Here is a 230,686-nt window from a genome sequence, read left to right as displayed (position 1 = left end):
CCGCGTGCTGTTCCGCAATACGCGCCAAGGTGTAAAAGGCTTCCCGCAGCGTGCGCTACACCAGATCAAGTTACCGCTGCCCGCGCAATACCAGACGGCTATTAAAGTCTCCGGCATCATGAGCGGCAGTAAAACGCCGGAAGCACGCGCGCGCGACATGCTGTACCCGGAGCAGATTTACCAAATGCTGGAAGGGGACGATGCTATCTGGTGGAACTTTGATCCGCGCGTTGAGTGGCTGCTCGGTTACCTGACCGCCAATCGCGACAAAAAGATATTGGTGATTTGCGCCAAAGACGCTACTGCTTTGCAGCTTGAGCAGGTATTACGCACGCGTGAAGCAATTCGCGCTGCCGTATTCCATGAAGGGTTGTCTATCCTTGAGCGCGATCGCGCGGCAGCCTATTTTGCTTCGAAAGAAGATGGTGCGCAGGTACTGATCTGCTCGGAGATCGGTTCTGAAGGGCGTAACTTCCAATTCGCCAGCCACCTGATCATGTTCGATCTGCCGTTTAATCCGGATCTGCTGGAGCAGCGTATCGGACGTCTGGATCGTATCGGCCAAACGCAAGAAATTCAGGTGCTGGTACCCTACCTGGAAAACACCGCACAGGCGCTTCTGGTACGGTGGTATCACGAAGGGCTCGATGCCTTCGAACATACCTGCCCAACGGGCCGTACCATTTATGATGCCCATTACAGCACGCTGATTGAGCGCCTGAGCGTTCCAACAGAGAGTGACGGGCTGGATGAATTTATTCGTACCTGCCGCCAACAGCACGATGCATTGAAAGCGCAGCTCGAACTCGGCCGCGATCGCCTGCTGGAAATGCACTCCAACGGCGGTGAAGCCGCGCAGATGCTAGCTCAATCCATCGAGGAACAGGACAACGACGTCAACCTGGTCACTTTCGCTCTGAATCTGTTAGATATTGTCGGCGTGAATCAGGAAGATCGCAGCAATAATCTGATTATTCTCACACCTTCCGATCATATGCTGGTGCCGGATTTTCCCGGCTTGCCGCAGGATGGCTGCACCATCACCTTCGAACGTGAGCAGGCGCTGTCGCGGGAAGATGCACAGTTTGTCAGTTGAGAACATCCGCTGATCCGCAACGGCATGGATCTGATTTTGTCCGGAGATACCGGTAGCTGTGCCGTGTCACTGCTGAAAAACAAAGCGCTGCCTGTGGGGACGCTACTGGCTGAGTTGGTCTACGTGGTGGAAGCACAGACACCTAAGCAGTTGCAGTTGACCCGCTTCCTACCGCCGACACCGTTACGTTTACTGATGGATCGCACCGGTAAAAATCTGGCTCCGCAGGTAGAGTTTGAAAGCTTTAACCGCCAGCTCAACGCGGTAAACCGCCATACCTCCAGCAAATTGGTGAATGCGGTACAAGCCGACGCTCACAGTATGTTGCAGCAGGCCGAACCCTTGGTGGCTGCTCAGGCGCAGCAGTTGATTATAGATGCGCAACAGCAGGCCGATCTGCAACTGCGCCGCGAACGGGAACGGTTGGAAGCCCTGAAGGCGGTTAACCCGAACATCCGTGACGATGAACTGCTGGCGCTGGAAACACAGCGGGAACAGGTGCTGCTCAATCTGCATCAGGCTAACTGGCGGCTGGATGCCATTCGTTTGGTGGTGGTCTCTCACCAGTAGTCAATAATGCCGGCGGCAACGGCCTCTCCGTTGCCGCCGCAGGAGCCACCATGGAACCCTATAACCCGCCCATCGATCCCTGGCTGCACGTGTTGTATCAGGATCAACATATTATTGTGGTCAACAAGCCCAGCGGCTTACTCTCCGTTCCCGGCAGAGCACCTGAGCATCATGACAGCACGATGAGCCGCATTCAGCGGGATTTCCCTCACGCAGAATCCGTACATCGCCTCGATATGGCCACCAGCGGTGTGATTGCCGTCGCGTTGACCAAAGCGGCCGAGAGAGAATTGAAACGCCAATTTCGCGAACGAGAGCCCAAAAAATCCTATATCGCACGGGTATGGGGGTGGCTGGAGCACGATGAAGGATTGATCGATCTGCCACTGATTTGCGACTGGCCCAATCGCCCAAAACAGAAGGTCTGTTTTGAACAGGGAAAACCGGCGCAAACCCAGTATCAGGTACTGACGCGCGAGACCGATGGTACCACACGCGTGAAGCTGATGCCAATTACCGGGCGCTCACACCAATTGCGCGTACACCTGCTCGCACTCGGGCACCCGATTCTCGGTGATGGTTTTTACGCCCACCCTGAAGCCAAAGCCTTAGCACCGCGTCTGCTGCTGCACGCACAGGAACTGGCTATCACGCACCCCGCGTTTGGTACGCCGATGCACTTTCGTTGTGAGCCTGATTTCTGATTTTTAAGGTAATCGTCAAGAAAAACGCGGGAAAACTGGAGAGGGGTTACTTGGCGGCGTGACTGCTTTTTAAAAACTCATAGGCGACCTGAATGTCTTGCGCCTTGCGTTTTGCCATGTCCATCATGCGCGGAGAGAGCCCCTTACCCGCCAGTTTATCAGGATGGTGCTCGTTCATTAGTTTACGATAAGCGCGTTTTACCGTCGCCGCATCATCGCTGGTGCGCACGCCCAGCGTGCGGCAGGCACTCTCAAGCGTTGGCCCCCGCGTATAAGGCGGCTGCTGACGCTGCCCGCCCTGCGATTGGCCGCCATACGACTGCCCACCATAAGATTGATTGCGACGCTGGTATGATTCGCCATTCTGCCTTGATTGGTGTTGCTTCGATTGACCCTGTTGCCGAGACTGGCGCTGCTGCCCTTCCATATTGCGCATGAAAAATTCGAACTGTTCACGCGTCACGCCCAACTCATCCGCAAACACGTACAACAACCGCCGTTCCTTCGGATGCAACGCGCCGTCGTTAAACGCGACCTGAAGCTGGATATCGAGAAACATTCTGATCATATCGAAGCGGCCCAGGCAGGCATCGCGCAGCTTACGCAATTTGGTGCGTACCGGGAACGCATTTGATTTCCCTTCACGAAAGGCCTGCTGCGCTGCCAGACGCGCCCTTTGGATTTGGTCAGGTGCCCCATGGCCTGAAACGTGGTGAGAAAAAATAGCGACTGTCGGGTAGACTGTGCGGAAAAATAATCACGGCGACGCGCAGCCCTGGCTCTATCAACCATATGGCCCATCAGCACGCCCGTAATCACACCCCACACGCCGCCGCCGGACATAATACCCAGTATCAAGCCCAGCAACTTGCCCCAATAGCGCATATACTTCCTCAAATCCTCATGCCGTCGGCCAAAAATTGCTTTATCATACCTGTCATTTAGCGTTGCACCTAACGGCAGAGCAGAGAAACAGTGGGGAATTTACACTGGCGCAACGTAAGCCAGTGATATAGTCTCTGACCGTTTGCCGGCATGATGCCCTTGATGACGGAACACCGATACCGCGTATGAAAAAATGTTTTCCAACTCTGCTGGCCACCTTGATTGGGTCGGCGCTCTACAGCCAACACGCGTTGGCCGATCTTGCCGCTCAGTGCCGGCTTGGCGTTCCTACGTTTACACGGCCGCTGGTCACTGGCGAGACCAATACGCTCCCGGTACATATTCAGGCGGACAAAAGTGAAGCCAACTATCCGGATAACGCCCGTTTCCTGGGTAACGTCAACGTTGAGCAAGGCAACAGTCGCTTGCAGGCCGATCAGGTGGAACTGCGCCAGAGCGGTACTGACGCCGCTGGCGCCCCGGTGCGCACCATCACCGCCACTGGCAATGTCAATTATGATGACAACCTGGTCATCCTGAAAGGCCCCAAAGCCTGGTCTAACCTGAATACGCGAGATACCGACGTGTTTCAGGGCGATTACCAAATGGTTGACCGTCAGGACCGTGGCGATGCCGATAAAATGCAAATGCGCGGTGACAATCGCTACACCATTCTGGAAAACGGTTCCTTCACTACTTGCCTGCCGGGAGATGATAGCTGGAGTGTCGTCGGTTCGGAAGTGATCCATGACAGGGATGAGCAAGTTGCTGAAATTTGGAATGCGCGCGTCAAAATTTGCGACGTCCCGGTCTTCTATAGCCCTTACCTGCAACTGCCCGTGGGTGACAAACGCCGCTCCGGCTTTTTGATTCCCAACGCCCGCTACAGAGGCAGCAGCGGCTTTGAACTGATCACGCCCTACTACTGGAATATCGCACCCAACATGGATGCGACCATTACGCCGCACGTCCTGACCAAGCGCGGCGTACAGTTGCAAAACGAGTTCCGTTATCTTGCCGCGCCAGGCACCGGTACGGTGCAGTTGGACTGGCTGCCGAATGACAGAGCCTATCGTTGTGACAATGAAGACGACAAAGATACGAGCTGGCTTCTTCACTGGCAGCACGACGGTATCATGGATCAGGTGTGGCGCTTTAACAGCGATTACACCAAGGTCAGCGATATCAACTATTTCAAAGACCTCGATTCTTCTTACGGCTCCACGACCAGCGGCTACGTGAACCAAAAATTCAGCGTCGGCTATGCTAACCAGGATTGGGACGCTACGTTATCCAATAAACAGTTCCAATTGCTGGCGGCTAACACCAATAATGATGTTTACCGCGCCGAGCCCCAACTCGACCTCAACTACTACCGAGAGGATATCGGCCCGTTCGATATGCATCTTTATGGGCAAGCGGTAAAATTTATCAACATGAACAACAACCGCCCCGAAGCGACGCGTTTTCATGCTGAACCAACGGTCAGTCTGCCATTGACCAACCGGTGGGGTAGCTTGAACACCGAAGCGAAGCTGATGGCAACCCATTATCAACAAACCAATCTGGAACGCTTCCGTGCCGATCCCAATGCGCAAATCAGCAACATCAAGCGCGATGCGCTGAAGGATTCGGTCAATCGCGTTTTGCCGCAGTACAAAGTTGACGGCAAACTGGTGTTTGAACGCGAAATGGATTGGTCCAACGCCTTTACCCAAACGCTGGAACCGCGCGTACAGTACCTGTATGTGCCTTACCGCGATCAAAGCAGCGTTTACACCTATGACTCTACGCTGCTGCAAAACGACTATACCGGCCTGTTTCGCGACCGCAGTTACAGCGGGCTGGATCGCATCGCGTCGGCCAATCAGGTTGCGACCGGTTTGACTACCCGCGTTTATGATCAAAATCTGGTGGAACGTTTTAATGCTTCCGTCGGTCAAATCTATTACTTCGATCGCCCCAGAACCGGGGATAGCACCACGGTAATGGATAAAAACGACGATAACGGCAGTCTGGTATGGGCCGGCGACAGCTATTGGAAGATTAACGATCTGTGGGGCATGCGCGGCGGTTTGCAATATGATACGCGCCTTGAGAGCATTTCGCAGGGCAACGCGGTGCTGGAATATCGCCAGGATAGCGAGAAACTGGTGCAGTTGAACTACCGCTACGCCAGCAGGGAATATATTCAAAACTCCGTACAGAATCTGTTGGCAAGCCGGGCTTATCAGCAGGGTATTTCGCAAGTGGGGCTCACCGCAGCCTGGTCGATTGCCGACCGTTGGTCCGTGGTTGGTGCGTATTACTACGACACCAAAGCGAATCAAACCGCCAACCAGCATATCGGCTTTCAATACAACACCTGCTGCTGGGCCGTCAATATGGGCTACGAGCGGAAAATTACCGACTGGAATACCAATCGGCAGTCCAGTGAGTATGACAACAAGTTCTCGATCAACATCGAGCTGCGGGGTTTAAGCAGCAATGAAACGCTGGGTGCGCAAAAAATGCTGCGCTCAGGTATTCTGCCTTATCAGCGCGCATTCTGATGCGGTCATGCGCGCGTGGAATGAACGGTAACACATCAACTTTTAATCCGCCTTGCGGGTGAAACTAACGGGAAAGGTATGAAGAACTGGAAAACGCTTATCCTCGAGCTGGCCCTCAGCGCCAATGCAGCTTTTGCTGCGCCACAGGTTGTTGATAAAGTCGCCGCCGTCGTGGACAACAGCGTCGTACTTGAAAGTGATGTCAGCACGCTTTTACAGTCCGTGAAGATGAATGCGCAGCAAGCGGGACAACAGTTACCGGATGAGAGTACGTTGCGCCACCAGATCCTCGATCGTCTGATTATGGATAACATCATTTTGCAAATGGCAAAAAAAATGAATATCCAAATTAGTGATGCGCAGTTGGATCAGGCCATCAACAACATTGCGGCACAAAACCGCATGACGCTCGACCAGCTAAAAAGTCAGTTGACTTATGAGAATCTGACCTACAGCGCCTATCGCAACCAGATTCGCAAAGAGATGACCATTGCCGAAGTCCGTAATAACGAAGTGCGTCGCCGCATCACCGTACTACCGCAGGAAGTTGACGCGCTGGCGAAACAGATCGCTAACCAGACCGGTGAAGACGCTGAACTGAACCTGAGCCACATTCTGATCCCTCTGGGAGAAAACCAGTCTCAGCAGCAGGTGGACGATGCAGAAAACCTGGTTAACTCATTGGTACAACAGCTGAAAGGTGGAGCCGACTTCGCCAAGCTGGCGATCGCACACTCGGCGGATTCACAGGCGCTGAAAGGCGGCGAAATGGGCTGGGGCAAACTTCAGGAGATCCCATCCCTGTTCGCTGAACGCCTGACGCAAGCCCAAAAAGGCCAGGTAGTCGGCCCGATTCGTTCCGGCGTGGGTTTCCATATTTTGCGCGTTAACGATATTCGTGGCGGCGATAAATCCGTTTTCGTTACCGAAGTGCATGCACTCCACATCCTATTGAAACCGTCTGTCGTGATGAACGACAGTCATGCACAGGCAAAACTGGAGGAAGTAGCACAGCAGATCAAACAGGGAACGACTGATTTTGCGGCTCAGGCAAAACAGCTTTCGCAAGATCCCGGCTCAGCCAATCAGGGCGGCGATCTGGGATGGGCTGCGCCGGATATGTACGATCCGTCATTCCGCGATGCGCTGATGAAACTGCGCAAAGGGGAAATCAGCGCCCCGGTCCACTCCTCCTTCGGCTGGCATTTGATTCAACTGTTAGACACGCGTCAGGTCGACAAAACCGACGCAGCGCAGAAAGATCGTGCTTACCGCATGCTGTTTAACCGTAAATTCTCTGAAGAGGCGCAAACCTGGATGCAGGAACAACGTGCAGCCGCTTATGTGAAGATCGTCAACGGCAGCGACAGCAGCTCAGCACAATGACCATAACTACGTATCGTATCGTCATCAATCCCGGCGAACCCGCCGGGATTGGTCCCGACCTCATCATTCAACTGGCCCAGCGTGACTGGCCGGTAGAACTGGTGGTGTGTGCCGACCCGGCGTTGCTTCGCAGCCGAGCAACGCTGCTGGGTCTGTCGATAACGCTGCGAGACTACCAACCCGGCGCTCCTGCAAGCGCGCAACGTGCAGGTTCGCTGACGATATTACCGGTTGCATTATCCGCAGAGGTTTCCCTCGGCGAACTTAACGTCGATAACGGCCTGTACGTAGTAAACACACTGGCTCGCGCCTGTGATGGTTGCCTGAGTGGAGAATTTGCCGCGCTCGTGACCGGCCCCGTGCATAAAGGCATCATCAACGATGCCGGTGTGCCTTTTAGCGGACACACCGAATTTTTCGCCGCTCGCAGCGGCTGCGAAAAAGTGGTGATGATGCTGGCGACCGAGGAACTGCGCGTCGCGCTGGCAACCACGCACCTGCCGCTGGCCGACGTTTCCCGTGCCATTACCCGCGACTGTCTGCATGAGGTGATTGCGATTTTGCAGCGCGATCTCCAGCAGAAGTTTGGGATGGCCCGGCCGTGCATTTACGTGTGTGGACTTAATCCCCATGCGGGCGAAGGCGGCCATATGGGGCGTGAGGAGTTGGATATCATCATTCCTGCGCTGGATGAACTGCACGCGCAGGGGATAAATCTGGTGGGTCCGTTGCCCGCAGATACGTTATTCCAACCCAAATACCTGAAAGAAGCAGACGCCGTACTGGCGATGTATCACGATCAAGGGCTGCCCAGGGATTTGGCCGAGCGGTGAACATTACGCTAGGCTTACCCTTTATCCGAACCTCTGTCGATCACGGCACCGCGCTCTCCCTCGCGGGAACGGGTGATGCAGAACCGGGCAGCTTTATAACGGCATTGCAGCTTGCCATCAACATGACTCAACACCATAACGAAACACCGTAATGAATAATCGCGTCCATCAAGGCCACTTTGCCCGTAAGCGTTTCGGGCAGAATTTTTTAAACGATCAGTTCGTGATCGAGAGTATTGTCTCCGCCATTCATCCCCAGGCCGATCACGCTATGGTGGAGATTGGTCCCGGCCTCGGCGCATTAACGCTGCCCGTTGCCGAGCACCTTACCCGGTTTACGGTTGTCGAACTGGACCGCGATCTCGCGGCTCGATTAACGGTACATCCGCAACTCAAAGATAAGCTTACCGTTATTCAGCAAGATGCCATGACAGTGAATTTCGCCGAGCTGTCGCAACAGATTGGCCAGCCCTTACGCGTTTTTGGCAACTTACCCTACAACATATCAACGCCGTTGATGTTCCATCTGTTTAGCTATACTCACGCTATTCGCGATATGCACTTTATGTTGCAAAAAGAAGTGGTGAACCGCCTTGTCGCTGGCCCGAACAGCAAAGCCTATGGCCGGTTAAGCGTGATGGCACAATACTACTGCCAGGTGATCCCGGTGCTTGAAGTGCCACCTACCGCTTTTACGCCACCGCCCAAAGTGGATTCTGCTGTCGTACGTCTTGTTCCTCATGCCGTACAGCCTTATCCTGTTGCTGATGTCCGCGTGCTGAGCCGTATTACTACAGCCGCATTTAACCAGCGCCGCAAAACATTGCGCAACAGCTTGGGTAATGTGTTCAGCGTAGAGCAGCTTATCGCGTTAGAGATTGATCCCGCTGCCCGTGCGGAAAATGTCTCTGTAGAGCAATACTGCCGGCTGGCCAACTGGCTGTCTGAGCATCCGCCAACGAAGGAATAACTGGAAGTGTCGCGATGATTAATACGCCCCGTGTTTGTGTTCAGGTTCAGAGTTTTTATGTTGAAGCGCAGTCCGAGCCCGATGAGAGCCGCTTTGTCTTTGCTTACACCATCACAATCCGCAATCTGGGGCGTAATCCTGTCCAACTTATTGGGCGCTACTGGATGATCACCAATGCCAACGGGCGTCAAACGGAAGTTCAGGGCGAAGGCGTGATCGGGGAACAACCGGTGATCGAACCTGGCAGTGAATTTCAGTACACCAGCGGTACGGTACTGGAAACGCCGCTGGGCACGATGGAAGGCCATTACCACATGATCGATCATCAGGGCGATGCCTTTCAGGTTCCTATTTCTGTTTTTCGTTTAGCGATCCCCTCACTGATACATTGATGATGTCTACCTACTTAATTGGCGATGTGCACGGCTGCTTTGACGAGTTAATGGCGCTGTTGGTGCAGGTTTCTTTCAATCCGGCGCACGACAGGCTGTGGTTTACTGGCGATCTGGTGGCACGCGGCCCGGCCTCATTGGAGGTGTTGCGGTATGTGCGTTCGTTAGGCCCTGCCGCACAGATGGTGCTGGGCAACCACGATCTTCATTTGTTGGCGGTTTATGCGGGTATCAGCAGAAACAAGCCGAAAGATCGTCTCAACGATCTGCTGAACGCACGGGATGTCAATACCCTGATCAACTGGCTGCGCCGCCAACCGGTGATGCTGGTCGACAACGACCTTAAACTGGTGATGGCCCATGCCGGTGTAACACCGCAGTGGGATCTGGAGACCGCGCAACTGTGCGCACGTGAAGTGGAAGCCATACTCAGCAGTGACAGCTATCCGCTGTTTTTGGACGCGATGTACGGTGATATGCCCAATCACTGGAGCCCTGAGCTGAGTGGTTTACCGCGTCTGCGCTTTAGCACCAACGTATTTACCCGCATGCGTTACTGCTTCTCCGGCGGACAGCTAGACATGATATGCAAAGAGGCTCCTTCACTGCTCAAGCCGTGGTTTTACTTGCCCAGTCCTGTCGTAGAAGGGAATGCAGAAACACCAGGCTATGCCATCGCATTCGGCCACTGGGCCTCTCTGGAAGGAAAAGGAACGCCAGATAACATTTATGCATTAGATACGGGGTGCTGCTGGGGCGGCGAACTGACGATGTTACGCTGGGAGGATAAGCAGGTCTTTACTCAGCCATCATTGGCACAAGGCGTGGCAGCTGTCGGCGCAGAATAAGTAAAACACGCGCGGCCTGATCGCGCCGCGCGTACGTCTATCCTGTTAACGCCGTTCGAGAATCTCAAAGCAATAGCTGTGCGAATTCTTTTCATCCGCATCATGAAACTCGCTGAACACCGATGACCACGCATCCGGTTCGTACTCTGGGAAATGAGTATCACCCTCCACTTCGGCGTCAATGTGCGTCAGATAAAGACGTGAAGCCTGGGGCAGCATCTGCTGATAAATACTGCCGCCACCGATGACCATCACCTTTTCAGCGCCTGAAGCGGCCTCCAGCGCCGCCTCTAAGGTCGACACCCAGGTCACACGCTCATCGTCACCAGCGCGACTGCTGACAACAATATTTGTTCTCCCCGGCAATGGCTGGCCGATAGAGCGAAACGTGTTACGCCCCATAATAATGGGCTTATTTAACGTCTGGCGCTTAAACCACGCTAGATCTGCCGGCAAATGCCACGGCATGGCGTTTTCCATGCCGATAACACGATCCACCGCCAGTGCTGCAATCAAACTAATCACCATGGTAAAGCCCTATAGCTCAAAAATTGCAGACACTATACGGAAAGGTGATGGGTACGTCGATACGGCGATTTTCTGATGGGCAAAATAAGCAAAATCTTAATGCCGCTACACGCCGGGACGTTTGCTATACAACCAAATCCCCGGCAGAGACAACCCTATCGATAGCGCACCGACAATAAAAGAGGCCTTGAGGAAATGCGTGATCAGCACGCGCATCAACGCTTCGCTGTATCCCTGATGGGAAAGCTCTACCAGCGAGATCATCGCCGTATACGCTGAAATACCCGGGGAACATCGGAATCACCGCCGCAACGGTAAACACTTTCGGGTGCGCCAACAGCCAGCGCGACCAGTGAATTCCGATCACACCGATCAATATGGCCGCTAAAAACGATCCCCATTCGATGGGCATGCCCATCTGTACGCACAGAAAACGCACGCCGTGCCCCCCAACAGTGCACAATAAGGCAACGCCTTGACCGGTACATTGAACACCATAGCAAAGCCAAGCGCAGGCACTGCCGCCGCAAGATATCCTGCAAGAGCCCCCACAGCAGCGTTAAGCCCATGTGCGTAACCCCCATATTGCCATTGCAGCCACGACGCCAATACAGGTTGCCAGCGTCAGCAGGCTGGCAACCGCCCAACGCGCCAGCCCGGTATTCACATGCCCTTTAAACATATCCGCTACCGCGTTAATCAACGGAAAACCGGGCACCAGCAGCAGCACGCTGGCCGCCATTGCTACCGTCGAGGTTTGATGAAATGTAGGAACACGCAGCAACAGCCCGGATACCGACGTGGCGACAAAGGTGGTAATACAGGAGTTGATCAGGGGATTGAGATGGAGCGAGGTCAATACCTGACGCACATACATTGCTACACCGCTGGCAAGCATGGTGACCACAAAGGCATCCCAACCGCCGCAATTAAGCTTACTGAAGCAGCCGCACGAAAGCGCTACAATGGTCACCACCAGCCAGCGCGGATAGCACAGCGGCTTGATGCCCGTCAGGCGTTTTTCAACGCCAGCCACATCCAGCAGTTTGTGCTCGGCCATGATCACGACATGCTGCACTTCGGTCACCACATGCATATTGATGCCGCGATCGACGTTCTTGCGCGTCGAGGTCAGGCAGTGTCCATTCATGATGGTGGTAAGGACGATGGCGTTGGCAGAAATGGAGCTTTCTACGCTATCCACCCCGAGGCGCGAAGAGAGTTGCTCAACTACCGTGCTCTCCGCACCGTGCTGCAACAGCATCAGTGCGCATTGGATACACAGCCGGGTGATTTCCCGCTGCTGTGGTGTTTCGCTGACCATACGAAGACCCTGACTGATAAAATTAAGACACGCAAATAATTCGAAATAATGACGGATATAACCATAAATAAAGTAAGGAGACTTGTTAACACAACGCGCTCTGATTGCCAATATTGCTGACAAGAATAAAATCTTATGAGTGCATCACACTCGTTACCGCGTTAAGATCGACCGTACACCCTTTTTCCGCTTCGTCCCCCACTTGGACGCTGTTGATGCTTGAAACCTCACTGTTTGTCGCCACCATCGCGACGCTGGGTATGCTCTCGCCCGGCCCCGACTTCTTTCTGGTGATCAAAAACGCTGCCCGCTATGCGCGTCTGCCTGCCATGATGACCGCCTTGGGCGTCATCACCGATGTCGCAACGCATATGGCCTATTGCGTCGCCGGGTTAGCTGTGGTGATCACCACCACACCATGGCTGTTTAACATTTTAAAATATGCTGGTGCGCTTTACTTGATCGTGATCGGTATTCAGGCATTACTTTCTCGAGGCGGCAGCAAGCTGAATGTCGCTTCGCTACCGCGCCAGGAGGTCAGCTTGAAAAAGGCCTTCCTGCAAGGTTACCTGTGCAATCTGCTTAACCCGAAAGCCACGCTGTTCTTTCTTGCCATGTTCACTCAGGTACTGAGCACCCACTCCAGCGTGGAAGAAAAATTGTGGTATGCCTTTATTATCTGGGGACTGGCTGCGGTATGGTGGCCCCTGCTAGTACTGCTGTTCCAAAGCGGCCCGGTACGTCGTGCATTGGAAAAAGCACAAAAGCTGGTGGATAAGCTACTGGGTACAGTGTTGATTGCACTCGGCATCAAGGTGGCATTGGGGTAACACATTTCCTCATCGTTCAGACAGTAAAAAACCAGCGCGTAAGCGCTGATCAGACTGCTGACAAAGCCATTTTTCGCCCTTGTCATCCTCGGCGAAAGCCAGGGATCTCTGTCCGAAGAAACGCGTTTCATCTGCAAGAGATTCTCGCCTGCGCGTGAATAACTGGATGGAAATGACTTTGCCCGCAAGTCAATTACCTGCTTTTACTCCGCTCTATTCAAGACGTTATCGCGCTTTTCTTCTGTGCTATACATTGCAATACTGAAGCCCAATTCCTTTGGTCATAGTTATTTATAGCTATTTTTTCATTGATATCTGAATTGAAGAATTTTTCTTTAATATTATTGATGTCTATTGGGAAAAAGGATTGTGAGCGCGAATCCCACAGCACATTTTCAGAATGAAGGTCATTATGCATAATACCCAGCTTGTTAAGCCTCTCGAACATATCAACAAACTTTTCCTCGGCATTATTCGGTAACGAACCGGGTGGCAAGGAACTCAGCGTTTCACCAGGAATCTTATACATTCTGACATAAGAAACGCCTTCCTCATCCACCAGGTGCATGGCAGCGTCTTCTCCGTAATAGCGTCTAAAGACCTCGGCCTCATGTTTGGCGACCTCTGCGACAGACTCCCCCTCATTTTCCAGGTAAATCTTTATAAGGTATGCATTATCATCTGCATCAATAAAAACCTCCCCATTGGTCCCCTCACCGATTAGCTTACCTACATTAAAATCGACTTTATGCTCAGGGAAATCGGGCTTCATTAAGGTAATGGTATCCATAATTTTTGATGTCCATGGCTCTGGGGGATAATCTTTTTTTTAACCTTTTAGCCCATGGGGGAATTTTACCCGTTTGTTCAATTTCCAACGCAAAGACATAGTCATTAAAGAGTCCCTTTTCTTGGAAACGATACTCAGAGAGTAATTTTTCCGCTGAAGCCTTGGTAAAGCCGTCAACCTCTTTAAGTACGCTGAGCGCCGTTTTTCTTTTTCTACCACCCAAACCTACCGCCATAATATTCCTCAACCTTTAGGCGATATTTTCTTTGTAGAACGTATTATTCTTCAGTCGAAGAATAATCTTAGGATCCTGCACCGCTTTAATCAGCAAAAAACGGTTGTTGCCAACCTTTTTCACACGAATAAACTGGTTGTTGATATTCAAATAACTCTTGTTATTTTCGTCCAATCGCAACCCATTCTTATCCGGAGAAGAGAGATGCGTTACATCAATATTATGAGTAAACATATCTGAGGTAATTTGCTTTTCAAGCGAACTTGACACATGAACAGACGTTGGACGCTCAAACACCCAGCGCCTACCGTCCCAAGATACCAAATAATGTTCTTTATCAGGATAATTACTATTATACACCTCATAATGAACGCCCCGCCCGGGAGAGACGACTTCTTTCACCGGTACAATTTCCCCGTTCATTTCAATATACCGTCCCCAGGTATAATGTGAGGTGTCGTCAATTTTCTATGCGCGATAAATTTTCCCCGAACCATAGTACCGTGGGTTATTATTGGTGTAGGCTATGTAGTTGAAACTGCTGTCTGGTTCAATGCGGAGAGTGGTAATGATATTTTCCTGTTCACGAGTAAACACAGGATGCTGGTTATGTGTACGCATGTGCCAGGTTTTGGATAATGGCTCAAAGTATACCGGAACAAACTCGTGGGAACCTGAGGCTTTTCGCAGCACGATTTCAAACTTACCCTCTCAATTTTTATTCAGATCGTAGTATTCGCCGTACAACGGTATCTGCTTTTTCCCTTCCCTCACTTCAACATTAAGATTGGCGGCATCGAAGGTGTCAGCATAGCGCCACGCGAGCGTCTCCTCATCGACAATCACCTTTCTCTGTAATAACTCAGGCCTGGTAGCATAAGGGTGATATGTCATAAATTCATTGGGATTGTCCGTTGGTTTCAGGAAGATCTCCCGGCCTTCGGTATGGATAGCAGTATTACCAGGTTGAAGTTCAAGTAAAATTTCTTTATTTATCCCGTTTTGTGGATTTCGAACATAATAAGCTGCCCGTTTCTGACCCGGAGCAGTATGCAGCAATTCAGTCGGTTTCACTTTACGGGCAACACCGCGGAATTTGAACGCGATACTATCAACATCAAGAGATGTTGCTATCTCTGCAATATTTAGTCGACGAAACCGTTAAGCACAAATTTCATCACCTTGATTTTTATAGTACTCACGGCGTTTTGCATTCGCAATGAGCTTACCAATTAACGGTTTTATCCCGATCGTCAGCAGGTCCGCCACAAAATTTAATCCCTCGGCGGCACCCCGGGCTTCAGGCGACGGCCCCCTGAGTATCATCATAAAGTGGTTCTCTGCTCTCTGGGCTTGAAATAAAAGCAGTTTTCCTTCATTCTCACTTTCAGCATTGAGTATTTCTTCTTCAAAGGCGCAGTGTTCTTTTTATATGTTCTGCGGTTCGGGGATCGTACTCGGGCATCAATGCTCGCTTTATTCGATCTGCACTTTCCACCAGTGGAGTAATAAAGAGAGGACCGATTTTTGCCCACTGTTTCAATGACAGCTCAAAATCCTGACCTTCTTCGATGCTTAATTTCCCATCAGACACCAGATAGTGTTTAATGGCCGAAATCAGCGCATTCTTTTTTTATCACTACAGAGGATGTGGCTATTTTCATTAATGAAAATTATGCTATTGCTATTATCATATGATATCCCTCCCAGCTCTCTTTCTGGCAACCATAAGGACTGAGAGAGGAAACATGCCCGTCGTCAGCAAGAGACATAGAAACTGGATTTTTTTCAATAAAATAATTGCGTTTAGCCAACGCAGCGTCATTATCCATAATTGACGATGGATTCTCTTTATAAGCAAAAGAGGCGGAATCAGAACGGTGTAAAAAATTAAACAACAGCATGAGTTGAATGGTCTTTGCCATTGCACTTCTTCGGGCGAAAAATGGGGTTAATGATGGACTCAATATTCTCGGTGAGTTTTCTACATGGCTAATTTGTGAACTGAAATCATGAATATTTACAGATGGATTTGAATTAATTGATTCTAAAGCTTTCTCATGCTTATTCTTGGGCGACTTCTCGCAATAACCTGCTGTAGATAGACGATGCTGTATAGCTGAAATAGGCATTTTTGACTCCATTCAAAAAAGAATGGACTATAGGCATCACATTTATGTCATCGTTATTAAAAAATAATCTCAATTAAGAATTAACGCAATTTTCATCCCTCCTTTGAGGGAGTGTTTATTATTCAAACACGTTATAGATTTGAACAATTCTATTATCTTTACCCAAGAAAAAGTCAGCGCGAGCGCGCTGACTTTTTCTTGGGTAGCGTGGATTAACCTTTAATTTGCGCATGCATTTCCTGCACCGAGGTCACCTTCTCGGTCGGATCCGCATTGAGCGCCATCGCCGTGGCGAAGCCGCCGTTCATGGTCGTATCGTAGTGCACCTTGTATTGCAACGCGCTGCGGCGAATCAGTTTGGAATCTTCAATCGCCTGACGCCCTGCGGTCGTGTTGACGATATACGTGTACTCGCCGTTCTTGATACGGTCCTGAATGTGCGGACGTCCTTCATGCACCTTGTTCACCAGACGCGGATTAATACCCGCTTCACCTAGCTCAATGGCGGTGCCGTGAGTCGCGTCCAACTCAAAGCCGTGTTTCAACAGCTTGGCCGCCAAATCCACAACGCGTGCTTTATCGCCTTCACGAACCGAGAGCAAGGCACGTCCTGATTTCTTCATCGGTGAGTTGCTGCCCAGCATCGCCTTGGCGAACGCTTCGGCAAAGGTGCGACCCACACCCATTACTTCGCCGGTAGAGCGCATTTCTGGCCCTAAAATCGGGTCAACGCCAGGGAACTTGTTGAACGGCAGCACCACTTCCTTCACGGAATAATACGGTGGGATAACTTCTTTGGTGATACCTTGCTCCGTCAGCGTCTTGCCTGCCATCACGCGCGCGGCCACTTTCGCCAACGGTACACCGGTCGCCTTGGAGACAAATGGAACGGTGCGCGCTGCACGTGGGTTCACTTCAATCAGGTAGACTTCGTTGTTCTTCACAGCGAACTGCACGTTCATCAACCCACGCACGCTCAGTTCTAACGCCAGTTTTTCTACCTGCTGGCGCATCACATCCTGAATTTCTTTGCTCAGCGTATAAGTCGGCAATGAACAGGCAGAGTCACCGGAGTGCGCGCCCGCTTGTTCGATGTGTTCCATGATGCCGCCAATCAGCACGCGCCCGCCGTCACAGATAGCGTCCACGTCCACTTCAATGGCATCATCGAGGAAACGGTCCAGCAGCACCGACGCATCGTTGGACACGCTGACCGCGTTCTGGAAGTAACGGCGCAAATCGACTTCGTCGTAAACGATTTCCATCGCACGGCCGCCCAGCACGTAGGAGGGACGAACCACCAGCGGATAACCGATACCGCGCGCTTTTTCCACCGCTTGCTCGATGGAGGTGACGGTGGCATTTTCCGGCTGTTTCAGGCCCAGACGATTCACCGCCTGTTGGAAACGCTCACGATATTCTGCACGGTCAATAGCATCCGGGCTGGTGCCAATAACCGGCACACCCGCAGCTTCCAGCGCACGAGACAGTTTCAGCGGCGTTTGGCCACCATACTGCACGATAACACCTTTCGGTTTCTCGATACGGACAATTTCCAGCACGTCTTCCAACGTGACGGGCTCGAAGTAGAGACGATCAGAGGTGTCGTAATCGGTTGAAACCGTTTCCGGGTTACAGTTGACCATGATGGTTTCATAACCGTCTTCACGCAGCGCCAACGCCGCATGCACACAGCAGTAGTCAAACTCGATGCCCTGTCCGATACGGTTCGGCCCGCCACCCAAAACCATGATCTTGTCGCGATCCTGATTCGGATTAGCTTCGCACTCTTCATCGTAAGTGGAGTACATATATGCGGTATCGGTAGCGAACTCTGCCGCACAGGTATCGACACGTTTGTAGACCGGGTGCAGATCATATTTGTCGCGCAGTTTGCGAATTTCGTTTTCAGACACACCGGCCAGCTTCGCCAGACGCGCATCGGCAAAGCCTTTACGTTTCATGGTGCGCAGGAAATCGGCCGTCAGTGCCGTTGCGCCCTTCTCAGCAACCTGCTCCTCGAGACGCACCAGCTCTTCAATCTGCACCAGGAACCAGCGATCGATGTTGGTCAGGTTAAACACGCCATCCACAGACATGCCAGCGCGGAAAGCATCTGCCAGATACCAGATACGCTCAGCGCCCGCGTCTTTCAGTTCGCGGCGAATTTTGGTCAGCGCTTCCGGATCGTCCAGATCCACTTTCGGATCGAAGCCAGTTGCGCCGACTTCCAGACCACGCAGCGCTTTTTGCAGCGACTCTTGCTGGGTACGGCCAATCGCCATCACTTCACCGACCGATTTCATTTGGGTGGTCAGGCGATCGTTGGCACCAGCAAATTTTTCGAAGTTAAAGAGCGGGATCTTGGTAACAACATAGTCAATGGAGGGCTCGAACGATGCCGGGGTACGACCACCGGTGATATCATTCATCAGCTCATCCAGCGTATAGCCCACGGCCAGCTTGGCTGCAATCTTGGCAATCGGGAAACCCGTCGCTTTGGAAGCCAGCGCGGAGGAGCGCGATACACGCGGGTTCATTTCGATAATGATCAGGCGACCGGTTTTCGGGTTAACCGCAAACTGCACGTTGGAACCGCCGGTTTCAACCCCGATTTCACGCAGTACCGCCATGGAGGCGTTACGCATGATTTGGTATTCCTTGTCCGTCAGGGTTTGCGCTGGCGCAACGGTAATGGAGTCACCGGTGTGGATACCCATGGCATCCAGGTTTTCAATGGAACAGACAATGATGCAGTTGTTTTTCTTATCGCGCACCACTTCCATTTCATACTCTTTCCAACCGATGAGGGATTCATCAATCAGCAGCTCTTTGGTCGGTGACAGATCCAGACCGCGCGCGCAAATTTCTTCAAACTCTTCACGGTTATAAGCGATACCGCCACCGCTGCCGCCCATGGTAAAGGAGGGACGGATAATGCAGGGATAGCCCACATCGGCGGCCACGGCCAATGCTTCTTCCATGGTATGCGCGATGCCGGAACGCGCGGTTTCCAGGCCAATTTTCTTCATGGCGATATCGAAGCGGCGGCGATCTTCCGCTTTATCGATAGCATCGGCGGTCGCACCGATCATGGTGACGCCAAACTCCGCCAGCACGCCCTGCCGCTCAAGCTCGAGCGCACAGTTCAGCGCTGTCTGGCCGCCCATAGTCGGCAGCAACGCATCAGGACGCTCTTTTTCGATGATTTTACGCACCACTTCCCAGTGGATCGGCTCGATATACGTCGCATCGGCCATTTCCGGGTCAGTCATGATGGTCGCCGGGTTGGAGTTCACCAGAATGACGCGATAACCCTCTTCACGTAACGCTTTACACGCCTGCGCACCAGAGTAATCAAATTCACAGGCCTGACCGATAACGATCGGGCCGGCACCAAGTATCAGGATGCTTTTAATATCAGTACGTTTTGCCATTTTTCTGCTCCAGATTATTTACCATTGGCACGATAAGATTGAATCAGTTCGATAAAGTGATCGAACAAAGGGGCCGCGTCGTGCGGACCAGGGCTTGCTTCCGGGTGTCCCTGGAAACTGAATGCCGCTTTATCCGTGCGATGAATCCCTTGCAGGGAGTCGTCAAACAGCGATTTATGCGTCGGGCGCAGCGTCGCTGGCAGTGAGTTTTCATCCACCGCGAAACCGTGGTTCTGCGCGGTGATCATCACACAGTCGGCATCCAGATCTTTCACTGGGTGGTTACCACCGTGGTGACCAAATTTCATTTTGACCGTTTTAGCACCGCTTGCCAGCGCCAGCAGTTGGTGACCCAGGCAGATGCCAAATATCGGAATATCGGTCTCCAGGAAGGCTTTGATCGCCTTGATGGCGTAGTCACACGGCTCCGGGTCGCCGGGGCCGTTGGAGAGGAAAATACCGTCCGGATTCAGTTTGAGCACTTCTTCAGCAGAGGTCTGGGCAGGCACAACCGTCAAATGGCAGCCACGATCGACCAGCATACGCAGAATGTTGCGCTTCACACCGTAGTCGTAAGCCACTACGTGGTACGGCAATTCACTTTCCGCTTTGGCAGCAGGCAGGTCGCCGGTCAACGTCCAGCTACCTTGCGTCCAGCCATAACGTTCCTGCGTTGTCACTTCTTTTGCCAGATCCATGCCTTTCAGGCCAGGGAACGCTTTGGCTTTTTCCAATGCCAGTGCCGCATCCGGCGCATCCCCGGCAATAATGCAGCCATTCTGCGCCCCTTTCTCACGCAGCAAGCGAGTCAGCTTACGCGTATCGATATCGGCGATGGCAACGATGTTATTGCGTTTCAGATAATCTGAGAGGCTCTCTTCATTACGGTAGTTGCTGGCAATCAGAGGTAGATCGCGAATAACCAGGCCTTGAGCATGAACAGAGGGGGATTCTTCATCGCTGGCGTTAGTGCCGACATTACCAATATGGGGATAAGTGAGAGTGACAATCTGGCGGGAATAGGAAGGATCAGTGAGGATTTCTTGATAACCGGTCATCGACGTATTGAAGACCACTTCCCCCACTGCCGTTCCCTCTGCCCCGATGGCACGACCGTGGAATTGGGTTCCGTCTTCCAGAACCAATAGCGCTGACTTAATCAAAACACCCTCCAAGGAATAAAAAATCATATTATCTGCATATTAATTCAGATTAGCCACTCCAAAGCAATGCAAAAATTACCTTTTCGGTAAACTTTTGGCAAATTGCGCGCATTTTAATGATGGTCGTTCAACTTGTCCACTCTAACCGCTATTTTTATTCATTTTTTATGGCTTACGGCGTCACTGACTTACCACAGCCACAAAAGAAGCCATCAAAAAGGCAAAGTAAACGGTTGCCTGGTGACATTATTGGCCAGAAGGAAATATTTGACCAGTAGATGCCTGACAGGACAATGGGCGGTTAAAAAAACGCCAACAAAATCTTTATAAAGAATAGAAAATAAAAACTTACATCAACTACGACATAATAAAATTATAAAATGCATATAATCAAAAATGATGGAAAATAAACCATCCAATTCAATAAGTTAAATTACAGATAAAATCAAAGATCATTGAGAGAAAGCACATCTCTCATATCGAAAAGACCTGATTTATTATCCTTCAACCAGATTGCCGCACGAATAGCACCATTAGCGAAGGTCATACGGCTGGAAGCCTTATGGCTAATCTCAATGCGCTCACCAACATCCGCAAACATTGCAGTGTGCTCACCGACGATATCTCCGGCACGCAAGCTGGCAAAACCGATACTGTTTGGCACACGTTCACCGGTGTGGCCCTCACGCGCATAGACCGCGCAGGTTTTCAGATCGCGCCCTAACGCTCCTGCAATGGCTTCCCCCATGGCTAACGCCGTCCCCGACGGGGCGTCCACTTTATGGCGGTGGTGCGCTTCCAGGATCTCGATATCCGTGTAGTCGCCCATCACCTTGGCCGCTTTCCCCAGCAATTTCAGCATTACGTTGACACCCACACTAAAGTTGGCGGCAAACACAATGCCAATCTCTTGTGCAGCCGCGCTGATAGTCGCTTTGCCTGCATCATCAAAACCCGTGGTACCGATAATCATGCTCTTGCCATGCTGGCGGCAGAATGCCAGATGTGCCAATGTGCCTTCCGGGCGCGTGAAATCGATGAAGACATCAAAATCATCACGTACCGCATCCAGCGAATCCTGCACAATAACGCCCAGCGTGCCCAGTCCGGCCAACTCTCCGGCATCAACGCCAACCAACGATGAGCCCTCACGCTCTAGCGCCGCCCCGAGTACGGCGCCCTCCATCTGCGAAACAGCCTGGATCAGTTGACGCCCCATTCGACCACCGGCACCGGCAATCGCTACACGTATTGCATCCTTCATCGTTATCTCTCTTTTTTCACTTGCGCCGTAAAAACGTTCTCAGGTTAGCGTGCCAACACGATGGCTGCCAGCGGATTTCACGCATGATTAGAAATTTCTGACAAAAAGGGGGAATAATCAGTAAAAGCTATCCGTCAGAAGGCATTCACTACACGCTGACAGATAAATCTCCCCAAATAGGCAACGCATAATCATGCAGTTTTTATGCATTCGAAAAAGGGGATAATTCAGATAAAAAATAGCAGGGATAACACCCTGCTATTTTTTACTCTGCCTCATGCCAGTATCAATCGATCTGCTTTACTTCCACGCGCAGCTCTTTTGGTACTTCAAAGACAATGTTCTCTTCACGGCCTTCCAGCTCGAACGCGACTTTCCCCCCGAAGGATTTAAGGCGTTCAATCACCTGCTGCACCAGAATGTCCGGTGCAGACGCTCCCGCCGTTACACCGACACACGCCACATCCGTGAGCCAGCGCTCCTGAATATCGTTCGCAGAATCGATAAGGTAAGCGGGAATGCCGGCACGCTGAGCCAGTTCTGCCAAGCGATTGGAGTTGGAAGAGTTTTTCGACCCCACCACCAGCACCACGTTTGCGCGTTCCGCCAGATAACGCACCGCTTCCTGACGGTTCGTGGTGGCGTAGCAGATATCGTCTTTACGTGGGCCGATAATTTGTGGGAAACGCTCACGCAGTGCATCGATTACCGCGGAGGTGTCATCCACCGACAGCGTGGTTTGCGTCATAAAACAGAGGTTACCCTCATCTTTAACCTGCAAATTCCACACATCTTCCGGTGACTCCACCAGATACATGCCGCCATCTTCGTTGCTGTACTGCCCCATGGTGCCTTCTACTTCAGGGTGTCCAGCATGACCGATCAGGATAGCTTCTACCCCTTTACGGCTGGCGCGCGCCACCTCCATATGGATCTTGGTTACCAACGGGCAAGTGGCATCAAAGACGGTCAGATCGCGATTCTTTGCTTCCGCCCGTACAGCCTGAGACACGCCGTGCGCAGAAAAAATCAGGATTGCGCCATCAGGCACTTCGCCAATCTCTTCAATAAAGATCGCACCGCGATCGCGCAAGCCATCCACCACGTAGCGGTTATGCACGACTTCATGGCGCACATAAATCGGCGTGCCATAAATTTCCAGCGCACGCTCGACAATGCTGATTGCGCGATCGACGCCAGCGCAGAAACCACGCGGATTAGCCAGTAAGATTTGCACGCCCAACCTCCTGCGCGACAGGATCGATATCCATCACCTCAACATCAAAGCTTACGTGATGACCCGCCAGCGGATGATTGAAATCGACCGTAATCGATTCTTCCGCCACTTCACGAATCACGCCTGGCATATCATTTCCCGCCACGCCGCTGAACATCATGATGGTGCCAACGTCCGGTACGCCGGTCTCGGCAAAATCGCGGCGCAGAAAGAACTGAATCAAATCCGGATTGGACGGCCCGAAGGCCGATTCCGGCGGCAACGTGAAACGGTGTTTATCTCCCCGACGCAAGCCGAGGAGTTGCTGTTCCAGTGCCGGAGACAGGCTCTCATCCCCCAAGCGAAACAGCGCGGGTTTACCCCGTTCGCGGGTAGATTCCGCAACGCTGCCATCTTCCAGCGTCAGCACAAAATGCAGCAGTACGGCGCTGGTATTCTGTACGCTTTGCGTCATGCCTGCCCCTTCGGCTTCGCCGAGGCGTCGTGAGGTGCCAGAAAGCCTTCCAGCACTACCAGACCTGCCCCGATACAGATAGCCGTGTCCGCCAGATTGAACATTGCGAAGTGCCAGTCACCGACGTAGAAGTCAATGTAATCGACCACAAAGCCGTGCCAGGTTCTGTCGAACAGGTTCCCCAGCGCACCGCCGATAATCAGCGCATAGGCGATATTGCTCAGCTTCTGGTCGGCGCGGTTACGGTACATCATCACCAACAGCGCCACCACGATCATGATGGCGACACCGGCAAAGAACCAGCGCTGCCAGCCGCCTTTATCTGCCAGGAAGCTAAACGCCGCACCGTAGTTACGGGCATAGTGCAGGTTTAACGAGGGGAACAGCGCCCAAGTTTCACCCAGTTCGAAATTCGCCAGCACCCAGTATTTGACGCCAAGATCCACCGCCAACACCAGCCACAGCAACCAGCTTGAACAGATCGATTTATTCATCAGACAAATTTACGCACTTCGCCATTACCGCCCACATTCGTGGCACAGCGTCCGCATACCTCTGGGTGTGCAGCATCCACACCGATATCGGACTCATAGTGCCAGCAGCGCGGGCACTTGTGCCCATCCGCTTTGCTTAAGGCAATTTTCAGGCCAGAGAGTTCACTCGCCTGCGCATCCGCCGGAGCATCTTCATAGCGTTCAACCCGCGCCCTGGAGGTCAGCAGTGCAAAATGCAACTCCTGTTGCAGACGCCACAGCTTCTCGGACAGCTCAGCATCAGCATACAGCGTTACCGCCGCTTCCAACGAACCACCAATACGCTTGTCGTTACGCGCTTGCTCAATCACCTTGTTCACTTCGGCTCGCACTTTCAGCATGTCGGCCCAGAACGCATCATTCAGGGTTTCCTCTTCCACCAGCCCGAACAGGCCGTCATACCACTCTTCGGTAAACACGTACTGTGCGCGTTTACCCGGCAGGTAGCCCCAGACTTCATCGGCGGTGAAGGACATGATCGGTGCCATCCAGCGAACCAGCGCTTCCGCAATATGGAACAGCGCGGTCTGGCAACTGCGGCGCGCCACGCTGTCATGCTTGGCGGTGTATTGGCGATCCTTGATGATGTACAGATAGAACGAGCCCATTTCGATGGAGCAGAACTGCATAAGGCGTTGCACCACACGGTGGAAATCGTAGCTTTCGTACGCTTCAACGATCTCTTGCTGTGCGGCTTGCGCGCAGCCTACCGCCCAACGATCCAGCACCACCATCTCTTCCGGCTTCACACTGTGCAAGGCCGGATCGAACCCGTTCAGGTTTGCCAGCAGGAAACGTGCGGTGTTACGGATGCGGCGATAAGCATCGGTAGAACGTTTGAGGATTTCATCGGACACCGCGATCTCGCCGGAATAGTCGGTGGAGCCGATCCATAGGCGCAGAATATCCGCGCCCAGCTTGTCCATCACGTCCTGCGGCGCAATGGTATTGCCGATGGCTTTGGACATTTTGCGGCCCTGACCATCGACGGTGAAGCCGTGAGTCAGCACCTGACGATACGGGGCTTTACCCTTGATCGCCGTAGAGATCATCAGCGAGGACATGAACCAGCCGCGATGCTGGTCAGAGCCTTCCAGATACATATCAGCTGCATGCCCCGCAAATTCCGGGCGCACATCCACCACTGAGGCGTGGGTCGATCCGGAATCGAACCACACATCCAGCGTGTCCGGCACTTTGACATAATTGGCAGCATCAGCACCCAACAAGTCGACCGGATCGAGATCCCACCATGCCTGAATGCCGTCCTGCTCAACGCGTTTAGCCACCGCTTCGATCAGCTCCGGCGTGCGAGGATGCAACTCTTCGGTCTCTTTATGAACAAACAGAGACATCGGCACGCCCCAGGTACGCTGGCGCGAGATACACCAGTCTGGGCGGTTGGCAACCATGGACTCGATGCGCGCCTGACCACAATCCGGGATCCACTGCACGCCTTTGATTTCAGACAGCGACTGCTGACGCAGCCCTTTTTGATCCATGATGACGAACCACTGCGGCGTGGCACGGAAGATGATTGGCGACTTGTGACGCCAGCAGCACGGATAGCTGTGTTGCAGTTTTTCCACATGCAGCAACGCGCCGCTTTCACGCAGCATGTCAACGATGAGGTCATTGGCTTTGAAGACGAACTTGCCGTCCAGATTCGGGTGCGTACCCGGCAGGTAACAGCCGTTCGGCCCCACCGGATTGGCGATTTCGAGCTGGTATTTCTGGCTGATGACATAGTCATCCGGACCGTGGCCGCCCGCGGTATGCACCGCACCGGTACCGGCATCCAGCGTGACGTGGTCGCCCAGAATCGCAGTCACATCGAAATTCAGGAACGGGTGATTGAAACGCAACAGTTCAAGATCGGAACCCTTGCAGTCGCCCAGCACGGTCCAGCTTGTTACGCCCAGACGCGCCATCACGCTTTCCACCAGATCGGCGGCCAGAATCAGCGCTTTGCCTTCGATTTGCACCAGTTGATAAGCAAACTCGGCATTCACGGCGATCGCGCGGTTCGCGGGCAGCGTCCACGGGGTAGTGGTCCAGATAACCAGTGCAATCGGGCCTGCAACAGCAGTGACACCTAATTTCGCCGCAACAGCTGCCGCATCAACAGCAGTAAAAGCCACATCAATAGACGGAGAGGTTTTATCGTAATACTCCACCTCAGCTTCTGCCAATGCAGAACCGCAATCGGCACACCAGTGCACCGGTTTAGCCCCTTTGTGCAGGTGCCCGTTGTCGATGATCTTGCCGAGAGCGCGGATGATATTCGCCTCGGTATTGAAATCCATGGTCAGATACGGGCGATCCCAATCGCCCAGCACGCCGAGGCGGATAAAGTCTTTCTTCTGCCCTTCAACCTGCTCCGCCGCATACTTGCGGCATGCCTGACGAAATTCTGCCGCGCTCACCTTCTCGCCCGGCTTGCCAATCAGTTGCTCGACTTTCAGTTCAATAGGCAGACCGTGGCAGTCCCATCCCGGTACGTACGGCGAGTCATAACCGGCCAGTCCTTTGGATTTGACAATAATATCTTTCAGAATCTTGTTAACTGAGTGACCTATGTGAATGTTGCCATTCGCATACGGAGGGCCGTCATGCAGAATGAAGGTTTTCTTGCCCTTTTTCGCCTGACGAATAATTCCGTACAAATCCTGTTCATACCAACGTTTCAGCATGTCAGGTTCACGCTTGGCCAGATCGCCACGCATCGGGAACCCTGTTTCCGGCAAATTCAGGGTAGTTTTGTAGTCACTCATTAGATTCTCGATTTAGTTTCGGCCATACCTTGGGGTATGAATATTACACCGGTGCTGCTAACCCGAAAAACGTCCGGGCCGTCACCACATCCTCGGCGATTTGCTGCGTCAATGCCTCTAGCGACGCAAACCGCTGCTCATTTCGTATTTTCTTACACAGCGCCACGTCTATATGACGCCCGTACAGATCCATGGCGACATACAGCAGGTGCACTTCCAACTGCTGGCGTTTATCGCCGTCTACCGTTGGCCGGGTGCCGATATTGGCGACGCCGGGAAACGGCGTCGGGCCAAGGCCGTAGACTTCAACGGCATACACCCCACTAACCGGGGATACCTGGCGTTTCATCGGCAGATTCGCGGTCGGAAATCCCAACGTTCTGCCCAGCGCTTTACCATGCGCCACGCGCCCGGAAATCGTGTAAGGGTGACCCAACAATTCTTGCGCCAGCGGCAGATCGTCATGCAGCAAGGCATCACGTACTGCGGTACTGCTTACGCGCCTACCACCATTGCAGAACGTCGCCGTGCTGATAACGTCGAAACCATGGGCCTGCCCCGCCTCCTGTAATAACAGGAAATCACCGCTACGACCAGCCCCGAAGCGGAAGTCATCCCCCACAACGAGAAATTTCACACCCAGTTTTTCCACCAGAAGGTGGCGCACAAAGTCTTGCGCATCGTGTGCGGCGAACGCTGCATCAAACTTAACGCACAATAGTGCGTCAACGCCTGCGCGCGCCAGATAGTTCACCTTGTCCCGCAGCCGGGTAAGCCGCGTAGGCGCCTGATCGGCAGCAAACAATTCGAGCGGCTGTGGCTCGAAAGTCATCACCATCACTGGCAAACCACGCGCCAGACCCTCCTGCTTTAGTCGCTCAAGCAGCATTTGATGCCCACGGTGTACACCGTCAAAATTGCCGATGGTGAGCACAAAACCATAATGGCGTGCCCGGAGATTGTGTATACCGCGAATTAGCTGCATGGCGACTCAGGAACAGTTTGGTTAACGATATGGAAATCGGCGGATTATACCTTGTACAGCGGTTAATGTTAAGGCGCGATTCACGCCTTTTGTCACGCAATTGCTCGGTAGTGCCTACCGTTCTTGCCATGCATTGCCCCTACGGCGTTGCTTCGCATGAGCAAAAATTCCTCTTTCTTATCAAAAGTTCGTCAGGTAAACGCGAATTTCTGTCGGGAAACGCTGTATTCCCGAGCGCGAATCTGTTAAAATCCTGCGCCATCACAACGTAACAAGCGTCGGCGTACAAACGGCGCTTATTTGCACAAATCCATTGACAAACGAAGGCTAAACAGACATATATCTCGGCCTTTAAGTTGTCCTCTATAGAATATATTTGGGAGTTGGATCTTGGCTAATATCAAATCAGCTAAGAAACGCGCCGTACAGTCTGAGAAGCGTCGCAAGCACAACGCTAGCCGTCGTTCCATGATGCGTACTTTCATCAAGAAAGTATACGCCGCGATCGCTACTGGCGATAAAGAAGCTGCACAAAAAGCGTTTAACGACATGCAACCGATTGTGGATCGTCAGGCTAGCAAAGGTCTGATCCACAAGAACAAAGCATCTCGTCATAAATCCAACCTGGCTGCTCAGATCAACGCACTGTAATCATTGCTTGCGTAGACATCTGTCTTCCTCGTTGTAAGAAAAAACCGGCTCTGGCCGGTTTTTTGTTTCTGCGCGTTCAAAGCACATCCCGCATGTTTCCCCTGGCGTTACCTCGCCCTTACCATCTCCTTATGACGATTCAATCTGTAAGGCGCTTTTTTTATAGTCGAAATTAACCGCTACTTTATGCTGGCGCGCATACAGCATCCAGAATTCATGAGGTTCTCTATGGTAGCGCCAGTAACAAAAAAATCTTCCCCCATCATATTGATAAACCAGGAGCAAAAAACTCAACAAGCGGCACTGATAACATCACAAAAGCCCTCTGGGTTAAACGCCTTGAACTGGCTTGGCAACAGAGCACAACTCGCCAGCGTGCCGAGCGGCAAACCTGCCACAAACGGGGTGATACCGCAGCCAAAAAATAACGCGTTAGTACAGTTTATCAACCCCTTCACGCAGTGTATCAATGTGCGCGCGGTGACTATGTTTAATCAGTCAAAACATGCCGCAGCCGCGTCTCAAACCCCGGGTACAGGGCAACAGGCTCGCGCGGCAAAACCAGCCCATGCCCATTCGGCTCGACAAAAAATCATGGCTACCCTCGCACGTGAGGCTGAGCAGCAGATCAATAAAAGTCATTTACGGAAACCGGACACGGGAAAACGATTGACCCGACATGCCATCTCGGGACCGATTCTAGGTCGGCCGCTCACTCAGCATACGGCAACCGCATTGGCAACCAACACCACCAGCCGTGAAGCGCTTACAAAAGCCAAAACTCTTGTCGATAACGCCGTAACGGAGTTTGGGATTGTTGAAAATGGTATGGCAGATACCCACTATGACAGCCAGGCTATCGACTCGGCCCTCTGCGCTATCTATAGCAACCATAAAGACACTTTCTTAAAGCGTCTGGAGCACAGCGCCAAACCTGTTCAGAACAAACTGCTCAGCACCCTTCCCGCTGACACGCAGCAATCCATTAGGCAGGCGCTCTCTGGTGCCCACACTTCGCCGCAGCAACACACCAATACGAAAGTCACAGGCGCATTGGACAGGTTGGAACAAGTAAAAAAAACAAACCGTTAGTAAAAGCGTTTGGCATGCACCACATCGTCAATTTGCTGTAAAAAGGGATAGTGTTTAAGCACAGTCTGCAAGACGCTGTTGCCACGGCCTATCAGAAAGGACGCAATGTCAGTTTGGCCACGGGATCGCTAAAAGCGCTTAACGAGGTGACGCAAGAAATTACACAGCATCAGCAGGGTCCCGCTGACACACGCGCAAGCCATCTGCCGTATCCACATACGGCGCTGGAAATCGTTAGCCACGAAGCCGTTCTGAATCATCTCTTAAAAACCAAAGGCCACGCACGCCATGATGGAAACGTTCTCTCAGCCGCTGCGCAAATTGCCTACCATAAAGGACTGTGTGACGGCATTCGCAATGCCTACCTGCATACCATAGGCAGCGCCGCACAGGACGCAGGCCTTTCCGGCAACCCACACACCGTGATAAAGCCTTCACACCGACGGGAGCTGGCGCGAATCCCTATATCAGACCAACGTTAGACGCGGTAACCCAGCACTACCCCGACGCGTTGATGAACACGGAAATTAAAGACCAACTGTCAAAACATGCTCATCACCAGCTAATGGCAGAAATAGATACGTTATCAAAGCATTTAAAACCCAAGCTTGAGAGCTTGCCATCCTCTGATAGTGATAACGATCCGACATTAAAAGCTAAACTACAAAATTTGATGAAATATTCTCCCGATCGTTTCGACGACAGCCTGACGAAGATTTCTACACGTTTTGAAGGGTTCGTTTCTTATTGATGCTATTGGCTCAGCGGATTATTAAAACGGTATAACTCTCACTTAATTAATATTCCGTTTTGCCTTCAACATTCATCTAGCGCTCAGGAGCCACTATACGAGCAGCGATATCAAAGAACATCAGCACATTAATGAAAAATTTTGTGCCACCCTTACCGCCATCATCGGCAAAAAATACGTTTGTTAGCATTATAAAACATGATTTTCAAAAAGCGTCAAACAATGCAATAAAGTTTATGCCTTCAGCCAAAGAGTTATCTACCGCACCCGCCAAACAGCTGCCGCTCAGCGAACGCAACGTTATTTATGCGCGGAAACTCTCAGACAATTTCGCGAGCGAACACGGTAAATTCCTACAGGATCTGAACAGTCGTTTAGCCGCGGGTCGCCCTTTGCCGATTAAAAAGCCTGTCTTTGCCACACCTGCGCCAGCGCCTGTCTCGCTGAGCACGTTCACTCCGCCAGCGCCTGTAAAACCGGGTAAAATGGGGATGCCGCCGCCGCCGATGCCACCCGCATCGTATGTACCACCAAGAATCATCCAGACGGATACAGTAAGTGCAGCCCCAGTGGTACGTGAAAAGAAAGGCATCAAACCCGAAACGACACCACAATATAACTCAGTCATGGATGAACTCAAAAAGAGACTTGAAGCTTCATCCCTTAAAGCACAGACCGTAAACCACTAAACCGTATCAAGAAATAAATATGGCGCGAAATCTCGCGCCATTGCTGTGAAATACCATTGCCTAGAAAAAATAGCGTTATTCTTCCTTAGCAATATAGTATCCATCAAGATAACCATCACTGCCCCTATTCCCATATTTACCTTCATATGATAGGTGTCTGGCAACAATGTAATTTTTACCCTTGTATTTTATATAATAAGGGTGCACCAAGCCTTCAACGGGCAATATTCTTGTCGTCGTTTTCTTTTCGATATCGGTTTTCCAAACACAGGCAACACCGCCATCATTATCAAAATAGAACTCATTTTTATCCCCCCACATATAACGACGATCGTAAGCCCATTGTGATGATTTATTATCATTTGGATCTAATTGAGGGGGGGGGGGAACATCAACACCGAGATCGGGCCGATCTGATGGGAAATAGTAAATGCCGTCCGTTGCCGCAATACGCCATTTTCCATCGGGAGAACCAGCTCGGCTGGAGCAGGTGTCAATACCACAGTATCCCGTCCACTTTTCACTACCTTCTTCATCGTATTCTCTGACAGTGGTTGCAGGTACCTCTTTGGGGGGCCGATAGCCATTTATCCGATACTTCTATCTCAAACTGCTTTTCATAATGGTACTCACCGCGACCGTAACTGATGGAATAGCTAAGGATATTGTCGTCCGTCACATGATAGCTCACCACCGGGGTATATACGGTGCTCATCTTGTAATCAAAAAGCGCAACCAGTGTTAAGTCATTGCGGTGAGGCATCGCATCGGTGTACATGTAGATTTTGGTATTGGTCGAATTCGCCACCGCAAAAAATATGACTAAATCACCATTGATAATCCGATGCGTTAGCAGACGCCAATAACCATCATTACTTTTATCATACTGCCGTACCTCACCGTGAAAACGAAACAGCCTTTTTATCTTCCACGGCGCTTCCTAAATGGCGAATCCCGACGCGGTTTTCATCCCTTTTTCTAACGGCTTATCCAGCCATTTGCCAAATAAATTTTTGACAGAAGAAAATTGATGAACCATTTCAAGATATCGAATCTGCTGCTGGTATTCAGATTTTATGCAGTCAACGTTAGTGCCGCACGCATTTCTTTGTGCCAGCCATTCGCGTTGTTCCCTCATCAGAGAACCTTTAGCAATGCTATTCTCCATCGCGATGGTGTAGCGCCTATTCGCGATGGAGTCGATACCACTCAGCGCAGGCGTACTGCATATTGTTTTTTCGGTTTCATTGAGGTTTTCGAGCGAACAGTTAAATCCGGCGGCCTGAACATTTGCATAGCAGGCTACTAGTGCCGAAAATAACACTATTTTTCCCAGTCTCATTTTTATCCCTAATTATTTCCCTATAAAATCCAATGATATCGGCTCAAAGAAGTCATTAGCAAGCATGGGGATATATATTTAATCGATGAGGGCCATGTTGATGGGAACGATGGACATAAAAAAACCGGTGATTCATCACCGGTTTTTTTGTCTGAACTTGTAACGTTAGCGGGTCAGGTCATCGAAAAACTTCTTCACACCATCAAAGAAGCTTTTAGAGCGAGGACTGTTTCTCTCTCCGGAAGGCCCACCAAAGCTCTCTTCCAGCTCTTTCAGCAGTTGCTTCTGGCGCTCATTAAGATTCACTGGCGTTTCAACCACCACGCGGCACAACAGATCTCCCTGCGCACCGCCGCGTACCGATTTAACACCTTTGCCACGCATGCAGAACAATTTTCCGGTTTGCGTTTCCGCAGGCACCTTCAATTTCACACGGCCATCCAGTGTCGGCACTTCAATCTCACCGCCCATGGCTGCCATCGCAAAGTTGATAGGAACTTCGCAATAGAGATTGTTCTCTTCACGCTGGAAGATAGGATGCGGTTTTACCTGCACCTGAACGTACAGATCGCCCGCAGGTGCACCGTGCTCCCCGGCCTCACCTTCACCGGACAAGCGGATACGATCGCCCGTATCCACGCCCGCAGGGATTTTCACCGACAGCGTTTTGCTGGTTTCAACGCGGCCATGACCATGACACTTGTTGCAAGGATCTTTGATGATCTTGCCACGACCATGACAGTGCGGACAGGTTTGCTGAACGGTAAAGAACCCTTGACGCATCTGCACCTGGCCATTGCCGTGACACGTTGGGCAGGTTACCGGCAAGCTGCCCGGTTTTGCACCGCCGCCATGACAGGAGTCGCACTCTTCAAGCGTCGGAATGCGGATCTCTTTGGCGACGCCACGAACCGCTTCTTCCAGCGTCAACTCCATGTTATAGCGTAAATCGGCACCGCGACTGGCACGTTGACGACGTCCACCGCCGAAAATATCGCCGAATACGTCGCCAAAGATATCGCCAAAATCTGCGCCGCCGAAACCGCCTTGCTCAAACGCCGCGTGGCCGTATTGATCGTAAGCCGCCCGTTTCTGCGCATCCGTCAGAATTTCATAAGCTTCTTTGATCTCTTTGAATTTTGCTTCAGCGTCTTTATCACCGGGGTTACGGTCCGGGTGAAACTTCATCGCCAGGCGCTTGTAGGCCTTTTTGATCTCCCGCTCATCAGCGTCTTTGGCAACGCCTAGCGCTTCGTAATAATCTTGCTTCGCCATGTTTTTTCCTGCCCTCAACATGCGTGCACGGGCGCAGAGTTTCCTCGACGCCCGTGCCTGATTTGCCAGCAACGGCTTATCACCGTTGTTACGCCCGCCTAAGGGCGATTATTTTTTGTCTTTCACTTCTTCGAATTCAGCGTCTACAACGTCGTCTTCTTTACGCGCTGCATCATCTGCATTGCTGCCTGCGCCCGCTTGTGCCTGCTGTTGCGATGCTTCCAGCAGTTTGGCAGACGATTCGATCAACGTTTGGATCTTCGCTTCGATCTCCGCTTTATCTTCGCCTTTCAATACGCCTTCCAACGCTTTCAGGGCATCTTCAATCGCCGTTTTATCGTTAGCGGCCAGCTTGTCGCCAGACTCTTCCAGCTGTTTACGGGTGCTATGCAACAGGTGATCGCCCTGATTACGCGCCTGTACCAACTCTTCAAACTTACGGTCAGCTTCCGCATTCGCTTCTGCATCGCGCACCATCTTCTGGATTTCATCTTCATTCAAGCCAGAAGATGCTTTGATGGTGATGTTCTGCTCGCGGCCGCTGTTTTTGTCTTTGGCAGAAACGTGCAGGATACCGTCAGCGTCGATGTCAAAAGTCACTTCGATCTGCGGCATACCGCGCGGTGCGTTCTGAATACCGTCCAAGTTAAACTGACCCAGCGATTTGTTGTCGTGCGCACGTTTACGTTCACCCTGCAACACATGGATGGTTACTGCGGACTGGTTATCTTCCGCCGTAGAGAACACCTGGCTGTGTTTGGTCGGGATGGTGGTGTTCTTGGTAATCAGCGGCGTCATTACGCCACCCATGGTTTCGATACCCAGTGACAGCGGGGTAACGTCCAGCAGCAGCACGTCTTTAACGTCACCGGCCAACACACCGCCCTGCACGGCAGCACCGATCGCCACAGCTTCATCCGGGTTAACGTCTTTGCGCGGTTCTTTGCCGAAGAAGTCAGCCACTTTCTTCTGTACCAGCGGCATACGGGTTTGACCACCCACCAGAATCACGTCCTGCACGTCAGAAACGGACAGCCCGGCATCCTGCAATGCGACTTTCAGCGGCTCAAGTGAACGGGTCACCAGCTCTTCTACCAGCGACTCCAACTTGGCGCGAGTCACTTTGATGTTCATGTGTTTCGGACCGGTAGCATCCGCCGTGATGTACGGCAGGTTAACGTCGGTCTGTTGCGCAGAAGAAAGCTCAATTTTCGCTTTTTCTGCTGCTTCTTTCAGGCGCTGCATCGCCAAAGGATCGTTGCGCAGGTCGAAGCCTTGCTCTTTCTTAAACTCGTCAACCAGATAGTTGATCATACGGCTGTCGAAGTCTTCGCCACCCAGGTGGGTATTACCATTGGTTGCCAGTACTTCAAAGGTTTTTTCGCCGTTAACTTCATCGATTTCGATGATGGAAATATCAAACGTACCGCCGCCCAGGTCGTAAACCGCAATGGTGCGGTTACCCACTTCTTTGTCAAGACCGTACGCCAGCGCAGCCGCTGTCGGTTCATTGATGATACGTTTTACTTCCAGACCAGCGATGCGGCCTGCATCTTTGGTTGCCTGACGTTGCGCATCGCTAAAATACGCCGGCACGGTTATAACCGCTTCAGTGATAGTTTCACCGAGGTAGTCTTCTGCCGTTTTCTTCATTTTTTTCAGCACTTCAGCAGAGATCTGCGGCGGTGCCATTTTCTGATCTTTCACTTCCAACCAAGCGTCACCGTTATCTGCTGCAACGATGTTGTACGGCATGATGTTGGTATCACGCTGCACTTCTTCATCTTTGAAGCGACGGCCAATCAGACGTTTGATAGCAAACAGGGTGTTTTTCGGGTTAGTCACAGCCTGACGTTTAGCGGGCTGGCCAACCAGAATTTCACCATCTTGCGTATAAGCAATAATAGAAGGCGTGGTGCGATCGCCCTCGCTGTTTTCCAGTACTTTAACCTGCGTACCGTCCATAATCGCTACACAAGAGTTGGTTGTACCAAGGTCGATACCAATAATCTTACCCATCTAAACATCTCCACTAAAAAGTCGTATTCGGTGTGGTCGTTCAACCTACTATGCGGGCGAAAAGGGGATTTTCAACTCAACAAGGTGCAATTATTCAATTTTTGCCCTCACGAGGTCTCCTCATCCACACGGTGTTCTTTGATGCTCCAGGCAAACTCATGCTTCCCAGCACATCCCGTTACAAGAGGTCAAACCGTTTCGGTTGGAAATAAGATGGGGACAACAATTTACTCCTCAAGGGGGGAGCGAAAAAAAAATGCAGGCGATCCCCTTTATGATCAAACTATTCCTCTTGCGCCTTGTTGTATCCGCGCAATCGTCCCGCTATTATGCCGCGCCGCAATTAAAATTTTTTTAGAAAATTTCACCGTTGCGTTGTTTTTACTGTTACAGCGCTTTCACAGTTAAATAGCAAGGGTCTATCGGGACGACGAGCAAGGACAGCTCGCCAGAGATCAGGAAACACCGACAGAACGCGGCATCGAGCAAGCTACACAGCTCCACTATTGTATTCTGAGGATTTATGCAAACGAACTCGCTGGCGAATCCCAGTCCGTTAGGACTGATGGGCTTCGGGATGACCACCATTCTTCTTAACCTGCATAACGCAGGCTTTTTCCCACTTTCTTCTATTCTCATATTCTCAGCATGGGGATTTTCTACGGCGGCATCGCCCAGATCATCGCAGGGCTGTTGGAATACAAGAAAGGCAACACCTTTGGCGCGACCGCATTCACCTCTTACGGCGCATTCTGGCTGACGCTGGTCGGCATTCTGATGCTGCCGAAAATGGGCCTGGCAGAAGCCAGTGACGCACAGTTCCTCGGGGTATTTCTTGGCCTGTGGGGCGTTTTCACCCTGTTTATGTTCTTTGGCACGCTGTGCGTAAACCGTGCGTTGCAGTTCGTATTTGCCAGCCTGACGCTGCTGTTTGTCCTGTTGGCTATCGGTAACTTCACCGGTAACCACGGCCTGCTGACCATTGCGGGCTATGAAGGCATTATTTGTGGCGCCAGCGCCATTTATATGGCAATGGCAGAAGTGCTGAACGCGCAGTTTGGCCGTACGGTACTGCCGATTGGTGCACGCGGCGCGGCACACTAATCGCCTCGCGTTACCCGCAATAAAAAGCCCGGCGCATGCGCCGGGCTTTTTATTGCGACAGAGCATGCACGGAACTACAGGCTCTGCGCCGACTCGGTAAGCGCCACGCGGCGGCGCGACTGTGTCTGATAAAGATAAAGCCCCAGCAGCAAGCCAAGCCCAGACAGTGCCAGCACATAAACAGCTGGTGCGATAGGTGTTATCTGCATCATCAATGTGACGCTTATCGGCGTCAGACCACCGAAAATCGCGTAAGAGACGTTGTAAGAGAAAGAGATGCCCGAGAAGCGCACTTCTGGCGGGAACGCTTGCACCATCACATAAGGCACAGCACCGACTACGCCAACGCATAATCCCGCAACCGCATACCCTAAGAACAGCAACGAAGGATCGCGCGCTGCCACCAGATAGAAGAAAGCGCAGCCCGCTGCCAGCAGGATGCTGCCGAAAATAAACGTCTTACCGGCTCCGATGCGATCGACGATCATCCCGACGGTCACACAGCCTATCATCAGGGTGATGGTTGCCAGACAGTTGGCCTGCAACGCCATCGAAGCGGGGATGCCATGCGCTTTTTGCAAATAGGTCGGAGCCATAAGGATCACCACCACGATGCAGGCCGAGAGCAGCCAGGTCAGCAGCATCGACACCACAACCGCCGTTTTATGTTTCATCACCACCGCTTTAAGCGGCAATTCGTCCGCCAGACGTTTGTGAGCCTGCATCTCCATAAACACCGGTGTCTCTTGCAACCAGCGACGCAAATACATGGCAAAGAAACCAAAGATACCGCCGAGGAAGAACGGAATACGCCAGCCGCCGCCGACAATCTGCTGCGGCGTTAATGTGCTATTGAGTAGTGTCGCAATCGCAGAACCAAGCAGAATACCGAGCGTCAGCCCCACCGTCAGAATGCCACACGCCAGCCCAATGCGAGAACGTGGCACATGCTCAGAGACAAACACCCAGGCTCCAGGCACTTCACAACCAATCGCAGCACCTTGTAAAATACGCATCAACAGCAGCAATACTGGCGCAGCAATCCCCATACTTTCATAGGTCGGCAACATTCCCATGGCTAGCGTAGGCACCGCCATCAGGAAGATGCTCAGGCTGAACATTTTTTTACGTCCAACCAGATCGCCAAAGTGGGCCATGATGATGCCCCCCAACGGGCGGGCCAGATAGCCTGCGGCAAAGATGCCAAAGGTTTGCAACTGGCGCAGCCACTCAGGAATATCAGGCGGGAAGAACAGCTCGCCAATCACCGCAGCGAAAAATACGAAAATGATGAAATCGTAAAACTCCAACGCGCCACCCAACGCTGCCAGGGAGAGCGTTTTGTAATCCTGTCCGTTCAGTTGGCGCTGTTTGTGTGGCAAGGGCTGTGCTGACGATTGTTGTGATGAAAATGATTGTGATGGAGCGTTATCACCGTTCATAAGTTACCGAATAAGGCCAGAGTGAGAGAAAAATAATTTACCGTCTTTTCGTAAATCTAAGATTACTATAACGGCTAAATTTTTACACTCCAGAGAAGCTGTAGCTTATGTTTAAAACGTCCCAATTTTAGCTTTTTGTGGCGCGGATCGCACTCTTGGGGCGAAATGCTGCTACCACTTGCGGATCGTTTTCGATATAAGGTCCTTCCAACAACTGTATACAATACGGTACACTGGCAAAAATCCCTGGCACCACCACATTTCCAGCATCGTCTTTTAGCCCTTCCAGCGTCTCTTTGATGGATTTGGGTTGACCAGGCAGGTTCAGGATTAATGCCTGTTTACGAATAACCCCCACCTGACGCGATAAAATCGCCGTAGGCACAAAGCGCAAGCTGATCTGGCGCATCTGTTCGCCGAAACCCGGCATTTCTCGATCGGCCACCGCCAGCGTGGCATCCGGCGTGACATCCCGCCGTGCCGGTCCCGTACCTCCGGTTGTCAGCACCAGATGACACTGACGCTCATCTACTAACTCACACAAAGCCTGTTCAATTAACGGCTGCTCATCGGGAATCAGACGGGATTCCACGTCAAAGGGCGTCGTCAGCGCAGCAGCAAGCCACTCCTGTAATGCAGGGATGCCTTTATCCTGATATATGCCGCTTGAAGCGCGGTCGGAGATGGATAACAGGCCAATTAGCAATTCATTCATAACAACATCTCTGTCAGTTAAAATATGATTTTAACAATCTTTTTCATGCATGAGAGCAGCACATCGTTTAAGGCACTAGGTTATCAGCAATAATGTGAAATAAGCGGGTTTTTATGCCGCCCTGTTTGTCATCTATCACGATTGTCAGGCTGAATGGGATACTCAGCGACATAACCTTGATAGTATTATTAATATTTATCAATCCTATAACACTGGCGGTGAAGTCAAAGACAGCGACATTCGTTTTTTGACCGGCGATTTTACCCAGGTGCGCGTCAGAACGTTGGGCTTCAACACACGCGACACACAGTCGGAATGCATCACCCACCTGTCACAATTGGATTTGACCTTCAATGACATGACCATCCTGCGCTTGTGCAAAGACAAGCTGCCCGCGATGGGACAATATGCGGGCAAATGAACCTACACCACCATTTTTCCGCTGATGTCACCGCTGGACGAACTGCACGGCGTTATCATACGCACAACCGGTGTATTGAGTGAACCGACGCTCTATAAGACCGTAAGATCGTTCTCGTCTCTACTCATTGCCGCATTTATGGCGTTACTCGCTGCCATGCTGGGCAGCGTGCTCTCGCTGTTTGCAAAAAAATACCTGATGTGGTTGCCCGCCACCGCCCGCTACGACGATTTGACGGGCTACCTGCGTCGCGATGCCTTTTACCATGCGGCCAACAAGGTGCTGCAAATCACCAATGTGACCCGGCGCCCCACCTGTGTCATCCTGATCGATATCGATCACTTTAAAAACGTGAACGATACCTTGGGCCACGACGGCGGCGATGACGCATTAAAAACCGTAGCAGCTATCTTGAAAAACTCGTTTCGCAAAGAGGAAATCTTCGGCCGTTTGGGCGGCGATGAATTCGCTATCGTTCTGCCCAATATCGCGCTGGATGACGCTTACTGGGTCGCTGAACGGGCTAGAGTAGCTGTGAGCAACGCCACCAGCGCCTCGTCTTCGGGCCAGAAGATGAAGCTCTCCGTCAGTATCGGTTTGGTGGAATATCACGATGAAGCGTGCCGATGAGAAACTCTATCTGGCGAAACGTGAGCGTAACCGCGTTGCGCTATAGCCGGACCAAACGGTAACAACAAAAAGGCCGGGGAAACCCGGCTCTTGAGGTTACTGCCAAACTGACCTAAGCTCACCGTCATTCCCACGCAGGCAGGAATCTCCTACAGATTACACGCGTTTCTTCTGGCAGAGATCCCTGGCTTTCGCCGAGGATGACGAAGGGGAAAGGCGCCCCCGGAGAAAACCCGGCCTTCTGCGTTAATTACAGCAGACCTTCAATCATTTTTTCCAGTTTGCCCTGATCGATAGCAAACTTGCGGATACCGTCTGCCAGTTTATCAACGGCCATCTGGTCCTGATTGTGCTGCCAGTAGAACTCGGCTTCAGTCATTTTCGCCGGACACGCTTTGATCTCACCGCTATAAGCCAGTTTGCGCGGCACATCGCCGGTGGATTCCGACAATTCTTTCAGCAATGCTGGCGCAATGGTCAGGCGATCGCAGCCCGCCAGCTCTAGAATTTCGCCGCTGTTACGGAAGCTGGCACCCATCACCACGGTCTCGTAACCGTGCGCTTTGTAGTACTCATAGATTTCAGTAACGGAGATAACGCCAGGATCTTCCTGCGGCGCATACTCTTTCTTATCCGTGTTGGCTTTGTACCAATCCAGAATACGGCCCACAAACGGAGAGATCAGGAAGACACCGGCTTCCGCACAGGCACGCGCTTGTGCAAAAGAGAACAGCAGTGTCAGGTTACAGTTGATGCCTTCTTTTTCCAACTGCTCGGCGGCACGAATGCCCTGCCAGGTTGAAGCCAGCTTAATCAGGATGCGATCGTTACTGATGCCCGCATCGTTATAGAGCTTAATCAGATGTTTAGCTTTGGCAACGCTCGCTTCAGTGTCATAAGAGAGGCGTGCATCCACTTCCGTGGAAATACGTCCAGGGATCAGTTTCAGGATTTCCAGACCAATATTGACGGCCAGTTTGTCCGTGGCATCGACAAGCTGCTGTTCCCGTTTGCTGCTCTGCTCACGCGCCCATTTCACCGCGTCTTCAATCAAAGAGCGGTATTCAGGAATTTGCGCCGCGTTCAGAATCAGGGAAGGGTTGGTGGTAGCATCCTGCGGTTTGTAGAGCTTCATCGCGGCGATATCACCGGTATCAGCCACGACCGTGGTCAATTGGCGTAAGGAAGTCAGTTTATCCGTCATGTTGGCATATCTCGTTGTGGGTATATGGACGTCGTCTTGTGTTTCGCACTTATATTACTTATGTTTCGATAATAACACGCACCGCCCACCGCGCAAGACAGCCTTTTCCTGTTGCAGCCATCGCCCATTTTTTCCGTGTTTTTTTGCTACAGTACTTGCAACAAAAACAGGGGAGACATGCCATGTTGATCACCATTTCGCCAGCGAAAACGCTGGATTACACCAGCCAGTTAGCCACCGAGCGTTACACGCAACCCGCGTTGCTGGACCACGCCAGCGAACTGATCGCCCAGTGTAAACGGCTCACACCGGCACAGATCGCCTCGTTGATGGGCATCAGTGACAAACTGGCGGATCTCAACGCGGGACGTTTTAGCGAATGGCAGCCCCATTTTACCCCCGACAATGCACGCCAGGCCCTGTTGGCCTTCAAAGGCGACGTGTATACCGGACTTGCCGCAGAAGATTTCAGCGAGGCGGATTTCGATTTTGCCCAGCAGCATCTGCGCATGTTATCCGGGCTGTATGGCGTACTACGTCCGCTGGATCTGATGCAACCCTATCGTCTGGAAATGGGCACGCGACTGGAGAACAAAGCTGGCAAAGATCTTTATCACTTCTGGGGTGATACCATCACGCAGCACCTCAATCAGGCGCTACAGGCGCAGGGGGATGATATTCTCGTCAACCTGGCGTCAGATGAATACTTCAAATCCGTCAATGTCAAAAAGCTCAACGCTACGCTGATAAAACCGGTGTTTCTGGATGAGAAAAACGGCAAGTTCAAGGTGATCAGCTTCTACGCCAAAAAGGCGCGCGGTTTGATGAGCCGTTTTATTATCAAAAACCGGCTGACGCAGGTTGAGCAGCTGCGAGATTTCAATATGGAAGGTTACTTCTTTGCGGAATATGGTGCGACCCAGAACGAGCTTGTCTTTAAGCGCCACGCGCGGTGAACGATGAACATCGACGGTTATAACAACAACGCTTATAACAACAGGGGTTATTCCGGCAACGCCATCAGGAACTGACGCAGTTGCGCGAAATCGGGTGCAAAGTTGTGCGAGAGCAATTCCAGATCCGCACGCTGCGCCAGCGCTTCCGGCAGATCCAGGGTTTTACCCAGAATGGCTTCTACGCCCTCTTTGAATTTCGCCGGATGCGCCGTCCCCAGGAACAAGCCGAACTCGCCCGGCTGAAGTTGGTCGCGCAGCAGACGATAAGCAATCGCCGCATGGGGTTCAGAGGTATAGCCCAGCGCTTCCAGTTCATGCATGGTCGCTTTGGTCACGTCATCACTCACCGCACCAAATCCCAGCGTTGGCAGCGCCCAGTTTTTACGACGGAACAGTTCCTCGACGCGCGGCCAGTTGTTCGGCTGGCTGACATCCATGGCGTTAGACAGCGTTGCTACTGTCGGGTTAGGCGCCCATTCGCCGTTGCTGAGATAACGTGGCACGGTGTCATTGGCATTGGTGGCAGCGATAAAGCGCTTGATCGGTAAGCCGAGGGATTTTGCTAACAGACCGGCGGTCAAATCACCGAAGTTGCCACTCGGCACCGACACCACCAGTTGCTGACGCGCGGCGGCAGGCAACTGCGACACGGCTTCAAAGTAATAGCAGATTTGTGCCAGCAAGCGGCTGATATTGATGGGGTTGGCTGAGTTCAAGCCAATAGCCTGTTTCAATTCTTCATCGTCAAACGCCTGCTTCACCAGCGCCTGGCACGCATCGAAATCGCTGTCGATCGCGATGGTATGTATGTTGCCCCCCAGCGTACAGAACAGCTTCTCCTGCAACGGGCTGATTTTGCCGCGTGGGTACAGAATCACCACACGCACGTTCTCCAGACCTTAAAACGCGTGCGCGACCGCCGCCCCGGTATCACTGGAGGTTGCCGTCAAAATGGTGACTTTTTCTCCGTTGGAGATCTGTGCCAGCATTTGCGCCATAAAGCGCCCGCCAAAATCCTTAAACGCCAGCGTCGGGCCGTGGAACAGCTCCAGAGAAGCAATGTCTTCAGAGACCGTGGCAACCGGAGCCGGGAAGGTAAATGCCGCTTTCACACGTTGATAAACGGTTTCCGGCGCAATCTCATCCCCCAGATAGGCAGAAAGAATGCGACTGCTGCGCGTAACCAGATCCAGTTCCAGCAGGTCATCGATTTCCGTCGAACTGAACTCAGGCAATTCCAGCGGGAAGAACAGCCCTTGCTGGCGTCCAAGTCCCTATTTGATCGCCTGCGCGAAGCTGACCTGCTCGTTGTGATCTTTTAAGTTGTAAAGTTTCATGCCTTATCTTAATTGACGTACGCCTGTCGTGTCCAGACGGCAAATATGAACAAACCCTTCATCGTTCTGCAAATAATTATCTTGCAGCCAGCTGGCCAGACGCTGCGCCTTTTCCATATCGTCGCATACGGAAAACAGCGTCGGCCCAGAACCGGAGATACCGCACGCCAGCGCACCTATATCTTTTGCCGCCTGACGCGCCTCGGCAAACCCAGGCAGCAGGCGCGTACGGTACGGCTCGGCGATCACATCCTGCATCAACGCAGCCGCCAGCGTAGGCTGGCGGGTGTGGCAAGCGTGAATAAAGCCCGCCAGATAACGGCCATGGCTGATGCAATCCTGGCGGCGATACTGCGCGGGCAGAATGGCACGCGCCCCCGCAGTTGACACTTTGATCCCCGGATAGGCCATGACCCACAGCCAATCGTCAAACGCAGGCACTGGCTGACTGATGATGCCATTTTGCTCGATCATCAGTTGAATACCGCCCAGGAAGCACGGCGCAACATTATCGTAGTGCACGCTGCCAGAAATACGCCCTTCCAGTTCACCCATCAGCGCCAGCAAACGCGTATCATCCAGCGGTTTGCCACAAAATTCGTTCATCGCCATTAGACCGGCAACCACGGAACAAGCACTGGGCCCCAGACCCGAGCCGAACGGCATGTTCTTTTCCAGCGTCATAGCGACAGGAATGGTTTTCCCTACTTCCTGACAAAACCGCTCCCAACACTGGTAGACAATATTCTCTTTCGGTTCACTCGGCAGTTTGCCGACAAAACGGCCTTCATTACGTAAGCTGAAGCTCTCAGCAGCCGTTACGGTCACGCAATCGCCCAACAGTGAGCCATCAACAGGCGTAACCGCCGCGCCAAGTACATCAAACCCAACGCTGACGTTGCCGATCGACGCTGGCGCATAAATTTTAACCATCATTATACTCCTGACTTCCATGACAGCGTGCGCAACAGATCGGCAAACACACCGGCCGCCGTCACATCATTACCTGATTACCTGCGCCATAACCGCGCAGCACCAGCGGCAATGGCTGATAATACTGGCTATAGAACGCCAGCGCATTCTCACCGTCTTTTACTTTGAACAGCGGATCGTTACCGCCCACTGCGCTAATTTGCACTTTGCAGCGCCCTTCTTCAATCACGCCGACATAACGCAACACTTTACTGCTTCCCGCGCTTGCGCCACTTTTTCACTGAATTGCGCATCCAGTTCTGGTAAACGTGCCATAAAGGTTTCGACATCGCCTGAAGCATCAAAGGACGGCGGCAGCACCGACTCTACGTCGATATCGGCCAGCTCCAGCTTATAGCCCGCTTCACGCGCCAGAATCAACAGCTTGCGCGCCACATCCATGCCGGACAGATCGTCACGCGGATCGGGTTCGGTGTAACCATTGGCTTTCGCCTGCAACGTCGCCTGCGACAAGCTCATCCCTTCATCCAGCTTACCGAAGATAAAGGAGAGCGACCCCGAGAGAATACCGGTGAAACGCAGCAACTAATCCCCGGCATTCAACAGGTTTTGCAGGTTTTCAATCACCGGAAGCCCGGAGCCAACGTTGGTGTCATACAGGAACTTACGGCGTGATTTACCGGCAGCGCTGCGCAGTTGCTGGTAATAGCTCATGGAACCGGTGTTAGCCTTTTTGTTTGGCGTGACGACATGGAAGCCATCGGCCAGGAAGTCAGCATACTGATCGGCCACCGCCTGATTAGAGGTACAGTCCACGATAACCGGGTTAAGCAGATGATACTCTATCACCAGACGAATCAGACGACCCAGATTAAAGGGTTCGCGTGCCTCATTCAGCGCTTCACGCCATGAATCCAGCGCAATGCCGTTAATATTGGTCAGCAAGGCTTTGGGGTTGGCAATACCACAGACGCGCAGATCGATATGTTTCTGCTTCAGCCACGGTTGCTGGCGGTGAATCTGTTCCAGCAAGGCACCGCCTACGCCACCTACGCCGATAACGAACACATCGATCACCTGATCGGTATTAAACAGCATCTGGTGCGCCACACGCACGCCAGTCACCGCCACGTCGTTATCCACCACCACAGAGATGGAGCGCTCAGAGGAACCCTGCGCAATCGCGATGATGTTGATATTGGCACTTGCCAATGCGGAGAACAGGCGTGCAGAAAGGCCGCGCAGCGTGCGCATACCGTCGCCCACCACGGAAATGATCGCCAGACGTTCGGTGATATCCAACGGCTCTAGCACACTGTCTTTCAGTTCCAGATAGAATTCATCTTCCAGCGTTTTCTTGGAACGCGCCAGTTCGCTTTGCGACACGCAGAAGCTGATGCTGTACTCGGAAGAGGACTGCGTGATCAGCACCACCGAGATGCCAGCACGGGACATCGCCGCAAACACGCGCGCGGCCATCCCCACCATGCCTTTCATGCCGGGGCCGGAGACGTTAAACATCGCCATATTGTTCAGGTTGGTGATGCCTTTTACCGGATATTGGGTATCGGTGCTGTCTAAACCAATCAGAGTGCCGGGCGCTTGGGGATTTTCGGTATTTTTAATCAGGCAGGGAATTTGGAACTGGGCGATGGGAGCGATGGTACGGGGGTGAAGTACTTTGGCACCGAAGTAGGAGAGCTCCATCGCTTCCTGATACGACATCGACTTCAGCAGTCTCGCATCAGGCACCTGACGCGGGTCGCAGGTGTAGACACCGTCCACGTCAGTCCAGATTTCACAACAGTCAGCGCGTAAACAGGCGGCCAACACGGCGGCAGAATAATCAGAGCCGTTGCGGCCAAGTACCACCAGTTCACCTTTATCATTACCCGCCGTGAATCCCGCCATCAGAATCACGTGATCGTAAGGAACGCCTTGCTCGGCGATACGGCGCGTGGATTCCGCGATATCCACGGTAGATTCCAGATAATGCCCCTGTGCCAGCAGGCGTTTTACCGGGTCGATAACCGAGACCTTATAACCACGGTCCTGAAATACCGCTTCCATGATAGCAATAGAGAGTTTCTCGCCACGGCAGATAATGCTGGCGTTGACGCTGTCCGGACATTGCCCCAACAGTGAAATGCCGTGCAGAACCTGTTTCAACTGGCCCAGTTCTTGTTGTACCAGCGTGGACAAGCGCTCATACTGGAAACCCGGCTGGGATTCTGCCAGCCCTTTTAGCAGAGAAGAAAAGATAGTTTCGGCATCATTGATATGCGGCAGAATATCTTGGCCCGCAACGGTTTTATCAATCATAGCCACCAGGTGGTTGGTGATTTTCGCCGGGGCAGACAGCACGGTGGCAACCTGTCCCTGACGCGCATTGCTCTCGATGATATCGGCAACGCGCGCAAAACGCGCCGCATTCGCCACGGAAGTCCCGCCAAATTTTAACACTCGCATTTTTATCTCTTCTCCTGAGTTTCAGTTACCAAAACACGCCGTGCGCTTTTGGCTGCCGCCGCTGGCGGCCAGGGTCGGCGGAACCTGCTCTTCGCCGTAAAAAAAGAGCCCGCACTGTTTAGGTGCGGGCTCTTTCAGATTCTTTTCTACGCGTCAGCCCGCACCGTTACTGGTAGTAATGGTGGTGGTCAGGCTGATTTGACGCATGCGTAAAGGACTCTCGATCAACAAATCGGTTTCTATCCTCTATTAGTTAAGGCAATCGCGACATGAAGTCAATGGATTTCTTTTTCTCATCTCACTTCAGTGCCTTCTCAATATCGTGCAGCAGCGTATGCAGCATGGCGGTATCCCGCTGCTGTAACAACCCGATGCGTTGCAGTAGCCAATCTCGCAGTTTCTCGTCATCGTCTACCTGCAACGTCACCAACAGCTTTTCCAGCCGATGACGCAGCGCCACCAACTGCCCGGCTTGAGCGGCTTCGGCAGTCTCTGCCTGCACCTGCATCAGTTGCGCCAACTGGTAACAATAGACCATGACGGCCTGCCCTAAATTCAGTGACGGGTAGTCTGCCTGCATCGGCACACCCGTCAATATATCCGCCAGCGCCAACTCGTCGTTGGTGAGGCCAGAATCTTCACGACCAAACACCAGCGCTGCCGAACCGACCCACTGCTGTTTCTCCTGCATCAACCCAAGCAACTCTGTCGGCGTGCAGTAATAGTGAAACCTGGCTCGCGAGCGCGCTGTCGTCGCGACGGTAAAATCCACATCGGCCAACACGTCAGAAAGCGTAGGGTAGCAGGTCACATTATCCAGAATATCACCGGCCCCGTGCGCCACGCACCTGGCTCAAGGTGCGCCTGACTGTCAACAATACGCAGTGAATGAAATCCCATGGTTTTCATGGCCATGGCCGCCGCCCCCACGTTCTCTGGACGAACTGGCTCGACCAGCACAATAAAAAACTGCACAAAACCTCCAAAGAAGAGAAAATGGCTGACGAACGTGCGATACCCGGTATGCGCCGTCCCCCACGCCGTCGTTTAATTTAACATAAATGAAACATTCGAGCGTCACCTTACGGTAAAAAATGCGGGTCAGGCTTAAAAAGGGATAAAAACCAAAAAATTCATTACATATGCTTTAATATCAATGCATTATATAATGACCATCGCGAGATGGCGTTCCGTGTTCGTTGCGGTCGCTTGCGCTGCTGAATCGTATCCAAATCAGGCAGATTGTGACTTAAGCTGGCAATCTTATAAGTATTTTTCACAAAATAGTTAACGTGCTACAATGAAATTTGATATATGTCAACGGAACCTTAGATTTGTGAGCGATCAAAATCGGCGCTTACTGTTATGTTGCTGTTAATAAGGTTAAACTATGAACCACTTTAGGCGTAGTTGAGTTAGCCTGATTATCATCTGATATCGCCGGTTATCACGTAGAAAGCACTGGCGCTGCCCGCGCAACTGATTCACGCGGAATTTTGTCAGCGTCAGGCAACCGATACGCGGAGATGTCGTTGCTGTAGCAACGTGCCGCATCGGGTGAAGTCAGGCATGCACCAGGAACGTATTTGCGTACTTTAGTCTACATTGCGAGAGTGAGCGTGTTTTTTGCGCCTCAAGCTCCGGTAAGAACCCTATAATCTCGCACCAGGCGTGCGGGCACGAAAAAACCGATGGCGACTTCTGTACTTCCGAATTCTATAATTAGTTGGCAATTTTAGGTAGCAAACATGCAGACCCCACACATTCTTATTGTCGAAGACGAGTTGGTAACTCGCAACACCCTCAAGAGCATCTTTGAGGCTGAAGGATATGTCGTTCACGAAGCCACTGAAGGCGCTGAGATGCACCATATCCTGTTCGAACATGATATCAATCTGGTGATCATGGACATCAATCTGCCCGGCAAAAATGGCCTGCTGTTGGCACGCGAACTGCGTGAACAGGCTAGCGTCGCGCTGATGTTCCTGACTGGGCGCGATAACGAGGTGGATAAGATCCTCGGCCTGGAAATCGGTGCTGATGATTACATCACCAAACCGTTTAACCCACGTGAGTTGACTATCCGTGCACGTAATTTGCTGTCTCGTACCATGAATTTGGGCGGTGTGAGCGAAGAGCGTCGTCTGGTAGAAAGCTACCGTTTTAATGGTTGGGAACTGGACATCAACAGCCGTTCGCTGATTAGCCCAGCGGGTGAGCAGTACAAACTGCCGCGCAGCGAGTTCCGCGCGATGCTGCACTTCTGCGAAAACCCTGGCAAGATTCAGACCCGTGCTGAACTGTTGAAGAAAATGACCGGCCGCGAGCTGAAACCGCACGACCGCACCGTGGACGTGACGATTCGCCGCATTCGTAAGCATTTCGAATCTACAGCCGATACGCCGGAAATCATCGCCACCATTCATGGTGAAGGCTACCGTTTCTGCGGCGATCTGGAAGACTAACGTCGCGCCGCCAGTTACTAAAAAAGGCCGAAACCCTCTGGTTTCGACCTTTTGTTTTTAGCTTATGTCATACGCTTCACACCCACTTTCGTTCACTCCCAGAGCGGTGCATTGAGTTCAGCGGCAAAGTACCACACCAGTTCCGCCAGTAAGCTTGTCAACGATCGTTCCGCTTCGGGCGGCAATGCCCGCGCCATCAGAAGTTGTGCCAGTGCAACGCAGTAATCGCAAAGTTGTTCTGAATCGGGTTCAAAACAAGACGATGTGGCGGGAAGGTATCCACAGTCAGACGTTCTTTTATTTGCGGCGGTACGGGGTCGTTTAGCGTAGTGCGCAACAGCATAAGGCTGGCGACAAGCCGACCGCACAATGCCATTTTTAACGTGGGATCGTCGCTTTCGATAAGCGTATCCGCGAAGCGGTCACAGTGTGACGAAAGCGTAGTGAAATCCGTGGCAACGCGAAAGGGAATGGAAAATAACGGGTGAGTCTGGGTTGGAGCCCTAAGGCAGCCTCCTGTAACGGGTGATATTTCCACCATCGAAGAGACCAAATCCCGACGCCTTATTTTGCAGGCGCGGGTAAAAGGTAGCGTTATCCGTAAAGAGTCGCAAGGGGTTTTACCCACGTGTATCCACCTCATTGTTGCATTCGCCTGACATCTGATTTCGGAGGTAAGGTGAAGCCGTGATCTGGTCTATTTTTTAACAAACCGCTGTCTAGATAGAATAATTTTTACAAACCCGAAAGAATATCGTATCAAATTATTCCCATTTTCCCGATCTATATTTTCAATAACGGTATCAATAGTTCTGCCAAAGGAGTTAACGCCTGTCGTATTTCTCCATTAAAAGTTTATCTAAAGAGATATCACTACGTATAAACTTTCGCTGCCCGGAGTTAATTAGGAAAAAATCAAGATTTTCAGTAGTTATGATATGATCAAACGGTGATTTTAATTGTTCTATATAATGTTTTTTCTCTTCATCGTTTTCTTGCTTATTTATGTCCTCTCTGAATGGCGTATACTCAGAAAGAAAAGGAAGTAACGATTTCATAAAATCTACCCCATTGCGCCTTCTGAAGGCGAATGAAATATGTAAAGAGTGTGAGTTGCAAGGTTCTGGGGCATGCCAGTATCCACGTGGCAAATAAATAAAATCATTTTCATTGAGAATGAAATTTTCCATAGGTTCGCATTGAGGGGGGTTTCATGTTTTTCTTGTTTTCATCGACAGGGAAAGGAAGTGTTGTGGTAAATACATTCCATTTTTTTCTTCCGCTTAACTGAAAAACAAGCGTATTACTGTTATCCCAATGCGTTGTAAATCCTTTATCATGGCCAATACTGAAGAATACTGTCGCCCCTGTTTTCTCTTGAAACTCAGTGGACAGTGCTTCGGCGATACTACGGATCTTAAGAGATAAGTCTTCTGTAAAATCCACAACAAGGGTTGCACCATTACTCAACTCCTGCATTACTCTTTCAGAAACTAACTTTATAATACCTTCACCTAATGCAGAATGACAACGCTCGTTATAATCAACAGGGGATAAGGGATTTCCAGACCGGACCAGGCGACAGCGAGGAAAAGGGAGTCGCCGGGTATTGATAATATTTTGAAATTCCGGCAGAGTAAGTAGTTCCGATACAACATTTTGCAACTGGCATTTATAAAACGTATTACTGCTAATACTATCAAGTAAATTTTGATAATTTTCGACTCCAAAAAATAATTCTAGAGTTGTCTTTGCGGGGCTTTTATCCATTTTCACTTCCCTTATAAAATGCTTCCGGATAAGTTTTTTCATAGTATCCGCTCATCTCGAACTCATTCAATGAGAGGGCTTTTCTGAGGTGTAAAGAACATAAAATGATGGGCGAAATCAAAATCACTATCAAGCCAGAACCAAGTGTGAAAGGAATAACCCCCAACCAATTGATGTACCAGCCAGCAATAGCTGCACCAAATGGATTAGCAATACTAGATAGAAACACCGCCATTGCGCTCATTCTTGTACGATAATCCCGTGGTGTTGCTGCAGAGCGCAGCGTACTGAGATTAACATTTATAAAAATGAATGCCATGCCACAAAAGAAAGCTAACAAAATGGAAAAATAAATATTGCTAGTAGCGACAATTGCCATAATACAGCTACCAAGCAAAAAAAGCCAAAAGAAACATTATATAAACGACCTATCAATCTATTTAATAAATCATTTATATAAAGACTACCCATAATGAGTCCTAATGCAAAAGAAAACTCAAATGCACCGAGATAAGGAGCTGAAAGTTTCAACTTGGAATTTATCCAATAGGGAACAAAAGGAAAACATAACGAAGTTGATTATTGCACAGATTAGCGCAATATAGAGTTCCGTTCTAACATTAAAAATTAAGGTGAATGCTTCTTTCGTATTAGAAAACCATGATTTGTTTGATGTGGGGCGATGAGATGATACACAATAATTTCGCAATAATAGAATAAATGTAAAACAGGATAAAACAAGTAATACAGTAGAAATATAAAATGCGTACTTTGTCGAAAATATAGAAATCATCAGAGTAGCGAGCACAGGCCCCAACAACATCATTATAGAATTAACTACAGTCTTATTTGATATGGCTTGAGTTACCTTTCCTTCGGGGACAACGTCTGGGATCAGCCCCATAATAGTTGGCTCGCGGACAGAAATAACTGCACTGATGATAATGATCCCAATAGTAATAGCTATCAAATTAAAATATTCAACCTCACTCGTATCACTTAAAGAGATAACTATCGTCAGTATTGTTGCATGACAAAAAATGATAAATTTAATACTGTTAAAAAATCACCAAAAAAAGATAAAAATGGCTTAAAATATATTTCAGCAGCGACTGAAAGCGCTATAACATACGAAAATACTGCTGCGGATTGTGTTTCTTTAAGACACCACCAAGCTATTGCTAGTCTGAAAATGTGACCAGACAGCAGGCCTAGTGATGTCCCCGTCTGGAGAAGAAAAAAACATAAACCAAATGTTTTAAATTTCATTATTCCAATCCATGTTTTGCAGAAATTCTTTTTCACTATTTGTAAATCCCATAACACCTCCAGTAAGGTTGCATATATTGCTAAAATTCTGATCTTTTAGAAACATTACAGCACGTTTACTGCGTCCGCCTGATTTGCAGTAGCAGACCATTTGTTTTTCTCGTGGAAGTTCTCCAAGGCGATCGGGTAATTCCCGCAGGGAAATATGAATACCACCTATAGAAATTATTTCGCGCTCGGATTTTTCTCTTATATCGAGCAAAAGCAAACCAGGATCACGTTCTTTCATCAAAAGAAGTTTAGCCGGATTAACGTGGTCCATCGCATCAGTTTCTCGTTCGGCTACTTCAAGGCTGATAGGAATTCGCTTTGCAAGCTTCAACAAAGATGACCGATTACTAAGTGAGTCGTAAGTCATTATCTTGTCACATAGCACTTGGCCAATGCCAGTGACGATCTTTATCACTTCGCCTGCCTGCATCGTGCCAAGAATACCGGGCAACACACCAAGTACCCCTGCGTCGCTACAGTTTTCTCTGAATTCAGGTTGCGGGGGAGCAGGAAACAGGTCTCAATAACTTATTGTATAGCCGAATTTGTTGCCATAATGAAAAACGGCCAGTTGCCCTTCATACTGAAAAATCGAGGCATAGACTAAAGGTTTATGCAGTCCTTCGCAGATATCGTTAAGCAGATATTTTGTGTCAAAATTGTCTGTACAGTCGACTACGATGTCATAGCAACGTAAAATCTCTCTGGCGTTATGCTCCCTAATAAACAATTGGTGCCCATCAATTTTTATGAAAGGATTTAGTGCTGTGATCCGTTGACATGCATTTTTAACTTTGCTCTCGCCGATATCTTTGTAATCAAAGAGCACCTGGCGGGGTAGATTGCCTGCACTTATCACATCACGGTCAACAATGCCAATTCGCCCTATTCCCGAGCCAGCAAGGTAGAGTAAACAGAGTACCCCGAGACCACCACAGCCGATTACGAGAACACTGGAGTTTTTAAGTTTCAGCTGTGTATTCTCATCAAACCCAGGCAATGAAAAATGCCTTAAATAATAGGATTTTTCATCAATATTTAGATGCGTCATGTCAACCTCCTGCAACAGCAACAATGATTTTAATCCGTGAACAGGATGGGATAGATGCACTAAGATTGACTTCCATTTGTTCATTAACAAATAAATTAACAAAATTCCTTAATGCTCTATCATTATTATATAGCTGAACTTTTAGAAAAGGATATGTATCTACTAACTCACCCAGTACCGATTGAATAGTAGTACCTTGGCTTTCAAAATCACCAATAAGGTCAGTGTAACTCATGAATTGCCGTGGTAACGATACTTTAACCATAATGTGTTTCCTCCATAATATTTACGATATGGTGTCCGATTTTTTTTAGCTCATTCATTTTTGATAGTTGGGCCATGCAACCTGAAAAATACTGTTGTAACCATTTCAAACGCTCCTCATCTTCGGGAAGAAGATCCTCGCGAAGACGCTTTCGATTAAGAACCTTAATAACACAAGCAGAAAAGTGTGAAGCAAATATAACACCTCAAGCATCTTTATCTTTGGTACCAGAGGGTAAAGTGTATTTATTGCTTGATGAACAGTCGTGAAAGCTGTCGATCTCGCAGAGTAAACCTAACCAGATGTGTGCCATCTCATGAATAATTACTTCCTCAAGCCATGCTTCTGATTTAAAGGCTTTCGCACCTAAAAATATAGTTTAAGGGATGTGATGATTTGTCAAGCTCACCATATTTTTATTATGGTTTATTTTCTTGAAAATCACTGGTAACGCAAAGTATATTTGCCATTCAGGCATGATATCTTGAATGTGCTGGATGGCTTTTTTAACAGATTGATGTTCATTATCTTCCATTTGAGATTCTTCAGGATACTCTATGCCAAGAGAGAGGTTTTTATGGCGATAAAGTTGCTCTATTTTTTCTGGGTAAAGATAATGTGATATATTATCATAATGACAAAACTTCACATGTCGATAATGCGCAACGAGGTTCACAAGTACCTGTGCATCAAACCCCTCTGAAAGTAATGACGCACCATTTACCATATTGATTACATTAATATTTTCTGTTTCCATATTGACCTCTGTTATTGTAAAAATGGTTTTTCATGGAAAAAATTAATAACATCGAAACTCTTTATTCGATACTTTTCAATTTCATTCAGCATATTACTTAGCTGATGATTATGTCCATCAAAAAAACAGTGATTTTTCCTTTATGTATTTTATGGTTCGGTGACCAAACCACATATTCGTTAAGCCATCTATTAAAACTTGGTATAGCTCGGGAGGTATGATTGACTCACGCAAAGCATGTTGTAATAAAAAATCAATGTGAATTAGAGGTTCACTTATTGGCAACCAAGGTGAATCTGAACCATGTACCAGCGCTACATAATCATCAGGTAAATCTTCGTCATCAATATAGCGCTTAAATACCGTTCCATAGCCTTGCATGCCTAACTAGTGCATCTATGCTGCACGAATCGCTCCCATCGAACTCAATCCCCATACTTTCCAGTTATTCTGTAGTGCATTTTTAATTTCAACGTGTGAAACTGCTGGATATGTGTGGTAGGTACCATCAACAATAACCACTGTAGATGCCTTTTCTTTTTCAATCAGAGATTGAATATCACCTCTTCGCACAGAAGGAAGTACCATGGTTTCAGAAGGGAGTACCTCGGAAAGTGACATTCCAAATGAAGTCGGCCCGATAAACAGAAACATTCTTTCATTACACATAATTTATACCTAATTCTGATTTTTTGTTATTTTGGAATCGATTAATAAATCGATGACCAACTCTTTTCATTTCGATATCAATAAACTCGGCAAAGGGGATTACTACACGTAACACGAAAAATGGAAAATCGTCTGGACTTAGAACATAAACAAAGCAATGATGAAGTCCTGACGAAGCCATTTTCCCTTTAATCAATCCCCACAGTGCTTCGATTGACTCAGGCAATAAAGCTTGTTCATTCGGAACATAAAAATCTGTCATGCGGGAATTGCTCGTTATTTTTTGCCTGACCGATTTCATCACTTTAGATTCATCAAAGCCGGGATTGTCTTGATAAAAATTAATACGTTTAACAATATCATTCCTTCCTCCATGAATATGTGTCAACCTGCTTTGTGCTGCTTCGGTAACAGCTCTGGTTGCAGCGATTTCAGCTATTGGGTGTAGGCCATAGCCATCTACTATCGAAATAGCACTTCGCTCATCATTTTCTAAAACAAAGGCTGAATAATAAGGTATAGTAAACTCGTTATTCGTTTTTCTTAGTGACAAAATAAGACCAGCATCTTCTATTTTTTTTTCGTAGCACCTGTATGGATTCTGGTTCGGTATTTTCATCAACTAGCGCAGAAGTATCGTTAATAATGTTAAAAGATTTTACATCTCATTCAAGGACCTCACACACACCATGTATTATAGCCTCTAACTTTGAATTTCCAGAATATAATCCGTTTGTCGTGGTCCCACCAAAAAATGATCGTTGCCCAACCAAATTCACCGGATGAAAAATAAGCTCGGCGGGTATTAAAGATTCAGAACCACTGATAATATCTGTAGCCACAACACAATAAATCTCATCGTCCGGCGAAAACTTTACCACCAATTTAGCACCAAAAGATGAGAACGGGAGTCCAGGAGGCAATGCAGCTTGAACATCTTTAATCGAATATTTTTTAATGTTGTGTTGGTGTTTTTTGCTTTCTGCCAGAGAAAATTCAATAGACTCCATATAAGCACCAATTTTTGCTTCGGATGGTCTGAGTCCTTTACCATTGTGCACATTTAATGAACCTTGAGCCGCATATGGCCGGATACCCGAAAATACGGGAATACCTATTTTATCCAACCAAGTGATATCAGTTACACGAGTGATCCCCATCTCTCTCGAGACTTTTCGTGCTAATATGAGCGACTCGTCAGTAGGTCGGACTCGGATACTTGAACTTAACCTGTACATTTCTCCCCTCCTAATTAATAAACTGCTCTATGAAATTTTCATAGAGCAGTATGGCTAGTAGTACATAGGAGAATTAGTCATCATAAGTAATCAGATCATTATTAGAATTGTGACTCGTTGAAGAAGCGCCATAACACTCCGGTGCTTGTTTCTCAAAAAATGCTGCTAAATCCTCAGAGAGTTCTTCATTGATACTGAGATTTAATGTGGTTGCATAATCTTAAGTCCTATGAAGTGGTTGATTAGTGATTCACATTCCATTCGTGCTCATTACGTCCATGTCACATAAACGCGGAATATTTCAATGTGTCAAATTATATTTAAGAGATTGTTGTTTTTGATATATATAAACATTAAATTAATGAAAATATTAATAATTTAATTTTCAATGAATATAATACTTCATACATTAAAATATAATTTATGAGGTATTTTATTAATCTCATAAATTTGATTTCAAAATTATTTTTCGGAATTATTTATGCCATTGACGGCGGTGGAACACCTTTAGCCTACAGAGGTACTTCTGCGAAAACCGCGGCAAGATTCAGACCCGTGCTGAACTGTTGAAGAAAATGACCGGCCGCGAGCTGAAACCGCACGACCGCACCGTGGACGTGACGATTCGCCGCATTCGTAAGCATTTCGAATCTACAGCCGATACGCCGGAAATCATCGCCACCATTCATGGTTAAGGCTACTGTTTCTGCGGCGATCTGGAAGATTAACGTCGCGCCGCCAGTTACTAAAAAAGGCCGAAACCCTTTGGTTTCGGCCTTTTTTCTATATCAGCACCGATTATTTCCTAAGACACTACTCGCTCTTGCCCCAGGGAATGATTGGCACCGCGCTCAAGGCGTTTTTGGCGAGCCGTCGACCAAACGATCGGAATACGTCAGGTAGACCAGGGCGTTGCGTTTCTCATCATAGAAACGAACCACCTGAAGTTTTTTGAACACCAGTGACGTGCGCTTTTGGAACACCACCGTGTCACTATCATCACTTTTCTTTATCTTATCCAACAGCGTAATCGACCCAACCTGCTGGCAGGAAATGGCAGCATCTGAGGTATCTTTCTGCCAAACCTAACCCCCCCCTTTGATGCCGCCGGTTTTAGCACGGCTTAAATAGCAGGTCACGTTCGCAACGTCAGGATCGTCAAAGGCTTCCACCACAATTTTATGGTCTGGCCCCAGCAGTTTGAAAACCGTATCTACAGAACCAATCTGTTCCGCCCTGGCGACGCTGCCCACGCTCAGCAGCGCCATACAGGCTCCCATGATTAATGCGTTTTTCATCGATATTTCTCTCTGTCTGGAAACAAGTTACAGGGGATTTTCCCCCGCTGACGATGCCGCTACTAGATATAGGGCTAAAGTATGCAAATTTCACCTGATTGTTTGTATAAATTATTCAAAAATCTTAAGCGATGACAACAGCAAAAAGTTGCTATGATGCCTAATCTCTATGCGCTTCGTGCTTTGTGTGTTCTATCGAGGATGTTCTATGGATCAAGCCAGTATCATACGTGACCTGCTCAATTGGCTGGAAAACCATCTTGACCAGCCACTGTCGCTGGATAACGTGGCAGCAAAAGCCGGCTACTCCAAATGGCACCTGCAACGTATGTTCAAAGATGTCACTGGGCACGCCGGTTGACCAAAGCCGCGATGGCACTGTGTATGACCGGCAGACCGATCCTTGATATCGCGCTGCAATACCGCTTCGATTCAGAGCAAACGTTCACCCGTGCTTTTAAAAAGCAGTTTGCACAGACCCCAGCCTCTTACCGCCGTGCCGAAGAGTGGAATACCTATTGTATTCGCCTTCCGTTGCGCCTGTATGAATTTACGCTGCCGCAGCCCGAATTTGTCACACTGCCAGATACGCAACTTGTGGGTGTCACGCAAAACTGCAACTGTTCTCTGGAGCAGATCTGTAATTTTCGCACGGAAATGCGCGTGCACTTCTGGCGGCAGTATCTGGGCGAGGCCAAGTGCATTCCCCCCTTGCTGTACGGCTTGCACCACGCCCGTCCGAGCAAGGATAAAGAAGACGAGCATGATGTGCTCTATACCACTGCGGTGGAGCCGGAGCACGTTCCTGAATGGGTTCACCCCGGCGAGCCGATTACGCTCCCCGGCGGCGAGTATGCTTTGTTCGTTATATGAAGGCCCCACGGATGCGCTACAGGATTTTATTATCAGCCTGTACGATACCTGTCTGCCCACCTTCGAGCTGACGCGTCGCGATGGCTGTGACGCAGAGCGTTTTACCCCGAATGGGACGAAAGAAGACTGACCACCGAAAGTGATCCGCTGCGAATACCTGATCCCTATCCGTCGCTAAGCGCGCACACCGTTAACGCTGGAGTTCATCCAATGCCGGGGTATCAAGATGAGAAACATCCCCGGCGGTTTCCACGACCCAACCGGACGCCAACCACGGGCTCTGCTGATAATCGATGCGGGAGAGCGAGCAGTTACGCAACCGCAAACGGCGTTCCGCGCTGGCGGGCAGCCCAAGTATGGTGCTTAACAAGCAGCCTAGGGCCATACCATGACTGACCAGCAGCGGACGACTGCCAGGCGGCAGCGCCAGACAGCGATCGAGCACCTGATGCATACGCATTGCCATCTCCGCCATGGATTCCCCTTTGGGAATGCGGCCATCTGGCCTACCGTCCACCAGTTGCTTGCGCCAGGTTTCCTCCTGCGGACTGAGCGTGTCTATGTCACGCATTTCCAGCACGCCCATATTCAGCTCACGCAAATTAGGGTCTTCAACCACTTCACTGTGGTGGCAAGACTGCGCAATAATCTCGGTAGTGCGGCGCGTCCTCCCTAAATCGCTGGTAAAGATATGCGTGATGCCTAGCGTTTTAACACGGTTCGCAACCTGATAGGCCTGCTGTTCGCCTTGTGCGGTCAACGGGCTGTCGGATTGTCCCTGAATACGCCGAGCCACGTCCCATCCCGTTTCACCGTGGCGAACAAGATATACCTGCAACATCGCTTTTTTCCATTATACTGCGTCAAATTAACTAAAAGAGTATGAACCGTTATGTACCATGTTGTCGCTGCCACTACCAACCCGGCAAAAATTAAGGCTATTACACTCGCATTCACGGATGTCTTTGGCGAAGAAAACTGTCGCATCGAAGGTGTTGATGTCGACAGCGGCGTTTCTCATCAGCCCTTGGGTTCCACCGAAACGCGTACCGGAGCCCGCAACCGCGTTATGCGCGCCCGCCAGGTTCGGCCCGAGGCCAATTTCTGGGTCGGCGTCGAAGCTGGCATTGAAGAGAGCATGACGTTCGCCCTGGATGGTGATTGAAAACCCACATCTGCGTGGTGAATCACGCTCCGCCAGCCTGGTGCTGCCGGAAAGTATATTACAAGGAATCAAGGAAGGAAGAGAGCTGGGAGACGAAATGGCACGTTTGACCGGCATTCAGGACATTAAACATCAGGGCGGTGCGATTGGCGTGTTCACCGGCGGTAAACTGACGCGCACAAGCGTCTACTATCAGGCACTGTTGTTAGCGTTGGTGCCCTTCCACAACCCCATTTACAGCCAGCCGAGCTAGCCCGTTTAAGGGGCGCGATGCCACTTAACCTCTACGACATCCCACAGACCTATTTGCCCTCAGGTAGCAGTTGTGCGTCCAACCACTGTTTCAGCGCGGGCGGTGCCGCTTTTAAACTGTTAGATCCTCGTGTGATGGTAGCAATACCGGCACCCAATTCGTTTTTCAATTCACGCTGGCTCATCTCTCCTCGCATCAGTTCCTGAATAATGCGCACACGCGTAGCAAGCGCCGTGCGTTCGTCCGGCGTCAACAACAGTTGCAATAAAGGGTGATGCAGATCCTCCACCACGGAGAGCTTCAATAGCTCAACAAACTTGAGCCAATCTTCATTGCCGTGTTCGGAAAACGCGGGATCGGTATGTGATAAAGGGGTCATAGCGGGCTGCCATACTCGTTAACGAGTATGGCAGCGTAGCATAATCATTGGGAAATCACCGATATCGTGCGTGAAAAATCGCATCGGTAACGCAACACCTAGTAACGCTGTCCCCACTCTGCTGACGTCAATACGCTGTCATTCTGATGCAGGAAGTAGCGGTGGAAGGCATCGTAGGCCAGCACGTTTTTCACATAGCCACGTGTTTCGGTAAATGGAATGCTTTCAATAAAGGCAACCGGATCGAGACGCCCTGCGCTGTTTTTCAGCCAGGTATTCATGCGCGAAGAACCGGCGTTATAGGCTGCACTGGCAAGGATACGGTTGTTATTGAAGGTCTGATAGACATCATCCAGATAAGTGGTGCCCAACAGAATATTGGTTTCTGGATCGAACAGTTGGCTGCTGTTGACATAGCCGCTCAGGTTGCCCTTTTTCGCGGTATGCTGCGCGGTGGCCGGCATCAGTTGCATCAGGCCAGAGACACCGACCGGAGAGCGCGCTTGCGGGTTCCAGGCGCTTTCCTGGCGGGCAATCGCCATCGCATAGCTCTGTTGAATGGCACGCCCTTGGGTCATTCGCTTGAAGGTGTCGCGCCATGCCAGCGGGAAACGTTCTTCCAGATTGTCCCACAGCTTAGCCACAATGGTCGCCTGCACGCTGAGGTCAGCCCAGCCTTGATCAAACGCGTAACGCGCTAACGCTCCCTGACGCGGCTTATCGCTGTTCGCCACCAGTCCCCCCCATTCGCTACGCGCCAGATTGTCCATGTTCCAGTACATCAATTCGCGCACGCGCGCAATTTCCGGCCGTTGTGCCAATGTCTTATCCGGGATGGACGAGGTAATGGTCGACGAATAAGGGATACCGAGCTTCTGCGCGGCAACCATCTGGTAGAAACCCCGTCCCTGCATCAGCGATCGCAGTATGACTTCCCCATCCTGACGCTGCCCGTTATCTAACAGCAACATCGCTTGCCAGTAGCGCCACTCATCTTTTTGTAACGCCTCAGTCGGAAGTTTCGCGAGCCAGAAGCGCAGCCCCGCTTTATCCCCCTCTCCGAGCGTCATACGTACCCTGAGTTCAATCAGGCTGGTGGATTGGCTGCGATGCGTAACAGTATCACGCCCGGCGGCCTGTTCTGGCGTCACACCGGTTCCCATCCAACGCCAAGCCACCGCTTCTTCCATCTCGCGGCGATCGGCTTCGCTCATTTTTTTGCAGCCGCACCAATACGCTGATAAGCGCACGGGCTCCCTCTTCATCCTGCCGAACCAGTTGGCGGAAGGCAATCAGAGTGGCATTGCGCGTAAAATCGGTTGGCCCCACGCTGCGTGCAAAGCGCTCTACGGTTTTGGGGTCATTCTGTAACTTCATCAACGCATCGCTGATGGTACGGTAATCAGGCGGAAGCTGTCTCACCAGATAGTTAACCAGCCCGGTGCTGCCTTCGTTCATTGCCAGCCGAATGCGCTCCAGTACTGCGATCGGCGTTTTTTCACCGGCGGCTTCCCAAACGGCAAACAGCTTATCGCAAGTGGTAGGCAGCGAACGGCCGGTCAGCCAGATTACCTTTGCTTCATCCCACACGCCCTGACGCTGCCCCGTAGCGAAACTGGCATAGAGGTGATTACAGTGCGCCGCAACCGGTTTGGGTGAGGTGGGCGCAAAGGCCAGCAAGCCCGACCAATCCTCGCGGCGCGCTAGTTCATTCACAAACAGGGATTTCAGGTTACGCGCAGGCGGTAATGTTGGATAACGCGCCGAGAATGCGCTGACGTCACTACTGCTCACCTGCCCCAGCGATTGTGTTAACGCGCGGTATTCCAGATAAGGATAAAGCGGGTAATCGCGCAAGGTTGGCATCAACGCCTGCTTAACCTGCTGATAACGCTGGCGTTGAGCATCCAGCGTATCCGCCATGGCTGAGCTTGTAACCCCCACCAGACACAGGATGGCAATGCGCGCCCAGCGCCCCATGTTACCCTTCATCCAAACCACCTCATCCCAAACGGTTATCGACATGCAATGTGCACATCACTGATACATTTCGCCTCAGAATGCCGCCGTCAGTGCAAACAGGGTGTTCGCATCAGCAAGATTTGCATCATCCAGACGACATTTGCTGCCCTCTAGTGTGGCACATGATGCGCGGTGGCGATATGTCGCAAAAGGGAATAAAATGTCAAGCAACGTAAGGATAACCGTTTATAAATTCCGGGTAGGACGCTGTGCGCCAAAACGCAGCCCTTAGAGCCATTTCACAGAGTGACAGACAGTAAGGGATGATGGCTGGGATCGCACAGCGAAACCAGCTACACTCCGCATCAGCATAACGATAAATCGAAGAGGGCGACGCCCCAACTTCATCGTTAACCTCGATGCAGCGCGGGCTACGCACTGCATCCTTTAACCCATAGAGAGGCGAAGTCGCAACGTGGCTCAATACGTCTATACCATGCACCGCGTCGGCAAAGTGGTTCCGCCGAAGCGCCATATTTTAAAGAATATCTCCCTCAGTTTCTTCCCGGGCGCAAAAATTGGCGTGCTGGGTCTGAACGGCGCAGGGAAATCCACCCTGCTGCGTATCATGGCTGGGATCGATAAAGACATCGAAGGGGAAGCGCGCCCGCAACCCGGCATCAAAATAGGCTATTTGCCACAGGAGCCGCAGCTCAACCCGGAACACACAGTACGTGAATCCGTCGAAGAAGCGGTATCGGAAGTGGTCGGTGCGCTCAAACGTCTGGATGAAGTGTATGCACTGTACGCCAATCCGGATGCCGACTTCGACAAGCTGGCGGCGGAACAGGGTAAGCTAGAAGAGTTCATTCAGGCGCACGACGGCCATAATCTGGATAACCAGTTAGAACGTGCTGCCGATGCGCTGCGCCTGCCGAAATGGGATGCCAAAATCGCCAAACTGTCCGGGGGCGAGCGCCGTCGCGTGGCGCTGTGTCGTCTGCTGTTGGAAAAACCAGACATGCTGCTGCTCGACGAACCGACCAACCACCTGGATATTGAAACCTTGCGCGCGCTGGAAAACACCCTGCTGGAGTTCCCCGGCTGCGCCATGGTCATTTCCCACGACCTGACCGTATTGCCACCCACATTCTGGATTACCAGGATGAAGGCAAGGTGGAGTTCTTCGAAGGTAACTTCACCGAGTACGAAGAGTACAAGAAACGCACGTTGGGCGCAGACGCACTGGAACCTCACCGCATCAAGTACAAGCGTATCGCGAAGTAATGAGCTGTTAGCGCCAGGTAGTAAAATATCTCGTCATATCAAACGCCTCGGTTATTGCCAGGGCGTTTTTTTATGGTGATTGCCGCTCAATAGCGATCAAAAGGTTTCCCAATTCTGATTGTCATCCGGCTTGACCCGTTTTGTACCTGCCGCAGGCAACGCAGGTTTGCTCTGCACTGACGTTGGCACAGCAGCGCCCGTCGAGGCTGCCAGCGCGCGGGGGGCGCTGGCGAAGCTATCTGGAATACCGCAACCGCCTGCGTCAAACGCCCAGCCTGATCCTCCAGCGATACCGCCGCTGCAGAGGCCCCCTGTGCCAGCGCCGCATTCTGCTGCACTGCATTATCCATTTCCGACACCGCCTGACTCACTTGGCTGATACCCCGGCTCTGTTCATCAGACGCGGAGGCGATTTCCCCCATGATGTCGGTCACGCTGGTGACCACCTGAACGATCTCACCCATGGTTTCTCCCGCCTGTGACACCAGATGCGCACCGGTATCAACGAGGCGACCTGATTCACCGATCAGGGATTCAATCTCTTTTGCCGCCTGTGCACTGCGCTTCGCCAGGCTGCGCACTTCACCAGCCACCACGGCAAACCAGCGCCCTTGCTCACCGGCACGGGCGGCTTCAACGGCGGCATTCAGCGCCAGAATGTTGGTCTGGAAAGCAATGCTGTTAATCACGGAGGTAATGTCCGCAATCTTGTGTGAACTGGTAGAAATATCGCTCATGGTGGTCACCACGTTATTCACGATATCACCGCCCTTCTCCGCTTTGGTAGAGGCATTTTTCGCCAGTTGGCTGGCATGGTGAGCGTTATCGGAGTTTTGTTTCACCGTAGCCGTCAGTTGTTCCATACTGGCGGCAGTCTCTTCTAGCGCGGCGGCCTGCTGCCCCGTGCGTGAGGAGAGATCGATGTTACCCGCAGAAATTTCCGTGGCCCCCAGATGAATCGCCGTTGCCCCTTCGCGCACCACACTAACCGTTTCTGCCAATGCGGCCTGCATGTTCTGGGCATTCTGTCCCAGAATACCGATTTCATTACGCCCCATCTCACTAGCACTTTGAGTTAAATCCCCGGCGGCAATACGTTGAATGCGCATCACCAACCGATCCAGCGGAGCCAGTAATGCATTGCGGATAATCACGTAGATGATCGCAGCCATCACAATGTAAGCCACAAAGGAGAGCGCCATCAGCATAAAGCCCCGGCGCGAATTGGCCTCGGCGTGCTGGTTGATTTGCGTAGCGTTATCTGTCAGATAACGCACCGCTTTACGCACCGATTGCGCGTAGTTTTCGTCCAGTTTGCGCGCTTCATCGCTTTCCAGTGAAATGACTTCTTCAAATTCGCCTCGCTTCACCGCCTCGATGATCAGTTTGACCGCGTTATCGCGGTACGCCGCGTAGTTAACGGCGAGTTCATCATCCAATCCAGCGGGCGCGTTGAATTTATCCGGTCGGGCCAGATATTCATCGAAGCGTTTTTGTGAGCTTTTTACCCGGTTTTCCGCCAGTGTAAGTGCGCTTTTATAGCCCTCTGCATCACCAACGCGCAACTGATCCATGCTGCTGATGCCAGCACGCACATCAGAAACCAGGTTGGCCCGATCTAATGCATCATTACTCTGTTTAAGAAAATAACTCGCCGTACCGATTGAGATAGCGAACAGTAATAAAATAATCGTTAACAGACTAATAAATAGCGTAACAAGTCTGATGTTGTTGATATAACCTGAATTTCCTTTTAATTCGGACATGACTGTTTTTCTCACTTCGACAACGGCTGGTATGGATATCCCTTCCGCAACGCACCATGAACAGCATTGGCGTTGCTAAAAAACATCGTCAGATTCATGTTTTATCGGCAATAGCGTGAAAACATCCATCTTGAAGTCGTGATCATAATCACGCTTCAAATAAAGTGGTGTTATATTTCTAAAAATAAGAAATGTGTTTTTACATTATATAACGCGTCACACTATCAGGATAAAGGTGTGGTCAGCGTGACATATTCCGCCAGCGCATCATGTTGCAGCACAAATTCGATAAAGCAGGCCATTGCGGTAGAATTAAGTTTCCTGCTGGGATAAACCAAATAGAGTTCATTAGGTTCTGCACGCCATTCAGGCAACACGCGCACCAATGGTCGGGGCAGATCGACGCCATCGACAAGAAACGCGGGCAACAGAGTAATGCCCGCGCCCGCCATCGCACATTTACGGGCATACAGCAGATTGTCCGTGGTGTGCGTCAGCGGAAGCAGCCAGCGATAATCCTCGCTGCCGAGCTGCAATGACCACTCCGCCCAGGCACGATGGGCAATGCATTGGTGAGACTGAAGCTGCTGCGGATGCACCAATGCCGGGTGGCCCGCCAGATAGTGCGGCGATGCCACCAGATAACGCGGCGTCACACCCAACGGTCTGCCAATCAGAGACGAATCTAGCTGTTTGCCGGTGCGAAATGCCACGTCAAACCCTTCATCGACTAAATCCACCAGCGTGTCAGAGATGGCAATTTCCAGAGATACGGCGGGAAAGCGGCGCTGAAACTCGGTAGTCAAGCGCGCCAGCAGCGTGGCGCCGAAACCAGCCGGGCTGGTGATGCGAAGCCGCCCGCTCGGATTATCACGTAAATGTTGAATAGCGAGATCGGCACGCTCACTGGCCTGCATCATCTCCTGGCAATGGATCAGATAGCGCTCGCCAGCAAACGTCAGGCTGATCTTGCGCGTAGTGCGGTTTAGCAGCCGTAACCCAAGCTGCTGTTCGAGCTGACTGATACGCAAGCTGAGGCTGGATTTGGCCATGCCAGCCTTGAGCGCGGCCTGTGTCACGCTACCACATTCGGCTACCAGCGCAAACAGAGCCATATCTTGCCACTGCCTGAACATGGAAGGTTTAAACATAACTGTTCGCCTATAACAAACACTTCGTTAATGATTGTCCATCTTATCAGCACGATGAGTTCGTTCTACACTTTTCTCATCGAAACAATGAGGAACAGATCATGACCGTACATGCTATTGCCGTTGACCCCCAACATACCGAACGTTTTATCGCCATTACCCAAGAGCAGCCGCAACCCGGCCCACACGATCTGCTGGTTGAGGTAAAAGCGGTATCCATCAATCCTGTCGATACCAAAGTCCATGCCGGTTTGCGGAAAAACGGGTTGGCTGAGCCGCGCGTGTTAGGCTGGGATGCTAGTGGTACCGTACTTGCCATTGGCGATCGCGTCAGCGGTTTTCAGGTGGGCGATGAAGTGTGGTATGCCGGCGATATCACACGCGCTGGCAGCAACAGCTCGCATCAACTCATTGATGCACGGATTGTGGCGCACAAACCGGTATCCCTTGACTGGGCCGCTGCTGCTGCGCTGCCGCTGACCGCGCTCACCGCCTGTGAAGGACTGTTTGAACACCTCGAGATTCAGGACGCTGACGCAGGGAGAAGCCTGCTGATTATCGGCGGCGCGGGCGGCGTTGGCTCTCTGGCTATTTCACTGGCGGCACTGCGCAGCAAGGTCAATGTCATCGCCACGGCATCCCGTCCTGATTCGACAGAATGGTGCCGTCAGCGCGGTGTCGATCTCGTGGTTGATTATCGCGATTTAGTCGGGGAACTGAAAAAAGCAGGCATCATCCAGGTGGATTATATTTTCTGCCTGAACGACACCGACGGCCACTGGAGCGCGATAGGCACTTTGATCGCCCCGCAGGGCAAGATTTGCACTATTGTGGAAAAAGAACGTCCTCTGGATCAGAACGAACTGAAGCGCAAAAGTGCCTCGCTGCATTGGGAATTCATGTTTACCCGCAGCATGTACCAAACGCCGGATATGGAACAGCAAGGGAAAATTCTGCAAGAAGTAGCACACCTGGTGGACGCGGGCAAACTGCAAGGCACCGCCAGTGAAGTATTGAACGGTTTAAACGTTGAAACGCTGCAACAGGCTCACGCCAAGGTGCAGGAATGGCATATGCGCGGCAAGGTGACTATCGCGTTATAAACCCTCGCGTTGTCAGCCTCTTTAAGCAAACAGCCCCAAAGGGGCTGTTTGACTGATGACAAGGCCACTTTACCTCTCGTCATCCTCGGCGAAAGCCGGGAATGACGATTTTAAGTAGGTGCGTCACGACATTAAACGCTCGACGAGCACTCAGAACAACAGGCGGGCACGAATGGTGCCGGGAATCGCCTTCATCAGTTGCAGCGCGGTATTCGCTGCATCCGTTTCCACATCGATTACCACATAGCCGATATCCGCGCTGGTTTGCAGATATTGGGCAGCAATGTTGATACCTTGCTCGGCGAAAATGGTGTTGATTGCCGTCAGTACGCCGGGGCGATTTTCGTGAATATGCAGCAAACGTGCGCGATCGCTCTACACTGGCAGGGAAACTTCCGGGAAGTTAACCGCAGACAGCGTCGAACCGTTGTCAGAGTACTTCGCCAGTTTACCGGCCACTTCCGTACCGATGTTCTCCTGCGCTTCCTGCGTGGAACCACCAATGTGCGGCGTCAGCAATACGTTGTCGAACTCCAGCAGCGGAGACACAAACTGGTCAGTATTGGTGGCTGGTTCTTGCGGGAATACGTCAATCGCAGCACCGGCAATGTGTTGGCTAAGCAGCACTTCACACAGAGCTGGGATATCGACGACCGTACCGCGTGAGGCGTTGATCAGGATAGAACTCGGCTTCATCAGCGCCAGCTCATCCGCATCAGCGCCAGCTCATCCGCGCCCATCATGTTCTGGGTGCTCGCCGTTTCCGGTACATGCAGGCTGACCACGTCGCTCATGTTCAGCAATCCGGACAGATGACGCACCTGCTGAGCATTGCCTAACGGCAGTTTGCTCCCGATGTCGTAAAAGTAAACATGCATCCCCAGGCTTTCGGCCAGGATACCCAACTGGGTGCCAATGTGGCCGTAGCCAATGATACCCAGTTTTTTGCCGCGCGCTTCAAATGAGCCCACAGCCTGTTTGTGCCACACGCCACGGTGCGCTTTGGTATTGGCAGTAGGGATGCCGCGCTTGGTGGCAGAAGGCAATTCAACCTGATTGATACCGATTCAAAAACAGCCCACGGCAACCAGCTTTTCTGCGGCAGCAAACACTTCTTCCGTCAGATGAGTACGGGAACGCAAACCGACGAAATGCGCGTCACGGATGGAGGCTTTCAACGCTTCCGTATCCAACGCACCTTATATGGTATTAAATGTTGGTGTAACCCGCTGCGCGCAGGTTTTCCAACGCGCTCTGGTGAACCCCTTCCACCAGGAGGAATTTAATCTTGTCTTTTTCCAGTGATACCTTTGCCATTTCCCGACCTTATTTTCAGACTTCAGATGCCAATGAACCCATTTGCCAAACAGCCTCTGCCAACATAACAAAAATTACGCCAGCAGCAAGACAATCGATTGCTTCCCCGATGCTGCCAACGGCGTCACAAACTCCCTTTTACAGTAAAAAATAGGGATAATGCGTCGCCTTGCCAGATGCCAAGGGAACAAAATAAGAAAAAGTGATATTAAGTACCAAAAGTGAGACTTTAACAATGGTGGTGTTTTTAAGCAAAAAAAAATCGGATGTTAGCACCTTCAATGCCAACGTCCGATGCGCAGGGGAGAAATTACTTCAGGGTTTTTACACCGTCCGCGGTACCAACCAACGCAACGTCAGCGCCACGGTTGGCAAACAGACCGACGGTCACCACGCCCGCAATCCCATTGATACGGTTTTCTACGGCAATGGCATCTGAGATATCGAGGTTGTGCACATCCAGAATGACATTGCCGTTGTCGGTGACTACGCCCTGACGATAGACCGGCTGGCCGCCCAGTTTCACCAGCTCACGCGCCACGTACGCACGGGCCATGGGAATCACTTCCACCGGCAGCGGGAATGTGCCCAGAATATCCACCTGCTTGGAGGCATCGACAATACAGATAAACTGACGTGCGATGGCAGCAATGATCTTCTCACGCGTCAGCGCAGCACCCCCGCCTTTAATCATTTGCATGTGCGGGTTGATCTCATCAGCACCGTCCGCATAGATATCCAGTTCATCAACCTCGTTGCTGTCGAACACCGTAATGCCTAAGCTTTTGAGCTTTTCGGTAGACGCCACGGAGCTGGATACTGCGCCTTTAATCTGGTGTTTGATAGAACCCAGCGCGTCAATGAAGTGCGCTGCCGTTGAGCCCGTCCCCACCCCAACAATAGTATCCGGGCGGACATAATCCAACGCGGCCCAGCCGACTGCCTTTTTCAGTTCATCTTGTGTCATGGTCTGTATCGTGCCTGCAAATTACAGTGAGAAGAGAGAGGCGTATTATAGGGCAAGCGCCACCGGAAACGACGCCAATCGCCGAGCGTCCTTCGATTATTTTCGGCCATCAGTGTGAAATGGGACAGATTTTTAGCGTGTTCCGTCGGAAAAATGTGGCATAGTGCAAAGACCAAGTTTTATCCATAGGAAATGGCACCTTCATGAAACGACCGGACTATCGCACACTTCAGGCTCTCGATGCCGTCATCCGTGAGCGCGGATTTGAACGCGCCGCGCAAAAATTGTGCATCACGCAATCCGCCGTTTCACAACGCATCAAGCAGTTGGAGAACCTGTTCGGACAGCCGCTGTTGGTCAGAACCATACCACCGCGTCCCACCGAACAAGGGCAAAAATTGCTGGCGCTGTTGCACCAAGTGGAGTTGCTGGAAGAAGAGTGGCTGGGCAACGATGCCAGCAGCGATATCCCGCTGTTGCTGTCGCTGGCGGTCAACGCCGACAGTCTCGCAACCTGGCTGCTACCCGCGTTGCAACCGGTACTGGTCGATTCCCCCACTCGTCTCAATCTGCAAGTGGAAGATGAAACCCGTACGCAAGAACGCTTGCGCCGTGGTGAAGTGGTTGGTGCCGTCAGTATCCAGCCGCAGCCGTTGCCGAGTTGTCTGGTGGATAAGCTCGGTGCGTTAGACTATCTGTTTGTTGCCTCACCGGATTTTGCCGCACGCTACTTCCCGAACGGCGTGACCCGTTCCGCGTTGCTGCGCGCTCCTGCGGTTGCCTTTGATCATCTGGATGATATGCATCAGGCGTTTTTGCAGCAGAATTTCGATTTCTCGCCCGGCAGCGTTCCCTGCCATATCGTTAACTCGCCAGAAGCGTTCGTACAACTGGCACGACAGGGCACCACCTGCTGTATGATCCCGCACCTGCAAATCGAGAGAGAATTGGCAAACAGCGAGTTGGTCGATCTGACGCCGGGTCTGTTTCAGCGCCGTATGCTTTATTGGCACCGCTTCGCGCCAGAAAGTCGGATGATGAGAAAGGTGACGGATGCCCTGCTCTCGCACGGGCATCGCGTATTGCGCCAGTCCTGACGCGCGTTAGTCAGGCGTTACTGATTAGGTTGCAGTTCGAACACCACGTCAACCTGATCGTCAAACTGGATGCTTTGCTGCTCGTAAGTCTGCGCCACATCGGCCTCTGCCGCGACGCCCGCCGCTTTAAACATCCGAGCCATGGGAACGAGCTGATAGTTGGCAACCTGATAGCGGATGCTGTAAATCGGTCCCAGTTTGGCGTTGAATCCGGTTGCCAATGCTTTCGCCTGGCTGGTCGCCGTTTCGATTGCCCGCTGACGTGCCTGATCGCGATAGGCTTCCGGGTTGGCTGCCCCCAACTCCACGCCGCGGATTTCCGTCAACCCCGCGCGCAGTGCACCATCCAGCAAGGCATTTAGCTGATCCAGTTGGCGTACCGTTACCGCCACCTGACGCACCGCACGATACCATTTCAGTTCAGAACGACCATCTTTCAGAAAATCCTATTCAGGATGGGTACGCAGGTTGGCGGTGCTGATATCTTTTCTCTCAATACCGTGTTTTTCCAGATAGGCAAAATATTGCGCCACGCGGTCGCCCACCTGCTTTTTAGCATCAGCCACGTCTTTCGATGAAACGCTGACCTCAATCGCCAGATTTGCAATATCCGGCGCGGCATCCACGCTCGCTTTGCCCGATGTCACGAAGTGCGGTCCGTTCGGCAATTCAGCGGCCTGACCGGACAGTGGAAGCGTGCTTAATCCTAACAGGGCGGCTATCGCCAGTGCTTTTAGCTTCACAGTGTCGTTTCTCCTGATTACATTTAATAGCGCGACGTTGCACGCCACGATGACGGCGGTGCGCCTGTGCAATGAATATGTCTACGGCTATAGATAAACATGGTGTTATTGATAAATATAGTGCACAGGCTGGCTTGGCTTAACTATAGGTGAATTCCGGAATACCGTAAAAAAACGTCAACTTACAACACTATTGCATACCGGAATATGCGAGTTGCAGCGCAATACTCCACATGATGACGCCAACAAAGGCATTAATCACGCGCTGTGCTTTTGGCGTGTTCAGCCACGGTGCCAGCAACGCCAATGCAAAGAACCACAGGAACGAAGCCGTAATGGAGCCCAATGCAAACTAACTGCGCTCATCGGGTGCCATTTGCACGCCAATGCTGCCTTGCACGACAAAAGTATCCAGATACACGTGCGGATTCAGCCAGGTGACAGCCAACACCGTAGCGATAACGCGCCAGCGGCTTTGCCGTACGATATCCACGCTCACCACGTCGAGTTGACGCTTGAAGACCACGTTAAACGCGCCCCAGCCACACCAAAGCAGAAACGCCACACCTCCCCAGGTGATCAATGACAGCAACAGCGATGACTGACTCAGCAACGCGCTGCCGCCAAAAATGCCAGCACAAATCAAAATGACATCGCTCAATGCGCACAGCAAGGCAATAATCAGGTGATACTGACGCCGAATCCCCTGATTCATCACGTAAGCGTTTTGCGGCCCCAGAGGCAAAATCATCGCCGCACCCAGAAAAAAATCCCTGCCAATACATACCAAACATGGTTCCCTACACTCTCCCGAATGAACAATTCGAGGGAGTGTAGGGTGGTTTTTTCATTAATTGAAATTGAAGATTCTAATTATTCATTAGGAAATCTAATTTCGAATATCATGCAATGCAGAATGTGAAATTGACACTGTTTTGGTTCCGGTCTGCTTTTCATTACGTTGCAGTAAGAACGCAATGGCAAACAGCGAAAACATAAAGGGCAGTTCAAACAGCTCTTCCAGCAAATCCGTACGCGCAGTGTCGTAGACAAAGAGAAAGGCGAATAAGCGGTGGTGTTCGATGGTATCGACGATAACGAAATAGAGCACCAATAATAGGATATCCCACACCGGCAGGCTTTCTTGCCGGAAACGGCGAATAACCTCTCTATGAATCACGGGCAACAGCAGCGCACAGGCCGTCACGCCAATCAGCACGATGGAGATAATGCGAAAGTAGAGCTTAGGCTCATCCGGGAAATAATCCAGTCCCCAACTGATCCCCCGACCAAACAATAAGATCCACCAACTGATGCTCCAGAGTCAAAAGGACTTCGCAGCAGTCTCACGTCGCAACGGCCTGATATAGTACCAGGTGAACAGCGCACCAAACAGCAGCCATAAGGATTGAAACGTCTCAATGACCATCACTGCCTGGCTTTGCGCGGAAAAAAGCCGATTCCCGTTGTACAACAATGAGATGGCAAAAATCGCGATCGCCACGGTGTGGGGATACAGAGTTTTATCAAGTTTCATAACGCGACACATATCAACCAATAACGACGGTTAGGGTAGGTCGATACGCTGGCTGTTTTTTTGCTTTTCGAGCGAAAGCGTTTAGGCATCCGTGCGCTTAGCACCAGATGCCTAAAAAGGACTAGCGAAAATTACGCCTTCGTTGATGTTGACGGGGGTTGATGCAAATGCACATCCATTTGCGGATAAGGAATGCCGATCTGGTGCTCATCCAACGCCCGTTTAAAACTTTCTAACAGATCCCATTTCACCTCCATGGCATCACCGTTGCTCGTCCAGACCCATACGACAAAATTCAGTGATGACGCGGCCATTTCATTCAAACGGATGGTGACACCACGCTCATGCTGGATGCGCTTATCGGCCGCGACTATATCCCCCAGCACCGTTTTGACCTGGTCAATATCAGCATCATAGGCCACGCCAACGATAATTTCGGTGCGTCTGTCCGGCTCACGACCGCTGTTAATGATGTTTCCGGCAATGATTTTCCCATTGGGAACAACGATGATTTTACCATCCGGCGTACGCATCGTAGTGGAGAAGATCTGCACCTGCATCACCGTACCAGAAACCCCGCCCAAATCGACAAACTCACCGGTACGGAACGGGCGGAACATCAACAACAGTACACCAGCCGCGAAGTTTGGCAGAGAGCCTTGCAGCGCCAAACCCACCGATAAGCCTGCCGCACCCAGCACCGCAATCACCGATGCGGTTTGCACGCCAATACGGCTCAATACTGCAATCAGCGTAAAGGCAATAATCCCGTAACGCACCAATGCAGCGAGAAAATCCGCCACGGTGGTATCAATGCCACGCGCCACCATCACTCTGCTGATACCGTTAGATACCACACGCGCCACCAGCAAGCCGATGAGCAAAATGATAATGGCGGCCACCACGTTCACCGCATACTGAATCAGCAGAGCCTCATTATTGACCACCCATTGCCCCATACGGCTCAGGCTTTCGGTTACATCCAGTTCTTCCATTTGCACTCTCCCATTTTTTGCATTTCACCCTTTGAAAGGGATGGTTCACACCCAAAATGGTCGCAAAGCGGGCCAGAAAAAATTAAGGCTCCTGACAAAAGGAGCCTCTTATTTTCATGCATTGTTTATCAATGCACTTATTAATATAGATTACAGTGCGTCGATTGCGTTCAGTTCTTTAAACGCTTTTTCTAAACGAGCAACCATGGTTGCCTGGCCAGCACGCAGCCAAACGCGCGGATCGTAGTACTTCTTGTTCGGCTTGTCTGCGCCTTCCGGGTTACCCAACTGCCCTTGCAGGTAGCCTTCGTTCTTTTTGTAATACGCCAGCACGCCTTCCCAGGTTGCCCATTGGGTGTCGGTGTCGATGTTCATTTTGATCACACCGTAGCTCACCGCTTCGGCGATCTCTTCTGCCGTAGAGCCGGAACCGCCGTGGAACACGAAGTCCAGGCTGTTATGCGGCAGGTTGAATTTCTTGGAGACATATTCCTGCGAATTGTGCAGGATTTTCGGCGTCAGTTGCACGTTACCCGGTTTGTATACGCCATGCACGTTACCGAACGATGCCGCGATGGTGAAACGCGGACTGATGGCGTGCAATTTTTCGTAGGCGTAAGCCACGTCTTCCGGCTGAGTGTAGAGTGCGGAGTTATCAAGGTGGCTATTGTCCACGCCATCTTCTTCACCGCCAGTGCAACCCAGTTCGATTTCCAGCGTCATGTTGATTTTTGCCATGCGCTTGAGGTATTCGCTGCAAATCTCGATGTTCTCTTCCAGAGACTCTTCCGACAGGTCGATCATGTGGGAGGAGAACAGCGGTTTGCCGGTTGCGGCAAAGTGTTTTTCACCGGCTTCCAGCAGGCCATCCAACCAAGGCAGCAGTTTTTTCGCACAGTGGTCAGTGTGCAGGATAACAGGAATGCCGCAGTGTTCAGCCATCAGGTGAACGTGTTGTGCGCCAGAGATGGCACCGAGGATAGCAGCTTTATGACCTTCCGCTTTCAGGCCTTTACCCGCTGTAAACACGGCCCCCCCGTTAGAGAACTGAACGATAACCGGTGCGCGAACTTTCGCTGCCGCTTCCAGCACCGCATTGACGGAGTCAGTACCGACGCAGTTGACTGCGGGCAGAGCAAAGCCATTTTCCTTTGCTACTGCGAAAACTTTCTGAACGTCATCGCCAGTGATGACACCAGGTTTTACGAAATCAAAAATTTTAGACATGTTACGTGTCCCGTCTCGTTGGCCGTGGAGGGTTGAGATAATTGACTACGGGCCGGACGCACAGCGTCCGAACCCACCGTTGCCCACTCGGCGAGGGAGCAACTGGTTGCCGGGTGACACACCAGGCAAAGCGGCATTACTGCTTAGCACGCTCTTCCAGCATGACTACCGCAGGCAGTTTTTTACCTTCCACGAACTCCAGGAAGGCACCGCCGCCGGTAGAAATATAAGAAATCTTGTCTGCAATACCGAACAGGTCAATCGCAGCCAGCGTATCGCCACCGCCGGCGATGGAGAACGCTTCGCTATCTGCAATCGCCTGAGCGATGATTTCAGTCCCTTTGCGGAAGTTCGGGAATTCGAACACGCCAACCGGGCCGTTCCACAGGATAGTCTTGGCGTTTTTCAGAATATCGGCCAGACGCTCAGCGGAGACATCACCCAGGTCCAGAATCTGTTCATCATCTTTGATGGCAGTAACAGGCTTCAAGGTTGCGGTTGCGGTTTCGGAGAATTCCGTCGCCACGCGCATGTCGCTCGGTACCGGAATATCACAGGTTTCCAGCAGTTTTTTTGCTTCAGGGATCAGATCCGCTTCGTACAGGGATTTGCCCACGTTGTGACCCTGTGCCGCCACGAAGGTGTTGGCGATGCCGCCGCCGCCGATCAGTTGGTCAGCGATTTTGGACAATGAGCCCAACACGGTCAGTTTGGTAGACACTTTAGAACCGCCGATGATAGCCACCATCGGACGCTCTGGGTTGCTCAGCGCTTTACCCAACGCTTCCAGTTCGTCTGCCAGCAGCGGGCCTGCACAGGCGATATCAGCAAACTTGCCTACCCCGTGGGTAGAAGCCTGAGCGCGGTGCGCCGTACCAAAGGCATCCATGACGAACACGTTACACAGCGCTGCGTATTTCTTCGACAGCTCTTCGTCGTCTTTCTTCTCGCCTTTGTTGAAGCGAACGTTTTCCAGAACCACCAACTCGCCTTCGGCAACATCAACGCCATCCAGATAATCCTTCGCCAGACGAACTGGAGAAGAAATTTTATCTTTCAGATAGTTAACAACCGGCAGCAGGGAGAATTCTTCGTTGTATTCCCCTTCGGTCGGGCGTCCCAGGTGGGAAGTCACCATGACACGCGCGCCTTGTTTCAGGGCGATTTCAATGGTCGGCAACGACGCACGGATACGCGCATCAGACGTCACTTTACCTTCTTTAACCGGCACGTTCAGATCCGCACGAATCAGTACGCATTTACCCGCCAGATCCAGATCGGTCATCTTAATTACAGACATGGTGAATCCTCTTGTTGATTCTCTTATAAAGTTGTGTGATCGAGATTAAAATCCATGACAATTCAATTGCATATAACTAAAAACCGCAGGCTGCCATCACGCGTGTTGTATCCAGCATACGATTGGCGAAGCCCCATTCGTTGTCGCACCAGACCAGCGTTTTTATCAGGTGCGATCCACTGACCCGCGTCTGCGTACCGTCGACAATGGCACTGTGCGGATCGTGATTAAAATCAGCTGAAACTAAAGGTAATTCCGTATAGTCAACTATACCACGAAATGCTCCACGCGCTGATTTTTGAAAAATAGCATTGATTTCATTAACATTTACCGCTTGCCTTACCGTTACGCTTAAATCAATGGCTGTGACATTGATGGTTGGCACGCGTACCGAAATCGCCTCAAAACGGTCAGTAAACTGCGGGAAGATACGCGTAATGCCTGCCGCCAGTTTGGTATCCACGGGAATGATGGACTGGCTAGCCGCGCGGGTGCGGCGCAAATCGCTGTGGTACGCGTCAATCACCGGCTGATCGTTCATCGAAGAGTGGATCGTGGTGACTGTGCCGCTTTCAATGCCGAACGATTCATCCAGTAATTTAATAATGGGGATAATGCAGTTGGTGGTACAGGAGGCGTTAGACACAATGTGGTGTTCTGGCTTCAACGTATCGTGATTGACGCCAAACACCACGGTGGCATCAATATCATTGGCACCGGGGTGAGAAAACAGCACCTTCTTCGCACCGGCGGCCAGATGTGCTTCGCCGTGCGCACGACTGCCATAGACGCCGCTGCAATCAAGCACCACGTCGACACTCAACCCTCGCCAAGGCAGCCCCTCAATTTCAAGCTGATGCAATAGCAGAATGGCGTCATCGCCCACGTAGAGCTGGTCGCACTCCTGGCGCACATCCCAGGCAAAGCGTCCATGGCTGGTGTCATATTTAAGCAGGTGCGCCATACCTTCCGCGCTCGCCAGCTCGTTGATCGCCACCACGCTAATATCGGCCCGACGTCCGGATTCGTACAGTGCCCGTAACATGCTGCGGCCAATACGACCAAAACCGTTTATCGCAATACGAATTGTCATCGCATTCTCTGTATCAAGCTGAATACTCGAATTATGTAGGGTATAGAATAATCAGTACCAACAGCGGAATAAACTGTTAAGTAAGACTATTCTTGGGCAACACCCCTGCCCTTGACGATCCATCTGTGGGATAAATTCGCCGCTATTCGGGATCAATCGCCCTAATTACGCCAACTGAAACGCTTCAGCTAGCATAATGCAAATTTTCATCAAAAGAAATATCTCGGCCAGAGCGCTTGCAGAACAGTGACATAGTTCAAAGAAAATGGCAAATCAGCATGACAAGAAACGGTGTCTTGCCATGCAAACCGGTGTATCAGGCGAGCTTAGTGCCCAAGAGATTAGGGTGTCGCAACATTTCAGCCAACGCCAGCATCGGCAAAGCGGCTATCGAGAATGCCGAGTCGATACCCTTTCAGAAAGGCGTAGGAAATCGCCGCCGTCGCCGACAACTCCTGATAACTGTGCGGATCGTTGAGCAGCGTGTGCCACATGCCGTTTTCCGCCTGAGCGCTTAACAACGCTTCGCTTTGGCGCAGGAAGTTCTGTTCAATAAAACGCGACGACGCAGAGTGACTTGCTCGCGTTAATTCCAGCAGTTCAACCGCCGTTATCGCCGCCCAGCCATTGCCCCGGCCCCACAACGCTCCAGCAAAGTGGTGTTTTTCTGTGAAATGCCAGCCGTGTCGCCACAGGCCGCTGACAGGATCGCTTAAAAATTGCGTATGCAACAAAAACTGGTAGATGACGTCTTCGCAATAGGTAGACTTGTTGAGCAGTTGTCCGGCCTTAACGTGGAACAGACCGCTCATAAACAGGGTATCGACCCACAATTGCCCTTCGTTATTGCGCGTAGCCGTGGTGTGGGCGAATCCCCCATTTCTGTACGCAGCAGGCCCTGCTAAATCCACTCGCCGTATTCATTTACCAGCGCGCGCCACTGCGCATTTTCCTGCTGCTCCAGCAACGACACCAGCGTCAGCATCGGCACGACGTGGTTGACATTCTTTACTGCCGCCTCAGCCTGATGGCGTTCAAACCAGGCGCTCAGGTAGTCGACATAGGTCTTATCCCCGGTCTCTTGGTACAAGCGCCAAATGCCATACAATCCGACGCATTGCGACCAGTCCCACAGCTCGATAGACATATCTGAACCGTAGGCACCAATGGATTTGAGATAGGCATCATCCTCACGGATGGCAATGATCTCCTGATACAACGCGGCGAGTTTTGTGGTGATGACTGATTTATCCAGCATGGGTTTCTTCCTGAAGGTTAGGCTACAGAGACGCGCTTAACAGCAGCGTCTCTGTAACGTGGGGAGGTTATTCCCCAATGGCGATATTAGCCTCACGCAGCTGCGCGATTAGGTGCTGTTTCATTTCCTGGCTGGGCGGCGCAGCAGCGCTTGCACCGCAACCATATCTTTATCCAAAAATGCCTGATAGATACCGCAGGTGATTTCCGGTGCAAAATTGGAGGTGGCGGGAATTACGCCATCACCGCCGAGCAGCAGCGTATCGAGGGCGTATTCATCAAAGCCGCAGAACACCAGAAAATTAGGATGACGACCTTTCACTTCCGTGATCACCTGGCGAATATGGCTCATGCAATCAACGGTATCTTTGATGCCCACAATATTGGCGCAGCTGTCTGCCAAACGACCAATTAACTCTACGGACAGGTTTTGTCCGGTTAATGCCGGGAAGTTATATAATAATTGCGGAATAGCCACCGCATCAGCAATAGACTTATGGTGATTATAAAGGCGTTCATCGGACATCAACGCATAATAGGGATTCACAATCATCACCGCATCCGCACCAATATCTGATGCGTGTTGCGTTAATGCAATGGCCTCCGCCGTGGAACAAGATGCGGTACCAATAATAACCGGTTTGCGCCCATTAACTTTTGCTACGCAAAATTCAGCAATCGCTTTGCGTTGTTCCTGGGAGAAATTGGCAAACTCTCCCGCACTCCCCAAAAATAAAAAACCGTTTACGGCTGAGTCAATTAATCTTTCAATTAATATCCCCATGCCTTCCGGATCAAATTGACCTTTCGCATCAAGAATCGTTGGAACCGGAGGAATAACACCCGCAAGTGTTTTAAACATAAGTCACCACCTTTTTCCGTATGTGGAAAATGAATATTATCGCTATAATGAGGGTGGGCGCACAGTTGGCCGCCCGAATTAAAACTAAAAATTAATCACTGTTATTCTCTTTTAACGCTTTCAGACCAGCATTGATAACCTCAAGGATCTTGTCAGTATCATAAATACAGCCCGCCCAGGTTCCGCCACTGACCGCCTGCAAGGCCGCCCATAAGCGCGTATCGTCGGGTAATTCAGGATGTACGGGCCGGTTCGCCAGCACGGCGACCCCCTCTTCGGGAGACAGCGGATGCCATTCTGTACCAATAAAGTTGATGGAGCCGACCAGCTGATTCCGATCAATGATCATTTCGATGATGTCACCATCGCGCAGCTTGCCGATCGGCACGCCCGCCAAGGCTTCCGGCCCAATATGACCAATACAGGCACCGGTGGATACGCCAGAGAAACGCGCATCGGTGAGCAACGAAACAAACTTGCCATAGGAGAGGTGTTTTAGCGCTGATGTGAGCTGGTAGGTCTCTTCCATTCCGGTGCCCGACGGCCCGCCGCCGATCACCACCATCATGTCCTCCGCCTGAATATCCCCTTGCTTGATGGCACGGATCCACGCTTTCTCCGAGGTGAATACCTTGGCCTTGCCGGTATGGCGGTAAATGCCTTGTTCATCCACCACCGAGGCATCGATCGCCGTCGACTTAATCACGGCCCCTTCCGGAGCAATGTTGCCTGAGGGGAAGGTAATGGTGGAGGTCAAACCGCGTGCCTTGGCCTGCTTTGGGCTCATGATCACTTCATCTGGCTGAACACCGCCGCACGCTACAAGTAGCTCGCGGAAACGGCGTCGACGCTTCGAGCGCTCCCACACATCAAGATTCTCGCCCAGGGTTTCCCCCGTCACCGTGAGCACATCTTCATGCAACAACCCGAGTTTGCGCAGATGCAGCATCACTTCCGGTACACCACCGGCCATAAAGGCCCGCACGGTGGGATGGTAGTCAGGTCCATTCGACAACACGCTAACCAAGCGCGGCACTTTACGGTTGATTGCCATCCACCGCTCAACGGTCGGCGCTTTACAGCCAGCTGCATGCGCAATCGCAGGAATGTGCAGTAACAGGTTGGTTGAACCACCAAAAGCAGCGTGTACCGTCATCGCATTTTCAATGGCTTTGTCGGTAATAATATCCTTGGTGGTCAACCCATTGAGCTGCATCAACAGCGCCGCACGGGCAGACTGTCTGGCGATGTCCAGCCACACTTCCTGCCCCGATGGTGCCAGTGCCGAATAAGGCAACGCCATCCCTAACCCTTCAGCCACTACCTGTGAGGTACCGGCAGTGCCAAGGAACTGACAGCCGCCCCACGGAGAGGCGCAAGCCCGGCAACCCAGTTCAGCCGCCTCTTTCAGGCTCAGTTCCTGATTGGCAAAGCTAGCACCAATCGTCTGGATTTTACCGGCATCCTCACCGTGCGTCGGCGGCAACGTTGCGCCGCCGGGCACAATAATGGTCGGTAAATGGTGCGTCCACGCCAGCGCAATCATCATCGCAGGCAAGCCTTTGTCGCAGGTTGCCACGCCAATCACCGCTTTGCGGGTAGACAAGGAGCGAATCAACCGCCGAAAAACCATGGCGGCGTCATTGCGGTAGTGCAAGGAGTCAAACATGCCGGTTGTCCCCTGCGAACTCCCATCACAAGGATCGCTGACATAAGCGGCAAATGGCACGCCATTCTCTTTCGCGATGGTTTCAGCAGCGGCGCGCATCTGCAAGCCGATTTCCCAATGCCCGGTGTGGTATCCCAACGCAATCGGGCGACCATCTTCTGCGCGAATTCCCCCTGCGTACCGAGGATCAGCACTTCGGTGCCGAGCAGGCTGTTTGGATCCCATCCCATTCCCGCATTCAGCGTTAAACCAAAAATATTGCCGCTGGGTGAATCCACCAGCATTTCTGGTGCTAACGGCAGCGCCCCAGCCGGGCCTTCCGCGTGCGTCTTGATATTGTAGATGCCGGGATCTGCGCTATTAAAGATAACGTTAAGCGACATGATGGGAACTCCTTAATGGCCCGTATGCCTTACCCAAAAATACAACCGAAAAACCATTATCCTGCCGATGGCATTATTTGGCTGTTAAGCCATCGGCACTTGGTGCAAGTGATCTACGCCAGCGAAATGTTTCGTTCCGTTTTTGCATCAAAGATATGGCACTTATCCATATCAAACTGGAAATAGACCGTCTTATGCATCGCGCTGGCTATAATCACTATGGCCTGATCGGAAGGCATACGGCAGGTCAATTCGAAATTATCCACTTTCAGATACATAAAGAATTCGTGGCCCATGTTTTCCACGCGAATCAATTCACCCTGAAAGTGATTGTCAGCAAACGGTGTTAATGAAACGCTGACATATTCCGGGCGCACGCCAAAAAACACATCCTGACCGAGATATGCGCGAACGTTATCCTGCTGTGAGGCATTGAGCGCCAGCGTGGAATTTCCGACCACCAATTCCACCTGCCCGTCCCGCTCCACCAGTTTGCTCGGTTTGATATTCATTTCCGGCGCACCGATAAACCAAGCCACGAACATGTTCTTCGGGTAGTGGTACAGGTTGTCCGGCGTATCCACCTGCATGATATGGCCCAGCTTCATCACACAGATGCGGTCGCCCATGGTCATGGCTTCGGTCTGGTCGTGGGTTACGTAGACGCTGGTCGCGGGTTTGCCGCTTTTATTTAACTGCTTGTGCAGGTCAGAAATACGGATACGCATCGAGGCACGCAGTTTGGCATCCAGGTTGGATAACGGCCCGTCAAACAGGAACACATCCGGCTTTTTCACGATTGCGCGACCGACAGCGACGCGTTGCGCCTGACCACCGGACAGCTGACGCGGCAGACGATCCATCAGGTCTCCCAACTCCAGAATTTTGGCCGCTTCGTTAACCTGCTCTTAAATCTTCTCTTTCGGCAATTTTGCCAGTTTCAAACCGAATGCCAGGTTTTCGCGCACTGTCATGTGCGGATAGAGCGCATAGTTCTGGAACACCATCGCGATACCGCGATCTTTTGGTACCAGGTTGTTAACGATGCGCTCGCCGATGCGAACTTCACCACCACTGATGGTTTCCAGGCCTGCCAGCATACGCAGGGTAGTGGACTTGGCACAGCCAGACGGCCCAACGATAACCATGAACTCACCGTCTTTGATGGTCAGGTCGATACCGTGAACTGCTTTGAAACCGTTGTAATATACTTTTTCCAGTTTGTTGAAAACTACTTCAGCCATGATAAATCCTCTATTAACCTTTAATTCCGCTGCTGGTCACGCCCTGAACAAAGTAGCGCTGTGCCAAGAAGAAAATGATGATGGATGGCAGGATCGAAATACTTGCCATTGCTAAGATTTCGTTCCAATGTGCGCCTTCTGTTACATCGATGGACATTTTCAGAGCCAACGCAATCGGGTATTTATCCACGCTGTAGACATAGATCAGCGGGCCGATAAAGTCGTTCATAGACCACATGAACTGGAACAATGCGGCAGAAATGATGGCCGGTTTCAGAATCGGCGTAACCACATACCACAGCACCTGCCAGGAGTTACAGCCGTCAATCTGTGCTGCTTCTTCCATATCACGCGGTACACCGCGCAGGAACTGGATCAACATGAAGACGAAGAACCCTTGGGTTGCAAATGCGCAAGGCAAGTACAACGGCATGTAACTGTTCAGCATGCCCATTTCACGGAACATGATGTATTGCGGAATCAACAACACGGTGCTGGGCAGCAACATGGTAGTGATCAGCGTAGCAAACCAAAAATTCTTCCACGGAATTTCAAAACGAGCAAAACCATAGGCCACGATGGTGGAGGAAATAATGGTCAGTATCACTTTCGGGATCACATACTTGAAGGTATTCAGCATGTAATGACCAAAATTATATTCAGTGCCCGTTTTCCATCCCCGCACAAAACCGTCACTGGTGGGATTCTCCGGCCACAGCCCCAGTGTAGTGAAGATCTCATGGTTCGGCTTAAAGGAGGCCGAGAACATCCATACCAGCGGATAGATCATCAGCAGACCGACAATCAGCAGGATGGTGTAACGGATGCTGGCATTGAATTTTTCACGGCGTAACGTCCGACGCACTTCTGCCGCGGCAATCGCTTCAGCGGACGACACGCCCGCGTGGCCCTGCGGTAAATCAGCCATTTTTGCCCCCTTTATCGGCAGAGTAGAACACCCAGTATTTCGATGATTTAAACGCCACCAACGCAAAGATAGCGACTACCAGGAACAGTACCCACGCCAATGCCGCGCCATAGCCCATATCAAAATATTTAAACGCCGTATCATAGATATAAAGCGAGAACAGGTAGGTATAGTGGGTTGGTCCACCGCCGGTTATCACATAGGGCGCGGTAAACTCCTGAAACGCCTGGGTGGTCTGCATAATAAAGTTAAAGAAGATCACCGGTGTAATGAGCGGCACGGTCACTTTGATGAACATCTGCCATTTGGTGGCACCGTCAATCATCGCCGCCTCGTACTGCGATTGCGGCACGTTTTGCAATGCGGCCAGGAAAATCACCATCGCGGAGCCAAACTGCCAGACACGTAATAAAGTCACCGACATCAGCGCCAGCGACGGTTCGCCCAACCAGTTCACCGCTTCAATGCCGAGAGTGCCAAGTAAGCTGTTCAACAGTCCATCAATAGCAAACAGGGCGCGCCACAGCACGGCAATCGCCACGCTGCTGCCGAGAATCGACGGAATATAATAGGCGGTACGGAAAAAACCGATGCCGCGCAGCTTGAAGTTAAGAACGAACGCAATGCCTAATGCAAACGCCAGTTTCAACAGAATGGTCAGAAAAACATAGGCAAAGGTTACGCCCATGGATTTCCAGAATAACGCGTCTTCCGTTAGCATATAACGGTAATTTTCCACCCCGTTAAATACCGGCGGATTCATTAAATCATATTCAGTAAAACTCAGTACAAACGATGAGACAAAGGGGAATGCCGTAAATATCAACAGTCATATAATATAGGGTGAGACATAGGCCAGACCCAATAGCTTGTTTTCATTCATGGGTACTTACCTGTTGAGATGTAACAGGGTAATGTTATTCACCCTGTCACAAATAAAAGCCCTGGTGTTGAATATCCCCGCTGATTGACTCATATCAGCGGGAACGTGCGTAACAAATCAAAAAAATACTCTTGTCGCCGGGTGCGGATAATGCATGCACTCGGCGTTATTTTTTTGCAGAAAATCGGTGTTTTCTGTCAGATTTTATCAAATACCATCAGATGATTCTTTTCAGTACACGTTCACCTGCTTTCGGAAAACCGGTAGCTACGTCTTCAATAGACAGTTTTCCATAATCATATTGCTGGAGATAATCCAGGAATACGGACAGCAGTTTTTGGTTCTCAAAATAAGAGGAAACTTTCACATCGCCAGTCAGTTATTCACCTGCTCCAATGACTGAGCCTGAATATCACCGCTTTTCAAGATGCCCTCTTTTTCCAACGTCGCTACAGCGATTTTGCTCAGTGGAATACCGCGTTGCAGCCCCATGGTTTTGATACCGGCAGGGTCGTTAAGCATGTAGTTAATGAACTTGGCCGCTTCTTCTGGGTTTTTGGTGTTATTCCCGATAGAAAAAATCTGTGAAGGCTTAAAGAACAAACCGGAATCTTTAGCCCCCGGCAGCATCGGGTACGGTCCCAGCACCAGCTGTGACGGCGCTTTGAGGCTGTCAGCGTAAGTGCCTTCTGTTGTCCAGATGTAGGTTCCACCCAGTTTACCTTCCAGCCACGGGCGGATCTCCCAGGCGTTGGCTTTACCGAAAGCGGTAAAATACTTCATGGAAGGAATAACGTGGTTACCCACCAGTTTTTTATACAAGCCGAAGAATTCCAGCCACTGTTCCGGGGTGTAATTAAACTGCTTTTTCTCTTCATCGATCATGGCGATATTGTATTTCTGCACCATGTACGAATTGAGGAAGGTCAGAATCGACGTATCCACCGCGCCGAGGAAGAACGGATAGTATTCATCCCCCAGCTTGCTTTTAAATACCGGACCGGCTTTCAGGATATCATCTCAGGTTTGCGGATATTCTAACCCTGCCTGCTGCCAAACGTTAGCGTTGTAATACATTAAACGGGCAGTTAACGCGATAGGAATACCGTTCAGTTTTCCGCCGCGCGTTACCAGATTTTTGCCCTGATCGGTAAACTGGCTCAGGTCTATGCACTGAGACAATTTATTCAGATCGTAAAACCCTTCACCATTTTTGGAGAAAAGCTCTAACCAGTTCCAGTTAATCTGCATCACATCAGACTCTGTTGAGCCCGCGAGCTGAGTACTGACGCGGGAAAGATAACCATCCCATCCGCTTGGCTCTGCTTTTATCGTGACGGTAGGATGTTGCACTTTATACTGATCGATGGTGGCGCGCGTCGCTTCATGGCGTTGGTTTCCTCCCCACCATGAAAAACGCATTTCAGTGTCAGCATGGCTCAGCGCTGGCGACAACATCATCAATAAAGCGGAATAACGCAGAAGCTTTTTCATTTATATCATTCTCCATCATTGATACATATTGGCAATGTCAGGCATTTATCCGCAGAGTCATATGATGAAGACTTATTAGGACTCACTGAGTGTAGGGTGCGGATAAAGATCTGTTCTTGATTATCGATATCTATTGGCTATCCATGTCCTCCGATATTTTCCCCAGTGTAATATTGGCCATCCGGACAGACGGCCAATCATGTTAAATAACCACCTATTTACGCGGTGGCAGTTTTACCGCCAGATCTTTAATCCGCACCGGTAATTCAGTACGCAAAGAGCGGTTGGCCGAAATACCGGTCAGAATGGAAAGCGCGCCATCCTGATAATCCGCAGCACGGTTCAACGGATCGGGTTCCGATATACCAAACAGATCGCGCAGCATCACATCATCGCCGCCGCCGTGTACGCCAACGCCTTGTACCACGGGCACCACGTACGGCTCGTCAAACATTGGGAACACTTTGATTTCACAACCGCGCAGTGCACCTTCGTCTGATTTTTTGCCGCCGCCGTTAACGTAGGATTTTTCGACCAGCTTCATCTCGATACGACCACGGCTGCCGTTAAACACCACGTTCAGCCCTTCCCACGGCAGATAAGCATTCAGTGAGTAGGCCATGATGGCTTTGCTTTTGTAGCGCACAATCACGCCAAGCGTATCTTCAATATTAATGCCATCGTCAAACACGCTCTTATCGCGGTAATAACCATCTTCATGCTCAGCGTTGAGGTACAGCGACGTCAGTTGCTTGCTGTCTTTCATGTGCAATGCAAAGGGATCGTTGCCCGCCACTTCGCTGCCATGGGGAACGGTTATAAAACTCGGTCACGCCGCGTTCTTCCGCATTGGCTTTGCCGTAGAAACGCAAATCACCCTGTGCATAGACGGTTTCCGGTTCAGAATTGAGCCAGAAATTGACCAGATCGAAATGGTGCGTGGATTTATGGACTAACAGGCCGCCGCTGTTACGTTTGTCGCGGTGCCAACGGCGGAAATAATCTGCGCCGTGTTCGGTATTCAGCAGCCATTCAAAATGCACGGAATAAACTTCACCGATAATATTGGCGGCAATCAGCTCACGAATCTTGCTGTGGTGTGATGCATAACGGTAGTTAAAGGTAACGCGCAGGCTACGCCCGGTGCGCGCGACGGCATCGATAATTTCCTAACACTTCTCTTCATCAATGGCCATGGGTTTTTCACTGATAACATCACAGCACAGTTCCATGGCGCGCACAATATAGTGATGGTGCGTGCGGTCAATGGAAGTGACGATGACAAAATCAGGACGCGTTTCCGCGATCATTTTATCGAATTCATCCGCCTTGTACGTTGGCACGGACTGATGCTCAAACTCGCCGAACATGGCGTTGGCATAATCCATTCGCGTTTGGTTGCTGTCGCAAAAGGCGACCATACGACCTTTCTGGCGTTAATCACGCGCTATTGCGGTCAGGAACAGACCGGAGCGGCCCCCCGTCCCCACTAAGGCATACTTTTTCATAACGACTCCGTAGTTATTAACTGCTTTCACTGGTGTGAACCCTGGCTGAGCATCACCTTGGTTCTAAAAAAACGGTATCCAGATATCACTTTCTATAGCGAATGGCTGACAGCGTGTAACAAGCGCTATCTAATGTATTGACAGCATCCTATCCGCTCTTTCCACATATGGAAATCATTTTTATATATGGAATTTAAAGTCAGTATAGTGGTCAACAATAAGGTGCACAAGATGAAAAAAAGCCAGAAACCTGCGTGACGTCTCAAATCATTGAGAAAAATGCAACTGACAACCCAGAAGCAAATGCACCTGTTGACGCTAGCGATGCCCTTTCTCTCGCGACAAAATCCACCGCACCGGCGTTAACCAAAGGGTTTGCAATACTCAATCTGATTGCCAAGGAACCGGGGCTTAACCTGACAGCGATAAAAGACCGGCTGGGACTTCCCAGCAGCAGTTGCCACCATCTGGTAACCACGCTGTGCCAACTGGGTGCATTACAGCAGCAACCAGCGCATGGGGGATATATTCTGGGGCTGAAGCTGTTTGAACTGGGTACCATCGCAGCAAATCAACGACGCATTGAAGAATTTGCCCTGCCCGCGTTGAAAGCGTTAGCACAGGAGCTTCAATTGACGTGCCATCTGGGCGTGATGGAAGGGAGCGAAGCGGTTTATCTTTTGAAGGTTGAAGGCAACAGCAGCATCCAGGTCAACACCTGGGTTGGAAAACGCCTTTCACTACACAGCTCCTCACTGGGCAAGGTGTTGCTTGCCTGGTTACCGGAACAGGCTTTAGAAAAAAAGCTTAGCCATATCAGTTGGCAAACGAAAACTGCCAGCACTATCACCTCGCCAGAAGCCTATCGCAAGCATCTCATCAGTGTACGTCAACAGGGATGGGCGTTTGATAATGAAGAAGATATCGTCAATATTCGCTGCCTTGCCGCGCCGATAACCGACAGCAGCGGACAGGTCATTGCCGCCATCAGTGCGATTGGCACGGTGCTAGATATCGATCCGGCAAAGCTACAGTGGATTATCGATCCGCTGTGCCGCACTGCTGCCCATATCTCCCGACAACTGGGGAAGTAAAACAGGCATAAAAAAACGGCGTCGATAAGACGCCGTTAGGGTGATAACAAGCCCGCTGAAAATGGTTATTCCCACCATCTCCGTCATTCCCGTGCACCACCGTCATTCTCGCGCAAGCGAGAATCTCTGACAGGCGAAACGCGTTCATTCTCACGAGATCCCCGGCTTTCGCCGAGGATGACGGGGCTTCAGCAGTCTAAGACTTACTTCAGCAACGCGCTGGCTTTTGCCACCACGTTATCCACCGTAAAGCCAAACACCTCGAACAGTTTTTCTGCCGGAGCCGATTCACCGAAGCTCGTCATGCCAACAATCGCACCGTTAAGGCCAACATACTTGTACCAGTAGTCTGCAATCCCCGCTTCGATCGCCACGCGGGCGCTCACTGCTTTCGGCAGCACCGCTTCACGGTAGGCCGCATCCTGCTTGTCGAATGCGTCGGTGGACGGCATGGAAACCACACGCACCTTGTGGCCCTGCGCGCTAAGCACGTCGCTGGCGGCAACCGCCAGCTCTACTTCTGAACCGGTAGCAATCAGGATCAGGTCTGGCTGACCGTCGCTGTCTTTCAGCACGTAAGCGCCTTTCGCCACGTCCGCCAGTTGCTGCGCGGTGCGTGCCTGTTGCGCCAGGTTTTGACGCGACAGGATCAGCGCCGTCGGGCCATCCTTGCGCTCAATGGCGTATTTCCACGCCACTGCGGTTTCTACCTGATCCGCCGGACGCCAGGTGCTCATGTTTGGCGTCACGCGCAGGCTGGCCAGCTGTTCTACCGGCTGGTGCGTCGGGCCGTCTTCACCCAGACCGATGGGGTCATGGGTATAGACGTAGATACTGCGGATTTTCATCAGTGCGGCCATGCGCACCGCGTTACGGGCATATTCCACAAACATCAGGAAGGTCGCGGTATACGGCAGGAAGCCGCCGTACAGCGCCAGACCGTTGGCGATGGCGGTCATGCCGAACTCGCGCACCCCGTAGTGGATGTAGTTGCCCGCCGGGTCTTTATCCCGTGAAACCGAGCCGGACCAGATGGTCAGGTTGCTCGGTGCCAGGTCGGCAGAGCCGCCGAGGAATTCCGGCAGCAGTTTGCCGTAGGCTTCCAGCGCGTTCTGCGAGGCTTTGCGGCTGGCAATTTTTGCCGGGCTGGCTTGCAGGTCTTCAATGAATTTCTGGGCATCAGCCTGCCAGTTGGCCGGCAGGTCACCGACGGTACGGCGTTTGAATTCGGCAGCCAGTTCCGGATAGGCTCTGGCATAGGCGGCAAACGTCTCGTTCCAGACGCTCTCTTTCTGCGCGCCAGCGGCTTTGGCATCCCAGGCGGCATAGATTTCAGCGGGGATTTCAAACGGCGGGTATTTCCAGCCCAGCTGTTCGCGTGAAGCGGCCACTTCGGCGTCACCCAGCGGCGCACCGTGGGAATCGTGAGTACCGGCCTTGTTCGGTGAGCCGAAACCAATCACGGTTTTGCACATCAGCAGGGGCGGTTTGTCCGTCACCGCGCGCGCCTGTTCGATAGCGCGGGTGATGGCATCGGCGTCATGGCCGTCGACCCCACGCACCACGTGCCAGCCGTAGGCTTCAAAACGTGCTGCGGTGTCATCGGTAAACCAGCCTTCCACGTGACCGTCAATGGAGATGCCGTTGTCATCATAGAATGCCACCAGCTTGCCCAGCTTCAGGGTACCGGCCAGCGAACACACCTCGTGGGAGATGCCTTCCATCATGCAGCCATCACCCATGAAGACGTAGGTGAAGTGGTCAACGATATCGTGACCCGGACGGTTGAACTGCGCCGCCAGCGTGCGTTCTGCCAGCGCCATGCCGACCGCGTTGGCAATGCCCTGCCCGAGCGGGCCGGTGGTGGTTTCCACGCCGTCGGTGTAGCCGTACTCCGGGTGACCGGATTTGGCTTTTTGCACGCCATCCATGCTTAGTGCGCGGATGGCGTTGGCACGTTGGTGACGTGCGTGCGGCGAATCAGACAACGACATAATGGGCTCTCCAAATCACAGTTGTGCTGCGAGCATCGCTTCCAGTTTTTCCTGATCGATAGCGAACAGGCGAATGCCTTCCGCCAGCTTATCTACCGCCATGGCATCCTGACAATGTTCCCAGCGAAACTCGGCTTCGCTCAGTGGAGAAGGTCGGTGCAGCGCTTCCACCGACGGTGTGAGCTGGCGTGTTACAGGGGCGTTGCTGTTTTTCAACTGATCGAGCAGTGATGGTGAGATGGTCAGGCGATCGCAGCCTGCCAGCGCCAGAATCTGTTCCACTTTACGGAAGCTGGCACCCATGATCACCGTGTTATAGCGGTGGCGTTTGTAATAGTCATAGATCTTTTGCACCGACAGCACGCCGGGATCCTGCTCGGCCTGATAGTGTTCAGCAGGCTGTTTGGCTTGATACCAGTCGTAGATACGACCAACAAACGGCGAGATGAGAAACACGCCTGCTTCGGCACAGGCGCGCGCTTGGGCAAAGGAAAACAACAGTGTGAGGTTGCAGTTGATCCCTTCGCGTTCCAACTCTTCCGCCGCGCGGATGCCTTCCCAGGTGGAAGCCAGTTTGATCAATATGCGCGAGCGCGGAATGTCTTTTTCTTCATACAAACCAATCAGCTTACGTGCCTTGGCGACACACATGCCGCGATCGAATGACAGACGAGCATCCACCTCGGTGGAGATACGTCCCGGCACAGATTTGAGGATCTCAGCACCGATGTTTACTGCCAGACGATCGCCCGCGTTGATCAACTGGGTGACCCTGTTCCCCCCCTGTTGGCGGGAGTAGGTAATGGCTTCTTCGAACAGCGGGCTATATTGGGGCAGCGTGGCCGCTTTCAAAATCAGCGAAGGGTTAGTGGTCGCATCTTCGGGCGCAAACTGGCGAATCGCATCAATATCGCCGCTGTACGCGACGACAACGGTAAACTGCTTTAGGGCATCGAGTTGATTCATCATGTCACCGCCCGTTTTCCTGCTGCTCGTAGTAGCCGATGCGATCCACTTTGGGTGCGGATCCCCCGCCTTCAAATTCAGAAGCCAGCCAGGCTGCAACGATCTCTTTTGCCAGCTCTGGCCCGATAACCCGTGCGCCCAGCGAGATAATTTGTGCGTTATTACTTTTTCTGGCGCGCTGTGCGGAATAGGTGTCATGGCATTGGGTTGCCCGAATCCCTGTAACTTTGTTCGCGACAATACTCATGCCGATACCGGTGCCGCAGATCAAGATCCCGCGCTCGTGTTTCCCTTCTTTGATGGAGACGGCAAGGGTGTGTGCAACATCGGGGTAGATCGGATTTTCTCCACTGGGATCGTAGCTGTAGTCGGTAACCTGCAACCCCTGCTGTTGTAAAAATTCACTAATGATGTTTTTCAAATCGATCGCGGCGCTGTCAGCGCCAATAGCAATTGCGTGCATACCCATCTCCTGCCTGACTAAAGGTCAATATAGCGCTAGATCCGGCGTTTCATGGCTAACATATACTGATCGTTTCAAATGTTCAACTGATGGTTATTTGTTTTTGGTTTGTGAGTGTGCATGATCTTCTGTAAAAGGTGATAAAGGTCACTAATTGCGCTTTTTAGCGATGTTTTACATATTTGGATCATGCTCACAATTTTAAAACAGAGTGGTAGGCAAAGAATCGGCGCGATCATATGGTTCATATGTTCACTGTGTGTGTTATTGATTTGACTCTTTAGAGGGCATAACAATGTCTCAGACCGATACGCAAACGATAACAACGACGATAGAACATAAAGGTCACACCAGGCACTCCATCGCGAACGGCGGGGGGGGGGGGGGGGCAGTATGAGCAAGATATCGGCTACACAAGCGGCGCAACAGCAAGCCGTAGCGCCATCCTCCGCAGAGCAGTCTGCCATCCGCAAAATCTCTTTGCGTCTGGTGCCGTTCGTCGGACTGATGTTCTTTATTAACTTCCTCGATCGCACTGCAATTTCTTTTGCCGGCCCGAACGGTATGAATACCGATCTGGCGCTGTTTTATCTGGCACAGCCGATGACCACCGTGCTCGGCGCACCGCTGGCAGCGTGGCTTATCGAGCAGCACGGCCTGTTTGGTTTGTCCGGTTGGCGCGTGATGTTCTTGGGGGTATCGATTCCGGCGATTGTGGTTTGGATTATCACCTGGTTCTATCTGGTCGATCGCCCACAGGATGCGAAATGGCTCAATGATGAAGAGAAACGCTGGTTGGTCGGCGAACTGGAAAGCGAACATGCCGCCACAGCACAGCAAACATCCCAGCGTGCGCACCGTCCTGTTCAACAAACGGGTGTGGGTGCTGTGCCTGATTTATTTCGGCTTTATTTATGGCCTGTATACGCTGGCGTTCTTACTGCCCACCATTATCAGCGGGTTCCAACAGCAGTTTGGCACCACCTTTAACGTGCTGGAAAAAGGGTTGATTACGGCAGTGCCCTATCTGCCAGCAGCCATCGTCATGCACTTCTGGTCACGTGATGCTACCCGTCGCGGCTGCCGTACCTGGCACATTGCCATTCCGGCGTTGACCGGTGCCATCAGTATTCCATTGGCACTATTCATGGAGTCACCGGCCTCCACCATCGCCGTGATTACCGTAACCGCCTGTTCCATTTTCTCGGCGTTACCTAACTTCTGGACATTGCCTACGCAGTTCCTGACCGGGGCTTCTGCGGCAGCCGCGATTGCCCTGATCAATACCATCGGTAACGTTGCCGGGTTCTCTGCGGGGTATATCACCGGGGCGGTGCGAGGGGTTACTGGCACCTACGTTTTCCCGATGTTGATTGTCGGCGGCCCGATGCTACTCTCTGCAATCTTGATGGTGTTATTGAGTCGTTCCGGGCAGGAATCCCAAGCTGCATCAGCCACACAGGAGCATTGACATGACCTATTTGTTTAACCAGTCGTCTGATTTTGCACGTGAATTAACGGAAGGTTTTGTTGCGGCACACAGCGATAAGGTGCGCCAGGTGCCGGGGGGGCGTGGTCAGAAGCACTCGCAGTACTGAAGGCAGTGTCGCCATCGTGGTCGGCGGCGGTTCTGGACACTACCAGGCGTTTGCCGGGTTGGTTGGGCAAGGTTTGGCACACGGTGCCGCGATGGGCAACCTGTTTGCTTCGCCGTCTGCGCAGCAAATCTGTTCCGTGGCGCGTGCGGCCCACAACGGCGGCGGTGTTCTGCTGACATTCGGCAACTACGCGGGGGATGTGCTCCACTTTGGTCAGGCGAAAGCACGGCTGAACGCTGAAGGGATCCCGTGTGAATTGCTGGCGGTGACCGATGATATCTCCAGCGCGCCGCCTGAGGAGTGGCAAAAACGTCGTGGCGTAGCGGGCGATCTGGCGGCGGTGCTGGCGGTGGCTGAGCATACCAACCAGCGCACGCGCTCTTTCGGCGTCGCTTTTTCTGGTTGCACCTTACCCGGAGCCGAGCACTCACTGTTTACTGTGCCGGAGGGCATGATGGGGGTCGGGATGGGCATCAACGGTGAGCCCGGTATTAAAGATGCGACGATTTCCAGTGCGGATGAACTGGCCGAGCTGTTGGTCAACGCGTTGTTAAAATAGGTGCCGCAGGCGGTGACTGTACTATCAGGGCAGCGCCTCAGCGTGGTGCTCAATGGACTGGGCGGCGTGAAGTATGAAGAGCTGTTTGTGTTGTATCGCCGCGTTGCACAAGGGCTGACTATCGTTGAACCGTAGGTGGGAGAGCTTGTGACCAGCTTTGATATGGCTGGGCTTTCACTCCCCCTGTTCTGGCTGGATGAAGAGCTGGAGCGCTTCTGGCGTGCGCCTGCCAATACGCCAGCGTTCCGCAAGGGCAGCATGACTGCCGCTGAACCTCGCGAGGAGTGCGAATTCAACGTCGAGCAGGACAGCATTCCTGAAGCAACCCCGGCATCGCGCGATGCGGCGCAGTGTGTTGCCGCTGCCTTGGCGGCGGCGCGGGATGTCATTATGGCGAACGTCGAGGAACTGGGCCGCATTGATGCGGTAGCTGGCGATGGCGATCACGGTATAGGCATGGAGCGCGGTGTGGAGGCGGCGGAAACTGCCGTCAATATGCTGGGAAGGCAGGCTGGCGCTGGCACCTTATTACAGCGTGCGGCGGATGCCTGGGCCGATCGGGCAGGGGGCACGTCCGGCGCTATTTGGGGCGTGGCTACGGTGCTGGGTGACAGCGCAAAACCGGATGGCGCGCGCGTTGCGCTCGGTATTCGCCAGGCAGCAGAAGGCATTATGCATTTCGGTAAGGCGAAAGCAGGTGACAAAACGCTGGTCGATGCCCTTTTACCTTTTAGTGATGCGTTGACGCAACGTGTCAACGCCGGGGAGGCGTTGCCGCAGGCCTGGTTGAAAGCCGCGCATACGGCACAACAGGCGGCAGATGCCACTGCGCAACTGCGTCCCAAGATTGGTCGTGCGCGTCCTTTGGCAGAAAAAAGTCTGGGTACACCGGATGCGGGCGCCATCTCGCTGGCAATGATCCTGAATGCGGTAGCGACCGTGTTGAATCAGGTTCAGAACGAGCAAGCTGCGGTACAGGAGACACAGACACAATGAGCCAGCCTGGGAGTCACGAACGCGTTATCACGCTGGGTGTCAGCCTGAAAATGTATTTCGGCTACCAGCAAACCGTGGACTGGTGCCAGCGCATCCACAGCATTGTGCAGCGCCATCCGCTGGCGTCGGTGGCGCAGGTCAGGTTGTGTGTGTTGCCAACCTTTCCTGCGTTGGCCCCTGCTGTCTCTCTTTTCGCTGATTCTGCCGTCGATGTCGGGGCGCAAGACCTGCACTGGGCGGATAACGACGCCTTCACTGGGGAAGTCAGCGGCACACTGTTGCACGAAATGGGGTGCCACTATGTAGAAGTCTGGCATGCGGAACGGCGTCGCTATTTTGGTGAAACCGATGAGTATATTGCCCTTAAAACAGCGGCCGCCTGGCGCAACGGGCTCACCTCTGTGCTCTGTGTTGGCGAAGAGCAGCGCGGCAGTGTGCAGCAGGCAATAGCAATCTGTCAGGCCCAGCTCACCAGCGCGCTCAACCGCGCGCAGCAACAGCAGTTAACGGGGCAGGTTGTTGTCGCTTATGAGCCTCAATGGGCGATTGGCAGCGCAGAACCCGCACCAACCGAAGCTATCAGCCTTGTCTGTGAGGCGCTGAAGCAGCAGTTATTCACCGCAGCAGGCGTACGCGACGGCAGAGTGATTTATGGCGGCAGCGCTGGACCGGGGCTACTGGGTCAGCTCTGGCCCGCGGTTGATGGCCTGTTTTTAGGGCGCTTCGCCCACGATCCGGCGGTGTTTAACGCCATTATGGATGAAGCGTTGGCGCTGTGCCCGCAGCAGTAAAAATACGCAGAAAGGAGAGATTACCGTGGCTATTGGTTTAAGCACTTACGCTTTTTTCTGGCGCATGTCCTCCCGCGTCCCTGACTCAATGGGGCTGGAAGCAATGCTGGATCACACGGCAGAATCGGGCGCGACGGTGTTTCAGATTTGTGATTACCCAGCAGTGAAAACGCTGTCGTACGCTGAGCTGGAAAAGCTGCGTCAGCGCGCCGAGGACTTATCCATTCAACTGGAACTCGGAACGCGTGGACTGGAAACTTACGAGCAGGTAAAAACCAGCACCCTGCTGGAGGTGGTTGATGCCATCGACAGTCAGGCGTTGGGCATTTGTCTCGATCCGGGAAACTGCGTGGCGGTGTTGGAGCATCCGTGTGACGTTATTCGACATGACGGCACGACGCGTGGTGAACCTGCACATCAAGGATTTTGCCTTTGCACGCCAGAATGGCTGGGTTGGGTTTACCTATTCCGGCAGCCCGCTCGGCACCGGGTTGCTCGACTACGACCACCTGCAAAAAGCGGTTCGTCCTAATGAGCGACACATCAATCAGGTGGTTGAGCACTGGCTTCCATGGCAATCCACGCCAGAGGAGACCTGCCGTCAGAAAGCTGCCTGGACCACACAAAGCCTAAACTTTCTTTTTGCCCGTAATCCGCAGGCAGGGCAGCGATAACCTTTTTTATTAAACGAAAATGCATTCCAAATCCGAGGAGTAACGATCATGACAACAGAATTAAAAACGATTACGGTACTGGACGCTGGTGGCAAAATGGGCATGCGTATCTCTGCCAATTTCCAGAAAAGTGCCTATCAGGTGTTTTACTGTGAGAATTCCACGCGCGCAGGAGCAGGTGATTGCCGCAGGGCGCGAGCTGGCGGTGGCTGAGCAGGTTATTCCGGACAGCGATGTGGTGATCGCCAGAATGCTGAAGATTGATGCCATTGAGCGCTAATGTCTTTCGCGCATAAATGACGCGGGATCGCCGCAAACTTGTTTATGTGGGTTTGTTGCATCACTGTTTTTAGGCAATGACGGGGCTATTATCAGGAGATTGGTTGCCGGAGTTGAGCCCTGACTTGCGGCGTGCAACAATTGTTAATGATGATCGGCTGTTGCCGACAGGGCCGCGTCTGCCCAGGCACGCTTACCCTTTGCGTAAGGACAATATTACCGAATGGAAAAACAATCAGGATCTCAGGATAACGAACTACTGACGGAAATCGCCGTGGCGTATTACCAGGACGAGATTACCCAGGAGGAGATCGCGAAGAAATTCGGCATTTCGCGCATCAAAGTAGGGCGTTTGCTCAAGCGTGCTAAAGAAGAGGGCATTGTCGAGATCAACGTTCGCTATCACCCAGTGTTCAGCACCAGGTTGGAGCAGCAACTGCTGGAGCTTTTTCCCATCAAACGCGCGCTGATCGCGCTCGATCACCCTGATGAAGAAGAGCAGCGGCGTCAGGTAGCTGCATTGGTTTCCAACCACCTGGCAGTGACGCTGAAAGATGGTACGGTGGTTGCGGTCGGGCAGGGGCGTAATGTGTCCGGCGTAGCGGATCATGTAGAAAACGTGACTGAACGTCATTGCAAGTTTATCTGCGGGATTGGGGGGACGCACCGTCCCGGCGATGCGATCAACGCCGATCATATCAGCCGTCGTCTGGCGAAGAAATTTGGCGGCAGCAGCGAAACGCTTTACGCCCCGGCTTACGTAGAAAACCGCGCGCTCAAGCAGGCGTTTATGCGGAACGGTACCATCAAGGAGACGCTGGATCGCGCCCGTAAGGCGGATATCGCGCTGGTGGGTATTGGCGACATGAACGAAAACAGCTACATGGTAAAACTGGGCTGGTTCACGCCGCAGGAAATTGTTGATGCCAGCCTTAACCAAGGCGTGATAGGCGACATTGCTGGCTATGACTTTTTTAACGCGCAGGGGCAGCACATTGATACCGTGATGCATGACAGGGTGATTGGCGTCAGCATCGAAGAGCTGCGCAACATTCCCTGCGTTATTGCTATTGCTTCGGAAAACACCAAAGCGCTGGCGATATTGGGCGCGTTGCGCACCGGTGCTATCGATATTATCGCCACCAGCGCCTCTAACATCCGCACCATCCTCAATATGACCCAATAGGGTACTTTCTTCTGCCGGACAGTAGCGCTTTGCTGTCAGGCATCTGAATGATTTATCAACACTTTTAGTTGATTTTTACGTCTGCTTTTTGCCCGCAGGTTAGCAATACGTTATCCAGTTCGCGATAACGTGACATTATGCGCAAAAAACAAGCAGATAAATTAACTATATTAACCTGCATTTACTATCGGTTTTTGCCATGCTCCAAGGTTATATAAGCAGTAATGATTGAACTTCTTACGGCGTTAACCTCTCCTTGTCTGCTTGGGATAGACTCGCCGCCCTACGTCACGACAACAAAAGCCTATAAGGGATGCAACAATGGATGAACAACTCAAACAGAGCGCATTGGATTTCCACCAGTATCCGGTACCGGGGAAGATTCAGGTGTCTCCCACCAAACCGCTAGCGACCCAACGCGATTTGGTGTTGGCCTACTCTCCAGGCGTTGCTGCACCTTGTCTTGAAATCGCCGAAGATCCGCTGGCAGCTTACAAATACACCGCACGCGGTAATCTGGTCGCGGTGATCTCCAACGGAACGGCGGTGCTTGGCCTCGGTAACATTGGTGCGTTGGCTGGCAAGCCGGTAATGGAAGGCAAGGGCGTCCTCTTTAAAAAATTCTCCGGCGTCGATGTGTTTGATATCGAAGTGGACGAACTAGATCCGGATAAATTGATCGACGTAATTGCCGCGCTGGAGCCGACTTTTGGTGGCATCAACCTGGAAGATATCAAAGCGCCGGAGTGCTTCTACATCGAGAAGAAACTGCGTGAACGCATGAAGATTCCGGTGTTCCATGACGATCATTTGTACTGCGGCGGTATTGAACGGCCTGCGCGTGGTGGAGAAAAACATCTCTGATGTGCGTCTGGTAGTTTCCGGCGCAGGCGCTGCCTCCATTGCCTGCCTGAATTTGCTGGTGGCGTTGGGGCTGAAGAAACACAACATCGTGGTGTGTGACTCACGCGGCGTGATCTACAAAGGTCGTGACGCCAACATGGAAGAGAACAAGGCGATTTACGCGGTGGAAGACACCGGTGCGCGCAAACTGGGTGACGTGATCCCTGATGCCGATATTTTCCTGGGCTGTTCCGGCCCAGGCGTATTGACGCAGGATATGGTGAAAACCATGGCCCCACGCCCGCTGATCATGGCGCTGGCAAACCCAGAACCGGAGATTCTGCCGCCGTTAGCCAAAGCGGTGCGCCCGGACGCTATTATCTGTACCGGACGTTCTGACTACCAGAATCAGGTTAATAACGTGCTGTGCTTCCCGTTTATTTTCCGTGGCGCACTCTATGTGGGCTCAACCACCATCAACGAAGAGATGAAGCTGGCGTGCGTGAAAGCCATTGCTGATTTGGCGCTGGCGGAACAGAGTGAAGTGGTGGCCTACGCGTATGGCGATCAGGAATTGTCATTTGGCCCTGAATACCTGATCCCGAAACCATTTGACCCGCGCTTAATCATCAAGATTGTGCCAGCGGTGGCAAAAGCGGCGATGGATTCAGGCGTGGCGACGCGTCCTATTACCGACTTTGATGCTTATATCGAGAAACTGACTCAGTTTGTCTATAAAACCAACCTGTTTATGAAGCCGATATTCTCCCAGGCGCGCCAGCAGCCGAAACGCGTGGTATTTGCCGAAGGGGAAGATCCGCGCGTGCTGCACGCCACGCAAGAACTGGTGACGCTGGGGTTGGCTTTCCCCATTCTGATCGGGCGTCCCGGTGTTATCGAGAAGCGTCTGCAAAAACTTGGCCTGCAAATCACCATCGGTAAAGATTTTGAGGTGGTGAACAACGAGTCCGATCCGCGCTTCAAGGAGTACTGGTCGGAATATTATGCGTTGATGAAACGCCGTGGCGTCTCGCAGGAAACCGCGCAGCTTGAAGTGATCCGCAACCCGACGGTGATTGCCGCCATCATGGCGCAACGCGGTGAAGCGGATGCGATGATCTGTGGCACCATCGGCACCTATGAAGAGCATTTCGAAGTGGTAGAAAAGGTGCTGGGTTACCGTGATGGCGTACACGTGGCGGGGGCCATGAATGCCCTGTTGCTGCCGAGCGGTAATACCTTTATCGCTGACACCTATGTCAACCCAGACCCAACGCCAGAGCAACTGGCAGAAATCACCTTGATGGCCGCGCACACCGTGCGTCGTTTCGGTATCGAACCGAAAGTCGCGCTGTTGTCGCACTCCAACTTTGGTACCTCGAACTCGTCCACCGCACGCAAAATGCGTGAGGCGCTGGCGTTGATCAATACGCTGGCACCGGAGCTGGAAGTGGACGGTGAGATGCACGGCGATGCTGCGCTGGTGGAAGCGATTCGCCGCGAGCAAATGCCGAACTGTTTTTCATCAGGGAATTAACGCCGTTGGCGCAGCCACTTATCCAACTCGTTGGCAAAGCGCTGGCGATCTTTCTGATTGAGAGCATCTGGCCCACCGGTTTGCACACCGCTGGCGCGCAGCGTATCCATAAAATCGCGCATCGTCAGTCGTTCTCGGATGGTGGCGGGCGTGTAGGTTTCACCGCGTGGGTTGAGCGCCACGGCTTTTTTTTCCAGCACTTCTGCTGCCAGCGGAATATCGGCGGTAATCCCCAAATCTCCGACGTTGACGCGTTTCACGATTTCGTTATCCGCCACGTCAAACCCGGCGGCAACGCGCACTGACGAGATGTAACGTGACGGTGGCGTACGCGACTGATTGGCGACCAGAACGACACGGGTTTGTGTGCGATCGGCTGCGCGATACAGCACCTCTTTAATCACATTGGGGCAGGCGTCAGCATTCACCCAAATTTGCGGTTCTGCGTCGGTATTGTCGTTCATGCAAGCTCCTTCGCTAACCAATCTTTTACCGGTAAAAAATCCCGATAAAGTGCGGCTTCCGGGCTGTCCGGTTCCGGTTGGTATTGGTATTCCCAACGCACCAGCGGCGTGTTGCCAGCACTCCTCATTAAAGCCGTTCTTGCCATCTGCGGCGGCAAGGTGCTGACACAGTGTGTCTTGCAGCGTCAGTAAAAAGGACTTTACGGTGGAAATATCAGGCTGACTCATGGCGGTGTTAACAAATCCATTATAACAAAAGGGCTACTAGTATAGCCTGTCACAACGGCGAGGTGTTGGCTTTCCTACTGCTGAACGGTGGCGATGAGGGCGGTGGCAGCAAATTGATATTGCGTCTGCGTGAGATCACGCGATAATCAGATTTTCCTTAGCAATCAACGGGGGGATCCCATGGAAATCCGCGTATTCAGACAAGATGACTTTGAAGAAGTGATTACCATATGGGAACGTTGCGATCTGATGCGCCCCTGGAACGATCCAGAAATGGATATTGAGCGTAAAGTGAATCACGACGTCTCCCTGTTTTTGGTGGCCGAAGTGGGCGGTGAAATCGTAGGCTCGGTGATGGGGGGCACGATGGCCATCGCGGATCGGCCTACTATCTGGGCGTCCATCCGGATTTCCGCGGGCGTGGCATCGCTAACGCGTTGATTAGCCGACTGGAGAAAAAACTGATCGCACGCGGTTGTCCCAAAATCCACCTGATGGTGCGGCAGGACAATGATGCGGTGATCGGCATGTATGAAAAACTGAACTACGATATCGTGGATTCCGTTACGCTGGGGAAACGCCTGATCGAAGATCAAGAATATTGATCGCTATTGTTGGTTTTTTGGCTCGTTGTTTAAAAACTGTTGCATCGTTCGATTCGCTTAGATGATAATGGGTATCAATTAATCTTTGCGGTATTTACTGACCCTGGCGGAGCCGGAAGCAATCCGTAATCCACGCGCTTACCTGATGATCACAGCCAACCATGTGATGATCGACCAGTTCCGCAAGCGCAAACTGGAAGAGGATGCATTGGCGGCGCTGGCGCAATTAGCGGAAGGGGCAGAGGCGCAATCTGCCGAACAGCGTGTGGCAATCAGTCAATTGGTAGCCACGGCGCTGCATATACTTAATGAAGAGCTGGATGAAAAAGTGCAGCGCGCGTTCATCATGGCGCGCGTTGAAGGCCATTCCTATCGCGATATCGCTGTTACGTTGAGTGTAAGCGAAAGCAGCGTTAAACAGTATTTGGCAAAAGCCATGATCCATTTCCACACCAGTATCTTCAGCCTGGAAAGCGATGAACCAGAAAGCTGAGCTAGCGCGTATCCAGCAGCAGGTCGCTGAGTGGCTCATCCGCTTTTCTGAACCCGAGGAAGACGAGGTTGCGAATGCCGCACGTGCTGCCGAATGGCAGCGTTGGTGCGAACAGGATGCGCGCCATGAGCGGATTTATCACCAGATGCAGCAACTCTGGTCCAGCGCGGCGATGACACCGGCCACGACGCAGCGTAAGGCGCGACCGCAACGTTTCCTCTCTTTGGCCTTGGTGCTTGGGTTGGTGGGCATGCTTGCCAGCCAACTGCCTTATCGCTACTGGTTGTCGGATCAGCGTACGGCAATCAGTGAAATCCGTCGCCTGACGCTGGATTATGACAGCGTACTGACGTTAAACACCGACTCTGCGGTTAACCTGCATTTTGATACCCGGCAACGCACGGTGGAACTGGTGCAAGGGGAAGCCTACGCACAGGTGGCAAAAGATCCTGCCGGACGCCAGTTTGTGATTCGCAGCTTACAGGCATCTGCCCAAGCGCTGGGTACGCGCTACAGCGTGCGCGAAGTGGGAGAGGAAACCATGGTACATGTGGAAGAGTCTCGCGTTCGCGTTACCGCACAGGGCGATCCTGCGGTCAGTGTTGATCTGAATGCGGGTCAACAGGTCAGCCTCACGCAATATGCGTTGCTGGATGACGTGCAGGACGGCGTGGCAGAAGCGGGCTGGCTGCACAACCAATTGGTGTTTGAAAATGCCCCTTTGAACGAGGTGCTCGATGAGCTACGTCGTTATCACCGTGGCGTTATCTATCTGGACCCGCGCGATCGGCGCATGCTGTATAAACTGCGTTTTACCGGCGTCTTGCCGCTGGATGATACCGGCCGCGCCCTTTCGTTACTCAGTTATTCTCTTCCACTCTCCTATCGGCAGCCTATCGATGCCGTGGTGTTGATCGGCAGCAAAAAATAAAGCTATAAAAATCAAATTTTTTATTAAATATTGAGAATAATTATCAAAATTATTTTCGTTTTGCTCTGCCCGATTTTTGCTGCCTGACGTCATCGTCAGTAGAAATCAAAAATAGCAGCAGGCAGGGAACTCGTATTCATGTCCATTTTTATTATGCAGCAGGGGAAGTTTTGGCCGCAGGCAGTTTTGACTGTGGCATTAAGCGCCGGGATGGCGCAGGCCGCCACGGTCAGCACGGTTCAGTTGCCCGCGAAACCCTTGGAAAAATCGCTGATGCAGTTGGCACGGCAAACCGGCGTTAACTTTGGCGTAGACAGCCAACTGGTGGCTGGCAAGCAGGCGCAGGCGCTGAACGGCCGCTATAGCGTGGAACAGGCGCTGGAAGCGTTGTTGCACGGCAATAATCTGTATGCGGAACCGACTGACGACGGCAAAGGATTTATTATTCGCCCGTTGGCGCAAATCAGTGCCAAACCAACGACGTCAGAGGATCAGAACGCCGAACCTTCTGCTGCTGAGGGACGCAACCGGGGTGATGTCATTACCGTTCAGGCGCGTGTATTGCCGGGGCCCATGGAGATTGGTAGCCAACAGTTGACGGCAGAGGACATCGCGAAAAAGCCGCAGGCGAACGGTAATGTTACTGAGCTGTTACGCACTAACCCCAACGTGCAGTTTGCTGAAACCTCGCGTAGCAGCGCTTCGCCGGGGGAGATTGCTCCTGATGTGGTGTCGTTCCACGGTGAGAAATTCTACAACAACAACTTTATTATCGATGGTATGTCGAATAACGATCGCCTGAACCCTGGCGACAATGTCGGTGCGATCAGTGCGGCGCCTAACGGTAATTCAGCTAACGATTTTCCCTCCGGACATCCAGAATCCTTTTGGATAGACACTAACCTCATTGAAAGCATGTCCGTATTTGACAGCAATATTTCTGCCAAGTACGGCCAGTTCACGGGGGGGTTATCGACATAAAATTAAAACGTCCCTCGTTTACCGACGCCTCAGGTGCTGTGGGTTACCGCACATCACGCGATGCCTGGACCAAATACCATTTAATAACGGCTACCGAGGAAAAAACCTTTTCCACGGCTACGAATCTGAGCAAACAGCCGCGTTTTACCAAGAATTTTTATTCCAGCCAACCGCTAAGCGATAACGCCGCTGTGATGTTTGTTTATGATCGTAAGAATTCCGTGATCCCGTATTGGCATAAATACATGGAAAAGTGGCAAAACCAGGATCGCTTGTCCGAAAGCTACATGCTGCGTGGGGCTTGGGATCCTGATACTAACAATCAGGTTGACCTGCAACTGCTGTATGCGCCCCATACTTCTACTTATATCCGAGCCAACACCAAAAATGGTGAGTACACCAACGAAGGCGGAGGATTTAGTGCCAATTTACAGTGGGAAAATAAAAACCGCCTTGGCAGGATGATGACCAATCTGGTCTACAAACAAAACGAAAATACGATCAATAACCAGAAACGTGATTATTTTAACTGGTTAAAAACACCGAGCATTGATTGGGCCTCTTCAGCATCCACTGCACAAGAAGGTGGTTTTGGCCGGGTAGAAACCGCACAACGCAGCATCAACCTGAAACAGAGTTTTCAGTTTACGCCGTTTTCCACTTATGTAGTTGAACATCAGTGGGATACCGGCTATGACGCCATGCTTTCTGAAGCCATGTATCGCCGCAAAGAAAATACCTATTCTTATACTAGCCCCAGACGTTCGAGCACCATTGTGTGCGGCGGAGATAAAAAGCCCGCGGCCGCACATCACTACCGGCACGTTGCCTAACGGGCTGCACCACACGCTGGTGTCGCTGGAAGGCCAGAAACAGCGCGTTGATATCCGATTGGCGGTAGACGCCGGCTCGGTGGATGAAAACGAGGCACAATCCGGCGTAGCGCATATGGTTGAGCACATGGTGTTCCGCGCCAGCGAAGCGTCGCCGAGCGTATGAATCAGCAGCGCGTTCAGGCGATACGCCAGGGGTCGCGCTATCCCGATCGCCCAGTGATTGGTACGCAAGAGACCATCAACACTATGCCCGCTACCCAGTTGCAGGACTTTTATCAGCGCTGGTATCACCCTTCCAACATGCGCCTGATGGTGATTGGCGATATTGTTCCGCAAGAGGTGGCCGCGGAGATCGCCCGCCAGTTTGTCGCGCTGCCTGCCGTGTCGCTTACTGCCCGTCACTACTACGAGCTTCGCCTGAAACAGCAACTGAACGTGGTGCGCTTGCAGGACAGTGAAAGTGGTGCCGGAACTGTCTGTGGTTACCTCGACGGGTAAGCGTGTTGCGGTGCAGAACTTCCCGCAGCAGCAGGTGGAGCAATGGCAAGCTTGCTAACGGCGATCGCGTGGTTTACCTGCGTACTCCGCTGGCGCGCGACAAGTTTTACCTGTCGGCCTATAGCAATGCCGGGTTTATGGCGAAAACGCTCAACCCATGGCAGGCGCAAATTGCCAGCCAGATTGTGGCACAGAGTGGCACACAGGGCTGGCGTGCGGAGAATTTGCGTGACTGGAAACAAGCGCAAGCGGTGTCGTTCAACGTCAGCCAAAGCGCGGATGAGTTGCAAATTACCGGGCTATCCACGCTGACACAGGTGCAGTCGTTGTTCCAGCTTTATCATGCAATGAACACGCAAGCAGGCATTGATGCCAGCGTCATGAAAGACAGTCTGGCGTCCCTGATGCGCCAACGCGCCAATCGCAGCCAGTCGGCAGGCGATCTGCGTCAGCGTGAAGTGACGCGTTTGCGCTTTGGGCAACCCGCATACCAGGAGCCTGATCAAGCGCAATTGTGTGGGGTCACCGCGCAGATGTTGCTCACCCAATGGCAACAGACAGTAAGCGCACCGGTAACCTACTACCTGATGGCGAACGAACCGGCGGACACGTTCTTGCCACTGGTGGAACGTTATCTGGCGTCATTGCCGCGTGCTACCCGGCCGGCTATCACGCCACATCGGGCACTGGCTGGCACACGTGAATCAACCGTGGCATTGAATATCGAACCGCACTCAGAGGTGCGGGCCTGGAGTTATACCGAACAACCCTGGACGCCACAGGCGGCGGTACAAGTCAGCGTTGCGCGCAACCTGGCAAATAAATATCTGAAAAACAGCCTGCGCGATGAGGCGCTGGGTATTTACCGTATGCGCCTAGACAGTGAGTTGGCCGACAAGGCCCAGCGCATCGAGACCGAGATAAGCTTTACCGCTTCTCCTGAGCGGGGTCATGAACTGTGGCAGCGCGCTGAACAGGTGCTGAAACAGAGGACAGCACCGCTGATGTTGCATTGCAAGGAGACGCCGCCCTATGAGTGCATTATGGGAACTGTGCCGCCCCTTCTGGGGTGGATGGCGCAGTTGGCGCGCCTGGTCGCTGCTGGCCGTTGCTGTATCCATGGGCTTCGGCATCGTCTATCTCAACGTGCAGATCAACGAATGGAGTCGGGTGTTTTACGACACGCTATGCACCTACGACAGCAGTAAGCTGTTCGGTTTGATGAAAGAGTACGCGATTTACATCGCGCTCTATATCGGTATTTTTGTGTATCAGGACTGGTTTACCAGCTTGTTGGTGATCCGTTGGCGTAGCGCCCTGACCGCGCAATTTGTTGATAGCTGGCTGGCAAAGCGCACTTTTTATCGCATGTCGTTAACCGGGAAAATTGACACCCCGGATCAGCGTATCGCCGAAGATATCAATCTGTTCACCGATAAATTGGTCAGCATGGTGGTTGCCTTTATCATCAATGCGGGTCGGTTATCGTCGTTTATGATCATTCTCTGGCAACTCTCTGGCGTGCAACGCTTTACCCTGTTTGGTCGTGAGTGGGCGATCTCCGGCTATCTGGTGTGGGTAGTGATTATCTACACCGTGGTGGGTACTTTGATTACGCATTTGGTGGGGAAAAAACTGCACGGCATCAGCTATGCCCGACAGCGCTCAGAAGCGGATTTCCGTGCCGCGCTGTTGCGTAAATACGACAATGCGGAACAAATCGCGCTCTATGGCGGTGAGGCGCAGGAAAAAACCTATCTGACGCGCCATCTTAGCGATGTCGCCCGCAGTTGGCGTCAACTGATGGACGCGAAGCGTAATATGGGGTTCTTCACCTCCGGCTATAATGCGTGTCAGTCTGATTGTGCCTATTTTTGCTGCGCTGCCTGCCTTTTTATCGAAAACGGTGACGCTCGGCGGCTTAATGCAGATCCGCAGCGCGTTTGCTCAGGTGCACGGTGCGCCGGGAAGCTGGAGCAAACTGTCCGGGCCAAGTGGATTGGGTAAATCGACGCTGCTGCGTACCTTGAACGGACTGTGGCCCTACTATCGCGGGCAGTGGCAAGCGCAAGCGGGCCGCTCGCTATTGTTGCCACAGAAAAGCTATTTGGGGCAGGGGACGCTGGCGGAGATGTTGTGTTACCCGTACCCACCGCTCAAGGATGCCAGCACCATGCAGCACACCCTGAAACGGGTTGGCCTCGGTGAGTGGTGCGATCGTTTGGCTGAGCGACATAACTGGGATCGCATTTTTTCCGGTGGTGAACAGCAGCGGCTGGCCTTCGCGCACGCATTGATCGCTAAACCGGATACGCTCTATTTGGATGAGGCTACCAGCAGCCTCGATCACGGTGCGGCGCGTGCGTTACTGAATGAGCTTAAACAGGCGCTACCGGGCTGTACGGTGATCGCCATTACTCACCAGCGCGAGCTGGACGATTTGTTCCCGCATCACTACGACCTCACTGCATTTCGCTCTGTGACGGCGGGATAACGCCATCAATCAGAAGGAAGGCCTGTGTGGCCTTCCTTCGATCACCCCGCTCTGGTTGCTGATGTGAAGGCAATTATTCCTTTCTGTGGTACGTTGCTTCGGTTAGGTTATCTGAATAACGTTTGCTGGAGCAGAATAATGATCGTAAGAACATGGCACGGATGCGTTCCCGTTTCGCATGCAGCGGGATTTGCGGCACACCTTGATGTCACAGGCATTCAACATTCCCAAAGCATACCGGGCAATTTGGGGGCAGCGGTCAAAAGGGTTACGCAAGGCGATTGGGAGCATTTCTTTCTTGCCACCTATTGGCAAGATATTGAGGCAGTAAAAGCGTTTGCAGATTACCATGTTGCCGTCACCTATCCTGACGATGAACAGTTTGGCCTGTTGTCCGATCCTTATGTTTTTCAACATGAGGTTGAGTCCGCCTCGCCGCTATAATTTGGCAGCAGGCTCACTGATGGGGAGTTTGTTCGTACCGCCAACGTCTTAGGTCGCTCACTTCCCCTTACTGTGAGAATCGACGATAATCTTGCCCGCTTGACCGTTTTTTACGGCACTTTTCTCAGGCCTGAGACTCAAACCCTCACGCATGCGATCGTGGGGTGGCACAGGTGCCGCTCACTGTTAAAGGAATTTATGTTATGAGGTTTCGCTCCGTTCAGTTGGTTGTTCCCTGTGTGCTGGCCGCCTTTTTGTTGACGGGATGTAGCGCGCTCTCCAACTTCTCCTGGTCCAGCCTGTCGCCGTTCAACTGGTTTGGCAGCAAAATCGAGGTGTCGGATGCCGGTGTCGGCGGGCTCAACGGCGGCACGCCGCTGGCACAAGAGCCGATAAATCAGGCGCTGAACGGTAATTATCGTTTGCGCAGCGGCATGGGCACCACTAACGGCCAAATCACGGCGTTCTATCAGGCGCTGGATGGTGATGAGATCAAGTTGTTGATCAGCGGTAAGTCCAAAGCGCAGGTCAATCGCGTCGAGGTTATGGATGCGAAAATTGCCAGCGTATGGGGCGTGAAAATCGGGGATGCATTCAGCGCCCATTACAGTAAAGCCTTTAAGGTCTGCCAGCTTGCTCAAGGGGATGATGCCCGCAGCGTAGAGTGCGTTGAATCGCAAAGCAAGCACGTCAGTTATCTCTATTCCGGTGACTGGAACGGCCCGGAAGGCTTAATGCCCTCTGATGATATTCTGCAAACCTGGCACGTCAGCAAAATCATCTGGCACGCGCAAGCGCGTGACTGATTTTATCGTCTCGACATTTCTTAAGCCACACCTATCAAGCTTTGCGCGGTAACGCGCCAACGTCGTAGCGTTTCAATTCTCTCATTGTTTATTTTTATCCTTTGTTTTTGAACAAAGCACATTGTCGCGAATGCGGTACGATGAGTGCCTTAGGCCACGTAATGCCAAAAAACGATAAAAGCAGATAATTAAAACATGAGGAAGCTTGAAATGACGCAGATACAGAGCGGAATTTTGCTTGAACACCGTCGTTTTGCCATTTTTATTGAAGCCATGATTCAGGGCGAATTCGACGCTATCCGCCTAGGGTGCAAAAAGTTTTGCCAGTCGTTGCAGGAGCGCTTTCCCGATGAGGTGCTGGGGGCGACGCTGGCGTTTGGTCATGATGTGTGGCGCGATCTCGATTGCGAACAAGGAGCGGCTGAACTGAAACCCTTTGCTCCGCTGGGTAAGGGGTTGGCACCGGCAACGCAGCGCGATCTGCTGCTACATATTCAATCTTTGCGTCACGATGTCAATTTCAGTCTGGCTCAGGCGGCATTGGCGGCGTTTGGTTCCGCGATCCATGTTGTTGAAGAAGAGATACACGGCTTTCGCTGGGTCGAGGATCGCGATCTGAGCGGGTTTGTCGACGGCACAGAGAATCCACAGGGCGATGCGCGACGCGATGTGGCGATTATCGCCGACGAACGGCCGGATGCGGGTGGCAGCTATTTCTTCGCTCCTTCGCTGGAAAAACTGCTCGCGTCGTAACATTTTCACGTTGAGTAGGTAGGGGAGACGCGTTGAGTACGCTGGATAACACAATTGGCAATACGCCACTCATCAAGCTGCAAAGGCTGGTGCAGGATACCGGCAGTGAGATCTGGCTTAAGTTGGAAGGCAATAATCCGACTGGCTCGGTAAAAGATCGTCCGGTCCGCTTTATGGTGGAGCAGGCTGAGCGGCGCGGAGAAATAACCCCTGGCGATCGGCTGATTGAAGCCACCAGTGGCAATACTGGTATTGCGCTGGCGATGATTGCCGCTGTGAAAGGGTATCGCCTGCGGCTGTTGATGCCGGAGAACATGAGCCGTGAGCGGCAACTGGCGATGTGCGCCTACGGCGCAGAGCTGGTGCTGGTAAGCCCTGCGTGTGGCATGGAAGGCGCGCGATTTGGCGCGCCAGATGGCTGAATCCGGTGAGGGCAAGGTGCTCGATCAGTTCAATAATCCGGATAACGCGCTGGCGCATTTTATGACCACGGGGCCGGAAATCTGGCAGCAAACGCAAGGCGCACTCACCCATTTTGTCTCTTCAATGGGCACCACCGGCACGCTTTCCGGCGTCAGTCGCTTCCTGAAACAGCAGCGTGCATCCGTCTGTACCATCGGTTTACAACCCGCGTCGGGGAGTCATATTCCAGGAATCCGCCGCTGGGCGCCGGGATACGAGCCGGAGATTTTTCAGCCACAATACGTTGATCGTGTAATGGATATTACCCAGCAAGAGGCGGAAACCACGCTGCGATGCTTGGCTCATCAAGAGGGTATTTTCTGCGGCGTCAGTTCCGGCGGTGCGGTGGCGGGAGCACTGCGCGTGGCGAGGGAAAACCCCGGTAGCGCGATTGTCTGCGATCGCGACGATCGCTATCTGTCTACCGGCGTATTTGGTTAATACTATTCCCGTTCCAGCGAGTGTATTGGTTCCATATTATGCGGCGCGCCGGGCGGGGAAGAAGCCAAAAATCACCCCAATCAAGCTGGCGCACAGGAACGCGGCAACAATAATAGATGCTGGCGAGTAGATTAACGAGAAGCTGCTGAAGAAGTGGCTAAATATCGCTCCCGCCAACAGCGACAGCGAAACCCCCAACACGCCGCCCAGCAGCGAAATAAACGCAATAGCGGAAACCAGCAGCGCCAGCGTGGTGGTGGCTTTCTCGATGGTTTGACGAATGCTGTCGGTGTTGAAAACAAAGAAGTCTTTGCTGCCGTGGAGCTGGGTTAAAATCTGGGTAATTCCCTGTTCTGCCACGCTCAAATCCACGTTGTCTTTGACTCTGACGGTGATGCTTCTCAGGTAGGACTGCCCGATCATGCGTTTCATCGCCGTGGTGTAGGGTACCCAGACGTTCAGGTTTTCATCGCTGCCAAAGCCACTGCTGTTTTTTTTTCCACCACGCCAATAATCCGCACGGGAAGCGATCCTAGCAGGATCACCTCGCCTATAGGGTTCTCCCCGTTGGGAAACAGCTTCTGCAATGTGTTCTGATCGATAACCGCTTCCTACGACAGATTATCCACGTTGGCGCGTGGGAAAATCATCCCCCTGTGCCACACTGTAGCCGCGCACGGTGAAAAACTGTTCTCCTACACCGTTGGCATTGGCCGTGACGGCAATATTGCCATAGCGCAGTGTGACTCTGGTGGCGACAGAGGGTGTCACGCTGTGAACGTAAGGTTGCTGCGCCAAAGGTTCGATATCGGTCGCACGCAGCGTTTGAATGGCGCTCGAACGTTGGTCACCGAAATCCTCGCCAGGATAGATCTCCAGCGTACTGGTACCCATTGCACTGATGTCGGCCAGCACTTGCTGTTGCGAGCCTTTGCCTAGCGCAACCACAGAGACCACCGAGGCGATACCTATAATGATACCGAGCATGGTTAGAAAGGTGCGCATGCGCTGAGCGTTCATCGCCAGCAGCGCCATTTTGAAGGCATCGATAAAACGATCGCGCGCTTGGCACTGGTGTTCCCTTGCGGCGCAGTCTCGGCAGGAGTCGTTGTACTGGCTGAATCCGCGATCACTTCGCCATCGCGCAACTCGATGATACGCCCGGCATGGCGCGCGATCTGCATATCGTGGGTCACGATAATGATCGTGTGCCCCTGCGCGTTCAGATCTTTCAAAATGGCCAGTACTTCGTTACCGCTGTGCGTGTCCAGTGCGCCAGTTGGCTCATCCGCGAGGATCACCTGACCGCCGTTCATCAGAGCGCGGGCGATACTGACGCGCTGTTGTTGCCCGCCGGAAAGTTGGCTGGGGCGATAGTTCAGGCGTTCACCCAATCCAAGGCGGTGCAGCAGCGCCGCTGCGCGCGGTCGCGCCCGGCGTAAATGGCGGGGATTCGACATTGCCCTGTGCGGAAAGATCGCCCAGCAGATGATAGCGTTGAAAGATAAACCCGAAATACTCCCGACGCAGCGCGGCCAGGCTATCGCTGTCAAGCGTCGCTACCGCTTGCCCGTTAACCCGATATTCTCCTTCCGAGACTTTATCCAGACAACCAAGAATATTCATCAATGTCGACTTGCCGGAGCCGGAAGCCCCAACAATAGCGACCATCTCACCCGCATGAATCGTCAGGTTTATCGTTTTCAACACGTTGACCGTTTGGTCACCGTTGGTAAAACGGCGTGAAATTCCCGTTAGTGTTAATAAAGGTTGAGTCATTCGTTAGCTCCCCTTACATCGGAGGCGGGCCGGGGTGGCGCGCCGTTGATGATGAAGAACCAGGTTGCTGGCTGATGATCACTTGTTCACCCGCGCTGACGCCGGTGAGTAATTGGGTATGCACGTTGTCGTTAATACCAATAGTCACGTCACGGGATTCACGTTGACCTTGCGCATTAACCACTTGCACCACGGTTTTCCCATTAAGCTGCTGTACGGCCGTGGCGGGCACCACCAGCGCGTTTTTTACCGCAGCACGCAGAATATACACTTGCGCCGTCATCGAGATACGCAGCGTGCCATCCTGGTTATCAACATCAAACAGGCCGTTGTAATAAATCGCCTTAGATGTTGAAGAGCTGGAACTGCTGGATGAACTGGTAGTCTCGTCGTTGATGGAATCCGGCGTCGGTTTGATAGCGCGCAGTGTGGCTTGATAGCGCTTGTTGGGCTGGCCAAGAATGGTAAACCAGACCGGCATGCCGACTTTCACATTGACCACATCGGCTTCGGAAATCTGCGCCTTCACTGTCATGGTGTTCAGGTTCGCCACTTTGGCGATGGTGGGGGTATTTTGCGCCGCGTTGACGGCCTGCCCTGCTTCCACCGGAATGGCGACAATGGTGCCATCCATCGGTGCGGTAATTTGCGTATAGCCCAGATTGACCTTGGCGGTGCTGGTGGCAATCTCCGCCTGCGCGATTTGTGCGTCGAGGGCGGCAATGTCTGCTGTGGTGGCATCCAGAGTGGCCTTGGCGCTGTCATAATCGGCCTGTGCACCCACACCGCGTTGCATTAGCATTTGCTGACGCTGCCAACTAAGCTGATTGTTGCGCAGCGTGGCCTGCTTGGCCGCACGCTGCGCCTGAATGTTTTTCAGCGCGGCATCGCTGTCTTTCAGCGTATTTTGCTGTGTTAAATCGTCAATTTCTGCCAGCAGTTGTCCCTTGCTCACCTTATCGCCAAGTGCAATATGCAACGCTTTGATTTGCCCTGACACCTGGGCACCGACGCTGACCTGTTTGAGCGCTTCAATGGTGCCATCTGCCAGGACGGTCTGCTCAATATCTCGGGTTTCTACGGGCGCGGTAATGTAGTTCACCGGTGGTGGGGCGGCGAAAAAGTACTTATAGTCAAAATAAATGGCAACGATGGCAACCAGCGCCAGTAGCGACGTACGTAATGACAAAAAACGAGCAGGCATGAGCAGTTGAATATCCTTATCGAGTGTTGACGTCTCAGCAGGGTACTGACGTCTGACGGGGCGATGCTAACCGCATAGAACAAAGCCGTTACTTTACCCTGACTCTATGACCCGATCTCGACTATTTAGTGCTATAGAAGGTAAGAATTCAGTAAAGATGGCTGCGAAAATACGTATTAAACGAGAAAATAACCGCCAGAACCGCCAAGGGGAGCAAGGTGTGAAGCTGTTGTTGGTTGATGATGATGTGGAGTTGGGAAACCTGCTTTGTGAGTATCTCAGCGCTGAGGGATTTGCCGCATCGCGAGTGTTGACAGGGAAAGAGGGCGTGGAAAGCGCGCTGTCAGGAAATTACACCGTCATGATTCTGGACGTTATGTTGCCGGATATGAGCGATATTGATGTGTTACGCCAGGTGCGTAAATCGAGCCGGTTGCCGATTATCATGTTGACGGCTAAGGGTGACAATATCGACCTGGTGATTGGTCTGGAAATGGGGGCCGATGATTATATGCCGAAGCCATGTTTCCCCCGTGAACTGGTAGCACGCTTGCGCGCGGTGCTGCGTCGTTATGATGAGCGCCCGGAAAAGCAGGAAAGCGAAGAGACTGCCACATTAGGCGAACTGGTGTTGAACCCCGCTACGCGCACCAGCGAATGGAAAGGACACCCCTTTGATTTAACCGCCTCCGAGTTTAATTTGCTGGAACTGCTGGTGCGCGCGTGCGAGCGCGTGGTCTCCAAAGATGAGCTATCGGAAAAATGTCTGGGGCGGCAGCGTGAAGCCTACGATCGCAGCGTCGATGTGCATATCAGCAACATTCGGCAAAAGCTGGCCGAACTGCCGGGCAGCAACATGACCATTGAAACCGTGCGCAGCGTATGATACCGGATTCGTTGATGATGCAGGGACGCTTGTTCTGGAAAATACTGTTTGGCTTCTGGTTGACGTTTTTATTGATATCGCAACTGCTGTGGTTGGGGTTCACGTTGTATGACGGTGGGCACTGCGCGCCGCCGGAAGATGTGATGATCCAACGCTTGATGTCGTTACAACTGTCGATGGCGCAATCTGCGTTACAACAGGGTGGGCAGTCCGCGCTGGACGCACTGGAAGCTCAGTGGCTGCCACAGGAACGCGGTTTTCTGCGCGTATCTACCACGGTAACCGATGCCGAGAAATGGACTCCACCGCCTGAGCCGTGGCGTGAACCGCCAGCCAGTGATATCCCGCCTCCCGGTGGCCCGAGGCCGCCAGCGGATGAGGAACATCACCGGGGCGATCGCCCAATGCCGCTGGTCAACGCGGTCAATGGGCCTAATGGCGAGCGCTATTGGGTCTCTTTTGATGTTCTGCGTTTGCGCGATGAAACCTACGCACCGCGTCCGATGTTGATACTCAATATTCCTGAACCGTTGGTATGGATTGCGGGATTAGGCGGGCTGCTCTTCAGTGGGGTATTGGCCTGGAACCTGACCCGGCCGCTCAATCGCTCGCGCGCCAGCACAGGGAGATTTATCCATTCGGCTGTTGCCGGACATGAAACGACGGCACGATGAGTTGAGCGACGTAGCGCGGGATTTTGATGCCATGGTCGAGCGGTTGGAGGTGTTGGTGAGTTCCCGCGAACAACTGCTGCATGATGTGTCTCATGAGCTACGTTCACCTCTGGCGCGTTTACAGTTGGCCATCGGGTTGGCGCACCAAAATCGCGATAATATCGATACCTCAATGCAGCGCATCGAAGGTGAAGCGGCGCGCATGGACAAAATGATTGGTGAACTGCTGACGCTATCACGCGCCGAGCATCAGGTGGTTGATGAGTCCTACTTCGATTTGTACGGGTTGGTCGACGCAGTGGTAAACGATGCGCGCTATGAGGCGCAAGTACCGGGGGTTACCATTCTGTTGGAGGCGGATACTGAGCAGGATCACACGGTAAAAGGTAATGCTGAGCTGATGCGGCGCGCGTTGGATAATATCGTGCGCAACGCACTGCGCTTTTCAACCCGCGAGCAGACGGTGCTGGTAGACCTGCGTGGCACGGAGCGCGAGTGGCTGCTTTGTGTCACCGACCAGGGGCCGGGGGTGGAGAAAAATAAGCTATCCAGCATCTTTGATCCCTTTATTCGCATCGAATCGCCGCAGTCCGGCAAGGGCTATGGATTAGGGCTGGCGATTGCCCGCAAAGTGGTGATGGCGCACGGGGGGCATATTGAGGCCGATAACGGCCCGCAGGGGGGATTGACCGTGCGTATCTTTATTCCTCGTTGGCAAGAAACCGTAGCGCAGAGCCATTGATTAGCACGTTTTTTTAAACGGTAGCCGTGTGTTTTTGTCCGAAACTTACTTTTCTATGGATACACAAACTCCCGATTCAGGATGACCTACATGCTTTCGGATTATCTCTGCCATATCAATAATGCGCCTTTTCGCATACCCGGCAACGGACTTTTTGACTATAAGCTAGGAGCAGTTCCGACGGTACGACTCTTTCAAGAGGTTATCGTCGTCAGCAATGATGGTGTAGGGCCAATGGCGTTGTCTGCGCGTTGTTCTGTTCCTGTGTTGTCATCCCTGGCGGCCAATGCTTGCGTAAGTCGCATTACAGGGGTTAGCGGGTTTTCCCAATTTGACGATATTGTGCGGGTGGCGCGCTTTATCGGAGACAACAGTGGATATCCCCCTACTGTGCAACGTACCCTGCGTGAGGCGTTTTATCAACGCTGGAAATCTGTTTCTCTCGGCGAGCATGCGCTATTGGCACGTTGCGTTGCGGTAGAGCGCGTATTGGCGGGGCAATCGTGCAAGACGGTTGCCGAGGCGCATGGCATTCCTGAACGTAGCATACTAATGCATTAGCTGAATATGCTGGCGGTTGATGGTGAGTCGGGCTCGCGGGTTTGTGCGGGCGAATGCTGTTATGTCGTGGCGGATATCTACGGTATTGAATCCGATAGCTTCGCCTTCAACGAGTTGCAAAAGCGTACGGTGATGGGATTGGCAGGGGAACGTGTACGTAACGGTGAATCCTGCCGACTGGTCGCCAGAGAACATGGCATCAGTCCGTTATTTATGGCGATGTGCGCTCTGGAAAACATCGCCGTGAAAACGGTTGCCGGGGCTCGAGTGTGGCAGGGGGAACTCTGTTACGTGGTGGCGAGGGATCACGGAATCAGCCATTGCCATGATGCGATGCATGATCTGGAGATGGTTGCTGTGTAGGCCTTCGGGGCTGATCGGGTGAAAAACGGGGAGTGCTGCGCACTCGTAGCCCTGTCACTGGGGATTGCATTGGATGGAGGAGCGGTAAAGGTGCTGGCAGCCCTCGAAATGGCCTCTGCCGGTGCGGAAAAACGCCCGCGCTTACAGTGAGTAGGGTGGGGCAATAAATAAAAACCCCACCGTCAGCGCACTGGCCATGGGGGAGGTACGAGGTGCTGTACTCAGAAAAACGCTACTTTTTGATACGGATAACCGGTGTTTCACCGACAACAACAGTGCCGCTCAACTTGGTCAGCTCTTTGATTTCATCCATGTTGGAGATAACCACCGGCGTCAATGTTGATTTGGCCTTTTCTTCCAACAGCGCCAGATCGAATTCAATGACCAGATCGCCTTTCTTCACGTGTTGGCCTTCTTCCGCTATGCGTTTGAAGCCTTCACCTTTCAGCTCAACGGTATCGATGCCGAAGTGAACGAACAGTTCAATACCGCTGTCGGATTCGATAGAGAAAGCATGGTTAGTTTCAAAAATCTTGCCGATGGTGCCATCAACCGGCGCCACCACCTTGTTGCCAGTCGGTTTAATGGCAATACCGTCCCCGACAATTTTTTCAGCAAAAACAACGTCAGGAACGTCTTCGATATTGACGATTTCACCAGACAGCGGTGCAATGATTTCAATGCTGCCAGTATCTTTTTTGTCATCAGATACCAGAGATTTCAGTTTATCGAACAAACCCATGATCTTCTCCTAATCATTAATATTGGGTCAGCATAGCAGAATCAGCAGAGCGTTTTTTCTTTGATGAATCGGCTCACTACATCGCTCAGTTCTTGCGCTGTGGGTTGGGAGAGCGCTTGTTCTGCCAACGCTTTGGCATCGTCGTAATTTGCATTACGAATGATCTTCTTGATGCCAGGAATTGAGATTGCACTCATGCTGAATTCATCCAAACCCATACCCAATAATAGCAGTGTAGCACTTTCGTCACCAGCGAGCTCGCCGCACATCCCCGTCCATTTGCCTTCAGCATGAGATGCGTCAATGACCTGCTTGATCAAACGCAATATTGCTGGAGACATCGGGTTATAGAGATGAAAGATAAGCTCATTACCGCGATCAACTGCCAGAGTATACTGGGTTAAGTCATTTGTCCCAATACTAAAAAAGTCCACTTCTTTCGCCAGATGGTTGGCAATGGCGGCCGCAGCAGGTGTTTCAACCATTATGCCCACCTCGATGCTCTCATCGAAGGCTTTCCCTTCTGCTCTCAACTGCGATTTCAGCAGTTCCAGCTCGGCTTTCAGCGCACGCACTTCCTCTACGGAAATGATCATCGGGAACATGATGCGTAGCTTGCCAGACACCGACGCGCGCAAAATGGCACGCAGCTGTGTATGAAGAATTTCTTTACGATCGAGACAGATACGAATTGCTCGCCAACCCAGGAACGGGTTCTCTTCCTTCGGCAGGTTCATGTAAGGCAGATCTTTATCGCCGCCGATATCCATGGTGCGCACGATAACCGCCTGCGCCCCCACGGCTTCTGCCACGGCTTTGTAGGCCTGGAACTGCTCTTCTTCTGTCGGGAACGCATCGCGATCCATAAACAGGAATTCGGTGCGATAGAGCCCAACACCTTCTGCGCCGTTGCGCTCAGCACCGGCAACATCACGCACGGTACCAATGTTGGCGCACACTTCTACCTGATGCCCGTCGAGCGTGATGGCGGGCAAATCCTTCAGTTTTGCCAACGCGTCTTTTTCAGCGTAGTACTGTGCTTCCAGCGCTTTCAGCTGTTCGATAACGTCCGGCGTCGGGTTCTGATAAATTTTGTTGTTCACGCCATCCAGAATCAGATAGTCGCCGTTTTTTATCTGCTGGGTGGCATCCGTGGTGCCGACAATCGCGGGCAGCTCCAGAGAACGCGCCATAACGGAGGTATGGGAGGTCCGGCCGCCGAGATCGGTAATAAAGCCCAGCACCTTGTCCAGGTTCAACTGCGCGGTTTCTGATGGCGTCAAATCGGTTGCGATCAGGATCGATTCTTCTTGAATATCGCCAAGATCGATAATCGGCATACCGAGAATGTTTCTCAGTAGGCGTTTACCGATATCGCGCATGTCCGCTGCGCGCTCTTTCAGGTACTCATCGTCCAGTTCTTCCAACGCTTTCGCCTGATTCTCGATAACTGAGTAGGTTGCTGCATCGGCAGAGTGACGGTCCTTTTTGATCAGGGCTATGATTTCCTGCTCGAACTCTTCATCTTCAAGCAGCATGATATGCCCTTCGAAGATGGCCTCTTTCTCAGCGCCCAGGGTTGCACCTGCTTTGGTCTTGATGGCTTCCAACTGTGCAGAAGCCTTGGCCCGGCCACTCAGAAAAAGTTCGATTTCTTGTTCAACGTCTTCAGCAGTAATTTTCTTCCGGCTGATGACGATTTCGTCCTCCTTCAATAACAGCGCGTTACCGAAAGCAAAACCGGGTGATACTAATATGCCTGAAATCATAACCCTACCTTCACTCGAAACTGATGTTCACACGAAAAGCCTGCCGATTACTCAGGTTCGGCCATCAGCTTAACCAGATGTTAAACGGCTTTTTGCTCGTCTTCACCTTCTGCGGAAAGGGTAACGACAGTGCCTTGCGTCAGGCCAAGGGTCTGAAGCTTGAACAAACTTTTCGCGCTGGCACTTTTTCCGTTGGAGGTGACGGTAATTTCGCTGGTAAATCCTTTGGCTTCTTTAACAAACTGAGCCGCAGGACGGGTGTGCAGGCCATTCGGAGCGGTGATAGTAACTTCTTGCTGGAACATTCTGTTTTCCCCAACTATGGTTTGGATTCGTGTTGTGGAACTAAAGTTTAGTGTATTTACCGAACTTTAGTCTGTTAGGTCAGCCCCATTTATGTTACGGGGTCGCCTTTGATGCGGAAAGGTAAGGACGAAACGCCTTCCCTGAATATATACGTCAAATAGCACCGTATTCCAGCCCAGTGTCAGATGGCCTTGCTGCCTCTGTGGTAAAAAACGGGGACATTGCCATCAGTAGGAACAGGGTACGATGTTACGGTTATTAATTTCGCGCATCAAAATAATTGTTTGATTAAATACTAAACCTGGACAAAAAAAGCAATCATTGATGGGTATAAACTTTGAACTTGACCACAAAAAAAGCACCTGTGAAGGTGCTTTTATGCTGTCAATGTAACGAAGGATTACTGCTGCAATTCTTGTTCTGTGAACAGATCGGCAAACAGCGCAGTACTGAGATAACGCTCACCGGAAGAGGGCAGAATCACCACGATAGTTTTGCCTTCAAACTCGGGCTCTTTCAGCAAATTCAGCGCGGCAGCCACAGCAGCACCGGAAGAGATACCAGCCAGAATACCTTCTTCTTCCATCAGGCGACGTGCGGTTGAAATCGCATCCTCGTTAGAAATGCGCTCAACGCGATCCACCAGAGCAAGATCGAGGTTACCCGGAATGAATCCTGCGCCGATCCCTTGGATCTTGTGCGGGCCAGGCTTGATCTCTTCGCCAGCCAGCGCTTGGGTGATCACCGGTGAATCAACGGGTTCAACCGCGACAGTTGTGATAGCTTTGCCTTTGGTTTTCTTGATAAAACGGCTGACGCCAGTCAACGTACCGCCGGTGCCGACACCGGAGATAAACACGTCGACTTCACCATCGGTGTCTTCCCAGATTTCCGGGCCGGTGGTTTTTTCGTGAATTTCCGGGTTAGCCGGGTTGCTGAACTGTTGCAGTAACAGGAAGCGGCTCGGGTCGCTGGCAACAATCTTTTCTGCCTTGGCGATGGCCCCTTTCATGCCTTTCGCACCTTCGGTCAGTACCAGTTTGGCGCCCAGCGCTTTCAACAGTTTGCGCCGCTCAATGCTCATGGTTTCTGGCATGGTCAGGGTTAATTTGTACCCGCTGGCAGCAGCGACATAGGCCAGAGCAATCCCGGTGTTACCGCTCGTCGGTTCCACCAGTTCAACGCCGGGTTTTAATACGCCGCGTTTTTCTGCATCCCAAATCAGGTTCGCACCGATACGGCATTTGACGCTGAAGCTAGGATTGCGCGATTCTACTTTTGCCAGAATACGTCCATTACCGACGCGGTTCAGGCGAACCAGCGGCGAGTGGCCGATGGTGTAGGAGTTATCTTCATAGATTTTGCTCATGGCCAGTCCTTATAACTGTATGAAATTTTTACCAACAAGATAGAGCATACTCACTCCGTCCTTTCAGGGAAGGAAAGAATTGCTATATCGTTATGTTCTTAAGAAATATCTTTTCATTACAGTCGGAAAAACTATCGCGTTCCCGCTGATACCGAGAGATGACGATACCGATCCACCCACAATGCGGTTGCGCCACAGACGGCGACCGGCATCACCACCAAATTCAGGAACGGCACCAGCGTAAACACACTGACCAGCGTGCCGAACTGCAAGTTATTGAGTTTATGACGCCGCAATGCTTCGCGCATGGTGGGAAAGCTGATTTTGTGATTGTCGAAGGGATAATCGCAATATTGAATGGCTAGCATCCAGGCGCTAAACCCGAACCACAGCAGCGGTGCCACGGTTTGTCCGATACCGGGAATAAGATACAACAGCAGCAGCACGATGGCGCGCGGCAGGTAATAGGCGAGTTTCTGCACTTCGCGCTTCATGATCCGCGGTATATCTTTGACCATGCCCATAAAGCCGCTGTCCGGCAGGGCCTTTCCGGTCAGCCGCGCTTCAAGCTGTTCGGCCAGCAGGCCGTTAAACGGTGCCGCGATAAAATTGGCAATGGTGCTGAAAAAATAGCCGAATACCAACAGGATAGATATGACAGCGAGCGGCCATAGCAGGTAGCTTAACCATTGCAGCCACTCTGGCACATGCCCCATCAGTTGGGCAATCCAGTCACCCATGCGGGAAAACAGCCACCAAAAGGCACCGCCCATCAACAGCACATTGAGCAGCAGGGGAACGATGACAAAACACCATATGCCCGGCAGCGACATCAGTTGCCAACCTTGTGCGAAATAGTAAATGCCTGAACGCGGTGGCGTAGCGGGGGACGGGGTTACCATGACATCCTGTTCCTCATTGTGGGGTGATCCGGATCGTTTGTGTGATCTGCATCATATCGGGATGATTTTCTGCTGACCAGTGACCCTTTGGACGAAAAAAAAGCAAAAAAGTGCGCCCGGTATATCTTTATTCCTATAAAATACTGCGCAGGCTTGCACTTGTGTACGCAGGCAAATAGAGTTAGGGGTATGAAAAAGTTGCCGCGGTGGCAATAAATTGAATTAACTGGGATAGCAATGATGCAGGACTTGCGTCTGATATTAATCGTTGTGGGCGCGATCGCTATAATTGCGCTACTGCTTCACGGCTTGTGGACGAGCCGTAAAGAGCGCTCGTCCCTTTTTCGTGACCGTCCGGTGAAGCGCCTTAAGCAAAAGCAGAAGCGAGAAGAGGCTGCGCCGCTTGAGGAGCTTGATGAAGGGGTCGGCGAAGTCAGAGTCACACGGACTCGTACGCAGGAAGAACCTGCATTTGGTTCGTTCAGTGAGCCTGCGCCGCCGCCTGCATCCTCATCGCCTTTCGCTTCTGCTGCCGAACACGTTCGTACCGATTACGATCCGCTGTTAGGCGCGACCACCGCGCCGCAATCTGCACCTGAGGTGCATGTCGATCGCGTTGCGCAGGAGACTCGCCCCGCACATGCTGCAAACGTTGCGCCTGTACAACCAACGCCTGTTGAACGTGCACCGCACCTTGAAGAGCAGGCCGCGGAGCAAGACTTGCCTGAGCGAGATGCTGACCAGCCACAAGTGCAAAGCGCAAGCAGCGCTGCGCAAGAAACCGTGCTGGTACTGCACGTTGCCGCTCATCAGGGCAGTATCATTGGCGGTGAAGTGCTGTTGCAGAGCGTATTGCAGGCCGGCTTCCAGTTCGGTGAAATGAATATTTTCCATCGTCATATCAATCCTGCGGGTGCAGGCCCGGTGCTGTTTAGCCTGGCCAACATGGTGAAACCCGGATCTTTCAGTATCGACGACATGGCCGATTTCTCTACGCCGGGCGTCTCCATTTTCATGATGGTGCCCTCCTACGGTGACGCAAGCCAGAATTTCAAACTGATGCTGCAATCTGCGCAGCGCATTGCTGACGACGTCGGCGGAGTAGTACTGGATGATGAGCGTCGTTTAATGACGCCGCAGAAAGTCGAGGCTTACAAAGGCGGTATTCGCGATGTACTGCGGGCTAATGGGTAGACGTGATTTTGTAACCACAAAGCCTCCTACATGGAGGCTTTGTTTTTTTAGGGGATAGGGTGGACTGACGTGGCGAGTAGCAATGGGTTAAAGCAGGATCTGGGCGTGGTTCAGGGAGTGGGGCTGCTTTCCACTTCGCTACTGGGAACTGGCGTGTTTGCGGTGCCAGCTATTGTGGCGCAACTGTCGGGTAATGACAGCCTGTGGGCTTGGCCGCTGCTGATTGTGTTGGTGTTTCCGATTGCCATTCGCTTTGCCGCGTTAGGACAGCATTTTCCCAATGCCGGTGGGGCAGCCCACTTTGTCAATCTGGCGTTTGGCCCGCGCCTGGCACGCGTGACCCGCTGGCTGTTTCTTTCCGTGATCCCCTTGGGGTTGCCTGCTGCGTTGCAAATTGCCGCTGAGTTTTGGGCGCCGTTTATCGGCCATAGCAGGGTAGTCATATTGGTCGTGCAAATGTTGACGCTGATCGCCATTTGGCTGCTCGGGTCACGCAGTGCGGGCTCAAGTGCTTCCATTCAAACGGGCATTGCCGTACTGGTGCTGCTGGTCGCTGCCATTTTGGGGGGGAGAGATTGATCCCACGCATATCGCTTGGACTGCGCTGAGTACCCTCTCTTGGCCGAACACCTTTGATTCACTTGCCGTGATGTTTTGGTGTTTTGTTGGACTGGAAGCGTTTGCTCACCTCTCTACCGAGTTTTGTAACCCAGAGCGTGATTTTCCTCGGGCTTTGATGATCGGCATGCCGATTGCTGGCATCTTTTATTGGGGCTGTACCGTCGCGATTTTGCAGTTGAACGTCTATGGTAATGATATCGCTCCGACCTCACTGCTGTTGAGTATAGTCGCAGATTTGTTTGGTAGCGAATGGATCTATTGGGGAGCCTGCCTGATTGGCTATCTGGCGTGCTTTGCCAGTGTGAACATTTATACGCAGGGTTTTGCGCGACTGGTGTGGTCACAGGCAGCACCGGGGAGTCGCTTGGGACGACTTTCACGTGCCCAAGTTCCCCTTAGCGCACTGTCGGCGGTGGTGCCTTGTAGCATGTTTGTTGCCTGCTGATTTACTGGCTGTCACTGCCATTATCGACGTTGATTGTTTACGCCAACGGTATTTTTGTTCTGGTTTATCTGCTGTGCATGCTGGCAGGGTGTCGGCTGTTGAAAGGTCGGGCCCGCCTGATGGCGGTTATCGGCAGTGTGTTGTGCTGCGCACTGTTGGTGATGGTAGGGGCTAAATAGCTCTATGCACTGATTATGCTGGCAGTGCTGTGGTGGTTACCGCATAAATCACAGCAACTGGCAGCAGAATAATCGCTGCTGCACCGGCCCTCGGGTGGCCGGTGCCCGCGATGAGGTCGTACCGCCTACGAGGGCTGCTGTTCAGAAGTAGCGGTTTTTTCTGCGCCCAGCTTGTCTTCCAACTCGCTCAAACGCTGTTCCAGCCGCGCCAGTTTTTCACGAGTGCGCAGCAGAACCTGCGTTTGCACATCGAACTCTTCGCGGTTTACCAGATCCAGCTTGGTAAACTGTGCTTGCAGTACCTGGCGAATTTTTTTCTCGGCGTCTTCGCCCAGCTCACGTATACCTTTCGGCATGGATTCATGCACCTGACGTGCAATTTGCTCAATCTTTTTCGGGTCAATCATGCCGTTTTCCTGCTCGGTTTCTGGTATCTGTACTGTCAGTGTAATGCGTGAATGAAAAGGGATAAACCAAAACTCGCCTTGTAATGCTTTGTGTCGGATTTCTAAAGAAAATTTTTACCAATAGGCCAGCAGATGTCACATTTTATCCATTGCGCTAATTACCCCGCTCAGGCAATAGGTTATAGTTATCACGCTTACTTCTCAGGGCGGGGTGTAATTCCCCACCGGCGGTAAACCAGACAGCGCAGGGTGCTAAAACATCGTGCTTTCGTCTGGAAGCCCGCGAGCGCTCGCCGTAACGTTATCAATAATTTATTATCGATTTACGTGGTGAGGTCAGCAGATCCGGTGAAATTCCGGGGCCGACGGTTATAGTCCGGATGGGAGAGAGTAACGGTATCCTGTTGGGCATATGCCCACTCGCGTTATTTTGTTAGTCATTGCCAGGTGCGCATTGAACAGCATCTGTTGTAATGGTTACTCCTCAAGCTCGCCCTGGTTCTGGTAATCCATAATAAACATGAGGTTTTTTACCATGAATCAGGCATTACTTTCTGAATTTGGCACGCCATCTGAACGCGTTGAACGTGCGCTTGAAGCGCTGCGTCAAGGCGTTGGTGTTATGGTGTTGGACGACGAAGACCGTGAAAACGAAGGCGACATGGTTTTTGCCGCCGAGAACATGACCGTTGAGCAAATGGCGATGACCATTCGCTACGGTAGCGGCATCGTCTGCCTGTGCCTGACTGAAGAGCGCCGCCGTCAATTGGAACTGCCCATGATGGTGGAGCACAATACCAGCCATTATCAAACCGGCTTTACCGTCACCATCGAAGCTGCTGAAGGTGTGACAACCGGTGTGTCTGCGGCTGACCGTATGACAACCGTTCGCGCCGCCATTGCTGATGACGCTCGTGCAAGCGATTTGAATCGCCCTGGGCACGTCTTCCCGTTGCGCGGTCAACCGGGCGGCGTACTGACTCGCTGTGGTCATACCGAAGCGTCTATCGATCTGGCAACGCTGGCAGGGTTCAAACCGGCCGCTGTGCTGTGTGAGCTGACCAATGATGACGGTTCCATGGCGCGTGCGCCGGAAGTGATCGTCTTTGCTAAACAGCACGGCATGCCGGTACTGACCACCGAAGATTTGGTCGCCTACCGTCAGACAGCAGAACGTAAAGCGAGCTGATCGTTCTCTTCTCAGGCCGGTGATACCGGCCCTTAAAAACGCAGCCAGTGCATGTTACGCGTTCGGCTGCGTTTTTCTTGCCAGTAAGGTGGCGAAGCGCAGTTTGATGCGGTTGCCGTTCTCGTCGGTTTTATGCAATTCACCCACCTCTTTCGTTGTATTTCAGGATATCCCACCCGGAATAATACTCACGCAATTCATTGTGCTGGAAGGTGAAGGAGAAAGGCAGTGGGCAGGAGAAATCCTCGGTGGACATGGCCGCCACGATCAGGTTATAGCCACCCTCTACGGTGCACTCCTGCATGTTATGCACGATGAAAGGAATGCGCTCGCGTTCCAGAAACATCAACACCACGGTGGATATGATAAGGTCAAACTGTTCGTCTAACGCGGCTTTGTTGATGTCGTACAGGCTGGCGCGAATGCCGGAGAGGTTTTCGCTGCTGATGATTTCTTTCAGTGACGAGATGCTGTTGAGGTTTTTGTCATACGCAGTAACGTCAAATCCGCACAGGTTCATGTAAAGGGCATTTCTGCCTCCACCGCAGCCAAGATCGAGCGCTTTGCCAGCCGGTATTTGCGCCAGTGCGGCCACTACTTCGGAATGGGTTGCCGTCAGGCCATATTTTTTAGCGTAATAATCTTCGGCGGTGCAGTAAAACGCTAACTGGCACTCCAAATCCGCTGAGGCACTGACGATCCGGTGCCGGGCTTGCGGTTCAACAAACGGTGGCTGATTCTGTTCTGTAAACTGATAAGTCTCAATCACCGAGCCATCTTCATGCGGCATGGCGAACGTCAGCTATCCTTTCAGGACGGTCAACTTTGCCCAGGTACCCACTTGCGTATTGTGTTTTTCTTGAAACGCGGCGGGCAGCGTCTGTGCATTCCACTGCGGCAGGGTTTTATAACAGATCAGGTTTTGCATCATACACCTCGGAGAGCTTATACATTCTTATCGCGTTTTACCGCGTTGCGGGTAGTTTATAAAGCTCATCAAAGAATAGCTATAAAAATGTATTTAAAATACATCTTTTGTGGCGGGGCATACTATGTGGGGTTGACGTTCCACATCGAATAACGCTGAAGAATAAGATGGCGCAAGGATGAGCCGCATGGATGCGGCGAAAGCTCCCGTCGCGTCGGGAGCGGTCCGTCCGTCGACAGCTTTTTCTGAAGGCACCGCGAAGCGGCGTTATTCCGCAAAAAGCGCTGGGTCACGGGGTGTGGGCGACTGCACACCCCGTGTCGGGCGCGTGCCACGCGGTTAGCAGATAGAGGCGAACTGGTTCGCGCACGAAATATGACGCCTATGTCTGCATAAAGATCCGCTCATCCCGGCGTTACCCGTTTCCTCCGCGCCATTCAACGCGGGTTAACCTCAAAAGACATTACGCGCAGCGGTTACACTTATTGGACTGGATCACCTGAAAGAAATCATTCCCCTTGTCATCCACCAGAATGAACGCCGGGAAGTCTTCCACTTCGATTTTCCAAATCGCTTCCATACCCAGTTCGGGATATTCAACGCAGGTCAGGCTCTTGATGCTGTTCTGCGCCAGAATCGCTGCTGGGCCGCCAATGCTGCCGAGATAGAAACCGCCGTGTTTATGGCAGGCGTCGGTCACCTGTTGGCTGCGGTTACCCTTCGCCAGCATGATTTTGCTGCCGCCGTTAGCCTGCAACAGATCAACGTAGGAGTCCATGCGTCCTGCGGTGGTTGGCCCTAACGAACCAGAAGCATAGCCTTCCGGCGTTTTGGCTGGGCCTGAATAGTAAATCGGGTGATCTTTGACGTACTGCGGCAATCCTTCACCGTTGTCAATGCGCTCTTTGAGTTTGGCGTGAGCAATATCGCGCGCCACAATGATTGTGCCTGACAGGGAGAGACGCGTGGAAACCGGATACTGAGACAGCGTTTTCAGGATTTGTTCCATCGGTTGGTTAAGATCAATCTTGACCGCTTCACCTTCTCCTGCCTCACGCAGATGCTCAGGAATGTATTTACCAGGATTCTGCTCTAGCTGTTCCAGCCAGATGCCGTCACGGTTGATTTTCGCCTTGATGTTGCGGTCAGCGGAACAGGAAACGCCCATGCCAACTGGGCAGGAAGCGCCGTGACGCGGCAGACGAATAACGCGGATATCGTGAGCGAAATATTTACCGCCGAACTGCGCACCTAATCCCAGATCCTGTGCGGCTTTCAGCAGCTCATTTTCCAGTTCGACGTCGCGGAAGGCTTGCCCATGTTCATTGCCGCTGGTCGGCAGAGCGTCATAGTATTTGGTGGAAGCCAGCTTCACGTTTTTCAGCGTGCTTTCCGCTGAAGTACCGCCGATAACAAAGGCAACGTGGTACGGTGGGCAGGCTGCGGTGCCCAGTGAGCGCATTTTTTCTATCAGGAAATTTTTCAGTTTTTCCGGCGTCAGCAGCGCTTTGGTTTCCTGATAAAGGTAGGTCTTGTTGGCGGAGCCGCCGCCTTTGGTGACAAACAGGAATTTGTATTCCGCCCCTTCCGTACTGTACAGGTCGATTTGGGCCGGTAGGTTGGTGCCAGTATTGACTTCCTTGTACATATCTAGCGCAGCGTTCTGTGAATAGCGCAGGTTATCTTCAATAAAGGTGTTATACACGCCGCGGGACAGCGCTTCAGCATCATTGCCGCCCGTCCAGACCTGCTGGCCTTTTTTACCGACGATAATCGCCGTACCGGTATCCTGGCAGGTCGGCAAAATGCCCTTGGCGGCAATTTCCGAATTGCGCAGGAATTGCAGCGCCACGTATTTGTCGTTTTCACTCGCCTCAGGGTCGTGGAGGATATCTGCCACTTGCTGTTGGTGAGCTGGGCGCAGCATAAACGATGCATCATGGAAGGCCTGTTGTGCCAGCAGGGTTAATGCCTGCGGGTCGATCTTCAGGATCTCTTGACCTTCAAACTGGGCGGTGGAAACAAAATCGCTGCTGATCAGGCGATATTGGGTGTTGTCTTTGCTTAGCGGAAAAGGTTCTTGATAATAAAATGGTTTATTCGACATGTTTTCTCACTTGCAACAAATTAAAAGAAAGATTCAGTATTCCTTGGAAGACTTTTTGTCTTGCATATGGTTATCATTTTTATTGGAAAATATTCGTTTATGCTGTAGCACAATTATCCTGACCATGGTAGGGGTTTCTGGCATTACGTACCACTTTGGTATATCACAGTTTTTGCATCCAATCGGCGGGTTTTTACATCCTGGGCGATAAAAAAACGCAGTGAAAATGGTAAAAAAAAGCAATAATGCGCCGTGTAGGCATTGATGCTTATTATATTGTGTAACTTGTTTAATAAAAATAAGTAAATTTATCGGCTTGTTTTCCATTTAAATAATGTGGTTTTTTATCGCGCCAATATGAAAATAGTGGGTCTGTAGCAATCTATCAAGGTCTTATCTATTTCAAGACGATGTCGGATCTTTTTGCATCAGCAAATTATCAATCATCCAAAACCCTGCCGGTCCTGGCGGATACTGTTTTGACCACACTACATCCATTTCAATCAGTTGCGACCAACCAGCGTGGCAGGATGCTCCAGCCAAACCCCTGTTCTGCCATTTCTAGCAGCATAAGGTAAGAGGGGGGCAGACCAGATAATGCCTTCTTTTGGCTGGCGTTCTGTGCGCGTATAGGTATTCAGATAAAGCTGGCGTACCGTCGCCAACTGCTGCGGTGAGACAGACTGTTGCTGCGCCAATGCATGCTGTGCGGCAACAAAGATGGCCATTTCAGTTTTTACGTGTAGCCGTGAGGCGCTGATTTCTGTCGGATAGTGTGGTTGGGTACGAATCACCCCCATGTGTGCTCGCTGCGCCTTAAGCAGGTCGATGGCATCTTCATCCTCGGCGGTCAGACACTCGAACTCGATATAAGGAAAGCGGGCAGAAAAGGTGTGCAGCAAGGGATCGTAATGCGCCGCTTTCCACATATCCGACAATACAAAGGTCAGACGTGGCTCAATACGGTTAGCCAGACGGACCGCCAGCGCATCCAGTGTGTCGCTGGCAGCAAGAATGGCCTCTACGTGCACGCGCACCTTATGACTATCATCCGTCAGTCGCGGCTGGTGCCCGGAACGATCGAACAGCACCAGTCCGAGATCGGCTTCTAGGTTGGCAATGGCCGCGCTCACGGTGGACTGGCTTTTACGTAGCTGACGCGTTGCGGCTGAAAAAGAGTCGGTTTGCGCGGCGGTAACAAAGGCAATCATGGATTCGGGAGAATAGCGCATCACCGCTCTCTTCTTAAGTCCATCGCTTTTATCGATGGATATTAATTCCATTCTTCCAGTAATAACGATATATCCTGCTATCGTCAAGCGGTGTGAGGTCTTCTCCACCGCCTGTTTTGTTAATTGACCCAATACCAAATTGATGAATAAAAGTGTGGTGATGTATGCAATCTAACGCAGCAAAGAGACAAACAACCGCGGTACAGCGCCGAAGCGTGGGTGAGCGTGTGTTTCATGCTGTCGGCTATGAAGTGGTTGCCCTATTGATCACGGCACCCATTGGTGCCTGGCTGTTTAGTAAACCGCTATTTTCCATGGGCGCATTGGCGATTATGCTCTCCAGCATCGCCATGGTGTGGAATATCATCTACAACGCCCTGTTAGACCGCCTGTGGCCAGTATCTCGCGTGGCGCGCGGTGCTAAAGTAGTGCGTATCTTGCACGGATTAGGTTTTGAGGGCGGCTTTATCCTGAGTGGTTTGCCCGTCGCGGCCTGGATGCTGGGACTTACGCTGTGGCAGGCGTTGATGGTCGAGATCGGCTTTTTCCTGTTTTTCCTGCCGTATACCGTGGTGTATAACTGGGTATATAACAAACTGCGCGCCCGGTTTTGGGCGCGCAGAGACGGTGAGCGCGGGGGGTCGCCCGCCGCATCACGCCCCCATTAATGCCATCATCCTTTGCGGTTGCTGGTTTTCAGGCGGCTTTTGAAATCGGCGTAGTCTGGCATCATCGGGCTGCGCCACAAATACCAGGCGGCGACGGTGCGAAATGGCTGACACGGTAGGCTGAGTTCCGCCAATTCACGGCGCGTGGGTATCGCATCGCGCTGATGCAAATAGCATAACCCTAAGCGGATGCCGAGATCGTGCAGTGGCATAATGTCCACTCGTTCCAATCCATAAATCAGGTACATTTCGACTGTCCAGCGGCCAATGCCTTTCAACGTCGATAACCGTTCGATAAGTGTGTCGTCGTCCATGGTTAGCGCCTGTTCTCGCGTAGGCGCCAAGCCGTCTCGTGCACCGTGTGCAATCGCGTGCAACGTTTCTGCCTTGCTCGTAGAGAAGCCGTATTGGCGCAGTGCGTCTTTCTCACTGGCAGCAATCTGCTCAGCGGAAGGGAATACCTGTCCGTCAGGACTAAACGCGTCCAACAGGCGGCGGATCATGGCATCACCTGCGCGGGTGGTGAGCTGTTGGTAAGCCACGGCACGCATTAGCACTTCATAGGGTTCACGATGCGGGTGCGTTTGGTGCTGACATTCGCCGATGTGGTCCAACTGTGCTTGCCAGCGTGGCCCAAGCGTGCGCAGATGTTCACATGCCAGATGCACGCTATGCGCCGAGTTCCATAATACTGGCTGCGGGTGTGACATACTTGATCCTGAACGTGAGAGAAAAAGGGGGGCTTTCAGCATAAAAGAGTGAATCAGGGTTGTCACCCTGCGATGCGCTTCTGGAATGAGAAAGCAAGAATCAGTCAGGTATTCACCAGACGTAATCTGTAGGGTGTGATCTCTGTTGTGACCAGAGACTGCGAGGTGAGTGATGTCGACAAACGCACGCGCTTTTCCTGAGGAAGAACGTGTTCTACGTGAAAATACATGGTGGGATGCCCTGTGCAGACGCGATAAACAGGCTGATGGTCGTTTTGTCTATTGTGTTAAAACCACGGGGATATTTTGCATGCCTTCTTGTGCGTCCCGATTGCCGCTGCGGGAAAACGTGCAGTTCTTTGTGGATGCGGATGCGGCGCAGCAGGCCGGGTTCCGGCCCTGCAAACGCTGCCGCCCAGGAAATCCGTCTCGTGAACAGCGGCAATGTGCGGCTATTGAGCACGCCTACCAACTGATGGCGCAGGCCGAGACATCACTGATATTGGCGCAAGTGGCAAAGGCTGTGGGTATCAGCCCCTACCATTTTCACCGGCTGTTTAAAGCCCAGGTTGGCGTAACACCAAAACGTTATGCTACCGCGTTGCGTGGTCAGCGTGTGCGCGCCTTGCTGAACGGTAAGGTGCCGGTAACGCAAGCCGCATTGGCGGCGGGTTTTCATTCCAGCGAGCAGTTTTATCAGGAATCTCATCAACTGCTGGGCATGCTGCAGCGCAGTTTTAAACACAAGGGGCAGGGCATGACGATTTATTTTGCTATTGGCTCGTGTTCGCTGGGGGCTGTGCTGGTGGCGGAGAGTGAGCGCGGGGTCTGCGCTGTTTTACTGGGGGATGATGCCACTGCATTGAAAAACGAGCTGTACTCTCTGTTTGTCAATGCGACGTTGGTTGAAGGTGATGCGGCGTTTGAGCAACGCATGGCGCTGGTCATCCGCGCTATTGATTCACCGGGCGCGCCGTTGACGTTACCGCTCGATATTCGTGGCACTGCGTTTCAACTGCGTGTCTGGCAGGCTCTGCGAGACATTCCTCGGGGAACCACGCTCAGCTACCGCGATGTTGCCGAAAAAATTGGTCAGCCGGACGCGGTGCGCGCGGTGGCTGGCGCTTGCGCTGCCAACCGCCTGGCGGTTATTGTTCCTTGCCATCGGGTTATTCGCACCGATGGGGCATTGTCGAGCTATCGGTGGGGCATCGCGCGTAAACGCCAACTGCTGGAGAGCGAGGCAAAGAAATCTCATGACGGATGATCTGTTCGCGCACGAGGGCACTCCGCTCTGGAGCCAGATGCTGGCACCCGGCGCAGTGGTGCTGCGCGGGTTCGCCACTGAGTGTGCGCCAGCGTTAATGCGGATGATTGACCAACTGACGCGCGTGGCACCGTTTCGACAGATGACCACGCCGGGCGGTTTTGTCATGTCGGCCGCCATGAGAAATTGTGGCTCACTGAGCTGGGTGACTGATGTGCTGGGTTATCGTTATTCGCGCCATGATCCCCTCACGGGAGCGCCCTGGCCCGCGATGCCGGTGCTGTTTGCTCAACTGGCGCAACAGGCCGCGCACGAGGCGGGGTTTCCTGACTTTGTTGCCGATGCTTGCCTGATGAACCACTATGCGGTGGGCAGCCGGATGTCATTGCATCAGGATAAAAATGAACGGGATTTTTCCCAGCCGATTGTTTCCGTGTCGCTCGGGTTACCGGCCATCTTCCAGTTTGGCGGTATGCAGCGCAGCGATGCTGTGCAGCGTATCCCGCTGACGCATGGCGATGTGCTGGTGTGGGGCGGACCGTCACGCCTGCGTTTTCACGGTGTGCAGGCCATCAAAGCAGGAACGGAAGATTACCGGTTTAATCTGACGTTTCGTAAGGCGGGGTAGGGAAAAGAGCAATCAGACTGCGACAAAGTCACTTTACTCTTTGTCATCCTCGGCGAAAGCCTGGGATCTCTGTAAGGATAAGCGCGTTTCTTCTGCAAGAGATTCCCGTTTTCGTGGGAATGACAGAGGTGGTGGACGTTACTGTTTTAGATAGGTTTTTCAGCAACCTGCCCCAAAGGCGCAGGTTGCTGGCGAGCAGTATTATTGTTTTTTGAAGTGCATGTAATCCAACGCACTTTCTGCGGCAATACGGCCTGAGTTCATGGCAAAACCGAAGGCGCCACCGCCTAACAGCAGATCGTAATTGTCGCCGTACATGCCGCCTGCGTCATTACCGGTGACATACAGGCCTGGGATGGCATTGCCGTCCTTGTTGATGGCCTGCATCTTCTCGTTAATTTTCACGCCGCCCAGCGTGCCGAGTGCGGCAGGCTGCATTTTAACAGCATAGAACGGCCCGGTTTTCACCGGACGCAGGTAATCCATGTTCTTGTTGAACACTTCATCACGTTTTTGCGCGACAAAGACGTTGTTCTGATCGATAGTCTCTTTCAGCACGCTGGCGTCAACGCCCATGGCTTTAGCCAGTGCGTCCAGCGTTTGTGCCTTGTAGACAAAGCCGCGGTTTTTCTGGAGCTCTTCATCAAACTTGGTGAGTTTGGTGTTAGCGATAACCCATTCACCGATCGGTACGTCGATCCCGTCGTTCACGTAATGTTTACGTGAGGTTTCATCAAAGATGGAGTACATGATGCCGCCAGCTTTGGAGAACGCATTAACGGAGTGAGGCCAAATAATCACGTTGGATTCATCGGTAAAACGACGGCCATGGGTATCTACCCAAAGATAAGGTTGGCGTGCAGCGGCCAGCATGTGGGAGTTTGGTGCGTAGTCTGGCAGGCCAGGGCGGTAAGCTTGCAGTACGCCCATTCCTTCATCTTTGGCGCCGGCTTTCCGGGCCATTTTGATCCCGTCTCTATCTTTACCGACGTTGCCAATCATGATGGTATCTGGGAAGGCGACGTATTTTTGCAGCATCTCTTTGTTGTTGGCATAACCACCGGTGGCGACGGTAACCGCTTTGGCATCGATCTGGATGGTGTTGCCTTGCTCGTCTTGCGCCGTCACGCCGGTGACTTTGCCGTCTTTCACGATCAGGTCTTTACCGGCGGTTTTCACCATTGTGGTGACATCCATGTTTTTAAACTGCTCATGGAAGGTTTTGATCAGGAAACGACCATGGCCCGGTCCGTCAATAACGTGCCAGGTCAACATCCAGCCTGCCCCCCCCCCCAGGACCGATGTATTCGAACTTGATACCCTTGGATTTCACCCATTCGATGGTATCGGCAGAACGGTTAACAAACGCGCGAACCACGAACGGGTTAGCCAGCCAGTGGCTGTATTCCATGATGGTTTTGAACGCCATGTCTGGGGTAACGATAATCCCCTGACGTTTTTGCATGGAACTGTTTGCGGCGAAGATCCCTTCCGCAAAATTCCTGGTGCCGCCGACCACACCTTGTTTTTCCAACAGAATCACTTTCGCGCCTTTTTCGGCTGCGGCCATGGTGGCGGATGTGCCTGAAGCCCCGGCACCGATAATCACCACGTCAGCCGTTTTTACGATAGTTTCTGCATTGACAGCGCCGGTACTCAACAGGGATAAACAGGCGGCTGCAATCAGCGTTCTCCTGACTATTTTCATATACTCTCCACTCTCAATGGTTGTAATAAAAATATTGATGCGATGGTTTTACTCTTATTATTCCCCAACTTGTTTTTGGCAAAAGGGGGCCATGCTCGCGTTATCCTTTTTAAGGTAAAAAAGAAATAACGCGTAGTCGCTATCCTGCCGATATTATTCAGCATGGATGTTTAATTTAAATGTTCATTTTGCAGCGAGGCTGCGAGAAATAAATAACAGTTATTTAGTGACTTTTGCTTGATTATAAGCGTTACCCGCCGCTTCTAATGCAGCTTCGCTGGTTAAGGTAGCGCCAGACACGCCATCAATGTTGACACTCTGTTTTTCAACGAAGCTTTTAGCCAACACTTTTGCCGCTTCCCCGCCCACTTCTGGGGTTTCAGAAAGCGCGTCAACCGTGGCTTTATTGATTTTTCCTTGTGCATCCACATCGAGTGTAACAGTCACGTCACCACCGATACCGGTGCTGGCGGAAGAATAGGTGCCTGCTTTAAAATCGCCGTCTGCAAAAGCGAAGCTTGATGCAATCAGCAGACAAAAAGCTGCCGTACCCTGAAATGTTTTCATATCAACGGTTCCAATAAAAAGTGTATAAATATTCAATGTAATATTGAACGGGGAAAATTATTGCGTGTGCTCTCCTTTATCTCCCATGAATAAAATGATGGCCGTCATCTTCATTAAGATGCATGAATATAAAGCAACAAATGGGTAATCCGATACCGAGTAAAATAAATAACAAGCTGGAGCTGTTTAAATTAATAGTGCTCTCCATGCGGGTAAGAAAACGCAGCATGGGAAAGGTTAACGCCATGCTTACCATAATGGAGAGCAACTGAGTCACCGTCATAATATTATTGTCGTTGTTATAGGTATGGTGACTCAGGTTGCTGAAGGCCAGTGTGCTCTCTGCGGAATGTAGCGTCGAAATCAAAATGCCGAGCAACACTGCAATAATACCGATGAAGATGGTGGCGTTCTCCTACACTGCGGCACCCATGGCAAAAATACACAGTGAGGTAAAGACCGTGGTGTGCAGCAGCAGCTTGCGGTAGCCAATCCGTTTGATCAGTGGTTCAAAGCCCAGTTTAGAGAGCAGAGCACCGCTGGAAAACAGCAGCAAAATCAAGCTGACGGTAGCGGGGTCATACGCTAATTGGGTTTGCAGCATCAGCGACATCACCACCGGAATTGAAGAGAGTAAAATGCGCGTGACGATACCGCTGGTCACGCCGATGGAAAACGTTTTAATGGTAAACAGGTTTTCACGCGGTTGAGGCCGCGCGGTAAGCATATCCCGTTTGAAATAGAGGAATGCCAGGCCGAATCCGCTGAGGGCCAATGCGGCGCTCAGTGGGAGGCCGATGATGTTTTTTTGGCATCGCTATCAGCAGAAAGGTGCCCAGGAACAGCATACCGACCAGCAGCATCAGTTTGTAAGTGTCTCCGCGAAAATGTGGAACCTGCATACTGGCGGGAATATGCGTTCTGGCAAGCCACAGACACATCAGGCACAGAGGAATATTAAGTACGAAGATCAGACGCCACGACAGTACATTGACCATCAAACTCCCCACAACTGGGCCAATCATGGTGCCCAGTAACCCCAGTAGGGTAATGCGGTTGAGGAATAGGAGTTTCATGGTATCTGGCGTGGTCCTCAAAATGATGGTTCTGATTATCGGCAGCATCAACGCGCCGCCGATCCCTTGCATAAACCGAAACGTGCTCAGGCTGACGATAGACGTCACAGTGACGCACAGCAGCGAGCCGGTCATAAAAATGGCGATGGCGACAAGGTAGGTGTTGCGTTCACCCAGTCGCTCTGCCATCCAGCCATTAACGGGGGTGAAAGCCACCACGGTGACAACATAGGAGATAACGATCAGCTCCATATGCAGCACCGGTTGGTGGAGCGCCTCCGTAATGGCTGGCAGTGCGATATACAGCATCGTCGTGTCGACGGATTGCATAAAAAAAGTGATGGATGCAATCCAGAACAGAGCCCACGACGTCTTCATGGTTTAGGCTACTGTCATCTGGCCGGCGTACATTACAAACATACGCAGCAGGAACACACCGAGCAGACTGAGACCTGCCATAAACGCCATTTGCTTGCGGCTTGGTGCACTGTCGTAGCTCTTAAGGAACCAGGCAATAAGCGGAACCGCAATGCCCACGCTGATGACCCCAATCCAGAATACGCCGCCCCAGAATCCGGTCAGTGCGTTATGTGCCGACAGGGTTTTCTGACCGCCGCCCAACAGCAATCCGACAAAGAAGCCGAACAATAAGAAGATCTATGCGAACACCACCGGATTTTCAATCTTGTGGATGAAATGCAGAGTGCCCTTGTGTTCAGCAATAAACCGGCGATTAAAAGCACCGGCCAACAGCGCGACCGCAATGCCTGACGTGGTGCCCGAGGCAAGAAACAGCACCGGCAGTACCGGGTTGTCCAACATCGGGAAAGATTTGAGCGCTGACAGCAGGAAACCGGTATAGCAGCCCAACAGGATTGCCAACACCAACAGCGTGTTTTCAAACCAACTGATACGTTTCTGGATAATGGCACTCAGGTTACGCACCAGAGAGAGCAGGCCACCGTTGTTGAACTTGCTCACCAGCGTCAGGAGTTCATCGCGGTACAGGCTGACCAGCCACAGGATGATAAACACGAAGTAGACCTGAAACAGCATCACACCGAGCGACATGATGGAACCAGGGTTTATAGAAGACCATCAGATACCAGAAGGTCATCGGGCGAGTCAGGTGGAAGATCAGAATAATCAGACCGACCATCACCGACAACGGTGCCACGATCGCCGTCGCGATAACGATAGGGTTTTTACCGCTGTACTCTGCGGGCACATAATATTTCAGCAGCATCGTCAGGGTGATCATGCCAGCGGAAATGCCCACCAAAAGCAGATAGATGGCAATGGGCCAGTCCCATACCAGCGTGTCGAAGTGGAAAGCATTAAGCATTGTCGATTACCCCGCGTTTGCCAGGAATGCGATAGAGCTGCGGTTCGGTACCCAGATACACTTTGGAGCGATAGGTCGGGTTCGCGAGGATCATTTGAGAAATATCGCTGGCCGGATCGTTCAAATCACCGAACACCAGTGCGTGGGTCGGACAGATCTCGACGCAGGCTGGTTTTTTGCCTGCGGCCAGATTGGTCTCACGGCAGAAGTTACACTTATCGGCGGTATTGGTCACTGGGTTGATAAAGCGTACGTGGTAAGGGCAGGCCGCGATGCAATAGCGGCAGCCTACGCAGCGCTTGTCATTGACGTCGACGATGCCGGTAAGCGCATCCTTAAAGGAAGCGCCGGTCGGGCACACGGAAACGCACGGCGGGTTTTCGCAATGCTGACAGGATTTACGGAAATATTGGCGTACAGCACGACTGGTCGAAGTGCGTGGAATATTAACCTAGGTCAGGATCTCGAGGCGGGTAACGCTATCGGGGACATTGTTGGTCTCTTTACAGGCACCGATACAGGCTTTACAGCCGATACACAGTGACTCGTTGTGCGGCATGCCATAACGTACCCCTTTCGGAGCGCCGGTAGCGGGTGTTGCGTTTTGCGGTGCAGCCTCATTTGCTAATGCCAATGAGGAACTGCCAGTCACAAAAATGGCACTCCCCATGTAGGCAAGAAATCGGCGGCGGGGATGATCTTCCATAACATCACCTTCAGTATTGAATGCTAGTTGATGTAGTCATGCTGATGTCGGTACCGAAAAATCGTCGGGTGATTGGCTTTTGTAATGTCTGATTCGTTGCGACGCAGTGTGGAAGAACTCCCCTGAGACAGTGAACAAAAACTTTTTTATATCGGTACCCAGCAGGCATCAGAAATTTTTTATCGATAAAAAATATAAGACGCACGTAAACCATGAGCTTCCTATGGGTTTTATTTGACCATACCTCATAGTGATTAGAGTGTGCAGTAAATCACATTTGCGGGTTTGAAGATTAATATAAAAGTTATCTGGATTTATTATAAATTTCAGGAAGATAAATATAGCGTGTAATTAAATATCATGAGCGACTGTGAATGAAAAGTAAATAATGTAATAGAGTCAATTGAGAATCATTTTTATCAACGGGGAATAGTGTGATCGGCTTATAAATAATGATGAAAACTGTGATGTGAGAGTATCAGCGTTTACGGGGGAAAGCGCGCCTGAATATTCAGGCGCGCAGGTGAGGAATATGTTAAAGTATTGTGAATATTAGCCCTTTAAATGCTTATCCAAGAACTGGATCACAATTTTCATGATCTCTGGCTGCATCCAGTAATCACCGCCGTGCTGTGCGTTGTTCACCGAGTAATACGTAGAATCAATGCCTTTTTGTAATAATGCCTGATGCAGTATTTCCGTTTGGCGCGGCGAGACAATGGTGTCCTTGGTACCGTGCATAATCAGGAACGTAGGAGTATTGCTGTTAATGTAATTGATGGGGTTAGCGGCGGCAGCGTGTTCAGGATAGCGTGTTATCGGGCCGCCATAGTTGAACACGGAAGTGCCGTTCACCCAAATAGCCTCGGTTGCTGACGCGGAGGTGTGTTTTTGTACCACATCATCGGGGAAGCCTTCGCCAACGCGTAGTAAATCGGAGAGTCTGTAGAAATCGATCACGGCCTGAACCTGACTGTTTTGATCCAGATTTTCCCCTTTATCAAACTGTTTGTCGCCGTTCGATGTGCCGGTAAAGGCAGCCAGATAGCCGCCAGCGGACGCGCCGAATACCGCAAGATGCGCGCCGTCAATGCCAAATTTCCCTGACTGTGCCCGCAGGTAACGCACCGCTGATTTCACATCTTCAAGCGGTGCGGGAAACAGCACGGTCGGTGCTACACGATATTCCATGCTGGCAACCACATAGCCTGCCTCGGCCATCGCCAGGCGCTGCTGAACGTAGTTATCCTTGTTGGCGTTGATAAAACCACCGCCAGTGACAAACAGCACGGCGGGCAGGGCTTTGGGCTATTCAGGCTGCAAAATATCCATTTTCAGCGCCACGTTAGAATAGCCGCGCATTTGCACCTGAGAGAAAACCACGTTGGAGATCAATTTTACCGATGGAACACTCTTCTTTATGGACAACGTATGTAACGGCGCATCCGCGATAGCGGCAGTAGCGGGTAAGCAACCTAAGGTACAAGGCAGGCACAGCGCCATCGATTTATTGTTGGTAGACATCATCATTCCTTAGTGATTAACAAGCATTATTTCCCAACCCCTGTAACCACAGAAATAGGGCGCGCGTGAATAGCGCATCCAAAAAAGAGGTTGACGCTATTCGCGTAAAGAGGCGAATACCTTTTTCGCAGATGAATGCAGCAATGTGTCTTTGCGCACACGCGTGTGCATAACGTGAATAATGAAAAATAGCTTTATGCTGCTAACATCGTTTTATTGAGATGCACGTTCCCCGTGCCATTTATGCAACCTGGCATTCACATATAAATAATATATATTGTTTTGTTAAGCGGAATTCATTTAAGCACGTTCGGCAACATGCTATTTGTGTCTCTTGTCACATTTGTTTTTTGTGTGTTAATATAATAGTTATATCTATTAATTATAAATTAAGGCATCAATGATAAATATTAAGCGCCTTGTCTACTATCATGAGCTGATTCGCATCGGTAGCTTCACTAAAGCAGCGAAAACGCTGAAATTTCCCAGGCGTTTCTTTCGCAGGAGATAGCGCTCCTGGAGCAGGAAACAGAAAGAAAACTGATAAATCGCACGACGCGCCAATTTTCCCTGACTCCTTTTGGTAAGGCATTTGCCAAAAAAAATACGGGGTATAATTAGAGAATATTACGATATTGAGCAATTTATTCGTGGTTATGAAGACAGCCATGATGGTGCATTGTTAGTCGGTGTTCTTCCGATATTCAATCGTCTGCGGCATTACGAAATCTTTAGCCAGTTTCAACGGCGCTATCCTAACATTGAGATGTCATTTATCGACGGTGTCAGCATGGATCTGTTAGAAAAGGTGCGTAACGGCGATCTCCATTTCTCCTATTCTACACCGTTTGCCGACTATCAGGACGATCCGCTGTTTGCGCATCAGGTGCTGTATGAAGATCAACTGGTGGCCGTGATGGCGAGCAATCATCCGTTGGCGCAGCACAAAACGCTGAGCTTTGAAACTCTGGCGCAGGCGCGGTTGATCGTGCCGCAGAAAGGCACCGGTGAGCATGCCATTGTTTCTGATGCCTATACCAAGCAGGGGTTGAAACCCAGCTATTTCCGCGAATGCAGTAATATCGATATCATCATGGATTTGGTAATGAACCAGAACGGTGTGTGTTCTAGTGTACCCAGGTTGCCGGTAGCCTCGAAGGGTTCGATATTACCATCACACCGTTAGAAACCCAGTTGCCACGCATTTTCGCTGTCAGCTACCTCAAACGCAGTGCGCAAATCCCTATGGTTAAGCTCTTTATTGATTTTATTGAAGAAAATCGAATTTCTCTTCGTCCTGCCTGCTAATAATGCCCGGTATCGACCGGGCAGCACTGACTGAATTTCCTCCAACAATTTCCTTGCATCATGTGTAAATGTGAATTCGATCATGTTTTCATACTAAATCTACTTGTATGGTAGTTGGTATTGAAGCCATGATGCATACCCTAAATAATTCGCGTTGCAGGAAGGTGGCAAGTGAACGAATCCCGATGAGCTTACTTGAGTAAGTGATTTGGGTGAGCGAGCGCAGTCAACGCACCTGCAACCTGAAGTATGACGGGTATAGAAGGATATCGATGTGAAAATTGTCAGTGCTGAAGTATTTGTTACTTGTCCAGGGCGTAATTTCGTCACCCTGAAAATTACTACCGAAGACGGTCTGACCGGTATCGGCGATGCTACGCTGAACGGGCGTGAGCTACCGGTCGCTTCCTACCTGAAAGACCATGTTTGCCCGCAGCTCATCGGGCGTGATGCGCAGCAGATTGAGGATATTTGGTAGTTTTTCTACAAAGGGGCCTACTGGCGTCGTGGTCCGGTAACCATGTCAGCCATTTCGGCGGTAGACATGGCGCTGTGGGATATCAAAGGCAAGATTGCCAACATGCCGCTGTATCAACTGCTGGGCGGTGCGGCGCGCACAGGGGTAATGGTTTATTGTCACACCACCGGGCACAGCATTGATGAAGCGCTGGATGATTATGCTAAACACCGCGAAATGGGCTTTAAGGCGATTCGCGTGCGGTGCGGCGTGCCGGGAATGAAAACCACCTACGGCATGGCCAAAGGCAAAGGCTTGGCGTATGAACCGGCCACCAAATGGAACTGGCCCGAAGAACAACTCTGGTCAACGGAGAAGTACCTGGATTTCGCCCCGAAACTGTTTGAAGCGGTTCGTGATAAATACGTCTTTAACGAACACCTGCTGCATGACATGCACCACCGCCTGACACCGATTGCGGTCGGGGAAGTGTTTAACAGTATCTGGGATTGTAAGCAGCTTATCGAAGAACAGCTTATCGACTACATCCGCACCACCATTACGCATGCTGGCGGTATCTCGGGCATGCGCCGTATTGCCGATTTTGCGTCGCTGTATCAGGTTCGTACCGGTTCACACGGCCCGTCCGACTTGCCACCAATCTGCATGGCTGCCGCGCTGCACTTCGATCTCTGGGTGCCAAATTTTGGCGTACAGGAATACATGGGCTACTCCGAACAGATGCTGGAAGTGTTCCCGCACAGTTGGACGTTTGAGGATGGCTACATGCATCCGGGAGAAAAACCGGGGCTGGGCATCGAGTTTGACGAAAAGCTGGCGGCGAAATACCCCTACGAACCGGCCCACCTGCCGGTGGCACGTTTGGAAGACGGCACGCTGTGGAACTGGTAAGTCATCATCAACGGTGATGATGCAGGAGAAAAGCAATGAACTTGATTAACGACAACTTCATGATAGGCAGCCCGACTGGGGTCAAACTCTATCAGCAGGTGGCGCGGGATTTACCGATTATTGACTACCACTGCCATCTGGAAGCCAAAGACATTTATGAAAACCACCGTTTCAGCAGTATCACGGAACTGTGGCTGGCGCGCGATGCGCTCCAACGGTATCCCAGAAGAAAAGATCACGGGTAATGCCTCCCCTGAAGAAAAATTTCAGGCGTGGGCAGAAACCGTTGAAGCGGCATTTGGCAACCCGCTCTATCACTGGACGCATCTGGAACTGAAACAATACTTCGGCATTGATGAGATGCTGAGCAGCCGTAACTGGCGTGACATTATGGATGCCTGCAACCGTCAGTTGCAGGATGATGCCTTCACACCGCGTGCGTTAATGATGCACTCTCGGGTTGAGGTTATTTGCACCACGGATTCGCCGCTGGATTCTCTGCATTATCATCAGTTGTTGAAGCAGGATGCCAGTTTCACTCCCAAAGTGTTACCGACCTTTCGACCGGACGAGTTTTTCTCGCATGACAGACACCAGTTCTCTTCTGCCTTGGTGCGTTTGGCGGAATTGACCGGTGAAACCATTATCCGGTTCACGGATTTTGAGCGTGCGCTGGAAGCGCGGGTGCAGCTTTTCCACGAGGTCGGTTGCCGTATTTCCGATCACGGGCTGGGCGATTTAACCTTTACACCGTTCACCACGGTACAGGGTGATACGGTATTCCTGAAAAAAATGCAGGGTGAAATAATCACCGTAGCGGAAGAGAGTATTTGGCAAAGCGTATTATTTATTACGCTGGCTCGGTTATATAAAAAATATGATTGGGCCATGCAAATTCATTTCGGCGCGATCCGCAATAATAACTAACGCATGTTGGAAAAAGTGGGGATAAATAGCGGGTTTGACGCTATTGCCGATCAACCCCGGTTGGCCGCCAATCTTAATGCATTTCTCAATGCAATGGCCGAGGAGAATCATTTACCCAGGACAATCATTTATAACTTATACGCAGCCTACAATGACATTGTGGCTTCGACGATTGCCAACTTCCAGTACGGCGAAGAGGGGGGGGGTTAAATCACCGCTTCAGTTCGGGTCAGGCTGGTGGTTCAACGATACGCGCCGTGGCATGTTGAATGGCAGCCACTCCTTCCTGGCGTATCTCGGTTATCTGGCTGGTTATGCGCACATCAGCGACTGTATGCAGGATGAGGCGTTAGTCAAAGCGGCACATCACCTGATGCTGCAAGAGCAGGCTCCCACGCTGCGCACGCAGGGGGTCGATCTGGCGGCTTACGCCGACGCACTATTGCAGCGTTACCGCAACCGTGCGTTGAAGCACCGTACCTGGCAAATTGCCATGGACGGCTCGCAGAAACTGCCACAGCGTATGCTGGATTCGATTCGCTGGCATCTGGCGCACGGCAGCCGTTTTGACATGCTGGAGCTCGGTGTGGCCGGGTGGATGCGCTATGTCGGCGGCGTGGATGAGCAAGGGAACACGATTGATATCAGCGATCCGTTGCGTGATGTGCTGGCTGATGTGGTGCGTAACAGTGCTCAAGGAGAAGCCCGCGTACAGGCATTGCTGGGGCTGGAGGCTATCTTTGGACAAGACTTGCCGCAGCAGCGTGAATTTGTCACGACAGTGACCCGCTACTACCAGTCACTGCTTCAGCATGGGGTGAAGCAGACGCTGCGCACGCTGGTTTGGTAATTCCTGTTTTCAGACTGATGATAAAGTCACTTCCTCCCTCGTCATCCTCGGCGAAAGCCGGGGATCTCTGTGAGAATAAATGCGTTTCTTCAGCAAGAGATTCCCGCCTTCGCGGGAATGATGCACGGAGTAAGGCTGTTTTTCAGCAACTTCTAACGTTATCCGCACTGCGGATAACGTTTTTTACGTTTAGCGCCGAGAAAAATATGATGGAAAAGGAGGGTAGGCAAAGCATTAGCATGTATCATGACGAGTAATACTTTCGAATAGTAAAAAGCGATGTATGGAAACTTCCTTTCAGATCAACAGCAATGAGCCGGTAAACCAGCAAATCTATCGTATCCCGCGTAAGGATATCGTGGAATGCGCGATTCCGCCGGGCAAGTTACTGTCAGAAAAAGAGATATCAACCCGTTTTTCCGTTTCGCGCCAGCCGGTACGTGAAGCGTTTCTCAAACTGGCTGAAGCGGGGCTGGTGCAGGTACTGCCGCAGCGCGGTACTTTTGTCATGAAAATTTCCGAACAACGGGTGGCTGACGCGCGTTTTATTCGCTAGGCGCTGGAGTGTGCTATTGCGCGCCGGGCCGCAGAGTTCGGACCGATGAGCAATTACTGGTGTTGGAGCACAATCTGCACCGGCAGGAATTGGCGGCACAGAATGAGCAGATTCGCGAATTTCTAAGCCTGGATGACGATTTTCACCAACTGCTGACGCAGGTGGCAAGGTGTCCACTGGCGTGGGAAACCATCGAATCAATTAAAGCGACCATGGACCGGGTACGCTTTCTCAGTCTGAGTCAGGTTTCCCCACCGCTGAATCTGATCAAGCAGCACTACCTGATTTTTAACAGCCTGAAAGCACACGATCCTGATGCGGCAGAAGCGGCAATCCGCGAGCATCTGCAAGAGATGATCTACTCGATCACGCCGATAGCAGAGCAAAACCGCGATTGGTTCGATCACCCTTAGTGGGGGAGGACGGGAGAGGTCGTGCATCGGGCGCGGTAACACGCCCGAAGGGAAATGGCAGCCGTGTTATGCGCGGCCCAAACGCATCAGTTCATCATGGGAGAAGTATTCGCTGACCCCGTTGAGCTGCACGCATTTGGTTTTACGAACGTCTTCTCGTTTCAGCTTGTCTGCATGAATGGCGGCAATGGTACCCGCCAGACGAGAACCGTTTTGCATTACACGACAGCCCGTTTCAAGCGGGTTTCTGTATCTGTCATACGCTGTGTACATAATAACCTCCTTCGTTGACCACAAAAAACCGCTATCGATCCTACTGCCGAACGGTGGCCGTCGCCAAGGTCAAAGGGGCGTTTTATGAATAATCCGTATATAAATCCTGACGTTATTTACGCCAGGCGATAACGACGGCGCTATCAGGGTTTGGTAGGAATTTGTCGGAAGCGCCAGGCGATATGCAGCGTATTCATTAACACCAGCAGTGCCGTGATGATGAACACCCAGCGAAATCCCATCATGGCGGACACGCTGGAGCCGAGTAACGGACCTGCCACGTTGCCCAGATACATAAAGGACTGGTTATAGCCAAAAATCCGCCAGGTCACCTGCTGGCTGCTGTATTTCAGGAGTAACGCCTGTGTGGCTGGCATCAGTGCGCCATCGGCAAAGCCCAGCAAGAAACGCAGTATCCCCAACTGTAGCGAATCACTGATGGTGGACATCAAACAGAAGAGCAGCACGCAGGTTCCCAGTGCGGCGATCAGGACACGATGTGCGCCGATTTTGTCGCCCAGACGGCCCAATCGGGGCGCTGACAGCAGAGCTGAAACGCCGGGGACGGCAGCGATCACGCCACTGAGAAAGGCGAGATTATTGGTGTCTGGCGTGAGTTCGCGAATAAACAGCGTCAGTATTGGGCTGATGGAGCCGTTAGCGAGCTGAATCATCATGGTGGTGACAAACAGGCTGACGATCAGCGCCGGGTAGGGCAGGGAAGAGAACACCGCTTTGCCACTGAGGCGATTCGCTTTAGCCACCTTGATCACCCCCTTCTTTGATAGTGAACAAGGTGATTAAAAAGCACGTGAACAGTAAGGTGGCAGTGATAAAGAACACGACGCGCAGCCCGACATGGTCAGCGAGAAAGCCGCCGATCAGCGGGCCGATAATCACGCCAGCCACCTGACCGGTTGAAAGTGTGCCCAATGCCCAGCCGCTTTTTTCACGCGGCACTTGTGAGGCGATCAACGCCATGGCATTGGGAATATAGCCGGAGGTTAACCCCATCAAGGTGCGCAGAATAAACAGATGCCAGACGTTGCTGGCCATGCCCTGTAGCGCCATGACGATAGCCATGCCCAGCGCGGCGCGCAGCAGCATCAGCTTGCGCCCTTTGCGAACGGCCAGACTCCCCCATAGCGGCGCGACGATGGCCGAGACCAGAAATGAAGAGCTGAAAATCAGCCCTGACCACAAACTTAGAGATGCGTGGTCGGTGACGCCGAGTTGTTTAATATAGAGCGGCAGGAACGGCAGAATCTGGCTCATGCCAAGGCCAGTAAAAAAGCATCCCACCCAGGCGGCGTATAAGTTGAGTTTCCAGGTTTCCATGGCGTCCTGCATGCCGTCGCAGCGCGGCAGCGTTACGGGTAAAACAGCGATATCGGCGCGATATTGGCCGCTGAACGAACTTGCCTTCACGGCGACAGCTGGGAAACTATCACTCTAGGTGATTAAAAGTTCTTCATATTTTAATACGATAACATAACGGGCGCCGAGATGAGCTATTTGCACGTGTGAATATCACCAGTTTCTGAACGTGACAGTAAGTATACAATTTTTTTGTGATGTACATCACAAAAACTTGCGTCTGGACGATGACGCGCGTACACTCTGTTAATAGAAGACAACATCACCTGCAACTTCATTATCGGTAACGTTAAAAAGGCCAAAAATCGTGCGTAACTTACTGAAAAGAATCCTGGCTGCTTATGTTCTTGCCCACAAAGATGTTTCGCCGGGCGCTATGTACTGATAGTCATCGCAAAATAAAAAAGCCGTGAAAACGGCTTTTTTTATGTCTAACATTCTAACCTCAAAGCGCATCAGCAATTGCGCGTCCTAAGGTTTCTGTATTACCGCAGCCACCCAAATCCCGGGTTAACGGTGCCTGCGTTGGACCTTGTGTCAGCACAGTTTCGATAGCCTGTAAAATCGCGGCCCCCGCCTCTGCGTGACCCAGATGCTCCAGCATCATGGCACCGCACCAGATTTGACCAATCGGGTTGGCCAGGCCTTTGCCGGCGATATCCGGGGCAGAACCGTGCACCGGTTCAAACAGGCTGGGGAACGTGCGCTCAGGGTTGATGTTGGCGGAAGGTGCGATACCGATAGTACCGGTGCAGGCGGGGTCAAGATCGGACAGGATATCGCCAAACAGGTTACTGGCTACCACCACGTCAAACCAGTCTGGATGCAGCACAAAATTGGCAGTGAGAATATCGATGTGGAATTTGTCGACTTTCATCTCCGGGTAATGCTGCCCCATAGCGGCAACACGGGTGTCCCAGTATGGCATGGTGATCGCAATACCGTTATTTGGTGGCAGACGTCAGATGTTTGCGCGGTCGCTTCTGCGCCAGTTCATAGGCAAATTTCAGGATGCGATCGACGCCGACGCGTGTCATCACGATTTCCTGCATCACTATCTCACGCTCAGTGCCTTCAAACATCATGCCGCCGACGCTGGAGTATTCCCCTTCGGTATTTTCGCGCACCACGTAGAAATCAATATCGCCAGGGTTGTGGTTGGCAAGCGGGGCTTTGACACCGGGCATCAAGCGGCACGGGCGCAAGTTGACGTACTGATCGAAATCGCGGCGGAATTTGAGCAGCGATCCCCGGAGCGAGACATGATCGGGTACCACTTCAGGCCAACCTACGGCACCAAAATAGATAGAATCGAAACCTTTCAACAGCTCAAACCAATTATCCGGCAACATTTTACCGTGCTTGAGATAGTAGTCGGCGCTGGCAAAATCAAACCATTCCCATTGTAATTCAATGCCAAATTGCGAAGCAGAGCGCGTAACAACGCGTACGCCTTCCGGCATGACTTCTTTTCCGATGCCATCTCCTGGGATGACAGCAATCTTGTAGCGCGGTACAGACATAAGGGTATTCCTGTTTTTCTATTAGCGGACCCATACGAGTGTATTTCTTGTCAAAATGATGAACAATAAGCCTAATGGGAAAGCTATTATTGAATTAAAGGTAATAATCTATGCGGGAAGTGAACGATCTGCTGTTTTTCAGTCGCATTGTCGCTTTGGGCAGCCTGACGGCGGGCGCCAGAGAAATGGGACTATCTCTTCCCGCCATCAGTAAACGGTTAAGTGCGCTGGAGCACCGACTAGGCGTGCAACTGATTCAGCGCACCACCAGACGTTTAGAATTGACGCTGGAAGGGCAACTCTACGGTGAAGGCGCGCTTCCCATCCTCAATGATATCGCCGAACTGGAGAATGCCGTCAGCCGTAGCCAAATGACGTTACGCGGCAAGCTGACGGTAAACGCCTCATTTGGCTTTGGTCGCCGTCATATAGCCCCGCTGGTGTCTGCGTTCTCCTTGCTGCATCCGGAGTTAGAGATACAACTGCAACTGTCGAGTCAGCCCATCAATATGCTCGATGCGGGTATCGATATCGATATTCGTGTGGGTACGCCGCCTGATTCACGTCTGATTGCCCACAAGTTGCGCACCAACCATCGTATTCTGTGTGCTTCACCCGACTATCTGGCCAAGAGAGGCAGCCCGCATACGGTGGCGGATTTGGCTGGGCATAACTGTCTGGTGTTGCGCCAGTATGAAAGTGATTATGCGATGTGGCGCTTTTACCGCGACGGTCAGGAGTTTAGCCATAAAGCTGAAGGCAACCTGTCGAGTAACGACGGCGAAGTGGTGATGCGTTATGTGCTGGATGGGCGAGGCCTGCTGTTGCGTTCAGCCTGGGATGTTGAACCTTATCTGGATCAGGGCGCTTTAGTGGCTTTGCTGCCAGACTTCACGACGCAGGATGCAGGATGCAGGTATTCACGCTGTCTATAAGCAACGGCGTCACGTTCCCGCCAGAATCACCACCTTTGTCCGCTATATTCAGGCAGAAATGGCCGTTTAGATTGAAACGCAGTCGCGTTTTATTAAAGACGCTCAAATCTCCTATCGCTATGGTATCAATTTTAATCCCTTACGCTCGGCAGAGGGTCGCCGTAAATACGGCGATAATCTGTCTTGTGCCATTTGGGACATTTATCGATGCCTGTGCACAGATACAATATTGCTAAAAAGAAAGGGTAAAAAACCACACAGCCTTGTGCACAGAGTCTGGCAGTACGGCAGCGCGATGGACGCGTGCTGTAAGTGCGACCAGGAGGGTGAAACAGCACGGTTTTGATTCAATGCCTAATAGGGGTGGTATGACGATGGTTAAAGCAGAAGAAGCGGCAATGGAAATTCTTGTCAATGCGGATGAATCACGCAGCCTGTGTCTTGAGGCGTTGCAAGCGGCACGTCACGGTCAGGTTGAACAAGCCAATGCGTTAATGACCAGCGCAGATCGGTTTGCAAGAGTGGCGCATCAGGTTCAAACGCAGTTGGTTGCACGAGAAACCGTTGTGCCGATGACATCTATCATGGCGCATGCGCAAGATCACTTGATGACGTCATTATTGGTGCGGGAGTTGGCGAACGAAATGCTGCATTTATACCAGCGTTAACAAAAAGCACGATGTTAAGGGTGGGAATAGGCCTGTACCGTCTTTCATCAGAACGGTACAGGTGGTGATGCGTTGATTAGCGGGTGGCTTTGATTGCCGCGACCAAGGTGTTCATCTGTTCGCCGATCAGTGCCGCAATTTTTTCGTCATGCAAATTGCCCTGATCGTCAAAACCGCCAGCAAAAGCGTTGGCGAACACTTCCGGCTTGTTAAGCGGTTGCAGATTCAGGAATACGGCGCTTTGGCGCAGGTGATACTGCGCACGCGACGTTCCCATACCGCCGCCTGCACCCATCAGCGCCACCGGTTTGCCGCTCAGCGGCTGGCTGTCTGGCAGACGTGAAAGCCAGTCGAGGATGTTCTTCAAAGCCGGTGCCACGGAGTAGTTGTACTCGGTACAGGCAAAGACAAATCCGTCAGCCTGTTGCGCCTGACGCGCGATACGCTGCACGGCAGCGGGGATCTCGGTCAGATCGGCATTGTAGAACGGTACATCCAGCAGATCGGCGATCTCAAGGGTGGTATCCGCTGGCAGAGCGGCTTGCGCTGCGCGCAGAGGCGCGGCGCAGGCTGCCTGCGATGCCCAATAGTCGTAGGGTGCTCATGGTATTTCCTTAAAATTCAGCATCAATATCAACAACAGAAATCAGTTTGTGGTTCACAAACTCTTTAATGCCCAGCCCGGTCAGTTCGCGCCCATAACCAGAACGGCGGATGCCACCAAACGGCAGATCGGCCTTCACACGGGTTGGGTGGTTGACGTATACCATCCCGGTGGACAGGCGAGCGGCAACTTCAGCCCAGTGTTTGCCGTTACGGGTGAACACAGAACCACCGAGACCGAACGGTGAATCGTTGGCAATACGTACCGCATCATCTTCATCTTTAGCGCGGAACAGCATAGAGACCGGGCCAAAAAACTCCATATGATAGGCGGGATTATCCAGCGTAACGTCGGTAAGTATAGTCGGTTGTACGAAGGCTCCCTGGGTTGGCACTTTCGGGCCCACTTCCAGCGCCGTTGCACCGTGTGACACCGCCAGTTGGATCTTCTGTCTTACTTCATCAGCCGCCTGTTGGGAAGAGAGCGGGGCCAGCGTGGTGTTTTCATCCAACGGATCGCCTGTGCGCAACGCAGCAACGCCCTGGGTATAGCGGTCGAGAAACGCGTCATACACGGCATCTTCAATGATCATGCGTTTGGAAGAGACGCACACCTGTCCGCCGTTCCAGTGGCGACCAAACACGGCCCACTTGACGGTTTTTTCCAAATCAGCGTCTTTCAACACCACGAAAGCGTCGGCACCACCCAATTCCAGCGTTGATTTCTTCAGGGCAAGTGCGGCCTGCTGTGCAACGGTGGCACCTGCGCCTTCCGAACCGGTCAAGGCTACGCCCTGCACGCGCGGATCGTTGAGGATCATTTCGATGTGCTTGCGTGTGGCATACAGATTGGTAAATTCTCCTTTAGGCAAGCCAGCGTCGTGCATCAGTTTCTCAAACCGGGCTGCACTTTGTGGCACGTTGGAAGCATGTTTCAACAGAATAGTGTTACCGGCAGAAAGCTGCGGTGCGATGATGCGCGCGATCTGATAGTAAGGGAAATTCCACGGCTCGATAGCGAGCAGCACGCCCAGCGGTTCGTGCACGATCTGCGCGGTAGCTTCTTTCGGGTTGGCGACCGGCAGCGTTTCTGGGGCCAGCAATCCTTCCGCATGTTTAACGTAGTACTCGAAAATTTGGGCGGATAGCTCTACTTCTGCCCGTGCTTCTGCAACCAGCTTGCCCATTTCCAGCGTCAGCAGACGTGCCATTTCTTCTTTATGTTGACGCAGCAGTGTGGCGGCCTTTTGTAGAATGGCCCCTCGGGTGGAGAATGGGGTTTCTTTCCATGCCAGGAAAGCGTTGTGTGCTTGACTGATGGCGTCAGTGACTTCTGCGTCAGTGGCGTCGGGGAACGTTTTAATGACTTCACCCGTATACGGGTTGATAGTGGCATATCCCACGGTAAACCTCCTGAAAACAAACTGTTCAAGATACCCGCAATCTCTTACATTGCCTGATAGGGTATCAACTGATAATTCACACCGTTTCAGGTTGCTCCACAGTGAACATTCGGCTCCTGCTTGCATAGCGATGGCGAGGAGGTTGTGGAGTCACCTCTGACGCCGTGATGGTGAAGCGATGCTATCCCGGCGTCATCAAGCTATAATACGCTTAGCTAAAAACAATACAATATTAACCGCATTGCGATACAGTTTTGGGGCAAGTGATGAATAAAACGGCTGGGATACAGGTTATCTCCAGAGCAATCAAAATATTACGGCTGCTGCACGAGCGTGGTACCAGCTTGGGTGAACTGGCGCGTTTGACGGATCTCCCTCGCTCTACCGTGCAACGTATTGTCGATACGCTGGCGGCAGAACATCTGGTGGAGTGCGGCTGGGGTGGGGCATCAATGAGCTGGCGAGAAATGCCTATTCTGACGTGGCGGCACAGTTGCGCCATCCTCTCGAACTGTTGTTTAAAAAGACGCGTGAAACGGTTGATATTTCGACCTTCCATGGTCAGGAAGTGATCTTTCTCGATCGGATCATCAGCGATCAGATGCCTTCGTTAACGTCCCAGACGCTTATTTCACTGCCGGTACTACTGCAACAGATAGCAGCAGTGCGCGCCGATGGCTTTTCTTACGACCGGGAAGAGCATGCGGAAGGCGTCTGTGCCGTTGGGATTGCCTTGCCAGTACCGGGAAGACCGGCGCACGCCTTGTCGGTGGTGCTTCCCTCCTATCGCTTTGCTGCTCGCCTTCCGGCTATTCAGCAGGCGCTGGAAGAGGTGCGATAAATGTGCCTGTGCATCCTTTCCCCGCGCAGCAAGTAACCGACACACAGATTACGGCTGTTAATGGCATATAATGCATGTATAATTAATTTATGTGGAATTATATGCTTTTCTTATGGCTAATGTGAGTCGATCATGAGGTCAGTGGCAGTGCCAATAAAAACCAACCCGCTGGCAACTGCACATACCTTAAAGGATGATATTTACGGACTGGCGCTGGGCGTGATGTTTATCGCCGTCGGCCTGAACCTGCTTAAATTTTCCGGCATGGTGACCGGCGGTATTGCCGGAATCGCACTGCTTATCTCTTACTATCTACCGCTCTCTATCGGGTTACTGTTCACCCTGGTCAATATCCCGTTTCTGGTGTTTTGCTATTTCAGCATGGGGCGTGCTTTCACGATAAAAACGCTGATTGTCATTATCACTCTGGGGTTGGCGACGCAGGCGGTACCGATGTTAATCACCATCAGCTATCTGCATCCGCTGTTCGCCGCTTTGGTGGGCGGCACCTTTATCGGCTTTCCCTCACGCGCCATAATGCATCTGTTGGCGGCACGGGTGTGGTGACGCTATGGATGTATCGCCGCTTCGGCATCAACGCAGGTAAAAGTCAGATGGCGTTGGATGCGGTGGTGTTTCTTCTCTCTCTGATAAAAATGCCGTTGCTGCTATTGCTGTGGTCTGCGCTCAGTGCGCTGGCAATGAATGCCATGCTGATGAACTGGCACAAACCGGGGCGCTATCAGGGCGGTGATGCCTGATGTCCGGCGAGTACGCTATCCCACAGCGTTTCAGCCCCTGTCGCTAGCCGTGCTGCCGGACGATAGAGCCTGATATCCAGCGGGATCGTCCATTTCTCTTCGTGGCGGGCAGCCCGATAAATAGCGCCACTTTTCTCACTTTCTGCTGCCAGCGCGTGCGGCAGCCAGGCCACGCCTTCACCGGCTTTCACCAGCGCCAGCAGTGTGGCGGCTAAATCGGACGTGAATACCGTCTCCATGGTGCGCGTTAGGCGATGCAGCGGCGCGGTATTGCTGATAATGCGCCCCAATCCAGAATCCTCACTGTATGCGAGAAAGGGAAACCTTTCCTGAGCGTCAACTAGCCACTTGGCGCTATGGGTGCCCGTGGCGGGAATGCTATATGGAATCAGCCGATCCTGACCGAGCGAAATGCTTATAAACTTCTGCGTTGGCAGGTGTAACTGCATATGCGGATGATGATGGCACAGCAAAAATTGTGCGCCTCCTTGTGTCAGCATGCGTTCGCAGGCGTGCAGGGTGGCGGAAACCAACTGAAATGCACCATCACGCGAGATATCGCTGTTGTTTCTCAGCCAATCGGGAATAAAGGTGAACGAGAGAGCATGGGTGGCGCACATAATGACCTCGGGGGCGCGCTGTTCGACGCTGTCGCGCGTTTCGCTGCGCAGGGCATAGAGTGCTCGAATCAGATCCGGTGCCTGATGAAAAAAGACCTCTCCCGCCCGTGTTAGCCGTACACCGCGCCGGTTACGTTCAAACAGCGCCACGCCGACCCAGACTTCCAACGCCTGAATTCGTCGACTGAATGCTGGCTGTGTCACATAACGTGCAGCCGCCGCTTTTGAAAAGTTGAGCGACTCGGCCAGCGCTATCCCGTTTTCCAACCATGCCAGCTCTAAGTGATGCCGATTTGGCATTACAGCGCTCCTTTTTCGCATTGGTCATCAGTCAAACATTGCCTCTACTAGACGTTATGGCGTGCTTTAGGGCATCGCTCTCGCAGAATATGACATTTTTCATGTTAATAAAACGGCATCACAGCGTGTGTAACAAAGATACGTTTTTTGCCGTTGGCTTAGCAACCATCAGGAGATTCGGTTATGCATATTATCGATGTGTGTGAAGTCACCAAACCCATTGCTTCCCCAATCAGAAATGCCTACATCGATTTTTCGCACATGACGACCAGTTTGGTCGCCGTCGTGACCGATGTGGTGCGCGATGGTCGGCGGGTTGTCGGGTACGGGTTTAACTCCAACGGGCGCTATGGCCAGGGCGGTTTAAATTCGTGAGCGCTTTCGTCCGCGGATTCTGGAAGCTGACCCGGAAACGCTGCTTAATGCGCACGGCGATAATCTCGATCCCGATCGGGTGTGGAACACCATGATGAAAAACGAAAAGCCGGGCGGGCACGGTGAGCGCTCGGTCGCGGTAGGAACACTGGATATGGCGATTTGGGATGCGACCGCCAAAATTGCCGGTATGCCGCTGCTTCATCTGCTGGCGGATAGTAAAGGTGTGCGCGCCAATCCGCGCGTGTTCGTTTACGCTGCGGGCGGTTACTACTATCCGGGCAAAGCGTTGGATGCATTGAAGCAGGAGATGCGTGGCTATCTGCGTCGTGGTTACACGGTGGTGAAAATGAAGATTGGCGGTGCGTCGATAATAGAGGAAGACCGTCGGCGTATTGAGGCCGTGCTCGAAGAGATTGGCAGCGAGGCCCAGCTTGCTGTGGATGCCAATGGACGTTTCGACCTGGAAACTGGCATCGCTTACGCCAAGATGCTGCGTGATTACCCGCTGTTTTGGTATGAAGAGGTGGGCGATCCGCTGGATTATGCCCTCCAAGCGGCGTTGAGTGAATTCTATCCGGGGCCGATGGCTACCGGAGAAAATCTGTTCTCGCATCAGGATGTGCGTAATCTGTTACGCTATGGTGGTATGCGTCCAGACAGAGATTACCTGCAATTTGATTGCGCTCTGTCCTATGGCTTGTGTGAATACCTACGCACGCTTGAGGTGCTGGAGCAGTTTGGCTGGTCGCCTGCGCGCTGCATTCCACACGGTGGGCATCAAATGTCACTGAACATAGCCGCTGGGTTGGGGCTGGGTGGCAATGAAAGCTACCCGGATCTGTTCCAGCCTTACGGCGGATTCCCTGATGCCGTTCGGGTGGAACAAGGGCACATTGTGATGCCGGAACTGCCGGGCATTGGCTTTGAAGGCAAAAGCGATTTGATTGCCGAAATGCGCGCACTGGCGGAATAAACGGTGTGTTAAGGCTGGCGTGTTGCGCCAGCCTTAAACGGTCAGAAACAGGCCAGATAGTTTTCCAGCAGCTTTTTCAACTGAACCTGCAAGGCGGTGGCTTTCTCTGCGTGCCAGGCAAAGGGCGCTCGCTCTTCCATGTAGTTACACTGTGCCAATTCCAGTCGCACCGCATGTTGCTGTTGCGCAGGTTGCCCGTAGGCGCGGGTGATGTAGCCGCCCTTGAAACGCCCGTTAATCACCCAACTGTATTGATCCTGTGCTTCACAGTATGCACGTATTGTCGCTTCTACCTCGCGGGAACAGCTTTCGCCACCGTTGGTGCCAATGTTCAAATCGGGCAGCTTGCCGTCAAACAGGCGCGGAATGTGTGACGCAATGGAGTGGGCATCGAACAGCAGCGCATAGCCGTAACGCGCTTTGAGGCGATCGAGTTCTTGCTGGATTTGCTGGTGATAGGGCTGCCAGATATGTTGCAGGTAGCCGTTACGATGCTCAGGCGTTGGGGCTTTACCCGCGACAAAGGTAGGCGTGCCATCAAACAAGGTGCTGGGAAACAGCCCGGTGGTGGCGCTTGCGTAGAGCGGCGTATCGTCAGCGGGACGGTTGAGATCGACCACCATGCGCGAATAGTGGCCCACCAATATGCTGGCTCCCATCCCGCGTACAAAATCATACAGCTGTGGAATATGCCAATCGGTATCCGGCTGAGGGCGCGCTGCGTCACTCAGTCCGTCTTCGACTTCGGGCGTAAGCCGGGTTCCCGCGTGGGGAATACTGACCAATAACGGCAGCGTGCCGCTTTGAAAATCAAACGGTTCCATGACGAACACTCCCTCGATAAACGGTGGTACAGGGCAACTGCCCACCCAGCCAATAGGTTAATTCTGCCGGACTCGCTACCGGCCAGTGTACTAAATCGGCCACTTTGCCAACCTCCAGCGATCCGTGGCTCGCTTGTAGCCCCAGCGCTTTCGCGGCGTGGCAGGTGACACCGGCCAATGCTTCTTCCGGCGTGAGTCGAAACAGAGTGCACGCCATATTGAGCATCAGACGCAGAGAGAGGGCCGGTGAGGTGCCTGGATTGGCATCGCTGGCGATGGCCATGGGCACGCCGTACTGGCGCAGCAATTCTACCGGCGGTCTCTGCGTTTCGCGCAGCAGGTAAAAAGCACCCGGTAACAGCACGGCGACCGTGCCGCTGGCCGCCATGGCCCGAACGTCCTCTTCCGTCAGGTATTCAAGATGATCGGCAGAGAGCGCATGGTAGCGTGCCGCCAAGGAACTGCCGCCTAGTGCGTAGAGCTGCTCTGCGTGCAATTTTACTGGCAGCCCGAGCTGCCTGGCGGTGTTAAACAGTGTTTCAACCTGCGCAGGGGAAAACGCCAGGTGTTCGCAGAATGCATCAACGGCATCGGCCAACTGCTCTCGTGCGACCTGCGGCAGCAACTGGTCGCAGAGTGTGGTAATCCATGCGTCAGCGCGCCCTGCGTATTCCGGTGGAACGGCATGAGCTGCCAGACAGGTAGCAACCACCTGCGCTGGCACCTGTGCGGCCAGTTGGCGTATGGCGCGGAGCATTTTCACTTCGCTGTCGATATCCAGACCATAGCCGGATTTGATCTCGACGGTAGTGACGCCTTCGGCTAACAGCAAGGCTAATCGTTGTCGTGCGCTTTCGACCAACTGCTGTTCCGTTGCGGCACGCGTGGCACGCACGGTGGGGAGAATCCATCCACCGTTGGCGGCGATGTCGGCATAACTTACGCCATTGAGACGCTGTTCGAATTCGTCACTGCGATCGCCACCGAACATCAGGTGAGTGTGGCAATCAATAAAACCGGGCGTAATGATACCGCCGTCGAAGTGGGTGGTGGTATCGGCGTCATAGTCTGGTAGCTGCGCCTGCGGCCCAGTCCAGGCGATCCTGCCCTCTGCTGGCAAGCGCGCCATCATGAATGATCTGGTAGCGTCCATCGCGCAGGGTGACGAGATCTGCGCCAAGCCACAGGCTGTCGCAGGATAATCGTTGAGTCATGACGTCACTCTTCTTGTATATATAACCAAAGACAAGCTAACCTACCCGCACTGGAACGACAAGGGCCGCAGGATAGCTTTTTCTTATTGTGACCATAATAATTCACTATAGCCGTTGGCCGGTAAGCTGGTGTATGTATAGGTATAGACAACTGATAAAACAACTCAAACCATAACCGTAAAGGATCAACCATGCCGAGCTTCTTCGCTCCGCGCGCCCTGTTGCCGCAGGGATGGGCGCGCAATGTCCGCATTGCCGTTTCCGCCGAAGGCGTGATTACTGGCGTCGAGCAAAACGCCACGTCAGAAGAAACGCAGTCATTGCCGGGTATTGTGCTGCCCGCGATGGAGAACCTGCATTCACATGCTTTTCAGCGCGCGATGGCTGGGCTGGCAGAAGTGGCGGGCGATCCGCAAGACAGTTTCTGGACATGGCGCGATCTGATGTATAGGCTGGTGGGCCACCTGACGCCGGAACAGGTCGGAGCTATCGCCAGCCGACTCTATATCGAGATGTTGAAAGGGGGCTATACCCAGGTTGCTGAGTTTCACTACCTGCATCACGATCCGGCCGGGAAGCCTTACGTGCAGGATGACATGCTGCTGCAACTGATGACAGCGGCAGAGCTCGTGGGCATCGGACAAACCCTGCTTCCGGTGTTCTACAGCTACGCCGGTTTTGGCGCCCAGCCTGCGCTGCCAGGGCAACGGCGTTTCATCCAGCATACCGAGCACTATCTAGCCCAGCAGCGGCGGCTGGCAACGTTGTTACGGGATAAGCCGCTGTTTTCAGCTGGGATTTGTTTTCACTCGCTGCGAGCTGTCAGCTAAGGCCAAATCAACGACGTGCTCGCAGCCATGCCGACAATATTGCCGATACACCTTCACATTGCCGAGCAGGTAAAAGAGGTGGAAGACTGTGTGGCGTGGAGCGGCGAACGTCCGGTGCACTGGCTATACGATCGCTTCGCGGTGGATGGCCGCTGGACGTTGATTCATGCCACACATCTGGATGAACGCGAGCTTCAGCGTGTAGCAGCCAGCGGAGCCATTGCGGGCTTGTGTACGACCACGGAAGCCAACCTTGGCGATGGCATCTTTGCGCTGGACCAGTATGTCGCACTGGGCGGCCGCTGGGGCATCGGTTCAGACAGCCATGTCTCATTGAACCTACTGGAAGAGCTGCGCTGGTTGGAATATGCGCAACGCTGGCGTGACAGACGGCGCAACCGCGTAGTGACGCCTGAGCAACCTGCTGTCGGTGATGTGCTTTATCGGCAGGCGCTGGCGGGCGGAGCGGCAGCCTGTGGGGTGACCATCGGCGCGCTGGCTCCGGGTTATCGCGCCGATTGGCTGGTGCTGGAGGACAATGCCTGGTTACACGGTCTGCCGGACCGCGCGCTACTCAATCGCTGGCTGTTTGCCGGTGAGCGCCAGCAAATTCACGATGTGTGGGTTGCCGGGAAACAGGTGATTCATCAGGGGAGTCATGCGTTGGATGATGAATCTGACCGCCAGTTCGCCATGGTCATGGATGTGTTAGGTAGTCTCTGATGCCATTTTTTGATGTGAATACCTTACCGGTCAGCCGTTGGCGCAACGGTGGCGGAGAAACACGGGAAATCATCAGCGTTCCTGCGGTGGAGGGGGAATGGTTTGCCTGGCGTGCCAGCATTGCCACCATTGCGCAGGCCGGTGACTTTTCTGCCTTTCCGGGCGTTGATCGCATTATTACCTTGTTGGAAGGCTCAGGTGTTTCTTTGGTTTTTTCGGCGTTTTCGCACCGTTTGCGGCGCGGCGTGCCGCTGTTTTTTGCCGGTGAAACGCCACTTTCCGCCACGCCGATCGTGACCCATGACGGGGATGCTGCCAACCGGGATTTTAATATCATGACCCGGCGCGACAGCCATTATGCCACCGTGATAGCTGTGCGTGACGCGATGCAACTGGGCGCGCAGGAAGCTGGCGTGCTCTATGTTATGGACGGCTGCTGGCGCATTGGTGAGGAAATCTGTCAGGCGGGACAAGGCGTGTGGTGGGCAAGCCAACAACCCCAACGCGACCTCACGCCACTGACCAATGATGCCTGGCTGCTCTACACCGCAGTATTTCGCCGCGAGAGCAAGCGCTGACAGCCATCAGCCGTGGGTCTTGAAACGGCCCAACAGGCGATAGCGGGAACCGGGATAGATCAGGCGATCGACGGTAACAATACGCGCGTTGTGCCAGGTGCGACGGCGGATTATCAGACACGGCTCCAGTGGATCAAGTGCCAACACCTGACGCTGGTGATCGTCTGGAATCAGGGCTTCCACGATATGTTCGCCGGCGGTAAGTGGGGCCACCTGACTGAGATAGGTGTAAGGCGTGCAATGGGTGAAATCCTGTTGCAGATAGTCCGATGGTTCCACGGAATTGACGTAACGATCTTCCAGTTGGACCGGGAGATCGTTTTCATAATGGACGATCTGCGAGTGGAACAGCGTTTGCCCCGGTGAGATATCAAACTGTTCTGCCAGTTCTCCTTCCGCCTTCAGACTTTGCAGCGCTAACACGCGGCTGCTGTGGCGATGTCCACGTTCGGCAATCTATTCGGCGATATTGCGCACTTCCAGCATGGCCGCGTAGGCCTTGATCTCCGCGACAAACGTACCAACCACTTGTATACGCAGCAAAAAACCTTCACTGGTCAGCTCGCGCAGCGCGCGGTTAATCGTCATACGGCTAACGCCGAGCTCGTTGACCAACTCGCTCCCTGACGGGATACGCTGGTGAGGCTGCCAGGCACCCGTGCGAATCTGGCTGATAATCGCCTGCTTGACCCGTTGATAGATGGGGGCGGGTATATCGCTCATGGCGCCTGCAAGTTGCGATGCGCGCTGTTGTGTCACCACGGTGTTCTCCTTGACCCTACGCTTTTGTGCAGTGTAGCGAATTTTATGCGCGTATGTATATGTATAGACAATGGGGAAAAAACGTTGCCATGCTGCTGACAGCCGATTGTTCAGGGCAGGCAGCGTGTTTTTACGCGCTACCTCGTTAATCGCGAGTCATCATGGTGCGCCAAACAGGAGTAATGCACTATTCTGGAACCTGTTTTCCTGCATGGTACTTTCACACGATTCCCGCCAATAAATGGTTAAACGCCGATTCTGTGATATTGGCACACTGCTTGCTTTGGTTGTCTATACAAACTTAGACAATAACGTTGGCGCAGTTTGCCGCATGGGTAATGACTTCTCTCACAGGAGCGGAACGAATGAACAAAGCACGAGGTAACATGGGCTGGAAAGCGACCCTGATGGCGCTTTGCATGGTATCGGCAGGCGTGGCACAGGCGGCAGATACGCCGGTAGCGATCGGTATTTCTGGCTGGACCGGCTTTGCGCCGCTGACACTGGCCGATAAAGCGGGAATCTTCAAGAAGCACGGGCTGGACGTGTCGATCAAAATGATCCCGCAAAAAGATCGCCATCTGGCCGTGGCCTCCGGTGCGATTCAATGTGCCGCCACCACGGTGGAAACCTATGTCGCTTGGAACGCCAACAGTGTGCCGATTAAACAGATTGTGCAGTTGGATAAATCCTACGGTGCTGACGGTTTGGCGGTACGTGGTCCGATCAATGATATCAAGTCATTGAAAGGAAAAACCATTGGTGTCAATGCGCCGGGCACTTCACCCTATTTTGCGCTGGCGGATAAAAACGGCATGACGCTTAAAGATGTGAAGACGGCAACGCTCTCGCCACAGGCCGCTGCGCAGGCGCTGCTTGCCGGTCAAAACGATGCCGCCATGACCTATGAGCCCTATATCTCCACGGTGCGTGACAAGCCTGAAAGCGGCAAGATCATTGCCACCACGCTCGATTACCCGATGGTAATGGACACGCTTGGCTGTACGCCGGATTTCCTCGCGAAAAATCCGCAGGCCGCCAAGGCATTGGTGGAAAGCTATTTCGATGCGCTGGAGATGATCAAGGCTGAGCCGGACAAATCCTATGAGATCATGGGGGCTGCGGTAAAATCAAGCGGCGCGGATTTTGCTAAATCAGCCAGCTATCTGCGTTGGCAGGACAGAGAACAGAACCGCAAATTCTTCAGCGGTGAGATCGAAACCTTTAGCAACGAAGCGGCCAAACTGCTGCTGGAAATGGGCGTGATTCGCAAGATCCCGGATATCAGCACCCTGTATGACGCCAGCTACGTGAAATAAGGATATTGGCATGATGAGTGATTCTCGCGCGACTGGCAAACTGCCTTTGCCGCCTGCGGCGTTACCTGACGCTGCACCGCGCTGGCACAATCCGTTGATGGTGCCGCTACGGCCTGTTGCCGTGCGGTTGCGCGTGGCACTTGGGGTGGCCTTTTTTGTCCTGTTTTTTGCCCTGTGGGGAATGGTGACGTTCAGCGGTTCGGTATCACCGACTTTTTTGGCCGATCCGCTGAACATGCTGCGTGAAGGGGCGATCCTCTTTACCCAGTATAACTTCTCTGAGGATATCGCCATTACGGTGATGCGCGTGCTGGCATGGTTCCTGCTGGCCGCGATCATCGGTGTTCCCCTAGGCATTCTGATGGGCGCGTACAAACTGTGCGAGGCGTTTTTCGAACCCTTTGTGTCGTTTTGTCGCTATTTACCGGCATCCGCGTTTATTCAGCTACTGATCCTGTGGGCGGGCATCTGTGAGATGCAGAAGATTCTGGTGATCTTTATTGGCTCCTTCTTTCAAATTGTGTTTATGGTGGCGGTAGCAGTAGGGGCTGCGCGTCGCGATCTGGTGGAGGCGGCCTACACGTTGGGATGCAGCAACGGTAGCGTCGTACGTCGCGTGCTGATCCCCGGTGCGGCACCAGAAATCGCCGAACTGCTGCGACTGGTGCTCGGGTGGGCGTGGACTTACGTGATTGTTGCTGAGCTTATTGGCTCGTCGAGCGGTATCGGTCACATGATTGTGGACAGTCAGGCACTGCTGAACACCGGGCAGATCATCTTCGGCATTATCGTCATCGGGGTGATTGGCCTGCTGTCAGATTTTCTGTTTAAGGCGATGAACCGACGCTTGTTTTCCTTGAGCTTATTGTAATGTCCCACAGCAAATTAGCGGTACGCCAGGTCGAGCGCATCTTTACCGGCCCGCGCGGCGAACAGACTCAGGCGCTGTTGCCCGTCGATTATCAGGTACAGGAAAACGACTTCATCACCATTCTCGGGCCGTCCGGGTGTGGCAAATCCACCTTGTTGCGCATCATCGCCGGGTTGGATTCGCCCACCAGCGGCGAAGTGTGGCTCGATGGCGCGCTAGTGGAAGGACCGGGCGCGGATCGCGGTATGGTGTTTCAAAGCTATACGCTGTTTCCCTGGCTGACGGTGGCGCAGAACATCTGCTTTGGTTTGCAGGAGAGCAGCATCAGCAAGGCGCAGCAGCAGGAGCGTTGTGACTACTACATTCATCAGGTCGGCCTGAAAGGTTTTGAGCATCACTATCCGCGTCAGCTTTCTGGTGGAATGCAGCAACGCACCGCGATTGCGCGCGCATTGGCGAACGATCCCAAAGTGCTGTTAATGGATGAACCTTTTGGCGCGCTGGATAACCAGACGCGCGTCATGATGCAGGAACTTTTACTTTCGGTGTGGGAAGCGTCACGAAAGACGGTGATGTTTGTCACGCACGATATTGATGAAGCTATCTTTATGGGTAACCGAGTAGCGATTTTTAGTGCTCACCCGGGACGCATCAAAACCGAAGTGGCGGTTGCCTTTGAAGGGCATCGTGATTACACCCTGAAAACCTCGCCAGAATTTATGGCGCTCAAGGCCAGGGTGACCGAAGAGATTCGCGCCGAAACGCTCCAGGCGTTGGCGCATTAATTTGCTGTGAAGAAACTTCCGTCATTCCCACGCAGGCAGGAATCTCTTGCTGGTTACACGCGTTTCTTCTGGCAGAGATCCCCGGCTTTCGCCGAGGATGATGAAGAGTAAAGTGAGTTTATAAGCAACTTCAAAACGCCTATGGCGTTTTTACTTCAGCTCAACTTGTATTATATATAGGAATAGATTATGACGACAACACCCCCGTCGATTTGCCTCACTCACGGTGCAGTCGATCTGGAGACGCTTCGGGCGATTTATCACGGTGGCGTCACGTTGACGCTCGCCGAAGAGGCCTGGGCTGACGTGGATGCCGCGTGCCAGCAGGTGGCTGATATCGTGCGGTAGAATCGGGTGGTCTACGGCATCAATACCTGGTTTGGCAAGCTGGTAAGTACCTCCATTCCTGCCGATCGTCTGGCGGAGTTACAACGTGATTTGGTGCTGTCGCACAGTGTTGGCGTAGGTGAACTGCTGCCCGATGACGTGCTGCGCTTGGTGATGGTGACCAAAGTAGTGAGCCTGGCGCGAGGCCATTCCGACGTACGCCGTCAGGTAATTGAAACCTTGCTGGCGATGTTCAACGCGGGCGTTATGCCGTGCGTGCCGGAAAAAGGATCGGTAGGGGCGTCGGGTGATTTGGCTCCATTAGCTCATATGTCGCTGATGCTGCTGGGGGAAGGGCAGGTCAAAATCAATGGCGCACTGCTGCCAGCACGATAAGGGCTGGCGTTGAGCCGCTGGTGTTGGGACCGAAAGAGGGGTTGGCGCTGCTTAACGGGACGCAGGTTTCCAACTCGCTTGCCCTGCGCGGTCTGTTTGGCGCAGAGCAGGTGCTTGGGGCGGGACTGGTCGCTGGTGCGCTTTCGCTGGAGGCCATTCGTGGTTCGGCCAAACCGTTCGATGTGCGCATCCACAAAGCGCGCGGCCAGCAAGGTCAGATTGCGGTGGCGGCGGCGATGGATGCGCTGCTCAAAGGCAGCGGCATCATGGATTCGCATATTCATTGTGGTCTGGTACAGGATCCCTATTCCATCCGCTGTATTCCGCAAGTGATGGGAGCCTGTCTGGATAACCTGACGCATGCGGCTCGCATTCTGCAAATTGAAGCCAACGCGGCGTCTGACAACCCGCTGGTATTTACCGACAACGGTGATGTGATTTCTGGCGGTAACTTCCATGCTGAACCGGTGGCATTCGCCGCTGACATTATTGCCATTGCTGTCGCGGAAATTGGCGCGATATCTGAACGCCGGTTGGCGCTGCTGCTCGATACTGGCCTGTCGGCACTGCCGCCTTTCCTGGTGGCCGATGGCGGCGTGAACTCCGGCTTTATGATAGCCCAAGTGACCGCCGCCTTGGCATCGGAAAACAAATCGCTGGCGCATCCCGGCAGCGTTGACAGCCTGCCTACCTATGCTAATCAGGAAGACCACGTCTCCATGGCCACTTACGCGGCCCGTCGTTTAGGCGCAATGTGTGACAACACCGCTGCCGTGGTGGTTATCGAGGCGATGGCGGCTGCACAGGGTATCGAATTCCACCGCCCGTTACGCAGTTCCACTTTGCTGGAACAGGAGTTAATGCGCATTCGTCAGGCGGTGCCTTTCCTCGACAAAGATCGCTATCTGGCACCGGATATTGCCGCCATGTGTCGCTGGGCAAGCCAGGCCGAATGGCCGGAACAGGTGGCTACATTGCTGCCCACTTATGCTCAATAACCCGACAGGCTACGGACATTAACCGAATATCAAAGGAACAGCATTATGACCTCATCTGTGGAACAGGCGGGTGCGCGTGAAGTGAGAGCGCCCCACGGCAGTGAACTGCATTGTGAAAACTGGCTGATCGAAGCGGCGTACCGCATGATTCAGAATAACCTGGATCCGGACGTCGCTGAACGGCCAGAAGATCTGGTGGTGTACGGTGGGATTGGTAAGGCGGCACGCAACTGGGCCTGTTTTGACGCGATACTTGCCTCTCTGCGCGCCCTCAAAGGGGATGAAACGCTGTTGGTGCAGTCCGGTAAACCGGTGGGGGTTTTTCGTACCCATGAAAATGCGCCGCGCGTGCTGATCGCCAACTCGAATCTGGTGTCGCACTGGGCCAACTGGGATCACTTCAATAAGCTGGATCGCGATGGGCTGATGATGTACGGCCAGATGACGGCGGGTTCATGGATCTACATTGGTGCACAGGGCATTTTGCAGGGAACCTATGAAACCTTTGCTGAAGCTGGACAGCAGCACTACAAGGGAGATTTGCGCGGGCGTTGGATCCTGACGGCGGGCTTGGGCGGTATGGGCGGCGCGCAGCCGTTGGCGGGCGTTCTTGCCGGCGCCAGCGTGTTGGCGATCGAGTGCCAGGAATCACGTATTGATTTTCGCTTGCGTACACGTTATCTCGATTACAAGGCCACCGATCTGGATGAGGCGTCGGCAATGATCGATGAAGCGTGCAAAGCGGGACGCGCCATTTCTGTGGGTCTGTTGGGTAACGCAGCGGATGTGGTGCCAGAGCTGGTGAAACGCGCCAAGGCCGGAGGCATGTGCCCAGATATCGTGACCGATCAAACCTCGGCGCACGATCCGATCAACGGTTATCTGCCGCAAGGGTGGGACGTGACACACTGAGCAGAGATGCGCACTCGCGATCCGAAAGCGGTAGAAAAGGCGGCCAAAGCCTCGATGGCGGTGCATGTGCAGGCGATGCTCGAATTCCATCATATGGGTATCCCGACGGTGGATTACGGTAACAATATTCGCCAGATGGCACTGGAAGAGGGCGTAGCTAACGCGTTCGATTTCCCCGGCTTTGTACCTGCCTATATTCGTCCATTGTTCTGTCAGGGCAAGGGCCCGTTCCGCTGGGTGGCGTTGTCCGGCGACCCGGAGGATATCGCGCGTACCGATGCCAAGCTCAAAGCGCTGTTCCCTGAGAACACGTCGTTACTCCGCTGGCTGGATATGGCACAAGAGCGCATCGCGTTCCAGGGATTACCGGCGCGCATTTGCTGGTTGGGATTGGGCGAGCGCCATCTGGCAGGGCTGGCTTTCAATGAGATGGTACGCAGTGGTGAACTGAAAGCGCCGATTGTGATTGGTCGCGATCATCTGGACTGCGGATCGGTTGCCTCACCGAATCGGGAAACCGAAGCGATGCGCGATGGCTCGGATGCGGTATCCGACTGGCCGCTGCTCAATGCGTTGTTAAACACAGCGGGTGGCGCAACCTGGGTCAGCCTGCATCACGGCGGCGGTGTGGGTATGGGCTCCTCACAGCATGCGGGCACGGTGATCGTGTGTGATGGCAGCGAACAGGCCGATGAACGTCTGGCGCGCGTACTGTGGAACGATCCGGCTACGGGCGTAATGCGCCATGCGTATGCCGGGTATGAGAGCGCTATCGCGTGCGCCGCACAGCATGGGTTGAATTTGCCGATGGTGAAGGGTTAACCGAACGCGCCGCTGAGGTCATCATGAAAGAAACGATTGAACGACTGGCGCGGCGCGAAGCCCGCCAACTGGGACGCTATAACTCTGGGTTATCTGATGATGCGGTACGCCAGCGTTTTGCTGTGACGGATATTGCCCGCCTCGCCAGCAATGAAAATCCACTGGGCATGAGTCCGTTGGCCGACGCGGCGCTGCGAACTGAGGTGACGCGTACGGCCTGTTATCCCGACCCGGCGAGTCTCCAATTGCGCGCGGTGATTGCCGCGCGCACTGGGATGACGCCGGAGCAGGTGGTGATGGGAAACGACTCGGAAAATCTGCTGGAAATGCTGTGTCTGGCTTTTCTCAATCCGGGCGATCGGGTTGTCACGCTGGTGCCCTCTTTTGGGTTGCATCACCTGTATCCCAAAATGTTAGGGGCAGAGGTGACGCTGGTGCCGGTGAATGCGCAGATGGAGTATGACCTGGATGCCTGGGCGCAGGCGCTGGCACAACCGGCCAAAATGGTGGTGTTCAGTAACCCTTCCAACCCCGTGGGTTGCATGTTGGGGCGTGAGGGATTCGAACGCCTGATTGCCATGACGCCGCCGGACTGCGTGTTGGTGATCGACGAAGCTTATTATGAGTACTGCTCCGCTCACCCCGATTATCCCGATAGCCTCTCCGTATTACGTCAGCGGGCGCGACCGTGGATTGTGTTGCGCACCTTTTCCAAGGCATACGGTCTGGCTGGGTTTCGTGTGGGGTATGGTTTAGCGTGTCATGCCGAGATGGTGGAATTGCTCGATCGCGTACGTACACCGTTCAATATCAACCGTATGGCGCAGGCTGCGGCACAGGCGGCGCTGTTGGATGTGGCGCACGTGGCACGCAGTGTCACCCATGTTTCGCAGCAACGGGCCTGGCTCAGAGATCAACTGCACGCCTTGGGATGGTTTGTGGCTCCGTCGCAGGCCAATTTCCTGTTTGTGAATGTCGCGCAGGATAGCGCTGCGTTGGCTGAGCGTTTATTGCATTTTGGGGTGATTGTGAAGCCCTGGCTGGAAGCCGGATACACCCAATGGCGGCGGATCTCTGTGGGGTCTGAGGCCGCCAACCAACAGTGTATTGCGGCGTTGCGCCAGTGTGCGCAGTAGCCCCACTTCGGCCAATTGACTGAATACTTACGGAGAATACATGCAACGGGTCTATTTTCCAGCGCGCGTGGTGCGCGGCGCAGGCGCGATTAACCAGTTGGGCACCATCGCTTCAGCGTTGGGTAAGCGTGTTTTGGTTTTGGGGGGTAAGCATGCGCTGGAGGCGGCATCAGCCCTGATTTATGCACAACTGACAGGAGCCGGTGTGATCAAATGTGCCGACATCTGGTACAGCGGTGAGTGCAGCGAAACACAGATTTTACGTCTGGCACAAGACGTACGCACCCACGCTGCCGATGTGATTATCGCTGTGGGCGGTGGGAAGGCATTGGATACAGGCAAAGCCGTAGGATTGGAAACCTCCCGTCCGGTTATCACCATGCCGACCATCGCGGCAACCTGTGCCGCGGTGACGCCGCTGACGATTCGCTATCATGACGATGGCCATTTTCGCGATCTGTATCATCTGCCAGTCGCTCCGGCTGCGGTGATTATTGATTCCGATATTCTGGCTAAAGCACCGCTGCGTTGGCTGGCGGCGGAGCTGGGCGATACGCTGGCAAAATGGTATGAACTGCGAGCTATTAGCGGTAATAAGGATGTCACCGGTTTTGGTGCGTCCTCCATGGCAAACAGCCAGCTCTGCTATCAACAAATTGCCCGGTTTGGTGCCGCAGCCTGTGAAGCAGTCCGGCAACGGCAGGCAACACCGGCGTTGGATCAGGTGCTTGATGCTATCTTCTTGTTTGCCGGGTTGGCCTCGTTGATGAGCAATGGTGCCCATGCGGCGGCAGCCCATGCGCTCTACGAGGGCTTTACCGTATGCGATAAGACGCGCGCTTACGGGCACGGCCTGCTGGTGGGGTTTGGTAATCTCTGTTTACTGGCGCAGGAAGGGCGTAGCGATGAGGAATTGCTTGAAGCCATTGCGTTGGCGAAGGACTGTGCCATCCCGACATCACTGGTAGCGATTGCACCAACCCTGACTTCTGAGGAACAGGCGGCCATATTGAATGCGGCCGTGACGGCACCGGATATGGGCAATATGCCCAATGTCGTTACCCGCGAGACGCTACGCGAGGCTATTCATCGCGTAGAACGTCTGGCTATCAGCGCCTGTTAACAGGCGCTATAAAGTGTGGCCTGGTATAAAAAACTCAATCAGTTAGCCCTAAGCGCCTCGAGCAATTAAGCAACTCTGCCACTTTATGTACATTGAGCTTTTTCATAATGTTCAGTCGATGGGTTTCGACCGTTTTAACGCTGATGCACAGTTGTTCGCCGATAAGGCGGTTGATGTAGCTGTTGGCAATAAGTCTCAGTATTTGCCGTTCACGCGGTGTCAGCAACTCCGGACCGTCCCCTTCCGTGTTCAGGGCGGAGTTGATGGCATCTTGGTTGAGAGCCTGGTCGATATACCTTTTTCGGACGGCCATGGTCTGTATTGCAGACAATAATGTCTTTTGGCTACTGTTTTTTAATACGTACCCCATGGCGCCTGCTGACAGGGTGCGTATTGCCATAAACTCCTCGTTATGTGCGGTGTAAGCGAGGATCGCCATTTCAGGCCAGCGCGAACAGAGCTGTGGGATAAGATCCAGCCCATTGATACCCTGCAATCCCAGATCGAGGATCACAATATCTGGTTCGTGTAGGCGGCAGGCGTTATAGACCTCAAGGCCATTTTCAGTGTGCGCAATGATACGAAAGCGCGGATAGGGCACCAGCAAATTGATAATGCCGTTTATGATCAACTCATGATCGTCCACCAGCAAAATTTTATGATCGTTCATATTCCATTCCTCTCAACAAAACGTTGTCCTTTACGGTGAGCATTTCAAACGTAAAGAGACATCCAGCGTAAGACGCAGTTCTGCAATTTCCGCGTTGGATAATGGCAGTCCACGTTTAACACGGTTCTCCATATCGATCACATCGCACAGCAATGGACCGAGACCAGCCTGCCCGATGCATCCTTTTAGGGTATGCAACAGCGTGATAGTTTTTTTCTGATCGCTTGAATTTTGTTCAATGTTTGACAGAAATTCGCGAAGCGCACGACGGATTTTTCGTCGCATCGTGGGGTGAGTGGTGTCGATGATGGCCTTGTCTGTCAGGTTATCTTGCTCTTGCAGATCGATTTCTCGCTGAAGTTGATATTCGGCAGCGATGCTGATGCCATCGGCCAAATGCGTCAGCGTGACGGGCTTGGTCAGGTAATGGTGCATACCGGCTTGCTTGCAACGGACAATTTCTTCCGATGCAGTGTTGGCCGACAAGGCCATAATGGCGCATTCAGGATCCTGATTATTGCTGTCCTGACGCCACTGTCGGGTGCAGGTCAGTCCATCCATCTCCGGCATACAGACATCCATCAACACCAGATCAAAACGTTGTTGTCGCCCACACGCCAGCGCTTCCCGGCCGTTACAGGCGGTAGTGACGTTTTGCCCGAGCAGCGTCAGCATGGCACCAATGATGTCGCGGTTTATCGTCGCATCATCAACGAGCAGGATATGTAATCGCCAGGGTTGAACCGGGATCACCGCCTTATCGGTGTCGGTGATGCCTGACGTTATCTGAGCGGCCAGCGTATAGAGTTTGACCGGCAGAAAGCCAAGTTCATCGGCACACAGGGCATTGCCATGCGTTGCGGCATCGCATGTCAGTCCCCATTCGCTCAGTTGCCGGTGCAGTGCCAATGGCGCGGTGATATTGCCGCTTAATGGCGTGGGCGTGACGTGTTTACCGAGTGGCATCATAAAAGAGATGCAGGTGCCGAGCCCTACCGAACTGTTGAGATCCAGCCAGCCCCCCATCATTCGAGCCAGATTCGAGGCAATCGTCAGCCCAAGCCCAGTCCCCTGAATGTTTCCCTGGCTCTGAAAGAAAGGGGTGAATACCGCATCGCGGCCGGCAGAGGCAATGCCTTTGCCGCTGTCACAGACGGCAAATATCAGCGTGTTGTCGTTGCGAGTGACGCTGAGTGTTATCCCTCCGTTATCTGTAAATTTGACCGCATTCCCCAACAGATTCACCAGAATTTGCCGCACGCGAGTCGCATCCATATCGATAAGCAAGGGCACATCACCGCTGACGATGGTGCGCAGCATCAATCCTTTGCTCTTTCCAGGCCCCTGAATGGTGTACATCGCGCGATCGATCAGCGGTAGCAGCGCTGTCTGCTCGACGTGCAGCGAGATTTGCCCTGACTATATACGCGAGAAATCCAGCAGGTTGTTGACGATATCCAGCAATGAGAGAGTACAAAGCCGGGCCGTTTCCGCCAGATGACTTTGCTTGGCGCATAGCGGGGTGAGTTGGAGCAATTCCAGCGCACCCAGTGAGCCGCTGAGCGGCGTGCGCAGTTCATGGCTGATGGTGGTCAGATGGCTGCTTTTACGTTTGTTGGCCTGTTCCGCCTGCTGCTTGGCGATAATCAACTCGCGCGTGCGTTCAACCACGGTATTTTCCAGGTTGTCATGTTGCACGCGCAGATCGTTCAACAGCCGGTTGTAAGCCTGGGCAATGCTGCCGAGTTCATCGTGACGGTTTTCCGGCAAACGCAGCGACAGTGGTGCCCGTTTCGTTTTATTGATGATATCGACAAAGTCCTGCAACGGGCGGGCCAGATGACGGTGGAGCAGCCCCAACAACATCAGTGTAATGAGGACTAACGTCGCTAATGCGAAAGGCAGTTGGCTGATGACGACAGACAGCGCTCGGTGGATGATATCCCGCGTTGGATACAGGATAACTTGTTGCCAGCCGGGCCCTTTCAACTGGGTGCGCAGTACCAGATAGCCGGGGATTTCCTGCCAGCCATCATGCAGCGTGACATCGTTGAACCGCGCCTGTAGTGCTTTACTTTGCTTCTCGTCGAGCAGGGAAAAAGGCAGTATGTGATTTTGCTTATCCAGCCAGAGGCTGATATCACTGCCGGAGAACAACTGGCCGTAAGAGAGCACATCGCTTAATTTGACCGAAAGCCCGGAGAGCATACCTTGTGAACTGGTGGCCGCAACGGAGATGCTCCAGCCTACGCCCTCTGTGTACTTGGGTTCGCCCCAGTGCATATTGTGGTTGACGGGGCCGCCAAGCAATTCCGTTAACTCGGTGCGTCGACGTGAAAAATAGTCGGCTGGGTGCTGGATTTGCCCCTATATTTCCAGACGCAAGATCACTCTTAAGTTAGCGATTCTCGCTGGCGACGATACTCTCGTGGTGAGCGATACCCCAGCGCGTTGTGTGGATGCTTCTCGTTATAGTGCTCGAACGCGATAGCCAGGTTTTTCAATGCCACTTGCTGATTCGGTTTGGGCATTATACTGATATAGTCGCGCTTCATCGTCTTCACGAAGCTCTCAGCCATTCCATTGCTTTGTGGACTCCTCACTGCCGTTGTCCTCGTTTCAAGATTCAATAGATGACCGAACGCCCTCGTTTCCTTCGCTGTGTAACAGGAGCCGTTATCGCTCAGGAACTCGATGGGGACCTCTGGAAGCCCATTTCCGAACCGCTTACTGACGCTGTTTACCATCACATCCATCACGATTTCACTGGTGTACCCGCCATTTGTCGCTATACAGTCCAGCGCCTCACGGTCACAACAGTCAAGCGCGAACGTGACACGCAGCTTATCGCCATTATCGCAGTTGAACTCGAAGCCATCCGAGCACCACCTGAGGTTACTTTCAGCAACCGCAACCCTGCCGTTGTGACTTCGCTGCTCTTTAGTAACGCCCTTTCTATCCAGCAACAGATGATTGTCGCGCATTACTCTGTAGACCCTTTTGGCATTAACTATCGCAAGCCTATCCTGCTGGCTTTCATCACGCAGTAATGCCCAGACTCGTCTGTAGCCATAGGTCGGCAATTCAGCAGTATGATGCCGTATTCTGCTGATAAGCTCAGCATCGTTGTGGTTAGGCTTCTGTCGGCGATCCTGCCACTCGGCAGAGCTTAGAAGATAAACCGATAACTGCGCACGCGACACATTAAGAGCGCGGCTGACCTGTGTCAGTCCGAATCCCCGGGCAGCAAGGGCGCGTGCGCTATCCATTTTTTTGCCCGGCCGTACTCCACGGCTTCTTTGAGGAGCTCAACCTCCATCGTTTTTTCCCCAGCAGCCGTTGCAGCTCTTTAATCTGCTTCATGGCAGCAGTGAGTGCAGAGGCCGGAACCACTTCTTCTGAGGCACTGACAGCAGTGAAGCTGCCATTCTGATACTGCCGGCGCCAAGTAACTACCTGATTAGGATTGATGCCGTGCAGGCGAGCCACGTGAGATACTGTCATCTTGGGCTCCATAGTCTGCTGAACAATAGCGATTTTTTCCTGAGCGGTACGCCGATGGCGGCGTTCAGGCCCTGACAGAACTGAGATCATTTTTTCGTTGTGACCGGTATTAAACATAGTTTTTAGACTACCTCTTATTTTAAGAGTGTCTATCTGTCTGGAGATCTAAGGGGCCAATCTAATCATCAAGCTCCAAAATAAAGTGGCATTAGGAAAACGGGAGATGGCTATTTCTTCGGAAATATCCTCACGCCGTAAAAACAGACTAACAAATTAATGATGAATTTAAATTGCGTTATCAATTCAATTTTCGACAATAAAAAACACAAATAATCATTATCAAGAATGAAAAAAAACCACAAAAAATAAAAATAAAGAAATAAAATTAATTCGATTTTTTAGTGTTCAGTCATCCCATAGCGCTGCCGCAATTGGCTGTCCATTTCTGTCAGCGTTTGCTTGAGAAACTGAAAAAACTTGCCAGCAGCGCGGTTCGGGGACGCCCGATTTCGGTCTGAATTTGTAGCATACGTTGCCCCAATGGTTCGACGTTAACGCAGCGGATCTGAAGCTAGTCGTTGAACATGTGCCCCATCACCGAAAAATGGCTACAGATACCGATAGCGTCGCGATCGTTACGCACGTAGCCGAATACTGCAGAAAATTGGTTGCTGGTAAACACCGGTTCGATAAATACGCTGTTCATTCGGCAGCACAGATCGAACAGTTGCCGGATGTTGGCGGTTTGATCCGGCAACACCAACGGATAGGCATTCAGATCGGACAAAGCGAAATCGCGCGTCGCCAGCGGGTGCTCTCGATGCATAAATGCGGTAACCGGTGCGGGAAACGAGGCGATGACATCAACCCCCGGCTCCGCCGCCAGGCTAAACTTAATCGCCACATCCCCTTCACCGTGCCGCACCCACTCCGGCACCTGCTGGCCGCTACCGACAATCAGGTGGAAATTAACTTCAGGGTGCAACTGGCGAAAACGCGCCAGCAACAGTGGCACCAGATTCAACGCCAGGCCATCGGTACACACCACGCGAATCGGGGTTTGCTGCCGAGATTTGAGGCCTTCTAATTCAGCGATCGCCAGCTTCATATCCGCCATGCTGCGTCTGACATGGTTTGCCAGAATTTGCCCGGCATCATTGAGCACCATACCGCGCGCACTGCGCTCAAACAGCGGCATACCCAGACGTTTTTCCAACCGTTGGATATGGCGACTAATTGCGGAAACCGCTACGAAAAGCTGCTGGCTGGCGGCGCTCAGCGAACCGGTGCTCACCACGGCCATAAAGTAACGGATTTCGGTATTGTGCATAGCTTCCCCTTGCGCTGAAAAACGACAACGCGCGCACCAAAAAATCAGCGCGCGCGAGTGCTGAGGCAATAGACAGTTCTGAAACGAATACACCTGCCAGCGATAGGATCAAGCCACGATGGCAGTAGCCGCGTGCTGCTCTCGCTGGCAACACACCTCCGCCCCCTGCTCTGCCAGATCCCACAGCATACCGGCCATCAGTTGCAGCGCCTCCTGTACGACCGATTGCAACAAATGCTCATTAGAGGCGTGATGGCTACAAGCCGGGTAAGAGTGCGGCACCCACAACGTCGGCAGCCCTAAGGTTTCGGAAAAACAGGTATTTGGCAGTCAACCGCCAAAGTTGGACAGGATGGCGGCTTTTTTCCCCGTCGTCCGGGCAATTGAGGCTTCGCCCCAGGCCACCCAGAGATCGCTGGGATCGAGCCGCGTTGCAGTAAAGCAGTGATCCTGGGTGACGATCGTGACATCTTCAAACCAGTGCGCATCCAAATGTTCACGCAAATAACGCGGAAAATTATCCACATCGCTGCCGGGCACGTAGCGCATATGGCAGTGCGCCCGCGCCACTGGTGGGATGGCATGGGCGGGTTTATCGGGATTGCCGGTGGTAAAGGCCAGCACGTCAAAGGTATTCCAACTGTAGAGCTTCCCTGCTGCCGTCAGGCCCGGCTCGTTCCAGTCAGGATCAATGGCCGGATCGTTGGGCCCCGCGCCCAAAGCGATATCGCTCAGCAGATAACGCACCTGCTCAGGCAATACTGCCGGGCGTAATCCCGGCACCAGAATGAGTCCACGCGCATCCACAATGCTGCTTAATGCATGGGCCAGACGAATGCCGGGGTTTGCCAACAGCCCGCCCCAGTTACCAGAGTGGTGCGCGCTTTCGCGCAGCTTTACCTGAAGCTCAACGTTAAACACCCCGCGCGAGCCCAGAAACAGCGTCGGGCGCTCGGCCACCACGCGCGGGCCGTCAGATGCGATAAACAAATCCTCTGCCAACCAGTCGCTATAGCGTGCGTACAGCGCATCCAGCCCGGGGGATCCGGTTTCCTCCCCATTTCCAGAATCAGCTTCAGGTTGTAGCCAAGTCGGCCTTGCTTCGCTTTCAGCACCAGCATCATGGCAGCCAGATTGATGGTATGCTGGCCCTTGTTATCCGCCGTACCGCGTCCATACCAGCGATCGCCATCCGGCGTGACTTTCCAAGGATCAACCCATTCCAGCCAGTTAGCTTCATCACCCAGCACCACATCACCATGGCCATACGTCAGTAACGTAAAGGGCGCTTCGGGTTCAATACGGCGCGCCAGCAGAAAAGGCCATTTTCCCGCTACCGGGTTATCCACAATGCGGCACTCAAAGCCTAATGCCTGAAGCGAGGGAACCATCTCTTCCGTCAGGTAGGCCATTATCTGGGGTGCTCGCTCTGCGACCAGACTTTCCGTTGGGTAGCTTACCCGCCGCGCCAGCGTTTCCAAAAACGCACCAGACGCCATATAGTCGCTCGCCGCTTGCATCAATTCTTCACGCGTAATCTGCCTGCATCCTTCTTCACTTTGCCGTGTTCTGGTCATAATCCACTGTAATGGGAGGAAATCTCGGGAATACCGAGCCCCGGCTCCGGCGTCAACACCGACGCGAGCAGTGCCTGGGTGTAAGGGTGTCTCGGCGTTTCGAAAATCTGCTCGCGCGTCCCCTGCTCGACGATGGCCCCTTTGCGCATCACGGCGACGTGATCCACCAGATGCTCCACCACCGCCAGGTTATGGCTGATAAACAGATAAGTCAGACCGAGTTCCTGCTTGAGCGTCATCAGCAGATTGAGGATTTGCGCCTGAACCGACACATCCAGCGCCGAGGTTGGCTCATCGCAGATGAGAATTGCCGGGCGCATGATCAGCGCGCGAGCGATAGCGACGCGCTGGCGCTGACCACCGGAAAGCTGGCCTGGATACTGCCCGTGGGTTCGGGTTGGCATCCCGACCAGGTCCAACATCTCCTGCACCCGCTGTTTGCGGGTTTCCGGGGTGCCGATGTTATGCAGACGTAGCGCAACTTCAGCGATATCGGCCACCGTGCGGCGTGGGTTCAGCGAGGAGTAAGGGTCCTGAAAAATCGGTTGAATGCGGGTCGCCAGCGCTTTGCGATCGCCCGCATCGATTTCACGCCCTTCGATCAGGACGTTGCCCGAGGTTGGTGGCAATAGTCCCAGCAGCATCTTTGCCAGCGTACTTTTACCGCAGCCGGATTCGCCCACCAGCCCAAGGGTTTCGCCGCGCCGCACGCGTAAAGAGACATTATTGACGGCGGTAAAGATACCGGGCCGCACAAACATCCCGCGATTAAGACAAAATTCGCGGCTCAGCGCGCAAAGCTCAAGCGCCAGATCGTCATTGCCGGGAATATAGGGGGCAGGTTGTACCGCGCCAAACGCCGTTACCGTTTCGTTCATGCCACATCCTCCCAGGCTTGTGCCTGAACACAGCGCACGTGCTGCTGCGGTGTCACCGCAACATAAGGCGGGTTTTCGCTACAACAAGCCTGCGCGCTGGGGCAACGATTGCGGAACGCACACCCTTGCTGCACACCGATAAGGCTCGGCACGACGCCGGGGATCGCCTGTAACAACTGGCCCGGAACGGTTTTTCCACGTACCGGGATGCATGACATCAGTCGTTTGGTATAAGGATGTTGCGGATGCCCAAACAACTCTTTCACCGGAGCGGTCTCAACAATCTGGCCGGCATACATCACCGCAACACGATCGGCGATACGTGCGACCACGCCAAGATCGTGAGTGATGAAAATCACCGCGGTACCCAGTTCCTGTTGCAATTCGCGCAACATGCGCAGGATCTGCGCCTGAATAGTCACATCCAGCGCCGTGGTCGGCTCATCCGCGATGATCAGCTCCGGCTCACACATCAGCGCCATAGCAATCATGATACGTTGACGCAATCCTCCCGACAGCTGATGCGGATACTGCCGCAGACGATCCCCAGCCTGCGGGATACCGACCCGTTCCATTAAATAGAGCGCGCGCTCTCTTGCCTGGGTTGGCGTCACCTTACGGTGCGCGTGCAGCGTCTCGCATAGCTGTTCGCCCAACGTGCAGGAGGGATTCAGCGATGTCATGGATTTACCGCACCCAGACTCGCCCACCAGACACCACATCTCGCCTTTACGCACTGAGAAATCAATACCGCGCACCGTGGGAAGATCAACGCGCAGGTCTTTGACATCCAACAAGCTATCCTGACTCATGGCAACCTCCTCAGTTACGCCCGTCTACAGCGGTGATATCGCGCAAGCCATCACCCACCAGGTTGATGCCGAGCACCACCACCGCCAGCACAATGCCGGGGATCAAAATCACCCAGGGCTGAAAGAACATGTAGGCTTTACCTTCTGCCACCATCAATCCCCAGGAGGGCATCGGCGGTTGTACCCCGAGCCCCAAAAAGGAGAGCGTGGCTTCCAGCAAAATGGCGTGGGCAATCTCAAGCGTTGCCACCACCTTCAGCGGCCCCAGCAAATTGGGCAGAATTTCCCGCACCATGATGAAAGCTGACGATGCCCCTAGCGTTTTCGCCGCAGCGACAAACCCCTCTTCTCGCAGTTGGCGGGTTACGGAGCGCGAGACGATCAGAAAGCGATCCCACAGTAGTAACCCGAGCAACAGAATCACCACTTTTACCGAGCCCCCCACCAGCGATGCCATCGCCAGCGCCACCAAAATCACCGGCATTGAGAGGCGCACCGCCAGCAGATAACCCACCACCGCGTCCACACGCCCGCCGAAGTAGCCTGCGACCACACCCAGCGTGATGCCAATAACGCCCGCCAGTGCGGCGGCGGCCAGCCCAATCAGTAATGAGACCCGCGCACCAAACAGAAGGCGACTTAAGTAGTCGCGCCCCAGCTTATCGGTGCCCAGGATGTGCTCCCAACTGCCCTTCTCATACCAGACCGGCGGGATCAGACGTCGGCTGACATCCTGCGCATAACATAAAGTCCAGTTCCACCATCGCCAGCGCGACTACGGGAATAATGGCATTGCGCAAACCGTGTTTGACGATGACGTGAAAACCACTCAGTCCCTTGGCACGCGCGGTGCGGATATAGTCAGCGTTCAGCACGTTCAGCATGCCGGAACGGGTAAGCCGCATCAGGGATGGCATGGAGTAGTAGCCCAACGCAGTGGCATACAGCGCAGCACGATCCTGGGTATTGATGGTTTCATCGGCCTTCAGCAAGGTATTGGTCACCTCGGGATCCTTCCAGATGTCATTACCCTTGCCACCAAAGTACGGCGTGGTGAACGCGGTAGCGTCGTTAATCGAGAACGAGCCCCAGGTATTGAACGCCATTGGCGCTTTGCCGGAAATCAACGCGTCCGCCATCACCGGAAACTGCACGTAATGCAGTCGAGCACGAATGCCAACCTGACGCAGATAGCCGATAATCGCTTCTGCGTAATCGCTTCTGTGTAATCGCGCTCACGGTAGGCCCAGATATCCGTATCAAACCCGTTGGGATAACCCGCTTCCGCCAACAGCTGTTTGGCTTTTTGCCGATCAAACGGGTAATTGATCACCTTGCTGGCATCGCATGCCACTTGCTCACGGAAACAGGCGGTGTAAACCGGTTTACTGCCGCCTTTCACCAGATTTGTCACCATGCTTTGGCGATCGATGGCGTAATTCACCGCCTGGCGCACTCGCACATCCTGAAAGGGCTTTCCTTCCGCCGAATCGCTGTGAATGCTCATCGCCACAAAGCCGACGCGCATGGTTTCACCGCTTTTCACGGCGAGATTTGGCATGGAAGACAACGCCTCGGTCTGATCGGAAGGCACGCGCCAAATCCAATCCACCTGCCCGGTCATCAACTGTGCCAGAAGGGTTTCCGGGTCACGGATCACCACGAAATTTAGCTTGCCGATCTTGGGCTGACCAAGGGGACTCTCTTTGAAGTAATCGGGGTTTTTCTCCATGGTGACCCCCTGGCCGGGGATCACCTGCACCACCTTATACGGGCCGGTGCCGATCGGCGCACGGCTAAAGCCCGCCAGCTTCACGTTCTGGAAATACTTCGCCGGAAAGATAGGTGTCGGGCCGGACAGATACTCCAACGCCGCCGGGAAAGGCTTGGCTAAATGCAGGAGGACCGTGTAGTCATCCACCTTTTCGGTGCGCGCAATCCAGTTGACGCTTTGCGGTACTACCGAGTCGGTATTCGGTCCAGCAATATGTCCGAAGGTATAGACGACGTCATCCGCCGTGAAATTATAGCCATTGTGAAATTTGACCCCTTGGCGTAAATGCATCAGTAATGCAGTCGGAGATTCCCACTGCCAATCGGTAGCCAGTTCCGGTTTGTATTCACCGGTTTTCGGATCGCGGTAAACCAGGTTGCTCCACACCAGATGGGCTAAAGTAACGCCTTCCCGCATGGTATTGTGATAGGGGCTGACATTTTCTATCTCACTGTCAGAGGCATAGACCAACGTATCATTGGCTTTCCCGGCGTAACTTTGGGCGGCCATTCCCATCAGCACTGCCGTGAACACGTATTGTTGTAGCCGTCTTGCAAGTAAACGCGTCATGTTACTCTCCACACCATGAATAAAAGGAGGAATACAAGGATCATCGTTCATCCTGGTTCATGGTGTTTTTGCAAGAGTGACGCCAACCGGGTTACCAGCTTGTTACTGATTTAAGACAGTTGCTTTCTCAAAGCTAGAAACCGCCGCGCTGCTGCCGTTGTTGCGCATTGAGCAATAATAAATCGCTATCCATTAGCCATGAGCGCAACGCGTTTGCAAGCAACCGCGCGATGTAGCGGTGCAGGGAAGAAGATCGATAACGGTGCAGAGCGTCGATTTTTTGCACTATTAATGAGAGTAGCGATAAGGTGTTGCTATTTCTCGCTTTGAGAAACGGCGTTTGCTACCCCACCATTGGCGTCAATGCCGGGCAAGGTAAACAGGCGAAAGGTGTTGCGATACAACGCGTCTGCGATCACTTCCGGCGGCTCTGAGCACAGCTCACACAGGGTATGAAACACATTGGCCGCGCGCTCTGGGCGATTGGGTTGTCCCTGAAAACCATTAAGCGGCATATCGGGCGCATCGGTTTCCAGCAACAGGCTATCGAGAGGCAGGCGAGAAATCGCCTGACGAGTTTTATTGGCGCGTGGATAAGTGATGGTGCCACCGACGCCAATGCGGTAACCCAATTTGATAAAGACCAGCGCTTGCTGCTCGCTGCCGGCAAAACCGTGCGCCACGCCTTTACGCGGCACATCGATACGGCGTAATAACTGCGCCAAACGATCGTGAGTGTGTCGCGAGTGCAGCATCACCGGCAAGTCATAGCGCTTCGCCAGCGCCAGTTGCGCTTCCAAAAGTTCACATTGGCGTTCGAAACGAGGCTCGGCCATATACAGATCCAGCCCAATTTCCCCTACCGCGATCAGTCTGTCATCGCGTTGGCGTAGCTGCTGTTCAAGCAGATCCAGATCGCTGTCCTGATGATGAGCAACATAGAGTGGATGCAGGCCAAGCGCAGCAAAGAGCGCTGGGTGAGTTTGAGAAAGCGCAATGATGCGTGCAAAATAGCGGGACTCAACCGCAGGCACAAGAATATGCGTTATCCCTGCCGTTGCGGCGAGCGCAATACTTGCCACTTCATTTTCGCTCAACGGCGTAAAATCAAAGTGACAATGAGTATCTATAAATGAGTATCTATAAAGGAAAACGGTCTGGGGAAATGATCCATGCCTTAGTATAACGCGGCCTTAGCGCAACGTTAAATAAGTGCAACGTAAAATCAGTACAGCGTTAAATCAGTGCAGCGTTGCCGAACCTTTTCCCGCCTGCACAGCGGCATCCGACACGTCATCGCCCTCTTGCAGGCCGTAATCTTCCTGCAAGATGCCGGCAAGATAATCATTGTTACTTTCCAGCCAGACACAATCGCTGTCAAACCACTCGGCCCACAGCGCCCAGAAGTTCCCTCTCAACTGCTTCCGTCGACCTACCACGATATCGCTATTCATCACGAACCTACCGAACAAACCGCACCGTAATCACACCAACGTTCAGCAAGCATCGCAAACAGTATGCGGGGTGACGATGACAATCTTATTATGGTTCAGATTGATTTTCGTTAACACCCCGTGCGCAGACTAAAATTTCAGATAAATGGCGATTGTGAGTGCGTCTATACCCTAAATAATTCGAGTTACAGGAAAGCGGCAAGTGAAGGAATCCCGATGAGCTTACTCAGGTAAGTGATTCAGGTGACAAATCTGCCGGAAGCAGATTTGAACGCCGCTGGCGGCGGCCTCGTAAGGGGTGAGGCCCAGAGATGGGCCGAATAACAAACGCAGCCAACGCACCAGTAACTTGAAGTATGACGTATATAGCTAAGGTCGCTTACGTCCCGCGAACAGACTGACCAGAAACAGAATGATCCCGACAATGAAGACAATTTTGGCCGCACCCGCTGCGGTCCCTGCCAGTCCACCGAATCCCAGCGTCGCTGCAATCAGCGCAATCACCAGAAAAATAATGCCCCAACGAAACATACGCTATCCTTACCTTAATGAGGGTGAGTGGCGCTCGTCCTGAGGTTAATTACGCATACCGCTGCGTTTCCACCTGTGTTTGATTCTTACGACACCAAGTGCTAATTGGCTTGAGGATGGCGGAGGTTAACCTCCGCCGAATACGTGAGCATTAAAGGGCGACAGGCCCGTTAATGGGTGACGGTCAGATCATTTTTAACGCTTTTCACACCAGATACCGCCTTGGCGATACTCTCTGCACGCGCTGACTGAGCAGTATTTTTCACGTTACCGCTCATTTGCACCACCACTTCCTGGGTTTCCACTTTCACGTGGCGCGACGGCACAATTTTATCAGCCGACAGTTTGGCCTTGATGCTGCTGGTGATGACCGCATCATCGGTATAAGAACCCACTGACTGGGTGGCGTTATCCTTGATTTGCAGTTTATCACTCACCGACTGCACGCCTTCGGTCTTGGTCGCCACCGCCTGACTAGGAACAAAACCGGTCAGCGTAACCACGCCTTTGGTGGTGGAGACGGAAGATGTCCCCGCTCTCGATGGCTTTGTCATCCATCAGAGCTCTCTTCACCTTGGCGGTGATGGTGCTGTCATCCATATACCCAGAGGCTTTCTGGAGAGAACTGTCAATTTTTGCGCCCGTCGTTGTCGCCGCCTGCTGCACTTTCTGCCCCAGCGTCTCTTCTGCCAGTGCGTTACCCGCCGTCAGCAGAGTACCCAGTACAACAGCCATCATCGTTTTTGCGTTAAGGATGTTTTTCATCGATTATTTCCTTTTGCTAGGGTCCACGCGGACATCAATCACGCTGGTGTTGGCACTCAATGCAACGCAGCAAAAAAACAGGTGTTTAACGTTACCAAATATCACGTAGTCGATATAACGCACTACATGATTTATCACCAGCAGTGAAACTCACTAATTGTTAACGCGATATTAACTATAGTGCATGGAACGACGATTCCTAGCGGAATAGGGAGGAAAAGTCCCTTTCCGGCGGCATTTCGGATTTGTCTGTGGAAAAAAAGGGCGAGAGAAAATCAAATAAAATCATATTAACCAGTTGATAAATAAACACAAAACAAAACAGGCGTTTAAAAAACCGGACGCTATGCCCGAATCCTTTTAAACGCCGGTTTTTTAACCGACTAAGCCGCAGTAGCCGAAAATTAGTGCTCTCGGGTTTTGAAGAAAGTGACGTCTGGGTAGCGTTCCTGCGTCAAATTCAGATTCACCATGGTCGGTGCCACATAAGCCAGGTTGTCGCCACCATCGAGCGCCAGATGCAATTCATTCTTGCGCTTGAACTCTTCAAATTTCTTCGCATCGGCACACTCAACCCAACGTGTGGTGGATACGTTGACCGATTCATAGATGGCTTCCACGTTGTACTCTGACTTCAAGCGCGCCACCACCACGTCAAACTGCAACACCCCCACAGCCCCGACAATCAAATCGTTGTTGGCCAGTGGGCGGAACACCTGTACTGCCCCCTCTTCCGAGAGTTGCACCAACCCTTTGAGCAGTTGTTTCTGCTTTAACGGATCGCGCAGACGGATACGGCGGAACAGTTCCGGCGCAAAGTTCGGGATACCGGTGAATTTCATCTCCTCACCTTGGGTAAAGGTATCACCAATCTGGATGGTGCCGTGGTTATGCAACCCAATGATATCGCCGGGGAATGCCTCTTCCACATGAGAACGGTCACCCGCCATAAAGGTCAGCGCATCGGAAATGACCACATCCTTGCCGGTACGCACCTGACGCAGCTTCATGCTCTTTTCATACTTGCCGGACACCACGCGCATAAAGGCGACGCGGTCGCGGTGTTTCGGGTCCATATTCGCCTGAATCTTGAACACGAAACCGGTGAATTTCTCTTCCTGCGCGGTAACGGTGCGGGTATCAGTATTGCGCGGCATCGGCGCAGGTGCCCAGGCGACCAGTCCATCCAGCATATGATCGACACCGAAGTTACCCAGCGCGGTGCCGAAGAACACCGGCGTCAACGCACCAGACAGGAAAGCCTCCAGCTCAAACTCATGAGAAGCGCCCCGCACCAGTTCCAGTTCTTCACGCAGTTGTGCGGCCAGATCTTCACCGACAGCTTTATCCAGATCCGGGTTATTCAACCCTTTGACGATACGCACTTCCTGGATCGTGTGGCCCTTACCGCTCTGATAAAGATAAGTTTCATCCTTGTACAGATGGTAAACGCCCTTGAACAGCTTGCCGCAGCCAATCGGCCAGGTGATCGGCGCACAGTCGATTTTCAGCTCACTTTCGACCTCATCCAACACCTCCATCGGATCGCGGATATCGCGGTCAAGCTTGTTCATGAACGTCAGGATTGGCGTATCACGCATACGCGTTACTTCCATCAGCTTGCGGGTACGATCTTCGACGCCTTTTGCCGCATCGATCACCATCAGGCAGCAGTCCACTGCCGTCAACGTGCGGTAGGTATCTTCAGAGAAGTCTTCGTGCCCAGGGGTATCCAGCAGATTGACCAGCGCCTCCCGATACGGGAACTGCATCACGGAAGTGGTGATGGAGATACCACGCTGCTTTTCCATCTCCATCCAGTCTGACTTAGCGTGCTGGCTCGAACCGCGCCCCTTCACCGTTCCGGCGGTCTGAATGGCCTGTCCGAACAGCATAACTTTCTCGGTAATGGTGGTTTTACCGGCATCGGGGTGAGAAATGATTGCAAATGTTCTTCTGCGCTTTACTTCTGCGGCATAGGAGAGATTGGTCATCTTGTTACCTTAAATATGTACAACCATATGTACAAAATAAAAACTCATGCCACGGATTGTACATCTTGACAACAAACCTTCATAGCAATCGTTGAAAGCTGGTTATTTATCAAGTATAAATACCTCATTATCTTAATGAGGATCTCGCCATGAAAGTTGAAGTCACGATCGCCAAAGAGAAGAAGTTACCCAACGGTGCCTCTGAAGCGCTGCAAAAGGAGTTTGGCCGCCGACTGGAAGCCAGATATCCCTATTGTCAGTTAACAGTACGCAGAGCGGGGAGTGATGGATTAACGGTATTCGGTGTGGATCGGGATGAGGTTAGCGAAATGCTACAGGAAACGTGGGAATCGGCAGACGATTGGTTTAATTGAGTGCGGCGAATCGCGCAAGTCTGATACTTATTACTCGCATTAGGAATCCCTCCGCATAGACTATTTCATAACACATATACGGAGGAAGCTTATGAAGACTATCAATTATCGTGGAACGCCTGTCTACATACTGTACGAAAATGACATGCTCACTGAGTGCACGCATGGTTCATGCGCAATCATAAAAGACTCGGGCTTTTATTTAGCCACACATGTGGGCCATAAAGAAGCCCGAGCAATCCACATAGACCCTGTGTCCACACTTAAAGACGCGCTCGACATCATTGCCGAGCGGCGCGGGATTTTCGTTTAGCTTGCAACGGTGTTGCAGTAAACATTACTATGCATCATTTTCGGTTTAGGCTCTTCACGTTTTGGCATCTGCCCGCGCACCGATATGAAGGTGTCCCGAGGGATATCTATCGGCTCGCCGTTCGCGCAGCCCCCCCCCCCTATCTCGTTACGTGCGAACGCTGGCGCGTCCGGGTGTGGCCGGTGATAGGTGCGAATGATGATAGAGCCATCGGGATTTATCTGTTCGCTGCCCTCATCACCGCCCCATGTACGATCGGCATTCAAGCCCAAACAGCCGGAAATTCTATACACCCCTTCGCTCAGGCGTTCGGTGGTGATGCCTTCGGCCTCACTGGTGAGTTCGCTGGTGCCGTCTGCAAACAACTTCACTACCGGGCTTGCCGTTTTCCAGAAGCCGTTGGAATCAGCCACGGCGTTATTGCCGGAAACGAGAGCGATACCAGTAGCCGCGGTCGAGAAACTTATGTAAGTTCGCCCCGTTGTTGACGATAGTGACGGGTCACGGAATATCCTTAAAACCCCTGCGTTATTGGTGATTCTGAATGTGCGTCCAACCGTTCCGGTTGCGACGTTTGAATCATCAAGCACCGTGTTGTGGTTGCCTGCCGTTATCGTTGGGGATTGAGCAAAGGTTTTTGCTCCGGTTATTGTCTGAATAGTACCCGAGTCTACAATTTCATAATTCTCTCCAGACCCGACCTGGACCAATGGCATCGCGCTGCCGTGGATAGTGGTTGGCGCTGCGGCGTCTCCGAGGCGAACAACGTTCGAGGCGTTGATGTGCGCCAGGTTTCTTACATTACCGCCTGTCAATGTTCCACGAAAAGCAACGGCGTTTGAAACTACCACTGCAGCGGTGTGTGTTTTAATCGCCGTTATAGTTTGTGCGGTACTAAGCGTCATATGAGCGGCCCATGTCGTCCACACATTATTGGTTCGGTGCCTGGCCGCCAGCTCACCACTTGGCCCTACCTGCACCTGCATGATTTGCCCGGTTCCGTCAGCACCACCAGCACGGAAAGCAACAACGGCAGGACTAAATTGATAATACCAATTTGTAGCGGAAGCTGGCTCAACAAACCCTGCCGTAACTGAGTTATTGCCGTCCAAAATAGTAGGCATCGAGATACCGGCAGATTGCGACCTGCCTAGCCCATGCGCACCGTTAAGCAACATAGAGCCTGGAGTTGTGTCGTTGACGCCGGTTTGTTTTATTAGGTTTTTGTCTGTCCAAACATCATAAGTAACAGTTTGCCCGCCCGATGTTGTACCAGCAGACATTCGCACACCATTGGCAGAATTACCCGCGCTACCATGAGGGCCAACGCTAATCAGCGACCACATGTCATTAACGCGCGTATAAATACTTGCGGCGTTCTGCTTCGCGTAGGTGCTGTTGTATTGAAGTCTTAGAACGCTACTTGGTGTATTGGCTCCACGCAGATAGGTCAGCAAATCGGTGTCTGAGGTTATGCCGGACAACTGCCCGCTACCACCCCAGCCCCAAGCCCCATTTATCAATAACGAGCCTGCGGTGGCATCAAATGCGCCCGTCTGCTTAACTCCTGTAACCTTCCCATCCAGTGCAACATCCCAAGCCTGCTGTGAGCGAACAGTAACGGCCTGACCATCTGGCGTGGTGAGCGTAACGTTTCCCGTTCCTGTTAATATCTGCTGCCAGCCCGATAACTGCTGCTGGTAATAAGCCAGCGTTGATGCAAACTCATGGGCAAATTGTTCAATGGAGACAGCCGGTGAAGTGGGAATGGCATAGGCTTTTCCTGTTCCCGTTGTGCCAGTAAATGCAGATACCAGCGTTAATTGTGTATCGGATTGCACAGACTCAATTTCATAAATCTGAACAGTGCCAGCAGCAGGCAATAATAACATCCGCCCTGCTGATACACCGTTTAATGGATTAGTGAATTGTGTTCCTGTGCCCGTAATGATTTTACTGCCGTTAGTTGCAGCGATAGTTCCAATTTTATACCAAGACATGAACACCTCTGTGATTTACGATGCCAGCCAACACTTAGAATAAAAATATTTATTAAATATATTTAAAGCGTTAATAAACATCAAAGGAAGATGCCCCAACCATGAATGCAATCACTTCAAAATCAGGTATTGTAAGCCTTAGATTCCTAGGGGGCAGAAGTATTGGCTAATATTGTTATAGTTACTGACGTATCTCCGACTTCCATTTGGTGCATAAAACTGATTGGTATATATATTCTACCTGCTCCATACGTCCCACTGCCTGATGTGAAAATCATTGATTTTTTAAGTGAGTCATTTACTTTTACCTGTACTTTATTCACTTGAGTAGCATCATTGGTGTTAACAAAAGAAACATTCAGACCAATACTCACTGCCATCCTGTATCTTCCTGAAGCAAAGTATTTAATAGTTCTTGAATCAACACCTTGGCTATCAATCCCTGGAACCAGTACACCATTAACAACATCCCCTTCTAGCTTTTCAGCATAAACTGGGCCATAAAATCTACCGCCACCATCCTTGTCTAACATCCAACCTGTTCGATTGATGTCACTAAACGTACTTGACTTAATCACGCCGGATATTTTTGCATTCGTTATAGCTGCATCTGCAATTTTAGTCTCCGTAATTTCTGCATCCTTAATTTTCGAGGCAGTTATCGTGGCATCACCAATAACCGCAGAATCAATAATTACCTGATTACCCTGCGTGGTGAATATTAATTGCTGATTTCCCCCCAGCCGCATTCATGATCGAGAATCGGTCTTGCAGGAATATGGTATTCGATTGCATCCCCTCATCCGTGTCCTCAATGCTCTGTGTCATACCGGCTACATATTGACGCCCATCCGCATCAATTTTAATGCGAAGGGTACGATAGGCCGACAACTTTGCGTCAGTGCCATTAACCACACTACTAATGTCGCTAATTTCACTTGTGACGCCGTTAACCGTGGAAGTCAGGGACGTTATCTGCGTCGCCTGCGCGGTCAGTTGCCCATCGATATTTGTAACTGAGGTTTGCAGTCCCTGCACCGCCGCCGCATTCGCTGTAAGGCCGGTTACAGGATCGTTCATCTGGCTGTTGAGATTGGTCAGTTGCTGCTATGTGGTTTCGTTTTGCGTTGCCACTGTCTGCTGTAACTGCGTCAGATTACTGTTAGCCGTGCCTATACTTGATTGCATTTCCAACATCGCAATCGTTCTGGCCTCGACTTTATTTGTAATTGCAGCACGCGTTTCGGTGATTTCTGCCGCTCTGTCGCCGTTCTGCGCGCGCCAGCGTCGTGTTTCAGCATCGTTAGTCAGGCTGTTGCGGATAATCGCTTTCGCCTGTTCAATGCTGTTCAGCATGCCGTCCGAGATTTGCTGGGTATTGTTCTCAACCTCACCGACCAGAGATTTCCATGCGTCTGTTTCAGTGATTTCACCCACAATCACATCCGTAATATCGCTTACGTCTGTGCTGGATTCCCCGCGTATCCAGTTCGTCCACGGTCCCTGATTGCCTGACTTGTCAACAATACGGGCGCGGTAAAAGAACTCCTGGCCGACACTGAGCCACATTTGCTGATACGTGCGAGTGGGGTAAGCCACATCAGCCAGTAGTAACGCATTCTGGCCGTCGCTCGTCGGGGAATATTGAATCTCCGTTTTTAGGGTATCGTCTGTGTCAGCAGGGAAACTCCAGTTTAGCTGGATACCAAAAACGAGCGGTGTTGTGATGAAACTTGCCAGCGCAGGCGGGTTACCCTCTTTACCGTTAAGTCGGGTTTCCTGTGCATTGGCCCACATGCTGGATATTTCTGCCGCGTTAATTGCGCGGACACGGGCTTGATATTGCCCGGCGTAAACACCAGGTACTTCAAAGCCCAGCGCGGAAGTGCGCGGAGCATTTATCCAGTTGCCGTTATCGCGCCGCCATTGAGATTCATAAGCGATTGCGCTTTCAGCCCGCTCCCACGTCACCCGCAATGTCGTAATGTTTATGCCCTGATCGACCGTGTTATAACTGCCAATCTCAACATTAGCAGGCGCGGGTTGCACCGACGGAGGAACAACACTGATAGGCCGAGATTCAATGCGTGCTCCGTTATCAATCTTGTCCCATTTGTCCGGGTCATACTCGACGCCGGTGATATCAAATGACAGACCGCCATCCGACTCAGCCACACCAACAATGCGGTACAGTTGCAAAGCTAAATCAGTGGCATCTATTGCCCAGACCGATTCTGCGATCGGCGTTTCGCTGTAGTCTGTTGTGACCGTAATGATTTTGTCGTTTACCGCTTCAATGGTGCGCCCTTCTGCTTTCCCACTCGGCAGGTTAACAATCAGGCGCTCACCAATGGCCGCAGAAGAGACGCGGTCAAGCGTGATGTTTCGCCCGTCAACCGCGCTGATGCGACCACCCAGGGGACGTCCTGCCAGTAACGAATCAGCAACCCCCACAATCGAGCCTGGCACCGGAATATCGCCATCCAACCCCATCGTGTACGCAATAGCCCTGCCCGCATCATTGGTGTGCAAAATCCATTTACCACGGCGGATCGCCTCCGTCTGGCGTATGCAGCCAATCTCCGTCACTTCAGCCTGTTTGATTTCGTATCGCTTAACCAACTTGTTATCATTGACGGCTTCAACAGCATCCTGATAACTATTGGCCGGATCGGACCAGGCCACCATAGCCTGGCTGTAATGAGTTTTCTCGCTGGCGTTGCTGTAAGTAAATTTCCCGTCTTTCACGTTGGCGCGCGTGGCGATGTAATCAATATCACGCGGCATATCGGCGATCACGTTCATCTGGTTATTGCCCCAGAACGTAGCACCGCGAAAAATTGCGGCCAGATCATTAAGCACGGTCCAGGCTTCTTCCTGCGACTGGATATACACATCGCACAAAAACCGTGGCTCCGTGCTGTCACCGCCACGGCCATCAGGGACCAACTGGTCGCAATACTGCGCAATCTGGTACAGCGTCCACTTCGAAACGGAAAGGTTTTCAGCTTTGATACGGTTGCCAAGACCAAAGCGATCACTGATCTGGATGTCGTAATACACCCAGGCAGGGTTATTGGTGAACGCCCATTTAAAGGTGCCGTCCCATGCCCCGCTGTAGGTGCTGGCTACCGGGTTATAGTTTGTAGGGACGCGGATAATGCGCCCATCGGGCTCACAGGAAATCACAGGGATATTCTGAAACTGCTTCGCATCAAACTGGACAAACAGCAATGCGGTTTCCGGGTAACGTAATTTCGCATCAATGATTTCCGTAATAGCATCAATCGCCATTTTATCGGCAATGCGGTTACTCGCTGAATTGGGTGTAATGCGACGCACGCGGATTTGCCAGCCGGTTGTTGCATCGGGTAAATCAATGCGATGACTACGTTCATATTTTGTGGTGGTCTTCCCATCTATCGCCGTTTTTAGCAGTTCCTTATAGCCATCCGTGGCCACATCAATGGCATACTCAATGCGATAACCCACTACATCGCCGTTATCCAGTTGTTGCTGGAGCGCAGACCACGAAAAGCGCAGGCGCGCTGCGGAAAGTTGGGTATTCGTCAGGGAGCGTACCCACGCTGTCTGGCTCGTTAATTCTGTGCTGACGGTAATTTCATTCTCAACGCCAGGGAAGCCGGGGATGTAGGATTGATCGGGTGTGCCAGAACGAAACTCCCACGTCACCCCTGAAAAATTAGCGTTACCATTGGCATCAGTGATCGGCGTTCCGTCCAGAAAAACACGGGTGCCATCCAGCCCACCGCTAAACCCCCCTTCACCCAGCGCCAACAGGATTTTTGCATAGGACGTTGACTGAATAGAATCCGGCGACTCAACCGGCGTCCGGGCATTGCCGCTGCCACCTTTGCGACCACGAATTGTCTGCATGGATACTCCAGAAAAGAAAAAGCCCACACAGGGTGGGCATAACTGATCAAATATCAGGCTATACGGCCTGCTGTTATGAGGTTAACGTAAAAAATCAAAAACTATTACGCACACCACCATCGGGAACCCATCAGCTCGCCGCGCACAGGCGCAGGCGTTTACGCCGGAGGGATGGCTGTTCACCTCTGGACCGAAGGAGAAAAAATGCTCGTTGTTTCATCATTCGAAATTACTGAATCAGGCAAACGAACTCAGCCCTGTGGGCAAACTGAGGGGCATGAGTACCGTGCTGGACGTTATTATAATTTTCGCGAAAATCCTGAGCTTATCGAGACGCAGTTAGAGGATTTCTCCCCTTATTCCGATCGTCCAGCCATTAAGTTATTTTACTCCTTCCTTAAGTGGATTAACGGAAATGACAGCGCCTTGGAGAGCACAGATTGCCTCCTTTCAGGAGAACCAACAGAATCACCAAGTGCATATTTATTCCATTGTTCTCACAAGAACCACGGTAGAGTAGAGTTTTTTGTCAGAAACATAGAAACCAACGCTGACAAAAAATTAATAATCTGGATATACGATAAATTATCGCTTTATCTTCAAATAGAACGGCCCGATTTTAGAAAAGGCTCCCTCAGGATCACACCCCTCATAACGGACTACATCAGGGCTGGCAGGAATGAGCTTACAGGGTACAGATTCTGCATTCACTTCTATGCTTACGGGAACGGGGTCGAAGACACGTGGGTCTCGCTTAACGCTATTTTTGATAACATCATGAAAGCCACAAAAAGACTCAATAGCGAGATGATCACAGGCGATGCCGTACCTCTCTATGAAATCAACTAATTTGTCCATTGGTTATTTTCCTTGTCAGGGACGCTTTGGATCGAATTTATGATCTAATGCGCGCGATACAGAGTCGATAACTGAATTACGCACCTTATCAAAATGCAATCGTTCCTGATTAGCTTGTAAATGTGATAGTTGCACGCTTAATTGTACAACCTGCTGCTCCAGCGCTGCAATGCGGCGCTGTTCATCAGTTTCTTTGGCTAGCCCCACGAGATAAAGCGTCCCATCTTCAGCCTGTCCCACTTTTAATCTTACTGTGATAAAGGTCATATCTGTCATATCACACCTCTTCAATCATTACGGTTACGCTGACCTTTTTAACCTCAACATCAGTCAGACCTTTGGATTCAACAAATTCATTAGCCGATAAATCATTGGCAAATGTTTTTGCGATGGCGAGTTTATTAACAAAGGTTACATCCTCGCCAATTAATAAATTGCCGACATACAATCTGGTTGAATTTTTAATAACGTATTTTTCTTACATGATAATTCCTATTGTTGATCCTCTGCGTAAATACCAGCTGAGATAATTGCACCACCGATTCGGCGACGGCCATATAGGATAGGCACCGGATTACCATGAGCGATGGAGTTAACCGGTCCACCGAAAGCGTAGGAGGGTTTGTTATCGGGGGATTCGCGCACTGAAAGCCCCCCTTGCATCGGGGTGAGCATTTGAACTATCCCGCCGATCGCCATTGATATCCCTATTGCACCAACCAAATCGCTTGCCCACAACGCAGCACCCCAGGGAGCAAAAGTGCCGATGGCCAGCAATGTGACGCCGAGGATAGTTTGAAACAACCCCGCCTTTTTGCTCCCAATAATTACAGGAGCAATACGGATTTCATGGCTTATGCCGAAATCCAGCTCATCACGATCAAGGTTTCGCTTGTCGTCAAATACTGCGTAAGTTAACCCCCGCGCCTTGCTGGTCAGCAGGAACTTTTCAAAGCCGGGGATGATTACGCTGAGCGCCTCGATAGCTTCCTGACGGCTTTCAACCGCCAGACGGTGCACACGGCCGAAGGTTGCCCCCAACACCCCGTATAAACGAATGGTTTTCAGGGGTTGATACTCAATCGCTACCGACATTAACGCCTCCCGTATAACGCAGGCGGGTTATGGTCCTGTCCAACCAGTAGCCGCCGTAGGGCACTTTCTGGCTTAACTGGTTGTACATGTGATGGATTATTTCACAGTTGCCAACGTAGACGCCAGCATGATTCGGCTCGCTGGAGCGCACTTACATAATGATTACGTCACCGACCTGCAACGCGTCATTGACTGCAACACCTCCTGCATCAGCATAATTTTTAATATAAAGGTTCTCTCCCCGCTCCCACCATCCATCTGAACGTTCAAAATTGGGCAGCGTTATGCTTCGCTCCAACAGATACCAGTCACGCACAATGGCATAGCAATCCCAGATACCGTGCACAAAAGAACGCCCCAGCAACGGCTTGATACCCTCCGTTGGCATAATGGTACGAATATCCCCCTCCGGCCAACTGACTATCACCCAAGGCAGTTGCGACACATCACACTCGGCCTGATCAACATGGCTTGGTTGCGTGGTAGCGTCAGGATGACTGTGAACAATGGCAATGATGGCCCCGCTATCCTCTGCTTCCGCGTAATCCTCCGGGTTCATCGTGAAATGTCTTCCGGCTCCAGCGCCTGATTGCGGCCGCGCACGTAACGCTGTTTCCGGCCGCACTGCACAATCAGCCCACACGCCTCATACGGATAGACGTGCTCAGCGTGGGCCAGTATTTCTGTAATGATTAATTTGCTCAGTTTCACTATTCACCTCTTAATCAGCGCGGAGCCGGGAAAACCGCCGAACGGTAATCCAGCATCTTTGCCAAAACGCAGCTCGCAGCCGGTTGAAAGTAGCCCCGAACATTCATCCAGCGCCGGATCGTCAACAGGATTGCCATCTGCATCAAAATAGTTTGTGCCGGTATAACCACAGGATGCCCCCCGATACTGGCCGCGTATACACCAGGTACACAGACTGTGTATCTGCCTTGTGGGGATCATGATGCCTTGCAGGTCTGCCGGTGATGACAATTTGAAGCTGACTGATTCGTCGTCTTCTGCGGTTTTGCTATCGATATACCAGACCTCTAGCCGCTCCTGCGTTGGATCGGCGTCGGCGTTACCTTCAGGAAAATTTCGCGCATCAAGATAGTGTGCAAATGTGGTGTGAACCAGTACCGTCGCTTGTGCCAGGTTCTGATAGGCCAGACAAAGCGCGGTAATGGTGCCATCGATATTACCCACCGCCAGTGTGGGCGTCGGGGCACTGCCATCACTGGTCATTTCCAGCCCTCAACCTGCGTTGGCCAGGCTTTATACTCTTTGCCCTGCCACCAGATAGATTTGGCGAGTATCTTTGCTTCATCGTCACCAGTCGCCTCAATTTCCTCTGAGGTATGAGCGATAGCATGACTGTGAAAATACAATTCCGGGCCATCAAATGCCGTGCAATCCACTTCAAACAGGCGCACGCGATTGCCCGGCTCCAGTTTTTGGGAGTCGGTGTTTATAGCCATGATTAACCTTGATTATGGATGGTAAGCAGTGACAAACGTTGCTGTAAGTTGAAACACCTGATCGCTGCGACTGTTTTTACCCATCGCGGTAACGTTAAACCCATCAGGGCAGCAGTACAACCCTAACTCAGCAAGCGGGTTTACCCATTGAAATGCGTTATAGCCCTTATGGCGACGCAGGAATGCAATGATCGGCTGAATATGTGCCTGATTGCCAACAAACGTTAACGGCCAACTTTGTAACTCACCGTTAATCCCGTCGCCTGCCCGCTGTGTGTACCCGTCACCGAACTGTATCGATCGGGTTCGCTGTGTAAATGCCCCCTCTGGATTGACGCGAGGGTAAAAGCTGAATGTTTCGATAGCCATTACCCCCCTCCTTCCTTTCATTGCTGCATTCAGACTTCTTCCCTGCCCCATTTCTTTCTGCAACAAGACTTTGAACCGCTGATCGACAAACTGGCCAATTTCATGCCCAAACTGTTCATAGCCTGGTGTCGATGTTTGGGTTGCTTGCCAGTCGCTGGAAATATTTACCGTCACATGAGGATCACCGCCGGCCAATGCTGAGGTATCTGGCATGATCGCCCTTACGCCAAGAGAACCATTTGCAGCTCGTGTCAGCGGCATAATGGCCTCTGGCCCGGCCTCACCAAACACCCCTGCACCTTTAGCAAACGCAAAAAGCTGTGGTGTACTGTATACACCACCACTGTATGCACTTAGCGACGGTGACTGATAAACACCACCCAGAGCATTGAATGAGAGATTATTGTATGCGCCAGTGGTAAAAGTATTGCTTGACGCCGACGCAGCACCTGAAGACGCTGATGCGCCAGCACTAAACAGGCTACCAAACATGCTACTGGCAGAACTGGCTGCGTTTGCCACCGCCATGTTGACTAGTACGTTTTCGATAATTTTAAGGACGCTCACGCCCCAATCTTTCCAGCTATTAACATTACCGTTGAGCATTTCAGTGATGGAGCCAACCGCACCACTCATGGCCGTTTTCATGCCCTGTGACGCCTGAGTAGCGTAATCTGTCGCCTCATCAGCCCAATCGACAAAACCGTCACGCATGCCCCCCATCCAGTTATTGCGCTGGTCATCCAATGAGGTGTAATACATCTGCTGGTCACTCAGACGTTTATCCAGATAGCGCTTATTCATGGCAATGGCTCGATTGAAAAACTCATCATCAATTTCACCAGCCTTATGCTGACGCCGTAGCTCATCATCTTTCTGGATAAACTCGCGGCGGATGCTGATCATTTCCTGCATACGCTCACGAACGAGGGAACCCTCACCGAAACCGATAAGGTTAGCGTCGTTAGCCGCCTTTGCATTGGCATTTGAATCAATCAGTCCATTCTCGTATTCAACTGCCTTTTTCCGTATTTCCGCCTGATCTATCAAAGCGGCATTTCTTGCCAACTCCTGTTTTTGAATGCTGGAAAGGGTCGATAATTCACCCTGAGAGGTTTTATACGCCATTTTTGCCAATTCTGTGTTTGAACTTCCCAGCGCCAGCCGTTCACGTTGTTGCTTAACTAGCCGGTCATAGGTATCGACTGCTTTTTCTTCGTCGGTTTTTGGTCCCTTTTTCTGAGGTTTGTTGGCTTCATTATTTCGCCATTCAGCCAAGCGGTTATTGATATATTCTTGCCGTGCCGTTTGGTTGGCCGGAATATTGGTTAATCACAACTCATCAGCTGAAAAACCGAGTCGCTTAAGCTCTTTTGCCTCGCCTTTAAGTTTTGAAACCTCCAGATCCTGGCGGCTTTTCTCCAATGCATCCTTTTTTTGTCGGTTAGTGTGGCATCGGGGGTTCTAAACGGGAATAGCGCGTTTCCCTGCCGAGCAGACAATAGATCATTGCCCAAGGATAACAGACGGTTAAACTCAGAGTGCTGGCCGTTCATTCGTCGTAAGGATTGAGTAATCGCGTTTTGCTCTGCGGCTTGCTGCCTAATAAGCGATACTCTACGGTATTCAAGACTCTCCAAAGCCTCCTGTATGCTTTGCGCCTTTCCTTGCAATTGATTCAATCTGGCTCGCTCAACGGCTAATTTTGCAGTTGCTGTGGCAATGCCATTAGTAATATCTGCTTCATTGAGCGTGCCTTTATATGCGGGATTGATTTTGGCTTCATTTAAAGTATCAATGTCCCTTTTTAGTGCGCGGACTTTATTTTGCTGATCTACAATTAGGCGGTTTTGTTCTGCAAGTGACGCCTCCGCTTTCTTACGATTGTCGGCCGCATCAGTTAGGCTCATAGCCCCTGACTTCTGCCGAATTTCATCTATTGTGCGGGAATAATCTTGTGCAGATTGTCGCGCCTGTTCCTGCTGTTGATAAAAAGCGTACCATGCGGTCGCTCCAAGCATCACAATACCTCCCACCAAGTAATCCACCAAGTGATTTCAATCCACTCATTGCTACGCTTGATGCGGATGTTAACCCATTAACAGATGCCTCAGATGCAGCTACGGCGCGATTTGAGTTTATTAATGCAGCGTTGGCCGCAATCATTGCGCTACGCTTATTTGTTAAATTCTGCGTAGCGATCATTGAGGCATTAGAGCCCTTCGCTACATTTGCTTCTGCAACGGCAAGGTTATACGCCGATACTGCCGCTTCCGCGTCTGCCACGGCCTTTCTCTGCACCATTTGTGCAGCGTTAAGTTGTGCAGCTGCTGCGCTGATTTGCTCTTTTCGCAGGTCAATGATCTTTGCGGTAGCGCTAGAGGCACCTAAAGCCATACTACCAAAATACCGAGCGGCTCCCACGGCCACCAGCACGCCAGCAGCGGTCGCTACATCATCAATATTGCCCGCCAGTTTATCCAACGTTCCCGATAAGGTAGCCGTCACGCCGGATGTCTGATTAACTCCGCCTACCCATTGTTGGAAAGCGTTTTGCACCTTCGTTACCGAGCCGCCAACGGTAGCAGGCATAGCCTCAAACTCTTTTTGCATCGCCCCAAGCTGGCTGATTAATGCACGCACTACCTTATCAGCAGTCAGTTTCCCGTCATCAGCCATCGCCTTGAGGTCTTTACGTGCAACGCCCATTCCTGCCGCCAACGCACGGATAACCAGATCACCATTTTCGTTTACAGAGTTGAACTCTTCACCACGCAAAACACCTTGCGCCAGTGCCTGACTGAATTGGGTGATAACAGAACTGGATTCCTGAACACCTGCACCAGAAAGTTTAAGGCCGGTAGCCAATGCTTCGGTAACTTTTAATGCATCTTGCAATGAGTAACCGTATTCACGCAGTGAAGCGGCCGAGCGGGCAAATAACCCTGCATTATCTGCAAAAGCGGTACCCGTTCTTTGGCTAAGCGCCATCAACGCAGCCTGATTACTGGTAAAGTCTTGCGTAGATATCGACGCCTGTTTAAGCCTCGCATTGACCATATTCCACTGGTCGGCCAAATTAATAAGATTTCCAGTAGCAAATGCACCCGCCAACGCACCAGCCATTCCCAAGGCGGTAGACTTTACCGAGACAAGTTTAGCATTCACTTCCGCCAATGCTTTCTGGCTTTCACGGGAAGCTGCTGCTGCCTGACGACCACCACTTTGCATGGTTTTATAATAATCACTACCCATGCGAGAAGCGCGAGAAATTTCTGATTGAAATGACTGTGAATTGGCAGAGATTTTAATGATTAATTCACGCAGGGTTGCCATTTGTTTTCCCTAAATATAAAAAAACCTGCCGGAACAGGTTATTATGAAAAGAAATACAACTTTTAATTGGCGTTAGCTTCAATGAAGTCTCTCAGTTCTTTGGATTGTTGGCAGGCATCTTTGTTAATCGACATGCCAGAGCTTTTTAGTTTTTGGCATTACATAAAATAATCATCATTTGCTTGTGCATAACCCATAAATTTATAGAGCGACTTTGCGCACGCTTCTTTATTAGTTTGCTCAGAACAGGCGCTCTCAACAAAAACTTTTAATTCACTAGGCTGGAGAACTGCACTGGCATAACTATAAGAAGTTAATAACATACATAGAATACCGATTATCTTTTTCATCGTCACTCCTGTTGGTGTTAAGTGATGATACATTAACATCGGCCAACTTCGAGATCACTACATAGCTGCCTGAGAAAGAAACGCCTCCAGATTGCCAAACGGGTCAGCGTCTTCTTCCTTGCCTGACCAGTCAAGCATAGCGTCAGTAAGTGGCACTTTTACCCCCTGAGCGCCATATACTGCACTGACGATCTGCGCCGTTTGAATATCTCCACGAGCATCACTGATGGGGGAAAGTTTGTCGTACTCAATCCACATCATCAACTCGCTGGCTGTCATCGTCTGACGCATTTCTGACAGCGTGCGCCCCAGCCGGAGCGCCAGCGCCATCAAAAACTGCATGCCAGGCTGAGTTACTTTTTTTTTGGCTATCTCCGCGTCGTGGATGATGTCCAGCGCCTGGCGCAGTAACCGACTATGCACAGGGCCATAAATGCTTTCAACTCTTTCAGTATCAGCAACTGAAAATACCGGTTTGCCATCTTCATCACGAAAAATATCGATAAACAACGTAGCATCAGCGTGAAGATTACGGCGGGCGCGTTCAGATACATATAACACTTCGCTGTCCTCGTCGGTTTTTAACGTATCCTGCCAGCGCAGCCACGCCTCGGCGCTTGGCTCGCGCAGGATGACTTTAACCCTTCCCACTCTGGAACCTCGATAGCCTTCGTGAGAAAGCCAGCACCGGGAGCCAGCGCCAGGGATTTAATGCTTTTCTTTGCCATGCGGTGTTGCTCCGGGTTAGCTAATGGTGACGGTACAGGATGCGGATGTGATCGTGACTGGCGATGGTGCCGAGTCTGTCACCTCACAGGTATAAACACCCGCATCACCGGCAACCGAGCTGGCCTTGTTGAATGTCGCGGCTGTCTGGCCGCTCACTACGGTACCGCCTTTCTTCCACTTATAGGTGTATGGCGTTACGCCACCACTTGCCGCCACTGTGAGTGTTAGCGCTGAACCCGCAGTAACCATTTGAGTGGCAGAGAGATCGGTAGTTAATACCAGTGGTGCGACGGCATCGATCGGCGTTGGTTTACCCTTGAGGCGTAACGAGAACGTCGCGGTCACCACGCCATTAGTCCCAGAAGACCAGGTATGTTGTCGCACCTCGGCCAGAAATTTAAAGCCGTTGCCAGACGGGAAGATGACCTGAAAGGCATAGGTAGTATCGTTGTCGTAGGCATCACGTAACGCATCCTGCGCCGGGTTTTTGTAAAAGTTGCCCGAAAGCGAAATTTCAGACTGCGCAGGCAGACCGTTAATGTTCTCCTGCTCGGTTGAGCAGAGGGTAGTAACGTCAATATCCTGTTTCTGACCACCAGTGAACTGCGCCTCTTTAATGGTACACGTCAGATCAAGGTAGGTCGCGGCGTCCATTGTTGCGGCTGTTGCCGGCAGAGACGAAATAAGAATTTTCGTTAACTGCGATTTTTCAAACAGTGATGACATGGCTGTCTGCAAAATAAAAAACCCGCTCAATGGCGGGTCAGGATGGTGATGGTGTGGAATTAGTCGATAAACTGTAATTCTGCTGTAGCCCGGTACAATGCAGTTTCGGTGTCAAATTCCTGAGTGAGCATTTAGTGAGCATTTGATGTGCCGGTGCGAGGGGTGATACCGCGGCAATAACAGCGCTACGAATATCGCGCGCCTGAGCGATGGTTATGGCGTAAACATCAAACTGAACGGACTATGCGGTTTCTGCTGGACCACACAGCACATCAGTGGATAGTTGGGATACAAATGAGAACACCACCCACGGCGGTGCAATATCCGGCTCACCCTCGCTATTCAGCGGAATGATGTACGGATAAACATTACCGTTTGCTATCCCGGTGAGTAGCGGATGAATATCGGTTTCTGTCATTTACTCAGCACCTCATCAATCGCACGGGTTGCCAGAGCAATGGCGGCGTTGGCTGCTTCCTCCTGTCTTGTGTCAAACGCGGGGCGAACAAAAGGATGCGCAGGCATATTCACCGTACCCATTTCGACAAAGCGCCAGTAAAAGACATTGCGCGGGTTTTTCGCCTTCATGGTGTTATCGCTCGCTGTTACCCGTTCTTGGATTCACACCGCGAACATGCACGCCAGATGAGATTTCCCCTTTCCGTCGTGATTTCTGAGTAACCACCACAACGTTTTTACGCATTTTCCCCGTACGAACCGGAGCGCGGGCGATATCATTCAGGCCAGAAAAATCGAGGTTGAAATCAATCACGCTTCACCCCCCCCTGCTTGCACAATATTTCCAGTCGAGTGCACTTACCGTCTGGAATAGGTGGCCCTATAATGTCCAGCGTTAAGCCTTTAAACGGCCCGTTCAGGCACAGTAACCGTGACGCCGCCGATACATCACGGCGATGACGCATCCACACGCGGATCGTCGCCTCAGCAGATACCGCACCTGAAGTCACCAGCTCACGCCCGCTTATAGGTGCGACCTCGGCCCACACAGTAGCAGCATCAAACTACGTCTTGATGGGTTGCCCACCAGCATCGCGGGTTGTGGTGAAGTTCTGGATGGTGACGCGGTGGCGCATTTTCCCGATATTCATAGCGGAATAAACCTGTAGGGCTCCAGAATGGAAAAAAATCCGGCTGGCAGGCTCTGCGCCTCACGATTCTCATACCAAAATCCAACCGCAAGCATCAGCGCCAACTTGATATCCGACGAGATAACCAGTCCTTAGCTTTCGTTTTCAAGCACCTTATCGTCATATAGCTTGCGGTTAATATAATTCTCGGCCCTTCCCTTTGCCGCCGAACAGTAAAGCGTAAGCGCCCGGTCTTCGGTGGCATCATCGCTGTCTATTCGGCATTGATTGCGCAATTCCTCAATCGTTGGAACCATAGAAAGCACTCCGCCTGCAACCCGTTACCAGATTGCAGGCATAAAAAAAACCGCCTAAGCGGTGTTCGTTGTCAGGATGGTGATCGAACCTTATGCAGGTTTGCCCACTAGCACCTTAATAGCTGCAACATCTTCCAGGACGCAGTCAAAGCGATGGAACGCGAGGAACGCAGTCTGGTCGTACTCGGCGTAACGCTCAACCAAGCGCTTAAGCGTCATATAAGCAACGCGGCGAACAATGAAGCGGTTAAAATCACCGAAGTAAACAAACTTTTTGCCCGCTGCAAGGGTTGCGATCCCTTGATCTATTACATACGGAACATTCAGCACCGTTGCAGGAGCCCCGCCAATAATAGACGGCAACCACAGCGGACGACCTTGGTTATCCCCCATCTCTTCAACGAGTTGTAAAGTGGCATCGTTGAATGCCCAGCGAACCTGAGGTGCAGAACGATAGGCAGGGTCAACAGCGTGCTTCAGCGCGTTCATTTCTTTCCAGGTGAACGCAGTCGCAGAAGCAGTATTTACCGTGCCAGTAACGGATGCCTGTAACCACTTCGGTTGAACTGGAGTGCCCGCCCCAGTGCCCTGAATGAGGTATTTCGCTTCGCCGCGACCAATGCGCTGAGCAATGCGACCTGCGAGATATGCCTCAATGTTAACGCCACTATCCTGCAAAAGCTCATTCGAAACGCGGATGATCTTGGATGACAGCTTTTTCGCCCCCAGAATTACAGAGCCGAATTCCACATCTTCTTCTGATGCAGCCGTGTTTTCACCTAACAGCTCCCCCTTCTTACGTCGTGCCGTCAGAGGTGGACCAGGTGATATCCTGCCCAGTAGAGGTATTCAGGATTTGCGCCACACTGGAAATACCGCCATACGCTTTCATTGCATCGACGATCTTGTTCAACATCTGGGTAGGAACGGTATAACCGCCTTTATCGTCTGGAGAGGTTCCCTGAGCGCGCAATTCTTTCAGAGCCTGGCGTTCTTCACTGGTTAATTCAGCAAAGCCATTGCGCAGGAAGCGATCGAACGCGGCAACACGCTTTTCCTGAGCCTGTGCGGCCGGATCGCTTTTATTTTGCTGCTGCTGACGCTGTTCCTGCTCATTGTCATCAACATACGTCTGATCCTGACGGCGTAGCTCTTCTTCGCGGGAAATCTGTGCATCCAAGCCATCCAACTCAGACTTTGCCTTGTTCCATTCAGTACGCTGCTCTTCCGTCCAGGTGTTTTCACCAATTTTATCGTGCAATGCACGCATATCGGCGGCGATGGTATTACGTTTCTGTTTTAATTCATGCAGTTTCATGTCTTTTCCTTACGCGTTAAGTAAAGTCAGGAGGCGCTCACGCGCCATTCTTTCGTTGATTGATTTCTGTAGCGCGCCACTATTGCGCGCCTCCTGCCATGCCTTCATAGATCGCAGCGCTGAATCTGCCTCCTGATAGGCGGGATAAGTCACAGGGCTTACATCAAAAAGCCGTGAAACCTTGGTGATTTCACGAATAACAATCCCCTCTTCGTCTTCGTACCAGTGCTCCCCGTCACGAGCGACACGGAAAGCAAAGGATGACTGGCTGATATCGCCGCGAGCCATGGGTGACAAAACCAGATCGCGGATCGTCTGCGTATCGGGAACGGTAATGTCATAGCGCAACCCTTTATCATAAACAGCAACAGACAGCGTTCCTGCTGTAGAGCGGCCCAAAATAAAATTGGCATCATGGTTGAACAACGCTCACACATCGTCGTTCAGCACATCATCAAATGCCCCCGGTTTGATAATTTACCGAAAACCCCATAGCGGTTCGGATCGGGAATTGAAAACAGAGCCGTAGCCGATAATGTGTGCTGGTCCGTCCCCCGCCTGTTCGGTGCGAACTTCGCCGCTATAGCAACGTAATTCACGATCATTCATTGGTGTTATCCCCATCATCATTTTTCGTGGTTTTAAAATCGCTGGCAGGGTTGGCTGCGTTAACGCTCACCAGCATTTCATCCAGCCCATCCACAGGATTCATGTCTTCAAAGGAGCGCGCTTCGTTGCGACTCATACAGCCGTCAGTGATAGCAAAGTGATAGAACTGCGCACTCTCTTGCGGAGTACCGCGAAGCAGGCCAGTGAGGTTAAAGCATGTGTAATATCCGGCAGATCTCTCGGCACGCGTAAACAAACGCCGGTTTAGCTCTTGCTCCCAATTCGTTACCCATGGCATCATGGTGTAATGCACAAACTGGATGGCTTGCTGAGTGATGTTGGAAAATGTCGCCTTTTCCAGATCATTAATCATGTGTGCCGGTACGTTGAATATTCCGGCAATCATTGAGCGGTTCAGCTTCGACATATCAATAACCTGCGCATCGACCGGGGAAACTGTAAGTGCGTTGTAATCCAACTCAGCCGGGAGAAGCATTGTTTTATTCTCCTGGCCGCGCAACGCAGTAACCGCTTTTTGCCACATGCTTTTTTTAGTCGCCCCCAGCTTTCATCATTCAGTTGGCTTTTCACCGAAATGATGCCAGCAGGTCGCGCATTACCGCTAAAAAAGGAACTGGTATACGCTTGCCCGCTCATTTCCATACCAATTGTTTCAGCGTGCTGCATGATCGGGCTAAGTCCCATTTTTTGGTTATTGCCCAAAGCCCTAACATGGATCATGTCGTCGGGACTGATTGCAAATGCCCCCTCTTCGTTATAAACCACGTAGGTGTAGCGCCCGCCAGTATTCAGAAAGGTGGTTTCCCACGTCATGCAGCACTCAAGGCCGGATACTTCACCTCTGCGACTGCACTTAACCCAGGTGTAGCCGTTGCCCCAACCCAGAATGTGGCGCTGCTTTAACTCGCGCCACTTATAACTGGTCTGCCATACGTTCGGTTCATCGTGAACCAGGTAGAACACAGGATGATCGCGCGCTGGCTCCACCTTGTTCTCTGATTTGCGCATCACATGCAGTGGCATTTGCGCAATGTTTGAGGAAATTACGTATATACAGGCATAAACCGCTGCCAGTTTCATGGCCGTTTCAGGACTCACATAAACGTCACGGCCAAAAATATTGTTCGTTTCTGCTGAGTCGCCGGTGATTGGCGTACCTGGATTCTCCAGAGGTTCGGAGCGAAACAAAGTATCAAGCGGCATGTTTCCCCCTTGCGGCCACCAGCGCAAAAATCAGCAAGAGGCCACCAGCCAGCATCAATGCCACGGACAACCCAAATTGCAGATACACCAGCCGCGAGCGAACCAAAGCCGGTTAGCCCGATAGCGTCAGTAATCAGTGATTTCATAGCATCAACAGGTCTTCATCAGGATCGAGCGTTGAAAGGAAGTCGATTTCATTACCACCGTTCACCAATAACCGACTCATGGCAGTAAACAACGCTGCCGGGCCATCGATTTTTGCTTATGGTGTCGATTTGTTGGGGAAAATGTTGTCGTTTTTATCTGGCTTAACCGTGACGTTCGACATCATCCAGTTCATCACCGGGTGATTGCTGTGGTGGAAGCGCTCACCATATACCAACGCCTCAACCTCTTTCATTGATTCGGAGAAGTTGCGAACGGTCTGAGGCACTTCAACGATGGGCACCCCATCCTCGGCCAGCGCTAGACTAAATTGTGTGGCGCTCCACGGGTCAAACCATGTCTCTTTTAAGTTTTCACCACTGATCCAATCAGTGAGATCACTCTTAATCTGAGCATGATCGATCACGTCACCGTCAGTCAGCCCTAACTTGCCGAGTTCTGCCCACTTGCGGTACATCTGCGCCATTTGTGCAGAGCATCGCTCCAACCGTCCTTCGGGTAACCAGAACTTAAAATCAGCATGCACATGGCCGTTATTTGCTCGCCAGAGTTTGACCGCCGCACAAATATCGATTTTATGCGCCAGATCGACGCCCACCCACATGGGGTAAGTCTTCAACTCGTGTTGTGGGGCAATGTATTCACATTTCTCCCACTTAATCATGTCCATCCAGGCAGACTCAGCGGTCACCCAGATATTCATGTGTTTGGTGAAAAAGTTAACGCGGGCTGAAACCTGTTCTTTGGCTTTTTTAGCCAGGCGGCGCAGGTCGTCCCAGCGCTTACAAACACCTAACCCGGGATTGGCTTTCTGCCAGACGGTCTCATCAAATGGATCGTCGTCTTTATCCAGGGTATAGATAATGGCAAAAAACGTATCGTCCTTTACTGCCCCCTCTACCGGACTGTTATATCCGTGCAACACCTTGATGGCGTAATCGCGCAACTCGTAACAGATGCCCTCTTTATTGAACCACGCCGTGGTGATGCCAAACAACAATGATTGCAGGCGGGCACCGGTTGCCGTCTCCAGAACGTCCCACACATCACGGGTTTTGTGCGCGTGCAACTCATCGACAATGCCACAATTAATATTGAGGCCATCGAGGTTGTTGGCATCAGATGAAAGCGGCTCAAATTTTGATGCTGTTTGCTCCTGGTAAATAACCAGTTTGTTGAATTCAAACAGCCTTCCAAGCGTCGCCTTGGCCTTTTTGACCATGTTTTTAGCGTCTTCAAACACAATACGTGCCTGATCGCGCGTTGTGGCCGCAGAGTAAACCTCCGCACCACCCTCACTGTCAGCGCTAGTCATGTACAGGCCAATACCGGTGGACAACGTTGATTTGGCGTTTTTACGCGCCACCTCGTTATAGGCAGTGCGAAAGCGTCGGACCATCACCGGACGTCCGCTGCCATCGTTGCGTAACACGACCTCACCGGTTTGCTCATCCACCAGCGGAATGACAAAGCAGAAGATATTGATCAGGATGAACACATGCCAGTCCATCAATTCGATAGGCTGACCGGCCAGATTGCCCTTAACGTGTGGTACGAATTTATAAAAATTGAGGATGTGTTGTGCGCGTGGCTCGCTGAAATAAACATTACGCGCTTCGCCCTGCTTTAAATCATCAAGAAAGCGCTGGCATGCCAGACGCACGTATTCGCAGGCAATAACATCCCCCGCCGCGACACGTTCAGCGTAGCGAATGCCATCAGATACTTTTGCCATTAGTCCCTCGCGTTAAGAAACTCAGAAAGAGGATCACTCTCGCCCGGATTACCCGCATTTACTTTTGAGCGACTGGATGGGGTCATGCCGAACTCAGCTTGCATTTTGCAAACCCTCTTCCAGGCGTCGGCCATCATTGCCACTTGAGGGTGAGGACGGATCATTACGCTGCCATCAGCAGAGGTGGTTTTGTAAGAATCTCCCTCCTAATCGATAACATCACGGTGACGTCGCCACTCGATATAAGCACCAACCAACAATTCAAGGGCCATGCCATCAAGCACGGTAATCACCCCGATGCTGTCGAGGCGCTCACCCAAAACCTTAAACCAGTATTTTTCCTGCTTGTTGAAATGCTTGGGTGTTGGGGGAACCCCTTTTGTCGGTTGCGGCTCATTTTTGTTGATCGGGCGTTTTGATGGGTTACCCCTCACCAAACGTAGATGGGTCGGGGTTTTCGGTGGCCCGGACATAATTGAAAACTCCTATTAATCACGCGGTGGGGATACCCATAAAAAGGTTTCTAACCTGCGGCGATGTGAAGAAAGGCTAGGCGGTGGTACTGGAGTGACAGGGCTGTAGAGATTTACCCTCCCCCTCCCATTCATGATAATGAATATCATTTGATGTGTTCGTACACGATTTTCGCCAGTTTACGACTTGGTGGGCCACTGTTACCGATGCGTGGGCTGAATACTTTGTTGATATCCCATCCAGCATTCAGGCGATACTCAATGGAGCTAGGTGATATGCCGAGATAATCAGCCCATTCATTTAGACACATAGTCTTTCCATGTACGTTATAGCGTCGGTGTGATTTCTTCCTCATCGTCTGTCGCATCTTTGCTCTACCGCGTTTCTGATTACACACGGGGCAACTGGCAACCAAGTTTGTTGGTTCGTTGTTGGTCTTACAGTCATCAAGATGATCGATGTGGAGGGTATCCCAGTTCACGGACTTGCAGCACCAATGGTAACGGAAAGGGCCAGCGCCATGCTTATCGTAATAAACCAAGCGATGCTCGTAGACTCGGCTACCACCACAGGCAAGTGGATGTTCGGGCGCATAGACTAGTAGATAGCCACCCGAATGCTCCAGCTTACCTTCCTTTCTGGCGCTTTGTTTTTCGGTTGAACCATGACGACGAACGCGCATGTAATGCATCTCACAGTACGTACTGTTGCGGGAGCGGACAGGCAAACCGCAATCATCCACCTTGCAGATGCTACTGGCGTGCGAAAGCCCTGAATCATTCTTTGATCCAGTCATGGTCACCTCATAATTTAAAATCGTTTCAGACGTTCGCGGGCTGTCTTGGCTTTATGGCAGGAGTAACAGATCGACTCCAAATTCGAATCATCATCGGTTCCCCCATGTGCCTTAGCCTTGATGTGGTCAACCGTCTTGGCCTCTACTGCACGTCCGTTACGTAGGCATTCCTGACACAGATAATTGTCACGCTTCAGGATGCGGGCGCGTCTGATTGTCCAGTCATTACCATAACCGCGTTCGTGTCTGCTCTTTCCTCGCTGATGCTGCTGCCATCCTTCATTGCGATGCTGCTCGCAGTAGCCAGAGCGGTCTGTTGTTGTGGCAGCGCAGCCACGCTTACGGCAGGCTCTGGGTATTAATGCTGGCATGGGTCAATCCAAATAGAATTCATCGCTCAGCGTTCTGCGGCGAGCGTTGGTCTCATTATGTGGGCAGGCGCTTGACGTATAGGGCTCTCAATGACATCACCATCAAGTCAGGCAAAACTTACTATTAAGTTTTTTATAAATTCCTTGCAGGTAGTGCATTGTTCAGCTACGAGCAATGATTGCTTTGTGGACGCAGTTCTTTGATATATATAACAAAACATTCCACCACGTAAGGTAAGTGTTAGCTTGATGATAGAATTCACAGGTTTTGATTTATAGAATAATAACAGCATGTAACCAAACCATTAATTACATAATCACGAAAAAATGATAAATGTATTTAATAACTTTGCATCTGATTTTTATGGCTTTATTCTCACTTATTTTCATTTCAAGTGCCAACAATTCCACCGCCCCTTAATTATTCAGGCATCCATTTCCATTATGTGATATCGTCGTTTTCGACACATAAATCACAGTCTAGTTATATAGCGGCAATTTATATAATTTCATTCTGTGCTAAAATTAACCAACTTACTGAAAAGCAAGTACTTATGTTTACTTGTCAAGAGTTCAAGAATGGTTATTTTGCTCGTCTATTTCTACATCAAGATTTCAATTCATATATCCTTATTATTGATTGTGAAGACATAAATACTGAAATTCCCTCAATGACTTCGAATTCGATTGAAGGTTTTATTGAAATGACATCCCGTCAAATTCACTTAAGCGGAGCCGAGATTGAAAGCTTACGTGATTTTCTTACTGAAAATATGTGATTTTTAGTTCAATCACTGGTTTTCCTGCACCATAGAGGCTTCTTATAGAAGTACTTCTGTGGTGCTACTAGCTGAAAATCACACATTTGCATCAAGAAATATAGCTCACCCTTTTTTCCGTAACTGGACATGCAGAAATTGAAATGGAAAACCACTTTATTAATCAATTATCTGACTCAATGGCTAGAATCTCTGCTAATTGGCTATTCGCCTGGTCAATCGCCGTTAGCAGCGGATCAATCCAGTAAACAGCCTGCGCATATGTCAATCGGCAGGCGGTGGTAGTGCTATGTGTGCGTTATCTTTCCCTTGCCAGTATCAGCCAAAACGTAATCGATCAACTCGTTGGCTTCCTGCACCAGTGCCTTTATCTTTGATACGTGATTGGCTTTCACGCCCTTCCACTCGTTCAGCCCGGTGCCGAACATGCTAGCAATTCGCTTATCATGTTTCATATTTGCACACGCCTGGTTAAGCTCTTCCATGACACTCTGTTTTCTGGGATTAATCGCTACACCCCTAGTCCAGTAATCATGCAGGACAGCAAAGCATTCTTCCTGATATGCGATCAACTTACTGCGGATGGACTCCTTAACCTTGGCTGGGTTAATGCTAAACAACCAGCCATTGAGCTTGCGGAGAGGAATGCAGAGTTGTGCGCGTACTCTGCCATCGGAGGCAACTGTTTCGATATCGCAACAGTTGAACTTCCCCATCTGGCTATTAAGTTTTACTGACTGCGAAGCCCAACTCAGCCCTATATTCTCCACAATTGGCCCCATAGCCACGTACTCAATGTTATTGTCAATAACTGTGACCAGACGATCACCATTGAATGTAACTTCTGCACTTACTGGATATTGCATAGCGTTTATTCCTTCTCTTTGGTAATGAACCTTTGCCGCATAGGAAATCAGCCCATCGAAGGCTCGCCAGCACTAACTGACTTCCTCAAAGGCTCATTTCAAAGGGTTAGGATTCGATGTGTTTAGAGTGCGCTGCGGTGCGCTGGGATATTGCAGAACACAAAAAAAGCCCGGATTAACGGGCTGGTTATTTCAAGCACTGATCACGAACGTATTCCCGTGTCAGTGGTTGCGTGATTCTTCGATTTCACGAATGCTGCGTTTGTCGGCGTTACACTTCTCAATAACGGTCAGCAGTTCTTAATTCAGCTCTACGCTCTTGCCGTAGGGCATTTGATGCGGAATTTCCGGTGCTGGACAGTCCTGTAGTAGTTCAGCGGGGATCGGCACGATGGGTGCCGTTACGTATTCTGTCCGCGTGCTCTCGCAGCTTGATAACGACATCATCAGGAACAGGCCGACTAACACATTCATCAGTCGATAACTTTTCACGAATGTAAACCACGTTGTTTTCCGACCACTGCTGTATCTGCTGTTTTTCATCAGTGTTAGCCCGAGTAATAGCGTTGAATATGCGCATCGACTGGATCACATTTCCAGCGATGGTTTCAGCCTGCTGCTGTTTCCGCGCTGCTGCTTTGAGGTCTTCGTTTGTGTCGCTGTATGCGTCGTGGTAGTAGTAGACGCTGAATGACAGCGCAGCAATGAGGGCAAGCAGAACAGCGATTACTGTAGCCCTGATAGACATAGCTCACGCTCCTTCTCGCGCCGAGCAACGAGGCCAGGAAGTTTTTTCTCACCGCTATATACCCAACGCGGAAACTGCTCACACGCAGCCACAATGCTTCCAGTGCGGAATAACTGAAACATGGTTGATGTCATCACCTTTGGACAGCCAGCATTAAAGGCAATGCTTACTGCTGCGCTGAATGAGTTATCAGGCAACTTCTTACCAGCGGCGTATTTATCAACGCAGCTTTCAGCCTCAAGGATGTTTTTTTTGCCAGTCTGCGGCAATCTTCTAGTCCGTCTTACGGATGCCACCAACGACGCCATGCGTATTGCCAATGCCATCAGTCAAAATACCAGCCGGACAAACGTAAGGGTCATGGCGGCATGATTCGGCATTACCGATAAGTTCCAGCCCAGCCTGATTGGTTCGCACCTGGCCGTTATCCATCACAATGCCGATGATTACGCCGACAGAGCACACTACACCGGCTGCAATTTTACGCTTGCTCATGCTCATTCACCCCGCGCTTCTTTGCGGCGATCTTCCTTGACCTTGAAATACAGGTTGGTCAGAAACGTGAGTAAGCCAAATAGCAGGCTACCGGGAACGCCAATCGCCGCCCATTGCGTCGGTGATACTGTGTCGAGCAATTGCAACATCCAGTAGCCTCCACTAACGCCCGACGCGCCGTATGAGACGCCCGTTGTAATATTTGACATACGCATGACCCCACCTCCGCAATAACGGGGCGCTTTGTTGTTAAAAGGGGAAATAAAAAAGGCCGAGCAATTAGCGCAGCCTGAAATGTGGCGGGACAGAAAGGATTCGAACCTTCGACCATTCGGTTAACAGCCGAGCGCACAACCGCTGTGCGTCTGACCCTGAAATAGAAGAACCCCAGCAGTTAACTGGGGTCTTATCGCACATCTTAGCCAAACTGATATGGATGGACCAACAAATTCAGATGTGCGACACCAGAAGATTTTATTCAACAATCAGTCGCTGTCAATATACAAAAACCCAAACACCAGAAGAGAATAATGTTTCATATATCAAGCGGTGGAAGCTGCAAGCTGAAGCTGAGCATACCCGCTCGATGATTCAAGGGTGACGCTTATATAAATGACAAAAGGCACCATTTCTGGTGCCCCTTCGCAGGAACGGTGGGCTTGTCATCACCCCTTTACCATGCCTGGCTTCCCGTCACCTAGAGGTCTTACAAGTCCCAAGGGAACCATCAAAAAACCCCGCACGTTGGCGAGGTCAGAGTGATTTGGATACAAGATTCCGCTATCTAAAGGATCTACACCAACTTTATGCAAAATGCAAGACCATGTTTGAAAAATGTCGGCATCCGTACCGAACGCGCATTACTTGGTTATTTTGTGGAACTCGATAGCGGCCACGCCTTCCTCTATATCGCATTTCACCACCAGCGCTTCATAGAACGGCTTCCAGTTGCGTGACCATGATGATTGCGTTAGATCAGGAAGCAACGCTGTAATCGCTTTGTAGGCCACGGATGAGGGCATACGACTGACTCCTTTTCCACCGCAGCGCTCACAATCTTTTATCACTGGTGCGCTGTTGGCGTTGGTTGCCTTGCGGTCAAGCGCCTTTCCCGTTCCCTTGCAGTTGCGACAGCGTTTGTGAATTTTCCCTTTGCCGTTGCAGGTCTGGCAAATCTCGCGGACCACCTGGCGTTTCGTCGTCGGCGCGATCTTCTCTTCGCCGTCCATACCGATGTAACCTAGGTAGGTCACAACATCACGCTCAACCTTCACCAACCCCTCACCGTTGCAGTCGTGACAGGTCACGCTGGCGCTGGCAGAATGCGCGTATTCCTCATAGGCAAGTACGGCAAGGATCTGCATACAGCGGGCCAAGCGGCGGCCGGCGACTTTGCCGACATGCTTCGGTGCCTTGCGCATCGCATACTGCGCCAATTCGGTAATGGCCTTGTGTTTATCCTCTTCGCTGATCCCTGCCTTGCCCAGGAATGCCGCCATGCCGAACTGCGCCTTTGACTGGCAGTATCCGAGCGCACCCATCATATCAGTGCCGTTGAGAGCGTCAGGACTGGTATTACGCGAGGTATCGTTTATGTGCATAGATTTCTGATTGAAATATTTCAGGGCAGATTCAATTTTCATTACGCCGTCCTCGTTACGTTTCCAGCTTCCCATTCCATATCGATTTCGCTTTGCGCTTTTCCAGCCAGATAATTAAATGCGGTTTTGTTTCCTTCCAGAAATTGATGAGAGTGCTTATCGAACGTTGCGCCAACATCCCCTATCCATCCCTCACCCTCTCGTTGTTTTAACAGGCGTATGAGTGCAGGAGGCGTATTAATAGCCAGCTTTTCTTTGTCGCTTAGGGATTCAAGTCCGGACCTGTCCACTTTTCGTTGCGCCATTTCTCGTGGAATATTATGCCAGACGGACATAACGTTATCTGGCATATCAGTAAGCGCCCCGTCCCTTTCACGTCCATTTTTCCGGTGGGTATGCTCTCATCTGTTTTTCTGGCGTGAGTCACTAGAATGACGTGACAGTTGTGATCGTTCTTAAAATCAAACAGCGTATCTATGAAATGCTTCTGCCAGGAATAGTCTTCCTCATCCAGCCCGCATTTTGCCAGGTTATCGATGACGAAGAGTTCAATGCCGTATCGACGCCGGGCATAAGCGAAAATCTCCAGCAGGCGTCCAGCCTTTGCCGTTCCGGTTAAGCTTAAATACCCATAGTCGATCAGATAACCATTCGTTACTCTGAATAGTTTCCTGCCGCTCAGGGGTTGCAGTACAAATAATTTGCCGCGTGAGACGGGCCAGCATTTTTCCGGGCTTCAGTTCCAGTGAGGCGATACAGGTTTTTATTCCTTGATTCATGGCTTCAACGGCTATGTGGCCCACTAACTCCGTTTTCCCGTGGCCGTTAACGTCGTTAACCAGCGTCAATTCAGATGAGCGAAACCTGAAATTGTGATTAAGTGAGTCCCATGGGCCGCTGAACAAGCCGACATCTCGGTGCGCAAAGGCATCAATCGTTTCTTGCAACAAGTCACCCGCAGAGCAAAGCTCATCAGGATCGAAATATTTTGCCTTTTCCATAACATCGATAACTTCATCCGATGTCAGCCCTGCCTGTAAGCACTCGTTAATGTCCTTGTGTGGCAATTCCACCAGTCGGCAGCGATGCTCACCCAGACGGCGAGCAATTTCCTTTGCGGCTTCCAACCCCACATCATCGTTATCCAGGCTGAGCCAGATTTCATCAAACCGATCAAGGTTATGGTACTCGTATTCGATCCACTGCTGTTTAGCCCCCTTTCCACCACCAAACGGCACAGAAAGCGCGGGTAATCCGTACTGATGATACGTCATGCAATTAATTTCACCCTCGCACAGAACAACGATACGCATATTGTTAGGCATGGCTTGCCAGCCAAACAGACACGGTTCACAGTCAGCTTCAGCCATAATGATTTTTTTATCATTAGGCCGTTCAGTGCTGATCCGCTTAACCTGTAGTAATTCTCCGTTGCGTAGGTATGGAAAGGCGATAGCGGGCAGCTCGCGTTTTTCATCACCAAACCAGACTACCGCGTCACTGATGCGAAATTTATCCGCTGTTTCCCTCGTGATACCACATGATTCAAGGTAGGCGTAACATTGCTCGGCCTTTTTAACCCCCTGTTTCTTTGGTCGGGAAAATGTTTTTTTCTTCGCTTCAAAATGACGGTCATCGTCTTTCAGCCCAAGAAATTCTTTCGCTTCACGCATGGCATCATGAAGTTGGCAATTGCGCACCAGCACCCACAAATCCAGCAGATCACCGCCGTCACCGCTGGCAAAATCAGCCCATTTTTTATCACCAGCGAGATTTACCTTGAGGCTTCTTCCTGCCTCACCGCCAACGCTACCAACACACCACTCGTTACCCTCTTTTTTGCCGTTTGGTAGCAGGTACTTCGCGACGCGATCAACGCTATCCCACAACTTTTCAGACAGTTCAGTTGGTGTCATCTCACGCGCTCCGCAAATCAAATTTAACAAAACACTAGGTAACCAAGCCTTCGCACAGCACTCCGTGGTTATACCCAGACACCAGTAATCGTTTGAGTAATCGTCTCATCACCGGACACTCCCAGCCATGGCGCTTCGCATGGCGTCGTAATCGATAATTAGGGTCGTTGTATACAAACGGCTTGGGATCACCCGGCGTTGAACCGCTCCCCCCTTGCGCCGTGGGCTTTTCGTCGTTCCAGCGCTCACCGTTCAGGTAGGACGCGGGAAGCAGGCGGTCAAATCCGAATACGCCAGTTCGCAAGCGCAACCCAATATCATCCGCCAGCATCTGGGCGAACTCGTCAGCGCTGCCCCGAGTGATTTTCTTCCAGGCTGTGAATTTCGTTCGGAATGCCGATTTTGATTTGGCTTTGGCGTCCTTGCGCAACCCTGCCACCCAAAAAATATCCTCGAAGGCAGTTTCGACGGGATCGGAGGGATTACCAGCACCAGCAAATTCCGGATCGGGATTGTCGTCAAGGGTTCCCGTGTCTGGGTTTTCCTGTGCAGGTGACTTGCCCGATTCGTCGGGTTCGGATTCCTTCGTCCGAGAATCGGACAAAGTATTTTTATCTTTTAGTTCTTTTACTTCTTCTGGTAAAGCTTTTTGAAACTCAGGTGTAACGCCACCAGCGTTACTATTTGCGTTACCGTCGATAGTTTTGGCTGGCGTATCAAAAATGATCGCACCATTAACCATCAGTAACAGCCCCATATTATTTGAATCGACCACTGCCTCTAGGGTGGTTCCCTTCATCCCGTTCAGTGCGTTAACTTCACACCAAAGTGTTAATGCGGCTTTCTCTGCGCTATTTTCTGCTTCCACGCACAGCGATGCGTTTTCATCGAAATAAGCTTTCATTCTTCAGTCCTCGTGAAATATTGCTGAAACTTCCAGACTGGCTGCATGCATTCATGCGGGTAATTTGGCCTGTCGAAATAAACCTGTTGCTTGTCCTGACAGTAGCCCGTCACATGAACCATCACGCCACGTGGATCGCGGTAAGTTCTGTCGAGCGCCATCACGGAACTGGTTGGGGTGGAAGTTGTCATGCGTCACCAGCCTGGTTGTCAGCGGCCACTATCGCGACGTTGAAAGATTTGGATTCCTCTTTGGTGAGAGGACGAAAGGAAAGCAACTCAACTCGTACATTGGGGTATAGATCTTTAATCACCGACGCTGCATCTACCGCACAGCCAGCAATAGATAGCGTGCCATTCCCAACATGTGATACACGCACGTCGATTTCATGAATGTCATCAGGTGCCCGCCCGTTAGTGACCAGATACGAGAAAAGAAAATCACTGGTATCTGTTGATGAACCTGACGATTTATTGATATCTTTGCTCATGATTTATATCCGCAAATCAAAGTAGCCGGTTAGAGGTGCCACTCTTTCCGGCTTTTTTCTTGCCAGTTTTTCGCTTTGCTGCTGTAGTTTGCCCAAGCGCCCATTGACGAGCGCGGGACAAACAATCATCAAAGCAACCCCCCTTTCTTGCTGGACTGCGACATGCGGCGGTAATGCTCAATGCCTGCGTCCGCCCCCCCCTAGCCACCGCAGAAGGGAAACCCTCTGCTACCAGATGGTCTATGATGTGTTTACGGATGAAGGTTTCAGGAGTCATTGTTTATCACCATAAAGTAACCAATGGGGATCGCATTGAAGAGCCTCCGCCAGCTCAAAAAACAAGCGGTGGCGCTTTGTTTTACCAGACTCAATAGCCTGTAAAGACTGTTGTCGCATCCCCACCTTTTTAGCCAACTGGGCTTGGGAGAAATTATTTTCCAGTCGCTTCTGTTTGATTCGTTGTGATATAAGCTCCATAAAACACCTCACAGCTTTATTTGTATAGTCCAACAGATTTTACTGCTTGTCAAATACAGTTTAAACTGTCAATATTCGATACAGGGGGTGTACTATGAGTCTTGCTAGTAGAGTAAAAAGTCGTCGATTGGAACTCGGTTTGAGTCAGACCGAAGCCGCAGAAAAGGCTGGGATAAAACAGCAGTCATGGGCCAGCATAGAGGATGGGAAGACCCAAAAACCTAGAAATATTATTGGAATTTCTAGTGCTCTCGGGTGTGATCCCGCATGGCTTATGCAGGGTGGGTTATTATTAAAAACGTCAGAAGTGAATACACGGAAGGTGCCATTGATAAGTTATGTTCAGGCTGGGGCGCTAGCCGAAAACAAGCCCATTCGAGATATTGATGGCAGTTTCGAGTATGTGATGACAGACTTGGATATATCAGAGCATAGCTTCGCTTTAAGAATCACGGGAGACTCGATGGAGCCCGATTTTAAAGAGGGTGATGTAATCATCGTAGATCCTGAAGTTGAACCCGCCCCAGGCGAATTTGTTGTAGCTGCTAACGGAAGCAACGAGGCCACTTTTAAAAAATATCGCCCTACCGGGCTGGGGATGCGAGGGGAAATTCATTTTGATCTTATCCCGCTAAATAGCGATTACGCGCCCGTAAGCAGCGCTGAAGTTTCAATAAAAATCATTGGCACTATGATTGAGCACCGCATCTACCGCAGAAAACGGTAACGCCATACATATCTCTTTCATCAGTCATTCGAAAGATCAGCCGTCCGAGAGGCGGCTTTTTATTATTTTTATCTTTAAATACAAATAAATATGTCATAACAAAAAATAAATACAGATTTTACTGTTGACTGACATGCAGTTTTATCTGTATGTTTATATCACTAGCGGAAACGGAGATAGTGAGATGAATACCCCTTTATTCAGTTCAAACAACACCTCCCCTTATCTTCAGGATGGGCGCCATCTTTTCCGCATTCACAGTTATATGCGGGAAAGAGCGTGATTGTTTTCACAAGCTACAACCAAGATACCATCGAATTTGCTTTATATAAAAAAAGCGGCAATGAGTTCATCATCGTAGACGCCTTTAGGGATTACGAATCGGCGTCTGATGATGCAAAAAAATTCCCGGAACACGCGATTATATAAAACAGAGTATTTTACATACTCAGGCGGTTTTATCATGAAATTGATTGATCGCAAAGCAAGAAAACTCGCTCAGAGCTGCGTCAAAAACAATCCTACCCGATGGGGCTGGACTCTAGCCATGTGGAAATTAAAACAAGCATACGGGATTGATGAACCAGAACCAATGTCGATGGTTGGTGATGTTAACAGCAATTGTATTTGTACGTATAGCAATCCTGAAACTGGTGAATATCATTTCATAGCCAAAAGACAATTAAGGGAAGCGGAGGGAAATTATGCAATCAACTAGATTAATAACAAGTAATGCGGTATCTCCTTCTGTTATCAATGGTCCTGTATACCAAGACATAAGAGATGCAATCGTTATTACAATGCCTGATGACTCCATGTCTGGAACGATTGAATGCCGCGATCAGCTACTTATAGATACTACTCGCTATCGTTTTTTTGAAGATGGTATTTATTATTTTAAGTTCAATGATCTTTTTTTGTTAAGCGCTTATAGGATATTGGCGGACCAATGTTAGTCATATCTGATAACAAGCAATATCAAACATGGCGACTTGAAGAAAGTGAGCAACATCGAATTCAAATAATTGGGCGTATAGAGAAGGTCTGTCAAATAAAGACGTTCCATCAACGCAGAGGTTAAGGCAATGAACCCAGAAAAGATTGATTACAACCGCATCAACGAGAATGAAATCATAGACGATGGCGGAATTGATGCAGCGTTCCAGTTAAAAGATTTACCTGTATACGTGGTCTATCGGCACGGGCGTTATAAAAAATGTTTCAGTCGTGATACAGCAATCAACCGTCTGGCGCATTTCATGACTGAAAAGGTATTCCGTAGAGCTAATCGCAGTTCTCGCCGTCCCGATGTTTATCGCGAAGATGCTGAGGCATGGGAGCGCGGGGAAGTTCTACCAGAGTACAAATTGGCACATGCACGTTGCGAGCTACGCATTAGTCGATTGTTAGCGGAAAAACAAAAACAGAAACGGGATGCAGAACGCTGGAATAAAAAATTTAGAACATGGGCTATAAAGCACGAAGCCCTGATAGACCAAAAGAAAGAATCAGAGAAAATTTATAACCAGTTAATGAAATCCAGACCGTATTAATTAAACAACCAAATCAATTTTAATTACAGCGCCAGCGCTGGGGGAATCCCTTACCCTAAAACCTGTGGAGTGTTAATTGTGAAAAATAACAAACCATTCAGCCAAATTGAATTTGAGCGTAAACATATTTCCCGTTTATACGTGGATTTTTGCCAGCGCCATTATGGTAGCAGCGTGGCAATTATGAAACTTGAGAACGGTAGTAAAACCACCGTGGAGGTATCAGAAAGTAACGTTAGTTCCTGCATGGTGAAGTATATCGAGAATGTAGGAGTAGAAGAGTTCGGACTTGAAGCTGCCACCAGCCAGATAAAAACACTATACATCAACATGCAAAATAAAGACGGAAGTAAATTAACTCCTCTCGGTGTTGGGGTTATGAGTGAAATGATTTTGGCTGCTGTAAGTGATACTATCGACAATAACGGGGCTAATGTTCTGGAGGTGGGAAATGCTTGATATGGGCGCCAGCGATGCCGCCGTTAAAGGCTGCCAATTGTCCTCCCTTATCGCTGTTATTCAGGGGCATGAGATTACCGAAGTCGAGCACGGCAACTTGATGGAACTGGCTAACGATATAGCTGGTGAGGTTGCGGTTTATATCCTCGAAAAAGAAAAGGAGGCGTCAGATGCCGAATAACACGCCTGACGTATCCAAGTTGCAGGACACTATCAATTATATGGACTGCTTATCTCAATCTGGTTTTTCAGAAATATCATCAATCGCCAAGCTCGCTATATCTTGGCTGGAGACGCCAGAGTGGTACAACCACTTAGAAGTGGTAGCAGATGCCTTAACCGCGATTTATGGCAAAGCAGACGACATGCAAAATGTAATTAATTCAGAAGCTGAAAATGTCAATTGCAATTTCAAAGATGAAGCTTTTGTGCGCCGTATGACTGCATGACGTGAAGCGAATATTCCGTGGTAAAGCATGAGCCAAGAGATGTCTGTGACAGATGCAGGACAAAAAGCCGATCAACTATACGTCATCATGCGTTTAGTTGAGCAATTTCCTGACGTTTTAGAAGATTGGGAGATTAAATCTATTGCAAAGATATGTAGTGGCCTATCTAGCGACTTAGTTTGTTGGATTGAGGAAAAAGAAAGAAAAGATAAGGAAAAGCCATGAGCCATGAGCCATGAGCCATGAGCCATGAGCCATGAGCCATGAAATAACATTGGAACAAGCCAGTGATAGAGCATTTCAGGTTAAATGCATCCTTTATGTTCTAGCAAACAACGCTAACGAAATGAATCAGGCTATACGTGAAGGTTTAACGGAAGCCGCTTTATTTCTTTGTGGATATTCTGCTTAATGGCTGGGTGAAGAAGCAGCAGAACGGAGGTAAAACAATGCCTGACAATTTAATTATTAAGAAAAGGAACAACAACCAAATTGACGCAATCGACGCCATTATCAAAATTAAATATTTGTTAGCTGCTGCGCAATATTTAACAGCGAGCGCAGATGAGGATAAATGTCGTTACGAATTGCTTTCTTTAATTGAAGATCTCGTCACCCGCACATTAGATGAGAACGGTGAATAACATACAAAAACTGGGGTAATTTCTTAAGGAAATAAACAGTGAAAAACTATTTACGAATTGTCATTTAGCTTGTGATTGCTGCCAGTGTGTACGGTCTCTTTGTCCCTGTTCTCATATCAATGAAGGACACGATAAGCGTTATTTCCGGGCTGACATTGGCTTTTATGACCCCGCCGTGTCTGTACGCCATTTTTAAGGGTCTCTTTATCGGTAAGGAAAAGAAATGAAAAAGATTATTTGCGCAGTACTACTCTCCTTTGCGGCCTTTGTAATAACAGGTTGTGCTCGCGTTGAGCCGGGTAATGTTGGCATCAAGGTAAATAAACTGGGTGACGATAAGGGCGTGGGTGAAGTTGTCGGCGTGGGCCGCTACTGAACTGGCTGGAATACCGAGATATACATCTTCCCAACCTTCAAACAAATGAAGATCTACGACCACGCTTTCAGTTTCCATATGAGCGACGGCACGACCATTGGTTATCTCATTGGCGTGGCCTACAAGGTTGATCCAACCAAAGTAACAACTTTTTTCCAGACATACCGCAAAGGTGTTGACGATATTACTGATACCGATCTGCGCCAGAAGATAGCCGACGCGCTTAACCGTCTGGCCAGCCGCATGAGCACGGATAAATTTATCGACGGCGGAAAGGCCGACCTGTTAGCCAGCGCCCTGAAAGAAATTCAGGACGACATGGAGCCTATCGGTATTCAGGTAATCAGTCTGTCCTATGTTGGCAAGCCGGAATACCCGCCAACGGTGATAGACAGTATTAACGCCAAAGTCACCGCTAACCAGAAAACCATGCAACGTGAGCAAGAAGTAAAACAGCGCGAAGCAGAAGCCAACATGCTGCGTGCAGAGGCCGATGGTCAGGCCGACGCCAAAATGACGCTGGCTAAAGCGGAGGCAGAGTCAATCCGTATTCGTGGCCAGGCGCTTCACGAAAACCCAGAGGTTCTTCAACTTGAGGCAATCAATAAATGGAGCGGAGCATTGCCGCAATACATGACCAACGGTGCAGGCACGCCGTTCATTCAGGTCAAGTAATCCACCAGCCCGGCTGTGTGCCGGGCAATAAAAGGAAATAGGTAAGAGGATTGACTTATGACTACTAAAACCGAAATGACCACCAGCGCTTTAAATCTGAGCGCCACACAAAGCCAAACTATCGACAGCCAGCATTTACTGCAAATGGTCAATGAGGCGCGTAAAGAGTGCAGTGAAAAACCAATTCGCAATAACGATTTTATTGACCGCATCAAAGATGAGCTGGACGGGGAGTATTACGAAACTTTCGTAAAACCTTCTGGCAGTTTTGGCGGCCGGCCCGCTGAGGTCATCAACATGGAAATCAAGCAGGCGCTACGGGTTGCAGCTCGTGAGTCAAAGGCCGTGCGCCGATCACTGGTGAATAAGCTGGAGGACATGCAAAAATCCGCGCCAGTTGACGCTATGCGCTTGCTGAATGACCCGACCACATTGCGTGGGTTATTGATGAACTACTCAGACGACAATCAGCGCTTAACAGGTGAGAACCAGCTATTAACTGCGACCGTAGGCAGCCTGGAAAAGCACTTCACCAAAGGTATGACGATCCCGGCATTCTGCAAAGGGTTGAACGGCGTCAACGTCAACAAAATGATGTGGTGGGCCTGCGAACGTGGCTGGGTCTATAACTCGCGTCGAGATCCTGAGAAAAGCCCTAAATGGCGTGTAGCTTCCTATGCGCGTGATAAGTATCTGCCTGAGGAAAAAACAGACATTACACCTCACGGCATGGATCAGTTTGAAAAGTATACCTCCGTCTTGCTGGAGAAAGGCTGTCACCGCCTTTATAAGCTTTATATGAAAGGCGAGTTACCAATGAAAAAGACATGGAACGGCGAATACAGCCACGACAAAGCCACTTATACACCGGAGGATAAATAATGGAACTGCTTCCCTGCCCGCTTTGCGGAAATGATGAAATTGATATCGATCCAGTTACGCACGAAGGCGAAACGATGTGTGTTGTTCGGTGCGATTGTTGTGGTGTTAGCCTGGCCCCCAATGGGCTTGAAATGTCTCACGCCATCTGGAATCAGAGGGCTTCCCGACCAGCGGAAGCGACGGAACCTTACCAAATCCTTGAGCACCCGGCAATGGGACGTTTTCAGGTAGTTAATCTGGGGGGCAAAGCATGATTATTTAAACCAGTCTCCTCCGCGCTGCGCTGGTGTGTGTGGCCAAAGCCGATCCGCGCTATTACCTCGAAGGGGTGCATATCACGCCGAAATATATCGAGGCAACCAACGGACATGTCGCCCTGCGCATGGAGCACGGGATCAAAACGCGCAAAAACATCATCGTTAAGTTTGACGGGCCAGTACCGGTTAAGGCTGAAACCACGGAACTGGTATTCAATAAGGATCCCATAGCGGTTCACCGTGATTATAACGGGCTGCGTATCTCCATTACCGCCACACGGTTGCTTGACGGCCGCTTTCCCGATTTGGACCGGGTGATCCCGACCACTATCAACGATAGTGTCATTCCCGCCGTTCAGGGCGAATACATGGCCTACCCTGCCAAAATGTTTGGCCGTGAACGTAAATTTGTACCTGTGAAGATAGCCCCATCTGGGGAAACGTCTGGGTGTCGATTCCTCTTTGATAAAGCGATAGGTGCCGCATTCGGCAATCCCCAATTTGTCGTAATGCCTGTTCGTATGGGCCGCGAAGACTGGAGCGGGGGTGGTGCATGAAAAAAGTGTCTGGACTGGTGATGTTTACCCTGTTCTTTTCGAGTCTCGCGGGTGTCGGGCTTACGGCTGGCTTCTACTGCTTTATTGCCGTGGCGCATTTGCTATCGCGCCTGCTATGGGGGACGCCTGCATGACATTTGACTACCAGGACAAAGGGGCCATAGCCACGATCACCATCACTAGCACCGCCTTTGAGTTTCGCAAGCACAACCGAGTGGTAAATGCTGCACTGTTTGCGACAGATGTCAGAGCGGCGCGATCAGGCTTGTTTCTGATGAAGTCGGTTATTTCGGGCGCATCGCCAGCAATGTTACGAGCATACAAGACGGTAGCACGGGAGGCAGCACAATGAACACACCCAACATAGCCGGAACGCTTGAAGAACAGCACCAGTTAGCACTGGTATTGGTTTGTGAGGCGTCTCTTGTTCACCAGATTGCCATTCATCGCCACGCAATCTACCGCCATCGTTACGGGGATATCGCCATCAGTTCGATAGCGCTGCAAAGGTTTATTGATACCCATCTTGAGGATGCTGGGTACTCAGTATGACGCCGCTTTAACTGGTACATGACGATATTGGATACCACCCACGAGGATACCGTGAAGCATGAAAGTTATCTCGCTTATTGGGGACAACCCACAAAGTTAACGCATGGTGGGATTCACTGGTTCAACTGCTTGCTGGATCAATTCGGTGACATGGCGCAAGAACTTGGCCCAGATGTCGCCCGTAAGTTAATGGGGGGCGAAAGTGAAAAATCGCATTGATGTAGAAAGCCTAAACACGATCGGAGAGCTGCTGATTGCCCTATCAAACATCAACCAAAGCATTGATGATATCGCCATCCAGTTAGAGCTTGGCAAGGATCGTGATGACGGTTGGCGCTTTCGGGCTGGTATAGCAAAGAAAAAATGCGGAAAGGTTCATCGTGCTATCTGCGATAAATTGGCGATCCTGCGCCAGCAGGAAAAAGAGGCTATCGAGGCAAACCGTCACCATCATAACGAATATCTGATTGATGAAATGAAACGGTATTTTCCAAAAGCGGCATTTCTGGCCTGCGTACATCGGGCTAAGTTAAAGGCGGGGGTGAAAAATGTCTGATTTGATGAAAACACAAGAAGTTGCTGATTATTGCGGTGTTTCAGTGTCCACCGTTCTGCGCTGGAATAGCGTCAACCGTAAAACAGGAAAAAAAAAATCGCCCAGACTTTCCCGATCCAGACATTAAGTCATGTCCTAACCGCTGGGCAACACATAAAATTCATAAATTTGCTGGTGTTATTGAGTAGCGCTATTCACAAAAGACTCAACGCGGGTCCACCATGTCGAATATGCTTTTCGTTGCTCGTCCAGGTAGTCACTTTTGTCATACACCTGCCACACACCCGGCAGTTTATGTCCTAACATTATTTCAGCCACATGCGACTCGACAAAATCAGAAAAATTTGTTCGAGCCGTCCTTCTGAGATCATGAAGCGACCAGTGAGGAAATCGGTAATCCAACCTACGCCAAGCATACTGCATAATGTTATAGGGTAGCGGCGAAAGAGATGAGCGCCTTACAACTTCCTTTTTCCCTTCTTTTGTGAAAACAAAAGTAGACCCACTATTCATGGCAATAACAGCTTCGATTAATTTTTCAGCCTGCGGGATAATAGGCCGCTTCAACGATCTGCCTGTAACTGAGCCAGCTTTGTGATTCTCGGGCGGAACAGTCCATATCTTATTAATAAGATCGAAGTGTTCTACTTTGGCATTTAGCAACTCACCAGACCTACACCCAAAATGCAGAAGTAGCTCTATGAATATTTTGTATTTTGGAACCATCCTTGAGCCATGAATGCAGGCATAAAGAATACTGATTTCTTTAGGGTCTAACACCCGCGAACCTTCACCTTTACTTATGTCTAAATCTTTACTCGTTATTTCGTGCAGGGGCTTGGCACTGCTAATCTTGCGCCTAAAAGCCCAGCTATGCGCCTGCTTTGCATTGATCAATACCCTATCAGCAATCCCAGGTGTTTTTTGCGCTAATGGCTCTAAAATATCCAGCCAGTCATGCAAAGACGTCATATCATGTGGACGGACGCCAAGCCTCGGAAAAATGTGAATCTCGAAAGATTGGATTATTTGATCGGCACCTTTTTTATTTTTGATGCAGTACGCCTTATGCTACTCCCTTATAACATACTCAACAGACACAGCGTCCATAACCTGCCGGCGCTCATCCACACGAAAATTTAGGGTTGCGATTTGCTTCAAGCTCACCACGCAGTCTTATAACTTCATCCCTGGCCTCTTTTAGCCCGGTAGCGGGGTAGGTCCCGATATCAACACGTTCCCCCTTACCCGCCTATTGATAGCGGTACTGGAACACTATTTTTCCCTTTGGCGACACCCTGACAGACAGGCCATCCCGGTCGGCCTTGACCAACACTTTATAGCGCTCTTTACCCGCCACTGAACGTAACCAAGCGTCTGAGAGAGACATACTCCACCTCTTGTACATATCTAAAAAGACACGTCCGATTTTTACATTATGTACAAAGACATGTACAGAAATTTAGAGCAAGGAATTGAATGAAGTTGATTATGAATTGAAAGGAATTGAACTTAATCAGCAACATTAATAACTATAAAACAATTAATTATATAGTTAGAATGAAAGACTTTGACAAAGAATGATAGCTATTGAAAGGAAATGTTGGGGGGGGGTTAGTTATCGGGGTGAGAGATAATGGCTAACGTTCTGCGTTTCTCAACTTCGCGAGCGTATTCACTTGGAGACATGATTTTCAGGTTTCTTATGTTAACCACCCGGCGAGAGCATCGGCATCAGGATGTTCGCGTCAGGCAAAGTGGGGAAAAAAACGTATTAGCCGGGTATTTTCCCTGATTTGTGGGTGAGACACAATCAATCGGCGCATATTCGCGCAATACGTTGGAAATAAAAGGCAACGTATCCCCACAAGCACCAGAGAAAGAAATCTGGCATGCTGTTTTCACCCTGCCGCGTCTGCTACCCATCAGGAGCAACGATGAAAGATTGGAACCCCGCACTCTATTTACGCTTTGCCAACGAACGTACCCGCCCGGCACAGGAGTTGGTTGCCCGCATTGCCCATCCGAATCCCGATACCGTCAGCGATCTGGGCTGCGGACCAGGTAACAGTACTGAACTGTTAGCGCAAGCGTGGCCGCACGCGACGGTGACAGGCGTCGATACCTCGGCAGCCATGCTGGCACAAGCGCGCGAACGCCTGCCGCAACAGCAGTTTGTGCAAGCGGATATCGCCACCTGGCGGCCCGCACAGCCACAGGATGTGATTTATGCCAACGCCTCGTTGCAATGGGTGCCGGAGCACGCACAGTTGTTTCCGCACCTGGCACAGCAGTTGGCGCAAGGGGGTATGCTGGCAGTGCAAATGCCGGATAATCTGGACGAACCCAGCCACCGACTGATGCGCGCGGTGGCCGAACAGGCTGTATTCCTTGATAGCTATCGCCAACAGTTGGAAACGGCCTACCCGCCACACGCCGACGGCAAACGCCTGCTGGCGTTCCCGCGCCTGTTTATCGTGGCGCGCAAACGTTAAGTGATACCAGACCTCCGTCATTCCCATCACCTTAGTCATCCTCGGCGAAGGCCGGGGAACTTGTGCAGAAGGAACGCGTTCTCCCTGTAAGGGGTTCCCGCCTTCGCGGGAATGACGGAGATGGTCGGTAACGGGTTACACAACCAGCGACAGCAGCAGCACGATCAGTAACCCCACCACTGAGTTGGTCAGTTCCAACAGCCCCAAGGTTTTGAAGGTGTCTTTAATCGACAGCCCAAAATACTCTTTAAACAACCAGAACGCAGCATCGTTAACGTGCGTCAGGGTGTTACTCCCAGAAGCGGTGGCGAGCACCATCAGCGCCGGGTTGACGTTAAAAGTGGTGATCATCGGGTCGACAATCCCTGCCGCCGTGATGGCGGAGACAGTGCCGGCACCGGTAGCAAGACGCAGCAGCACAGTTATAAACCAGGCCATGATCAGCGATGATATCGATGAATGTCGCATCATATCCGCAATATAATCACCGACGCCGGTGTCCATGATAATTTGTTTAAACGCGCCGCCTGCACCGATGATAAAGACCACCATCGCCACTTTTTCAATGGCGACGGTGTAGGATTTCATGACATCGGACATACTTCTGCCGCGATTAACTCCGAAGGCAAACAGGCTGACCAATACCGCAATCAACATACTGATTTGCGCATTGCCGATAAAATTAAGAAAAGGCAGCACCACGCTATTTTTGGCAATAAACAGCTTCAGCACCGTAACACCGGTAATAATAATCGCCGGGATCAGCGGCACTAACAGGCTGATCGCAAAGCTTGGCATCTCATCATCAGAAAATACCTTTTGCGATTCCAATAACTCAGGAATAGGACGATCCAAATTCCCCAGCAGTTTAGGCAACAGGATGCCCGAGCAAATTACGGTAGGAACGGCAACGATAATCCCGTAAATATACACCATCCCCATATCCGCATGGAATGCAGTCACCAGCGCGGTGGGGCCAGGCTGTGCGCCGTTGTTGCGGCGGCAACCATGGTGATACCCAATTTCAGGAAAGGGATTTTTGCTTCTCGGGCAATACTGATAACCAAAGGTGCTAAAATCAGGAAAGCCACTTCATAGAACATGGCCAGACCGAAAATTAATCCGATAACCAAAATAGCCCATTGGACTTTCTGCGGCCCGAATCTTTTCAGTAGCGTTGATGAAACCCGCTGCGCCGCACCGGAATCCACCATCAATTTACCCAGAATGGCACCAAACAGAATAATTAATGCCGAATGCCCCAGCGTACTGCCGACGCCGTTTTTAATCGATTTACCAATTGCCTCAAGTGGTAACTCTTCACACACACCGACAAACATCGCCGCGAGCAGCAGTGCCAACATCCCGTTAATTTTAAATTTCATATTTAAAATTAACAGCAAAACGACGCCCAGAGCCACCCATATAATGGGGCAGCGCCTCAATAATAAAATTCATATTTTCCCCGTCAACATTGAATAAAAAACAAAATTAGTCAGACATTTCTTTTCTACATACATGACCACAACAAAATATGTCATACCAATTAAGCGCCCGTAATGCGCCAAAAACTGTGATGAAGATTAAATTTTTTTTATAAGGGAAAATAACCACTGAGC

General features: G+C 51.6%; 170 protein-coding genes, 1 tRNA gene, 83 pseudogenes, 1 riboswitch and 1 other annotated feature (1 of these 256 only partly in view). Of the genes and pseudogenes, 100 read left to right on the top strand and 154 right to left on the bottom strand.

The features are described 5' to 3' along the window. Together rapA and rluA are read left to right on the top strand one after the other, a co-directional pair. A pseudogene (gene rapA, locus JZM30_RS09255) lies at positions 1-1,666 on the top strand (RNA polymerase-associated protein RapA) (it extends 1,238 nt beyond the left edge of the window). A gap of 50 nt (positions 1,667-1,716) precedes the next feature. Next, positions 1,717-2,370, top strand: coding sequence for a bifunctional tRNA pseudouridine(32) synthase/23S rRNA pseudouridine(746) synthase RluA (rluA, locus tag JZM30_RS09250; RefSeq protein ID WP_252318434.1), 654 nt, complete (start codon positions 1,717-1,719; stop codon positions 2,368-2,370). A gap of 46 nt (positions 2,371-2,416) precedes the next feature. Here the strand turns inward: rluA and djlA are convergent. Next, positions 2,417-3,255, bottom strand: a pseudogene (gene djlA / locus JZM30_RS09245) (co-chaperone DjlA). A gap of 185 nt (positions 3,256-3,440) precedes the next feature. Here djlA and lptD point away from each other — a divergent pair. The 6 genes and pseudogenes from lptD (at position 3,441) to apaH (ending at position 10,236) form a co-directional block, all read left to right on the top strand. After that, positions 3,441-5,807 carry an LPS assembly protein LptD gene (gene lptD, locus JZM30_RS09240; RefSeq protein ID WP_252318433.1) on the top strand — a complete coding sequence of 789 codons (2,367 nt, stop codon included), beginning with the start codon at positions 3,441-3,443 and terminating at the stop codon, positions 5,805-5,807. 78 nt (positions 5,808-5,885) lie between these two features. Further along, entirely contained in the window at positions 5,886-7,193 is a 1,308-nt protein-coding gene (surA, locus tag JZM30_RS09235) for a peptidylprolyl isomerase SurA (RefSeq protein WP_252318432.1), read from the top strand. Continuing rightward, positions 7,190-8,178: pseudogene (gene pdxA / locus JZM30_RS09230) on the top strand (4-hydroxythreonine-4-phosphate dehydrogenase PdxA). The gene surA and the pseudogene pdxA overlap by 4 nt, the downstream one beginning before the upstream one ends. Next, positions 8,178-8,996: a 16S rRNA (adenine(1518)-N(6)/adenine(1519)-N(6))-dimethyltransferase RsmA gene (gene rsmA / locus JZM30_RS09225; RefSeq protein ID WP_252318431.1), complete on the top strand. Its 819-nt coding sequence runs from the start codon at positions 8,178-8,180 to the stop codon at positions 8,994-8,996. The pseudogene pdxA and the gene rsmA overlap by 1 nt, the downstream one beginning before the upstream one ends. A 14-nt stretch (positions 8,997-9,010) precedes the next feature. Next, positions 9,011-9,388, top strand: a complete 378-nt coding sequence (apaG, locus tag JZM30_RS09220) for a Co2+/Mg2+ efflux facilitator ApaG/CorD (protein WP_196907889.1) — start codon at positions 9,011-9,013, stop codon at positions 9,386-9,388. A 2-nt stretch (positions 9,389-9,390) separates the two neighbouring features. After that, positions 9,391-10,236, top strand: coding sequence for a bis(5'-nucleosyl)-tetraphosphatase (symmetrical) ApaH (gene apaH, locus JZM30_RS09215; protein WP_252318804.1), 846 nt, complete (start codon positions 9,391-9,393; stop codon positions 10,234-10,236). Positions 10,237-10,281: 45 nt separating this feature from the next. On the opposite strand, the gene folA is transcribed toward apaH, so the two are convergent. The 3 genes and pseudogenes from folA to JZM30_RS09200 all read right to left on the bottom strand — a co-directional run bounded on the left by folA (position 10,282) and on the right by JZM30_RS09200 (position 12,088). After that, positions 10,282-10,764, bottom strand: a complete 483-nt coding sequence (gene folA, locus JZM30_RS09210; RefSeq protein ID WP_252318430.1) for a type 3 dihydrofolate reductase — start codon at positions 10,762-10,764, stop codon at positions 10,282-10,284. A gap of 105 nt (positions 10,765-10,869) precedes the next feature. Next, positions 10,870-11,333: pseudogene (locus JZM30_RS24705) on the bottom strand (threonine/serine exporter). Further along, a complete protein-coding gene (locus JZM30_RS09200) occupies positions 11,324-12,088 on the bottom strand; it encodes a threonine/serine exporter family protein (protein WP_252318429.1) in 765 nt (254 codons plus the stop codon). Before JZM30_RS09200 ends, JZM30_RS24705 begins: the two are co-directional and overlap by 10 nt. A 215-nt stretch (positions 12,089-12,303) precedes the next feature. Here JZM30_RS09200 and JZM30_RS09195 point away from each other — a divergent pair, with 215 nt between their 5' ends. After that, positions 12,304-12,918 (top strand): LysE family translocator, encoded by a 615-nt coding sequence (locus JZM30_RS09195; RefSeq protein WP_252318428.1) that lies wholly within the window; start codon positions 12,304-12,306, stop codon positions 12,916-12,918. 217 nt (positions 12,919-13,135) lie between these two features. Here JZM30_RS09195 and JZM30_RS09190 read toward each other — a convergent pair whose 3' ends face one another. From JZM30_RS09190 to ribF, 13 genes are all read right to left on the bottom strand, one after another. Continuing rightward, the gene (locus JZM30_RS09190; protein ID WP_252318427.1) at positions 13,136-13,708 is read right to left on the bottom strand and encodes an OspG family effector kinase; all 573 of its coding nucleotides are present in this window, start codon (positions 13,706-13,708) and stop codon (positions 13,136-13,138) included. After that, positions 13,671-13,943, bottom strand: a complete 273-nt coding sequence (locus JZM30_RS09185) for a hypothetical protein (protein ID WP_252318426.1) — start codon at positions 13,941-13,943, stop codon at positions 13,671-13,673. Before JZM30_RS09185 ends, JZM30_RS09190 begins: the two co-directional genes overlap by 38 nt. A 15-nt stretch (positions 13,944-13,958) precedes the next feature. After that, positions 13,959-14,366, bottom strand: coding sequence for a hypothetical protein (locus JZM30_RS09180; protein ID WP_252318425.1), 408 nt, complete (start codon positions 14,364-14,366; stop codon positions 13,959-13,961). Between the two features lie 288 nt (positions 14,367-14,654). Next, complete coding sequence (locus JZM30_RS09175; RefSeq protein ID WP_252318424.1) at positions 14,655-15,017, bottom strand: hypothetical protein; 363 nt, start codon at positions 15,015-15,017, stop codon at positions 14,655-14,657. A 599-nt stretch (positions 15,018-15,616) separates the two neighbouring features. Continuing rightward, positions 15,617-16,075 carry a hypothetical protein gene (locus JZM30_RS09170; protein ID WP_252318423.1) on the bottom strand — a complete coding sequence of 153 codons (459 nt, stop codon included), beginning with the start codon at positions 16,073-16,075 and terminating at the stop codon, positions 15,617-15,619. A gap of 212 nt (positions 16,076-16,287) precedes the next feature. Continuing rightward, complete coding sequence (gene carB, locus JZM30_RS09165) at positions 16,288-19,512, bottom strand: carbamoyl-phosphate synthase large subunit (RefSeq protein WP_252318422.1); 3,225 nt, start codon at positions 19,510-19,512, stop codon at positions 16,288-16,290. A 14-nt stretch (positions 19,513-19,526) separates the two neighbouring features. Next, positions 19,527-20,675: a glutamine-hydrolyzing carbamoyl-phosphate synthase small subunit gene (gene carA, locus JZM30_RS09160; protein ID WP_252318421.1), complete on the bottom strand. Its 1,149-nt coding sequence runs from the start codon at positions 20,673-20,675 to the stop codon at positions 19,527-19,529. 445 nt (positions 20,676-21,120) lie between these two features. Beyond that, complete coding sequence (gene dapB / locus JZM30_RS09155) at positions 21,121-21,939, bottom strand: 4-hydroxy-tetrahydrodipicolinate reductase (protein ID WP_252318420.1); 819 nt, start codon at positions 21,937-21,939, stop codon at positions 21,121-21,123. Between the two features lie 286 nt (positions 21,940-22,225). Then, positions 22,226-23,176, bottom strand: coding sequence for a 4-hydroxy-3-methylbut-2-enyl diphosphate reductase (ispH, locus tag JZM30_RS09150; RefSeq protein WP_252318419.1), 951 nt, complete (start codon positions 23,174-23,176; stop codon positions 22,226-22,228). Further along, positions 23,157-23,630 carry an FKBP-type peptidyl-prolyl cis-trans isomerase gene (gene fkpB, locus JZM30_RS09145; RefSeq protein ID WP_252318418.1) on the bottom strand — a complete coding sequence of 158 codons (474 nt, stop codon included), beginning with the start codon at positions 23,628-23,630 and terminating at the stop codon, positions 23,157-23,159. The genes ispH and fkpB overlap by 20 nt, the downstream gene beginning before the upstream one ends. Continuing rightward, entirely contained in the window at positions 23,627-24,124 is a 498-nt protein-coding gene (gene lspA, locus JZM30_RS09140) for a signal peptidase II (RefSeq protein ID WP_252318417.1), read from the bottom strand. Before lspA ends, fkpB begins: the two co-directional genes overlap by 4 nt. Beyond that, positions 24,124-26,937, bottom strand: coding sequence for an isoleucine--tRNA ligase (ileS, locus tag JZM30_RS09135; RefSeq protein WP_252318416.1), 2,814 nt, complete (start codon positions 26,935-26,937; stop codon positions 24,124-24,126). The genes lspA and ileS overlap by 1 nt, the downstream gene beginning before the upstream one ends. Positions 26,938-26,980: 43 nt before the next feature. Next, positions 26,981-27,922 carry a bifunctional riboflavin kinase/FAD synthetase gene (gene ribF, locus JZM30_RS09130; protein WP_252318415.1) on the bottom strand — a complete coding sequence of 314 codons (942 nt, stop codon included), beginning with the start codon at positions 27,920-27,922 and terminating at the stop codon, positions 26,981-26,983. A gap of 390 nt (positions 27,923-28,312) precedes the next feature. On the opposite strand from ribF, the gene rpsT reads away from it, so the two are divergent. The 5 genes from rpsT to JZM30_RS09105 all read left to right on the top strand — a co-directional run bounded on the left by rpsT (position 28,313) and on the right by JZM30_RS09105 (position 31,105). Then, positions 28,313-28,573, top strand: a complete 261-nt coding sequence (gene rpsT, locus JZM30_RS09125) for a 30S ribosomal protein S20 (protein ID WP_222158249.1) — start codon at positions 28,313-28,315, stop codon at positions 28,571-28,573. A gap of 186 nt (positions 28,574-28,759) precedes the next feature. Continuing rightward, on the top strand, positions 28,760-29,665 hold the full coding sequence (locus JZM30_RS09120) for a hypothetical protein (RefSeq protein WP_252318414.1): 906 nt from the start codon (positions 28,760-28,762) through the stop codon (positions 29,663-29,665). Positions 29,666-29,715: 50 nt separating this feature from the next. Next, positions 29,716-30,147 (top strand): hypothetical protein, encoded by a 432-nt coding sequence (locus tag JZM30_RS09115; protein WP_252318413.1) that lies wholly within the window; start codon positions 29,716-29,718, stop codon positions 30,145-30,147. Next, the gene (locus tag JZM30_RS09110) at positions 30,132-30,416 is read left to right on the top strand and encodes a hypothetical protein (RefSeq protein WP_367115931.1); all 285 of its coding nucleotides are present in this window, start codon (positions 30,132-30,134) and stop codon (positions 30,414-30,416) included. Before JZM30_RS09115 ends, JZM30_RS09110 begins: the two co-directional genes overlap by 16 nt. 131 nt (positions 30,417-30,547) lie before the next feature. Further along, on the top strand, positions 30,548-31,105 hold the full coding sequence (locus tag JZM30_RS09105) for a hypothetical protein (RefSeq protein ID WP_252318411.1): 558 nt from the start codon (positions 30,548-30,550) through the stop codon (positions 31,103-31,105). Between the two features lie 75 nt (positions 31,106-31,180). On the opposite strand, the gene JZM30_RS09100 is transcribed toward JZM30_RS09105, so the two are convergent. The 4 genes from JZM30_RS09100 to dnaK form a co-directional block, all read right to left on the bottom strand. Then, entirely contained in the window at positions 31,181-31,426 is a 246-nt protein-coding gene (locus tag JZM30_RS09100) for a hypothetical protein (RefSeq protein ID WP_252318410.1), read from the bottom strand. Between the two features lie 619 nt (positions 31,427-32,045). Continuing rightward, a complete protein-coding gene (locus JZM30_RS09095; RefSeq protein WP_252318409.1) occupies positions 32,046-32,447 on the bottom strand; it encodes a lysozyme inhibitor LprI family protein in 402 nt (133 codons plus the stop codon). A 165-nt stretch (positions 32,448-32,612) separates the two neighbouring features. Next, positions 32,613-33,722 carry a molecular chaperone DnaJ gene (gene dnaJ, locus JZM30_RS09090; protein WP_252318408.1) on the bottom strand — a complete coding sequence of 370 codons (1,110 nt, stop codon included), beginning with the start codon at positions 33,720-33,722 and terminating at the stop codon, positions 32,613-32,615. Between the two features lie 108 nt (positions 33,723-33,830). After that, the gene (dnaK, locus tag JZM30_RS09085) at positions 33,831-35,741 is read right to left on the bottom strand and encodes a molecular chaperone DnaK (protein WP_252318407.1); all 1,911 of its coding nucleotides are present in this window, start codon (positions 35,739-35,741) and stop codon (positions 33,831-33,833) included. Positions 35,742-36,264: 523 nt separating this feature from the next. Between dnaK and satP the strand changes: the two are divergent. After that, positions 36,265-36,845, top strand: a pseudogene (gene satP / locus JZM30_RS09080) (acetate uptake transporter). 74 nt (positions 36,846-36,919) lie between these two features. Here the strand turns inward: satP and JZM30_RS09075 are convergent. Together JZM30_RS09075 and mog are read right to left on the bottom strand one after the other, a co-directional pair. Continuing rightward, positions 36,920-38,287, bottom strand: coding sequence for an MFS transporter (locus JZM30_RS09075; protein ID WP_252318406.1), 1,368 nt, complete (start codon positions 38,285-38,287; stop codon positions 36,920-36,922). A gap of 127 nt (positions 38,288-38,414) precedes the next feature. Next, the gene (mog, locus tag JZM30_RS09070) at positions 38,415-39,002 is read right to left on the bottom strand and encodes a molybdopterin adenylyltransferase (protein ID WP_252318405.1); all 588 of its coding nucleotides are present in this window, start codon (positions 39,000-39,002) and stop codon (positions 38,415-38,417) included. Positions 39,003-39,249: 247 nt separating this feature from the next. Between mog and JZM30_RS09065 the strand changes: the two genes are divergently transcribed. Both JZM30_RS09065 and JZM30_RS09060 read left to right on the top strand, forming a co-directional pair. Next, the gene (locus JZM30_RS09065) at positions 39,250-39,423 is read left to right on the top strand and encodes a hypothetical protein (protein WP_252318404.1); all 174 of its coding nucleotides are present in this window, start codon (positions 39,250-39,252) and stop codon (positions 39,421-39,423) included. Between the two features lie 24 nt (positions 39,424-39,447). Further along, entirely contained in the window at positions 39,448-40,053 is a 606-nt protein-coding gene (locus JZM30_RS09060; protein ID WP_252318403.1) for a GGDEF domain-containing protein, read from the top strand. Positions 40,054-40,303: 250 nt separating this feature from the next. Here the strand turns inward: JZM30_RS09060 and tal (JZM30_RS09055) are convergent, their stop codons facing one another. Then, complete coding sequence (tal, locus tag JZM30_RS09055) at positions 40,304-41,257, bottom strand: transaldolase (protein ID WP_252318402.1); 954 nt, start codon at positions 41,255-41,257, stop codon at positions 40,304-40,306. 182 nt (positions 41,258-41,439) lie between these two features. Between tal (JZM30_RS09055) and yaaA the strand changes: the two genes are divergently transcribed. Further along, positions 41,440-42,213 (top strand): peroxide stress protein YaaA, encoded by a 774-nt coding sequence (yaaA, locus tag JZM30_RS09050; protein ID WP_252318401.1) that lies wholly within the window; start codon positions 41,440-41,442, stop codon positions 42,211-42,213. Positions 42,214-42,260: 47 nt separating this feature from the next. On the opposite strand, the pseudogene thrC reads toward yaaA, so the two are convergent. From thrC to JZM30_RS09030, 4 genes and pseudogenes are all read right to left on the bottom strand, one after another. Further along, positions 42,261-43,550: pseudogene (gene thrC / locus JZM30_RS09045) on the bottom strand (threonine synthase). A gap of 3 nt (positions 43,551-43,553) precedes the next feature. Then, positions 43,554-44,483: a homoserine kinase gene (thrB, locus tag JZM30_RS09040; RefSeq protein WP_252318803.1), complete on the bottom strand. Its 930-nt coding sequence runs from the start codon at positions 44,481-44,483 to the stop codon at positions 43,554-43,556. 2 nt (positions 44,484-44,485) lie between these two features. Continuing rightward, positions 44,486-46,952: pseudogene (thrA, locus tag JZM30_RS09035) on the bottom strand (bifunctional aspartate kinase/homoserine dehydrogenase I). 98 nt (positions 46,953-47,050) lie between these two features. Continuing rightward, positions 47,051-47,152, bottom strand: a sequence feature (Thr leader region). Positions 47,153-47,250: 98 nt separating this feature from the next. Next, a pseudogene (locus tag JZM30_RS09030) lies at positions 47,251-47,927 on the bottom strand (tRNA/rRNA methyltransferase). 773 nt (positions 47,928-48,700) lie between these two features. Between JZM30_RS09030 and arcA the strand changes: the two are divergent. Next, complete coding sequence (gene arcA, locus JZM30_RS09025) at positions 48,701-49,417, top strand: two-component system response regulator ArcA (RefSeq protein WP_252318400.1); 717 nt, start codon at positions 48,701-48,703, stop codon at positions 49,415-49,417. A 92-nt stretch (positions 49,418-49,509) separates the two neighbouring features. Here the strand turns inward: arcA and JZM30_RS09020 are convergent. From JZM30_RS09020 to JZM30_RS09000, 5 genes and pseudogenes are all read right to left on the bottom strand, one after another. Next, positions 49,510-49,958: pseudogene (locus tag JZM30_RS09020) on the bottom strand (hypothetical protein). Between the two features lie 283 nt (positions 49,959-50,241). After that, positions 50,242-50,607, bottom strand: a complete 366-nt coding sequence (locus JZM30_RS09015; protein ID WP_252318399.1) for a JmjC domain-containing protein — start codon at positions 50,605-50,607, stop codon at positions 50,242-50,244. Further along, on the bottom strand, positions 50,585-51,187 hold the full coding sequence (locus JZM30_RS09010; RefSeq protein WP_252318398.1) for a JmjC domain-containing protein: 603 nt from the start codon (positions 51,185-51,187) through the stop codon (positions 50,585-50,587). Before JZM30_RS09010 ends, JZM30_RS09015 begins: the two co-directional genes overlap by 23 nt. After that, positions 51,180-51,566, bottom strand: a complete 387-nt coding sequence (locus JZM30_RS09005) for an MFS transporter (protein ID WP_252318397.1) — start codon at positions 51,564-51,566, stop codon at positions 51,180-51,182. The genes JZM30_RS09010 and JZM30_RS09005 overlap by 8 nt, the downstream gene beginning before the upstream one ends. A 117-nt stretch (positions 51,567-51,683) precedes the next feature. Further along, positions 51,684-52,157, bottom strand: a complete 474-nt coding sequence (locus JZM30_RS09000; RefSeq protein WP_252318396.1) for an MFS transporter — start codon at positions 52,155-52,157, stop codon at positions 51,684-51,686. Between the two features lie 60 nt (positions 52,158-52,217). On the opposite strand from JZM30_RS09000, the gene JZM30_RS08995 reads away from it, so the two are divergent. Next, entirely contained in the window at positions 52,218-52,385 is a 168-nt protein-coding gene (locus JZM30_RS08995; RefSeq protein ID WP_252318395.1) for a hypothetical protein, read from the top strand. A 60-nt stretch (positions 52,386-52,445) separates the two neighbouring features. Here the strand turns inward: JZM30_RS08995 and JZM30_RS24700 are convergent, their stop codons facing one another. The 7 genes and pseudogenes from JZM30_RS24700 to JZM30_RS08960 all read right to left on the bottom strand — a co-directional run bounded on the left by JZM30_RS24700 (position 52,446) and on the right by JZM30_RS08960 (position 56,409). Further along, positions 52,446-52,745, bottom strand: a complete 300-nt coding sequence (locus JZM30_RS24700) for a rhodanese-like domain-containing protein (protein ID WP_438801496.1) — start codon at positions 52,743-52,745, stop codon at positions 52,446-52,448. A 93-nt stretch (positions 52,746-52,838) separates the two neighbouring features. Further along, positions 52,839-53,558: pseudogene (locus tag JZM30_RS08985) on the bottom strand (HesA/MoeB/ThiF family protein); the annotation flags it as partial. A gap of 1 nt (position 53,559) precedes the next feature. Further along, positions 53,560-53,823, bottom strand: a complete 264-nt coding sequence (locus JZM30_RS08980) for a ubiquitin family protein (RefSeq protein ID WP_252318392.1) — start codon at positions 53,821-53,823, stop codon at positions 53,560-53,562. A 379-nt stretch (positions 53,824-54,202) separates the two neighbouring features. Beyond that, on the bottom strand, positions 54,203-54,580 hold the full coding sequence (locus JZM30_RS08975; RefSeq protein WP_252318391.1) for a hypothetical protein: 378 nt from the start codon (positions 54,578-54,580) through the stop codon (positions 54,203-54,205). Positions 54,581-54,697: 117 nt separating this feature from the next. Continuing rightward, positions 54,698-55,168: pseudogene (locus JZM30_RS08970) on the bottom strand (TfuA-like protein). Positions 55,169-55,241: 73 nt separating this feature from the next. Then, positions 55,242-55,868: a YcaO-like family protein gene (locus JZM30_RS08965; protein WP_252318390.1), complete on the bottom strand. Its 627-nt coding sequence runs from the start codon at positions 55,866-55,868 to the stop codon at positions 55,242-55,244. A gap of 46 nt (positions 55,869-55,914) precedes the next feature. Next, entirely contained in the window at positions 55,915-56,409 is a 495-nt protein-coding gene (locus tag JZM30_RS08960; protein WP_252318389.1) for a YcaO-like family protein, read from the bottom strand. A gap of 593 nt (positions 56,410-57,002) precedes the next feature. Between JZM30_RS08960 and JZM30_RS08955 the strand changes: the two are divergent. Beyond that, positions 57,003-57,182: pseudogene (locus JZM30_RS08955) on the top strand (winged helix-turn-helix domain-containing protein); the annotation flags it as partial. A 156-nt stretch (positions 57,183-57,338) separates the two neighbouring features. Here JZM30_RS08955 and creA read toward each other — a convergent pair. Further along, positions 57,339-57,755: pseudogene (gene creA / locus JZM30_RS08950) on the bottom strand (protein CreA). A 238-nt stretch (positions 57,756-57,993) separates the two neighbouring features. On the opposite strand from creA, the pseudogene robA reads away from it, so the two are divergent. After that, positions 57,994-58,788: pseudogene (gene robA, locus JZM30_RS08945) on the top strand (MDR efflux pump AcrAB transcriptional activator RobA). Between the two features lie 60 nt (positions 58,789-58,848). On the opposite strand, the gene gpmB reads toward robA, so the two are convergent. Beyond that, on the bottom strand, positions 58,849-59,499 hold the full coding sequence (gene gpmB / locus JZM30_RS08940) for a 2,3-diphosphoglycerate-dependent phosphoglycerate mutase GpmB (protein ID WP_252318388.1): 651 nt from the start codon (positions 59,497-59,499) through the stop codon (positions 58,849-58,851). A 51-nt stretch (positions 59,500-59,550) separates the two neighbouring features. Between gpmB and yjjX the strand changes: the two are divergent. Beyond that, positions 59,551-60,076 (top strand): annotated as a pseudogene (yjjX, locus tag JZM30_RS08935) (inosine/xanthosine triphosphatase). 49 nt (positions 60,077-60,125) lie between these two features. Here yjjX and trpR read toward each other — a convergent pair. Both trpR and sltY read right to left on the bottom strand, forming a co-directional pair. After that, positions 60,126-60,455, bottom strand: coding sequence for a trp operon repressor (gene trpR / locus JZM30_RS08930; protein ID WP_252318387.1), 330 nt, complete (start codon positions 60,453-60,455; stop codon positions 60,126-60,128). Positions 60,456-60,553: 98 nt separating this feature from the next. Beyond that, a pseudogene (sltY, locus tag JZM30_RS08925) lies at positions 60,554-62,435 on the bottom strand (murein transglycosylase). A 457-nt stretch (positions 62,436-62,892) separates the two neighbouring features. On the opposite strand from sltY, the pseudogene JZM30_RS08920 reads away from it, so the two are divergent. Continuing rightward, a pseudogene (locus tag JZM30_RS08920) lies at positions 62,893-63,662 on the top strand (ATP-binding cassette domain-containing protein); the annotation flags it as partial. 138 nt (positions 63,663-63,800) lie between these two features. Here the strand turns inward: JZM30_RS08920 and JZM30_RS08915 are convergent. Continuing rightward, a pseudogene (locus tag JZM30_RS08915) lies at positions 63,801-65,470 on the bottom strand (methyl-accepting chemotaxis protein). Positions 65,471-65,694: 224 nt separating this feature from the next. After that, a complete protein-coding gene (locus JZM30_RS08910; protein WP_252318802.1) occupies positions 65,695-66,606 on the bottom strand; it encodes a LysR family transcriptional regulator in 912 nt (303 codons plus the stop codon). Positions 66,607-66,722: 116 nt separating this feature from the next. Between JZM30_RS08910 and JZM30_RS08905 the strand changes: the two genes are divergently transcribed. Further along, positions 66,723-67,724 carry a zinc-binding alcohol dehydrogenase family protein gene (locus tag JZM30_RS08905; protein WP_252318386.1) on the top strand — a complete coding sequence of 334 codons (1,002 nt, stop codon included), beginning with the start codon at positions 66,723-66,725 and terminating at the stop codon, positions 67,722-67,724. Between the two features lie 150 nt (positions 67,725-67,874). Here JZM30_RS08905 and serA read toward each other — a convergent pair. Both serA and rpiA read right to left on the bottom strand, forming a co-directional pair. Next, positions 67,875-69,041: pseudogene (gene serA, locus JZM30_RS08900) on the bottom strand (phosphoglycerate dehydrogenase). A 310-nt stretch (positions 69,042-69,351) separates the two neighbouring features. Further along, a complete protein-coding gene (rpiA, locus tag JZM30_RS08895; RefSeq protein WP_252318385.1) occupies positions 69,352-70,008 on the bottom strand; it encodes a ribose-5-phosphate isomerase RpiA in 657 nt (218 codons plus the stop codon). A gap of 203 nt (positions 70,009-70,211) precedes the next feature. Here rpiA and JZM30_RS08890 point away from each other — a divergent pair, with 203 nt between their 5' ends. Further along, positions 70,212-71,105 carry a LysR family transcriptional regulator ArgP gene (locus tag JZM30_RS08890; protein ID WP_252318384.1) on the top strand — a complete coding sequence of 298 codons (894 nt, stop codon included), beginning with the start codon at positions 70,212-70,214 and terminating at the stop codon, positions 71,103-71,105. A 17-nt stretch (positions 71,106-71,122) separates the two neighbouring features. Here JZM30_RS08890 and JZM30_RS08885 read toward each other — a convergent pair. The 17 genes and pseudogenes from JZM30_RS08885 to JZM30_RS08805 form a co-directional block, all read right to left on the bottom strand. Beyond that, positions 71,123-71,848, bottom strand: a pseudogene (locus JZM30_RS08885) (oxidative stress defense protein). Between the two features lie 190 nt (positions 71,849-72,038). Then, a pseudogene (argO, locus tag JZM30_RS08880) lies at positions 72,039-72,642 on the bottom strand (arginine exporter ArgO). A gap of 95 nt (positions 72,643-72,737) precedes the next feature. Further along, complete coding sequence (locus JZM30_RS08875; RefSeq protein ID WP_252318383.1) at positions 72,738-73,145, bottom strand: hypothetical protein; 408 nt, start codon at positions 73,143-73,145, stop codon at positions 72,738-72,740. Between the two features lie 27 nt (positions 73,146-73,172). Continuing rightward, positions 73,173-73,385 (bottom strand): hypothetical protein, encoded by a 213-nt coding sequence (locus tag JZM30_RS08870; RefSeq protein WP_252318382.1) that lies wholly within the window; start codon positions 73,383-73,385, stop codon positions 73,173-73,175. Between the two features lie 131 nt (positions 73,386-73,516). Next, a complete protein-coding gene (gene mscS / locus JZM30_RS08865; protein ID WP_252318381.1) occupies positions 73,517-74,380 on the bottom strand; it encodes a small-conductance mechanosensitive channel MscS in 864 nt (287 codons plus the stop codon). A 150-nt stretch (positions 74,381-74,530) separates the two neighbouring features. Beyond that, positions 74,531-75,607, bottom strand: a complete 1,077-nt coding sequence (gene fbaA / locus JZM30_RS08860) for a class II fructose-bisphosphate aldolase (protein ID WP_252318380.1) — start codon at positions 75,605-75,607, stop codon at positions 74,531-74,533. Between the two features lie 136 nt (positions 75,608-75,743). After that, positions 75,744-76,907 carry a phosphoglycerate kinase gene (gene pgk / locus JZM30_RS08855; protein WP_252318379.1) on the bottom strand — a complete coding sequence of 388 codons (1,164 nt, stop codon included), beginning with the start codon at positions 76,905-76,907 and terminating at the stop codon, positions 75,744-75,746. Positions 76,908-76,983: 76 nt separating this feature from the next. Then, positions 76,984-78,000, bottom strand: a complete 1,017-nt coding sequence (gene epd / locus JZM30_RS08850; RefSeq protein ID WP_252318378.1) for an erythrose-4-phosphate dehydrogenase — start codon at positions 77,998-78,000, stop codon at positions 76,984-76,986. A gap of 359 nt (positions 78,001-78,359) precedes the next feature. Then, the gene (locus JZM30_RS08845) at positions 78,360-78,911 is read right to left on the bottom strand and encodes a glycoside hydrolase family 88 protein (RefSeq protein WP_252318377.1); all 552 of its coding nucleotides are present in this window, start codon (positions 78,909-78,911) and stop codon (positions 78,360-78,362) included. Then, positions 78,902-79,258 carry a glycoside hydrolase family 88 protein gene (locus JZM30_RS08840; RefSeq protein ID WP_252318376.1) on the bottom strand — a complete coding sequence of 119 codons (357 nt, stop codon included), beginning with the start codon at positions 79,256-79,258 and terminating at the stop codon, positions 78,902-78,904. The genes JZM30_RS08845 and JZM30_RS08840 overlap by 10 nt, the downstream gene beginning before the upstream one ends. 120 nt (positions 79,259-79,378) lie before the next feature. Further along, positions 79,379-80,119, bottom strand: coding sequence for a dihydrodipicolinate synthase family protein (locus JZM30_RS08835; RefSeq protein ID WP_252318375.1), 741 nt, complete (start codon positions 80,117-80,119; stop codon positions 79,379-79,381). A gap of 91 nt (positions 80,120-80,210) precedes the next feature. Continuing rightward, positions 80,211-82,171: pseudogene (locus JZM30_RS08830) on the bottom strand (YjhG/YagF family D-xylonate dehydratase). Positions 82,172-82,284: 113 nt separating this feature from the next. After that, positions 82,285-83,415: pseudogene (locus JZM30_RS08825) on the bottom strand (ABC transporter ATP-binding protein). A gap of 13 nt (positions 83,416-83,428) precedes the next feature. Continuing rightward, positions 83,429-84,343, bottom strand: a complete 915-nt coding sequence (locus tag JZM30_RS08820; protein WP_252318374.1) for a carbohydrate ABC transporter permease — start codon at positions 84,341-84,343, stop codon at positions 83,429-83,431. Continuing rightward, the gene (locus JZM30_RS08815) at positions 84,336-85,172 is read right to left on the bottom strand and encodes a carbohydrate ABC transporter permease (protein ID WP_252318801.1); all 837 of its coding nucleotides are present in this window, start codon (positions 85,170-85,172) and stop codon (positions 84,336-84,338) included. The genes JZM30_RS08820 and JZM30_RS08815 overlap by 8 nt, the downstream gene beginning before the upstream one ends. Positions 85,173-85,443: 271 nt before the next feature. Beyond that, positions 85,444-86,720: pseudogene (locus tag JZM30_RS08810) on the bottom strand (ABC transporter substrate-binding protein). Positions 86,721-86,934: 214 nt separating this feature from the next. After that, a pseudogene (locus JZM30_RS08805) lies at positions 86,935-88,228 on the bottom strand (Gfo/Idh/MocA family protein). A 254-nt stretch (positions 88,229-88,482) separates the two neighbouring features. Between JZM30_RS08805 and JZM30_RS23920 the strand changes: the two are divergent. Beyond that, positions 88,483-89,322 (top strand): IclR family transcriptional regulator, encoded by an 840-nt coding sequence (locus tag JZM30_RS23920; protein WP_252318373.1) that lies wholly within the window; start codon positions 88,483-88,485, stop codon positions 89,320-89,322. Between the two features lie 203 nt (positions 89,323-89,525). On the opposite strand, the gene tkt is transcribed toward JZM30_RS23920, so the two are convergent. From tkt to rpiB, 3 genes are all read right to left on the bottom strand, one after another. Further along, positions 89,526-91,253, bottom strand: a complete 1,728-nt coding sequence (tkt, locus tag JZM30_RS08795; RefSeq protein ID WP_438801495.1) for a transketolase — start codon at positions 91,251-91,253, stop codon at positions 89,526-89,528. 78 nt (positions 91,254-91,331) lie between these two features. Then, positions 91,332-92,282: a transaldolase gene (gene tal / locus JZM30_RS08790; RefSeq protein WP_252318800.1), complete on the bottom strand. Its 951-nt coding sequence runs from the start codon at positions 92,280-92,282 to the stop codon at positions 91,332-91,334. Positions 92,283-92,286: 4 nt separating this feature from the next. Next, entirely contained in the window at positions 92,287-92,745 is a 459-nt protein-coding gene (rpiB, locus tag JZM30_RS08785) for a ribose 5-phosphate isomerase B (RefSeq protein WP_252318371.1), read from the bottom strand. Positions 92,746-93,138: 393 nt separating this feature from the next. On the opposite strand from rpiB, the pseudogene JZM30_RS08780 reads away from it, so the two are divergent. The 7 genes and pseudogenes from JZM30_RS08780 to JZM30_RS08750 form a co-directional block, all read left to right on the top strand. Beyond that, positions 93,139-94,216, top strand: a pseudogene (locus JZM30_RS08780) (MFS transporter). A 1-nt stretch (position 94,217) separates the two neighbouring features. Then, a pseudogene (locus JZM30_RS08775) lies at positions 94,218-95,898 on the top strand (dihydroxyacetone kinase family protein). After that, positions 95,895-96,689 (top strand): L-erythrulose-1-phosphate isomerase, encoded by a 795-nt coding sequence (gene lerI / locus JZM30_RS08770; RefSeq protein WP_252318370.1) that lies wholly within the window; start codon positions 95,895-95,897, stop codon positions 96,687-96,689. The pseudogene JZM30_RS08775 and the gene lerI overlap by 4 nt, the downstream one beginning before the upstream one ends. A 25-nt stretch (positions 96,690-96,714) precedes the next feature. Continuing rightward, positions 96,715-97,363: pseudogene (locus JZM30_RS08765) on the top strand (sugar phosphate isomerase/epimerase family protein). A 48-nt stretch (positions 97,364-97,411) separates the two neighbouring features. Further along, positions 97,412-97,607, top strand: a pseudogene (locus JZM30_RS08760) (phosphogluconate dehydrogenase C-terminal domain-containing protein); the annotation flags it as partial. A 258-nt stretch (positions 97,608-97,865) separates the two neighbouring features. Continuing rightward, entirely contained in the window at positions 97,866-98,828 is a 963-nt protein-coding gene (locus JZM30_RS08755; protein WP_252318369.1) for a sugar-binding transcriptional regulator, read from the top strand. 321 nt (positions 98,829-99,149) lie between these two features. After that, positions 99,150-101,187 (top strand): annotated as a pseudogene (locus JZM30_RS08750) (NADP-dependent malic enzyme); the annotation flags it as partial. Between the two features lie 17 nt (positions 101,188-101,204). Here JZM30_RS08750 and JZM30_RS08745 read toward each other — a convergent pair. Next, the gene (locus JZM30_RS08745; protein ID WP_252318368.1) at positions 101,205-101,672 is read right to left on the bottom strand and encodes a YaiI/YqxD family protein; all 468 of its coding nucleotides are present in this window, start codon (positions 101,670-101,672) and stop codon (positions 101,205-101,207) included. After that, positions 101,669-101,779: pseudogene (locus JZM30_RS08740) on the bottom strand (oxygen-dependent coproporphyrinogen oxidase); the annotation flags it as partial. The gene JZM30_RS08745 and the pseudogene JZM30_RS08740, both read right to left, overlap by 4 nt. Before the next feature lie 301 nt (positions 101,780-102,080). On the opposite strand from JZM30_RS08740, the pseudogene JZM30_RS08735 reads away from it, so the two are divergent. The 12 genes and pseudogenes from JZM30_RS08735 to cysM all read left to right on the top strand — a co-directional run bounded on the left by JZM30_RS08735 (position 102,081) and on the right by cysM (position 111,644). Then, positions 102,081-102,505 (top strand): annotated as a pseudogene (locus tag JZM30_RS08735) (GNAT family acetyltransferase). A gap of 85 nt (positions 102,506-102,590) precedes the next feature. Further along, positions 102,591-102,998 carry a sigma factor-like helix-turn-helix DNA-binding protein gene (locus tag JZM30_RS08730; protein ID WP_252318367.1) on the top strand — a complete coding sequence of 136 codons (408 nt, stop codon included), beginning with the start codon at positions 102,591-102,593 and terminating at the stop codon, positions 102,996-102,998. Further along, positions 102,982-103,929, top strand: a complete 948-nt coding sequence (locus JZM30_RS08725; protein WP_252318366.1) for a FecR family protein — start codon at positions 102,982-102,984, stop codon at positions 103,927-103,929. Before JZM30_RS08730 ends, JZM30_RS08725 begins: the two co-directional genes overlap by 17 nt. Before the next feature lie 138 nt (positions 103,930-104,067). After that, positions 104,068-104,910, top strand: coding sequence for a TonB-dependent receptor (locus JZM30_RS08720; protein WP_252318365.1), 843 nt, complete (start codon positions 104,068-104,070; stop codon positions 104,908-104,910). 38 nt (positions 104,911-104,948) lie between these two features. Continuing rightward, on the top strand, positions 104,949-105,743 hold the full coding sequence (locus JZM30_RS08715; protein WP_252318364.1) for a hypothetical protein: 795 nt from the start codon (positions 104,949-104,951) through the stop codon (positions 105,741-105,743). Beyond that, the gene (locus tag JZM30_RS08710) at positions 105,736-105,909 is read left to right on the top strand and encodes an insulinase family protein (protein WP_252318363.1); all 174 of its coding nucleotides are present in this window, start codon (positions 105,736-105,738) and stop codon (positions 105,907-105,909) included. The genes JZM30_RS08715 and JZM30_RS08710 overlap by 8 nt, the downstream gene beginning before the upstream one ends. Next, the gene (locus tag JZM30_RS08705) at positions 105,906-106,244 is read left to right on the top strand and encodes an insulinase family protein (RefSeq protein WP_252318362.1); all 339 of its coding nucleotides are present in this window, start codon (positions 105,906-105,908) and stop codon (positions 106,242-106,244) included. The genes JZM30_RS08710 and JZM30_RS08705 overlap by 4 nt, the downstream gene beginning before the upstream one ends. A gap of 1,032 nt (positions 106,245-107,276) precedes the next feature. After that, a pseudogene (locus JZM30_RS08695) lies at positions 107,277-108,738 on the top strand (ABC transporter ATP-binding protein/permease). A 138-nt stretch (positions 108,739-108,876) separates the two neighbouring features. Further along, entirely contained in the window at positions 108,877-109,182 is a 306-nt protein-coding gene (locus tag JZM30_RS08690; protein ID WP_252318799.1) for a hypothetical protein, read from the top strand. A 203-nt stretch (positions 109,183-109,385) separates the two neighbouring features. Continuing rightward, positions 109,386-109,988 carry an RpoE-regulated lipoprotein gene (locus tag JZM30_RS08685; RefSeq protein ID WP_252318360.1) on the top strand — a complete coding sequence of 201 codons (603 nt, stop codon included), beginning with the start codon at positions 109,386-109,388 and terminating at the stop codon, positions 109,986-109,988. 210 nt (positions 109,989-110,198) lie between these two features. Beyond that, positions 110,199-110,723: pseudogene (locus JZM30_RS08680) on the top strand (Dyp-type peroxidase); the annotation flags it as partial. A 50-nt stretch (positions 110,724-110,773) separates the two neighbouring features. Further along, positions 110,774-111,644, top strand: a pseudogene (gene cysM / locus JZM30_RS08675) (cysteine synthase CysM). Positions 111,645-111,646: 2 nt separating this feature from the next. Here the strand turns inward: cysM and JZM30_RS08670 are convergent. Further along, positions 111,647-113,423, bottom strand: a pseudogene (locus JZM30_RS08670) (ABC transporter permease). Between the two features lie 13 nt (positions 113,424-113,436). Beyond that, positions 113,437-114,627: an efflux RND transporter periplasmic adaptor subunit gene (locus tag JZM30_RS08665; RefSeq protein ID WP_252318359.1), complete on the bottom strand. Its 1,191-nt coding sequence runs from the start codon at positions 114,625-114,627 to the stop codon at positions 113,437-113,439. Positions 114,628-114,847: 220 nt separating this feature from the next. On the opposite strand from JZM30_RS08665, the gene JZM30_RS08660 reads away from it, so the two are divergent. The 5 genes and pseudogenes from JZM30_RS08660 to JZM30_RS23580 all read left to right on the top strand — a co-directional run bounded on the left by JZM30_RS08660 (position 114,848) and on the right by JZM30_RS23580 (position 118,003). Further along, complete coding sequence (locus JZM30_RS08660) at positions 114,848-115,513, top strand: response regulator transcription factor (RefSeq protein WP_252318798.1); 666 nt, start codon at positions 114,848-114,850, stop codon at positions 115,511-115,513. A 14-nt stretch (positions 115,514-115,527) separates the two neighbouring features. Further along, positions 115,528-116,929 (top strand): annotated as a pseudogene (locus tag JZM30_RS08655) (sensor histidine kinase). 90 nt (positions 116,930-117,019) lie between these two features. Then, positions 117,020-117,490 carry a hypothetical protein gene (locus JZM30_RS08650; RefSeq protein WP_252318358.1) on the top strand — a complete coding sequence of 157 codons (471 nt, stop codon included), beginning with the start codon at positions 117,020-117,022 and terminating at the stop codon, positions 117,488-117,490. Positions 117,491-117,496: 6 nt separating this feature from the next. After that, positions 117,497-117,853, top strand: coding sequence for a hypothetical protein (locus JZM30_RS08645; RefSeq protein WP_252318357.1), 357 nt, complete (start codon positions 117,497-117,499; stop codon positions 117,851-117,853). An 18-nt stretch (positions 117,854-117,871) separates the two neighbouring features. Further along, positions 117,872-118,003 (top strand): hypothetical protein, encoded by a 132-nt coding sequence (locus tag JZM30_RS23580; RefSeq protein WP_286673521.1) that lies wholly within the window; start codon positions 117,872-117,874, stop codon positions 118,001-118,003. Between the two features lie 82 nt (positions 118,004-118,085). Here the strand turns inward: JZM30_RS23580 and crr are convergent, their stop codons facing one another. The 5 genes from crr to cysZ form a co-directional block, all read right to left on the bottom strand. Next, the gene (gene crr, locus JZM30_RS08640) at positions 118,086-118,595 is read right to left on the bottom strand and encodes a PTS glucose transporter subunit IIA (RefSeq protein WP_252318356.1); all 510 of its coding nucleotides are present in this window, start codon (positions 118,593-118,595) and stop codon (positions 118,086-118,088) included. A gap of 41 nt (positions 118,596-118,636) precedes the next feature. Beyond that, on the bottom strand, positions 118,637-120,364 hold the full coding sequence (ptsI, locus tag JZM30_RS08635; protein ID WP_252318355.1) for a phosphoenolpyruvate-protein phosphotransferase PtsI: 1,728 nt from the start codon (positions 120,362-120,364) through the stop codon (positions 118,637-118,639). Positions 120,365-120,444: 80 nt separating this feature from the next. Then, positions 120,445-120,669, bottom strand: coding sequence for a phosphocarrier protein Hpr (gene ptsH, locus JZM30_RS08630; RefSeq protein WP_252318354.1), 225 nt, complete (start codon positions 120,667-120,669; stop codon positions 120,445-120,447). Positions 120,670-121,070: 401 nt separating this feature from the next. Next, positions 121,071-122,039, bottom strand: coding sequence for a cysteine synthase A (gene cysK / locus JZM30_RS08625; RefSeq protein ID WP_252318353.1), 969 nt, complete (start codon positions 122,037-122,039; stop codon positions 121,071-121,073). A 131-nt stretch (positions 122,040-122,170) separates the two neighbouring features. Further along, entirely contained in the window at positions 122,171-122,941 is a 771-nt protein-coding gene (cysZ, locus tag JZM30_RS08620; protein ID WP_252318352.1) for a sulfate transporter CysZ, read from the bottom strand. A gap of 237 nt (positions 122,942-123,178) precedes the next feature. Between cysZ and zipA the strand changes: the two genes are divergently transcribed. Further along, a complete protein-coding gene (gene zipA, locus JZM30_RS08615) occupies positions 123,179-124,135 on the top strand; it encodes a cell division protein ZipA (protein WP_252318351.1) in 957 nt (318 codons plus the stop codon). A 69-nt stretch (positions 124,136-124,204) separates the two neighbouring features. Beyond that, positions 124,205-125,452 (top strand): annotated as a pseudogene (gene yjeH, locus JZM30_RS08610) (L-methionine/branched-chain amino acid transporter). Positions 125,453-125,505: 53 nt separating this feature from the next. Here yjeH and ubiK read toward each other — a convergent pair. Beyond that, entirely contained in the window at positions 125,506-125,787 is a 282-nt protein-coding gene (ubiK, locus tag JZM30_RS08605) for a ubiquinone biosynthesis accessory factor UbiK (RefSeq protein WP_252318350.1), read from the bottom strand. A 193-nt stretch (positions 125,788-125,980) separates the two neighbouring features. Further along, positions 125,981-126,183, top strand: a riboswitch (FMN riboswitch). 139 nt (positions 126,184-126,322) lie between these two features. Between ubiK and ribB the strand changes: the two genes are divergently transcribed. Next, positions 126,323-126,976 (top strand): 3,4-dihydroxy-2-butanone-4-phosphate synthase, encoded by a 654-nt coding sequence (gene ribB / locus JZM30_RS08600; protein ID WP_252318349.1) that lies wholly within the window; start codon positions 126,323-126,325, stop codon positions 126,974-126,976. A 54-nt stretch (positions 126,977-127,030) separates the two neighbouring features. On the opposite strand, the pseudogene tehB reads toward ribB, so the two are convergent. From tehB to JZM30_RS08585, 3 genes and pseudogenes are all read right to left on the bottom strand, one after another. Further along, positions 127,031-127,904, bottom strand: a pseudogene (gene tehB / locus JZM30_RS08595) (SAM-dependent methyltransferase TehB). A gap of 463 nt (positions 127,905-128,367) precedes the next feature. Further along, complete coding sequence (gene fumA, locus JZM30_RS08590; RefSeq protein WP_252318348.1) at positions 128,368-130,011, bottom strand: class I fumarate hydratase FumA; 1,644 nt, start codon at positions 130,009-130,011, stop codon at positions 128,368-128,370. A 402-nt stretch (positions 130,012-130,413) separates the two neighbouring features. Then, positions 130,414-131,243: pseudogene (locus JZM30_RS08585) on the bottom strand (LysR family transcriptional regulator). A gap of 164 nt (positions 131,244-131,407) precedes the next feature. On the opposite strand from JZM30_RS08585, the gene JZM30_RS08580 reads away from it, so the two are divergent. Beyond that, positions 131,408-131,911, top strand: coding sequence for a multidrug/biocide efflux PACE transporter (locus JZM30_RS08580; protein WP_252318347.1), 504 nt, complete (start codon positions 131,408-131,410; stop codon positions 131,909-131,911). 5 nt (positions 131,912-131,916) lie between these two features. Here JZM30_RS08580 and JZM30_RS08575 read toward each other — a convergent pair whose 3' ends face one another. Beyond that, a complete protein-coding gene (locus tag JZM30_RS08575) occupies positions 131,917-132,621 on the bottom strand; it encodes a DNA-3-methyladenine glycosylase family protein (protein WP_252318346.1) in 705 nt (234 codons plus the stop codon). Positions 132,622-132,793: 172 nt separating this feature from the next. Here JZM30_RS08575 and ada point away from each other — a divergent pair, with 172 nt between their 5' ends. Next, on the top strand, positions 132,794-133,888 hold the full coding sequence (gene ada / locus JZM30_RS08570) for a bifunctional DNA-binding transcriptional regulator/O6-methylguanine-DNA methyltransferase Ada (RefSeq protein WP_252318345.1): 1,095 nt from the start codon (positions 132,794-132,796) through the stop codon (positions 133,886-133,888). Continuing rightward, a complete protein-coding gene (gene alkB, locus JZM30_RS08565; protein ID WP_252318344.1) occupies positions 133,878-134,516 on the top strand; it encodes a DNA oxidative demethylase AlkB in 639 nt (212 codons plus the stop codon). The genes ada and alkB overlap by 11 nt, the downstream gene beginning before the upstream one ends. A 201-nt stretch (positions 134,517-134,717) precedes the next feature. Here alkB and JZM30_RS08560 read toward each other — a convergent pair. The 7 genes and pseudogenes from JZM30_RS08560 to JZM30_RS08530 form a co-directional block, all read right to left on the bottom strand. Continuing rightward, positions 134,718-136,224 (bottom strand): annotated as a pseudogene (locus tag JZM30_RS08560) (FAD-dependent oxidoreductase). Positions 136,225-136,443: 219 nt separating this feature from the next. Beyond that, positions 136,444-136,791, bottom strand: coding sequence for an FMN-binding protein (locus JZM30_RS08550; RefSeq protein WP_252318797.1), 348 nt, complete (start codon positions 136,789-136,791; stop codon positions 136,444-136,446). A gap of 415 nt (positions 136,792-137,206) precedes the next feature. Further along, complete coding sequence (locus JZM30_RS23915) at positions 137,207-137,518, bottom strand: hypothetical protein (protein WP_308167147.1); 312 nt, start codon at positions 137,516-137,518, stop codon at positions 137,207-137,209. Beyond that, entirely contained in the window at positions 137,490-138,245 is a 756-nt protein-coding gene (locus JZM30_RS23910; RefSeq protein WP_308167146.1) for an MFS transporter, read from the bottom strand. Before JZM30_RS23910 ends, JZM30_RS23915 begins: the two co-directional genes overlap by 29 nt. A 3-nt stretch (positions 138,246-138,248) precedes the next feature. After that, a pseudogene (gene nrfD / locus JZM30_RS08540) lies at positions 138,249-139,212 on the bottom strand (cytochrome c nitrite reductase subunit NrfD). Further along, positions 139,205-139,918: pseudogene (locus tag JZM30_RS08535) on the bottom strand (4Fe-4S dicluster domain-containing protein). The pseudogenes nrfD and JZM30_RS08535 overlap by 8 nt, the downstream one beginning before the upstream one ends. Before the next feature lie 552 nt (positions 139,919-140,470). After that, positions 140,471-141,421 (bottom strand): annotated as a pseudogene (locus tag JZM30_RS08530) (alpha/beta hydrolase fold domain-containing protein). Positions 141,422-141,842: 421 nt separating this feature from the next. Here JZM30_RS08530 and JZM30_RS08525 point away from each other — a divergent pair. The 6 pseudogenes from JZM30_RS08525 to JZM30_RS08500 all read left to right on the top strand — a co-directional run bounded on the left by JZM30_RS08525 (position 141,843) and on the right by JZM30_RS08500 (position 146,865). Continuing rightward, positions 141,843-142,750, top strand: a pseudogene (locus JZM30_RS08525) (LysR family transcriptional regulator). A 274-nt stretch (positions 142,751-143,024) separates the two neighbouring features. Then, positions 143,025-144,119, top strand: a pseudogene (locus tag JZM30_RS08520) (D-galactonate dehydratase family protein). Positions 144,120-144,154: 35 nt separating this feature from the next. Beyond that, positions 144,155-145,178 (top strand): annotated as a pseudogene (gene uxaC / locus JZM30_RS24695) (glucuronate isomerase); the annotation flags it as partial. Continuing rightward, a pseudogene (locus JZM30_RS24690) lies at positions 145,123-145,290 on the top strand (hypothetical protein); the annotation flags it as partial. The pseudogenes uxaC and JZM30_RS24690, both read left to right, overlap by 56 nt. Before the next feature lie 15 nt (positions 145,291-145,305). Then, a pseudogene (locus tag JZM30_RS24685) lies at positions 145,306-145,896 on the top strand (mannitol dehydrogenase family protein); the annotation flags it as partial. A gap of 283 nt (positions 145,897-146,179) precedes the next feature. After that, positions 146,180-146,865: pseudogene (locus JZM30_RS08500) on the top strand (GntR family transcriptional regulator). Positions 146,866-146,931: 66 nt separating this feature from the next. On the opposite strand, the gene ydfZ reads toward JZM30_RS08500, so the two are convergent. Both ydfZ and JZM30_RS08490 read right to left on the bottom strand, forming a co-directional pair. After that, positions 146,932-147,138 carry a putative selenium delivery protein YdfZ gene (ydfZ, locus tag JZM30_RS08495; protein WP_286673520.1) on the bottom strand — a complete coding sequence of 69 codons (207 nt, stop codon included), beginning with the start codon at positions 147,136-147,138 and terminating at the stop codon, positions 146,932-146,934. Positions 147,139-147,281: 143 nt separating this feature from the next. Continuing rightward, positions 147,282-148,476, bottom strand: a pseudogene (locus tag JZM30_RS08490) (multidrug efflux MFS transporter). A 346-nt stretch (positions 148,477-148,822) separates the two neighbouring features. Here JZM30_RS08490 and azuC point away from each other — a divergent pair. Then, positions 148,823-148,900, top strand: a complete 78-nt coding sequence (azuC, locus tag JZM30_RS24980; RefSeq protein ID WP_498037995.1) for a stress response protein AzuC — start codon at positions 148,823-148,825, stop codon at positions 148,898-148,900. A 60-nt stretch (positions 148,901-148,960) separates the two neighbouring features. Here the strand turns inward: azuC and JZM30_RS08485 are convergent. Further along, positions 148,961-150,038, bottom strand: a pseudogene (locus JZM30_RS08485) (tartrate dehydrogenase). Positions 150,039-150,148: 110 nt separating this feature from the next. On the opposite strand from JZM30_RS08485, the pseudogene JZM30_RS08480 reads away from it, so the two are divergent. Together JZM30_RS08480 and JZM30_RS08475 are read left to right on the top strand one after the other, a co-directional pair. Beyond that, positions 150,149-151,043, top strand: a pseudogene (locus tag JZM30_RS08480) (LysR family transcriptional regulator). Positions 151,044-151,347: 304 nt separating this feature from the next. Continuing rightward, entirely contained in the window at positions 151,348-151,641 is a 294-nt protein-coding gene (locus JZM30_RS08475; protein WP_252318796.1) for a PTS lactose/cellobiose transporter subunit IIA, read from the top strand. 76 nt (positions 151,642-151,717) lie between these two features. Here JZM30_RS08475 and JZM30_RS08470 read toward each other — a convergent pair whose 3' ends face one another. Next, positions 151,718-152,140, bottom strand: a complete 423-nt coding sequence (locus JZM30_RS08470; protein WP_252318795.1) for an NADPH-dependent FMN reductase — start codon at positions 152,138-152,140, stop codon at positions 151,718-151,720. Positions 152,141-152,255: 115 nt separating this feature from the next. Continuing rightward, positions 152,256-153,647: an NAD-dependent succinate-semialdehyde dehydrogenase gene (locus JZM30_RS08465; RefSeq protein ID WP_252318339.1), complete on the bottom strand. Its 1,392-nt coding sequence runs from the start codon at positions 153,645-153,647 to the stop codon at positions 152,256-152,258. A gap of 266 nt (positions 153,648-153,913) precedes the next feature. Between JZM30_RS08465 and JZM30_RS08460 the strand changes: the two are divergent. The 4 genes and pseudogenes from JZM30_RS08460 to JZM30_RS08445 form a co-directional block, all read left to right on the top strand. Further along, positions 153,914-154,018, top strand: a pseudogene (locus JZM30_RS08460) (hypothetical protein); the annotation flags it as partial. 59 nt (positions 154,019-154,077) lie between these two features. Next, positions 154,078-154,488, top strand: a complete 411-nt coding sequence (locus JZM30_RS08455; protein ID WP_252318338.1) for an IclR family transcriptional regulator domain-containing protein — start codon at positions 154,078-154,080, stop codon at positions 154,486-154,488. Between the two features lie 147 nt (positions 154,489-154,635). After that, positions 154,636-155,055 (top strand): YitT family protein, encoded by a 420-nt coding sequence (locus JZM30_RS08450; protein ID WP_252318337.1) that lies wholly within the window; start codon positions 154,636-154,638, stop codon positions 155,053-155,055. Beyond that, positions 155,049-155,249, top strand: coding sequence for a hypothetical protein (locus tag JZM30_RS08445; RefSeq protein WP_252318336.1), 201 nt, complete (start codon positions 155,049-155,051; stop codon positions 155,247-155,249). Before JZM30_RS08450 ends, JZM30_RS08445 begins: the two co-directional genes overlap by 7 nt. On the opposite strand, the gene JZM30_RS08440 is transcribed toward JZM30_RS08445, so the two are convergent. Next, the gene (locus JZM30_RS08440; protein ID WP_252318335.1) at positions 155,231-156,169 is read right to left on the bottom strand and encodes a LysR family transcriptional regulator; all 939 of its coding nucleotides are present in this window, start codon (positions 156,167-156,169) and stop codon (positions 155,231-155,233) included. The two genes, JZM30_RS08445 and JZM30_RS08440, sit on opposite strands and share 19 nt — an antisense overlap. A gap of 183 nt (positions 156,170-156,352) precedes the next feature. Here JZM30_RS08440 and JZM30_RS08435 point away from each other — a divergent pair. Further along, positions 156,353-157,520, top strand: a pseudogene (locus tag JZM30_RS08435) (mandelate racemase/muconate lactonizing enzyme family protein). 41 nt (positions 157,521-157,561) lie between these two features. Here the strand turns inward: JZM30_RS08435 and hutG are convergent. After that, complete coding sequence (gene hutG / locus JZM30_RS08430) at positions 157,562-158,344, bottom strand: N-formylglutamate deformylase (protein WP_252318334.1); 783 nt, start codon at positions 158,342-158,344, stop codon at positions 157,562-157,564. Then, positions 158,331-159,558: pseudogene (gene hutI, locus JZM30_RS08425) on the bottom strand (imidazolonepropionase). Before hutI ends, hutG begins: the two are co-directional and overlap by 14 nt. A 191-nt stretch (positions 159,559-159,749) precedes the next feature. Here hutI and JZM30_RS08420 point away from each other — a divergent pair. Beyond that, positions 159,750-161,111, top strand: a pseudogene (locus JZM30_RS08420) (formimidoylglutamate deiminase). Further along, positions 161,111-161,689, top strand: coding sequence for a HutD/Ves family protein (locus JZM30_RS08415; protein ID WP_252318333.1), 579 nt, complete (start codon positions 161,111-161,113; stop codon positions 161,687-161,689). Before JZM30_RS08420 ends, JZM30_RS08415 begins: the two are co-directional and overlap by 1 nt. Positions 161,690-161,695: 6 nt before the next feature. On the opposite strand, the pseudogene hutC reads toward JZM30_RS08415, so the two are convergent. Beyond that, positions 161,696-162,451: pseudogene (gene hutC / locus JZM30_RS08410) on the bottom strand (histidine utilization transcriptional repressor HutC). Between the two features lie 386 nt (positions 162,452-162,837). On the opposite strand from hutC, the gene JZM30_RS08405 reads away from it, so the two are divergent. From JZM30_RS08405 to JZM30_RS08365, 7 genes and pseudogenes are all read left to right on the top strand, one after another. Then, a complete protein-coding gene (locus JZM30_RS08405; RefSeq protein WP_438801494.1) occupies positions 162,838-163,770 on the top strand; it encodes an ABC transporter substrate-binding protein in 933 nt (310 codons plus the stop codon). Between the two features lie 97 nt (positions 163,771-163,867). Beyond that, a complete protein-coding gene (locus tag JZM30_RS08400; protein WP_438801493.1) occupies positions 163,868-164,641 on the top strand; it encodes an ABC transporter permease in 774 nt (257 codons plus the stop codon). Continuing rightward, positions 164,641-165,426 carry an ABC transporter ATP-binding protein gene (locus JZM30_RS08395; protein ID WP_252318330.1) on the top strand — a complete coding sequence of 262 codons (786 nt, stop codon included), beginning with the start codon at positions 164,641-164,643 and terminating at the stop codon, positions 165,424-165,426. Before JZM30_RS08400 ends, JZM30_RS08395 begins: the two co-directional genes overlap by 1 nt. 189 nt (positions 165,427-165,615) lie before the next feature. Further along, positions 165,616-167,147, top strand: a pseudogene (gene hutH, locus JZM30_RS08380) (histidine ammonia-lyase). A 45-nt stretch (positions 167,148-167,192) separates the two neighbouring features. After that, a pseudogene (hutU, locus tag JZM30_RS08375) lies at positions 167,193-168,881 on the top strand (urocanate hydratase). A 23-nt stretch (positions 168,882-168,904) separates the two neighbouring features. Further along, positions 168,905-170,017, top strand: a complete 1,113-nt coding sequence (hisC, locus tag JZM30_RS08370; RefSeq protein ID WP_252318793.1) for a histidinol-phosphate transaminase — start codon at positions 168,905-168,907, stop codon at positions 170,015-170,017. Positions 170,018-170,057: 40 nt separating this feature from the next. Beyond that, positions 170,058-171,140, top strand: coding sequence for an iron-containing alcohol dehydrogenase family protein (locus tag JZM30_RS08365; RefSeq protein WP_252318327.1), 1,083 nt, complete (start codon positions 170,058-170,060; stop codon positions 171,138-171,140). Positions 171,141-171,174: 34 nt separating this feature from the next. On the opposite strand, the gene JZM30_RS08360 is transcribed toward JZM30_RS08365, so the two are convergent. From JZM30_RS08360 to prfC, 16 genes and pseudogenes are all read right to left on the bottom strand, one after another. Continuing rightward, positions 171,175-171,810 carry a two component system response regulator gene (locus tag JZM30_RS08360; protein ID WP_252318326.1) on the bottom strand — a complete coding sequence of 212 codons (636 nt, stop codon included), beginning with the start codon at positions 171,808-171,810 and terminating at the stop codon, positions 171,175-171,177. 30 nt (positions 171,811-171,840) lie between these two features. Further along, positions 171,841-173,169, bottom strand: a complete 1,329-nt coding sequence (locus tag JZM30_RS08355) for a response regulator (protein ID WP_252318325.1) — start codon at positions 173,167-173,169, stop codon at positions 171,841-171,843. Positions 173,170-173,229: 60 nt separating this feature from the next. Continuing rightward, the gene (locus JZM30_RS08350; RefSeq protein ID WP_252318324.1) at positions 173,230-174,120 is read right to left on the bottom strand and encodes a histidine kinase dimerization/phospho-acceptor domain-containing protein; all 891 of its coding nucleotides are present in this window, start codon (positions 174,118-174,120) and stop codon (positions 173,230-173,232) included. Positions 174,121-174,203: 83 nt separating this feature from the next. After that, positions 174,204-175,404: pseudogene (locus tag JZM30_RS08345) on the bottom strand (IS3 family transposase). A gap of 481 nt (positions 175,405-175,885) precedes the next feature. Next, positions 175,886-176,644 (bottom strand): LysR family transcriptional regulator, encoded by a 759-nt coding sequence (locus JZM30_RS08340; RefSeq protein WP_438801485.1) that lies wholly within the window; start codon positions 176,642-176,644, stop codon positions 175,886-175,888. A 108-nt stretch (positions 176,645-176,752) separates the two neighbouring features. Continuing rightward, positions 176,753-178,182: pseudogene (locus tag JZM30_RS08335) on the bottom strand (M20 family metallopeptidase). A 35-nt stretch (positions 178,183-178,217) separates the two neighbouring features. Next, positions 178,218-179,099, bottom strand: a complete 882-nt coding sequence (locus JZM30_RS08330; RefSeq protein WP_286673519.1) for an ATP-binding cassette domain-containing protein — start codon at positions 179,097-179,099, stop codon at positions 178,218-178,220. After that, entirely contained in the window at positions 179,096-179,911 is an 816-nt protein-coding gene (locus JZM30_RS08325; protein WP_252318323.1) for an ABC transporter ATP-binding protein, read from the bottom strand. The genes JZM30_RS08330 and JZM30_RS08325 overlap by 4 nt, the downstream gene beginning before the upstream one ends. A gap of 10 nt (positions 179,912-179,921) precedes the next feature. Beyond that, positions 179,922-180,653 (bottom strand): annotated as a pseudogene (locus tag JZM30_RS08320) (ABC transporter permease); the annotation flags it as partial. Then, positions 180,607-180,816, bottom strand: a complete 210-nt coding sequence (locus JZM30_RS23900; protein ID WP_438801492.1) for an ABC transporter permease subunit — start codon at positions 180,814-180,816, stop codon at positions 180,607-180,609. The pseudogene JZM30_RS08320 and the gene JZM30_RS23900, both read right to left, overlap by 47 nt. 233 nt (positions 180,817-181,049) lie before the next feature. Then, entirely contained in the window at positions 181,050-182,255 is a 1,206-nt protein-coding gene (locus tag JZM30_RS08310) for an ABC transporter substrate-binding protein (RefSeq protein ID WP_252318321.1), read from the bottom strand. A gap of 314 nt (positions 182,256-182,569) precedes the next feature. Continuing rightward, complete coding sequence (locus JZM30_RS08305; RefSeq protein ID WP_252318791.1) at positions 182,570-183,439, bottom strand: TatD family hydrolase; 870 nt, start codon at positions 183,437-183,439, stop codon at positions 182,570-182,572. A gap of 57 nt (positions 183,440-183,496) precedes the next feature. Then, entirely contained in the window at positions 183,497-183,709 is a 213-nt protein-coding gene (locus JZM30_RS08300; RefSeq protein WP_252318790.1) for a CsbD family protein, read from the bottom strand. A 369-nt stretch (positions 183,710-184,078) separates the two neighbouring features. Further along, on the bottom strand, positions 184,079-184,240 hold the full coding sequence (locus JZM30_RS08295) for a DUF1328 domain-containing protein (protein WP_252318320.1): 162 nt from the start codon (positions 184,238-184,240) through the stop codon (positions 184,079-184,081). A gap of 170 nt (positions 184,241-184,410) precedes the next feature. Beyond that, a pseudogene (osmY, locus tag JZM30_RS08290) lies at positions 184,411-185,005 on the bottom strand (molecular chaperone OsmY). Positions 185,006-185,409: 404 nt separating this feature from the next. Further along, entirely contained in the window at positions 185,410-186,999 is a 1,590-nt protein-coding gene (prfC, locus tag JZM30_RS08285; protein WP_252318319.1) for a peptide chain release factor 3, read from the bottom strand. A gap of 149 nt (positions 187,000-187,148) precedes the next feature. On the opposite strand from prfC, the gene JZM30_RS08280 reads away from it, so the two are divergent. Then, complete coding sequence (locus JZM30_RS08280; protein ID WP_252318318.1) at positions 187,149-187,373, top strand: DinI-like family protein; 225 nt, start codon at positions 187,149-187,151, stop codon at positions 187,371-187,373. Positions 187,374-187,682: 309 nt separating this feature from the next. Here JZM30_RS08280 and JZM30_RS08275 read toward each other — a convergent pair whose 3' ends face one another. From JZM30_RS08275 to JZM30_RS08260, 4 genes and pseudogenes are all read right to left on the bottom strand, one after another. After that, positions 187,683-189,686: a phage tail fiber protein gene (locus JZM30_RS08275; RefSeq protein ID WP_252318317.1), complete on the bottom strand. Its 2,004-nt coding sequence runs from the start codon at positions 189,684-189,686 to the stop codon at positions 187,683-187,685. 146 nt (positions 189,687-189,832) lie between these two features. Then, positions 189,833-190,435 carry a phage tail tip fiber protein gene (locus JZM30_RS08270; protein WP_252318316.1) on the bottom strand — a complete coding sequence of 201 codons (603 nt, stop codon included), beginning with the start codon at positions 190,433-190,435 and terminating at the stop codon, positions 189,833-189,835. Further along, positions 190,389-190,766: a phage tail tip fiber protein gene (locus JZM30_RS08265; protein ID WP_252318315.1), complete on the bottom strand. Its 378-nt coding sequence runs from the start codon at positions 190,764-190,766 to the stop codon at positions 190,389-190,391. The genes JZM30_RS08270 and JZM30_RS08265 overlap by 47 nt, the downstream gene beginning before the upstream one ends. 129 nt (positions 190,767-190,895) lie before the next feature. Next, positions 190,896-193,583 (bottom strand): annotated as a pseudogene (locus tag JZM30_RS08260) (TipJ family phage tail tip protein); the annotation flags it as partial. Between the two features lie 171 nt (positions 193,584-193,754). Here JZM30_RS08260 and JZM30_RS08255 point away from each other — a divergent pair. Further along, positions 193,755-194,432 carry a hypothetical protein gene (locus JZM30_RS08255; RefSeq protein WP_252318313.1) on the top strand — a complete coding sequence of 226 codons (678 nt, stop codon included), beginning with the start codon at positions 193,755-193,757 and terminating at the stop codon, positions 194,430-194,432. A gap of 24 nt (positions 194,433-194,456) precedes the next feature. Here the strand turns inward: JZM30_RS08255 and JZM30_RS08250 are convergent, their stop codons facing one another. The 34 genes and pseudogenes from JZM30_RS08250 to JZM30_RS08090 form a co-directional block, all read right to left on the bottom strand. Further along, on the bottom strand, positions 194,457-194,717 hold the full coding sequence (locus tag JZM30_RS08250) for a hypothetical protein (protein WP_252318312.1): 261 nt from the start codon (positions 194,715-194,717) through the stop codon (positions 194,457-194,459). Between the two features lies 1 nt (position 194,718). Continuing rightward, a complete protein-coding gene (locus JZM30_RS08245; RefSeq protein WP_252318311.1) occupies positions 194,719-194,889 on the bottom strand; it encodes a hypothetical protein in 171 nt (56 codons plus the stop codon). 44 nt (positions 194,890-194,933) lie between these two features. Beyond that, entirely contained in the window at positions 194,934-195,536 is a 603-nt protein-coding gene (locus JZM30_RS08240) for a tail assembly protein (protein ID WP_252318310.1), read from the bottom strand. Next, a pseudogene (locus tag JZM30_RS08235) lies at positions 195,520-196,241 on the bottom strand (C40 family peptidase). The gene JZM30_RS08240 and the pseudogene JZM30_RS08235 overlap by 17 nt, the downstream one beginning before the upstream one ends. Before the next feature lie 9 nt (positions 196,242-196,250). Then, positions 196,251-197,002: pseudogene (locus tag JZM30_RS08230) on the bottom strand (phage minor tail protein L). Between the two features lie 12 nt (positions 197,003-197,014). Next, positions 197,015-197,350: pseudogene (locus tag JZM30_RS08225) on the bottom strand (phage tail protein); the annotation flags it as partial. 45 nt (positions 197,351-197,395) lie between these two features. Beyond that, a pseudogene (locus JZM30_RS08220) lies at positions 197,396-200,707 on the bottom strand (phage tail tape measure protein); the annotation flags it as partial. A gap of 158 nt (positions 200,708-200,865) precedes the next feature. Further along, on the bottom strand, positions 200,866-201,057 hold the full coding sequence (locus tag JZM30_RS08215) for a hypothetical protein (protein ID WP_252318309.1): 192 nt from the start codon (positions 201,055-201,057) through the stop codon (positions 200,866-200,868). A 57-nt stretch (positions 201,058-201,114) separates the two neighbouring features. Beyond that, positions 201,115-201,399 (bottom strand): phage tail assembly protein T, encoded by a 285-nt coding sequence (locus JZM30_RS08210; RefSeq protein WP_252318788.1) that lies wholly within the window; start codon positions 201,397-201,399, stop codon positions 201,115-201,117. A 15-nt stretch (positions 201,400-201,414) separates the two neighbouring features. Continuing rightward, a pseudogene (locus JZM30_RS08205) lies at positions 201,415-201,785 on the bottom strand (phage tail assembly chaperone); the annotation flags it as partial. A 16-nt stretch (positions 201,786-201,801) separates the two neighbouring features. Next, positions 201,802-202,512 (bottom strand): immunoglobulin domain-containing protein, encoded by a 711-nt coding sequence (locus JZM30_RS08200; protein ID WP_252318308.1) that lies wholly within the window; start codon positions 202,510-202,512, stop codon positions 201,802-201,804. A 241-nt stretch (positions 202,513-202,753) separates the two neighbouring features. Continuing rightward, the gene (locus tag JZM30_RS08195) at positions 202,754-202,930 is read right to left on the bottom strand and encodes a hypothetical protein (protein WP_252318307.1); all 177 of its coding nucleotides are present in this window, start codon (positions 202,928-202,930) and stop codon (positions 202,754-202,756) included. Next, positions 202,927-203,284, bottom strand: a pseudogene (locus tag JZM30_RS08190) (HK97-gp10 family putative phage morphogenesis protein). The gene JZM30_RS08195 and the pseudogene JZM30_RS08190 overlap by 4 nt, the downstream one beginning before the upstream one ends. After that, positions 203,277-203,621: pseudogene (locus tag JZM30_RS08185) on the bottom strand (phage head closure protein). The pseudogenes JZM30_RS08190 and JZM30_RS08185 overlap by 8 nt, the downstream one beginning before the upstream one ends. Further along, positions 203,618-203,917, bottom strand: a pseudogene (locus JZM30_RS08180) (head-tail connector protein). The pseudogenes JZM30_RS08185 and JZM30_RS08180 overlap by 4 nt, the downstream one beginning before the upstream one ends. 90 nt (positions 203,918-204,007) lie before the next feature. Beyond that, positions 204,008-205,235, bottom strand: a pseudogene (locus JZM30_RS08175) (phage major capsid protein). A gap of 9 nt (positions 205,236-205,244) precedes the next feature. Further along, positions 205,245-205,844 (bottom strand): annotated as a pseudogene (locus JZM30_RS08170) (HK97 family phage prohead protease). Then, positions 205,837-207,068, bottom strand: a pseudogene (locus JZM30_RS08165) (phage portal protein). Before JZM30_RS08165 ends, JZM30_RS08170 begins: the two co-directional pseudogenes overlap by 8 nt. Before the next feature lie 142 nt (positions 207,069-207,210). Then, positions 207,211-208,968: pseudogene (locus tag JZM30_RS08160) on the bottom strand (terminase large subunit). Next, positions 208,968-209,441: pseudogene (locus JZM30_RS08155) on the bottom strand (phage terminase small subunit P27 family). The pseudogenes JZM30_RS08160 and JZM30_RS08155 overlap by 1 nt, the downstream one beginning before the upstream one ends. Positions 209,442-209,587: 146 nt before the next feature. Further along, complete coding sequence (locus tag JZM30_RS08150; protein ID WP_252318306.1) at positions 209,588-209,752, bottom strand: hypothetical protein; 165 nt, start codon at positions 209,750-209,752, stop codon at positions 209,588-209,590. Positions 209,753-210,252: 500 nt separating this feature from the next. Then, entirely contained in the window at positions 210,253-210,609 is a 357-nt protein-coding gene (locus JZM30_RS08145; RefSeq protein WP_252318305.1) for an HNH endonuclease, read from the bottom strand. A gap of 1,066 nt (positions 210,610-211,675) precedes the next feature. Beyond that, entirely contained in the window at positions 211,676-212,254 is a 579-nt protein-coding gene (locus tag JZM30_RS08140; protein WP_252318304.1) for a phage antirepressor N-terminal domain-containing protein, read from the bottom strand. Between the two features lie 300 nt (positions 212,255-212,554). Further along, positions 212,555-212,644 (bottom strand): hypothetical protein, encoded by a 90-nt coding sequence (locus JZM30_RS24680; RefSeq protein ID WP_438801484.1) that lies wholly within the window; start codon positions 212,642-212,644, stop codon positions 212,555-212,557. Then, a complete protein-coding gene (locus JZM30_RS08135; RefSeq protein ID WP_252318303.1) occupies positions 212,628-213,002 on the bottom strand; it encodes a DUF2570 family protein in 375 nt (124 codons plus the stop codon). The genes JZM30_RS24680 and JZM30_RS08135 overlap by 17 nt, the downstream gene beginning before the upstream one ends. After that, positions 212,981-213,497, bottom strand: a pseudogene (locus JZM30_RS08130) (lysozyme). Before JZM30_RS08130 ends, JZM30_RS08135 begins: the two are co-directional and overlap by 22 nt. Positions 213,498-213,499: 2 nt before the next feature. Further along, positions 213,500-213,706, bottom strand: coding sequence for a class II holin family protein (locus JZM30_RS08125; RefSeq protein WP_252318302.1), 207 nt, complete (start codon positions 213,704-213,706; stop codon positions 213,500-213,502). Between the two features lie 88 nt (positions 213,707-213,794). Beyond that, a tRNA-Asn gene (locus JZM30_RS08120) sits at positions 213,795-213,869 on the bottom strand. A gap of 488 nt (positions 213,870-214,357) precedes the next feature. Further along, entirely contained in the window at positions 214,358-215,140 is a 783-nt protein-coding gene (locus JZM30_RS08115; RefSeq protein ID WP_252318301.1) for an antitermination protein Q, read from the bottom strand. After that, positions 215,140-217,014: pseudogene (locus tag JZM30_RS08110) on the bottom strand (toprim domain-containing protein). Before JZM30_RS08110 ends, JZM30_RS08115 begins: the two are co-directional and overlap by 1 nt. Positions 217,015-217,048: 34 nt before the next feature. Further along, positions 217,049-217,918 (bottom strand): hypothetical protein, encoded by an 870-nt coding sequence (locus JZM30_RS08105; protein ID WP_252318300.1) that lies wholly within the window; start codon positions 217,916-217,918, stop codon positions 217,049-217,051. Beyond that, positions 217,915-218,109 carry a DUF4222 domain-containing protein gene (locus tag JZM30_RS08100; RefSeq protein WP_252318299.1) on the bottom strand — a complete coding sequence of 65 codons (195 nt, stop codon included), beginning with the start codon at positions 218,107-218,109 and terminating at the stop codon, positions 217,915-217,917. The genes JZM30_RS08105 and JZM30_RS08100 overlap by 4 nt, the downstream gene beginning before the upstream one ends. Beyond that, positions 218,106-218,408 (bottom strand): hypothetical protein, encoded by a 303-nt coding sequence (locus tag JZM30_RS08095; protein ID WP_252318298.1) that lies wholly within the window; start codon positions 218,406-218,408, stop codon positions 218,106-218,108. Before JZM30_RS08095 ends, JZM30_RS08100 begins: the two co-directional genes overlap by 4 nt. 273 nt (positions 218,409-218,681) lie before the next feature. Continuing rightward, the gene (locus JZM30_RS08090) at positions 218,682-218,918 is read right to left on the bottom strand and encodes a helix-turn-helix transcriptional regulator (RefSeq protein WP_438801483.1); all 237 of its coding nucleotides are present in this window, start codon (positions 218,916-218,918) and stop codon (positions 218,682-218,684) included. 61 nt (positions 218,919-218,979) lie between these two features. Between JZM30_RS08090 and JZM30_RS08085 the strand changes: the two genes are divergently transcribed. The 17 genes and pseudogenes from JZM30_RS08085 to JZM30_RS08010 all read left to right on the top strand — a co-directional run bounded on the left by JZM30_RS08085 (position 218,980) and on the right by JZM30_RS08010 (position 226,572). Continuing rightward, a complete protein-coding gene (locus JZM30_RS08085; RefSeq protein WP_252318297.1) occupies positions 218,980-219,612 on the top strand; it encodes a helix-turn-helix domain-containing protein in 633 nt (210 codons plus the stop codon). A gap of 463 nt (positions 219,613-220,075) precedes the next feature. Next, on the top strand, positions 220,076-220,330 hold the full coding sequence (locus JZM30_RS08080; RefSeq protein ID WP_252318296.1) for a hypothetical protein: 255 nt from the start codon (positions 220,076-220,078) through the stop codon (positions 220,328-220,330). 367 nt (positions 220,331-220,697) lie between these two features. After that, positions 220,698-221,165 carry a hypothetical protein gene (locus tag JZM30_RS08075; RefSeq protein WP_252318295.1) on the top strand — a complete coding sequence of 156 codons (468 nt, stop codon included), beginning with the start codon at positions 220,698-220,700 and terminating at the stop codon, positions 221,163-221,165. Between the two features lie 78 nt (positions 221,166-221,243). Beyond that, entirely contained in the window at positions 221,244-221,624 is a 381-nt protein-coding gene (locus tag JZM30_RS08070) for a hypothetical protein (RefSeq protein WP_252318294.1), read from the top strand. Then, positions 221,617-221,805 carry a hypothetical protein gene (locus tag JZM30_RS08065; RefSeq protein WP_252318293.1) on the top strand — a complete coding sequence of 63 codons (189 nt, stop codon included), beginning with the start codon at positions 221,617-221,619 and terminating at the stop codon, positions 221,803-221,805. The genes JZM30_RS08070 and JZM30_RS08065 overlap by 8 nt, the downstream gene beginning before the upstream one ends. Further along, a complete protein-coding gene (locus tag JZM30_RS08060) occupies positions 221,795-222,073 on the top strand; it encodes a hypothetical protein (RefSeq protein WP_252318292.1) in 279 nt (92 codons plus the stop codon). Before JZM30_RS08065 ends, JZM30_RS08060 begins: the two co-directional genes overlap by 11 nt. 27 nt (positions 222,074-222,100) lie before the next feature. Further along, the gene (locus tag JZM30_RS08055) at positions 222,101-222,298 is read left to right on the top strand and encodes a hypothetical protein (RefSeq protein WP_252318291.1); all 198 of its coding nucleotides are present in this window, start codon (positions 222,101-222,103) and stop codon (positions 222,296-222,298) included. A gap of 170 nt (positions 222,299-222,468) precedes the next feature. Next, entirely contained in the window at positions 222,469-222,717 is a 249-nt protein-coding gene (locus JZM30_RS08050) for a hypothetical protein (RefSeq protein ID WP_252318290.1), read from the top strand. Between the two features lie 71 nt (positions 222,718-222,788). Further along, positions 222,789-222,944, top strand: a complete 156-nt coding sequence (locus JZM30_RS23895) for a hypothetical protein (protein ID WP_308167145.1) — start codon at positions 222,789-222,791, stop codon at positions 222,942-222,944. Next, positions 222,941-223,768, top strand: a pseudogene (locus JZM30_RS08045) (SPFH domain-containing protein). The gene JZM30_RS23895 and the pseudogene JZM30_RS08045 overlap by 4 nt, the downstream one beginning before the upstream one ends. Before the next feature lie 75 nt (positions 223,769-223,843). Further along, positions 223,844-224,650 carry a hypothetical protein gene (locus JZM30_RS08040; protein WP_252318289.1) on the top strand — a complete coding sequence of 269 codons (807 nt, stop codon included), beginning with the start codon at positions 223,844-223,846 and terminating at the stop codon, positions 224,648-224,650. Continuing rightward, entirely contained in the window at positions 224,650-224,904 is a 255-nt protein-coding gene (locus JZM30_RS08035) for a hypothetical protein (RefSeq protein WP_252318288.1), read from the top strand. The genes JZM30_RS08040 and JZM30_RS08035 overlap by 1 nt, the downstream gene beginning before the upstream one ends. A 38-nt stretch (positions 224,905-224,942) precedes the next feature. Further along, complete coding sequence (locus tag JZM30_RS08030) at positions 224,943-225,464, top strand: beta clamp domain-containing protein (protein ID WP_438801482.1); 522 nt, start codon at positions 224,943-224,945, stop codon at positions 225,462-225,464. Next, complete coding sequence (locus tag JZM30_RS08025; RefSeq protein WP_252318287.1) at positions 225,461-225,598, top strand: sodium:solute symporter; 138 nt, start codon at positions 225,461-225,463, stop codon at positions 225,596-225,598. The genes JZM30_RS08030 and JZM30_RS08025 overlap by 4 nt, the downstream gene beginning before the upstream one ends. After that, positions 225,595-225,816, top strand: coding sequence for a hypothetical protein (locus JZM30_RS08020; protein WP_252318286.1), 222 nt, complete (start codon positions 225,595-225,597; stop codon positions 225,814-225,816). The genes JZM30_RS08025 and JZM30_RS08020 overlap by 4 nt, the downstream gene beginning before the upstream one ends. Beyond that, entirely contained in the window at positions 225,813-226,016 is a 204-nt protein-coding gene (locus tag JZM30_RS08015) for a hypothetical protein (protein WP_252318285.1), read from the top strand. Before JZM30_RS08020 ends, JZM30_RS08015 begins: the two co-directional genes overlap by 4 nt. Positions 226,017-226,218: 202 nt before the next feature. Further along, positions 226,219-226,572 carry a hypothetical protein gene (locus JZM30_RS08010; RefSeq protein ID WP_252318284.1) on the top strand — a complete coding sequence of 118 codons (354 nt, stop codon included), beginning with the start codon at positions 226,219-226,221 and terminating at the stop codon, positions 226,570-226,572. Positions 226,573-226,749: 177 nt separating this feature from the next. On the opposite strand, the pseudogene JZM30_RS08005 reads toward JZM30_RS08010, so the two are convergent. Then, positions 226,750-227,962: pseudogene (locus tag JZM30_RS08005) on the bottom strand (tyrosine-type recombinase/integrase). A gap of 547 nt (positions 227,963-228,509) precedes the next feature. Between JZM30_RS08005 and JZM30_RS08000 the strand changes: the two are divergent. Further along, on the top strand, positions 228,510-229,067 hold the full coding sequence (locus JZM30_RS08000) for a methyltransferase domain-containing protein (protein ID WP_252318283.1): 558 nt from the start codon (positions 228,510-228,512) through the stop codon (positions 229,065-229,067). Between the two features lie 135 nt (positions 229,068-229,202). Here JZM30_RS08000 and JZM30_RS07995 read toward each other — a convergent pair. Further along, positions 229,203-230,452, bottom strand: a pseudogene (locus JZM30_RS07995) (gluconate:H+ symporter). Positions 230,453-230,686 lie beyond the last annotated feature (234 nt).

The sequence above is a fragment of the Candidatus Symbiopectobacterium endolongispinus genome (assembly GCF_018777385.1).
Lineage (GTDB): Bacteria > Pseudomonadota > Gammaproteobacteria > Enterobacterales > Enterobacteriaceae > Symbiopectobacterium > Symbiopectobacterium endolongispinus.
This window is presented reverse-complemented; position numbering and strand designations above follow the sequence as displayed.

Excerpts from the sequence above, each read along its gene's own strand:
- lptD (WP_252318433.1), top strand. The coding sequence starts at position 3,441 with ATGAAAAAATGTTTTCCAACTCTGCTGGCCACCTTGATTGGGTCGGCG.
- prfC (WP_252318319.1), bottom strand. The coding sequence starts at position 186,999 with ATGACCAATCTCTCCTATGCCGCAGAAGTAAAGCGCAGAAGAACATTT.
- JZM30_RS08115 (WP_252318301.1), bottom strand. The coding sequence starts at position 215,140 with ATGAAAATTGAATCTGCCCTGAAATATTTCAATCAGAAATCTATGCAC.
- JZM30_RS09180 (WP_252318425.1), bottom strand. The coding sequence starts at position 14,366 with ATGAACGGGGAAATTGTACCGGTGAAAGAAGTCGTCTCTCCCGGGCGG.
- JZM30_RS08025 (WP_252318287.1), top strand. The coding sequence starts at position 225,461 with ATGAAAAAAGTGTCTGGACTGGTGATGTTTACCCTGTTCTTTTCGAGT.
- arcA (WP_252318400.1), top strand. The coding sequence starts at position 48,701 with ATGCAGACCCCACACATTCTTATTGTCGAAGACGAGTTGGTAACTCGC.
- JZM30_RS08440 (WP_252318335.1), bottom strand. The coding sequence starts at position 156,169 with ATGCCAAATCGGCATCACTTAGAGCTGGCATGGTTGGAAAACGGGATA.
- fumA (WP_252318348.1), bottom strand. The coding sequence starts at position 130,011 with ATGTCGAATAAACCATTTTATTATCAAGAACCTTTTCCGCTAAGCAAA.
- ydfZ (WP_286673520.1), bottom strand. The coding sequence starts at position 147,138 with ATGTACACAGCGTATGACAGATACAGAAACCCGCTTGAAACGGGCTGT.
- JZM30_RS09190 (WP_252318427.1), bottom strand. The coding sequence starts at position 13,708 with ATGGATACCATTACCTTAATGAAGCCCGATTTCCCTGAGCATAAAGTC.
- JZM30_RS08275 (WP_252318317.1), bottom strand. The coding sequence starts at position 189,686 with ATGTCTTGGTATAAAATTGGAACTATCGCTGCAACTAACGGCAGTAAA.
- alkB (WP_252318344.1), top strand. The coding sequence starts at position 133,878 with ATGACGGATGATCTGTTCGCGCACGAGGGCACTCCGCTCTGGAGCCAG.
- JZM30_RS08040 (WP_252318289.1), top strand. The coding sequence starts at position 223,844 with ATGACCACCAGCGCTTTAAATCTGAGCGCCACACAAAGCCAAACTATC.
- JZM30_RS08325 (WP_252318323.1), bottom strand. The coding sequence starts at position 179,911 with ATGAGTCAGGATAGCTTGTTGGATGTCAAAGACCTGCGCGTTGATCTT.
- JZM30_RS09095 (WP_252318409.1), bottom strand. The coding sequence starts at position 32,447 with ATGAGACTGGGAAAAATAGTGTTATTTTCGGCACTAGTAGCCTGCTAT.
- JZM30_RS09195 (WP_252318428.1), top strand. The coding sequence starts at position 12,304 with ATGCTTGAAACCTCACTGTTTGTCGCCACCATCGCGACGCTGGGTATG.
- crr (WP_252318356.1), bottom strand. The coding sequence starts at position 118,595 with ATGGGTTTGTTCGATAAACTGAAATCTCTGGTATCTGATGACAAAAAA.
- JZM30_RS08280 (WP_252318318.1), top strand. The coding sequence starts at position 187,149 with ATGAAAGTTGAAGTCACGATCGCCAAAGAGAAGAAGTTACCCAACGGT.
- JZM30_RS09015 (WP_252318399.1), bottom strand. The coding sequence starts at position 50,607 with ATGGAAAATTTCATTCTCAATGAAAATGATTTTATTTATTTGCCACGT.
- JZM30_RS08355 (WP_252318325.1), bottom strand. The coding sequence starts at position 173,169 with ATGTACACCATTCAGGGGCCTGGAAAGAGCAAAGGATTGATGCTGCGC.
- JZM30_RS09185 (WP_252318426.1), bottom strand. The coding sequence starts at position 13,943 with ATGGCGGTAGGTTTGGGTGGTAGAAAAAGAAAAACGGCGCTCAGCGTA.
- tkt (WP_438801495.1), bottom strand. The coding sequence starts at position 91,253 with ATGGATGGCGTGCAAAAAGCCAAATCCGGTCACCCGGAGTACGGCTAC.
- JZM30_RS08300 (WP_252318790.1), bottom strand. The coding sequence starts at position 183,709 with ATGAATAGCGATATCGTGGTAGGTCGACGGAAGCAGTTGAGAGGGAAC.
- cysK (WP_252318353.1), bottom strand. The coding sequence starts at position 122,039 with ATGAGCAAAATCTATGAAGATAACTCCTACACCATCGGCCACTCGCCG.
- JZM30_RS08645 (WP_252318357.1), top strand. The coding sequence starts at position 117,497 with ATGCTGGCGGTTGATGGTGAGTCGGGCTCGCGGGTTTGTGCGGGCGAA.
- JZM30_RS08200 (WP_252318308.1), bottom strand. The coding sequence starts at position 202,512 with ATGTCATCACTGTTTGAAAAATCGCAGTTAACGAAAATTCTTATTTCG.
- gpmB (WP_252318388.1), bottom strand. The coding sequence starts at position 59,499 with ATGTTGCAGGTATATCTTGTTCGCCACGGTGAAACGGGATGGGACGTG.
- JZM30_RS08055 (WP_252318291.1), top strand. The coding sequence starts at position 222,101 with ATGAGCCAAGAGATGTCTGTGACAGATGCAGGACAAAAAGCCGATCAA.
- JZM30_RS08020 (WP_252318286.1), top strand. The coding sequence starts at position 225,595 with ATGACATTTGACTACCAGGACAAAGGGGCCATAGCCACGATCACCATC.
- rpiA (WP_252318385.1), bottom strand. The coding sequence starts at position 70,008 with ATGACACAAGATGAACTGAAAAAGGCAGTCGGCTGGGCCGCGTTGGAT.
- pgk (WP_252318379.1), bottom strand. The coding sequence starts at position 76,907 with ATGTCTGTAATTAAGATGACCGATCTGGATCTGGCGGGTAAATGCGTA.
- fbaA (WP_252318380.1), bottom strand. The coding sequence starts at position 75,607 with ATGTCTAAAATTTTTGATTTCGTAAAACCTGGTGTCATCACTGGCGAT.
- trpR (WP_252318387.1), bottom strand. The coding sequence starts at position 60,455 with ATGACCCCTTTATCACATACCGATCCCGCGTTTTCCGAACACGGCAAT.
- JZM30_RS08965 (WP_252318390.1), bottom strand. The coding sequence starts at position 55,868 with ATGAAAATACCGAACCAGAATCCATACAGGTGCTACGAAAAAAAAATA.
- thrB (WP_252318803.1), bottom strand. The coding sequence starts at position 44,483 with ATGGTTAAAATTTATGCGCCAGCGTCGATCGGCAACGTCAGCGTTGGG.
- JZM30_RS08975 (WP_252318391.1), bottom strand. The coding sequence starts at position 54,580 with ATGGAAACAGAAAATATTAATGTAATCAATATGGTAAATGGTGCGTCA.
- JZM30_RS08000 (WP_252318283.1), top strand. The coding sequence starts at position 228,510 with ATGAAAGATTGGAACCCCGCACTCTATTTACGCTTTGCCAACGAACGT.
- JZM30_RS08240 (WP_252318310.1), bottom strand. The coding sequence starts at position 195,536 with ATGTCGGTAGCGATTGAGTATCAACCCCTGAAAACCATTCGTTTATAC.
- JZM30_RS08250 (WP_252318312.1), bottom strand. The coding sequence starts at position 194,717 with ATGACAGATATGACCTTTATCACAGTAAGATTAAAAGTGGGACAGGCT.
- ubiK (WP_252318350.1), bottom strand. The coding sequence starts at position 125,787 with ATGATTGACCCGAAAAAGATTGAGCAAATTGCACGTCAGGTGCATGAA.
- dnaK (WP_252318407.1), bottom strand. The coding sequence starts at position 35,741 with ATGGGTAAGATTATTGGTATCGACCTTGGTACAACCAACTCTTGTGTA.
- tal (WP_252318402.1), bottom strand. The coding sequence starts at position 41,257 with ATGACGGATAAACTGACTTCCTTACGCCAATTGACCACGGTCGTGGCT.
- apaH (WP_252318804.1), top strand. The coding sequence starts at position 9,391 with ATGTCTACCTACTTAATTGGCGATGTGCACGGCTGCTTTGACGAGTTA.
- JZM30_RS08870 (WP_252318382.1), bottom strand. The coding sequence starts at position 73,385 with ATGAAACTTGATAAAACTCTGTATCCCCACACCGTGGCGATCGCGATT.
- JZM30_RS08725 (WP_252318366.1), top strand. The coding sequence starts at position 102,982 with ATGAACCAGAAAGCTGAGCTAGCGCGTATCCAGCAGCAGGTCGCTGAG.
- JZM30_RS09170 (WP_252318423.1), bottom strand. The coding sequence starts at position 16,075 with ATGCCTATTTCAGCTATACAGCATCGTCTATCTACAGCAGGTTATTGC.
- ptsH (WP_252318354.1), bottom strand. The coding sequence starts at position 120,669 with ATGTTCCAGCAAGAAGTTACTATCACCGCTCCGAATGGCCTGCACACC.
- JZM30_RS23915 (WP_308167147.1), bottom strand. The coding sequence starts at position 137,518 with ATGCTTACCGCGCGGCCTCAACCGCGTGAAAACCTGTTTACCATTAAA.
- JZM30_RS08085 (WP_252318297.1), top strand. The coding sequence starts at position 218,980 with ATGAGTCTTGCTAGTAGAGTAAAAAGTCGTCGATTGGAACTCGGTTTG.
- JZM30_RS08960 (WP_252318389.1), bottom strand. The coding sequence starts at position 56,409 with ATGGGGATCACTCGTGTAACTGATATCACTTGGTTGGATAAAATAGGT.
- JZM30_RS09075 (WP_252318406.1), bottom strand. The coding sequence starts at position 38,287 with ATGAACGGTGATAACGCTCCATCACAATCATTTTCATCACAACAATCG.
- JZM30_RS08215 (WP_252318309.1), bottom strand. The coding sequence starts at position 201,057 with ATGAAAAAGATAATCGGTATTCTATGTATGTTATTAACTTCTTATAGT.
- JZM30_RS08150 (WP_252318306.1), bottom strand. The coding sequence starts at position 209,752 with ATGTGTCTAAATGAATGGGCTGATTATCTCGGCATATCACCTAGCTCC.
- JZM30_RS08820 (WP_252318374.1), bottom strand. The coding sequence starts at position 84,343 with ATGGCTGATTTACCGCAGGGCCACGCGGGCGTGTCGTCCGCTGAAGCG.
- tal (WP_252318800.1), bottom strand. The coding sequence starts at position 92,282 with ATGAATCAACTCGATGCCCTAAAGCAGTTTACCGTTGTCGTCGCGTAC.
- JZM30_RS08210 (WP_252318788.1), bottom strand. The coding sequence starts at position 201,399 with ATGCAGTTTTTGATGGCGCTGGCGCTCCGGCTGGGGCGCACGCTGTCA.
- JZM30_RS08080 (WP_252318296.1), top strand. The coding sequence starts at position 220,076 with ATGAAATTGATTGATCGCAAAGCAAGAAAACTCGCTCAGAGCTGCGTC.
- yaaA (WP_252318401.1), top strand. The coding sequence starts at position 41,440 with ATGTTGATCACCATTTCGCCAGCGAAAACGCTGGATTACACCAGCCAG.
- apaG (WP_196907889.1), top strand. The coding sequence starts at position 9,011 with ATGATTAATACGCCCCGTGTTTGTGTTCAGGTTCAGAGTTTTTATGTT.
- JZM30_RS08195 (WP_252318307.1), bottom strand. The coding sequence starts at position 202,930 with ATGACAGAAACCGATATTCATCCGCTACTCACCGGGATAGCAAACGGT.
- JZM30_RS08690 (WP_252318799.1), top strand. The coding sequence starts at position 108,877 with ATGATCGTAAGAACATGGCACGGATGCGTTCCCGTTTCGCATGCAGCG.
- JZM30_RS08095 (WP_252318298.1), bottom strand. The coding sequence starts at position 218,408 with ATGAGCAAAGATATCAATAAATCGTCAGGTTCATCAACAGATACCAGT.
- JZM30_RS08665 (WP_252318359.1), bottom strand. The coding sequence starts at position 114,627 with ATGCCTGCTCGTTTTTTGTCATTACGTACGTCGCTACTGGCGCTGGTT.
- JZM30_RS08415 (WP_252318333.1), top strand. The coding sequence starts at position 161,111 with ATGCCATTTTTTGATGTGAATACCTTACCGGTCAGCCGTTGGCGCAAC.
- JZM30_RS08135 (WP_252318303.1), bottom strand. The coding sequence starts at position 213,002 with ATGTCTATCAGGGCTACAGTAATCGCTGTTCTGCTTGCCCTCATTGCT.
- JZM30_RS08295 (WP_252318320.1), bottom strand. The coding sequence starts at position 184,240 with ATGTTTCGTTGGGGCATTATTTTTCTGGTGATTGCGCTGATTGCAGCG.
- ribB (WP_252318349.1), top strand. The coding sequence starts at position 126,323 with ATGAATCAGGCATTACTTTCTGAATTTGGCACGCCATCTGAACGCGTT.
- JZM30_RS09105 (WP_252318411.1), top strand. The coding sequence starts at position 30,548 with ATGAAAAATTTTGTGCCACCCTTACCGCCATCATCGGCAAAAAATACG.
- JZM30_RS08145 (WP_252318305.1), bottom strand. The coding sequence starts at position 210,609 with ATGCCAGCATTAATACCCAGAGCCTGCCGTAAGCGTGGCTGCGCTGCC.
- JZM30_RS08400 (WP_438801493.1), top strand. The coding sequence starts at position 163,868 with ATGGTGCCGCTACGGCCTGTTGCCGTGCGGTTGCGCGTGGCACTTGGG.
- JZM30_RS08035 (WP_252318288.1), top strand. The coding sequence starts at position 224,650 with ATGGAACTGCTTCCCTGCCCGCTTTGCGGAAATGATGAAATTGATATC.
- lspA (WP_252318417.1), bottom strand. The coding sequence starts at position 24,124 with ATGAATAAATCGATCTGTTCAAGCTGGTTGCTGTGGCTGGTGTTGGCG.
- epd (WP_252318378.1), bottom strand. The coding sequence starts at position 78,000 with ATGACAATTCGTATTGCGATAAACGGTTTTGGTCGTATTGGCCGCAGC.
- dapB (WP_252318420.1), bottom strand. The coding sequence starts at position 21,939 with ATGAAGGATGCAATACGTGTAGCGATTGCCGGTGCCGGTGGTCGAATG.
- fkpB (WP_252318418.1), bottom strand. The coding sequence starts at position 23,630 with ATGACGCAAAGCGTACAGAATACCAGCGCCGTACTGCTGCATTTTGTG.
- ptsI (WP_252318355.1), bottom strand. The coding sequence starts at position 120,364 with ATGATTTCAGGCATATTAGTATCACCCGGTTTTGCTTTCGGTAACGCG.
- JZM30_RS08720 (WP_252318365.1), top strand. The coding sequence starts at position 104,068 with ATGTCCATTTTTATTATGCAGCAGGGGAAGTTTTGGCCGCAGGCAGTT.
- JZM30_RS08745 (WP_252318368.1), bottom strand. The coding sequence starts at position 101,672 with ATGAACGACAATACCGACGCAGAACCGCAAATTTGGGTGAATGCTGAC.
- JZM30_RS08395 (WP_252318330.1), top strand. The coding sequence starts at position 164,641 with ATGTCCCACAGCAAATTAGCGGTACGCCAGGTCGAGCGCATCTTTACC.
- JZM30_RS08075 (WP_252318295.1), top strand. The coding sequence starts at position 220,698 with ATGAACCCAGAAAAGATTGATTACAACCGCATCAACGAGAATGAAATC.
- ada (WP_252318345.1), top strand. The coding sequence starts at position 132,794 with ATGTCGACAAACGCACGCGCTTTTCCTGAGGAAGAACGTGTTCTACGT.
- JZM30_RS08065 (WP_252318293.1), top strand. The coding sequence starts at position 221,617 with ATGCTTGATATGGGCGCCAGCGATGCCGCCGTTAAAGGCTGCCAATTG.
- JZM30_RS08255 (WP_252318313.1), top strand. The coding sequence starts at position 193,755 with ATGGCTGTTCACCTCTGGACCGAAGGAGAAAAAATGCTCGTTGTTTCA.
- JZM30_RS08330 (WP_286673519.1), bottom strand. The coding sequence starts at position 179,099 with ATGAACGAAACGGTAACGGCGTTTGGCGCGGTACAACCTGCCCCCTAT.
- dnaJ (WP_252318408.1), bottom strand. The coding sequence starts at position 33,722 with ATGGCGAAGCAAGATTATTACGAAGCGCTAGGCGTTGCCAAAGACGCT.
- ribF (WP_252318415.1), bottom strand. The coding sequence starts at position 27,922 with ATGCAGCTAATTCGCGGTATACACAATCTCCGGGCACGCCATTATGGT.
- JZM30_RS08340 (WP_438801485.1), bottom strand. The coding sequence starts at position 176,644 with ATGCACAATACCGAAATCCGTTACTTTATGGCCGTGGTGAGCACCGGT.
- JZM30_RS08580 (WP_252318347.1), top strand. The coding sequence starts at position 131,408 with ATGCAATCTAACGCAGCAAAGAGACAAACAACCGCGGTACAGCGCCGA.
- zipA (WP_252318351.1), top strand. The coding sequence starts at position 123,179 with ATGATGCAGGACTTGCGTCTGATATTAATCGTTGTGGGCGCGATCGCT.
- JZM30_RS08650 (WP_252318358.1), top strand. The coding sequence starts at position 117,020 with ATGCTTTCGGATTATCTCTGCCATATCAATAATGCGCCTTTTCGCATA.
- JZM30_RS24700 (WP_438801496.1), bottom strand. The coding sequence starts at position 52,745 with ATGAAAGAACGTGATCCTGGTTTGCTTTTGCTCGATATAAGAGAAAAA.
- JZM30_RS08360 (WP_252318326.1), bottom strand. The coding sequence starts at position 171,810 with ATGAACGATCATAAAATTTTGCTGGTGGACGATCATGAGTTGATCATA.
- JZM30_RS08475 (WP_252318796.1), top strand. The coding sequence starts at position 151,348 with ATGGTTAAAGCAGAAGAAGCGGCAATGGAAATTCTTGTCAATGCGGAT.
- JZM30_RS09120 (WP_252318414.1), top strand. The coding sequence starts at position 28,760 with ATGCTGGCGCGCATACAGCATCCAGAATTCATGAGGTTCTCTATGGTA.
- JZM30_RS08310 (WP_252318321.1), bottom strand. The coding sequence starts at position 182,255 with ATGACGCGTTTACTTGCAAGACGGCTACAACAATACGTGTTCACGGCA.
- JZM30_RS08060 (WP_252318292.1), top strand. The coding sequence starts at position 221,795 with ATGCCGAATAACACGCCTGACGTATCCAAGTTGCAGGACACTATCAAT.
- JZM30_RS23900 (WP_438801492.1), bottom strand. The coding sequence starts at position 180,816 with ATGCGGCTTACCCGTTCCGGCATGCTGAACGTGCTGAACGCTGACTAT.
- JZM30_RS23910 (WP_308167146.1), bottom strand. The coding sequence starts at position 138,245 with ATGAAGACGTCGTGGGCTCTGTTCTGGATTGCATCCATCACTTTTTTT.
- JZM30_RS08270 (WP_252318316.1), bottom strand. The coding sequence starts at position 190,435 with ATGCGGCTGGGGGGAAATCAGCAATTAATATTCACCACGCAGGGTAAT.
- hisC (WP_252318793.1), top strand. The coding sequence starts at position 168,905 with ATGAAAGAAACGATTGAACGACTGGCGCGGCGCGAAGCCCGCCAACTG.
- ileS (WP_252318416.1), bottom strand. The coding sequence starts at position 26,937 with ATGAGTGACTACAAAACTACCCTGAATTTGCCGGAAACAGGGTTCCCG.
- JZM30_RS08755 (WP_252318369.1), top strand. The coding sequence starts at position 97,866 with ATGGAAAAACAATCAGGATCTCAGGATAACGAACTACTGACGGAAATC.
- JZM30_RS08835 (WP_252318375.1), bottom strand. The coding sequence starts at position 80,119 with ATGTTTAAAACACTTGCGGGTGTTATTCCTCCGGTTCCAACGATTCTT.
- JZM30_RS08840 (WP_252318376.1), bottom strand. The coding sequence starts at position 79,258 with ATGCTGGATAAATCAGTCATCACCACAAAACTCGCCGCGTTGTATCAG.
- JZM30_RS09100 (WP_252318410.1), bottom strand. The coding sequence starts at position 31,426 with ATGTGGGGGGATAAAAATGAGTTCTATTTTGATAATGATGGCGGTGTT.
- mog (WP_252318405.1), bottom strand. The coding sequence starts at position 39,002 with ATGAATGAATTGCTAATTGGCCTGTTATCCATCTCCGACCGCGCTTCA.
- JZM30_RS08890 (WP_252318384.1), top strand. The coding sequence starts at position 70,212 with ATGAAACGACCGGACTATCGCACACTTCAGGCTCTCGATGCCGTCATC.
- JZM30_RS08125 (WP_252318302.1), bottom strand. The coding sequence starts at position 213,706 with ATGTCAAATATTACAACGGGCGTCTCATACGGCGCGTCGGGCGTTAGT.
- JZM30_RS08980 (WP_252318392.1), bottom strand. The coding sequence starts at position 53,823 with ATGGTTAAAGTATCGTTACCACGGCAATTCATGAGTTACACTGACCTT.
- JZM30_RS08265 (WP_252318315.1), bottom strand. The coding sequence starts at position 190,766 with ATGAACGATCCTGTAACCGGCCTTACAGCGAATGCGGCGGCGGTGCAG.
- folA (WP_252318430.1), bottom strand. The coding sequence starts at position 10,764 with ATGGTGATTAGTTTGATTGCAGCACTGGCGGTGGATCGTGTTATCGGC.
- JZM30_RS08575 (WP_252318346.1), bottom strand. The coding sequence starts at position 132,621 with ATGTCACACCCGCAGCCAGTATTATGGAACTCGGCGCATAGCGTGCAT.
- JZM30_RS08015 (WP_252318285.1), top strand. The coding sequence starts at position 225,813 with ATGAACACACCCAACATAGCCGGAACGCTTGAAGAACAGCACCAGTTA.
- lerI (WP_252318370.1), top strand. The coding sequence starts at position 95,895 with ATGAGCCAGCCTGGGAGTCACGAACGCGTTATCACGCTGGGTGTCAGC.
- JZM30_RS09005 (WP_252318397.1), bottom strand. The coding sequence starts at position 51,566 with ATGGCAATTGTCGCTACTAGCAATATTTATTTTTCCATTTTGTTAGCT.
- JZM30_RS08105 (WP_252318300.1), bottom strand. The coding sequence starts at position 217,918 with ATGAAAGCTTATTTCGATGAAAACGCATCGCTGTGCGTGGAAGCAGAA.
- JZM30_RS08905 (WP_252318386.1), top strand. The coding sequence starts at position 66,723 with ATGACCGTACATGCTATTGCCGTTGACCCCCAACATACCGAACGTTTT.
- cysZ (WP_252318352.1), bottom strand. The coding sequence starts at position 122,941 with ATGGTAACCCCGTCCCCCGCTACGCCACCGCGTTCAGGCATTTACTAT.
- JZM30_RS08550 (WP_252318797.1), bottom strand. The coding sequence starts at position 136,791 with ATGAAAACATTTCAGGGTACGGCAGCTTTTTGTCTGCTGATTGCATCA.
- JZM30_RS08140 (WP_252318304.1), bottom strand. The coding sequence starts at position 212,254 with ATGCAATATCCAGTAAGTGCAGAAGTTACATTCAATGGTGATCGTCTG.
- surA (WP_252318432.1), top strand. The coding sequence starts at position 5,886 with ATGAAGAACTGGAAAACGCTTATCCTCGAGCTGGCCCTCAGCGCCAAT.
- JZM30_RS08685 (WP_252318360.1), top strand. The coding sequence starts at position 109,386 with ATGAGGTTTCGCTCCGTTCAGTTGGTTGTTCCCTGTGTGCTGGCCGCC.
- JZM30_RS09200 (WP_252318429.1), bottom strand. The coding sequence starts at position 12,088 with ATGGTCAGCGAAACACCACAGCAGCGGGAAATCACCCGGCTGTGTATC.
- mscS (WP_252318381.1), bottom strand. The coding sequence starts at position 74,380 with ATGGAAGAACTGGATGTAACCGAAAGCCTGAGCCGTATGGGGCAATGG.
- rpiB (WP_252318371.1), bottom strand. The coding sequence starts at position 92,745 with ATGCACGCAATTGCTATTGGCGCTGACAGCGCCGCGATCGATTTGAAA.
- JZM30_RS09010 (WP_252318398.1), bottom strand. The coding sequence starts at position 51,187 with ATGGATAAAAGCCCCGCAAAGACAACTCTAGAATTATTTTTTGGAGTC.
- JZM30_RS08365 (WP_252318327.1), top strand. The coding sequence starts at position 170,058 with ATGCAACGGGTCTATTTTCCAGCGCGCGTGGTGCGCGGCGCAGGCGCG.
- JZM30_RS09060 (WP_252318403.1), top strand. The coding sequence starts at position 39,448 with ATGTCACCGCTGGACGAACTGCACGGCGTTATCATACGCACAACCGGT.
- rsmA (WP_252318431.1), top strand. The coding sequence starts at position 8,178 with ATGAATAATCGCGTCCATCAAGGCCACTTTGCCCGTAAGCGTTTCGGG.
- JZM30_RS08405 (WP_438801494.1), top strand. The coding sequence starts at position 162,838 with ATGGGCTGGAAAGCGACCCTGATGGCGCTTTGCATGGTATCGGCAGGC.
- hutG (WP_252318334.1), bottom strand. The coding sequence starts at position 158,344 with ATGGAACCGTTTGATTTTCAAAGCGGCACGCTGCCGTTATTGGTCAGT.
- JZM30_RS08995 (WP_252318395.1), top strand. The coding sequence starts at position 52,218 with ATGACAAAAAATGATAAATTTAATACTGTTAAAAAATCACCAAAAAAA.
- rluA (WP_252318434.1), top strand. The coding sequence starts at position 1,717 with ATGGAACCCTATAACCCGCCCATCGATCCCTGGCTGCACGTGTTGTAT.
- carB (WP_252318422.1), bottom strand. The coding sequence starts at position 19,512 with ATGGCAAAACGTACTGATATTAAAAGCATCCTGATACTTGGTGCCGGC.
- JZM30_RS08910 (WP_252318802.1), bottom strand. The coding sequence starts at position 66,606 with ATGTTCAGGCAGTGGCAAGATATGGCTCTGTTTGCGCTGGTAGCCGAA.
- JZM30_RS08705 (WP_252318362.1), top strand. The coding sequence starts at position 105,906 with ATGAATCAGCAGCGCGTTCAGGCGATACGCCAGGGGTCGCGCTATCCC.
- JZM30_RS08100 (WP_252318299.1), bottom strand. The coding sequence starts at position 218,109 with ATGACAACTTCCACCCCAACCAGTTCCGTGATGGCGCTCGACAGAACT.